General features: G+C 45.1%; 183 protein-coding genes, 4 tRNA genes, 3 pseudogenes and 1 riboswitch (1 of these 191 cut by a window edge). Of the genes and pseudogenes, 73 read left to right on the top strand and 117 right to left on the bottom strand.

Annotation, left to right across the window (positions count from 1 at the left end):
* The 4 genes from WG943_RS09285 to pfkA form a co-directional block, all read right to left on the bottom strand.
* Positions 1-3568, bottom strand: partial view of a translocation/assembly module TamB domain-containing protein gene (locus WG943_RS09285; protein ID WP_340408412.1) — the 5' portion only. It extends 1367 nt beyond the left edge of the window; 3568 of the gene's 4935 nt are visible here — the first part of the coding sequence; its start codon is at positions 3566-3568; its stop codon lies off the left edge, out of view.
* Positions 3569-3961: 393 nt separating this feature from the next.
* The gene (locus WG943_RS09280; RefSeq protein WP_340408410.1) at positions 3962-4393 is read right to left on the bottom strand and encodes a hypothetical protein; all 432 of its coding nucleotides are present in this window, start codon (positions 4391-4393) and stop codon (positions 3962-3964) included.
* A gap of 194 nt (positions 4394-4587) precedes the next feature.
* Positions 4588-5049, bottom strand: coding sequence for a hypothetical protein (locus WG943_RS09275; protein WP_340408409.1), 462 nt, complete (start codon positions 5047-5049; stop codon positions 4588-4590).
* Between the two features lie 274 nt (positions 5050-5323).
* The gene (pfkA, locus tag WG943_RS09270; protein WP_340408407.1) at positions 5324-6295 is read right to left on the bottom strand and encodes a 6-phosphofructokinase; all 972 of its coding nucleotides are present in this window, start codon (positions 6293-6295) and stop codon (positions 5324-5326) included.
* A 302-nt stretch (positions 6296-6597) separates the two neighbouring features.
* On the opposite strand from pfkA, the gene WG943_RS09265 reads away from it, so the two are divergent.
* Entirely contained in the window at positions 6598-7026 is a 429-nt protein-coding gene (locus WG943_RS09265; protein ID WP_340408405.1) for a TerB family tellurite resistance protein, read from the top strand.
* Between the two features lie 7 nt (positions 7027-7033).
* Positions 7034-7366 (top strand): hypothetical protein, encoded by a 333-nt coding sequence (locus WG943_RS09260; RefSeq protein ID WP_340408404.1) that lies wholly within the window; start codon positions 7034-7036, stop codon positions 7364-7366.
* Positions 7367-7380: 14 nt separating this feature from the next.
* On the opposite strand, the gene WG943_RS09255 is transcribed toward WG943_RS09260, so the two are convergent.
* The 3 genes from WG943_RS09255 to WG943_RS09245 all read right to left on the bottom strand — a co-directional run bounded on the left by WG943_RS09255 (position 7381) and on the right by WG943_RS09245 (position 10708).
* Positions 7381-8001 carry a hypothetical protein gene (locus WG943_RS09255; RefSeq protein ID WP_340408402.1) on the bottom strand — a complete coding sequence of 207 codons (621 nt, stop codon included), beginning with the start codon at positions 7999-8001 and terminating at the stop codon, positions 7381-7383.
* Positions 8002-8045: 44 nt separating this feature from the next.
* Positions 8046-9803, bottom strand: a complete 1758-nt coding sequence (locus tag WG943_RS09250) for an SLC13 family permease (RefSeq protein WP_340408400.1) — start codon at positions 9801-9803, stop codon at positions 8046-8048.
* A 95-nt stretch (positions 9804-9898) separates the two neighbouring features.
* Complete coding sequence (locus WG943_RS09245; protein ID WP_340408398.1) at positions 9899-10708, bottom strand: SDR family NAD(P)-dependent oxidoreductase; 810 nt, start codon at positions 10706-10708, stop codon at positions 9899-9901.
* Between the two features lie 118 nt (positions 10709-10826).
* Between WG943_RS09245 and WG943_RS09240 the strand changes: the two genes are divergently transcribed.
* From WG943_RS09240 to WG943_RS09230, 3 genes are all read left to right on the top strand, one after another.
* Positions 10827-11393, top strand: a complete 567-nt coding sequence (locus WG943_RS09240; protein WP_340408396.1) for a sugar O-acetyltransferase — start codon at positions 10827-10829, stop codon at positions 11391-11393.
* A gap of 150 nt (positions 11394-11543) precedes the next feature.
* Complete coding sequence (locus WG943_RS09235) at positions 11544-13904, top strand: TonB-dependent receptor (RefSeq protein ID WP_340408394.1); 2361 nt, start codon at positions 11544-11546, stop codon at positions 13902-13904.
* Between the two features lie 12 nt (positions 13905-13916).
* Positions 13917-14816: a DUF4249 domain-containing protein gene (locus WG943_RS09230; RefSeq protein ID WP_340408392.1), complete on the top strand. Its 900-nt coding sequence runs from the start codon at positions 13917-13919 to the stop codon at positions 14814-14816.
* 89 nt (positions 14817-14905) lie between these two features.
* On the opposite strand, the gene WG943_RS09225 is transcribed toward WG943_RS09230, so the two are convergent.
* Positions 14906-15634, bottom strand: a complete 729-nt coding sequence (locus WG943_RS09225) for a Dph6-related ATP pyrophosphatase (protein ID WP_340408391.1) — start codon at positions 15632-15634, stop codon at positions 14906-14908.
* A 204-nt stretch (positions 15635-15838) separates the two neighbouring features.
* Between WG943_RS09225 and WG943_RS09220 the strand changes: the two genes are divergently transcribed.
* Positions 15839-16027, top strand: a complete 189-nt coding sequence (locus WG943_RS09220; protein WP_340408390.1) for a hypothetical protein — start codon at positions 15839-15841, stop codon at positions 16025-16027.
* A 61-nt stretch (positions 16028-16088) separates the two neighbouring features.
* Here the strand turns inward: WG943_RS09220 and WG943_RS09215 are convergent, their stop codons facing one another.
* The gene (locus tag WG943_RS09215) at positions 16089-17183 is read right to left on the bottom strand and encodes an MBL fold metallo-hydrolase (protein WP_340408388.1); all 1095 of its coding nucleotides are present in this window, start codon (positions 17181-17183) and stop codon (positions 16089-16091) included.
* A gap of 270 nt (positions 17184-17453) precedes the next feature.
* On the opposite strand from WG943_RS09215, the gene WG943_RS09210 reads away from it, so the two are divergent.
* The 3 genes from WG943_RS09210 (at position 17454) to pepE (ending at position 18933) form a co-directional block, all read left to right on the top strand.
* Complete coding sequence (locus WG943_RS09210; RefSeq protein WP_340408387.1) at positions 17454-17714, top strand: hypothetical protein; 261 nt, start codon at positions 17454-17456, stop codon at positions 17712-17714.
* A 99-nt stretch (positions 17715-17813) separates the two neighbouring features.
* Complete coding sequence (locus WG943_RS09205; RefSeq protein ID WP_340408386.1) at positions 17814-18077, top strand: hypothetical protein; 264 nt, start codon at positions 17814-17816, stop codon at positions 18075-18077.
* A gap of 136 nt (positions 18078-18213) precedes the next feature.
* Positions 18214-18933 (top strand): dipeptidase PepE, encoded by a 720-nt coding sequence (gene pepE / locus WG943_RS09200; protein WP_340408385.1) that lies wholly within the window; start codon positions 18214-18216, stop codon positions 18931-18933.
* Between the two features lie 316 nt (positions 18934-19249).
* On the opposite strand, the gene WG943_RS09195 is transcribed toward pepE, so the two are convergent.
* From WG943_RS09195 to WG943_RS09155, 9 genes are all read right to left on the bottom strand, one after another.
* Positions 19250-19690, bottom strand: a complete 441-nt coding sequence (locus tag WG943_RS09195) for a hypothetical protein (protein WP_340408384.1) — start codon at positions 19688-19690, stop codon at positions 19250-19252.
* A gap of 7 nt (positions 19691-19697) precedes the next feature.
* Positions 19698-20141: a hypothetical protein gene (locus tag WG943_RS09190; RefSeq protein WP_340408382.1), complete on the bottom strand. Its 444-nt coding sequence runs from the start codon at positions 20139-20141 to the stop codon at positions 19698-19700.
* 35 nt (positions 20142-20176) lie between these two features.
* Positions 20177-20716: an RNA polymerase sigma factor gene (locus WG943_RS09185; RefSeq protein ID WP_340408381.1), complete on the bottom strand. Its 540-nt coding sequence runs from the start codon at positions 20714-20716 to the stop codon at positions 20177-20179.
* Between the two features lie 125 nt (positions 20717-20841).
* On the bottom strand, positions 20842-21798 hold the full coding sequence (locus tag WG943_RS09180) for a transketolase family protein (protein WP_340408380.1): 957 nt from the start codon (positions 21796-21798) through the stop codon (positions 20842-20844).
* Between the two features lie 66 nt (positions 21799-21864).
* Positions 21865-23259 (bottom strand): vWA domain-containing protein, encoded by a 1395-nt coding sequence (locus tag WG943_RS09175; protein WP_340408378.1) that lies wholly within the window; start codon positions 23257-23259, stop codon positions 21865-21867.
* A 52-nt stretch (positions 23260-23311) separates the two neighbouring features.
* Positions 23312-24169 (bottom strand): transketolase, encoded by an 858-nt coding sequence (locus WG943_RS09170; protein ID WP_340408376.1) that lies wholly within the window; start codon positions 24167-24169, stop codon positions 23312-23314.
* 86 nt (positions 24170-24255) lie between these two features.
* Positions 24256-24705 (bottom strand): thioredoxin-dependent thiol peroxidase, encoded by a 450-nt coding sequence (gene bcp, locus WG943_RS09165; protein ID WP_340408374.1) that lies wholly within the window; start codon positions 24703-24705, stop codon positions 24256-24258.
* 91 nt (positions 24706-24796) lie between these two features.
* Positions 24797-26752: a M23 family metallopeptidase gene (locus WG943_RS09160; protein ID WP_340408373.1), complete on the bottom strand. Its 1956-nt coding sequence runs from the start codon at positions 26750-26752 to the stop codon at positions 24797-24799.
* Entirely contained in the window at positions 26712-27323 is a 612-nt protein-coding gene (locus tag WG943_RS09155) for a fumarylacetoacetate hydrolase family protein (protein ID WP_340408371.1), read from the bottom strand. Before WG943_RS09155 ends, WG943_RS09160 begins: the two co-directional genes overlap by 41 nt.
* Before the next feature lie 356 nt (positions 27324-27679).
* Here WG943_RS09155 and WG943_RS09150 point away from each other — a divergent pair, with 356 nt between their 5' ends.
* Both WG943_RS09150 and WG943_RS09145 read left to right on the top strand, forming a co-directional pair.
* The gene (locus WG943_RS09150) at positions 27680-28474 is read left to right on the top strand and encodes a M48 family metallopeptidase (protein WP_340408439.1); all 795 of its coding nucleotides are present in this window, start codon (positions 27680-27682) and stop codon (positions 28472-28474) included.
* A gap of 18 nt (positions 28475-28492) precedes the next feature.
* On the top strand, positions 28493-29116 hold the full coding sequence (locus tag WG943_RS09145) for a hypothetical protein (RefSeq protein WP_340408369.1): 624 nt from the start codon (positions 28493-28495) through the stop codon (positions 29114-29116).
* Positions 29117-29171: 55 nt separating this feature from the next.
* On the opposite strand, the gene WG943_RS09140 is transcribed toward WG943_RS09145, so the two are convergent.
* Both WG943_RS09140 and WG943_RS09135 read right to left on the bottom strand, forming a co-directional pair.
* The gene (locus WG943_RS09140; RefSeq protein ID WP_340408368.1) at positions 29172-29978 is read right to left on the bottom strand and encodes a 3'-5' exonuclease; all 807 of its coding nucleotides are present in this window, start codon (positions 29976-29978) and stop codon (positions 29172-29174) included.
* 21 nt (positions 29979-29999) lie between these two features.
* Positions 30000-31376, bottom strand: a complete 1377-nt coding sequence (locus tag WG943_RS09135; protein ID WP_340408366.1) for a UDP-N-acetylmuramate--L-alanine ligase — start codon at positions 31374-31376, stop codon at positions 30000-30002.
* Between the two features lie 156 nt (positions 31377-31532).
* Between WG943_RS09135 and dnaB the strand changes: the two genes are divergently transcribed.
* A complete protein-coding gene (gene dnaB, locus WG943_RS09130; protein ID WP_340408364.1) occupies positions 31533-33092 on the top strand; it encodes a replicative DNA helicase in 1560 nt (519 codons plus the stop codon).
* Between the two features lie 155 nt (positions 33093-33247).
* Here dnaB and WG943_RS09125 read toward each other — a convergent pair whose 3' ends face one another.
* From WG943_RS09125 to hppD, 3 genes are all read right to left on the bottom strand, one after another.
* The gene (locus tag WG943_RS09125; protein ID WP_340408363.1) at positions 33248-34459 is read right to left on the bottom strand and encodes a glycosyltransferase family 61 protein; all 1212 of its coding nucleotides are present in this window, start codon (positions 34457-34459) and stop codon (positions 33248-33250) included.
* Between the two features lie 351 nt (positions 34460-34810).
* The gene (locus WG943_RS09120) at positions 34811-36544 is read right to left on the bottom strand and encodes a phospho-sugar mutase (protein WP_340408361.1); all 1734 of its coding nucleotides are present in this window, start codon (positions 36542-36544) and stop codon (positions 34811-34813) included.
* 270 nt (positions 36545-36814) lie between these two features.
* Complete coding sequence (gene hppD / locus WG943_RS09115; protein WP_340408359.1) at positions 36815-37939, bottom strand: 4-hydroxyphenylpyruvate dioxygenase; 1125 nt, start codon at positions 37937-37939, stop codon at positions 36815-36817.
* Positions 37940-38088: 149 nt separating this feature from the next.
* On the opposite strand from hppD, the gene WG943_RS09110 reads away from it, so the two are divergent.
* On the top strand, positions 38089-38487 hold the full coding sequence (locus tag WG943_RS09110) for a hypothetical protein (protein WP_340408358.1): 399 nt from the start codon (positions 38089-38091) through the stop codon (positions 38485-38487).
* 394 nt (positions 38488-38881) lie between these two features.
* A complete protein-coding gene (locus WG943_RS09105; protein WP_340408356.1) occupies positions 38882-39250 on the top strand; it encodes a methylglyoxal synthase in 369 nt (122 codons plus the stop codon).
* A gap of 152 nt (positions 39251-39402) precedes the next feature.
* Here WG943_RS09105 and trpS read toward each other — a convergent pair whose 3' ends face one another.
* The 9 genes from trpS to WG943_RS09060 all read right to left on the bottom strand — a co-directional run bounded on the left by trpS (position 39403) and on the right by WG943_RS09060 (position 47751).
* Positions 39403-40377, bottom strand: coding sequence for a tryptophan--tRNA ligase (trpS, locus tag WG943_RS09100; protein ID WP_340408355.1), 975 nt, complete (start codon positions 40375-40377; stop codon positions 39403-39405).
* 83 nt (positions 40378-40460) lie between these two features.
* Positions 40461-40934 carry a copper resistance protein NlpE gene (locus WG943_RS09095; protein WP_340408354.1) on the bottom strand — a complete coding sequence of 158 codons (474 nt, stop codon included), beginning with the start codon at positions 40932-40934 and terminating at the stop codon, positions 40461-40463.
* Between the two features lie 303 nt (positions 40935-41237).
* Positions 41238-42137, bottom strand: a complete 900-nt coding sequence (locus tag WG943_RS09090; protein ID WP_340408353.1) for an EamA family transporter — start codon at positions 42135-42137, stop codon at positions 41238-41240.
* A 232-nt stretch (positions 42138-42369) separates the two neighbouring features.
* Entirely contained in the window at positions 42370-43167 is a 798-nt protein-coding gene (locus WG943_RS09085; protein WP_340408351.1) for a queuosine precursor transporter, read from the bottom strand.
* Positions 43168-43233: 66 nt separating this feature from the next.
* Complete coding sequence (locus WG943_RS09080; protein WP_340408349.1) at positions 43234-43596, bottom strand: DUF4260 domain-containing protein; 363 nt, start codon at positions 43594-43596, stop codon at positions 43234-43236.
* A gap of 185 nt (positions 43597-43781) precedes the next feature.
* Positions 43782-44699, bottom strand: a complete 918-nt coding sequence (locus WG943_RS09075; protein ID WP_340408348.1) for a ribonuclease Z — start codon at positions 44697-44699, stop codon at positions 43782-43784.
* 16 nt (positions 44700-44715) lie between these two features.
* Positions 44716-45093 carry an STAS domain-containing protein gene (locus WG943_RS09070; protein ID WP_187066453.1) on the bottom strand — a complete coding sequence of 126 codons (378 nt, stop codon included), beginning with the start codon at positions 45091-45093 and terminating at the stop codon, positions 44716-44718.
* A 44-nt stretch (positions 45094-45137) separates the two neighbouring features.
* The gene (locus WG943_RS09065) at positions 45138-46094 is read right to left on the bottom strand and encodes a phosphoribosylaminoimidazolesuccinocarboxamide synthase (protein WP_340408438.1); all 957 of its coding nucleotides are present in this window, start codon (positions 46092-46094) and stop codon (positions 45138-45140) included.
* Between the two features lie 214 nt (positions 46095-46308).
* Positions 46309-47751, bottom strand: a complete 1443-nt coding sequence (locus WG943_RS09060) for an SDR family oxidoreductase (RefSeq protein ID WP_340408346.1) — start codon at positions 47749-47751, stop codon at positions 46309-46311.
* 294 nt (positions 47752-48045) lie between these two features.
* A riboswitch (SAM riboswitch) is annotated at positions 48046-48155 on the top strand.
* Positions 48156-48449: 294 nt separating this feature from the next.
* Between WG943_RS09060 and WG943_RS09055 the strand changes: the two genes are divergently transcribed.
* From WG943_RS09055 to WG943_RS09040, 4 genes are all read left to right on the top strand, one after another.
* Positions 48450-49781 carry an O-acetylhomoserine aminocarboxypropyltransferase/cysteine synthase family protein gene (locus tag WG943_RS09055; protein WP_340408345.1) on the top strand — a complete coding sequence of 444 codons (1332 nt, stop codon included), beginning with the start codon at positions 48450-48452 and terminating at the stop codon, positions 49779-49781.
* A 7-nt stretch (positions 49782-49788) separates the two neighbouring features.
* A complete protein-coding gene (metX, locus tag WG943_RS09050; protein WP_340408343.1) occupies positions 49789-50847 on the top strand; it encodes a homoserine O-acetyltransferase MetX in 1059 nt (352 codons plus the stop codon).
* Positions 50828-52066, top strand: a complete 1239-nt coding sequence (locus tag WG943_RS09045; protein WP_340408342.1) for a homoserine dehydrogenase — start codon at positions 50828-50830, stop codon at positions 52064-52066. Before metX ends, WG943_RS09045 begins: the two co-directional genes overlap by 20 nt.
* Positions 52067-52258: 192 nt before the next feature.
* Positions 52259-52990, top strand: coding sequence for a hypothetical protein (locus tag WG943_RS09040; protein WP_340408340.1), 732 nt, complete (start codon positions 52259-52261; stop codon positions 52988-52990).
* Between the two features lie 158 nt (positions 52991-53148).
* Here the strand turns inward: WG943_RS09040 and lysA are convergent, their stop codons facing one another.
* The 10 genes from lysA to bioB all read right to left on the bottom strand — a co-directional run bounded on the left by lysA (position 53149) and on the right by bioB (position 71375).
* The gene (gene lysA, locus WG943_RS09035; protein WP_340408338.1) at positions 53149-54321 is read right to left on the bottom strand and encodes a diaminopimelate decarboxylase; all 1173 of its coding nucleotides are present in this window, start codon (positions 54319-54321) and stop codon (positions 53149-53151) included.
* Positions 54284-55618, bottom strand: coding sequence for an aspartate kinase (locus WG943_RS09030; protein WP_340408337.1), 1335 nt, complete (start codon positions 55616-55618; stop codon positions 54284-54286). The genes lysA and WG943_RS09030 overlap by 38 nt, the downstream gene beginning before the upstream one ends.
* Positions 55619-55755: 137 nt before the next feature.
* Positions 55756-59433: an Ig-like domain-containing protein gene (locus tag WG943_RS09025; protein ID WP_340408335.1), complete on the bottom strand. Its 3678-nt coding sequence runs from the start codon at positions 59431-59433 to the stop codon at positions 55756-55758.
* 778 nt (positions 59434-60211) lie between these two features.
* Positions 60212-64621: an Ig-like domain-containing protein gene (locus WG943_RS09020; RefSeq protein WP_340408334.1), complete on the bottom strand. Its 4410-nt coding sequence runs from the start codon at positions 64619-64621 to the stop codon at positions 60212-60214.
* 491 nt (positions 64622-65112) lie between these two features.
* Positions 65113-66339 (bottom strand): beta-ketoacyl synthase N-terminal-like domain-containing protein, encoded by a 1227-nt coding sequence (locus WG943_RS09015; protein ID WP_340408332.1) that lies wholly within the window; start codon positions 66337-66339, stop codon positions 65113-65115.
* Positions 66340-66347: 8 nt separating this feature from the next.
* Entirely contained in the window at positions 66348-67628 is a 1281-nt protein-coding gene (gene bioA, locus WG943_RS09010) for an adenosylmethionine--8-amino-7-oxononanoate transaminase (protein ID WP_340408331.1), read from the bottom strand.
* 170 nt (positions 67629-67798) lie between these two features.
* A complete protein-coding gene (locus WG943_RS09005; RefSeq protein WP_340408330.1) occupies positions 67799-68374 on the bottom strand; it encodes a hypothetical protein in 576 nt (191 codons plus the stop codon).
* Positions 68375-68549: 175 nt separating this feature from the next.
* Positions 68550-69164, bottom strand: a complete 615-nt coding sequence (gene bioD / locus WG943_RS09000) for a dethiobiotin synthase (RefSeq protein WP_340408329.1) — start codon at positions 69162-69164, stop codon at positions 68550-68552.
* Positions 69161-70288 carry an aminotransferase class I/II-fold pyridoxal phosphate-dependent enzyme gene (locus WG943_RS08995; protein WP_340408328.1) on the bottom strand — a complete coding sequence of 376 codons (1128 nt, stop codon included), beginning with the start codon at positions 70286-70288 and terminating at the stop codon, positions 69161-69163. Before WG943_RS08995 ends, bioD begins: the two co-directional genes overlap by 4 nt.
* A gap of 85 nt (positions 70289-70373) precedes the next feature.
* On the bottom strand, positions 70374-71375 hold the full coding sequence (gene bioB, locus WG943_RS08990) for a biotin synthase BioB (RefSeq protein WP_340408327.1): 1002 nt from the start codon (positions 71373-71375) through the stop codon (positions 70374-70376).
* Positions 71376-71669: 294 nt separating this feature from the next.
* On the opposite strand from bioB, the gene WG943_RS08985 reads away from it, so the two are divergent.
* Positions 71670-72434, top strand: a complete 765-nt coding sequence (locus WG943_RS08985) for a multidrug transporter (protein ID WP_340408326.1) — start codon at positions 71670-71672, stop codon at positions 72432-72434.
* 238 nt (positions 72435-72672) lie between these two features.
* Positions 72673-73848, top strand: coding sequence for a glycosyltransferase family 61 protein (locus WG943_RS08980; RefSeq protein ID WP_340408436.1), 1176 nt, complete (start codon positions 72673-72675; stop codon positions 73846-73848).
* Positions 73849-73911: 63 nt separating this feature from the next.
* Here WG943_RS08980 and WG943_RS08975 read toward each other — a convergent pair whose 3' ends face one another.
* The 3 genes from WG943_RS08975 to WG943_RS08965 form a co-directional block, all read right to left on the bottom strand.
* Complete coding sequence (locus WG943_RS08975) at positions 73912-75234, bottom strand: toxin-antitoxin system YwqK family antitoxin (RefSeq protein ID WP_340408324.1); 1323 nt, start codon at positions 75232-75234, stop codon at positions 73912-73914.
* Positions 75235-75266: 32 nt separating this feature from the next.
* A complete protein-coding gene (locus WG943_RS08970; RefSeq protein ID WP_340408322.1) occupies positions 75267-75800 on the bottom strand; it encodes a HEAT repeat domain-containing protein in 534 nt (177 codons plus the stop codon).
* A gap of 124 nt (positions 75801-75924) precedes the next feature.
* The gene (locus WG943_RS08965; protein WP_340408320.1) at positions 75925-77109 is read right to left on the bottom strand and encodes an acetyl-CoA C-acyltransferase; all 1185 of its coding nucleotides are present in this window, start codon (positions 77107-77109) and stop codon (positions 75925-75927) included.
* Positions 77110-77467: 358 nt separating this feature from the next.
* Here WG943_RS08965 and WG943_RS08960 point away from each other — a divergent pair, with 358 nt between their 5' ends.
* The gene (locus WG943_RS08960) at positions 77468-80341 is read left to right on the top strand and encodes an alpha/beta hydrolase family protein (RefSeq protein ID WP_340408319.1); all 2874 of its coding nucleotides are present in this window, start codon (positions 77468-77470) and stop codon (positions 80339-80341) included.
* 946 nt (positions 80342-81287) lie between these two features.
* A complete protein-coding gene (locus tag WG943_RS08955) occupies positions 81288-87254 on the top strand; it encodes a cadherin domain-containing protein (RefSeq protein ID WP_340408317.1) in 5967 nt (1988 codons plus the stop codon).
* Positions 87255-87308: 54 nt separating this feature from the next.
* Here the strand turns inward: WG943_RS08955 and WG943_RS08950 are convergent, their stop codons facing one another.
* Positions 87309-87755: a PaaI family thioesterase gene (locus WG943_RS08950; RefSeq protein WP_340408315.1), complete on the bottom strand. Its 447-nt coding sequence runs from the start codon at positions 87753-87755 to the stop codon at positions 87309-87311.
* Between the two features lie 99 nt (positions 87756-87854).
* On the opposite strand from WG943_RS08950, the gene WG943_RS08945 reads away from it, so the two are divergent.
* Positions 87855-88244: a VOC family protein gene (locus tag WG943_RS08945; RefSeq protein WP_340408313.1), complete on the top strand. Its 390-nt coding sequence runs from the start codon at positions 87855-87857 to the stop codon at positions 88242-88244.
* A 73-nt stretch (positions 88245-88317) separates the two neighbouring features.
* Here WG943_RS08945 and WG943_RS08940 read toward each other — a convergent pair whose 3' ends face one another.
* The 5 genes from WG943_RS08940 to WG943_RS08920 all read right to left on the bottom strand — a co-directional run bounded on the left by WG943_RS08940 (position 88318) and on the right by WG943_RS08920 (position 92352).
* Entirely contained in the window at positions 88318-88956 is a 639-nt protein-coding gene (locus WG943_RS08940) for an HD domain-containing protein (protein WP_340408311.1), read from the bottom strand.
* A gap of 174 nt (positions 88957-89130) precedes the next feature.
* Positions 89131-89640 (bottom strand): acyl-CoA thioesterase, encoded by a 510-nt coding sequence (locus WG943_RS08935; protein WP_340408310.1) that lies wholly within the window; start codon positions 89638-89640, stop codon positions 89131-89133.
* Between the two features lie 43 nt (positions 89641-89683).
* Positions 89684-90289, bottom strand: coding sequence for a TetR/AcrR family transcriptional regulator (locus tag WG943_RS08930; protein WP_340408308.1), 606 nt, complete (start codon positions 90287-90289; stop codon positions 89684-89686).
* A gap of 147 nt (positions 90290-90436) precedes the next feature.
* On the bottom strand, positions 90437-91384 hold the full coding sequence (locus tag WG943_RS08925; RefSeq protein ID WP_340408306.1) for a tetratricopeptide repeat protein: 948 nt from the start codon (positions 91382-91384) through the stop codon (positions 90437-90439).
* Positions 91381-92352, bottom strand: a complete 972-nt coding sequence (locus WG943_RS08920; RefSeq protein WP_340408304.1) for a VWA domain-containing protein — start codon at positions 92350-92352, stop codon at positions 91381-91383. Before WG943_RS08920 ends, WG943_RS08925 begins: the two co-directional genes overlap by 4 nt.
* 316 nt (positions 92353-92668) lie before the next feature.
* On the opposite strand from WG943_RS08920, the gene WG943_RS08915 reads away from it, so the two are divergent.
* The 20 genes and pseudogenes from WG943_RS08915 (at position 92669) to WG943_RS08820 (ending at position 106855) form a co-directional block, all read left to right on the top strand.
* Positions 92669-92755, top strand: a tRNA-Ser gene (locus tag WG943_RS08915).
* A gap of 113 nt (positions 92756-92868) precedes the next feature.
* Positions 92869-92942: transfer RNA gene (locus tag WG943_RS08910), tRNA-Pro, on the top strand.
* A gap of 69 nt (positions 92943-93011) precedes the next feature.
* Positions 93012-93085: transfer RNA gene (locus tag WG943_RS08905), tRNA-Arg, on the top strand.
* Between the two features lie 517 nt (positions 93086-93602).
* Positions 93603-94859, top strand: coding sequence for a J domain-containing protein (locus WG943_RS08900; RefSeq protein WP_340408302.1), 1257 nt, complete (start codon positions 93603-93605; stop codon positions 94857-94859).
* Positions 94860-94892: 33 nt separating this feature from the next.
* Positions 94893-95540: a hypothetical protein gene (locus WG943_RS08895; RefSeq protein ID WP_340408300.1), complete on the top strand. Its 648-nt coding sequence runs from the start codon at positions 94893-94895 to the stop codon at positions 95538-95540.
* Entirely contained in the window at positions 95537-97543 is a 2007-nt protein-coding gene (locus WG943_RS08890) for a YCF48-related protein (RefSeq protein WP_340408298.1), read from the top strand. Before WG943_RS08895 ends, WG943_RS08890 begins: the two co-directional genes overlap by 4 nt.
* A 129-nt stretch (positions 97544-97672) precedes the next feature.
* On the top strand, positions 97673-97876 hold the full coding sequence (locus WG943_RS08885) for a hypothetical protein (protein WP_340408297.1): 204 nt from the start codon (positions 97673-97675) through the stop codon (positions 97874-97876).
* A gap of 12 nt (positions 97877-97888) precedes the next feature.
* Positions 97889-98152 (top strand): annotated as a pseudogene (locus WG943_RS08880) (c-type cytochrome); the annotation flags it as partial.
* A gap of 216 nt (positions 98153-98368) precedes the next feature.
* Positions 98369-99085, top strand: a complete 717-nt coding sequence (locus tag WG943_RS08875) for a hypothetical protein (RefSeq protein ID WP_340408295.1) — start codon at positions 98369-98371, stop codon at positions 99083-99085.
* A 71-nt stretch (positions 99086-99156) separates the two neighbouring features.
* Positions 99157-99672, top strand: coding sequence for a PsbP-related protein (locus WG943_RS08870; RefSeq protein ID WP_340408294.1), 516 nt, complete (start codon positions 99157-99159; stop codon positions 99670-99672).
* A 39-nt stretch (positions 99673-99711) separates the two neighbouring features.
* Positions 99712-100338 carry a hypothetical protein gene (locus tag WG943_RS08865; protein ID WP_340408293.1) on the top strand — a complete coding sequence of 209 codons (627 nt, stop codon included), beginning with the start codon at positions 99712-99714 and terminating at the stop codon, positions 100336-100338.
* 95 nt (positions 100339-100433) lie between these two features.
* Entirely contained in the window at positions 100434-100688 is a 255-nt protein-coding gene (locus WG943_RS08860; protein ID WP_340408291.1) for a hypothetical protein, read from the top strand.
* A 44-nt stretch (positions 100689-100732) separates the two neighbouring features.
* Positions 100733-101086 carry a hypothetical protein gene (locus WG943_RS08855; RefSeq protein WP_340408289.1) on the top strand — a complete coding sequence of 118 codons (354 nt, stop codon included), beginning with the start codon at positions 100733-100735 and terminating at the stop codon, positions 101084-101086.
* A 34-nt stretch (positions 101087-101120) separates the two neighbouring features.
* A complete protein-coding gene (locus WG943_RS08850) occupies positions 101121-101825 on the top strand; it encodes a hypothetical protein (RefSeq protein WP_340408288.1) in 705 nt (234 codons plus the stop codon).
* Entirely contained in the window at positions 101818-103011 is a 1194-nt protein-coding gene (locus tag WG943_RS08845; RefSeq protein WP_340408286.1) for a tetratricopeptide repeat protein, read from the top strand. Before WG943_RS08850 ends, WG943_RS08845 begins: the two co-directional genes overlap by 8 nt.
* A 252-nt stretch (positions 103012-103263) precedes the next feature.
* Positions 103264-103965 (top strand): hypothetical protein, encoded by a 702-nt coding sequence (locus tag WG943_RS08840; RefSeq protein ID WP_340408284.1) that lies wholly within the window; start codon positions 103264-103266, stop codon positions 103963-103965.
* Positions 103966-104092: 127 nt separating this feature from the next.
* Positions 104093-104818: a DUF4184 family protein gene (locus tag WG943_RS08835; RefSeq protein WP_340408283.1), complete on the top strand. Its 726-nt coding sequence runs from the start codon at positions 104093-104095 to the stop codon at positions 104816-104818.
* Positions 104819-104879: 61 nt separating this feature from the next.
* A complete protein-coding gene (locus tag WG943_RS08830; protein ID WP_340408282.1) occupies positions 104880-105479 on the top strand; it encodes a hypothetical protein in 600 nt (199 codons plus the stop codon).
* Positions 105480-105518: 39 nt separating this feature from the next.
* Positions 105519-106079 carry a hypothetical protein gene (locus tag WG943_RS08825; RefSeq protein ID WP_340408281.1) on the top strand — a complete coding sequence of 187 codons (561 nt, stop codon included), beginning with the start codon at positions 105519-105521 and terminating at the stop codon, positions 106077-106079.
* Between the two features lie 122 nt (positions 106080-106201).
* On the top strand, positions 106202-106855 hold the full coding sequence (locus WG943_RS08820) for a CbrC family protein (RefSeq protein ID WP_340408280.1): 654 nt from the start codon (positions 106202-106204) through the stop codon (positions 106853-106855).
* A gap of 236 nt (positions 106856-107091) precedes the next feature.
* Here the strand turns inward: WG943_RS08820 and WG943_RS08815 are convergent, their stop codons facing one another.
* The 11 genes from WG943_RS08815 to hsdR form a co-directional block, all read right to left on the bottom strand.
* On the bottom strand, positions 107092-107505 hold the full coding sequence (locus tag WG943_RS08815; RefSeq protein WP_340408279.1) for a DUF2569 family protein: 414 nt from the start codon (positions 107503-107505) through the stop codon (positions 107092-107094).
* A gap of 6 nt (positions 107506-107511) precedes the next feature.
* Positions 107512-108063 carry a hypothetical protein gene (locus WG943_RS08810; protein WP_340408277.1) on the bottom strand — a complete coding sequence of 184 codons (552 nt, stop codon included), beginning with the start codon at positions 108061-108063 and terminating at the stop codon, positions 107512-107514.
* A 396-nt stretch (positions 108064-108459) separates the two neighbouring features.
* Complete coding sequence (locus WG943_RS08805) at positions 108460-111129, bottom strand: UvrD-helicase domain-containing protein (RefSeq protein WP_340408275.1); 2670 nt, start codon at positions 111127-111129, stop codon at positions 108460-108462.
* A 30-nt stretch (positions 111130-111159) separates the two neighbouring features.
* On the bottom strand, positions 111160-112434 hold the full coding sequence (locus WG943_RS08800; RefSeq protein ID WP_340408274.1) for an McrC family protein: 1275 nt from the start codon (positions 112432-112434) through the stop codon (positions 111160-111162).
* Positions 112435-112438: 4 nt separating this feature from the next.
* Positions 112439-115204: an McrB family protein gene (locus WG943_RS08795; protein ID WP_340408272.1), complete on the bottom strand. Its 2766-nt coding sequence runs from the start codon at positions 115202-115204 to the stop codon at positions 112439-112441.
* A gap of 26 nt (positions 115205-115230) precedes the next feature.
* Positions 115231-116826 carry an ATP-dependent nuclease gene (locus WG943_RS08790; RefSeq protein ID WP_340408271.1) on the bottom strand — a complete coding sequence of 532 codons (1596 nt, stop codon included), beginning with the start codon at positions 116824-116826 and terminating at the stop codon, positions 115231-115233.
* A 28-nt stretch (positions 116827-116854) separates the two neighbouring features.
* Entirely contained in the window at positions 116855-117988 is a 1134-nt protein-coding gene (locus tag WG943_RS08785) for an SIR2 family protein (protein WP_340408270.1), read from the bottom strand.
* Positions 117985-119733 (bottom strand): restriction endonuclease subunit S, encoded by a 1749-nt coding sequence (locus tag WG943_RS08780; RefSeq protein WP_340408269.1) that lies wholly within the window; start codon positions 119731-119733, stop codon positions 117985-117987. The genes WG943_RS08785 and WG943_RS08780 overlap by 4 nt, the downstream gene beginning before the upstream one ends.
* A gap of 7 nt (positions 119734-119740) precedes the next feature.
* Positions 119741-121180, bottom strand: coding sequence for a type I restriction-modification system subunit M (locus tag WG943_RS08775; protein WP_340408268.1), 1440 nt, complete (start codon positions 121178-121180; stop codon positions 119741-119743).
* Positions 121181-121205: 25 nt separating this feature from the next.
* The gene (locus WG943_RS08770) at positions 121206-122420 is read right to left on the bottom strand and encodes a PDDEXK-like family protein (RefSeq protein WP_340408266.1); all 1215 of its coding nucleotides are present in this window, start codon (positions 122418-122420) and stop codon (positions 121206-121208) included.
* Between the two features lie 2 nt (positions 122421-122422).
* Entirely contained in the window at positions 122423-124777 is a 2355-nt protein-coding gene (gene hsdR, locus WG943_RS08765; protein WP_340408265.1) for an EcoAI/FtnUII family type I restriction enzme subunit R, read from the bottom strand.
* Positions 124778-125319: 542 nt separating this feature from the next.
* Here hsdR and WG943_RS08760 point away from each other — a divergent pair.
* Positions 125320-125625 (top strand): hypothetical protein, encoded by a 306-nt coding sequence (locus tag WG943_RS08760; RefSeq protein ID WP_340408264.1) that lies wholly within the window; start codon positions 125320-125322, stop codon positions 125623-125625.
* An 85-nt stretch (positions 125626-125710) separates the two neighbouring features.
* On the opposite strand, the gene WG943_RS08755 is transcribed toward WG943_RS08760, so the two are convergent.
* The 5 genes and pseudogenes from WG943_RS08755 to WG943_RS08740 form a co-directional block, all read right to left on the bottom strand.
* A complete protein-coding gene (locus WG943_RS08755) occupies positions 125711-127066 on the bottom strand; it encodes a RagB/SusD family nutrient uptake outer membrane protein (RefSeq protein WP_340408263.1) in 1356 nt (451 codons plus the stop codon).
* Between the two features lie 25 nt (positions 127067-127091).
* Positions 127092-130298 carry a SusC/RagA family TonB-linked outer membrane protein gene (locus tag WG943_RS08750; RefSeq protein WP_340408261.1) on the bottom strand — a complete coding sequence of 1069 codons (3207 nt, stop codon included), beginning with the start codon at positions 130296-130298 and terminating at the stop codon, positions 127092-127094.
* Positions 130299-130488: 190 nt separating this feature from the next.
* Positions 130489-131370, bottom strand: a complete 882-nt coding sequence (locus WG943_RS08745) for a hypothetical protein (protein WP_340408259.1) — start codon at positions 131368-131370, stop codon at positions 130489-130491.
* A 102-nt stretch (positions 131371-131472) separates the two neighbouring features.
* Positions 131473-131760 (bottom strand): annotated as a pseudogene (locus WG943_RS21235) (TlpA family protein disulfide reductase); the annotation flags it as partial.
* A 233-nt stretch (positions 131761-131993) separates the two neighbouring features.
* Positions 131994-132293 (bottom strand): hypothetical protein, encoded by a 300-nt coding sequence (locus WG943_RS08740; RefSeq protein WP_340408257.1) that lies wholly within the window; start codon positions 132291-132293, stop codon positions 131994-131996.
* Between the two features lie 732 nt (positions 132294-133025).
* On the opposite strand from WG943_RS08740, the gene WG943_RS08735 reads away from it, so the two are divergent.
* Positions 133026-133289, top strand: coding sequence for a helix-turn-helix domain-containing protein (locus WG943_RS08735; protein WP_340408256.1), 264 nt, complete (start codon positions 133026-133028; stop codon positions 133287-133289).
* Positions 133290-133864: 575 nt separating this feature from the next.
* Here WG943_RS08735 and WG943_RS08730 read toward each other — a convergent pair.
* The 5 genes from WG943_RS08730 to WG943_RS08710 all read right to left on the bottom strand — a co-directional run bounded on the left by WG943_RS08730 (position 133865) and on the right by WG943_RS08710 (position 139410).
* Complete coding sequence (locus tag WG943_RS08730; RefSeq protein WP_340408255.1) at positions 133865-134593, bottom strand: TatD family hydrolase; 729 nt, start codon at positions 134591-134593, stop codon at positions 133865-133867.
* Positions 134594-134604: 11 nt separating this feature from the next.
* Complete coding sequence (qatC, locus tag WG943_RS08725; protein ID WP_340408254.1) at positions 134605-135927, bottom strand: Qat anti-phage system QueC-like protein QatC; 1323 nt, start codon at positions 135925-135927, stop codon at positions 134605-134607.
* A 6-nt stretch (positions 135928-135933) separates the two neighbouring features.
* Positions 135934-136773 carry a hypothetical protein gene (locus WG943_RS08720; RefSeq protein ID WP_340408253.1) on the bottom strand — a complete coding sequence of 280 codons (840 nt, stop codon included), beginning with the start codon at positions 136771-136773 and terminating at the stop codon, positions 135934-135936.
* Positions 136774-136776: 3 nt separating this feature from the next.
* Positions 136777-138666 (bottom strand): KAP family P-loop NTPase fold protein, encoded by a 1890-nt coding sequence (locus tag WG943_RS08715; protein ID WP_340408252.1) that lies wholly within the window; start codon positions 138664-138666, stop codon positions 136777-136779.
* Positions 138667-138984: 318 nt separating this feature from the next.
* The gene (locus WG943_RS08710) at positions 138985-139410 is read right to left on the bottom strand and encodes a hypothetical protein (RefSeq protein ID WP_340408251.1); all 426 of its coding nucleotides are present in this window, start codon (positions 139408-139410) and stop codon (positions 138985-138987) included.
* 149 nt (positions 139411-139559) lie between these two features.
* Between WG943_RS08710 and WG943_RS08705 the strand changes: the two genes are divergently transcribed.
* Positions 139560-139952, top strand: a complete 393-nt coding sequence (locus tag WG943_RS08705) for a hypothetical protein (protein WP_340408249.1) — start codon at positions 139560-139562, stop codon at positions 139950-139952.
* Between the two features lie 62 nt (positions 139953-140014).
* A complete protein-coding gene (locus tag WG943_RS08700) occupies positions 140015-140701 on the top strand; it encodes a hypothetical protein (RefSeq protein ID WP_340408247.1) in 687 nt (228 codons plus the stop codon).
* 80 nt (positions 140702-140781) lie between these two features.
* Here the strand turns inward: WG943_RS08700 and WG943_RS08695 are convergent, their stop codons facing one another.
* The 6 genes from WG943_RS08695 to WG943_RS08670 form a co-directional block, all read right to left on the bottom strand.
* Positions 140782-141294 (bottom strand): hypothetical protein, encoded by a 513-nt coding sequence (locus WG943_RS08695; RefSeq protein ID WP_340408246.1) that lies wholly within the window; start codon positions 141292-141294, stop codon positions 140782-140784.
* On the bottom strand, positions 141291-142247 hold the full coding sequence (locus WG943_RS08690) for a relaxase/mobilization nuclease domain-containing protein (protein ID WP_340408245.1): 957 nt from the start codon (positions 142245-142247) through the stop codon (positions 141291-141293). The genes WG943_RS08695 and WG943_RS08690 overlap by 4 nt, the downstream gene beginning before the upstream one ends.
* Positions 142222-142614, bottom strand: coding sequence for a plasmid mobilization protein (locus tag WG943_RS08685; RefSeq protein ID WP_340408243.1), 393 nt, complete (start codon positions 142612-142614; stop codon positions 142222-142224). The genes WG943_RS08690 and WG943_RS08685 overlap by 26 nt, the downstream gene beginning before the upstream one ends.
* A gap of 225 nt (positions 142615-142839) precedes the next feature.
* The gene (locus WG943_RS08680; RefSeq protein ID WP_340408241.1) at positions 142840-143172 is read right to left on the bottom strand and encodes a helix-turn-helix domain-containing protein; all 333 of its coding nucleotides are present in this window, start codon (positions 143170-143172) and stop codon (positions 142840-142842) included.
* Between the two features lie 86 nt (positions 143173-143258).
* Positions 143259-144221, bottom strand: a complete 963-nt coding sequence (locus WG943_RS08675) for a hypothetical protein (RefSeq protein WP_340408240.1) — start codon at positions 144219-144221, stop codon at positions 143259-143261.
* A 233-nt stretch (positions 144222-144454) separates the two neighbouring features.
* Entirely contained in the window at positions 144455-145579 is a 1125-nt protein-coding gene (locus WG943_RS08670; protein WP_340408238.1) for a hypothetical protein, read from the bottom strand.
* Positions 145580-145739: 160 nt separating this feature from the next.
* On the opposite strand from WG943_RS08670, the gene WG943_RS08665 reads away from it, so the two are divergent.
* Together WG943_RS08665 and WG943_RS08660 are read left to right on the top strand one after the other, a co-directional pair.
* Positions 145740-146423, top strand: coding sequence for a hypothetical protein (locus WG943_RS08665; protein WP_340408236.1), 684 nt, complete (start codon positions 145740-145742; stop codon positions 146421-146423).
* 278 nt (positions 146424-146701) lie between these two features.
* Positions 146702-147805, top strand: a complete 1104-nt coding sequence (locus WG943_RS08660) for a Fic family protein (RefSeq protein ID WP_340408235.1) — start codon at positions 146702-146704, stop codon at positions 147803-147805.
* Positions 147806-148042: 237 nt separating this feature from the next.
* Here the strand turns inward: WG943_RS08660 and WG943_RS08655 are convergent, their stop codons facing one another.
* Complete coding sequence (locus WG943_RS08655; RefSeq protein ID WP_340408233.1) at positions 148043-148513, bottom strand: JAB domain-containing protein; 471 nt, start codon at positions 148511-148513, stop codon at positions 148043-148045.
* Between the two features lie 947 nt (positions 148514-149460).
* On the opposite strand from WG943_RS08655, the gene WG943_RS08650 reads away from it, so the two are divergent.
* Positions 149461-150186 carry a DUF6088 family protein gene (locus WG943_RS08650; RefSeq protein ID WP_340408231.1) on the top strand — a complete coding sequence of 242 codons (726 nt, stop codon included), beginning with the start codon at positions 149461-149463 and terminating at the stop codon, positions 150184-150186.
* A gap of 114 nt (positions 150187-150300) precedes the next feature.
* On the opposite strand, the gene WG943_RS08645 is transcribed toward WG943_RS08650, so the two are convergent.
* From WG943_RS08645 to WG943_RS08620, 6 genes are all read right to left on the bottom strand, one after another.
* Positions 150301-151803, bottom strand: coding sequence for a site-specific integrase (locus WG943_RS08645; RefSeq protein WP_340408229.1), 1503 nt, complete (start codon positions 151801-151803; stop codon positions 150301-150303).
* Between the two features lie 437 nt (positions 151804-152240).
* On the bottom strand, positions 152241-153071 hold the full coding sequence (locus WG943_RS08640) for an anti-sigma factor (RefSeq protein WP_340408227.1): 831 nt from the start codon (positions 153069-153071) through the stop codon (positions 152241-152243).
* Positions 153064-153621 carry an RNA polymerase sigma factor gene (locus WG943_RS08635; protein WP_340408225.1) on the bottom strand — a complete coding sequence of 186 codons (558 nt, stop codon included), beginning with the start codon at positions 153619-153621 and terminating at the stop codon, positions 153064-153066. Before WG943_RS08635 ends, WG943_RS08640 begins: the two co-directional genes overlap by 8 nt.
* 267 nt (positions 153622-153888) lie before the next feature.
* Positions 153889-154689, bottom strand: coding sequence for a ferritin-like domain-containing protein (locus WG943_RS08630; protein WP_340408224.1), 801 nt, complete (start codon positions 154687-154689; stop codon positions 153889-153891).
* An 8-nt stretch (positions 154690-154697) separates the two neighbouring features.
* Entirely contained in the window at positions 154698-155414 is a 717-nt protein-coding gene (locus WG943_RS08625) for a ferritin-like domain-containing protein (protein WP_340408222.1), read from the bottom strand.
* Positions 155415-155630: 216 nt separating this feature from the next.
* The gene (locus WG943_RS08620) at positions 155631-155873 is read right to left on the bottom strand and encodes a Sec-independent protein translocase subunit TatA/TatB (protein WP_340408220.1); all 243 of its coding nucleotides are present in this window, start codon (positions 155871-155873) and stop codon (positions 155631-155633) included.
* 322 nt (positions 155874-156195) lie between these two features.
* On the opposite strand from WG943_RS08620, the gene WG943_RS08615 reads away from it, so the two are divergent.
* Both WG943_RS08615 and WG943_RS08610 read left to right on the top strand, forming a co-directional pair.
* A complete protein-coding gene (locus WG943_RS08615) occupies positions 156196-156750 on the top strand; it encodes a DUF4136 domain-containing protein (RefSeq protein WP_340408218.1) in 555 nt (184 codons plus the stop codon).
* Positions 156751-156844: 94 nt separating this feature from the next.
* Complete coding sequence (locus tag WG943_RS08610; protein WP_340408216.1) at positions 156845-157243, top strand: DUF983 domain-containing protein; 399 nt, start codon at positions 156845-156847, stop codon at positions 157241-157243.
* Positions 157244-157326: 83 nt separating this feature from the next.
* Here the strand turns inward: WG943_RS08610 and WG943_RS08605 are convergent, their stop codons facing one another.
* The 3 genes from WG943_RS08605 to WG943_RS08595 all read right to left on the bottom strand — a co-directional run bounded on the left by WG943_RS08605 (position 157327) and on the right by WG943_RS08595 (position 163009).
* On the bottom strand, positions 157327-157638 hold the full coding sequence (locus WG943_RS08605) for a hypothetical protein (RefSeq protein WP_340408214.1): 312 nt from the start codon (positions 157636-157638) through the stop codon (positions 157327-157329).
* Positions 157639-158292: 654 nt separating this feature from the next.
* A complete protein-coding gene (locus WG943_RS08600) occupies positions 158293-159759 on the bottom strand; it encodes a SusD/RagB family nutrient-binding outer membrane lipoprotein (protein WP_340408212.1) in 1467 nt (488 codons plus the stop codon).
* A gap of 10 nt (positions 159760-159769) precedes the next feature.
* Positions 159770-163009, bottom strand: coding sequence for a SusC/RagA family TonB-linked outer membrane protein (locus WG943_RS08595; protein ID WP_340408211.1), 3240 nt, complete (start codon positions 163007-163009; stop codon positions 159770-159772).
* Between the two features lie 466 nt (positions 163010-163475).
* On the opposite strand from WG943_RS08595, the gene WG943_RS08590 reads away from it, so the two are divergent.
* From WG943_RS08590 to WG943_RS08580, 3 genes are all read left to right on the top strand, one after another.
* Positions 163476-163835 carry a hypothetical protein gene (locus WG943_RS08590; RefSeq protein ID WP_340408209.1) on the top strand — a complete coding sequence of 120 codons (360 nt, stop codon included), beginning with the start codon at positions 163476-163478 and terminating at the stop codon, positions 163833-163835.
* Positions 163836-164069: 234 nt separating this feature from the next.
* Positions 164070-168437 carry a CusA/CzcA family heavy metal efflux RND transporter gene (locus tag WG943_RS08585; RefSeq protein ID WP_445323626.1) on the top strand — a complete coding sequence of 1456 codons (4368 nt, stop codon included), beginning with the start codon at positions 164070-164072 and terminating at the stop codon, positions 168435-168437.
* A gap of 2 nt (positions 168438-168439) precedes the next feature.
* Positions 168440-169588: an efflux RND transporter periplasmic adaptor subunit gene (locus WG943_RS08580; RefSeq protein ID WP_340408205.1), complete on the top strand. Its 1149-nt coding sequence runs from the start codon at positions 168440-168442 to the stop codon at positions 169586-169588.
* 212 nt (positions 169589-169800) lie between these two features.
* On the opposite strand, the gene folK is transcribed toward WG943_RS08580, so the two are convergent.
* Entirely contained in the window at positions 169801-170295 is a 495-nt protein-coding gene (gene folK, locus WG943_RS08575; protein WP_340408204.1) for a 2-amino-4-hydroxy-6-hydroxymethyldihydropteridine diphosphokinase, read from the bottom strand.
* Entirely contained in the window at positions 170288-171133 is an 846-nt protein-coding gene (locus tag WG943_RS08570) for an alpha/beta hydrolase family protein (RefSeq protein ID WP_340408202.1), read from the bottom strand. The genes folK and WG943_RS08570 overlap by 8 nt, the downstream gene beginning before the upstream one ends.
* 266 nt (positions 171134-171399) lie before the next feature.
* Here WG943_RS08570 and WG943_RS08565 point away from each other — a divergent pair, with 266 nt between their 5' ends.
* Positions 171400-172377, top strand: coding sequence for a polyprenyl synthetase family protein (locus tag WG943_RS08565; RefSeq protein ID WP_340408200.1), 978 nt, complete (start codon positions 171400-171402; stop codon positions 172375-172377).
* Between the two features lie 371 nt (positions 172378-172748).
* On the top strand, positions 172749-173384 hold the full coding sequence (locus WG943_RS08560) for a class I SAM-dependent methyltransferase (RefSeq protein ID WP_340408198.1): 636 nt from the start codon (positions 172749-172751) through the stop codon (positions 173382-173384).
* Between the two features lie 102 nt (positions 173385-173486).
* Here WG943_RS08560 and WG943_RS08555 read toward each other — a convergent pair whose 3' ends face one another.
* Positions 173487-174755, bottom strand: coding sequence for a peroxiredoxin family protein (locus WG943_RS08555; RefSeq protein ID WP_340408196.1), 1269 nt, complete (start codon positions 174753-174755; stop codon positions 173487-173489).
* A gap of 169 nt (positions 174756-174924) precedes the next feature.
* Here WG943_RS08555 and WG943_RS08550 point away from each other — a divergent pair, with 169 nt between their 5' ends.
* Complete coding sequence (locus WG943_RS08550) at positions 174925-177204, top strand: aconitate hydratase (protein WP_340408194.1); 2280 nt, start codon at positions 174925-174927, stop codon at positions 177202-177204.
* Positions 177205-177289: 85 nt separating this feature from the next.
* Here the strand turns inward: WG943_RS08550 and WG943_RS08545 are convergent, their stop codons facing one another.
* Positions 177290-180616 (bottom strand): S8 family serine peptidase, encoded by a 3327-nt coding sequence (locus WG943_RS08545; protein ID WP_340408192.1) that lies wholly within the window; start codon positions 180614-180616, stop codon positions 177290-177292.
* Between the two features lie 190 nt (positions 180617-180806).
* On the opposite strand from WG943_RS08545, the gene paaN reads away from it, so the two are divergent.
* Positions 180807-182483 carry a phenylacetic acid degradation protein PaaN gene (gene paaN, locus WG943_RS08540; protein WP_340408190.1) on the top strand — a complete coding sequence of 559 codons (1677 nt, stop codon included), beginning with the start codon at positions 180807-180809 and terminating at the stop codon, positions 182481-182483.
* A 61-nt stretch (positions 182484-182544) separates the two neighbouring features.
* Here the strand turns inward: paaN and WG943_RS08535 are convergent, their stop codons facing one another.
* On the bottom strand, positions 182545-182841 hold the full coding sequence (locus tag WG943_RS08535) for a hypothetical protein (RefSeq protein ID WP_340408189.1): 297 nt from the start codon (positions 182839-182841) through the stop codon (positions 182545-182547).
* A 527-nt stretch (positions 182842-183368) separates the two neighbouring features.
* On the opposite strand from WG943_RS08535, the gene WG943_RS08530 reads away from it, so the two are divergent.
* On the top strand, positions 183369-183800 hold the full coding sequence (locus WG943_RS08530; RefSeq protein ID WP_340408187.1) for a response regulator: 432 nt from the start codon (positions 183369-183371) through the stop codon (positions 183798-183800).
* A 26-nt stretch (positions 183801-183826) separates the two neighbouring features.
* Here WG943_RS08530 and WG943_RS08525 read toward each other — a convergent pair whose 3' ends face one another.
* Genes WG943_RS08525 through WG943_RS08505 form a run of 5 tightly spaced genes read right to left on the bottom strand, consistent with a single transcriptional unit; the run spans position 183827 to position 187907 of the window.
* On the bottom strand, positions 183827-185191 hold the full coding sequence (locus WG943_RS08525) for a sensor histidine kinase (RefSeq protein ID WP_340408185.1): 1365 nt from the start codon (positions 185189-185191) through the stop codon (positions 183827-183829).
* Between the two features lie 5 nt (positions 185192-185196).
* On the bottom strand, positions 185197-186234 hold the full coding sequence (locus WG943_RS08520) for a stage II sporulation protein E (protein WP_340408183.1): 1038 nt from the start codon (positions 186232-186234) through the stop codon (positions 185197-185199).
* Entirely contained in the window at positions 186224-186628 is a 405-nt protein-coding gene (locus WG943_RS08515) for an anti-sigma regulatory factor (protein ID WP_340408181.1), read from the bottom strand. Before WG943_RS08515 ends, WG943_RS08520 begins: the two co-directional genes overlap by 11 nt.
* Complete coding sequence (locus WG943_RS08510; RefSeq protein WP_340408179.1) at positions 186621-187028, bottom strand: STAS domain-containing protein; 408 nt, start codon at positions 187026-187028, stop codon at positions 186621-186623. Before WG943_RS08510 ends, WG943_RS08515 begins: the two co-directional genes overlap by 8 nt.
* 6 nt (positions 187029-187034) lie before the next feature.
* Complete coding sequence (locus WG943_RS08505; RefSeq protein ID WP_340408177.1) at positions 187035-187907, bottom strand: STAS domain-containing protein; 873 nt, start codon at positions 187905-187907, stop codon at positions 187035-187037.
* A gap of 526 nt (positions 187908-188433) precedes the next feature.
* On the opposite strand from WG943_RS08505, the gene WG943_RS08500 reads away from it, so the two are divergent.
* The gene (locus WG943_RS08500) at positions 188434-189552 is read left to right on the top strand and encodes a PAS domain-containing sensor histidine kinase (RefSeq protein ID WP_340408175.1); all 1119 of its coding nucleotides are present in this window, start codon (positions 188434-188436) and stop codon (positions 189550-189552) included.
* Positions 189553-189591: 39 nt separating this feature from the next.
* Here the strand turns inward: WG943_RS08500 and WG943_RS08495 are convergent, their stop codons facing one another.
* Together WG943_RS08495 and WG943_RS08490 are read right to left on the bottom strand one after the other, a co-directional pair.
* Positions 189592-189987 carry a response regulator gene (locus WG943_RS08495; RefSeq protein ID WP_340408173.1) on the bottom strand — a complete coding sequence of 132 codons (396 nt, stop codon included), beginning with the start codon at positions 189985-189987 and terminating at the stop codon, positions 189592-189594.
* 4 nt (positions 189988-189991) lie between these two features.
* Entirely contained in the window at positions 189992-192145 is a 2154-nt protein-coding gene (locus WG943_RS08490; protein ID WP_340408171.1) for a PAS domain S-box protein, read from the bottom strand.
* A gap of 558 nt (positions 192146-192703) precedes the next feature.
* On the opposite strand from WG943_RS08490, the gene WG943_RS08485 reads away from it, so the two are divergent.
* From WG943_RS08485 to WG943_RS08465, 5 genes are all read left to right on the top strand, one after another.
* On the top strand, positions 192704-192982 hold the full coding sequence (locus WG943_RS08485; RefSeq protein ID WP_340408169.1) for a hypothetical protein: 279 nt from the start codon (positions 192704-192706) through the stop codon (positions 192980-192982).
* Positions 192983-193229: 247 nt separating this feature from the next.
* Positions 193230-195662 (top strand): TonB-dependent receptor, encoded by a 2433-nt coding sequence (locus tag WG943_RS08480; RefSeq protein ID WP_340408167.1) that lies wholly within the window; start codon positions 193230-193232, stop codon positions 195660-195662.
* Positions 195663-195818: 156 nt separating this feature from the next.
* Positions 195819-196529, top strand: a complete 711-nt coding sequence (locus WG943_RS08475; protein WP_340408165.1) for an ABC transporter ATP-binding protein — start codon at positions 195819-195821, stop codon at positions 196527-196529.
* Positions 196529-197956, top strand: coding sequence for an ABC transporter permease (locus WG943_RS08470; RefSeq protein ID WP_340408163.1), 1428 nt, complete (start codon positions 196529-196531; stop codon positions 197954-197956). The genes WG943_RS08475 and WG943_RS08470 overlap by 1 nt, the downstream gene beginning before the upstream one ends.
* 3 nt (positions 197957-197959) lie before the next feature.
* Complete coding sequence (locus WG943_RS08465; RefSeq protein WP_340408162.1) at positions 197960-199342, top strand: ABC transporter permease; 1383 nt, start codon at positions 197960-197962, stop codon at positions 199340-199342.
* A 587-nt stretch (positions 199343-199929) separates the two neighbouring features.
* Here the strand turns inward: WG943_RS08465 and WG943_RS08460 are convergent.
* From WG943_RS08460 to WG943_RS21230, 11 genes are all read right to left on the bottom strand, one after another.
* Positions 199930-200490, bottom strand: a complete 561-nt coding sequence (locus WG943_RS08460) for an SRPBCC family protein (protein ID WP_340408160.1) — start codon at positions 200488-200490, stop codon at positions 199930-199932.
* Positions 200491-200520: 30 nt separating this feature from the next.
* Positions 200521-200664: a hypothetical protein gene (locus WG943_RS08455; protein WP_340408158.1), complete on the bottom strand. Its 144-nt coding sequence runs from the start codon at positions 200662-200664 to the stop codon at positions 200521-200523.
* 74 nt (positions 200665-200738) lie between these two features.
* Positions 200739-202007, bottom strand: coding sequence for an MFS transporter (locus WG943_RS08450; protein ID WP_340408156.1), 1269 nt, complete (start codon positions 202005-202007; stop codon positions 200739-200741).
* Positions 202008-202084: 77 nt separating this feature from the next.
* Positions 202085-202702, bottom strand: coding sequence for a phosphatase PAP2 family protein (locus WG943_RS08445; RefSeq protein ID WP_340408155.1), 618 nt, complete (start codon positions 202700-202702; stop codon positions 202085-202087).
* A 255-nt stretch (positions 202703-202957) separates the two neighbouring features.
* Positions 202958-203563 (bottom strand): GNAT family N-acetyltransferase, encoded by a 606-nt coding sequence (locus tag WG943_RS08440; RefSeq protein ID WP_340408154.1) that lies wholly within the window; start codon positions 203561-203563, stop codon positions 202958-202960.
* Positions 203544-204737, bottom strand: a complete 1194-nt coding sequence (locus WG943_RS08435) for a PQQ-binding-like beta-propeller repeat protein (protein WP_340408152.1) — start codon at positions 204735-204737, stop codon at positions 203544-203546. Before WG943_RS08435 ends, WG943_RS08440 begins: the two co-directional genes overlap by 20 nt.
* 62 nt (positions 204738-204799) lie before the next feature.
* Positions 204800-205516 (bottom strand): LytR/AlgR family response regulator transcription factor, encoded by a 717-nt coding sequence (locus tag WG943_RS08430; RefSeq protein ID WP_340408150.1) that lies wholly within the window; start codon positions 205514-205516, stop codon positions 204800-204802.
* Between the two features lie 13 nt (positions 205517-205529).
* Positions 205530-206612 carry a sensor histidine kinase gene (locus WG943_RS08425; RefSeq protein WP_340408148.1) on the bottom strand — a complete coding sequence of 361 codons (1083 nt, stop codon included), beginning with the start codon at positions 206610-206612 and terminating at the stop codon, positions 205530-205532.
* 456 nt (positions 206613-207068) lie between these two features.
* Positions 207069-207812 carry a carbon-nitrogen hydrolase family protein gene (locus tag WG943_RS08420; protein WP_340408146.1) on the bottom strand — a complete coding sequence of 248 codons (744 nt, stop codon included), beginning with the start codon at positions 207810-207812 and terminating at the stop codon, positions 207069-207071.
* A 1146-nt stretch (positions 207813-208958) separates the two neighbouring features.
* Positions 208959-209126: a hypothetical protein gene (locus WG943_RS08415; RefSeq protein WP_340408144.1), complete on the bottom strand. Its 168-nt coding sequence runs from the start codon at positions 209124-209126 to the stop codon at positions 208959-208961.
* Between the two features lie 272 nt (positions 209127-209398).
* A complete protein-coding gene (locus WG943_RS21230; RefSeq protein WP_445323625.1) occupies positions 209399-209653 on the bottom strand; it encodes a helix-turn-helix domain-containing protein in 255 nt (84 codons plus the stop codon).
* An 857-nt stretch (positions 209654-210510) separates the two neighbouring features.
* Here WG943_RS21230 and WG943_RS08410 point away from each other — a divergent pair.
* From WG943_RS08410 to WG943_RS08395, 4 genes are all read left to right on the top strand, one after another.
* Positions 210511-210921 carry a hypothetical protein gene (locus WG943_RS08410; protein ID WP_340408143.1) on the top strand — a complete coding sequence of 137 codons (411 nt, stop codon included), beginning with the start codon at positions 210511-210513 and terminating at the stop codon, positions 210919-210921.
* The gene (locus WG943_RS08405; protein WP_340408142.1) at positions 210903-213551 is read left to right on the top strand and encodes an RHS repeat domain-containing protein; all 2649 of its coding nucleotides are present in this window, start codon (positions 210903-210905) and stop codon (positions 213549-213551) included. The genes WG943_RS08410 and WG943_RS08405 overlap by 19 nt, the downstream gene beginning before the upstream one ends.
* Before the next feature lie 65 nt (positions 213552-213616).
* On the top strand, positions 213617-220492 hold the full coding sequence (locus WG943_RS08400) for a LamG-like jellyroll fold domain-containing protein (protein WP_340408140.1): 6876 nt from the start codon (positions 213617-213619) through the stop codon (positions 220490-220492).
* 6 nt (positions 220493-220498) lie between these two features.
* Complete coding sequence (locus WG943_RS08395; RefSeq protein WP_340408139.1) at positions 220499-220996, top strand: hypothetical protein; 498 nt, start codon at positions 220499-220501, stop codon at positions 220994-220996.
* Positions 220997-221133: 137 nt separating this feature from the next.
* On the opposite strand, the gene WG943_RS08390 is transcribed toward WG943_RS08395, so the two are convergent.
* The 3 genes from WG943_RS08390 to WG943_RS08380 all read right to left on the bottom strand — a co-directional run bounded on the left by WG943_RS08390 (position 221134) and on the right by WG943_RS08380 (position 222490).
* Entirely contained in the window at positions 221134-221637 is a 504-nt protein-coding gene (locus WG943_RS08390) for a hypothetical protein (RefSeq protein ID WP_340408137.1), read from the bottom strand.
* Positions 221580-221834, bottom strand: a complete 255-nt coding sequence (locus WG943_RS08385) for a transposase (protein WP_340408135.1) — start codon at positions 221832-221834, stop codon at positions 221580-221582. The genes WG943_RS08390 and WG943_RS08385 overlap by 58 nt, the downstream gene beginning before the upstream one ends.
* Positions 221835-222292: 458 nt before the next feature.
* Positions 222293-222490: a hypothetical protein gene (locus WG943_RS08380; protein ID WP_340408134.1), complete on the bottom strand. Its 198-nt coding sequence runs from the start codon at positions 222488-222490 to the stop codon at positions 222293-222295.
* A gap of 1878 nt (positions 222491-224368) precedes the next feature.
* On the opposite strand from WG943_RS08380, the gene WG943_RS08375 reads away from it, so the two are divergent.
* Entirely contained in the window at positions 224369-224917 is a 549-nt protein-coding gene (locus WG943_RS08375; RefSeq protein ID WP_340408133.1) for a DUF6252 family protein, read from the top strand.
* A 600-nt stretch (positions 224918-225517) separates the two neighbouring features.
* The gene (locus WG943_RS08370; RefSeq protein ID WP_340408131.1) at positions 225518-228088 is read left to right on the top strand and encodes a T9SS type A sorting domain-containing protein; all 2571 of its coding nucleotides are present in this window, start codon (positions 225518-225520) and stop codon (positions 228086-228088) included.
* A gap of 283 nt (positions 228089-228371) precedes the next feature.
* Here WG943_RS08370 and WG943_RS08365 read toward each other — a convergent pair.
* The 3 genes and pseudogenes from WG943_RS08365 to WG943_RS08355 form a co-directional block, all read right to left on the bottom strand.
* Positions 228372-228785: pseudogene (locus WG943_RS08365) on the bottom strand (helix-turn-helix domain-containing protein); the annotation flags it as partial.
* Between the two features lie 278 nt (positions 228786-229063).
* Positions 229064-229783, bottom strand: a complete 720-nt coding sequence (locus WG943_RS08360) for a hypothetical protein (RefSeq protein ID WP_340408130.1) — start codon at positions 229781-229783, stop codon at positions 229064-229066.
* 213 nt (positions 229784-229996) lie between these two features.
* Positions 229997-230070: transfer RNA gene (locus WG943_RS08355), tRNA-Arg, on the bottom strand.
* 179 nt (positions 230071-230249) lie between these two features.
* On the opposite strand from WG943_RS08355, the gene WG943_RS08350 reads away from it, so the two are divergent.
* Positions 230250-230666: an organic hydroperoxide resistance protein gene (locus WG943_RS08350; RefSeq protein WP_340408128.1), complete on the top strand. Its 417-nt coding sequence runs from the start codon at positions 230250-230252 to the stop codon at positions 230664-230666.
* Positions 230667-230686: the final 20 nt, after the last annotated feature.

The raw sequence follows: 230686 nt of genomic DNA, 5'->3' as shown, positions 1-230686 counted from the left end.
AGAATAAATTATTATCCTGTGCTGTGGAGTTAAGTGCCAGAAAACGGTCTGTATCTACTTCCAGGTCGAAAGTATAATCCAGATAATCCTGAGTTAAAATATTGCCGTTTACCAGAAGGTCGTTGCCTAGCGAATCGGTTATGGTAAAGTTAGGGAAGTTGATGCCTGTCTCGTTGAATACCAGCTGCTCGTTCTCTAGCGTGAAAAGGGACCCTAGTTGGGTAAGGTTAAACTGCGCCTGATTAAAATTTAACTGGCCAAGTATACTTGGGTCGTCGAGGGTGCCTGTAATGCGCAGGTCGCCTTGTGCTGTACCTCCCAGATCATCTACTATACCTTCGGTAAAGCCCTGAAAGGAAGCCATGTTCAGGCTGGCGATGTTGGCGTTCAAGTTCAGCAGCGTGGCATTAGGCTGCGTTTCCATCAGGCCTGTAATCTTTAGCTGGTTGTTGTTACCTGTAAGCGCTGCATTTATATCATAACGGTTAACTCCGGCGCTGTTGGCCTGCAGTGCAATGTTGCCCACAGGCACACCTTGGTAAATCAGGTCTGATACCGTTAAGTCGGAGGTAAAGGAAAGATCCCCGGCCATTAAGTTTTGCACTGTTGCCTCTCCGTCTATGATGCCATTTACTAGGCTATCCTGTTTTTGGAACGATTGCACCAGGTAGCCAATGTCCAGGTTGTCAAATGTTAAATTTAAAGGTGCATTGGGGGCTACTGGGCCGGTGCTGTTCAAGCCAATGGCCATATCATTCCGCGCTAGCCGAATGTTGTTAGCGTAAAGCAAATCTGTGTCAAACTGCAGGTAATTATCCTGAGGTACAGTCCAGGTGTCGCCGTTTATAACCAGCTGGTCCGGGTTAAAGGCAAAACGGTAGCCGCGGCCTATACTTGACAATGCTCCGCCTACCACAAATCTCGCATTAGCACTGTCTTCAGCAACTGCCAATTTTACAAGTAATTCATCGTCTCTGGCAGCACCTTCCAATGTTACATCCCGCACGTTCAGAGAGGGCGATACAAGACTATTAAGTGCCAAAGTATAGCCTAATTGATTACGGTCGCCGCGTACCTGCATATTCAGAGTGTTTATTGTGTAGTCGGTATACACAATCTTACTGATAATACCATCCAGCTGCAGTTGCTGGGTCTCGCCGTTATACGATGCCGTAATTGGCCCTTCAGTTTGCAATTGTTCCAGTCCTGGTACAAACGAGTTGATCAGTCCGGTGTTTTTGAGGTTAAGCCTTGCTGTAAAGTCGCCCAGGTTCAGGTTAGCAGGGTACGGCGGGTCTGGTTGCAGGTCGAGGTAATTTGAGAAATGCTTTTGCAGGGCAGTAGGCAGGGTAGCCAGCGAATTCTCAAAATTCATTTCTGCATCCAGCAAATCAGATTGTACTGTTACGGCTGCTATGTCACCGCGCTGGTCTAGCGTCATCAGCAACGAGTCGATAGGGAAGGAGCGGTTGTTATGCTGCACCACCAATTCATCGCCGATTAGTTTTCCACTTATTGTAGCTGCATCTGCTCCGGTAAAGCTACCTTCTAACCTGCCTCTCACGGCAAGCGGATCAGGATAAAGGTTAAGCGCTTGCAGGTTTGCGTTGGCCAGGTCCAGATCAAAGTTGTACACTGGCTGCTGTTCGTTTCTGAGGTTAAAATCACCAACTAAGTTAAAGGCAAGGTTCTGATCTTTTGCCGTTGCTTTTACAGCATACAGGTTGCGATTGATGTTGGCATTGAGGGCGATGTTGTTATACGTATAGTTGTTGTAGTCAAGAACCTGAATATTGCCCTCTACATTAGCCTGCATAGTTTCGGGCGTAAGTCCCTGGCCTTTTGCCTTCGCATTCAGAGCTATTTTACCTAAACCCAGGCTATCGGTAAACAGCTGGTTCAGGTCGAAGCCGCCGGAGCGTACAGTTGCTGTAAAAGTCTCGTTGGCTCCCATGTCTACCACCACATCAGCGTTGCCAAAAGAGGTGCGTATATCGGCGCTGGCATCAAAGGCTGTCATACCTCCGGTAAAGTTACCCGTCAGGCTCATTTGCTGTGGTAGCCTGATGTTGTCTGGCATGGTGCCGGCAGGTAGCAGGGCCTGTACATCGGTGCGGGTAGTGGTAAACTGCCTGATGTTGGTATCCAAGTATAAATTATCAGGATCCATTGTGTTGCGGATGGTGCCGCTCACATCTACGTTGGTGCCGCTTAAACCTTGTAACTGCAGGTTTCTTACCTGCAAGTTGTTTACAGGGCCGTTTGCCTGTGCATTTACTTGTATAGTGGAGTTGGCTATACTTCTGAAAGATGGGTTCTGAGCCAGGTCCGGAACAAAATATAGCACATCACGCATGCCTATGTAGCTGTTGCGTAAATCTACGTCCAGGCTTATACTTTCGGGGCGCTCTGCCATAGCATCCAGGGATGGGTACTGCATGGCCAACTGGTTTTGCAGGTGGCTATTTGGTGTTTTAATATCCAGGCCGGTTATGCTTGTGGCCGTAGAGTCGAAAATAATGTTGGCTTGCAGGTTTTGCAGCGTAAAGCCGCTTTGCTCTTTTAGTTGCAGCTGGTTTATCTTGGCCTCAGTTCTGTTCAGGCTATAGATCAGGTCTTCAGCATCCATGGCAACATTAGTGAAGTGCAGGTGGTCGTAATCCATGCCGCGAGGCTGCTCCGGTACGTTAAAGTTATCGAATTTTACCTCCAGGCCGCTTACATCCAGTTCTCCCAATGCCAATACCCAGTTCATAGGTTGTGCAGCAGCTTTCTCTACCGATTGGTCCAGCTTTTCAACGGTGCGTTCAGGGTTTACAGCCAGCGAGTCGGAGGGCTTATACTTTTCCTGAGCGTAAAGCACTTTTGTGTTGTGCAGGTCGAGGCTCTTAAGATCTATGCGCGCGCCTTTCAGATCTATGTTATCTGATATGATTTCGGATTTTCCCAAGTTTAGCTCAATGCTCTGCTCAGCTATCCTGCTCAGGTACTTTAGTTGTATGTTCTCTAGGGCAACCCGGTTTAGGCCAAAATCCATTTCCAGTGGCTCTTCGTCTCCGGAGGGTGGCGGTATCTTGGTTTGCTCGTAGTTTACCCAGGTGTTGCGCAGCTCTACCTCATCTACCATATAGCGCTGTGCATCCAGGTCTAGCTCCTCCATGGTGGTGGCAAGTTCTCCCACTCTTCCCCGTATGTAGTTACCTCCGGCATCATCCCTGAACACCAGGTATACATCATTCAGGTTGATCATGCCCAGATTAATGGCCATGGCCGCAGATGTATCGGCGGGTTGTGCTGTGGTGGTATCGGTGGCAAAGGCTTCGGTTATAAAATCAAAGTTCGTGGTGCTGTCTTCGCGGATATGCAGTTTAAGAGTAGCGTTGTCGAGGTCGATTTTGCTGATGTTCAGTTCGCCGCTCAGCAACGAAAGTATTTTCATGTCAACGCCCAGGCGCTCAGAATACCAGAGGGTGTCCTGCTGCTGATCTTCTACATATACACCCTTAAGAACCAAGGTGTTGCGCCAGTCGGTGGTAAAGCGGCCGATTCGCACCTCTGTATCGAGCATGTTAGATAGATAGGAGGCACCTTTCTGAGCTGCGAAGTTTTGTACCCCAGGTATTTGAAGGGCAATAACAATAAGTATAACAAGGCCGATAATGATGGCCAGAAACCAAAGTATAAACTTTAGTATTCCTATTCCGATATGTTTAGCAGATGCGATAAGTGGTTAAACTTTTAGTGTGTTCTGCTTTTACGGAAAAGTATGAATATGGATAGATTAAAGCGTTTATTTAGTTTCTGGTACCAACGTATTTCAGGTTAATTAGAGTAGAGTGCTAAATCGTAGTGCAACAATCAGCTTATAATTGCCTTGTGAAAAAATAATAAAAGCCCCTGCCTATGTACAGGCAGGGGCTTTTAGATGTAAAGATTTTCCTGAGCTATGCTTTAAAGCGCATTAGGGGAGGATTACTGTTCTGCCAAAGTGGCTTTCAGGTAGAGGCTTGGAGTCCAGATGTACTTCTTTAATCGTAACAGAGGTGCAGCATTCACCTGTGCGAACATCAAAGGCAAAGCTCAAATTCTGTGATCGGTAGCCTTCGATGTTTAAAGTATAGTTACTGTTGGTACTGTTTACTGCTGCTTCTAACCAGGTTTCGTCTCCGTATTTTATTGTAGCAACACGTACAAGGGGTGCCATAGCGTTTGCAGTAGCAATGTATAGCTGTTCTAGTTTTACAGAGCCATCGTCGAGCAGGTTTACGCCTTCTGCGTTTGTTAGCTTAAACACAAAGGGCTCCACTATGCAGTCTACACTGGAGCATTTTTTGTCGCAGCTTGTAAAAGCGAAAAGTATAAACAGTAAAGCAAATAAGGTTTGTTTTCCCATAGAACTATACATTTATGTCCGGATCAAGAACTAAAAGAGAAACAGGTGTAGGTTATAACAAAGTATAACTTCTCGTTTAAGTTTAGTTTTTGAGGTATTGATTTTAGTATAACGGTTGGTACATAAAATGAGCAAGGCGTAGCCGAAGCTTGACTTATGTGCAGTGTTAGTAGCTTTTTATTCTCCATTTTACTTTACCTTCCAGAAAACAGCACCAGGTTTGACTTCCTGTCAAGAAGCTTATACCCTGTATGGTCCAATGATAGGTTTCCGTTATCCAAGGCAATGTACCTGTTCATGTAAGCTTCACCTGGTTCATCTTTATAGATAAATCTGGTGAATCCATATCTGGTACTACTAAAGCCAATGATGTTATTCCTTTGCAGAAGAGTCAAGTTAGTTTTTAGAAGTTGCCAATCTGAACTGTCTAAATGGCCCAGCTCTGGCACCTGCTCTTGAGTTAGAGAATTAAAGTTATTGTAGTTCGTCTGGTTGATGTTAAGCTGGTTGTCTTTGACAAAGACAAGACTAACTGAATCATCAAACTTTCTGAAGATACTATCGACTTGAAGTATAGATTTTTCAACCGAAGCAACATTATCTTTTAACTCTATAAAGTTTCTGTTCCCACATGAGTTAAGGATAATAGCTATCAAGATGAAAATGCTTAGAAACTTCTTGTTCACTCGATTCTTATAATTAAAAATTGCTACTAACTAGTAGATATGCGTAAACATACGGTTATCTGCACTATATGAGTAGGTGTAAAAGCTGATCTTGCATATATTAGTAGTGTTCTTATACCTGTAGATCTCTGCTTTCATCGGTTTCTAAAATCTAAAGCTGATACCTGGCTAGAAAAGGGGACTGTATTAGCTGTACGAAACCTACTTGCCATACTTAACTGCTTTCAACGCCAACTTTACTACGCTATACCGAAAGTATTTTTACCATATCAATATAATGCGGGTTAATGGATTTCTGCTTGGTAATGGTATCAATAAATGGTGTGTAAACCAGCTCTGAGTTCATGATTCCGGCCATTACACTTTTGCGTCCTTCCAGTAAACCATCCACGCAGGCAATGCCCAATTGGCTGGCCAGCATTCTGTCGGCAGCAGTAGGGGCGCCTCCTCTTTGCACATGGCCAAGTATAGTTACGCGGGCATCCATGTAGGGCAGCATTTTCTGTACCTGAGAAGCTATTTCTGTTGCGTTTCCGGCTTCGTCCCCTTCGGCCACGATCACAATAAAAGATGTTTTGGAGCGGTCCCAGCCGGTGCGTAGCGTATCTACAACAGATTGTATGCTCGTTTCGGTCTCCGGTATCATTACAATCTCGGCACCGCCGCCTATGGCACAAGGTATAGCAATATAACCGGAGTCGCGGCCCATTACCTCTATAAAAAACACACGGTCGTGGCTGTCAGCTGTATCGCGTATCTTATCAATGGCATCCAGGGCCGTGTTAACAGCAGTATCGTAACCAATGGTGTAATCTGTGCCGTACAGGTCATTGTCTATGGTGCCGGGTGCTCCGATAACCGGTATGCCAAACTCTTCGCAAAAAATATTGGCTCCGGTAAACGTGCCGTCTCCGCCAATAGCTACCAGGCCCTCAATTCCATACTTTTTAAGTTGCTCGTAAGCCTCTCTGCGTCCTTCTTTAGTCGTAAACTCCTTACTTCTGGCCGAGCGAAGTATGGTGCCGCCTTTTTGTATAGTATTACTTACAGAGTTTGACTCCAGCCTGATGATCTCCCCTTTTATCATGCCACGGTAGCCGCGCATAATGCCATAAACTTCTATTCCCTTGTGTATAGCTGTACGTACTACCGCACGGATACATGCATTCATCCCGGGTGAGTCGCCGCCAGAGGTAAAGACTCCTATTTTCTTCATTTCAAACTATTTTTGTAGCCTAATTGCTGCTAAAGGCTTTATTAGTCAGCGAAAACACTGAGCTGGCCATCAGTAATTAGCTATTGTTGTGCTTCATTAAACTGCAGCTAGTACCAGTCTTAAGGTTTAAAGTTAAAAAAAGCTGCAAAACCGTATCCTTAAAAATATAGAAAACCGTATGTAATATCGGTATTATCTGTACCAATGTTTACCAGGCTGTGTTACGTGTCTGCAATACCTAACGCTGCAATACCTGCAAGATGCAATAATTACGAAAATTATACTTATTAAAACGGCTCTCTATGTTCGGTTTTTTTGAAAGCGAAGAAACAAAAAGGTTAAAAAGCCATATAGCCAACTTGGGTGCGTTGGCTAAGATTGATGGACACGTAGACCCTAACGAGATTAACTTTATTATTTCGATTGGAAAGCGCCACGGTTTAAAAGCTGATGAAGTACGCCACCTGATCTCCAATGCTGAGAAGACCGAGCACCAAATGCCGGCAAACGACTCGGAGCGTTTTGATCAAATTTACGACTTGGTAGAGATGATGCTGGCTGATGGCATAGTTGATGAAAATGAAATGGAGTTCTGTATTAACATGGCTGCCCGCCTGGGCTTCAAAAAATCGGTAGTTGGTGTGCTCGTCAGAAAAATATCGATGGGAGTGAAGGATGGCTTTACACGAGAGTACATTAAAAGCGAGGCACAAGCCTTTCTTAATTACTAATTAGTTTATGCACAGAATAAAAATCAGCTACAAAACCCTGATAACAATATACATTGGTCTTGTAACGCTGCTAGGGTTTTACCTTTTGCTTAACAGTAAGTTTTTGATGAGCTATACCAGTGTAAGTGAATTGCCGCTGGCGTTCTTGCTGCGCTTCGGAATTTTCTGGTTTGTTAGCTTTGTATTGGCCCTGGTCTTTTTTGTAGCGCACATCCATATGCACCAATACACGTTATCAGACGCTGAAATTGCTCAGTCTGCTAAAGTAGGCACCTTTGCTTTTATTGGGGGCGTTTGTGTGGCTGCTCTCTCCGGGATACTTATTATAACATTGGCTTAAGCTCGTAACATGGGCTATTTGTTGGTATTGTATACTTTAAAACTATTGTCTCTGTATACATAAACCGTTACATCATCATCCAGGCCTACAGCAACTGCTTCTGTTTCAAGTTTGATTTGGGCACCGCTTTCTTCGTCTTGAAGTTCCTGCCCCGGCTCTGCCAGCATTAAATAGTAAAGGCTTTTTAAGCTTCCGCGGTCGTTAAAAAGTATATCCCGTTTTAGTTCTTGCAGGCTCCAGTTGCCGTTTCCTGTATCAATGGCTGCCACAATAATCAGGTTTTTGCCGTGCTGCAGTTGTAGTGCATAGTCTTGCTGAGGATCGTTGGTAAAATCACCTCTTACAATAAATGGCCCTTGTTCATTGCCGGTTCCTTGTTTGCTAGCTGCGTCTGCCAGTACTGGCTGCTCATAACCCGGATATTTTTGAGTAAGTAGTTGCAGCACTGGTTGTGGCAGGGGTAAGGTAGGCGTAATTACATCTTCATCTGTTTTTACTGCATCAAGGCGTGTATTTGCCACCGTGTCCAGTGCCTCTTCCTGTGGCGCCACATCCACTTGCTCATCTTTTACTTCTTCGTTTTTAGGCGAGCATGCCCATGCAAGTATAAGCAGGAGAAAAACTTTGTTTTTCATGATTTATAAATTTATGTATGCTTACTGGCAAAAGCTTTAGGTAGTTACATAGGCCAGAATATGGGCACCAAAAATATGATTACCAGAATCAGTAGTACAGTTAAGGGTGTGCCAACCCTGATAAAATCCCAGAAGCGGTATCTGCCAGGGCCATACACCAGTATACAGGCAGGCTCGAAAGGCGTTACCATAGATACCGAGGCAGCCAGCATGATGGCAATGGCAAAAGTACGTGGGTCTGCATCAAGCTCCAGGGCTGTACGCAACGCGACCGGTACAATCACCAGTGCCGCCGCCGCATTAGACATGGGTTGCGTAAGTACAACTGTAAGTAAAACAAAACCGCCCAGCACAGCCAGTTTACCCATTGGCCCTAATAAATCTACAATGCCATGTGCCAAAAAGTCGGCAGCGCCGGAGTTTTCCATGGCAGTGCCAAAGGCCGTCATACCGCCAATCAGCACTAGCAGGCGCCAGTCTATGGCAGAATAGGCTTTGTCGGCGCTAATGCACCTGAACAGGATGGTAAGTATGGCAGCCAGCAGAAAAGCTATAGAAAGTGGCAGCAGTTTGGTTGTACCGGCTAATATGGCAAGTATAAAACAGGCAATAGCAATGGTGCCTTTGCGCTTTTTAAAAAGCAAAGGCTCAAAGGCATCCAGCAGCGCCACGTTGTTAGACTGCCGCAGCTGGTCCAGCCGTTGTGCAGCGCCCTGTACCAGCAGCAGGTCTCCGAGTTGCAGCCGTATACTTCCGATTTTGGCACGTAGCGTTTCGCCGTGCCTAGAGATGGCCAGCACTACCAGTCCGTAACGTCTCGTAAACTCTACCTCTTTTATTGTTTTGCCAATCAGATTAGACTGCCGCACCACCAGTAATTCAGCCAGCCGGATATCTTCGGTTACCAGGTCTTTGGCAAGTATGGCATCAGCCATAATCTGAATGCCCTTTGTCTCTTTTACTTTTATCAGGTTATCCAAATCGCCCTCTACCAAAAGTATATCGTTGGCTTGTATGCGGGTCCGGAAATCTGGCAGAAAGTTATCTTTATCCCGGATGATGTTGAGCATCCTGAAATTAAGTGTTGTGAGGTCTGAGGCGAACACCAGTTGGCCCACCAGTGGCGAGTCAGTCAGCACGACGATCTCAGTAAGGTACTTCTGGAGTTTATACTCTTCTGTGAGTTGCTGGTCGTCGTGGCTGGGAAGCAACCGCTGGCCAATCGTCATCATGTAAGCAATACCGACAATAAAGATAATAAAACCTAAACCGGAAATCTCGAAGAGCCCAATAGGCGGTAGTCCTGTTTTGGCGATGTAACCGCTTACTGCCACATTGGTGGAGGTACCGATAAGGGTGCAGGTACCGCCAAGTATGGCAGCAAAGGCCAAAGGCATTAATATTTTGGAGGCGCTGCGGTTTATTCGTTTAGATAAACCTACTAGCGGTGTTACAAACATGGCTGTAACGGTGGTGTTGTTCATAAACGCCGATACAATGCCGGTTACCAACATCACGACAAACAACATGACGTTAGTGCTTTGCCTGGCCAGGTTGGCTAGCCGCACTACGGCAAAATCCAGAATACCGGTTTCCTGCAGGGCAGCACTAAGTATAAATATGGAGGCTATAATAATGATAAAGTCGCTGCTGAACCCGGCAAACGCCTCTTCTGGTGAGATAATGCGCACACTTGCCAATATGATCAGCATAACAAGCGTTACAATCTCGATAGAGAGATACTCGGTTGCAAAAAGTATGATGGCCGCAACCAGCAGCGTAAGCACAAGCGCTATTTCCATAAAAGCTTTTAGGGTGATGCCGTGCTACTGGAAAGTAGTACGGTTCCGGCTTTTACGTGCTATGCCTGTTTTGAGTTGAGCGGATATTTGTACTATTATCGCATGATAGCTGCCATACCGCCATCCACAATCATAGTATGGCCAGTTACGTAGCTGGCGGCATCGGAGCATAGCCAGGCAATGGCTGCGGCTGCCTCTGCGGGATCGCCTAATCTTTTCTGCGGTATGAAGCCGAGGTACATCTGTTTCACCTGCTCTTCTTTGGCAGCATCACCACCAGACTGCATCCGGAACATGTCTTGCAGCATAGGCGTGTTGTGTGCACCGGGTGCGAGTACGTTTATGCGGATGTTACTTGTAGCCAGCTCCTGGGCAGAGGCCTTGGCCATAGCAATTACACCTGCCTTGGCAGCAGAGTATAAGGCCCCACCGGGTGCGCCTCCCAACCCGTTTATACTTGAAACATTTACAATAGCTCCGCCAGCAGGCTGCTGCTCCAGCATTAGCCTGATCTCCTGCTGCATGCAAAGCCACACGCCACGCAAGTTTGCCGCCATAGCGGTGTCAAAGTCTGTAAGCTCGAATTCATGGAGGGGCTTGCCTATGCCTGTTTCGTCGGCCGCGTTGTTTACGGCCATATCCAACTTGCCATGCTGCTGCTTAATTTCCTGGAAAAGGTTTAGCACAGCCTCCGGTTTACTGTTATCAGCTTGTATAAAGGTGGGTGTTACTTTACTTTCTTTAAATAAGTCTAGAACCTGCTCCGCCTTTTGCCTGCTGCGGCCACTGATTATTACAGTGGCACCGCTCTCAGCAAAGAGCTGTGCTGCAGCCAGGCCAATACCAGAGGTGCCGCCAGTTACCAGCACTACCTTTCCCTCAAAATTATACTTTACATCAGGCATAGGAATATCGAAGTATAAATTTAAAATCTTATATTTATCCTTTTACTCATTAATATCTAGTTGGTTAAGTTCATACTTCAAACACTTTAGCCAACACACTTTATACCTGCAGCTGCTTATGAAAACAGAGAAAGAAAAAATGCTGGCCGGCGAACTTTACAACCCGCTTGATAAAGAATTATCAGATGACAGGTTGCGGACCAGACTGCTGCTAAAGGAGCTGAACGATACCAGAGAAGATAAGGAAGAAGAGAGAAGTAGGATTATAGAAGATTTAATTCCCAATGCCAATGAAGGCCTGTGGCTGCAACCGCCTTTTTACTGCGATTACGGTACCAATATGGTAGTGGGAGAAAAAGTGTTCTTTAACTTTAACTGTGTGGTGCTGGATGTGGCGCAGGTAACCATTGGCAGTAGAACGCTTTTGGGGCCAAACGTGCAAATTTATACTGCTACTCACCCCATGAATCACAAAGAAAGAGCAAGTGGATTAGAGTTCTCCAAACCGATCAGTATCGGAGAAGATGTATGGGTAGGCGGTAGCGCCATTATTTGCCCGGGAGTAAGTATAGGAAACCGCAGCGTGATTGGAGCAGGCAGTGTAGTTACCAAAGATATACCAGCCGGTGTTTTTGCCGCAGGTAATCCCTGCAAAGTGATTCGGCATCTTGATCAGGATGAATAGTTAGAGGTTTTAATAAGAGCTTTACCCGTTGTTAAGGTTCTTTAACTAATCATTTACTTCTAGTTAGATTCAATATAATTATCTGGCATATATATTGTAAAGCAGATATTCTACGTTATCATACATTATTTAATCTTTCCAATTTTATCTATGAGGCAACTTATACTTTTATTGCTGCTGCTCTGCTGTGGCAATGGCTTTGTTCAGGCGCAGAGCAAACACACCATCAGCGGCTATGTGCGCGAAAAGGGCAGCGGCGAATTACTGATCGGGGTAAGCATTTACCAACCCGGCACCACCATCAGCACCTCCACCAACACCTACGGGTTTTACTCTATCACTTTACCAGCCCAGGACTCTGTTACCCTGGCTTATGGTTACCTAGGCTACAAACCTGAAACCAGAAAAATATTCCTGCGCCAGAACCATGAGTTGAACATAGAATTACAATCAGAGGCTACGCTGCAGGAGGTGGAGATTGTGGCGTTAAAGCAGGAGCGGGTGAGCCAGGCGGTGGAGATGAGTAAAATTGAAGTACCCATTTCCCAAATCAAGAACATCCCGATGCTGCTCGGCGAGAAAGACGTGATGAAGGTGCTGCAGCTGATGCCGGGTGTGCAGAAAGGCAGCGAGGGCAACAGCGGCATTTACGTGCGCGGCGGCGGACCCGACCAGAACCTGATCATACTGGATGATGCCACAGTATACAATGCCTCGCACTTGTTTGGCTTTTTCTCTTTGTTTAATGGCGATGCTTTAAAGAGTGTGGAATTAACAAAAGGCGGTTTCCCGGCACGCTACGGCGGTAGACTGTCCTCGGTTATCGACCTGAATATGAAGGACGGTAACAAGGAAGAATTTCACGGTGAAGGCGGTATTGGTTTAATTTCTTCAAGGCTGATGCTGGAGGGGCCGCTGAGCAAAGGGAAGTCTTCGTTCCTGGTATCTGGCCGCCGTACTTATGCCGATATTCTGGCGCGCCCTTTTATGAACATCGACGGTAAGGCTGGCTACTATTTTTACGACCTCAACACAAAAGTGAACTACGACTTCGGGCAGAAGAACAAGTTATACTTAAGCGGATACTTTGGCCGCGACCGCTTCTTTTTTAGGGAAAAGGACGGTGGCGATACATCGGAGGGAGGTGTGCACTGGGGCAATGCCACAGGTACGCTGCGCTGGAACCACCTGTTCTCTGATAGAGTGTTCGCCAATACATCCCTGGTATTTAGCCGGTACCGCTTTAACATTTTTGCCTCCGAAGAAGATGACGAAAGAGACGAAAAGTTTAAGCTGGATTATTTCTCCGGCATCCAGGACCTTTCTCTAAAGTATGACCTGGATTACCTGCCTAACCCGCAGCACTCCATTAAGGCTGGTTTGCAGAGTACTTTTCATAGATTTACCCCAAGCGCACTAGTTGTAAAAGACACTAATCAACCTACTTTGGAGCAGGAGTCAAAAAATGTGGATGGCGTTGAAACTTCTGTGTATGTGGAGGATACTTACAGGCCAAGCCCATTATTTAGGGTAAATGCCGGTATCCGTTTCAGCCATTTTGCAGCCGATAAGAAAAGCTACTTTATGCCAGAACCTCGCCTGGCAGCTGCCTATAACCTGCGCGAAGACCTTTCGATAAAGGCATCTTATGCGCGCATGAACCAGTACGTGCACCTGATCAGTAATACAGGCATTGGCCTGCCAACCGACCTGTGGGTGCCTACCACCGACAGGCTGGCTCCGCAAACATCGCAGCAAGTGGCAGTGGGCGTAGCCAAAGATTTCCTGAAAAAAGACCTGGCCCTTACAGTAGAAGGTTATTACAAGAAATCCGACAACATTATAGGATATAAAGAAGGCGCCAGCTTTATGGTGATAGATGACCCGGAGTCGGCAGAAGAGGTAAACTGGGAAGATAACATTACGGCAGGCCAGGGTTGGTCGTATGGTGTGGAGTTCCTGCTTCAGAAGAAGGCCGGCCGTTTCTCGGGTTGGGCCGGCTATACTTTGTCGTGGACCCAGCTGCAGTTCGACTCGCTTAACTACGGCAAAAAGTTCTATGCCCGTTACGATCGCCGCCACGACATCTCGCTGGTAGGCATTTATGAACTGAGTAAAGGTATAACACTTTCCGGTACGTGGGTGTATGGTACTGGCAATGCTATTACGATGCCGGTTGGCACTTACGCGTCTCAGCCGCAAATGCCATCAAGATACAAGGTGCCTTACTACTCCTACTACGGCAACAATACAATAGACTACGGCGACCGCAACTCCTTCCGGATGGCTGCCTACCACCGCATGGATATTGGCATTCAGTTTCATAAGCAAAAGAAGTGGGGAGAGCGCACCTGGGAGATCAGTTTCTACAATGCCTACAACCGCCGCAACCCATTCTTTTATTACATAGATGAAGAATACAGCGATAATGGCAACACTTCGGAAAGCAAGCTAAAGCAGATCACGCTGTTCCCGATTATCCCATCTGTTACTTATGGCTTTAAATTTTAAGAACTACACCAGATGAAAACATACCATATCATACCAATAATCATACTTGCAGCCCTTGCAATGCTAACTGGTTGCGAGCAAGATGCAGAAAATGTAAAGCCGTTTAAGGTTGAGTCTAAACTGGTAGTGCATGCCTTTATTTCTCCTCAGGATACTGTAGTTAAAGTTCACGTGCAAAAGTCGCAGCCGGCTATTGGCAAGCAAATGAGAGATGAGCAACTGCAGATATCCAATGCTAATGTCACAATCACAGATGGTAGTTCTACTGTAACTTTAACGTATGACGCTAACCACAATGCGTATTTTACCGAGCCCGATGAGTGGCCTATTATGGCAGGCAAAACTTATAAGTTAAGTGTTACAGCCCCCGGAGGATTTTCCGCAACAGGGAGTTGCACAGTTCCATTCGCATCGGGCATCAAGATACAAGATGTTAACACCACTTTTACAACAGAATCCGACTACTATGGTAATGAAATGCACAAGTATAAACTAAGGTATAACTGGACAGATGTCCCCGATGTGGACAACTACTATCGTACTTTGGCTACCCGTTTATATTGGTACAAAGATTACAATGGTGAACGACTAGAGGGCGTTAACCCACTTTATATGGACCACGGAAAACCAGGGCTATACAAAGATGACAAAGCAAAGGGTGGCGTTATTGTTTCTGATGATTTCCATTTTTACGAGAGCACACAAGCTGGAATAGAAAAGCCATACCGGGTGCACTTGTTACTTGTTGTGGCAGATAAGCATTACTATATGCACCAGGATGCTGTACATAAGCAGTCGCAGTCTAACGGGAATCCTTTTGCAGAGCCTGTAGTAATGTATAGCAACATTGAAGGTGGACTTGGTGTGTTTGCAGGCTACAATCAGGTAGAGAGAATTGTAGAAGTTGAGTAACTTAAACGGTTATATTTAATGAAAAAGAGAGGCTGGTAAAAAGGCCTCTCTTTTTCGTTTATACCAACTGCAAAGCGTAGCAGCGGGTTTTATACTTTCGGGAGCAGGTCGCAGAACCAGAAGCTGGTGTCGTAGGTCGGCTTTTCTTCTTTTTTAAAGCAGTTGTCGTCTGTATTAGCAGGTACACCATAGGTTTTAAGAATTTTCTCACCTAAAGTATACTTTACCGGCTCCCGGAAAATAGGGCCATCAAACACAAAAGTATGGAACTCCCCGTTTTCACCGGCAGGGTCTACATCAGCTGGTAAATCTTGTATAAAGCTATGGTCAAGTATACGGCCTACAAAAGACTCATCCAGCAGTTTTGCATTTATACTTACCACCACAGCCTTAAAACCAAGATCTACGAACCCGTGCACCAGCTCTATTGTAGGCCTGCCCCAAAGCGGAAACACGGCTTTGATGCCAACCTGCGCCAGCTGCTGCTCCCGGTATTTTCGCAGGTCTTCCAGGTTTATGTCGCCAAAGATGGCATGTGTAAAACCCTGTTCCTGTAAAGGGCGCATGGTAGCTTCCATTACTTCATTGTAGGCTGCCATAGAGGTGTTTTCAGGTAACATGATCTGCTGTAACGGTATACCTATACTTTCGGCTTGCTGCACCAGCAATTCCTGCCGAACGCCGTGCATGGTGATTCGGTTAGTAGCACTGCTTAAAGAGGTTAAGAGCAACTGTACATCGTATTGCTTTTGCTTAAGTACGTGGTACAGGCATAGTGCAGAATCTTTGCCGCCACTCCAGTTAAAGATGCTTTTCATGTTTTGCGTAATGAAGTAAGACAAAAGTAGGCACAAAGTATAAAGAGATACAAGTTTATAGAGACTCATGCCCCTGCGTTTATAATACTAACCTGATAACTGGTAATGAGCTGCAGCAAACCTATAATTGCATGAAACCCGTACAATTAGCAGGGGCTGTTATTTAGCAGCTCTATTATTTTTAACTTAGAAAAGGAGGATGTTATGCCACAAGGAGATAAATCTGCCTACACAGATAAGCAAAAACGAAAGGCAGAGCACATTGAGGATAGTTATGAAAAACGCGGCGTTAGCCACAAAGAAGCCGAGAAAAGAGCCTGGGCCACTGTAAACAAACAAGATGGCGGTGGTAAGAAAAGCGGCTCTGGCAGAGCAAATCACAAAAGTGATTAAGGAAAGCTCAACTAGCTAAAGTAAAACAGGCCAGGTGTTCATTCACCTGGCCTGTTTTACTTTAGGGGTAATTATTGGTATGTGCCTCCGGATCGTCGTAATTAGGGTCTATGGTTGGGGGCATACCCGTCATAACTCGGTTGTGGGAGTATGGCCTTTGCTTTGGGTAGGTGCTGTAGCTACTGCGCTGGCCGTTTTTTCTGTTATTATTTTTATTTCTTACAGCCATCCAAACCAAGCCAGCCACTGCCACAGCTCCGGCCACAGCCAGTACTTTTGGGCCTGTGTTACTTACAGCCGGTGGCAGCGATACTACACCCTGCTCATCCATAATGGCAGGCTCGTGCACGTAGCGGCCATGTTTTGGAACAGCCTTTAGCCAGAAGTTTCTTACCAGCTCTTCCAGTTGCATAGTCAAATCCTCACCGCGCATAGGCATACCATGTCCGCTAGCTGCTACCTTAGGGTCAAGGTTTAACAGAGTTTCTACAGAATGGTGTGCCGTGCCCCAGTCAGGAGTATAATAATTTGGTGGGCCATGCACTTCGCGCTTTTCTGTCATTACAGCAATAGCCGATTCAGCGTCGCGGGTTGTAAAGGCATCGCCAACTAACAACATACGGTCTTCTTCCCTAAAAAAGGAAACATGTCCCGGACTGTGGCCTGGTGTTTGAACCCAATGCCATCCTTCTAAGCCTGGCACACTGCCATCCTCAGGCAGTAATTCCAGTACACTACTAATATCAATGGGCTTTTTAGGATAGATAAAAGACATATACGCCATAGCACCGCCGCCTACACTAGGGTCTGGTGGAGGGTAACTCGACATGCCCGTTAGGTAGGGGAACTCCATCGGGTGTGCATATACTGGTACTTGCCAGTGCTCTGCCAGTTCTTTTACAGTGCCCACGTGGTCAAAGTGCCCGTGTGTAAGTATAATTGCCTTTGGCCTGCTGTGTTGGCCAAATATCTCATCGGCAGCATTGCGTATTTGTTTCGCGTAGCCTTTTACACCAGTATCCACCAAAACCCACGAGCCATCCGGGTTAGCTACATAAAATAAATTTACAAATGCTGTCTTTAAACCCCACACACGCGGAGCAACAGGGAAGGAGTGCCGATTACCCACGGCCTGGTGTTTTTGTGATGTTTCCATAGGCTAGCGTTTACTTAAAGTTAGCGAAATAATGTCAGACATTTAGTACGGGGTGGGGGTAAATATGGCTGTGCAAAAGTTTAATAAAATAAATGTGGTTATATGTTAATATTTGGCTGCCTGTATGTTAGAAAAAAATATCCAACAGGATTGGTAAAGTATAAATTAAGGCATGTTTTTTGACACTCAATAAATAAGATGTCTTAAAAACAGTCAAATTGATTTCCTGTTTTTAAGGAATTTTTTATCTTTCAGGAAAGTTTATTTTCTATGGTTAATTTATTTGTGCCACCGAGCTATATGGCGGTTTATGCAAAGTGCGTAGATGCGTCGATGCCAGCCTTTGATCCGGAAGAGTGGATTGAGGAAGGCAAGGTGTACCCTGTAAAGCATTTTTCAGAGCCCCTTAACCAGGGTGATGGTTTTGCCATTACCATTATGGATGAGGACGGCGTTGAGATTCACCCTTCGTCTTCGCATTGGAGTTTTGCCTCTACGCGATTCGAACTTTATACTTTGCACCTGAACTAGACCAAATTCAGAAAAATTACGTTTAACTATAAAGGCTGCCCTGGGCAGCCTTTTTTTTAAAGTTTTTTTAATGCCAAAGTATAGGAGTACAATTTTACCATGATTACCGCCGAAGAATTCAATGAGCTTCCCCCTCATTTGCAAAGCCAACTTGTTTTTAGCCAAGGCCATTATCTGTATCACCGCATTAAGGGCTGGTGTAAAATAGACCTCTACTGGTTTCATAGTTTTTACGTGGAGATTTGGTTTCTCTACGACCTTAAAAGTATAGGCCTTGTACGGGCTCTAACCAAATACAGGCACCTGGAGCCATACCTAGAAACCATAAAGCTTAAGTTAAAGACAATCCGGAAAGAGGAATGATTTTTTAGAATTTCGAATTCCAGGTCTTAACTAATTTTACTGCTAACAGAAGGTAAACTGCCCTAGATTCATAATTAATAATTCATCAATCAGAATTTCTTTTGTTTTGCCTCGCTCAAAATTTATACTTTTGGGTATGAGCAGAAATTTACTTTTAATAAGCACCTCTACTACGCACGGCACAGGTTACCTGGAGCACGCCGAGCATGAGGTAAAAGCTTTGCTGACTGGCAAAAGCAGTATCTTGTTTATTCCTTATGCCCGCCCGGGCGGTATCTCACATAAAGATTATACTTCCAAAGTTAAAGAAGCATTTGAACCCTGGGGGATCAGTGTTTCAGGCATACACGAGTATGAAAATCCTGTAAAGGCAGTGCAGGAGGCCGAGGCTATTTTTATTGGCGGCGGCAATACCTTTCAATTGTTAAAAGGCCTTTATACAAACAAGCTGATTGAGCCAATACAGGAGCGTATAAAGAAAGGCATGCCTTATATGGGCACAAGTGCCGGCACGAACGTGGCTGGTAAAACCATAGGTACAACCAATGATATGCCTATTGTGCATGTAAAATCTTTTGATGCGCTGCAGCTGGTGCCGTTTAACATAAACCCGCATTACCTCGATCCGATTGAGGGCTCTACACACATGGGAGAAACCCGTGAAACCCGAATTGCTGAATTTCATCACCTGAACCGCCAGCCTGTAATAGGTTTGCGTGAAGGAAGTATGCTGCGTATTACCGGAGATAAAATTGAGTTAAAGGGGCCACTTTCTGCGCGTGTTTTCCTGCAATCAGAAAAACCAGTAGAGTTTAACCCAGGTGATGATATTAGCTTTTTAATGGAAGCTTATTAGCAGCAACAGGGTTTATATATCGGGTCTAACCACCTCTGCCCCTCCTTATCCAAGGAGAGGAGTTTGTACTTACCTCTTTAACTCACATCGGAATAATTCAAGCCATTCTCCCATTGTCATCCTAAAAGGGTCTGGGTAAAAGTGAGATTAAGTAAAGTTACAGAGTTTATACCTTGGTAAAAGTAGTTATAGAATTCCCCTCTTTGGATAAGGAGGGGGAGGGGTGGTTGGATCCGGTATTGTTAAACAGCTACTATAAATATGAAAAAAGGCGCCAACTAGGGCGCCTCTCTTTTTCAACTATAGCCAATTATTGTTATCTGTTTGATGCTGCTCTGCTAGCATCTAGCTTTTTCAAGAGCAGTTTAGTAAAGTCTCTTTCAGCACGGTACAGTTTAATGAGCTGCTTTGTAGAAATGATGCGCTGGTACCTGGCTGCATACTCCTTCTCAAGCGCTAGCTCCTTCTCTTTTGTGTCAAACATTTCCTCGATGCGGGCTCTCGCTTCCTGTTCGCTCATTTCTTCCAGGTTTCTGCGGTAACCACTGCGGTAGTTACGCATCAAGTCACGTCGTTTTGTCTCATACTCATTATAAACCGGCCAAAATTTCTGTGCCTGGTCAGCTGTCAGCTCCACTTTATCTGTGATATAGGCAACCTTAGCAGCCTCAACGTTCTCGTTGCGTTCTTGTGCAAGTGCACTTGAGCTGCCTAACCCTATTATGCAGAAAAGTAAAAGTATAAGGTATTGTTTCATGGGTGATTTATTCTTCAATGTGTCTGATGTGGTAATACTCTAGTTCCTCTTCGGCAACTTTAGGGCTTATATTCAAGAAATCTTCCGTAAACTCATGTTTAGTGAGGTAGCTCAGCTCAGCCAGGTCAGCCGTTTCCAAGTCTTCGTTGTAGTGCAGATAGTCTATAATATCGTTTTCGGCCAGCGGCTGCAAAGTGCTATAGTCATTTTGCTTTTGCTGTTGCTGGGTAAAAAAGAATGCTCCCACAAAAACCAGAAGCAGCACAAGCGGTGCTACAGCCATCCGTACCTGAGCCCAAAGGCCGGCATGCACGGATGTTTCCTGCGCACGGGCACCAGCAGTACGTTCCATCACACGCATCGGCAGGCGGTCGAAGTAACCCTCTGGTACCTGGTAAATATTGTGCTTTGGAAGGTTTTCCAGTTTAAAATCCTCGTTCATTTTCTTCATACTCTAAAGGTTAGATAGAGAACTCATCAGAAAGTTTAATCCAGCTTTATAAATTCTTCTATTTTTTTAACTGCCAGGTGGTAGGACGTCTTTAAAGCACCTACCGAAGTACCCAGAATTTCAGAGATTTCCTCGTATTTCATTTCATCGTAGTACTTCATGTTAAATACTAGGCGCTGCTTATCGGGCAGGCGTAACAAAGCCTTCTGCAGCTTTAATTGAATCTCATCTCCAGAAATACCTGGCGAGGTATCTATTTTTTCAGACAACTCAGCGGCAACGTCATGTATCGGTAAAAAGAAACGCTTTTTCTTGTTCGATAAGAAGGTAAGGCACTCGTTGGTGGCAATACGGTAAATCCAGGTATAAAGCTGTGCATCCTGTCTGAAATTGCCCAGGTTCTTCCATACTTTCACAAACACCTCCTGTGTCAGGTCGTCCGCATCGTCGTGGTTGATCACCATCTTGCGGATGTGCCAGTAGATTTTCTGCTGGTACTTACGCACAAGTTGGTTAAAGGCCATGTTCTGGCTTTCGGGTTGCGAGAATTTTTCTAAAATCTCTTTATCTTCCACGAGTTGGGTAAGCAGGTAGTAGCTTAAGTATGCCGGTAATTTAAATTCAAGATAGCAAGTATAAAAAAAATAGAGGGAGATAACGCTGTACCACCCTCTATTTTATACTTTAAATATAGAATATATTATTGCTTTCTGCTCATAGCGCGTTCTGCGGCGGCAACAATGTCATTCTCCGTTAGGCCATACTTTACCATCAGTTCGTCCGGTGTGCCAGATTCGCCAAAGGTATCGTTCGTAGCCACGTACTCCTGCGGAGCCGGGAAGTTAGTTGCCAATACCTGTGCCACGCTATCGCCAAGGCCACCGAAACGGTTGTGCTCTTCGGCAGTAACCACGCATTTTGTCTTGCGAACAGATGCCAGTACAGCTTCGTTATCTAACGGCTTAATAGTGTGGATATTAATTACCTCTGCAGAGATGCCTTTATCAGCAAGCATCTTGCCGGCAAGTATGGCTTTCCATACTAAATGGCCAGTAGCGATAATGGTAACGTCTGTACCTTCGTTCAACATTACAGCTTTACCAATCTCAAACTTCTGGTCGGCAGGTGTGAAGTTAGGAACCGACGGACGGCCAAAACGCAAGTATACTGGGCCTTCGTAGTCTGCAATAGCAATAGTGGCAGCTTTTGTCTGGTTAAAGTCGCATGGGTTAATTACCGTCATGTGCGGCAGCATTTTCATCATGCCAATGTCTTCCAGTATCTGGTGTGTAGCACCGTCTTCGCCTAGTGTAAGGCCAGCATGTGAAGCACATATTTTTACGTTTTTGCCAGAGTACGCAATCGACTGACGGATCTGATCGTAAACGCGGCCAGTAGAGAAGTTAGCAAACGTGCCGGTAAACGGAATTTTACCACCAATTGTCATACCTGCGGCAAGGCCCATCATGTTAGCCTCTGCTATACCTACCTGGAAGAAACGCTCCGGAAAGTCTTTTTTAAAGGCATCCATTTTAAGCGAACCGGTAAGGTCGGCGCAAAGGGCTACTACCTCAGGGTTACTTTTGCCAAGCTCGTGCAGGCCAGCTCCGAAACCCGAACGTGTGTCTTTTTTCTCTGAAAATGTGTACTCTTTCATTTTATGGTTTGGCTTTATAATGCGTGTTCCTGTAAGGCTAATGCTGCCAGTAACACGCCTGTTTTTTTATCTGTTAAAAATCTTTAAAGTTGATGTTGCGCCTGATCTGATTGTAAAATCCTGCACATCTGTAAATTTACTCGCCTGCGCCGATTTCATGCGGTAGACTAATCTATACTTTCCGGGCTGTAGCGCCAGCGTTACCCTGCTGTTGTCTTCGGGTAAGTTGCACACCCAGGTCTGTTTGCCTGTTTCGTCCAGTTCGTACACGCTGCCGTAGCCTTGCATCTGCGAAGAGATGGCCAGCTGGCCCGGCGGCGGAATGGTAATCGTATTGGTTTGCCCTTGCTTTACCTCAACACCCTTTTGGTAGATGCGTGGCAGCGTGAGGATTTCCATATCATACTTACCTGTTAGATACTTATGCCTAGTGCCGAAAACCTGAACGTGTAAGGTCTGGTCTGAGCCATGTTGCTTTACAAGTGCCTGCAGCGCTCCGTAAGGGGAGGGGCCATCCTGGCGCAAGTATAACTCACCCTGCGGCGACTTCACCTTGATGACATTATGCTGGCCCGGCTTGATCTTAAGATCTTTGGCCACTACAACCGGAGTGGTGTTTACCACCAGGTTGTAAGGTACCAGCGCATCGATTTCCAGCATATCTGGTTTGCCTTTGCTATCCTGGTAGTGCACGTAATTGTACTCTGTGCCTCCGGTTAAAGCATTTACAAACGTCATGTTCAGGTTCGTCTCTGTCGGGCGGTTCTGCTCGTCCAGCAGCTCTACACTTACTGTGGTTTCGCTTAATGTTTGCGTAGCAATCTCTGTCAGCACATTTTCAAAAGTCTTTACATCGGCAGCGTTAAAGTATTGGCCGATACAGCTTAGCTGTTGCTCGTACTCTGGTGCTATGCCTATGCCAATCACAAAAGGCCTTAAAAAGATGCGGTTTTTCTGCAAAGCAAGCGAGACTGCACAAGGATCACCACCACAAGACTCCAAGCCATCTGTTATTAAAATAATAACGTTTCGGGCTTTATCAGCAGGAAAGTCATTAGCAGTTTGCTCCAACGAAAAAGTAATGGGTGTATTACCTCGCGGCACAACTTGCTCCAGCTTTTTCCGGATAACTGTACCGTTTTTATTTGCACTAAACGGCACTTCTAATTTGGTGTCTTTGCAGTCGTTGCGTTCGCGGCCAGACTGGTGGCCGTACACCCTTAATGCTACTTCCACGTTCTGATACTGCTCCAGCGAATCTACCAACTGTGCCAGCAGGTTTTTAGCAACTGTCATACGGTCGCTGTCTTCCCACTTGGCCAGCATGCTGCCAGAGGCATCCAGCAAAAACAGGATGCGTGTTTTAGGCTGTGGCTTATTTTGCTGGGCAATGGCTGCTCCGCCCGCTAAAAACATCAGCAGGAAAAACAAACTTGCCAGCAATTTACGCCAGTTGAACATCAGTCGAACGCTCTAAACGCGGTTTAGCAAAGGCATCTATACTTACTATTTCTTAGTAATCAGAGGCTACCTGTACAGCCAACTGCTGTAGGGCTACTTCTAACTGCTCATCGTTTGGTGCCACACCGTGCCACTTGTGCGAGCCCATCATGAAGTCTACGCCATAGCCCATTTCAGTATCCATCATGATCATAACAGGTTTTCCATGGCCTGTAGATTTCTTCGCTTCATCAAGAGCAGGAAGTAATGTTTCGAAGCTGTTACCGTTTGCCTCTAGTACATGCCAGCCAAAAGCTTCGAACTTGGCCTTTAGGTCGCCTAAGCTCATTACCTCGTTTGTAGAACCGTCTATCTGCTGTCCGTTTCTGTCGATGGTGGCAATAACGTTGTCTATTTTATGGTGTGCGGCATACATGGCAGCTTCCCATACCTGGCCTTCTTCTACCTCACCATCACCCATCAGCACATAGATCAGGCTGTTGTCGTTGTTCAGCTTTTTAGTTTGAGCGGCACCTAAGGCAACAGATAAACCCTGGCCTAGCGAGCCAGAAGCCACACGAATACCCTCCAGGCCTTCTTCTGTGGCAGGGTGGCCCTGTAACCTTGAGTTTAGCTTACGGAATGTAGCCAGCTCTTTTACATCAAAGAAGCCTGCGCGTGCCAGTGTGCTGTACCAAACCGGAGAGATGTGGCCGTTAGACAGGAAGAAAAGGTCTTCGCCTTTGCCATCCATCTTAAATTCGGTGCTGTAGTTCATCACCTTAAAGTATAGCGATACAAAGTAATCTGTACAGCCAAGCGACCCGCCTGGGTGGCCCGAGTTTACGGCATGCACCATACGAACAATATCGCGGCGTACCTGTGATGCGATCTCTTTTAGCTCTTCAATGCTTTTGTTGTGTGGGTTCACGGTGTTTAATTATAAATTAAGAATTATGAATTGGTAGTCAAATATACGAAAAACGCAGCTGCCCGTAAGGACAGCTGCGCTCGTTATTACTTTAGTATCTGTTTGGCGTGGTCGCTGGTTTTTACTTTTGTAATGATATCCTGTATCACCCCATTCTCATCGATAATGAAAGTATAGCGCATGGTGCCCATATACTTCCTGCCATACATCGATTTCTCCTGCCAAACCCCGTATTGCTCTACAATCTGTTTATCGGTGTCTGCTAGCAGGGTAAAAGGAAGCTCGTATTTACCTATAAAGTTTTGATGTGACTTTTCACTATCTACGCTTACGCCAATTACCTCATAGCCCTGCTGCTTTAGTTCGCTGTAGTTATCGCGCAGGTTGCAGGATTGAGCTGTGCAGCCAGGAGTATTATCTTTTGGGTAAAAGTATAAAACTACTTTTTTGCCGCGGTAGTCGTTTAGTTTAACGGTGTTGCCGTTCTGGTCTTTGCCTTCAAACTCAGGGGCTTTATCGCCGATGTTCAGGTTCATGTTTCTATTGATTTTCTTGACAGTTTGACAAAGGACATAAGACTTTCATGTATACTTTCTTTTGTCTTTCATCAAGTTGTCTTTTGTCAAATTAAATCTTGGTAGTATAAGTGGCTTCGTTGCCTGCCATATCCTTCACCTTCAAAACTACTTCACCCGACAAAGGTACACTTTTATCCAATTTTTCAGAGTACAACAACGCTTGTTTATGCTCATACTTCATCAGCAGCCACTCCCCATTTATATAGGCGTTAAAGGAAGCTATACCCGATAGGTCATCACCAATCTTAAACCTTATTTGGGTACTGCTTTTACCCAACAGCTTAATAGTTGGGGCTTTTACATCTTCCAGCACTTTAAACTTACCCATGTTTTTGGTACTGAAGGTAATGCTGTTGCCATCCCATTTACCTCCTGCATAACCCCGACCACGACCGGTACCTAAAAAGTATACGGCGGCTTTAGACTTGTCTTTCACCTCGTTTGGTGGGGTAATGGTAACCTGCATGGTTTTGTGCAGTGGCGTAAAGTAGTCGCCAAAAGTATACACATCGCCTTCTAACTTACTCTGAAAGTATAAAGTATCGTAAAGAGTCTCTTTGTGAAACTGTACTTTGGCAAAGCTATTAGTGAAAGTATAGTCTGTACCGGGTGGTATTACCTGCTCAAATCCCAGGGTAGATGACAGGCCACAGAAACGGATAGAGTCTGGTGCTCCTGCACGCAGGTCGTATAAGCCAATACCTGTCGAGTTTTTAACGTAACTTGGTACAAGTATAAGCGGCTTGCCTCCTTTATATAACTCAATGTTCTGAGGGGTGGAGCTGGTGTCGCTGGCACTTACTTTAAGTATGTTACCGATAATCTCGTAGCGCAAATCAGTGTTTTTAACTGCCGCAGATTTTGTTTGCGTAAACACTGGTTTTTTCCCTTGCACAACAAAGCTAAGAGTAGAGGTATTTTCGTAAGAGTCTCGGGCTACTAGTTTTATCTGGTAAGTAGAATCCTGGTGAATAGTGAGCCTGCCTTGGCGGCCATTTGCCCTGTACAGCGGCAGGTCATTGCCATGGTCTACAAAGGCTTTCTGGAAATTGCGACCTGTGCGTCTGTACTGTGTATAGTTAATGTGCTGCGATACCTGGCGAGACAACTCAAACGGCACCTGGTCTATATAGTGATGGTAAACCTGCTTGCCATTTACATAAAGCATTACCTCCTGTGTACCGTTTTTATTCATAGCACCGTCAAACCTGTCGTTTGTTTGCAACTCTAGACCCAGTAGCCCATGCGCATAAACCGTATCAGGTAAAGTATAAGTACTTCCCTTTTTGGTTGGCTTAAACTCGGCACGGTCAAATTCGTTGTTCACGCGAGCATGTATATTCAACGGATTAAGGCTGATGCTGTGAATATCAGGTGGGGTAGTATCGATGATCTCTGCAAACTTATACCGCAGTGGGTTGTACAGGCGGTCTTTATCGTCGCGTATCTCAAAGTGCAGGTGCGGGCCTCCAGAACCACCCGTGTTGCCTGAGTAGCCAATAACATCGCCACGCTTAACCTGGAACTTGTCCGGCTCCGGAAACAACTCAAGTTCAAATGTCTTGCGTTCGTACTGCTTCTGTATCACATGGTCTGCCAAAGGCTTTGCAAACTCGCGCAGGTGTGCATAAGTGGTAGTAAAACCGTTTGTTGGGTGCGTGATATATACAATATTGCCATACCCGTAAGTAGACTGCTTTATCCTGGAAATATACCCATCGGCAGCAGCATATACAGGCAAGCCCTCACGCTGGTCGGTTTTGATATCGAGGCCACCGTGAAAGTGGTTCGATCGTATTTCGCCCATGCTGCCCGACAAATAGTTGCGTTCGCCTGGCTTTATCGGAAATAAAAACTCTCCTGATGTGATGGCAGATGTTGAGGCAGGCGCAGCGTTTGGTGCCATTTGTGCAAAAGCGCTACTGGCCGCAAACCAGGAAAGTATAGCAAAAGCCAGCGGCTTCTTATTTAACCTCGAAATCCAAAAGTTTTTTGTCTTCAACATACCCTTCTAATCTGTCTCCTATCTTAACCGGACCAACACCCTCTGGTGTTCCCGTAAAAATGATGTCGCCTTTTTTTAATGTGATAAATTTTGAAATGTAGGCAATAATATCGTCAAAAGAATTGAGCATCATTTTAGAACTGCCCGTCTGCTTTGTTTCTCCGTTAACATCTAACCTGAAATTTATGTTCTGCAAATCTGGAAACTGGTCTAGTGGGAGGAACTCAGATACCGGAGCAGATCCGTTAAATCCTTTTGCCAATGTCCAGGGTAGGCCTTTTGCTTTTGCCTTAGCTTGTAGGTCGCGGGCTGTGAAGTCAATACCCAAGCCTATGGCGTCGTAATATTTATGGGCAAATTTCTTTTCGATGTTCTTGCCTTCGCGGCCAACACGCAGTAGCAGCTCTACCTCGTAATGCACATCATTTGTATATTCTGGGTAATAGAACGGCTCATTATTTTTAAGTATAGCCGTGTCTGGCTTAAAGAAGATGACAGGTTCATCAGGCACCTCGTTCTTTAATTCTGCAATGTGCTCGGCATAGTTTCTACCGATAGCTAATATTTTCATAAAGGTGATTTACATATTCAGTTTCTCAAAAATAGGCTTTCTATTGTTTCTGCACACTATAAAATATGATTTTTGTTCTTCGGCTTTGCTAGGCCTAAATTTTAGTAACATTACTATTAAAACAGGCAAGTGTGCAGATTATTGCGCCAAACGGCTCTCGAACATTTTAACAAGTATGAATCGTATAACGGAAAAGGTAATTGTACTTTGCTATGTCGCCTTTCCTACAGAAAAGAGGGGAAATGGTTAGCTAAAGTATAGTGTTATGTTAATTTATTAATGTGTTACAGTTTGGTTTTAAAAAAATTGGTTCAAAATTTGAATTCAGTTTATAAAGACCACTAAATTTTATGAAGATGTATAACAGAATTTTTGCTTTTACACTGGCTTTGGTCATGTTCGTGGGCTGTACTACAGTTCCGATTACTGGACGCCGGCAGCTTAGTCTTGTATCGGAGGCTGAAATGCAAACCATGAGCTATGAAGCCTATGATCAATTTTTAAAAGAAAATAAATTATCCAACAATGCCCAGTCTACTGCTATGGTAAAAAGGGTAGGTAGCCGCATTAAAAATGCTGTAGAACAGTATATGGCGGCTAACAACCTGAGCAGCGAATTACAAGGTTTTGAGTGGGAGTATAACCTGATAGCAGATGACCAGGTGAACGCCTTCGCAATGGCCGGAGGAAAAACTGTAGTTTATGAAGGAATTTTACCTGTTGCCCAAAACGAAACCGGGCTTGCTGTCGTAATGGGGCATGAGATTGCGCACGCTATCGCCAAACATGGTAGTGAGCGCATGAGCCAGGCGCTGGCACAGCAGTTCGGAGGACAAACGCTTTCGGCATTGGCAGGCGCTCAGCCGGGTACCGCCACTAATCTAGTGATGGCTGTTTACGGTGTAGGTTCTCAGCTAGGCTTATTAAAGTATGGCCGCACCCAAGAGTCGGAGGCAGACCGCTTAGGTTTGATTTTTATGGCAATGGCCGGATACGATCCGCAGCAGGCTATACCATTCTGGCAGCGAATGGAAGCACAGGGAGGACAAACTCCGCCAGAGTTTTTGTCTACGCACCCAAGTGCTGGTACACGCCAAGCCGACCTGAAGAAGAACATGCCAGAGGCCCTGCGTTACTACAAAGCACGATAAACCAACTAACATAACCACATGATCAGATTCACCCTTTTTGCCCGCCACTGGCGTACTGCTTCAAATGCAGGATTTTTTCTTGTACTGATACTGCTGCTAACAGCAGCCTGTACTAGAAGAGAAGCATTTCCTGAAGAAAGTGACCAACCATTAGAGGTAGCAGAAGGAGAAGAGGCACCGGAGAAATACGATGGTGTGCTGCTTGCTCAGGTGGTTTTTGATAGTGTAGATTATATTGTTGACCGTAAAGATTTGCTACAGCCATTTATACAAGAGTTTGGTGATGGCACAGTAGTAGATAAAGTGATGATACGGAAAGTGCAGGAAACAGAAAAAGATGATCCTGCTTATTACCTGGTAGGGCTTGGCATACGAAGTGGTGCTTTTAAGTCTATGGCGTTACAACTAGATGTGGCTTCTGATAACAGTTTATACTTGAGTAGCAAGAGCCCAAAATACCTTTGTGACGCCGGACCAGGTTGTGAGTTTTGTTATTTTACTTTTGTAGGTAACAAAATTGTAGGTTGCGAGTGCGCTACCCGCGCCGCAGGCAACAATTGTGGATACAAAACCTCAGATTCCAATGCATTGCTCGCTAAATCAAGGCTTCGGCAAGTAGAGAGATCTGCACAAAGACCATAACAAAAAGGGGCTGCAAGTATAATGCAGCCCCTTTTTGTTATTATTTGCTGGGATGTTAAGACATCTGCACATTGCGCAGGCGTATGCGCGTTAGCACCTTTTTTGTGTACAAAGGAAAATCACCTTTCATCATCCAGTCGTAGTAGCTAGGTTCTTTTTGCAACACCTCCTCAACGGGCACATTTTTATGCTTGCCAAAGTTAAACACCTCTTGGCCGGCATTATTATAAACTATCCTGCCCGAAAGGTCGGCAGTTTTTTGGGTAGTGAACTTGTGCAAAGCCTCCATGTCGTTCTGAACCGGAAACTCCTCTACGCCCTCTGCAATCTCTATAGGTGTGTTCTGGTAACGATCAAGCTGGGCCATCAGGATGTGGTAAGTCGCCACGGTGTCGGCCTCTGCACTGTGTGCGTTTTCAAGAGATTTATCGCAGTAAAACTTGTAAGCAGCAGAAAGTGTGCGCTGCTCCATCTGGTGGAACACACGGCAAACGTCTACTACATTTCTGTTATCAATATCGAAGTCTATGCCGCAACGCAAAAACTCCTCAGCCAGCAGCGGAATATCGAAGCGCAACAGGTTATACCCGCTCAAGTCGCAGCCTTTTAGAAAGTCGTCAAAATTCTTGGCTACCTGCTTAAAAGTAGGGCAGTCTTTTACATCTTCATCGTATATTTTGTGTATCAAACTCGACTCCAGCGGAATGGGAATTGTGGGGTTAATGCGTTTGGTTTTTAATATTTCTTCACCGTCTGGCATTATCTTAAGCACGCTTATCTCTACAATACGGTCGTTACAAATGTCGGTGCCGGTGGTTTCCAGGTCGAAGAAAACCATAGGGCGTTTCAAGTTCAGTTTCATAGCTGCTTAAAAGTATAAAGTTTAAAGTATAGCTTGTTTTAAAGCTCCCAGGTCCATGTTGTTATAAGTGCCTGAGCTCATAAGCAGCAGGTTAGCATTTTGCCAGTTGCGGCTGGTCAGGTGCTGTTGTAAAGCAGCTGAATCGGTAAACACTTTTATACTTTGGTTCTTAAAAGCAGCTTTCAATTCCTCTTCCGAGATCATTTCCATGCGCTTGTGCTCCAGCGTCTTTGGGCTGAAGAACACAATAGCCTCATCGGCTTTGTCTAAAGCGCCGGCATACTGCGGTAAAAAGTTCTTGTTCAGGCTACTAAAAGTGTGAAGCTCCACTGCCGCCACCAGCTGGCGTTGCGGGAACTGATCTTTTACAGCCTCCGTAGTTGCTTTTACTTTAGAAGGAGCATGCGCAAAATCGCGGTAAATAACAGTGTGACTGTTCTCGCCTAGTTTCTCCAGTCGCTTGGCAGCGCCCTTAAAGGTTTTTAAAGCTTCGTAGAAATCGTGTGCCTTTACACCAATCTTTTTGCACACTTCTTTGGCAGCGTTAATATTACGCAGGTTATGTTCTCCAAACAGTTGTATCTCTACGTCGCCTTCTTTCTTTGTATGAAGTATGGTTTTGCCATTGCGGATACTGTGCTCGTGCACGCCATAGCCTATGTAGGCAATATCAGCAGGGTTACGCGGAACGGCCACCAACTGCACCTGCTCATCATCCTTATTGTAGATGAGTGTACCAGCTTTAGGGGTTAGTTCAGCGAAAATACGAAACTGGTCGCGGTACATATCCGGGTCCGGGAACACGTTGATATGGTCCCAGCTGATGCCACTGATGACCGCAATATGGTGGTGGTACAGGTGGAACTTAGGTACGCGCTTTATTGGGTCAGACAAATACTCATCGCCTTCGATAATAATGATCGGAGCATCGTCTGTGAGTTTAACCATGCGGTCAAAACCTTCTAGTTGCGCACCCACGGCATAGTCGAACTTACGGCCCAAGTGTTGTAGCACGTGCATGATGATGGAGGTGATGGACGTTTTGCCATGACTGCCACCTATTACAATGCGCTGCTTATCTTTGCTTTGCTCGTGGATAAACTCCGGGAAAGAGAAAATAGGAACGTTTAGCTCCTGCGCACGCTTTAGCTCCGGGTTATTGGGGCGGGCGTGCATACCAAGTATAACGGCATCAGGTTTTGTATCCAGTTTTTCTGGAAACCAGCCTTCCTGCTCCGGAAGTATACCTGCAGCAGCCAGTCGGCTTTTGGCGGGTTCATAAATCTCATCGTCAGAGCCTGTTACCTTTAAGCCTTTGTCGTGCAGGGCCAGCGCCAGGTTATGCATAATGCTGCCGCCAACGGCAATCAGGTGTATGTGCTTAAAATCCTTCTCCATAAGCCAAACTGTTTAGTCTCAATCAGGCAAAGTTAGAATTCCTCAACTAAAATAAAATAGCTATACACTAATATGTTGATACTTTGTGGATATCTTGTGGATTATTAACACGGTTATAAAGATTGCTTTAAGGGCGTAACTGTTAAATTTGTGCTTATGGAGGAGATGAAAATGAATGTGCGGCCTGCGGGCAACCGCAATGGGTGGCAGAAAAAAGCCCCTGTTGTATCGGAACTAGGCAAAAAGCCACCGCAGGCACTTGATTTGGAGGAGGCCGTTCTAGGTGCTCTGATGTTGGAGAAGGACGCCCTTACCAACGTAATTGATATTTTACGCCCGCAAAGTTTTTACAAAGAGGCGCACCAGCGAATTTTTAAAGCTATACTTGCTCTGTTCGATAAGTCGGAGCCGATCGATATCCTGACGGTGACTCACGAACTGCGTGAGAACGGCGAACTGGAACTGGCAGGTGGCGCATACTATGTAACGCAACTTACCACACGTGTAAACTCCGCGGCTAACATCGAGTACCACGCACGTATCATTACAGAAAACTCCATAAAGCGCGATTTGATTTCTATTTCTTCTGAGGTGCTTTCCAGTGCTTTTGAAGATACCACCGACGTTTTTGAGCTGCTCGATAAAACAGAGGCCAAACTCTACGAAGTATCGGAATCAAACATCCGTAAAAACTTCGACGACATGCGCTCTTTGATGCACATGGCAATTAAAGAACTGGAAGAGAAACGCAAGCAGGCCGATGGCCTTACAGGGGTTCCAACCGGTTTGGTTGCCCTGGACAGAGTAACATCCGGCTGGCAGAAATCTGACCTTGTTATACTTGCTGCACGTCCGGCGATGGGTAAAACAGCTTTCGTACTTTCAGTGATGCGAAACGCAGCCGTTGACTTTGGCAAAGGTGTGGCTATTTTCTCACTAGAGATGTCGTCTCTGCAGCTGGTGAATCGTTTGATCTCGTCGGAGGCAGAGCTGGAGTCTGAGAAGATCAAGAAGGGTAGCCTGGAAGAGTATGAGTGGGCACAGCTAAACCATAAAATTGCGAAACTTACAGAAGCACCAATCTATATTGATGATACACCGGGTCTTTCTATTCGTGAGTTGCGTACCAAGTGCCGCCGTCTGAAAGCGCAGTACGATATCCAGATGATCATTATTGACTACCTGCAGCTGATGAGCGGAAACGCTGAAGGCAAAGGTGGCGGTAACCGTGAACAGGAAATTGCATCCATCTCCCGTGCCCTAAAAATGCTGGCAAAGGAACTTAATGTGCCGGTAATTGCGCTCTCGCAGCTAAGCCGTGCCGTAGAGACCCGTGGTGGCGACAAACGACCGCAGTTATCCGACCTTCGTGAATCCGGTTCCATTGAGCAGGATGCCGACATGGTTTGCTTCTTGTACCGCCCTGAGTACTATGGTATAACAGAAGATGAAATGGGTAACCCAACTGCCGGCGTAGGAGAGGTGATTATAGCCAAGCACCGTAACGGTTCACTTGAAAACGTGCAGTTGAAGTTTATCGGTAAGTTTACTAAGTTTACAAACCTAGATACTGACTTTGGTGGTGACGCTGGCTTCAATGCCCTTCCTAACAGCACCTTTGATGCAGAGGCACCCGGGTCGATACGTTTAGGCAGTCGTATGAATGATGGAGGTGGATTCCCGACCTCAAATTTTGATGAGGAGCCACCATTCTAGAGCATAAAATTTAAATGTAAAGGCAATAAAAAGAAGCTAAAGTTGTTTTGTGGAAGTGTAACTCGAACAAGAAGCTTAAAAATATAGCCAAAGGAAGATTAGCCGCTGTGTTTTAAAAAACCAGCGGCTTTTCTATTTTTAGCAGGTATACTTTCTTATACAGCCTCGTGACTGACGTGTTCTTCTGCGGTAAGTACCTCTTTTACAAGTTTCTCTAATTCTATAATCGGTACCTGTATATCCTTATTCATTGCAGATCTTAGATCTCGGGCTATCGGATGAGATGAACTTGAAAGGTAATTGTAATTTAAACTTACTTTGCTTGCCAGATCAGCATAAAGCACCGGCGTGTATTCTTTTGCAAAGAGCTCTATAATATTTGCTCCTTTTTTGCAGAATACGAGGTTCGTTAAGCCGGCCCCGTGTGGGGCAATTATAGTTTCGGCATGCTCAAAAAGGCCAACTTGCTCTGCGAAGGTTAAATCGCTTAGTACAACCTTCTTAAAGCCATACTTGCCCAACATCTCCATAACTTGTTGCTCATTCTTAACATTCCGGGATCTGCTGTCGTGGCGACTGATAAAAATGCGCTTAGGTGAGTGAATAATTCTTTGGGCAACAGGTAAGAATTTCTTCCGCAGAAACTGGCAGGCCCAGAGCGGTATATGTTCTATATTGCGCACAAAGGTAGTGGCAAATAAATTCTCTGCTTGTATGTGCTGTATCTCATGCCCCTCTACAATTTTGGTTTGGCTGATATTTAGCAGGCGCAGGGTATCCTTTTGGTACGGGAGGTTATGTTTTGGTACTATAAACCAGTCAATCTTATCCAGCCATCCCGCTTTTTCCAGTAAATGCAAACGGGGCAGCGAATCAATCATCCAATGAAAGTAATTGTTCTCGCCGCTTCCGCCAATCAGGGTATGAAACGCGTTTCCCTTCAGGCCCATTGGAGTGTTAAAGTAACTTTGGTTAAAAATACCGTTGTCAGCCGGATTTGTGCTGCCGATGTGTAACGATATGTCACCTATAACTTTATTGTCTTCAGAGATAACAGCCGCAAAATTGATAGTATCCGTATAGATTCTTCCGCTTTTTACTGCTGTAACATAAGCAGCAGGCTGTATGCCAGTTTTAGGTACAGGATGATACTTTTGAGATGTATTTATCAGTTCGTCCTGTACCTTTAAGGCAGACTCCTCAGGCGGGTAAATTTCTTTACATTCCGCGCCTGTAGCGCTAACGTATTCTGATAGCGTGTTATAGTGCCCTTTAGGTTTATAAGATTTATTATAAGGTATATATCGTTCAAAAATCCGGTTTATTTTTCTATGGGCTCTTGTATATAATCTATTAATATGAAACATGTTTTATATAGTACACTGTTCAACAATCATTGCCCTTCTAGTACAATGCTAACTTGTATACTTAGTGATACGGGTAATGTTATATATATACCAAATATTTAATTAACATTCTTTGCACAGTTCTATGTTTTAAAAGAATGAGTCTATTTGTAAAAAATGCTGTAGATATACCTATATTTTAGGTTTTAATTATAGAGATATGTACTGATAAGAGCTTAAATAATTGTATTAGATTTAGAAACAGGAGATGTTTAAGAGAGTAGTCGGTGTTGGAAAAGTAATAAATTAAAAGGCTGAACTATAGCAGTTTTCCTTGCTGTAGTTCAGCCTTTTAGGTAATCTTAAGTGCAATTACTTCAGCTTCAGATCTATCAGAATCTGTTCAATTTTGTTGTTCAGTTTTTGCTCTACATTATCGAACTCTTCTTTGCTGTGCAGCGGCTCGTTTACACTGATGTAGAACTTGATTTTTGGCTCTGTACCGGACGGACGAGCTGATATTTTGCTGCCATCTTCGGTTAAGTATTGCAGTACGTTGGAGCTTTCCAGGCCCAGCTGGCTTTCTTCGCCAGTTAACAGATTTTTACGTGCGCTTAGTTTATAGTCGCTTACCTCTACTACGTTAGAACCAGCTATACTTTGCGGTGGGTTGCTGCGCATGTCGGCCATCATCTGCTGTATCTCTTCTGCGCCGCGCTGTCCTTTTTTGGTAAACGATACCAGCTCTTCTTTGTAGAAGTTATACTTTTCGTACATCTCGATCATCTGCTCGAACAGGCTCAGGCCGTTGTCTTTAGCCACAGCTGCCATTTCAGCAATCAAAGCGCAGGCAGAGATGCCATCTTTGTCGCGTACAAAGTCACCGATCATATAGCCGTAACTTTCCTCGCCGCCGCCAATGTATACTTCTTTACCTTCCAATTCACGAATCTTCTCAGCTATGTATTTAAAGCCAGTTAGGGTTTCGTAGTGTTTTACGCCGTAGCTTTCGGCAATATCTTTTATAAGATCGGTGGTAACAATGGTTTTTACAATGAACTCTCTTCCTGTTAGTTTGCCGGCTTTCTGCCACGCATCCAGTAGGTAGTTTATCAGCAGTGCACCCGTCTGGTTACCGTTTAGCAATACAAATTCGCCTTTCAAATCTTTTACGGCAATGCCTACACGGTCAGAGTCAGGGTCGGTGGCAAACACAATGTCAGCATCAATTTCGGCAGCTTTTTTCAGCGACAGCGTCATAGCTTCTTTTTCCTCTGGGTTTGGATATACCACAGTAGGGAAGTTGCCATCCGGAGTAGCCTGCTCTTCTACTACATGCACATTGGTAAAGCCAAAGCGCTTCAGTACTTCCGGTACCAATGTTATACCTGTGCCATGTATAGAAGAGTAAACGATCTTAAGGTCGTGCTGACGCTGAATGGCATCTTTCGAAACAGAAAGGCTAAGCACCTTCCCCATATAAGCTTCGTCCAGTTCCTTGCCAATCAACTGAATGTTTTCCGGGTTCGGCTCAAACTTAACATCGTTTATACTCGTGATTCTGTTAACCTCAGCTATGATGTTCTTGTCGTGTGGAGCGGTTACCTGAGCACCATCGTTCCAGTATACTTTATAGCCGTTATACTCTCTTGGGTTATGCGATGCTGTTACCACTACACCACTCTGACAACCCAAATGGCGGATCGCAAACGACAGTTCCGGCGTAGGGCGAAGCTCCTCAAACAAGTATACTTTAATGCCGTTAGCAGAGAAGATTTCGGCTGCAATACGGGCAAATACATCGGAGTTGTTGCGGCAGTCGTGGGCAATAGCTACTTTAATCTGCTCGTTCGGGAAGTTCTGCTTAAGGTAATTGCAAAGGCCTTGGGTAGCCATACCTAAAGTATAGCGGTTCATGCGGTTGCTGCCTGCACCCATAATACCGCGCAGGCCGCCGGTGCCAAACTCCAAGTCTTTATAAAATGCATCAGAAAGGGCCTCGTGCTCGTCGCGCTCCAGCAGGCCGTTAATTTCACTTTTAGTGGCTTCGTCGTAGTTGCCGGCAAGCCAGCTGTCGATTTTATGACGTATGCTTTGGTCTATCATAGTCGTTGTTGGTCGTATCTTCTAAAGTATAAATCATTACTGTGCCTGTACATTACGCTTTAGGTAGTGTAATATATAGGAACTTGTTTTATCGTTATTATTCCCTGCCTAGCAGGGGAGGGGTATGTTTTCCGGAAGAGGCAAACACACAAAAAATCACACCAGCTTTTTCTGTGCAATGTACACTTCCGAAAGGTCTGGTGTGATTTTGGGTATATTCTAAAAGTATAGAACCCGAATATTCACGGGCTTCTATACTTTGATTACGGTTTAAAGGTTACCGCGCAGGGCCTGCTCACGCTCAATGGCCTCGAACAGCGCCTTAAAGTTACCTTTACCAAAAGACTTGGCTCCTTTGCGCTGGATGATCTCGTAAAATACGGTTGGTCTGTCCTCTACTGGTTTCGTGAAGATCTGCAGCAGGTAGCCTTCATCGTCGCGGTCTACCAAGATGTTCAGTTTACGAAGGTCAGCCATGTCTTCGTCGATGTGGCCGATGCGCTGGATCAAATCTTCGTAGTAAGTATCCGGCACACGCAGAAACTCTACGCCACGGCGGCGAAGCTCAGCCACAGTATGCAGGATATCATTGGTAGCAACAGCAATGTGCTGCACACCTGCTCCTCTATAAAACTCGAGGTATTCGTCAATCTGAGACTTCTTCTTACCCTCGGCAGGTTCGTTTATCGGGAATTTAATGTAGCCGTTACCGTTTGATACTACTTTAGACATAAGAGCAGTATACTCTGTGCTGATGTCTTTGTCATCGAAAGTAAGCAGCAGGCTGAAGCCCATTACTTTTTCGTAGAACTCTACCCATTCGTTCATGCGGCCCAATTCTACGTTACCTACGCAGTGGTCTACATACTTCAGGCCAACAGGCTCTACCTGCAACTCCGAAGTACGTGCTACATAGCCCGGCATAAAAACACCGTTATAGTTCTTGCGCTCCACAAAAGTATGGATGGTTTCGCCGTAGGTATGGATGGAGGCTATTTTTACCTCACCGTGCTCATCCGTAAGTGTTTTAGGCTCCATGGCTGGTTTTGCGCCACGCGCAATAGTGCCTCTGAAAGCTTCTTCGGCATCATCCACCCAAAGAGCAAGTACTTTTACGCCGTCGCCGTGCTGGTGCACATGTTGGGCAATATCAGAGTCCGGGTAAATGGCAGTGGTAAGCACTAACCTTATTTTCTCTTGCTGCAGCACATAAGAGGCGCGATCACGCATACCTGTTTCAGGCCCTGCATAGGCTGCTAGCTTAAAACCAAAAGCAGTCTGGTAAAAGTGAGCGGCTTGCTTAGCATTGCCTACATAAAACTCAATATGATCGGTGCCGTTAAGTGGCAATATATCTTTTATAACTGTTTCTGCAGTCTTTGTTTCTGTAGTCATAGTCTTTTCGTAAAGGTTTACTAAAGTATAACGTAAAAATACAGCTTTTAATGTTTTATCACAACCATAGCGGGAGTAAGGTAAATTATCATTAGGATTACTTGCAATTGCTGTGGCATGTTGTCAACTTTGTAAAAAAACATGATGCTATGAACGCTAATGCCCTTAACAGCGCTATTGTTGCTATTCTGGAGAAAAAGCAGGAGCTAAACTCTTTGGATTACAATGATGCACGCTACGACGATATTGAAGAGGAACTGCACGACCTGGAGGACGACTTTAACGATGAGTTCGGTGACATGCTGGAGGATGTGCTTGAAGATGTGCATGCTAAAATAAAGTCTGATGCTGATATTCTGTTGCCAACTGCTTACCTGGCCAGCTCGCTGGATGGGAAAGAGCTGGAAGAGGGAGATGAAACTGAAGGCGTTTGGGTGGAGTCGGACTCTTTTCCGGGTGTGGAAATGCGCCTTGTATTGGTAGCAAACCCACCTCGTGTACTGCTTGTACTGGCTGACCAGGAGCGTGTGCTCTGGACGGCAGAATAAGCTTGTCTAATTTTGATGTTTGATGGTTACCTGTTATTAGGTAGCCATACTTATATTTAGCGCACCTGTCTTTGCGAATGCAGCAAAGACAGGTGCGCTTTTTTGTGCAGTTCTCCCGAATCTTTTTATCTCATGAGTAGTTTTAGGCAACTTTAAACATCAAATAAATTCTGCTCCTGAGCCCTTGCCTTTTCTGTGTCACTTAATGCTTACATCCAATGTATGGTAGATGAATTTGTTATGAAAGTGATCGGCTACTGCTATGGAACAAATGACTACTAAGCATGGCGTCAAGATTTGGGAAATCATCAAATTGTAAACAAACCTGGATTTTAATCTTATTCTGTTACCTTTAGCACAAGTCTCTACAGTAGAGGCGTTTTAAATAAATAACATGAAAAAAACCATTGCATTAATTGCCCACAACAGCCGGAAAACAGACCTGCTAAATTGGGCTAAAGTAAACCTTAATCTATTGCGAGATCACAACCTGATTGGGACTTCCAATACCTCCAGGTTAATAAACGATATGCTGGACCTAGACGTGAAGCCATTCGGACACGGACCAAGCGGTGGTGACATTATACTCGCTGCTAAGATACTGCAGGGAGAGGTGCACAAAGTAATCTTTTTTATAGATGCCGAAACGCCACACGGCCACGAGCACGACATCCAGACACTTATCCGTACCGCTGTGATCAACAACATTCCGATTGCTCTTAACCGTGCCTCCGCCGACCTGGTTATACTGGAGAACGTATAGCAGTACCTATACTTTATACTTTTGAGATGCACTTGCCACTGCAGTTTGCGCAGTACAAGTGCTTTTTTATGAGTTATACTTTGGCTACAGGACAAATAAAAAGCGCCTGCTGTAAAGTATAGCAGGCGCTTCCAATTGATGTAGTTAAGTAATTAAAAACCTAGTTTCTTTCTCACGCGCTCCAGCACCGGACCTGCAATGGCTTTTGCTTTTTCGGCTCCTTCCATTAGTTTCTTGTCCACCTCGTCGAGGTTGTTCATATAATGGTTAAACAGCTCACGCTCCTGGGCGTACTTTTTAAGGATAAGCTCGTATAGGGCCTGCTTCGCGTGGCCGTAACCGTAGCCGCCTGCTAGGTAATTGTCGCGCATGGTGGCTACCTCATCAGGAGATGCCAACAGGCTGAACAATTTGTATACCGTATCGCTATCCGGATCTTTTGGCTCTTCCAGGCCTTTGCTGTCGGTAACAATGCTCATGATGGTTTTGCGCAGCGGCTTGTCTGCCTCAAAAATATCGATTATGTTGCCGTACGACTTGCTCATTTTCTCACCGTTGATACCTGGTATCGTCATCACCGACTCATCTATTCTAGCTTCCGGCAGTACAAACGTATCGCCGTAGATGTGGTTAAACGAGCTGGCAATGTCGCGGGTAATCTCCAGGTGCTGTATTTGGTCTTTGCCTACAGGTACAAAGTTGGCATCATACATTAAGATGTCAGCAGCCATCAGCACCGGATAGGTGAACAAACCTGCATTAACATCAGCCAAGCCTCTGCGAGCAGATTTATCTTTAAAAGAGTGCGCATTAGCCAGCATCGGGAACGGCGTGAAGCAGCTCAGGTACCAGGTAAGTTCTGTTACAAAAGGCACGTCCGACTGACGATAAAAAATGTGTTTATCAGTGTCAAAACCAAAGGCAAGCCACGCAGCTGCCACAGCATAGGTATTGCTGCGCAGCAACTCCGCATCACGGATGGTAGTTAGCGAGTGCAGGTCAGCAATAAAGTATAACGACTCTTGCTCAGAGGATCTGGATAACTCAACAGCTGGAATGATAGCCCCTAACAAATTGCCCAAGTGGGGCCTGCCAGTAGCCTGAATTCCGGTTAGATAACGTGCCATGTATAAGTAGTACTTAAGTTCGGCACGCAATTTAGTTTAAAAAGCCCTTTAATAGAAACATCAACTGGATTTTGCTGGCTGGTTTAAGTGCGCTGCTTTTTTAAAGTATAATTGTGCTTCGACTTGATCTGGTTCTGGCGGTTGTCGAGCAGCTTAACACTTCCGTCCTTCAATAACTCAAAGTACATCAGGTCTTCTTTGCCGTCGGGTATAAGTTGCAATACTTTGGCTTTAGGATTTTGCTTGTTGCCCGTGGCCATAAACCATTTGCCGGTTACAACATAGGTATTATTGTTAGCTGGCTTGCCAAGGTACTGCTGCTTTAGTATAAATGTTTTGCTCTTTGATCTGCTGTTTTCCTGCAGCTTTAGCTCCATGGTAATGCCCTGGCAGTCGGCGCAGGGAACTGTACCTTTATAAGTGCCGGTATAGGCAGCAGTAGCGTTTGCAATGTTGATACTCGCCTCTGCTGGGTTTGCTGTTAATGTATGAGATTGCCCTTGGTAAGTATAAAGGCTAAGCGCTGATGCCATTAAAAGGGCTAGTGGCTGCTTCATAGCGTAAATGGTAAAAGTAAATGTAATATTAAAGGGCACTGCCTGTAATTGTTATTACAAACAAGCTTATACTTTTAACAAGTTGGCTGCGGTTATTATTGTGCTGCAACAGCACAGTTTTTAAAAGTATACTGATGATGGTAGAATATGCGGTGAGGTAGGGGTATAAAAAACAATGGTTAGCGAACAGCGCTTCGCTGAACCTAACCATCTTAAATCAACCAATTCAAATTATAAAAAACTTTTAAAACATCATAGGCAGTAGCAAATTAAAATAGATCAGTAGTTAAATTAAGGTATTGTTTAATTGGCTACAGCAAAGGCGGTAGCCTGTTTATTCTTTTTAAAGATGGTTTTCCAGTTGGCAATAAGTATGGCTACCAATATAAGTATAACCCCTAGCCACTGCACCGGCCAAACATCCTCCTGCAGCACCACCCACGACATAAGCACTGCCACCGGCAACTCTGCTGCGCTAAGTATAGCACTTAAGCCAAGCCCTATTTTAGGTATGCCATAAGAGAAAAGTACAGGCGGCAGCACCGTTCCGAACACAGATAACAGCACTCCCCATTTAAGTAGCCCGTTAGCTAAGGCTCCATTTACTAGGAACACCGGCGGGAAAATGCTAAATACCAGTATAGTTGCCCCTGTAAGCATTAACGCGCTTTTGGTAGTAGGGTGCAGGCTGTTGCCTACTTTGCCGTTTATAGCCAGGAAAATAGTATAGCAGAACGCTGCCAGTAAACCATAGCCAATACCGGCCAAGTCGAAAGTTGGAAGCTGGTCGGAGAATAACCTGCCAGCAAGGCCTGTACCTAATAGCACAAGTATAACCATGCCAACCTGCGATAGCTTAGGCAGTTTACGCATTGTTATGGCATCTAAGGCCAAGCTCATCCAGGTAAACTGCATAAGTAAAAGTATGGCAATAGAGGCAGGTACTGTTTGTACGCATTTGTAGTAGAAGATGCTTACCAGGCCGGTGCTGGTGCCCATAGCCACCAGCTTCAGCTTTTCCCTGAACGACGTGTTGCTGCTTTTGCTGCCGAGCAGCTGACGCAACAACACTATCACCCAAAGAAAAATCAACCCAAAAAATACCTGAGTGCCAGTCACGTCACCCAAGGTAAAGCCTTCTTTATATGCTAGTTTTACAAAAGTCGAAAGAATCCCGAAGCTGCAGGCCCCGAGAAAAACCATAATGCTTCCTCTGAACACAATTGTCCCTCCAAAAAAATACTAAAACAAAAAATGGAAATAGTTGGGCTGTAGTAGCCCTAAATTTTAGAAAGGGGTACTCTTACAAGTCGTGGAGAACGTAACCCGTAATAAAAATTTGTGTATGTGCTAAATGAGCTGGCATTAATCTTTTTTGCAAGGCTGCAAAGGTAACTTATACAGATTCAGATTTGCAAATATTTTTCTGATTAATTTATGATTCACTTTCTGCTGCAGAGGCCTTTATTAATGCTTCTGCTTGATTATCACCAAGGTATCCATCTATAAAATAGTGCGCCACATATAGTACAGGAGTAAGAATAATGGCTACTAAAAATTTATAAATGTAGTTGATAGTAGCAACGGATAAAACCAGCTCCATGGTCCAGTTGCCGAACACAAAAAAAGCGATGAACAAAACCACAAAGCTATCAATCAACTGAGATACTAAAGTAGAACCTGTGGCACGGAGCCAGATCTTTTTGCTGCCGGTATACTTTCGCAGCCAGTGGAAAACAGTAGCATCCAGGAACTGAGACACTAAAAATGCCGCCAGAGAGCCTATAATAATACCTAACCCTTGGCGGTAAATCATGTTGTAGGCAAAGTCTATGTTAAAAGGGTTTCCCTGCGCGTCGGTGTTGTTAAGCTCTAGCCAAAAGGGGGCAGGAGGTAGGCCAGTAACCAAAAAGATAACCAGGAACGCGTAAAGTATGAGCCCAACCGTGAGTATACTCACCTTCTTTACGCCTTGCTTGCCGAAATACTCATTTATAATATCAGTAGTTATAAACACTACAGGCCATATCATGACACCGGCAGTCAGGTTAAAGTCCAGCTTATTGCCTCCCAAAAGCGGTAACTGCGCACCAGGTAAGCCAAACAGCGCCTCTCCTGAAAATATTTTTACCCCAATTAATTCTGCCAGCAAGGCATTGGAAATAAAGATGCCGCTGAGCACCAGGAACAGGAATGTACGTTTTTTCTCTGAATCAGAAGTTTGTTGCGCCATGTAATATGTTGGTAAATCAGATGCCGTCGCTAACGTACTTAATATTAGCGAAGTTAAATATAACAGTTATACCGTTTGCTTGTTTCCTATCCAGCCTAAGTGTGTATGTTTAAAGCTGTCGTTATACTTTAAACCATAGCCCAACGCTCTGTCCATGGCGCTGTGGCCGTAAAGCACCAGCCCAGCCAACTGCAGCCAATTTACTCCAAAGTATAAGCCAGCTAACCCAACTATTATGGCTACCCCTTGGTGGTGAAAAATATTGTATAGCAAGGCACCTGCCTTTGTTCCGAAGAGGTAACCGATCATACTAAGGTCTGGGGTCAGCAGTAAAGCTAGAAACAGCCACCAGCTATAACCAAGATAGACACTTAAAGTATAGGCAAGTATAAACTTCGCAATGTCTTCTAATTTTAATGTTATTTTCATAGTTAGAGCTTATTGATATTTATGGCAAGTTCAAACTATTTTAACATGCAAAGCAAGTATGATTTTGAGGAAAGCTAAGTTTGCTAGTTACTCCAATATTTTATTGAATGGCAGCGGGTTTAACTTTGGAAAAGAGCTGTAAGAAAATTGAGCACCAGGAATTAAAATAACAGCAGTAACGGTAACTACTCTTCTACTATAAATGTGCTGCCTTCTACAGCCAAATCGGCATTTGAGAATATTTGTTTAGCCTCTTCTAGAAGGGGGTTAAGATCTTTGTATCGTACTGAAAAGTGACCCAAAAGTAGTTTTTTTGCCTTTGCCTGTACTGCTATCTCAGCAGCCTGCGAAGCCGTGCTATGAAAAGTATAAGCTGCCCTGTCGCGGAGATCATCCAGAAAAGTGGCTTCGTGATACAGCAGGTCTACGTGCTGCACAATCGGAATGATATCAGGTTTGTAGCGGCTGTCGGCACAGTAGGCGTAGCTGCGGCTGCGTTTCGGTTCGCCGGTTACATCTGAATAGCTTACCAGCACATTGCCCTGTTCATCTTTTATGTCTTCGGCCCACTTTAGCCTTACTAATTGAGGTGGGGTAAGATTTGGCGGGAGCTTATCTTTAAGCAGAGGACGTGGCTTCAGTTTTTCACGGAACAGGAAACCACAGCAAGGCACGCGGTGCTCCATTGGTATACTATGCACCGTTAGCTGCTTATCCTCAAAAATCTTTTTATGGCAGGTGGTATCCAGCTCGTGAAAAACAAGCGGATAGTTTAGGTTGGTGCCGGAGTACTTTAATTGTAAACTTAAGATTTCGGATAAACCAGGAGGGCCAAAAAGATGCAAGGGTGCGTGGCGGCCCTGTAAGTGCATGGTAGATATCAAACCTGCCAAACCAAAGTAATGGTCGCCGTGCAGGTGGCTGATGTAGATGTTTGAAATGCGCTGATGCTTTATTTTGTAAAGCATCAGCTGCATTTGTGTACCTTCCCCGCAATCAATCAGGTGGTGCTGATTGCCAATGGATAGAACCTGGGCGGTATGATGTCTGTTTGCCGATGGTGTTGCCGACGAACTACCAAGAATTTTGAGTTCGAAATCCACCACAGGCGGTTTTTAATTAGTCTTCTTTGTTAGTTAAGTCCTGCTCGATCTCGTGTAAGAAAACACGGTCAATTGCCTCTTCTACGGTTGGCAGGATGTTTAAAACAGACTCAAGTTTAGAAATCGTGATCAGCTTCATCACGTGGTCCTGTAATCCTGTCAGGATAAGTAAGCCATTTGATGAGTTGCAAAGACGGTTTGCGATCAGGATAGAGCTTAATCCTGAAGAGTCTGTGTATTTTACGTTATTTAAGTCAAGAATCAGATTGGTGATCCCCTCGGCATTCAACTTCACGAACTCTGATTTTAAATCGGGTGCGATGGAAGTGTCTAGTTTCTTCTCATCTATCGTGATGGTTGTGTAGTTTTCTTTCTTATCAATCGTGTACTTCATAGATCTACCTATAAGGATTTAAAAGCAAATGTACCAAATCTACTTTAAAAATTGTAATCTTTGGTGTTAAAAATGTTTTCCGTCAACTGCTCTTTTATTCTTTCCAGAGCGTTACTATAGTCTTGTTTTACAAAGGGTTTGCCTGTAAATACCTCGTATAGCTCAATGTAACGCTCAGAAATCCCATGCACTACATTGTCTGTCATTTCGGGTATTTGCTGGCCTTCTTTCCCCTGAAAACCATTCTCAATTAACCACTGGCGCACAAACTCTTTCGATAGCTGGCGCTGTGGTTCCAGTCTGGCCTGCCTCTCGGCGTAGCCTTCGCTGTAAAAGTAACGAGAAGAGTCTGGTGTATGTATTTCATCGATCAAATAAACCTGACCGTTATACTTACCAAACTCATACTTTGTATCCACCAAAATAAGGCCCTGCTGCGCTGCCAGTTCTGTACCGCGCGCAAAAAGTGCCTGCGTATAGCGCTCTAATTTAGTGTAATCTTCCTCAGAAACAATGCCTTTGGCTAAAATTTCTTCTCTTGATATGTCCTCATCATGGCCAGCGTCGGCTTTGGTGGTGGGAGTGATAATAGGCTGTGGAAGCTTGTCGTTTTCGCGAAGGCCCTCGGGCAGTGCTACACCGCATACGCTCCTTTTGCCTGCTTTGTACTCGCGCCATGCATGCCCTGCCAGATAACCACGAATAACCATTTCTACTTTAAAAGGCTGGCAATTATAGCCGATAGTTATGTTAGGGTCTGGTGAGACAATTACCCAGTTCGGAACAATATCTTCGGTTGCTTTAAGGTTTAGGCTGGCTATTTGGTTAAGCACCTGGCCTTTGTATGGGATGGCACGCGGCAGTACTACATCAAAGGCAGAAATGCGGTCTGTAGCAACAACTGCGATCTTATCATCGAAATAATATACGTCACGTACTTTGCCCCTGTAAAATCCGGTTTGGCCGGCAAATGAGAAATCAGTTTCTTTAATAGCCTCCATTAGATGTGTTGTGTAGTAGTCGGGCAAAGTTAATTATATTTTATAGGGCAAGAAAAAAATTGTGACAACAGCTTTTATCAAGAGTGATGGGTGCTAAAATATAGTTCATTTTTTATATTGGAGTATACTTAGAGATATGTATTAAGTTTTACACTAAAGCACCTATAAGTTGTATTTTTAGTTGAAAATTAGTTTTGTTTAATATAGTACAGGTTCAGTTTCTATAGGTTATAATATTCTCTATCATGCCTTCAAAGATGATAAAGTGAAAAGGCAGCACAGCGTACCAGTACATGCGGCCCAACAAGCCGTCAGGGCGGTAGGCTGCTAACTGCTCCAGGTAATTGCCGTCTGGCTCTTCGCTTATTTTAAACTGTAGCCAAGCTTCTCCAGGTAGTTTCATCTCGGCATATAGTAGCAGGCGTTTCTGTTCTTTATCGGCAACGAGTACACGCCAAAAATCAATGGTGTCGCCTGCTTTCAACTCAGTTTGGCTGCGCCTGCCGCGCCTCAGTCCTACGCCACCTACCATTTTATCTATTAGCCCGCGTATTCGCCACAAAAAGTCTGTTTTATACCAACCTCGCTCGCCACCAATCTGCCATATATTCTGCAATACTTCTTCTATAGGCCTCTCAAACTTTCGACGCTGTTTGTCTGTGAGCACGCCAAATTCCGGTACCTGTACAAAGTCCATATAGTTTAGGTACATGTTTCCACTTACCAATGCATCTTTCCAACTCGATACTACCATGTTCTGCTCAATTTTAGTAAAGGCTAGGCCAATTGCTTCTTCATAAGGCAGGCACTGGTGCGGCAGTATGTTTTCTATACTATGATCTTTAACCACTACATCGTTTCGCAGGCTATCTACTAAACTTTTGGCAAGGCTAAAGCTGGTGCTGGTTACAAAGTATAGCCAGTAAGAAGACAGGCGAGGAGTAAGCACCGGCACCGAGATCAGGTAACGCTTCAGGCCGCGCAGCCTGGCAAAACGCAGGATCATTTCTTTGTAAGTAAGTACATCGGGTCCTCCGATTTCAAAGCTTTTACCATAGCATCTTTCATTGCCTAGCACCTGTGTCAGGTAAAACATTACATCACGTATGGCAATAGGCTGGCACCTGGAGTTTAGCCATTTCGGAGTAATCATTACGGGTAGTTTTTCTACCAGATCTCGGAGAATCTCGAAGGAGGCGCTGCCAGAGCCTATTATAATTGCAGCCCGCAATACCGTAAGTTTAGCTTTTGCCTGAGCCAGTATAGTTTCGACGTGCAGACGGGAAGAAAGGTGCCTGGATAAGTTGCTGACGTTGGCAATACCACTTAAGTATACCAGTTGCCGGGCAGTTGTAATGTTTAAATAAGTAACAAAGTTTTGGGCAGATGTAGCTTCAAGATCTGAGAAATCGTGGCCCGAACCACCCATCGAGTGCACTAAATAATAAGCTGCATCAATATCAGTCGGTAAATTTTTTAGAGAGTTCTGATGGAGCAAGTCGCCTTTTACAACTTGTACTTTTTCTTTGAGCGTGGCTGGTAAGTCAAAACGCCTGGGATCGCGCACCATGCAAATTACATCGTGCTCCTGCGCTACTAAAAGCGGTAGCAGGCGCTTGCCTATATAGCCATTGGCTCCGGTTAGAAGAATTCTCATAGTGGTAGGTAGTGGCGCAATTTAGTTAATTTAACGCTACTTTTTATACTCTGAACAACTAGGAGGGCTGCTTGTTTAAAAGTATAACAGGTGCCGCAAAAGTATAAATTTCAGGTATTTTATGAAGTGGCGCTTAATGTGCAATCAGTTGCAACGTATAAAGTATAAATTTTTTGCTGTTTATACTTTTACCGGATAGCAGCAGCAGGAAAAAACTGAAAATAAATTTTGGCTATTTAGAAAAAGCTGCCGTATACTTGCATCATCAAGTCAATTATCCCTTACCCGGAAATTGATTTATAAAGAAGCGTGGAGAGACAGGCTCTGTGAAGCGCTAGCAACCTAACCAGGGAGGAGAAGGTGCTAATTCCTGATTCCGGAAAACAGCCGGATGCATATAAATTGATAAGGTTTATGAACAAGGGAATCCATCACACAGCACAATTTTTAGCGTTACCACAGCCTGCTTTTTTGCTGGTTATATTAACTGCATGTATCTCTTATCTGCAGTATACTTTTACTATGCGTAATCCCATGCGCATGATGGCTTGCTGTTGTTGCTAGCCTAAACCTCTCTTAATATTCTTGTTGGCTTTGCTGCAGATCTGTGTCTGCTTTGCGCTGCATTGTATACCTGCAGTTATGCCAGCCTCTATACTTTTCAATTTTTCATCCAGAAACTTTAACTCAACTCTATCATGTCAACAAAACCATTGCACTTCGAAACATTGCAGCTGCATGCCGGCCAGGAAATAGACCCAACTACTCAGTCGCGTGCTGTCCCTATCTACCAAACAACTTCTTACACTTTTAAAAACGCAGAGCACGGTGCCAACCTGTTTGCCCTGAAAGAGTTTGGCAACATTTACACCCGCATCATGAACCCAACCACCGATGTCTTTGAGAAGCGCGTAGCTGCTTTAGAGGGTGGTGTGGCTGCGGTTGCGGTAGCATCGGGGCAGGCGGCCCAGTTTATTGCCTTAAACAACATCCTGCAGGCCGGCGACAATTTTGTAGCTACCAGCTACTTGTATGGTGGTACCTATAATCAATTCAAGGTGTCGTTCAGGCGCCTGGGTATTGATGCACGATTTGCGGAGAACGAAGAAGTGGCGAGCTACGAAAAGCTAATAGACCAAAACACAAAAGCGATTTATGTAGAAACCATAGGTAACCCGCGCTTTAACATTCCCGATTTTGAGGCCATTGCCGCACTTGCCAGCAAGTATGATATTCCGCTGATCGTAGACAATACATTTGGCGCAGGAGGATACCTGTTCAGACCATTGGAGCATGGAGCAAACATAGTGGTAGAGTCGGCTACAAAATGGATTGGCGGACACGGCACCAGCATAGGCGGCGTGATTGTAGACGGTGGGAACTTTAACTGGGGCAATGGTAAGTTCCCACAGTTTTCGGAACCGGCAGAAGGTTACCACGGCCTTAATTTTTGGGAAGTTTTCGGAGCAGATGGTCCGTTTGGTAACATTGCCTTTGCCATTCGTGCCAGGGTAGAAGGCTTGCGCGATTTCGGTCCGGCACTTAGCCCATTTAACTCGTTCCTGTTGCTGCAAGGGCTGGAAACACTATCGCTGCGCGTGGACAGAACGGTGCAGAATGCACTGGAACTAGCGAAGTGGCTGGAGCAGCACGAGCTGGTAGAAAGCGTGAATTATCCGGGGCTGGAGAGCAGCAAGTACCATACATTAGCGAAGAAATACCTGAAACGCGGCTTTGGTGGTGTGCTGTCCTTTAAATTGAAGGGTGACAAAAAGCAAGCTGAAAAATTTGTGGATGGCCTGCAATTGGTAAGTCATTTGGCTAACGTAGGCGATGCCAAAACGCTGATAATCCATCCGGCCTCTACTACACACCAACAGCTTAGCGATACAGAGCAGTTACGAGCAGGGGTAGAGCCAACCTTGCTGCGTGTATCGGCAGGTATCGAACACATCGAAGACATCAAAGCAGATTTTGAACAGGCTTTTGCGCAAATAAGCATAGCGGAGCCCGAACCAGTTTTAAACTAAGTAACACATGCCAGAGCACCACACATATCATTACCAAAAGCAATTCAGGCTGGAATCGGGGGCAACGCTTCCCGGTTTCCAGTTGGCTTACACTACCTATGGCCAGTTAAACAGCCAGCAAAACAACGTAGTATGGGTGTGCCACGCCCTTACCGGCAGCTCCGACTTCACCGACTGGTGGGGCGAGTTGTTTGGTCCCGGCAAAGTATACGACCCTACCGATTGGTTTATAGTTTGTGCCAATACGCTGGGTGGGTGCTATGGATCTACTGGTCCGCTTTCTGTAAACCCCAAGACCCTAAAGCCATACTTCCACGATTTTCCGCAGCTAACCAATCGCGATATTGTAACGGCTTTTGACTTACTTCGTCAGGAGCTGGGGTTGGAGCAGGTGCATACGTTGCTGGGAGGATCGTTGGGTGGACAGCAGGCATTGGAGTGGGCTTTATTGCAGCCAGATATTTTTAAAAGATTAATACATGTTGCCTCTAATGCGCGCCACTCGCCGTGGGGGATTGCCTTTAACGAAAGCCAGCGCATGGCCATCCGCCAGGATCCAAGCTGGTCAAGTTATAGTGAAACAGCAGGCCAGGAAGGGTTGAAAACGGCACGGGCCATCGCCATGCTTTCGTACAGGCATTATACTACTTACGAGCAAACACAGCAGGAGCCCGGCAACAGTATCACCGACAATTTCAGGGCGGCAACTTACCAGGTGTACCAGGGCGAGAAGCTGGCCAATCGCTTTAACGCCTATACTTACTGGCAGCTCTCCAAAGCCATGGACTCGCACAATATTGGCCGCGACAGGGGAGGTGTGGAGAAAGCGCTGCAGCGATTAAAAGCCAAAGCTTTGTTTGTTGGGGTGGATACCGATATACTTTTCCCGGTGCAGGAACAGCAATGGCTGCACGAGCAGGTGCCGGGTTCTTCTTTTCACCTTATCAGATCCAACTATGGGCACGATGGCTTCCTGGTGGAGTGTGACCAGCTGTCACAGGCCATCACCCTTTTTTATGAAAACGATTCTGTTCCAACTTTAAACTATGAAAATCATGCCTACTAACAAGATTGGTATACTTGGCTTTGGCTGCGTGGGGCAGGGCCTATACGATGTGCTGCAGGACAACCAGCAACTGGAGGTTGCCAGAATCTGCGTGCGCGATAAAAATAAAGAACGCAAATTACCGGCTTCAGCTTTTACCTTCGATGCACAGGAGTTGCTGCAGGATGAGTCGCTGGTTATACTTACGGAGCTGATCAGTAACCCGGAAGAGGCGCTTGTACTGATCCGGCAGGCGCTGGAAGCCGGCAAAACGGTAGTATCAGCAAACAAAAAAGCAGTAGCCGAAAACCTGCCAGAGCTAATTGCCCTGCAGCAAAAGTATGGCAGCAGGTTGTTGTACGAAGCAGCCGTATGCGGAAGTATTCCCATACTTAGAACCCTGGAAGCTTACTACGCAGATGAACCGATGCAGGAGGTAAGCGGTATCCTGAACGGATCATCGAACTATATACTTACCAAGCTCGACACAGAGGGCTGCAGTTACGAGGAGGCACTACGGCAGGCGCAGGAACTTGGCTTTGCTGAAGCCGACCCAACGCTTGATGTAGCCGGACATGACGCCCTGCATAAGATATGCATAATTGCTGCCCATGCTTTTGGTGTATTGGTGGATGTGAAAGAGGTGCTGCGCTTTGGTATTGCTGGTATTACAGCAGAAGATATTGATTTGGCACATAAGTTAGGTGCACGCATAAAGCTGGTGGCCTCGGCAAAGTATAACGTAGTGCAGCAACTAGAGGTGCAGGTGCTGCCAACTTTTGTGTGGCCGGACAATGAGCTATACTATGTGCAGCATGAGTTTAATGGAGTTGTGCTTGAGGCAAAGTATGCCGGTAGCCAGTTTTTGAAGGGCAGAGGAGCAGGCAGCCATCCAACAGGCTCGGCAGTTTGGGCAGATGTTACTGCCGCACTTAAAGGGTATAAGTATACTTATCCAAAGCTGAAGCCTGTAAAAACGCAGTTGGCTGATGATACGATACAAATCTACCTCAGGCTAGATGGGGAAAAGTGTATTCCGAACCTCAGGTGGCAGGAGGTAGTCTCGTTTGGTGTAAGCCTGAACAAAGTACAGTTGGTTGGAAAGATTAAAAGAAGCGAATTAATGCAGCACCAGGCATACCTGGAGGGCTGCGACGGTTTTGTAGCTACTTTGCCCAGCGGTGTATCTTTGAATGCTTTTGTGCAGAAAGCCATTCAGCATGAGCAGGTTACAGCCTGAGCAGAGTTGCACTTATCTTAGTAAAACGCTAGTAATGGTAATTTTAGTATTAAAAGATATACTTATGTTAATAAAATGGATTAAATTAAGAAGGAAGGGCTGTAGAAGTTAAAAAATGATAGTATAAATTGTAGCTGTTCATTAAATCTTCACGTACATCTAAGTAAATAGTGACCTTTAATTTGTACGGCAATGAAGATAAAATTTATACCCCTCCTGTTATATACTTTAACACTTCTCTTAATCGCAGCCTCCTGTAGGCAAGAAGATGGTTCTCCTGTAAGAAACGTACGTTTTGACCCCAAGCTTTTAAATCCTGTGAAGGGTGGGGCATGTGCATCCTATAGCTACTTTTACGAGAACGGTAGAGCCGACCTTGGGTCTGTTTACACTAAGCAAATGATTATTTCTTTTGCTGAAGGAAGTTCTTATGAGGAGCAGAAAAGTATAGCAGCAAAGTATGTCTTCATTAAAAATATGGGCAACCAAACAAGTACAAACTCTGCCATGCTTTATACAGTGGAATTAGTAAGTGGCTTAAACTGTAAACAAACAGAACAGGCTATAAACATATTAGCTAACGACCCGATGGTAGCGTATGCGGCGCCATACTTTATTCAAGGCAAAAATCTATTAGGGTTAAGCAACGAGGCAATGGTTACAGTGCGAGCAGGAGGCGAAGCTACGCTGCAACGCATGCTGCAGGATTACAAGGCAAATCTGGTTGCTAGTTTAGGTAATGAAGTGTATGTGGTAAGGGTAGATAAAAACTCAAATGGTAATGCGCTGGAGCTGGCTAATCACTTAAAAGAACAGGATGGCATTGCCCATGCTGAGCCTGACTTTGTAGTGTCGGTGGCGCCTGCACACCCAGGTCTAAATCGTGGCCTTAACGGAGCAAACAGAGCAGCGTTTGTTCGTTAGTTTAAGTCTGTAAAATAAAAAGCCCGCATCTACAAAGGTAGGTGCGGGCTTTTTATTTTACTCATTTGTTATTTCGACCTTCGGGAGAAATCTTAGAACTTCGTGATTGTGCGATACTACAGATTTCTTAGAATGCTAGAAATGGGAGCCTATCGAATTTACAAGTATAAAGCCTTTGCTTTCGTGCGTAAGTTATAGCCAGATGCCATTACCTCCCCGTAAGCACCAGCCGTATGTATGGCAATCAAATCACCGCGACTTGTTTCAGGTAGCATTACGGCTTTCCCAAAGCAATCCGACGACTCGCAGATTGGTCCCACAACGTCGTAACGTACTTCTGCCTTTTCGCTGCTCAGGTTCTCTATTTTGTGGTAAGACTGGTATAGCGCAGGGCGGATTAGCTCTGTCATACCAGCATCCAATATGGCAAAGTTAGTTGTAATGCCATTTTTAATATAGAGCACTCTTGAGATTAGGGTGCCGCACTGTGCCACCATTGCTCGTCCCAACTCGAAGTGTACCTGCTGCCCCGGCCTTACTTCCAGGAACTGGTTAAACAAACCAAAGTATGCCTCAAAGTCAGCGATTGGGTTCTGCTCAGGGTTGTAATAATCCACGCCAAGGCCACCACCTACATTAACATGCTCTAGTGTAATATTACGTGCCTCAAACCATTCCTGAAACTCATTTACACGTGTACACAGGTTCCTGAAAGCAGACAGGTCGGTTATCTGAGAGCCAATATGGAAGTGGATACCAATCAGCTTAATGTTACCTAGCTGCTTTAGCAAGTCCAGTACGCTTTCCAGCTCCCAGGCGTTAATACCAAATTTGTTCTCCTCCAGGCCGGTAGTAATATACTTGTGCGTGTTGGCATTTACATTTGGGTTGATGCGCAGCGCAATGTGAGCTGTTTTGTTTTTAGCAGCAGCCAGTTCGTTTAGTACCTCCAGTTCGTGGCTGCTTTCGCAGTTAAAGCAGAAAATATCCTGATCCAGGGCATAGTTTATTTCCTCGTCAGATTTACCAACACCGGCAAAAACCACATGCTCCGGGGCAAAGCCATTCTCAATAGCTGCCTTTACTTCGTTACCGCTTACACAGTCGGCGCCGAAGCCAAATGCACGCATCTCGTTAAGTATGGGCGTGTTGGCATTAGCTTTTAGGGCATAATGCACATGGTAATTATACTTGTCGGCTTCCTGCTTTGTAGCCTGTAAAGTGTCACGAAGCAGGTCCAGGTTATATACATATAGCGGAGTAGGGTGCTGCTGCAGCTCCTGAAGCTGTTGCTTAAGCCTGCTCTCCGTTGTTTCTCTCAAAGATTCCATCGTTTAGTCTAGTAAGCGCTTCTACTTTGTCGCTTGTGTTAATTAATAAGCTGATGTTGTTTTTGCTACCACCATAAGATATCATGCGCAGCGGAATTGCCTTTAGTGCTTCAAATATCTTAAGTCCGGAGCCACTGCGTTCGGCAATAAAATCACCTACCACGCAAATTATACTTTGGTCTGTGTCAACTTCTACCTGGCCAAACTCTTTCAGTTCTGTTACAATTTTGTTCAGGAACTTAGCGTTATCAATGGTAAGCGACACGGCAACCTCAGAAGTAGTGATCATGTCGATAGGTGTCTTATACCGTTCAAAAACTTCGAACACGCTTCTCAGGAAACCATAAGCCAGCAACATGCGGCCAGATTTGATCTTGATCGCAGTGATATCATCCTTGGCAGCAACAGCCTTTATGCTTCCGCCTTTGCTCTCAGAGGTGATGATAGTGCCTTTCGCCTCTGGCTCCATGGTGTTCAGCAGTTTAACCGGAATATTCTTTTGTTTAGCCGGCAGCACACTGCTTGGGTGCAGGATCTTGGCACCAAAGTATGCCAACTCCGCAGCCTCGTCAAATGAAAGCTCCGCAATCGGGTAAGTGTTCTTCACAATACGCGGGTCGTTATTGTGCATCCCGTCAATATCAGTCCAGATTTGGATCTCAGAAGCATCGGCAGCTGCACCAATCAGAGAGGCAGAGTAGTCGGAGCCACCACGCTTCAGGTTATCAATTTCTCCAAAAGCATTGCGGCAGATGTAGCCTTGTGTAATAAACAGGTTCGTGTCCGGATACTTTGCTAACTCAACTTGCAGGTTTTTGGCGATATACTCAGCATCCGGCTCCTCGTTCTCATCTATCTTCATGAAGTTAAGCGCCGGCAAAAGTACAGACGAAATGCCCTGTTCCTCCAGGTAAAACTGAAATAAAGCAGTAGACAACAACTCTCCCTGCGCCAGTACGGCACGCTCTTCATGTATGGTAAACAGATCCAGCGTAAACGAACGGATAAACTCAAAATGGTTATTGATCAGTTCGTGGGCCTTTTTCTTTATATCTGCGGAGGTGTAGAAATCTTCTACCACCTGTTTATACTTATTAAGAAGCGCATCTATGAGCGCTTTAGCTTCCTGGTTGTTGTTCTGGTACAGCTTTTCAGCTATCTGCACCAATGCATTTGTAGTACCCGACATGGCCGAAAGCACTACAATCTTAGGCTCATCACTTTGGATAAGCGAGGCAACTGCCCTCATTCGCTCAGCAGAGCCAACAGAGGTTCCGCCGAATTTTAAGATTTTCATCTAGGTGTCTAAAAAATAAAAAGTTAGAATGCAAAAATAGTGCAGGGAGTTCAGAATATCAGTAGAAACACTAAATATTTCCTAAAAGAAAATGCCACCTGTATAGGTGGCATTTCTGGTTTAAAGTGGTAGCAGCTTTATTGTGCTTTTATCACTTTAAGCGATTGGTTTAGTCCTAAGCCGGTAACTCTTAAAATGTAAATGCCTTTGCTAAGTTGCTGCAGCGGGAGGGTTATGTCTTGAGATCCTTTATCTAGTACGGTGTTTTTTGTATAGATTATCCGGCCTTTTGCATCATAAAGCTGCAGCGCTACATTGCCTGCCTCTGTCAACATCAAATTAACGTTTAGCTCACTAGTAAACGGATTCGGGTAAGCTTTTATGGATGCTGTAGCTGCATGCTCCACTGTAACATAAGCCACTTTACTGTATTCATACTTACCTCCAAAGTCAACCTGCTTCAGTCGGTAATAGGAGGTTCCTGGGTAGGGGGTAAAATCTATGAAGCTATAGTTGCGTTTAACGCTGCTGTTGCTGCTGCCTTTTACCTCGGCAATCGGTGTGAAGATTTTGCCGTCCTGGCTGCGCTCTACTATAAACTTTTCGTTGTCTTTCTCGGATGCTGTTTGCCAGGTTAGATGGACTTGGTCGTCTTTAAGGGCAGCTCTAAAGTAAGCCAATTCAACCGGAAAGGGGGACAGGTCTCTTCTCCACATAACATTGTGGATGCCAATGCCTTGGTTGCCCTGGGCCTGGTCAGCATTCTGGTAAATAATATCCACGCGATCTACTGCATCGCTAAATGTCACAGTTGTGTTGGCCTCAGGTGAAGACGCTGGAGTGTCGTCTACGTTTGCAACTCCGACAATCTGATTGCCACTGTACTCCTGCTTTGATGTATGTATAACTTTATACTTTGAAAGCGGAACAGGAGTGTCGCCGTTATACGCTTCAAAAGTTAGCATATCCCGGAACTGTCCCTGCTGTGTGTCTACGTCATATAAAGTTAAGGTAAGGTCCTGCACGGGCTTGCTGGTTTCCAGTGTTACTTTAGAAAACCTGTTAGTAGCGTTTGCCCCGGACTGTACAAGAGCAAGCACAGGTGTGTTTTGGTACTGAGTGGACGAAATCGTTCTGCTCGTAACGTTAACTCCGTTGGTTGACGTCATACTCCACTTGGTATAAACGCCATCAACTGTATAGGCTGCAGCATTGTTAACTGAGGCAGTAAATGGATTATCGCCATTTGGAAGGCTGCCCCAATTAATCTTGGAGACTCCTTCTGTCGGTATTCCGATCACCGTAACATCATCTATAGCGTAGTATGATGATTGACTTACCGGAGAATTAGGCACTTCCCACCTAAGGCGCAGGTTCCTGGTTCTGCCTGCTTCGCTTGGCAGTACGATATAGTTGCTGTTATTTACTAATCTCCAGCTGGATGTTGTTGTTGTGTTCCAACCGGTTACTTCTGTCCAGGTACTGTTGTTTACGCTGTAGTATAGTTTAACTCGGTTGCTACTGCTGCTGGTATAGGTTTGCATGTGTGTCCAAATCACCCCAACCACATCATAATCCTGGGTCGATATTGGTTTATCCGTGTAAAGTATCTTATTTGTTAATGCTGCAAGATCGAACGGAGAATAGGCTGTGCGAAGATAATTACCTCCCGATGCCTGAGATGAGTTGCTTTTAGTGCCGCCGTTTGTCGGTTTAAGGTCCCAGTCATCCAGCGAAATAGCCCCTAACAATGTATGGCCGGAAGTAAGGCCGTTTAAATCATCATTGAACTTATATCCATCAAAGTTTTCATGGTATAAGATTACATGTGTTTCAGGATTCCCAGTATAGGAGGCTGTAGTTATAGTTGCTGTTACAGGTACCCTTGCAGATTCACAACCTGCTGTGTTAACAATGCTTACATAATAGGTGGTAGTGGTACTCAAACTTGGGGTTGTGTAATCTGTGCCTGTAGCGCCACTAATGGCCGTGCCTCCAGAGGCAGTGGTGTACCAGCGGTAGCTGCCACTTTCCGGGGCACCATAAGCTCTTAAAGTTACTGAGCCCGCACCTGTACGTGAGGCACCAAAAACTATTGGAGCAGTAGTAGCAGTTACAGCCTTTCTTGGGCTCTCACAGCCACTTGCGTTAACGGCAGCTACATAATAAGTAGTGTTTGTGCTAATTTCGGTTGTAAAGCTGGCTTCGGAGGCAATAGGTATTCCACCCGACGCATTATTATACCATCTGTAACTTCCCGTTGAACCGCTGGCTGTTAATGTAACTATACCTTCTCCGCAACTGTAAGCCCCGTTTGTAGTTGGCATATCGGGAGTAGGGTTAACTGTTACTTGTGTTTCAGAAGTTGTTGTAGAAGTCCAACTACTCCAGCTCCATGAGAATAAATTAAAAGTTCTTCTTTCATAACTTGCTCTGTAAGTATAACCATTATTAGTTGCGGTGGCTAGTACAGAATAAGTCGAATTCGTTTCGCCGCTTATATTGTTCCAGCTTACTCCATTGTTAGTGCTTACCTGCCATTGAATATTTTGTTGTTCTTCTAAAAATCCTGGTGAAGGTACATTTAACGCGACGGATTCACCCTCACAATAGTTATTAGGACCATTAGGTGGAATAATTGTAGCTGTTACGGCAGTTCTTGGGCTTTCGCAACCTTGGGCACTAACAGTTGCAACATAATATATGGTAGTTGAGCTAATACTCGGTGTGGTGTAACTGGCGTTACTAGCTCCGCTTATAGCAGTACCACCCGTAGCTACTGAATACCAGCGGTAGCTACCGCCTGATGGGGCTCCGGCTGCTGTTAAGGTTACAGAACCCGATCCGGTGCGTAAGTTATCATTGGCAATAGGTGCACTTGGAACAGGACTTGCTGTTGCTGTAACAGGGGTTCTGGCACTTGTGCCACAAGAGTTAACAGTAGCCACATAAAATGTAGTAGTTTTTGTTACATTAGTAGTGTAAGTCGCTCCAGTTGCCCCACTTATAGCGTTATTGCCAGAAGAACCAGTATACCACTGATAGGTGCCTGTAGAACCACTGGCTCTTAGTGTCACTGTGCCAGACCCGCATACAAAATCACCGGTTGCAGTAGGAGGCGTATTGGTTTCTATGGTAACCTTAACGGGAGTTCTGTCGCTTTCGCAGCCGCTTGAGTTTCTGGTAACAACGAAGTATGTAGTGGTGGAGGTAACGTTTGGCGAGTACGTCGCACTGGAAGACAATGGCGTGCCCCCTGATGCATTAGCATACCAGCGGTAGCTGCTGCTGGAAGGTGCACCGCTAGCCGTTAATGCTACAGTACCAGAGCCGCAACGAGACTTGTCTTGAGCAGTTGGTGCAGTTGGTTTTGAGTAAACCGTCAGAGTTGAGATTGCAGAAGTTTGAGTTGCCCACCTGTTGCAGTCTCCTCTACCATTTGTTCTTGTACAGTATTCATATCTAGCTCTATAGCGCTTATCGTTATCTCCAGTGCTTGCTGTAAAAGTATAAGTAGTCTCATCTGCCCCGCTTATGTTACTCCAGCCGTTTCCATTATCAACCTGCCATTGAATATTGCGGATTTCTGAAAGTTGTGGAGTGTTGAGCGTCACTGTTTCTCCTGCACATACTGATTGAGATTGACCAAATGCAGAAGCTGAAACTAGAACTGTCGCAAAAATCAGAACTATTGCAGCAGTAAGTTTTATCCCAGTTCTGCCGCCTACTGTATCGTTGATTTGAATGATATTCGATTGATTTACAATAGCGGTTGGCCTAAGCTGTTGGACTGCGTTTTGAAGCATCTTAGCCATTACCTTAGTAAAAGAGGGTAATAAACAAAGAGGGGTAATGTTCAAATATAAAGAGCTAAAGTAAAGCCTTTTAGTTATGCTCTCTGGAGTTAAGGTGAACGCAGGTACAATTAACAGTAGTAAGAAGGAAGCTACTAAAACTATGAACATATCTAATCAAGATTTTAAAGTTAAGAGCAGTTTTCATAGCCTTGATTGACAGTGGAATAGTGTCGCTAAAAAGTTTTGTTTAGCCAAGGTTTTTACAAGAATTACTGGACTAAACTTTGAATATATGAAGCAAATTTAATATTCAATTTTTGAAATAAATAGTAAATGAAAGTCTTAGCTTGATATTGTTCAATATACAGGAGAGCTTAAATGTAAATATTCTAATTTTATTTTTTTCTGTTGAGTCGTCGTTACCTTTTATGTGATTTTATACTTCAAAATAGAAAGTGATATTAGTTTTCTTAGAAGGTGCTGTTCTGCTTGGTTAAGTATAATGGAAGTTATAACATTTAGTTTGTGATTTGAACCTTTGGGAGAAAGCAGCCAGGATGTGTTGTTGAATTTTACCGCGGGAAATTTTTTTGCAAAAAAAATGTTTTATGCAGTTATGTCGCGCAAAAGAGCATATAGCAGCAAAGGTTTTTCTATGTGTTTAATTTTTGTGATAACACTAAAATCAACATTAACTAGTCTGGTATTTATGATACTGGGAAATAAGTTGCTTTATTTTAATGAGTTAATTCTGAAGAAGCTGCTTTCAAAGACAGCTTCTTCAGAAACAAAAGGCTTAATGATTCTCTTGTAGCACTTTTATACTTGCCTGAAAGGTTTCTGCGCGTACTGCAATAATGTAAAGGCCTGCGGTTTTATGCGGTGTTGGTAGGGATATACTGACGTTGTTTACCCCTTGCTGAAGCTCTAATGTTTGCTGTTTTACCACGCTGCCACGTGCATCATATACAATAACAGAAGCTTTCTCTTGCTTCAATGCTGTGAAGGTAAGGGTTGTGTTTTGCCTGAAAGGATTTGGAAAGGCCTTTGCTTCAACAACAGCTAAATTCTCTACAGTTACAGCCACCACTTTGCTGTATTCATACTTACCGCCAAAGTCTATTTGCTTTAAGCGGTAGTAATTGGTGCCATAAGGCAGGCTTAGATCTGTAAAGCTATAGTTTATCGCAACGTTGCTGTTGCCATTTCCTTTTACCTCGCCAATTGTGGTATAGGTTTTACCATCACTGCTGCGCTCGATAATAAACTTATCGTTATTGATTTCTGAGGCCGTTTTCCAGTTAAGCTCCACGCCAAGCTTATTAGCTGTGGCAGAGAAACTCACAAGGGTAATAGGCAGCGGAGTTACTACATTATCTCTTCTGAAAGCACTATTAAGGTTTGAAGATTCATCCGTGCCGAAGCTATCAGTATCAAATAGATCAACCAGCCCATCTCCGTCTGAGTCAAGATAATGTTCATTACCAAATGTCTGGAATCTCAGTCTCTGGATCAGTCTACTACTTTCTTTCAGCCAATCTGGAGTAACATTATCAGAATTTGGTACAGGATAAATGGTTCGACTCCCGCTGCGTATACCAAATTGTTCCGCCAGCTTAAGCAGGTCCTGGAGAGATTGACCATCATTATCAATGTCATAGGCTTCTTCTGTATCGGACATCCCATCATTATCGCTATCAAAGTCTAGGTAGTCCGGGGTGCCATCACCGTCTGTATCTATTGGTTCAGAATAGGTGGTAGCCATGGAAGTATAAGAAGCATTTAAAGCAAAGGTACTTAAGTCTCTAATAGACTCTCCACTATTCACTTTACTTGCTACAGCTTCAATTCTATCAAGAATTCCGTCATTATCCGAGTCTGCATCCAGATAGTCTGGTACTGTGTCATTGTCACTATCTGGTAGTGCTTTTTCAAGGATGCCAGAGTCTGAAGTTGTTTCAAGCGCATTAATGAGGCCGTTTGTACCAACTGCTGAAGTATACCATCCAACAGTAAGATCGAGACCTGCCGGGCTTCTGCCTACGTTGGCTTCAACAGCATCCCAGACCCCATCACCATCTGAATCTAAGTCCAGTTTGTTAGGTATTCCGTCACCATCCTGATCCCCATCACCCTCTATTGCATCCGTAATGCCGTCGTTGTCATTGTCCAAATCAATGTTGTCGGCAACACCGTCAAAGTCATTGTCCTGTATTATAGGTATTGTATAGGTGGCAGGTGTTGCATCATAAGCCCCTTCGTTATCTTTAACCGTGAAGCGGAACTTAACATTAGAAGCATTGCTGACCTCAGGATCAAAGGTTAGGTTAATTCTGTCGCTCCATGGGTAATCCTGATTTATTACTGCTGCAACTCCATTAATAAATAGCTTACCTTGGGCAGGTGTTGGCAAAGATTTAATCTGAAAATGCGTAATGTTGGTACCTGAAGTTTCGGCATCTTTACCCTTTAAGGCATCTAGAGCTGTAGCTGGCGCAGAACTGGAAATTGCTGTAGAGTGCTTGGTGTTCTGGGCTATTGGCTCACCGTTGATAGGTATGGTAAAAGTAACCTCCTTGCTAATTGCGCCACTGTTATCTGTTACTAGGTAACTAAAAACCACGTCATCTAAACTACCCGCGACAGGGTCAAAAGTAAGTTTGTCTCTTAGGCTCCAGTCAAAAGAAGTTGTAGTGCTTGTTACTAAGGTTTTGTTAACATATACAGAACCGCTGGAAGGCAGCTGAGTTAATCTGAATGTTGAGATCATTCCGTCCTGATCGGTAGCTACTAAAGAGTTTACAGCCGTGAATGGTGCCGCAGTTGAAAGTGTAGCTGAGTTGGTTATACTCTGTGCAATAGGCGCGTGGGTGACAGGTATTGTGTAGGTGCCAATATTAGAAGCATATCCGTCTTTATTGTATGCTACGAAATTGAAAGTCGCCTTTTCACCGCCAAAGCCTGGATTAGGAGTATAGGTAAGTCCATTATAGCTGCCATCTTTAGCTAAGTATAGCTTTGTAAGGTTACTGCTCGTTACTGGGGTTCCGTTTATAAACAATGTACCGGAAGTAGGTAATGATCTAATTTGGTATTTATCTATAATGGAAGGATCAGGTGCTGTTAAATCACTTATGGCTGTGTATCCTGCGGATTTCAAGACAAGTGCTGTAGTGATATCTACAACTCTGGACAAAGTATGAACCGGTATAGTATAAATAGCATCTGCAGAAAAATTATTCTCTGTATTAGAGGCTTTGTAAGTAAAGGTGGCGTTTCCTCTATAAGCTGGATTAGGATCAAACTTTAAGTTGCCGGCTCCATTTGTCGGTACTGCATACTCTCCATTTGTAAGTATAACAGGTGTGTTTCCATAATACAGTGTCCCTGAACTGGCTTCTGGTAAGCTAGTAATGTAGTACCAGTTTATAGTGCCTCCTGTAGCGCTTAGTGGCTTAATGTCAGTTATAGGTGCGGTATTCAATAAAGGGTTGTTTGATATGTTCTCGGCAGTAGGCGTTATAGAAGGCGCACCAAAAGTGCCATTTATAGGAAGTGTATAGGTTGCTACGTTTGAGATTACTCCTTTTGCATCGGTAACGGTATAGGTAAAAGTATAAGTTTGTGATAAAAACCAGCCCCAGCCTGACGGAGTATAGTACAGGTTTTTCGCTTGTGAAGGGCTTATTGGTGAATTGGCCACTACTGCTGCTCCCCCAGGCCCAATTGTAAATGTTCCATCAGCTGGCAAAGAGCGAATAGTAAAGTTTGCAATGTCATCTAAGCCATCTAAATCTAAAGCACTTAAAGGACGAATATTCTGCTCTCCGTTTACAGTTATCGGTGTAGTTACATCACTTGCAACAGGAGCCGCATTAATCGGAATGTAATATGTGGCCGTGTTGGTGCTAAAAGCGCCTTGGTTATCGGTTGCAGTATAAGTAAACTTAGCTGTACCAAAAAAGGAAACCTCAGGGTCAAAAGAGAGCTGATCTGAAAGGTATATACTTTGTCCTATACTTGCCGGTTGGCTGTTTACAAGCAGAACACCCTGTGCAGGAGCTGGAATGGTTGCCAAAGTATAAAGATAGATACTTCCATTGGCGTCTGTAGCATTCAGTTTATCAATCGTTTTTCTACCATCCGTGTTTGATATCAAAGTAGTGTTGATAACATCGGTTGCCGCAGGTGCAGCATTACCTGGCACTTGGTTTAGAGTTGCAGTAACAGGAGTTCTGGGACTTTCACAGCCAGTGGTAGCGTTTCTTGTAGCTACGTAATAGGTGGTTGTGGCTGTGATGGTTGGTGAGTACGTGTTTCCTGTTATAGTTGCCCCAGAGGTATTAGTTATTGGAGTTCCTCCTGTAGCAGTTGTGTACCAGCGGTAATTGCCGCTGGTGCCGCCGGAGGCAGTAAGTGTAACACTGCCGATTCCAGAACGGGACGCACCTGTGGCAGCAGGTGATGCAGGTAACATGTTTACTGTAGCTGTTACAGCTGTTCTAGAAGTTTCTCCGCAACCGCTGATGCTGACTATAGATACATAATAAATAGTATTATCACCAAGGCTTGGGGTAGTATAAGTAGTGCCTGTTGCTATTGGTGTTCCTCCTGAAGCATTAGTATACCAACGGTAGGTTGCACCTGCTGGAGCCCCTGTGGCAGTAAGTATAACCTGGCCAGTACCGCAGCGCGAGCCTGTTGCGCTAGGCATTGCACTGATGGTGCCAGGATGTCTGTAAGCCGTTACTGGTGTTCTTGAGCTTTCACAGCCACTTGCGTTTCTAATCGATACATAATAGGTGGTGTTACTACTAATGATGGGCGTAGTATAAGTGGCATTTGTAGCTCCTGAGATGGGAGTTCCTCCTGTAGCAGTTGTGTACCAGCGGTAATTGCCGTTTGTGCCGCCGGAGGCGGTAAGTGTAACACTGCCATTCCCACAGCGAGCGTTATCAGTAGTGGTAGGTGCAGCAGGAGTAGTGTTAATAGTTACAGTAAAGGATTGTTCTTCGTCAGTCCATCTGCAGAACCAACCGCAATTACCTGACTCGTATTCAGCTTTGTAGTAGTAAGTTCCTGCCGGGGTTGTAGTAGGAACAGTATAGGTTTGGCTTTTTGCATTTATAATTGGCGTATAGCTTACACCATCGTTACTTATAAACCATTGTATATTCCGCACTTCATCCTCATAATTTGTTATCATTAGATTCTTAGCTTGACCTTCACAAATTGCCTGAGCAGAAGCTGTGCCTGCAGCTAAAACAAAAGAAGCTGCATAAAGTAGAGCAATTTTTAAAAAGTATCTTTTAAATAAATCAATACTTAAGTCAGTGATTACAGCAGCGTGCAGAAGTGTTTTGATGATTGGCTTCACGAGTTTAAAGATTAGAGTTTTAAATTGGGGAAGTCGTTTATAGGGCAGGTTTATTGGCGCGTTTTTATGGCTTTTTAATGCTGATCCATGTTAGTTTTTGATATAATTGAACTTAGGTCAAGGCTTGAAATTCAATATTAGAACATATACATATGAATGAACAACCATATGTTTGCTGCTGAGTAACTAGTGATAATAATTTTTAAAATAGGATTTAATTGATAAGATTTACCTTGTGAAAAGGGTTCGAGGTGAGTAGGGGGTAATGTGAATACGAGAAAGGTGATGGTGTAATAGATTTTGTAACAAATAGATAGGTGTTACTTTTGTAATCTTAATATTATGCTGGCTGCATTTCCACCAAAACCAGCGGCATTAACTATAATGCGAGATATGTCACTTTTAAAAGGAGGGGAATTGTGGGATGAATAATGTTTGAACACAGGGAGATCCACTGACAGGAGGTAAGAAGCATACTGCATACTTAATGCACCAGAGGCACCGAGGGTGTGTCCAAGCAGTGCTTTATTAGTTGTAATAACCTGAGATGAGTTTCCAAAGACTGCTTTAATAGCCTGGAGTTCTGCTTTATCGCCGGCCTTGGTGCCAGGGGTGTGGGTGATGATGGCATCAACAGTCTGGTCATGCTCAGGAAGTTGGGATAAGGCGTGACGCATAGCTTTTTGAAAATTTAAACCATCTGCCGAAATACTTGTTTTGCCTGCAATCTTCTCAAAGCCAAGACCTACAGCCTCTACTATAACATCTCCTGTAGTTAACTCCTCCTCACTGATAAGCTCTAGCGCAAACACGGCTGCTCCCTCGCCCAAAACAAACGTATTTTGTTCACCTTTATAAGGTTGGCAGGGGTAAGGGTTGTCTGCAAGTTTAGAATAAATGCCTACAGCCTTCATTTGAGCAATGGTGAAAGGGGTAAGTGGGGCCTCTGTGCCTCCGGCCAAAAATCGTTTAGCCATTCCTGATTTTAACCAAGCTACTCCGTTTGCAATGGCTATCAGGGCGGTGCTGCAGGTCATGGAGTGACTTATGTGTGCTCCGCCTGCATTCACTGCCTGCGCCACCCAGCTGGATAAATTTCCGAGTGTGGTAGTAGGAGAGGCGCTAGGTGCTATACTGCCATTTATACTTTGCTGATATGAATCATAGTGTTGTTCGAACAAACCAGTGGCACCCCTGGAAGAGCCGATGTTCACAGCCAGGTCGTCAGATACAGCCAAGTCATTAGATGCGGACGCATTTTCGTTAAACCAACCAGCTGCTGTGGCAGCCTTTCGTGCGGCGTAAATGGCCATTAAAACAGAGCGGTCGAGTTGCCTGTAGTTAGGGTTTGATTTTACAAGTTGCTGTAGTTCTTCTTCTGCACGAAGGGGTAAAGCGGCAACAGGTGTAGGCTCACCGTTATGAAGTATAGTGGTAAAGGCTGGTTTGCCTGAAGTATAAGCTTCATTTACAGAAACAACATCATGGCCAAGCGGAGAGATGACGCCTGTGCCTCTGATAACAATATGTTTTTTTGCCTCTGCCAAAGTATAAATTATTGCGCCTTTGCTACCAGCTCGTGCATGCCAAGTATAGTTTGGTGCACTTGCTCTAATTGCTCGTTTGTAATACAGTATGGGGGGATCATGTAAATAATATTGCCCAACGGCCGAAGTATAACGCCACGCTCCAGCGCAAAGTTATAAAGCTTATCACGTAGGTTGCTGAAGTAGGATGTGCCACCTGCCTCAAACTCAACGGCAAGTACAGTGCCTTGTTGGCGCACCTCCTTCACAAATTCCAGCTGCTTTGCCTTTTCTGCAAAAAGATCATGCTGCTGCGCAATGCGGTTTATACTTTGCTGGGTTTCCTGCTGTAATAATAAATCAAGGCTCGCCAAGCCTGCAGCACAGGCAACAGGGTTACCGGTATAGCTGTGGCCGTGGAAAAAGGTCTTGCTCTTATCGTTGTGCAGAAAGGCTTCGTAAATTTGATTGCTGCAGGTAGTCAGGCCAAGTGCCATAGTGCCGCCAGTTAAACCTTTCGAAAAGCACATCATATCAGGTTGGTGCTCCAGGTAATGGCTGGCAAAGGTGCGGCCTGTGCGGCCAAAACCAGTCATAACTTCGTCGGCAATAGTTAAGATGTTGTACTTCTGGCAAATGCCCATCAGCCTGTCTAACACCTCTGGGGTATACATTACCATACCGGCTGTTCCCAATACCAAAGGCTCATAAATAAAGGCTGCAACGTCTCCTGCTAGGGCTACAGCTTCTAATTGTTTTATAGTTTCTTCTTCCTGGCCCGGTACCGGAACATCTACAAATGCTACATCAAACAAGTATGACCAGAACGGAGCGGTAAAGGCGCTGCGGCTGCTAATAGACATAGCCCCAAAGGTATCGCCGTGGTAGCTGTCCCGGAAGGCTACTACTTTACGCTTTGGTTCGCCGACGTTGTTCCAATACTGGATCGCCATTTTTATTGCCACCTCTACGGCCGTAGACCCGTTGTCGGAGTAAAAAGCACGCTTCTGATTTTGAGGTAATATTTGAAGTAAACGCTCTGCCAACACAACAGCAGCCGGATGCGTGAAGCCTGCAAAAATTACATGCTCCAGTGTCTGTAACTGCTCTGCTACCTTTTGCGCAATGTATGGGTGTGCATGCCCGTGCAAGTTTACCCACCACGATGAAACAGCATCAATATAAGAAGTACCATCATCAGAGAATAACAAGGCTCCTTCGCCACGCACAATGGGAATGGGTAGGGGAGCAGTTTTCATCTGCGTGTAAGGGTGCCAGATTACGTTATGGTCGCGTTGTGCCAGATCCATGACTAGGATTCTATTAGATTAAAAGATGCCAAGATTTATACTTTAAGTAAAGTTTACTGATACTACTTTTGTTCAGCTATACTTTCAAAGTGTAAATTCTGAGGCAAAGGTAAGGCATATACTTCAGAAGACCTTTTCTGAAGTAGAGAATCGTTTGGCAGTTTAGGATTTTATACTTGGCGAGTCTGCTTTTGTAGCAGCTGTACTATCTTTCGGCCTCTGCTTTGCATGGCAGGAGAACCATCGCGCAGGTAATATTCAGTTTGTGCCAGCAACTCTTCTTTTATCCAACTTAAATCTGTAGATAGGTTAAAGAGAACCTCCAGGCAATTAACTTTTACAGCAACAGGCGTAGCCGGATTTATGAGCCAGTCAAAAACTACCTCTACCACCTGCTCCCGAACTGCAATCTCAGTAAACGCACTTTTATATGCCGTACTTGCTTTAGGACTGCTGATATGCATGAGAATTTTGGTGAAGTGGCGCTGACAGCTTTGGTTCTTTTGTTCGGGTAACCTTTTCAGGAATATCGTGAGTACAGGCAGAAAGCACTCTGAGTAATGTTCTTCTATATGCTCCAACACCCAGGCTGCTCTAAAAGCAATAGCCGGCTGCTCTTTGAGGAAACAAATATCCAGTAGCTCTTGCACAGAGAGTTTATCAGCACCTGCCAAATAGCTTAGCTCCTGTACTTTGGTTTTCTTCATGGTGGAAGAAAGTAAGGCAAGTAACTCTTCTCTGGTCATGGATATTTTGAAACTTCAAAAACACAAATGTCATTTCGAGCTAAGCGATATATCTAGAACAATTCACGATTCCGCAATATTCCTGATTTCTAGCTTAGCTCGAAATGACATTAAGCCCCTTGAAGTATAAAATGGCTAGTAAAGTTTACGCAATAGGCTTTCTGTTGAATCTAAGTTATAAATATCCCTTAAACTGCTCAGCATATTCAGCAACAGTATCCTTGCAAAAATCAGCTTCCTGGCGGATGGATGGCAGGCGGCGCAGACCAGTATACTTGATGATGAAATCTTCTGAGCTTGGGATTTCTTCGCCGTTGAAGATAATGCCAGCTACCGGTATCTTGCGGTAACGCAGTACTTCTGCTGTGAGTAAAGTATGGTTTATGCTTCCAAGATAGTTGCGCGATACCAGCACCACTTCCAGCCCGAGCTGTTGTACAAGATCCAGTACGAGGTAGCGTTTGTTTAAAGGCACCATCAAACCGCCTGCACCTTCTACAATCAGGTTATTAGATGTCTCTGGTAGTTTCAGCCCATGCACGTCAATTTCGACACCCTCTGCTGCGGCGGCACGGTGTGGAGAGGCAGCCATCTTTAGGCGGTAGGCTTCCGGGTGAAATACAGATACAGGGTTAGACACCAGACTCATAACAGTGTCTGTGTCTGTAAAATCTAGGCCACCTGCCTGCACAGGTTTCCAATAGTCGGCTTGCAGGGCTTCGGTAAGTATGGCGGCTGCAACTGTCTTGCCTACATCTGTACCTATGCCTGTTACAAAATAACGTTTCATGTTCCTTTGGCTATGGCCTGCACGAGGCCCTCAATTTCTTCTTCTAAATTATATGCGTGCACAATTACTCGTAAACGCTCCTGGCCTTGCGGCACAGTGGGGCTGAGTACGGGGCGTACATCAAAACCATTTTGTTGTAAGTATAAGGCTAGCTTTTTCAGTTTTGCCACATCGCCGTTCTCCAGGAAAACAGAAAGTATAACACTATCTTCCGGGGCACAGCGAATGCCTTTTACTTCATTCAGTTGCTCCAACAGGTGTTTTGACAGCTTTTTTACTTTCTGACGTTCTTTGTCCAGCTCAGGTAACAATGTATAAGCGCATTGCAGCGTTATAAGTGCATGAGTCGGTAAACCTGTTGTGTATATAAAGGCGCGACTAAAGTTTACCAAGTAGTCGCGCAGCACTTTTGATCCTACCACAGCTGCTCCATGGCTACCCATTGCTTTGCCATAGGTTATTACCTGTGCAAACACCTTGTCCGCTAAGCCGAGCGCAACCGTTAAACCTTCGCCTTTGGGGCCATACAAGCCAACAGCATGGGCTTCGTCTACTATTAAAGCTATACTTTGCTCGTGGCACAGCTGCGCCAGATCCGTTAAAGGGGCCTTGTCGCCATCCATGGAGTAAACAGATTCTACTACCACGAATGCTGTGCCTGTGGCATGTTGTAGCTTCCGCCTCAGGTCCTCCAGGTCGTTGTGCTTAAAGCTGTAGCTTTTTGCAAAACTAAGGCGCATACCATCCTTGATAGAGGCGTGAATGGCCTCATCGTAAAATATGGTATCGCCACGCTGGGGCAAGGCAGACAGAAGCCCGACGTTAGCCGCGTATCCGGAGTTAAACAGCAAGGCTGCTTCGCTGTGGTGGTACTGCGCTATCGTTGCTTCCAGTTCCTCAAATAAAGTATTATTGCCGGATAATAAGCGGGAGCCGGTTGCCCCCATTGGCAGATGTTTAAACTTATCCTCGTACTTATGGATAAGTGCCCGCAACTCTTCAGAGCGAGCAAGTCCGAGGTAATCATTAGAGCAAAAGTCTATCAGGCCAGAGGTAGTTCTTAGTTGGCGCAAGTTACCCTGCGCCTCCCGCTCAGCCAGTTTTTGCTGTAGTTTATTTGACAAAGGAATTTGTGACAAAGGACAAAGGAGTTAAGGATAATACTATAAAGTATAAAGTCTTTTGTCTTATGCCAAGAACTCTTATGTCTTAAGAACAAACGTGCTGAGTTTCTTCTTTAAAAGATTTTCTTGGATTCAGGCCAAGCAGTTCGAACATCGCCTTGTCCTGATCGAAGTCAGGGTTTGGCGTGGTAAGCAGCTTTTCGCCTGTAAAGATGGAGTTGGCACCAGCCAGGAAGCAAAGCGACTGCTCGGTAACGCTCATGCGCTCACGGCCAGCTGATAAACGTACCATCGTTTGTGGCATCAGGATACGTGCAGTAGCAATCATGCGTACCATTTCCCAAACCGATACCAGTGGCTGGTTCTCCAAAGGTGTTCCTTTTACCGGAACAAGCGCATTTACCGGAACCGACTCCGGGTGTTGCTCCAAAGTAGAAAGTGTGTGCAGCATTTTAATCCTGTCTTCGTCTGTCTCGCCTAGGCCAATGATGCCACCAGAGCAAACAGATATACCAGCCTTACGCACATTATTTATCGTGTCCAGGCGGTCGTCGTAGGTACGAGTCGTGATGATGTTGCTGTAGTTTTCTTCTGAAGTATCCAGGTTGTGGTTGTAAGCGTACAAACCGGCTTCTTTCAGCTTCTCAGCCTGGTACTCGTTTACCATACCCAGCGTGCAGCATACTTCAAGGCCCATTTCGTTTACGCCTTTTACCATGTCCAGCACCTTATCAAAGTCGCGGTTGTCGCGCACCTCGCGCCATGCAGCACCCATGCAGAAACGGGTAGAGCCACCATTTTTTGCACGCTGCGCTGCTGTAAGCACCTGCTCTTGGCTCAATAGCTTATGTACATCAACACCTGTATGGAAACGCGCCGCTTGTGGGCAATAGGAACAATCTTCAGGGCAGCCGCCTGTTTTAACTGAAAGCAATGTACACACCTGAACCTCTCCTGTAGCCTGATACTGTTTATGCACATTAGCAGCTTCAACTATCAGTTCAAGTACGGGTTTGTAGTAAATTTCTTTTATCTCTTCCAGACTCCAGTCGGTTCGGATGCCTGTGTTTAGTTCGTTCTGCGTCATGGTACTCGTTTTTAGGGTTACGAAGGTAATTTGAAGATTTAGGAAATAAAAATCAAAAATATGGGCAGTTTTAGTGGATAAATACTTAAGTAATTCAGCATGTGTAGGTTTTCTGTGGAAAAAATGGTCTGTTAATTTGTTGAGAAATTTTCCGGCTGCACTTAATTAATCCCTTGGCCATGTAAAACATGATAATCTAAGTGTTAGTTGTTGTTAACAGATTGTTTGTAACAGTTGCTGTACTTTAATAGTACGCTGTCATTATTACTTGTTTTTAACCCAGATGTTTTACTAATGGAGCAACCGTCTACTACTACTTATCCTACAGCATCAACAAATGGCTTCCAGACTTTAAAACTTTCTGCAACAAGTATAGCCAAAGGTTTGATGGCAGTTGTGCTGTTGCTATTGTGCCTGCACATCACAGGTGTTTTACTAGAAGCTGTTTTTGACTATGATTCTCGCTTAACCCGCATTATCGTCAGGTATTTCGATTTTAATGGAGAGGAAAATGTGCCTGCCTTTTTCTCTTCTGTATTACTGTTAACGGCAGCCGCACTGCTATACTTGATTTACCTTGTTCACAAAAAAAGTATGAAATCAGGTAGCGGGAAAAGGTATTGGCTGGTGCTCTCGTTTATTTTTGCTTTTATGGCTGTAGATGAAAGTGTTCAGATTCATGAGCATATTGCAGAGTTTGTGCGGCCCCAGCTCACTTCTGATCTTAACGGCTTGCTGCACTGGTCTTGGGTTGTGCCTTATTCTTTCGCATTAATAGCTATAGTAGCATTTTTCTTTAAATGGGTACTTTCCTTGCCCACTGTTGCACGTAATCTGTTTTTTATAGCAGGAGCCATGTTTGTTATGGGCGCTCTGGGTTTAGAGTTTGTAGAAGGCTATCTGTATAAGCATTACGGTTTAAATCACATCTACAACAGAGTTATGTATACACTAGAGGAGTTTTTGGAAATGACAGCTGTTATACTTTTCATTTATGCCTTACTACAGCACTTAGCCTCATTTAAGCAGAAGATATTACTTACAAAAGCAAACTTGTAAAGTAATAACTCACCTTCTACTTGCAAGTCAAATCTGGTTCTAATCTTTGGCTTCGAAAAGTTTTATGTCATATTAAATATGACATATTTAGTAACCTATAGCTATATAGTATCGTTAAAATTTTATATATTTTAATTTTAAAGTTATTTAATACATTGAAGCTGCAAAAGGAGGGGCTTTTTGAATGATGAACTTTAGGGCTAATCTTTCCAAGTATAAAGTACTTCTTTTGCAGAAAATGAACCAGCTTCTTTTAGGAAGGTTAAGTGGAAATGTTCCGGCAACTGTAGTCAACTCAGTGGAGGAACATCTTTTCAATCCCATTATCAGAAAGCATGTAGAGGAAGTTATCACAATTGCTGACCCTACTATTGAACGATATACGTTTCCTAGTACCTTTCCACCTACTTTTAGGAAGTATAAAGCATTCGACAAGAAAAACCTCTATCTACTAAAGAATGTCAGCGTTTCTCCTTTTTCTGGTTTAGCCTGGATAGGCAACTCTTATTTTCTGGCAGAAAGTCTGGGGGCTTTACATAGGCTTATCGGATGGGGTAATATTTTGCACGAGCCGTTGCTGAAATGTGAGCAACTCGACGAAGAAGAGTATGTGATTAGTTGTCCAAATCATCCCTATTATCATTGGTTGTTTGAGACTCTACCCAACATCCTGCTGGCACTTGAGGCTATGCCTTCTGCCAAAATAATGATATCCAATAATTCGCCCGCCTACTGTAAAGATTTGCTAAAGTTTATGTTTGGTGAGCAAGGCTACTTAAAGCGGGTTATAGTGGCAGATAGCGTAAAAGTTGTACCAAAATTCTTTTCGCTGCAACAAGAACCTGATGCAGGGTTTATACATCCGGTAGCCATTCAGTATTTACAGCAGTTCCCGGATGAACTGCTGCGGCAGGCAAGCAGTTCATTAACTGGTTCTTACATTTACATCTCCAGAAGAAAAGCTAAAAAAAGACAGTTAGCTAACGAGGAGGAGGTGGAGCAGGCAATGCAAAACTTAGGCTTCACGGTTTTGTACTGTGAAGATTTAACTTTTATAGAGCAAATTGCCGCATTCTCCAAAGCCACTTTTATCGTTGCTTCACACGGAGGCGGATTAAGCAACATGGTCTGGGCAACACAGAAAGCTAGCATACTTGAGGTATTTGCATACGATTACTTTAACGATTGCTTTGCAAGGCTTGCAGTTAGTCTTGGGTTTGATTACAGCTATACTTTTGCAGACGAGCATAAAGGCAGCAGCGGCAGTATTAATGTTAAGGAACTGGTAAACACAGTAGAAAGCATACTAAAAGTAGAGTTTCAGGATGATGCAGCTCTATTTTTTCAGGAACAATATACAACTGGCTTTTTTCCTACTACTAAAATTCGCCGTACTTTTGAGCGCAGCCTTTAGATAGGTGTAAACTAAAAAAGCACCCATTTCTGAGTGCTTCTTCAATTGTACAAAGTATAAGCTTTATTTATCTTTCTCCTCTAGTACCTGGCCATTGCGGTAAACTCTTGTTTTAATTACTTTGCCTTCCGGGTTGTGGTACTTCCATGTGCCGGTTTCGCGGTTGTTTCTAAACTGGCCCAACACCTCAACCTTTCCGTCTTCAAAATATTGCTTATAGGGGCCAAATCGAAGGCCGTCTTTGTGGTTGGCCTCAGATTTTAATTTGCCCGATGGATAGTACTCGTGGCTAAGGCCAACAATTTTGCCATCCTCATACTTATACTTTTCCTTTACCTGTCCGTTTTCGTGATAAACCAGTTTATCGCCTACACGTTTGTCTTCTTTGTATGATTCTGTGATATGCACAGGTTTGTTCGGAGCATCGTAGTAGCGCTTCCAGTTGCCGTGCTTCTTCTTGTTTTTAATCTGCTCCTCGGCCTGCAAATTACCAGATGGATAATAGGTGATCGTTTTTAATTCATCACCATTGCTGCTGCCAATTACCTCCTCTTTTAGTTTACCGTCTTCGTAAAAGTATTGGCCTGTGCCATTTACGTTTCCGTTTTTATAGGTAATGCTGCTACGGAGCTTACCACTTTCGTAGTATGATTTTGACGAACCATGCATTTTGCCTGCCAGAAAACTGCCTTCTGTGCTTAGTTGGCCATTACGATAATAACTTTTAAAGCTGCCGTTCTTCTGGCCTGCCTCATTCATCACCTCAGTCTGTAGCTGCCCATTATCGAAATAAGTTCGGTAAGAGCCTTCAATCATGCCGTTATTGTAGCTGGCTTCTGTTTCTGGTTTGCCATTAGGGAAATAGGTTTTGGCCGGACCGTTCTGCTTGCTGTCTTTATAAGAAATTTCAGATCTTAAAGTACCGTCTGCATAAAACTCGCGCACCATTCCCTCCGGAAAACCTTTTACAAACTCGGTCTCCTTCTTTGTAGTGCCATCAGGATTGTAGGTTTTAAAAATGCCTGTCTGTTGGTCGTTTTCATAACTGCCCTCTTGCAGCAGTTTACCACTAGGATGATAAGCTTTGAAAGGTCCCTGCATTATACCTTTCACGTAGTTTACTTGCAGCTTAACTTGCCCATTGGGGTAGTATTCTGTGTAAACGCTATCTTTTTTGCCCTCTACAAACTTTACTAAAGCCTCTTTTTCTCCGCCCATGTAGTAGCGGTTGTAGTAGCCTACTATGGTCGAGTCAGGCAGAAGCATCTGGTATACTTCCTTTACTGCGCTCTGGTCCTGTGGGTGGTAAGTGATCACTTTCGTTTGTGCACTTGCCATATTTTGGGCAAAGCAAAGCGCTACGATTAAGGAAAGAAATCTATACATAATAATGATGGTTTAAATTAGAAAGTGGCGGTTTATACTTTCTGGTTTATTATCTGTTTTGACACTAATCTTAGAAACGGGTCCGGGTCTTTTAAAAAGGTTTTTGCAAACGCTGCAGCCTTTTGATGGTTAACTTTAGCCAAACTCAGCAAAGCCCTTCTCCTCACATATTTGTCCTTGTCACGATTTATAAGGTTCACAAGCAACTTCTCCTGATCTTCCACTTGGATGTTGCCAAGTAATTCCGCAACCTGCCACCTGGCCTGAGGCTGATCTGAGTTGATTGCCTTTTTTACAAATCTGAGCTTAGACTCCAGTTTGTCAGCGACTCTCTGAAGAACCGTTCCAGATTCATTATCTATCGCCAGCGCATAAACCAGCAACTGTGCCAGGTCGTGGTTAAACTCTTTGTTGAGAAGCTCAATAACTTCATCAACTGCTAAATAAATTTCATCCCAATTAGGATACGCAGCCTCCCATTCTCCTAGTCCTCTGTTTTCGGAGTAGTTGTCGGGTGTCATTCCTGCCCATTCCCAGAAGTTAGCTAATTCAGTTTGTAACAACATATATGCTTTCGTATAGATGAACACCAAAACTATGGAAAACAGTTTAATGTGCAGGCATAGGTACAAAAAAAGAAGCCCTACGCATAACGTAAGGCTTCCTGCAAAATGTATGCCTTACGGCAAGTTATACTTTCTCGATTACAAGGGCAGAAGCGCCGCCGCCGCCGTTGCATATACCGGTTACACCAATCTTTCCGCCTTTTTTATCCAGCACGTTGCAAAGTGTGGTTACAATACGGGCTCCTGATGCTCCAAGCGGGTGGCCCAGCGATACAGCACCACCAAACACGTTTACGTTACCACCTTCTAAACCAAGCTTTTGGTTGTTTGCAATAGATACTACGGAGAATGCTTCGTTGATCTCGTAGAAATCTACTTCCTCAGGTGTTACGCCTGCATTTTTAAGCGCTTTAGGTATAGCCAAAGATGGAGTAGTCGTGAACCAGATCGGATCCTGCTCAGCATCAGCAAAGCCACGGATTTTCGCTATCGGCTTCACCCCAAGTTCTTCTGCCTTTTCTTTGCTCATCAGTAACACAGCAGCGGCACCATCATTAAGAGTAGAGGCGTTGGCAGCAGTTACAGTACCGGCCTTGTCGAATACAGGGCGCAGGCCGGGTATCTTATCAAAGCTCACTTTTTTATACTCTTCGTCTTCGGTTACCACAAGCGGGTCTTTGCCACGCTGCGGAATTTCAACCGGAACGATTTCATCTTTCATTAAACCGGCTTCAGCGGCTGCAGCAGATTTTTTATAAGAACTGATGGCATACTCGTCCTGCATTTCGCGCGTGATCTGCATTTCGCGGGCAGTGTTCTCAGCAGCGTTACCCATATGGAAGTCGTTGTAAACATCCCACAAACCATCTCTGATCAAACCATCCGTCATCTGGCCATGGCCCATTTTGGCGCCCCAGCGTGCCTTTTCAAGGTAGTAAGGCACGTTGCTCATGCTTTCCATGCCACCTGCCACAATTACATCTTTATGGCCTAGCATAATAGCCTGTGCCGCAAACATAATCGCTTTTGTACCAGAGGCACATACTTTGTTTACAGTAGTACACTCTACGTTGTAGCCAAGGCCAGCCTTAACAGCAGCCTGGCGTGCAGGTGCCTGGCCTACGTTGGCAGATAAAACGTTACCCATAATAACCTCTTGTACCTGCTCTTTGTCTATGCCGGCTCTCTCTACAGCGCCTTTGATAGCGGCTGCACCAAGATCAGTAGCTGAAAGACTAGATAAAGCACCACCAAAGCTGCCAATAGGCGTACGAACCGCCGAAATGATATATACTTCCTTTGTTTGCATGTTATAATTCGGATTAATTTAGTTGTGTGAAATTACCATGTTTCCTGTTCAAAACCAAACGTTCGTTAGCCAAGTGCAAAGCGAATACTGATTGCATTTTAGTTGCCAATGCCACACGTTTACAGCATGTATTAAACCTAATGCATCTTGTGCAGTCTATGTTTAACAACAGGTTTATACTTTGAGCAGCAAGTATTGTTGCTTATACTTTTAATGCTGATTTTATACTTAACGAGAACCATTTTGTATAAAAACAACCTTTTGCTAAAGTATGTTATACTTGGTAAGCATAGTTAGGGGAGGAGTATTATCTTTAGAAACTAAAACTAATCTATACTAAACACCAATTTCACCCGCAATGAGAAAATATTTATTGCTGGCAGCTATATGTGGTGCAGGCCTAATGCAGGCGCAGGCACAGCAGCAAGCTGCCAAAAAACCACTCACGCACGACGTGTACGACAGCTGGAAAGGGGTAGCAGGAGAGAAGATCTCAAACAACGGCAAGTATGTACTGTTTAACGTGAACACGCAAGAAGGCGACGGAGAACTGATCATCAAAAACTACATCAGCAACGCCACCAAACAGTATAGCCGGGGAGGCCGTGCCGAGTTCTCAAACGACAGCCGTTATGCCGTTTTTGAAATTAAGCCAGAGTACCAGCAGGTGCGTGCCCTTAAGTTAAAGAAAAAGAAAGCGGATGACCTGCCTAAGGATTCTCTGGCGATTGTGAAGCTGGAGGACATGAGTGTGGTGAAGGTGCCGCGTGTAAAATCTTATAAATTACCTAAGGAAGGCAGCGACTGGTTAGCTTATCATCTGGAGAAACCACTTCCTGAAAAAAAAGAAGCTAAGTCTGCAGAGCCTAAAGTAGAAGAGCCTAAAAAGCCTGCAGCCAAGCCGCTGAAGCAAAATAAAAAAGCAGAAGGTACAGAGTTAGTGCTGCGCAACCTTCAGTCTGGGCAGGAGCACCGCTTTACACGTGTAATAGATTATATCTTTTCGGAGAAAGGCAACATGCTATACTTTGTTAAGGATGAGTTAGATTCGCTTCACAAAGCTGGTGTTTATGCTTTCAGTACTTCTGATCTGAAGACAATGCCAATCGATACGGGTAAGGTAACCTATAAAAGCATCAGTGCTGATAAAGCCGGAGAGCAAATGGCGTATGTTGCTACAATGGATACAGTTGGTGCCGAGATTCGCTATTTTAACCTGTACCATTGGAACAAAAAGGATAATAAAACTGCGCTGCTAGCAGATACAGTTTCGAAAGGTATGCCGAAGGCGTGGATGGTAAGCGAACACGGCAGACTGAACTTCTCAGAAGATGGTAAGCGCCTGTTTTTTGGTACGTTCCCGCGGCCTACACGCTACGAAAAAGATACTACCAAGCTAGAGGAGGAAAAAGTGAGCCTGGATATTTGGACCTACAAGGATCCGCTCATTCAACCAATGCAGCTCAAAAACAAAGACCGCGAGTTAAAACGCTCCTTCCTGGCCATGTACGACCTGAGGGGCAAACGCATACAGCAGTTGGCTACCTTGGAAGTGCCGGATGTATACCTGGATGCTTACGGACAAGGGGATGTAGCACTGGGTGTAAGCGATGAAAAGTATAAAATCACGATCGGTTACGAAACTCCAACACGTAAAGACGCTTATCTGATAGACCTGAAGAAAGGTAGTAAAAAGCAGGTGCTTTCTGAGACAAGGGGTTATCCGCGTATGTCACCGCTAGGTAATTACATTTACTGGTACGAACCAACCGATAGCAGCTGGCATGCCATGAGCAGCAAAGGTGGTGCTAACATTAATTTAACTAAGCGCATCGGCCTGCCGTTCTACGACGAAACGAATGATATCCCAACCCTGCCAGGCGATTATGGCTTTGCAGGATGGGTTGAAAAAGACAGTTACCTGCTGGTTTACGACAAGCATGATATATGGAAGCTAGACCCAAGCGGGAAAAAAGCACCTGAAAACCTTACTGATAAGTATGGCCGGCAGAACAACATGCGCCTGCGCTATGAGCAACTGGACAGAGAGGAGAAGTTTATTCCTGAAGATGCCACTGTCTATGTAAGCGGATTTAACTATGCCACCAAAGCGGATGCATTCTATCGTGAGAATATCAGCAAAAAGACTGCTCCTGAAAAATTGATTGGATCAGACCATTCATACGCAGGACTGAATAAGGCTAAAGCAGGTGACCGTATCACATTCCGCAGAGGCTCCTTTAGAGAATACAATGATATTTACACGGCAGACGCAAACTTTGGTAAAGTAGAGAAACTAAGCGATGCCAACCCGCAGATGAAAGATTACCTATGGGGAAATGTAGAGCTGGTAAACTGGAAATCTACAGACGGAGTGCCGCTGGAAGGTTTGCTGTTTAAGCCAGAGAACTTTGATCCTAAGAAAAAGTACCCTATGCTGGTATACTTCTACGAGCGTTCTTCTGACGGATTGCACTCGTATCGTACGCCTGCGCCAAGTGCTTCTACTATCAATATTCCATATTATGTAAGCAACGACTACCTGGTGTTTGTGCCGGACATTGTTTACATTGACGGTTACCCAGGCGAAAGTGCTATGGATTGCATCATACCTGGTGTGCAGAGCTTGGTTGCCCAAGGTTTTGTAGACGACAAGAACATGGCTTTGCAAGGCCAAAGCTGGGGAGGTTACCAAATTGCTTATATGATTACCCGCACCAATATGTTTAAAGCGGCCATGGCCGGTGCTCCGGTTTCAAACATGACAAGTGCCTACGGCGGTATTCGTTGGGGTACAGGCATGAGCCGCCAGTTCCAGTACGAGCGTACACAAAGCCGTATTGGCGGTACGCTATGGGAAAAGCCGATGCAGTTTATCGAAAACTCGCCGCTGTTCTTTGCTGACCGTGTTAAAACGCCACTACTGATCATGCATAATGACCAGGACGGTGCTGTGCCGTGGTACCAGGGTATTGAGTACTTTATGGCCCTGCGCCGCCTGCAGAAACCTGTTTGGATGCTGGTATACAATGGCGAAGACCATAACTTGGTGCAGCGCAAAAACCGCAAAGATTTATCAGCTCGAATGTCTCAGTTCTTTGATCATTACCTGAAGGGTGCTCCAATGCCTGTTTGGATGAAGCAAGGTGTACCATCGGTAGTAAAAGGGAAAGATTACGGCTTCGAACTGGTAGAGCCACAGCCAGAGGTTGCCGGCGAAGCAAATGAGTAAACAACAGTAGGCATAATTAATTGGGTATTTGTTTAAGCTGTACCTGGATATAGAATCTGCCTATATTTTAAATAGAATGATTTAACAAAATAAAGATTTAGTAGGCAGTTGATTAACAGCCGAAATACAAACAAAAAGGGAGCAGGTTTATACCTGCTCCCTTTTTGTTTGTTGAATATTGATTCTAATTGTGCTAAAAAAATATAATTTAAATTATATTTTAAAAATATGTTATGCTGTTAGATCATCATGGATTTAATGTCGCTTTTCAAGCCAAATTGGGAAAGTATGAAGGCTGAATTTCTCTTTATGGGAAAATGGGTTAGTATTTAAGTTTATCTAAAGTAATACTGTGAGATTTTTTTGTTTTGCAGCTTACTCTATAACATTAAATATGTGTGTTTTAACATATACTGATATGTTATAATATAATGATATGAAAGGCAATATTAAATTTCTCTAATATTGGAATGGTTTTTTCTTAATAATATTAACTAGTAGCGGTTAATTTGAATTAAATCAACAGAATGTGTTATTGAGTAATGTTTAAATAATACAAATCGGCGCTTTGGTTTTATATGAGTTTATTTATTTCTAGAGGTAGCTGTTTTTACAAATGCCTGCCAATATATCATATTATAAAAAAACAATTTGAGAGATTCTGTAATCTAATTCAGTATTGATACCAAATTATAAGTAATAAGTTTAAAGCTTTTAAGAGTTTTGCCCCTTACTGTCTCCCATTTCAAAGCACATTAAATATTAACACAAAGTCACCCTTGGTATGCCACTATCTTTTTGTAGTCTGAAGATTAAAAACAGAATTTTAACTTATCATGTGCAATCTTCTTTAGCCAACATTATAGTGGCTTCATTCTTAAAAGGAAATTTGAATCTATATAGTAATTCAGTAAAATCAATAATCCGAATCAGCTTGATAATTACTTTGCAGCTGATTTTGGGAACTAAACATGCCTCTTTTGCACAGGTTGGAAAAAATGGCGCATTTACTGTAACTGCATTAAACACAGTAGTAAACAATTATGCGTCGATAAGGAATGTTGGTGGTGGTGCAGGCGCTGTAAATTTAGCTGCTGGTGCAACTACAGTTCACCACGATGGAAGTGTAAATTTTGCATCTGGAGACTTGGTCATGATCATTCAAATGCAAGGTGGAGTTGGATTTTCAATGATTCAAACTAATACAGGTTCTACGTATGGTGCTGTAACATTAGGTAACGCAGGCTTTTATGAATTCAGAATAGTAAACTCTGCAACTACAACATCATTTACAGTAACAGAAGGTTTAACAAACGCATATGTTAGCACCTCTCTTACAGGGCCTGGTAATAACAATAGAGCGCAGATAGTAAAAGTGCCTAGATATAGCAGTTTAAATGTAAACGCTGGAGCTTCTATTGTGCCATCTGCTTGGAATGGAGATAAAGGTGGTATTGTAGCTTTAGAAGTAGCAGGCACTACTACCATAAACGGAACCATAAGTTCTAGTGGCGCAGGATTCAGAGGCGGAGTCGTGCACAATTCCTCAACTTCAGCAGTGCCTTTAACTAATCCCGATTATGCGTACACAGACAGAACAAGAGGGGCTGCCAAGGGCGAAAGTATTGCAGGGTCTACGACTTATGATCCTGCAACGTTTACAATAACCGGAACCTTACCAGGAGGTGCTATTTACGGTCGTGGGGCAGCGGCGAATGGTGGCGGTGGCGGTAACTCTCACAATGCAGGCGGTGGTGGGGGTGCAAATGCATCAGGGACCGGAACTTGGACCGGACAAGGTATAATGTGTACTTCATGTACTGGTACTAATGCATGGGTCTTCGATCCAGGTTATATTGCTAACTCAAATACAAGAACAAGTAGCATAGGTGGTGGTAGAGGAGGTTATACTTACTCAAGTGTTAATGCAGATGCGCTAAACTCAGGTCCTAGTAGTAGTTTATGGGGTGGAGATAACAGGCAAGAAAGAGGCGGTTTAGGAGGTCGACCACTAACTACAACATCTCAATCGAGAATATTTATGGGCGGCGGCGGCGGCGCAGGCGATAGTAATAACAGTAAAGGTACAAGTGGTGGTGATGGTGGCGGTATTGTATATATATTATCTAACACTGTAACAGGATCAGGTACTATAGAAGCCAATGGCGACGCTGCCTTAAATACAGCAGCCTCTGGAAACGATGCTCCAGGTGGTGGAGGTGGAGGCGGCACTATAATAATCAAAACAACAACCTTGAGCGCTCAGGTTAAACTGAACGCTAACGGTGGCAAAGGTGGCAATCAGGTTATAGCAGGTCCTGAAGCTGAAGGTCCTGGCGGCGGCGGCGGCGGAGGTCACATTGCATTTTCAGGAGGAACACCTAGCACCATCACAATTACTGGTGGCGAAAATGGCACTTCCAATTCAAGCGCAGTAGCAGAGTTTCCTGCAAATGGAGCTACATCAGGCAATATAGGTCTTATGAGGGACATTAATAGTGTTGCTATGCCTATTGCCTCTACTGATTTAAGTATAACGCATACAATAACACCAGGGCCTTATACGGTAGGGCAGTCTGTGACGGTTACTCTAACGGCGAGAAATTTAGGAACGACTTCAGCTAATAATGTAATTGTTTCAGAAGTATTACCTGATGGGCTAAATGTTACGAATGCAGTCGCAACTGCAGGAAATGCTAATGCAAGTAACCAATGGGTTATTGGTAATCTTGGAGCTAGTGCAACAGCAACATTAACTATAACTGCAACAATTATTGCTAATACAGCTAACAGTAATAATTTTTATACTAGTGTAGCAAGCATAGCAGGTTATCAATATGATCCGATTTTTGCTAACAATAGTACAACAGTAACTTTATCACCAGTAAATCAGCCACCCGTTATAACTTCAAACGGCGGAGGAGCTACTGCAAATGTGTCTGTAGCAGAAAATACAACAGCAGTTACTACTGTTAACTCTACCGATCCAGAAAATAATGCCCGGACCTATAGTATAGCAGGAGGTGCAGATGAATCAAAATTTAATATTAATGCAAGCACAGGTGTATTAACCTTTAAAACAGCTCCAGATTTCGAAGCACCTGGATCGGCGGCTGGAACAAATGCCTACTTGGTTATAGTGCGTGTTACAGAAAGTGGTGCCCCAATTAGTTATGATGAACAGATAATCACGGTTAATGTTACTAATGTAAATGAAGCTCCGACTTTACCTGCAGATGCCAATGCAGCTGCTAATACAGTAGCAGAAAATGCAGTTAATGGAACAACCGTAGGCATTACGGCCAGATCAACTGATCCTGAAGGTGGGGCTATAACTTATATATTAACAAATAGCGCCGGTGGGCGCTTTCAAATAAACTCTACTTCAGGGGTAGTTAGTGTTGCTAATGGTGCTCTTTTAGATTTCGAAATGGCAACCTCCCACACTATTACTGTGCAGGTCTCTGATGGCGCGTTAACGTCCAGCCAAACTTTTGCCATCACAGTAACTAATGTAAACGAGGCACCTGTTATTACCTCTAACGGTGGAGGCGCTACAGCTTCAATTACAATAGCTGAAAACTCAATTGCTGTCACGACGGTTACGGCTACAGACGTTGACGCCAACTCAATCCTTATTTACACTATCTCAGGAGGGGCAGACCAAAGTAAATTTAGTATCAATGCTACTACAGGTGCCTTAAGATTTATAAATACTCCTGATTTTGAAGCACCTGCTTCTGCAGTTGGTACTAATGCTTATGAAGTTATAGTTAGGGTAACGGACAATGGCACCGGTGCTTTATATGTTGAACAAGCTACAACTGTTACTGTAACTGATGAAAACGAAAAACCAACTATTACATCAAACGGAGGTGGTTCAACAGCTAGCATAACAGTAGCAGAAAACACCTTGTATGTAACTACTGTAATCGCAGCCGACCCAGAGAGCAACACCCTTACCTACAGGATCCCAAATAACGCAAATAGCCCTGATTATAATAAATTTGATATAGATCCTAATACGGGTGTGATTACTTTTAAAGTAGCTCCTGATTTTGAAACATCCCGCTCTGCAGCGGGGACCAACCAGTATAGAATTAGAGTGAGAGTCGATGAGCAAGGTACTTCACCTGCACTATCTGATATTCAAGACCTAATTATAACTGTTATAGATGTAAATGATGCACCTGTTATTACTTCTAACGGAGGAGGCACTACAGCAAGCATCGCGGTTTCCGAAAATACAACAGCTGTAACGATCGTAACAGCTATTGACGCTGATGCCAACAGCACTTTAACTTATACTATTTCTGGCGGTGCTGACCAAGGCAAATTTAGTATCGATGCAACAACTGGTGAACTTACATTCAGTACTGCCCCTGATTTTGAAGCCCCGGCCTCTGTAGCAGGATTAAATGATTACTTTGTTACAGTAAGAGCTACAGATAACAGCGGATTATACACTGAGCAGACAATTACCGTTAATGTAACCAATGTCAACGAGGCGCCGGTAGCCTACAACGCAACGAATACTGCCACCGTTCTGAATAACGCCTCTAATGTTACTTTAACCCTCTCATTAAGTGCTACTGATGCCGATGGGGGAGACGACATCTCTAAGTTCCTGATTACGAACCTGCCTATAAACGGCACGCTCCGGATAAATGGCGTAACCGTAAGCAGCACAACGCAGGAGTTTAACTGGATAGATAAGAATACGATCACTTATACCCACATAGGTAACTCTACTGCCGATGTAGTATTTAGCTATCAGGTAAAGGATGTGGGAGGGCTAAGTAGCAACATCGCTACCTATACCATTCCGATCAACGGTGTGCCGGTGGTGCAGAATATGACCAATGCTTTAATACTTAACACAAATGGGCCAACACCATTAAGTGTAAATATTTTCCCAACCGATGATGGTTCAATTGTCTCATTTAGAGTCACACAGCTTCCAGCGTCTTCGCAAGGTTCGCTTACAATAAACAACGTTTCGGTAGTTTTAAACAGAGATTATACAGTTCAGGAGGCTTTTTTGGCTAGATTCGATCCTGATGTTTCGAACTTGGCTGATGTTGTCTTTTACTTTGCTGTTACAGATAATGAAGGGGCTTTAAGCAATAGCGCTTCATATACTATACCAATCAACGGCGTGCCAATAGCTGAAAATGTTGTTAACTCTAAAAATCTCTCTAGTTCTGCGCTAGCCACCATACTAGATGCCTTAAAAGGCAAAGATGCAGAGCCAACTGGTACGAGCATTACGCATTTTCAGATTAAAAACTTGCCATCTGCAGCACAGGGGTTGCTTTATGTAAACGGCAACTTAGCTGTAGTAAACACAGATTATGCGTGGAGCCTAAGTGATAAGATCAGTTTTGATCCGACTTATGGAAATACAGCAAACGTTCAGTTTACCTTTACTATCAAAGATAATGAGGGGGCATATGACGGTACTCCGGCTACTTTCAATATACCAATCGTGCTAGATTTTGACTTAGACGGCATTACAGATGATATAGACTTGGACGATGACAACGATGGCATTCCAGATACAATTGAAGGCAACGGTGATCAGGATGGTGACGGAATACCTAACAGATTAGATTTAGACTCTGACGGAGATGGGATTTTAGATGCTATAGAAGCAAATAGAGGTAGGGTTCCTTCTGCTACTATTTTTAGCCTGAGCTTAGGGCGCTATACATCGGCAGGTGGAGCAAATGGCCTTGCAAATGCATTAGAAACTACTTCTGATTCCGGCGTTTTGAATTATACAGTTTATGATACGGACAATGACACGCTACATGATTACCTGGACGTTGACTCTGATAACGATGGCATACTTGATAATTTAGAAGCACAAGCAAGTGGCACTCGTTTACTGCCTGTAGGTGCAGATGCCGACAAAGACGGTGTAGATGATAGATTTGATGTAAGTTGCGGCTGCACAACAGCTGGTACATCAATTATCCCGATTGATACGGACAGCGATGGAGTTCCAGATTTCCTGGATTTGGACAGCGACAATGATGGAATGACTGACACAGAAGAAGCCTACGACCTGAACAGCAATGGAAAGTCTGTCGATGACTTGCTTTTACTGGCGGAGTCTTTTAGAGGAAACGCAGGAACTAATGTGGCCAAAGACTTTTACGTAGCAGGTACAGAAACTAGCCTCCCTGAATGGCTGAAGGAAAGTAACAGTACAGTGCGAGTTCTAAACTTTCAGGTTTATGGCAACACTTATTACAGAGACACAGATACAGATGGTTTAATTGATCTTTTCGATACTTCTAGCTTCGGTTTGGATAGATCTGCCAATTTGAACAGTGCGTTTAGAAATGGCGGTACTGTAACACCTCTGCCTGTAACTTTAATTGGAATTACAGCTAAAGCAGAACTTAAAGGTGTGATGATTTACTGGGCAACTGCAGCAGAAATTAATAATGAATACTTTATTGTAGAGCGTAGTTTGGATGGCCGTAATTTCTCTAAAATAGGTCAGGTTCGTGGTGCTGGTACGAGTAGCAGCCGCATAGAGTATAATTTACTTGATACAAACTCTCCTGCAGGTACTGTTTACTACCGCCTAAAGCAGGTTGATTTTGGAGGTAAGTATGAGTACAGTAAAATAGTAGCAGTAGATGTGAAGAAAAACACGAATGCAGGTGTACTGCTTTATCCTAATCCTGTAACTGACTTTGCAAACGTTGATCTTACAGCTTTGCCAGCAGGTAGTTGCACTATACGTATTATAAGTATGGATGGCAGAGTGGTTAAACATTTTACCATGACGTCAGGAGTTTTACACACCATAGACTTATCAGCGCTTGCAACAGGAAAGTATGTACTTCAGGTGCAAGGAGAACAAGCCTACAAGGCCATCAATTTCATTAAAAAGTAGCAGAACACCGCGTTAATTAAAAAGCCTCTGCAGCAGCAGAGGCTTTTTAATTTTTCATACTTTATCAACATAACCCTCTAAACTCTTCAGAGGCTGGTTAGTACGCATAAACTGGCCAGTGCCAAAGGCTACTTCTTTGCCTTTATCGTTGTAAAGAGTTGCCTCTGCTATGTACAGGTTTTTGCCCTGAGATTTAAGTTTTCCAACAGCTTTCACCATGCCTCCTGTAACGGGGCGCAGCAGGTTTAGCTGAAACGAAGAGGTAACTATAAATACATCTTTTACAACAGAGGCTGCTGCAAAGTATGCCGCATCATCTAAAAGCTTAAAGTATAAAGCACCATGCATGGCATTTGCCCCGTGAAAGTATGCAGGTGCTACCGGCAAGGTAATTTCGGAGTGGCTGTGGCTTATTTTTATGCTGCTTCCGCTGATAGTGCTTTGAATGTTGGCGCTGTGGTAAAGGTTTTCAAGTGCGCTGTAGTGCTGCTCTGTCTCCATTAGTATGTAGGTTTATTTGCAGGGCAAGTATAGAAAATGCAAGCTAATTACAGTTCGTTTTTCTTTATTAATGTACTTTCGTCTGTTAAAGATAAAACTATGAGCTACAAATTCGGAGTTGGTATTAGCCACCTGGAGTTTTGGGTGAAAGACCTGGAAGAGTCACTCCTATTTTACAGCAAACTTTTTCCTTTAATAGGCTGGTACAAACTTACCCGCACCTCTTACAGTTGCGGTGTGCACGAAGTATACTTTAAAGAGATGCCTGTTGCTTTTCATGATAGCTTGGGCGTACGACATATCTGTTTTCATGCTACCAGCCGTGAGATGGTAAACAAAGTAGGGGAGTGGCTAAAAAGTATAAACGGCGATATTATACGTGGACCACAGCCCATGCCGCAATACGATAGCTCTTACTATACAGTGGACTTTAGGGATCCGAATGGATTTGTGCTGGAGGTTGCGCACATGCCGGATATTAAGCTATAAAGCCCAGGCTTCGCTTGCCCGGGCTTCAACTATTAAATTATCTGAAATCTGCTCTGCCTGCAGGCTTAGACTGTTAGTTTAAAGATGTATACTTTGCAGCAACGCGTTGCTTTACTGCTGCTACATCTATACCAGCTTGATCCATTTTCTGGATTGCCAATTCCTCGATTAGGTCTTTAAATTCAGTTAGGCACTTGTCGAAACCTGTGTGGGTACCCATTAGCAGGCATAGCTCCTGTTCCACTTCCAACCAGGTAGAAATATCAGCGTGGTTGTGCTGTATCTGTACTTCCAGTTTATCTAGCGCATTTGCTACTTGGGCCTCATACGTTTGCTTGTCTTCAAACTCGTGCCATAGTTCGTATACATGCTGGCCTAGGCCGTTGCCCAATTGTAGGCGCAGGTTCTCGATAGCTTGTCTTTCCTTTGCCTGCTTTAGCTCTTTTGCTTTGGCTGTACTTACCTCAAAAACAGGTATATCTCCGGCTTCGGCCTCTACCAGGTCGTGCACAATTACCATTTTAAGCGTACGTGCTGTGTCTAGTTCTTTGTCCAGGTAAGGCTCCAGTAAAACTACCATCAGCGACATACGCCAGGTATGCTCTGCCACGCTTTCCTGGCGGCCATTAGAGAGCCAGCTATGGCGTAATTCATACTTTAGCTTTTCTGACAAGGCCAGCACGTCAAGCACGTTTTTAAGTTCGTTCTTCATCGGTAATTGAAGTTAACTTTATAGATCTAGGTGCAAAATTAATGAAGCTGTAGTAATTATCAGAATCATAATGTTGCAGTCTGTCTTGTACACGAGGTTGTGTAGGAGGTAATTCCTGGCACATCAACATTAGCAGGTACTTTTTGTCTGATTATGCAGCCGTTGTTTAAATAATTATAGGGTAACGAGAACAGATTTTAACTCTTTTACGCGTTCTTCAAAGTATACATCTGGTTTTCCTTCACCTGCAATAGCCACAGATCCATAGAAATCCATCAACTCAGGAGCATGCTCTGCTCTTTGCCCTTTTTTCATGTTAACATAGGCAAACCTCGACCAGAGTATGGCCAGTACAGCACCTGTTTCTTTGTGTAGCATCAGGTATTCTGTGTACAGGTTAGAAGCATCGTAGTGCATCAGGCTAGTTCTTACAGTTACCCACTCCATAAACTTTACTTCGCGCAGGTAAGCTATTTGGTTAGAGGCCACCACCCACGCGTTACCCGATTGCTTTATATGGGCATAAACATCAAACTCATATTGTTCACGCAGTTGGTCTTCGCGGGCGTTAAAAAAATAATCTATGTAGCGACCATTGTTCAGGTGCCCAAACGGATCACAGTCTTCAAAACGGATCAAGACATCACTCTCCAAATATTTCGGTAAATCTTTTCTGAATTTCATAAGTTTATTTTAAACCATTCGGTCTATTTTAGATTAAAAAAATTTATACAATAAGTTCTGTGTTAATTTGATCTTCTAGATGCTGAAGCACAATGTTAAGGTGTTTAGTGTCGCCGTACGCTTTGGAAACCATAATGCCGCCTTCAACCATACTAATAAACAAAACGGCAAAGCGCTCTGCATCAGCGCTAGGCTTAAACTCTTGCTGCTCTATACCTTGCCTCACAATATTTGCTACTGCCCTGTGCAGCTTGTTTAGTACCTTAACAACACTGGCGTGTAGCTGCGGATTAGTATCGTCGGCTTCCACTGAAGTGTTTAAAACAGGGCATCCACCTAAAATTGGAGGAGTTAATAAATAGCTTCTGTAAAAGTTGATTAAAGATATAAGTTTGGATTTAGCGGAAGTATGGGCAGCCAGCTTTTCAGAAATTAGCCTGGTTACAAAGCTTGTTGCATGTTCAAAAGCTGCGAGGGCAATTTCTTCTTTGCTCTCAAAATGACCATATATACCCCCTTTGGTCAAGCCCGTGGCAACCATAATATCCTGCATAGAGGTGCCAGCATATCCTTTTTGGTTAAAGAGATGTGCAGACTTTTCTATTATCAGCTGCCTTGTACGTTCAGACTTTGAAATTCTTACTTCCATACTTTGAAAACGTAAAATAAACCAATCGGTTTTAAATAGGCAAGGATATGTTAAGCTTGATTAAGATATACTAGATGAAAATAATTAATAGAATAATAGCTCCTGCGCTTCTGGCTTTTAATTTAAAACAGAGTGGTATGAGGTAACCTACCAGTCAGGCTTAGTTTTGTCGGGCTGTTTGGTGGCCTTTTTAGGTAGTTGCTGGATATACTGCATCTCTGCGCTGCGCATAGCATCTAAAAGTAGTCTTGCACGCTCAGGGCTAATATTTGCCTTCTGTAGGCGCGCGCGCTGAGTCTGAGCTCTTATGTCGGACTCTGCTATACTTTCGTTGCTGTTACTGCGTTCCTGCTGCTTAGGGTCAAACTGGCTATCTTTGTTTAAGCCTTCTGTATCTCCGGGGGTGCTGCCAGTTGTCTGCTCTTTTTCCTTTTGTTCTGGAGTTTGCTCGCTCTGCTCTGGAGAGGTGCCACCATTTCCTTGCTGCCCATTTGCATCAGGTTGCGGTTGCTCTGTTTCTTCTTCCTGTTCGCCATTTGGGTCAGGCTTTTGCTTCGGTTTCTCTGCCTGCTCCTGGGCAGGTGGGGGTAGTTGCGTACTATCTGTTTCTGTCTGTTCTGGCTCTTGCAACTGCTCTTGCGGTTGCTCTTTCTTTTCGGGGTAAAGAACCAGGTATTTTTTCAGGAGCTCATAATTATAGCGCGCTTCCTCGTTTTCAGGTGCTATCACTAAAGCTTGTTTGTAAAGCGAGAGAGCATGCTTATACTTTTTTTGCTTTGTTGCAATGTTGCCAAGTTGTAAGTATACCACCGAGCGTAGATGCTCTGCGGGGTTATCTGTGAGCAGGCGGTAATGTTGTAAGGCCTCTGCCAATCTTCCGGATTTGTAATAAGTATGGGCAAGGTTAAGCCTTATCTGGTCGTCATCTACTTCTAGGTCATTCAATAAGTATTCATAAGCTACTAGGGCCTCCTGGTACTGCTGTTGCTTATAAGCTAAGGCCGCTTTGTTGGCGTACTCGTTAACTTCAGAAATAGAGCGAAAACCTCCTCCAAGTATGCTTATCAGAAATATGGTTAACAGTATACTTTTCATATCCTTATTACTCTAACAGAAATAAGAACATCCAAAAGTATAAGCAAAAGGGCAAGTGCCAGAGGATATATGTACTTATTGGCCGTTACGTCAACAGTTTTGCTTTCACGCAGTTCACCTTCGATATTATTTATGGCGCTAATAAGACGGCTAACTTCGCTTACCCGGTTGTTTACTTCAAAGTATTGTCCATCGGTTAGCTCTGCCAGTTGGCTAAGCGGACTAGGTTTGAGGCTTGTAGTTATATAGCGCCCTTGGTTGTCACGTTTATAGCTGCGGCCCTCTGGTATACGGCTGCCTTCTACAGTACCTATTCCTAGTGTGTAAACTCTTACGTTTTGCATGCGAAGCCGCTCTGCCAACTGTTCCACATTGCCTCCAAAATCCTCGCCATCGCTTATTAGTACAAGTACCTTTGCCTTCTGTTCTTCTGCTTCGGCTGTTAGGCTTGTTCCAAATTTATCCAGCGTAAGCTGCAGCACAGGGGCGTAATCAGTGCCAGAGTGGGGTAGGAGGCTGGTGCGTAGAGTTTGAGTATACAGCTGCAGTGCATTTTGATCGTAAGTGAGCGGGCTGTGCAGATAAGCCTCGTTCGAGAATACTATCAACCCAATTTTATCAGAGTTAAACCTTGTAATAAGGCGTTGGATCTCTCTTTTGGCCTTCTCTAGTCGTGATGGCTGCACATCAGTTGCGTTCATCGACTGCGAGAGATCCACGGCAATGTACAGGTCCTTCCCGATAGTTTTGATTTCTTTCTTCATGGCACCGAAAGAAGGACCAAGTATGGCAACAATGATCAGAGCCACGTATAGGTGCCGGAGCAGGAATTTAAACCAGACCACGTGCGGACGCTGATTAAAAAATAAAGCCACTTTTCTGACACGCATTAAATAACCTATGTACAGCACAAAAAACAGTGAGCCGAACAGAATCTCCAGTATTGTAAGAGTTTGGTACCAGGTCATGAATATTGTAGAAGCTATGAGTTATAGCTTGGCTTACCTACAAATATACAAAATGCGACCATTATTAGTGCTTTTAGCCGCCATGCATACTACATTTAGCAACCGACTAAAGTATAAATCAGCTCGATAGAGCAGCAGGTGTAAAAAAGATTTAAAAATTTTATAATTTTCTTAATTTAGGAAGCTGAATACTATCAGTTAGTTATAGTAAGAGAGGTGCTTTATAGAAGGTTTTTGTAGTTATTTTTTGGGGTTTACTATTGCGCTATAAAAGGTAATGTTGTATGTTTGCAATCTCTTTAGCAGGAAGAGTCCCGGAGGGGTGGGTGAGTGGCTTAAACCAGCAGTTTGCTAAACTGCCGTACTGGAAACGGTACCGGGGGTTCGAATCCCCCCTCCTCCGCAAGCGAAAAAATAAATTGAAAAAGTTTTGACAATTTAAATTCTTCGCTTACTTTTGCACCGCGTTCAACATTAACAGCGACACAATCGCTAACCGGAGTTGAAAGCATAGTTCGGGGTGTAGCGTAGCCCGGTATCGCGCCACATTTGGGATGTGGAGGTCGTAGGTTCGAATCCTGCCACCCCGACTTAAAAATTTCGGAAGCAATTCCGAAATTTTTTGTTTAAGGGTAGAGCAAAGCTCTCCTAAAAACGCTGGTCTCGTAGCTCAGCTGGATAGAGCAACTGCCTTCTAAGCAGTAGGTCTTTGGTTCGAATCCAAACGGGATCACTTGATAATCAAGCACTTATGAGGTAAAACTTGTAAGTGCTTTTTTTATGTGCACACAATTTGCACACATTTCTCAAGAGGCTAATCCTAGCTCATAATACATTACACACAGTTACCCTCTCAACTCGAAAAGTACTTTCAGTGCTCTGACTCAGAGCTACACATCTATTAAGTTTCAGCATGGGTTCGCTGCTACTTTGATATGGTAAATTTAAATTCTCATATCAAACTATTGCTGTATTCTAATTATCATCAGAGCTTGTAATGATGTATGGTATACATGATTTGTTTTTCAGTCACAACTCTGGTGGTTAGAGCATAAAGCTTGCCTGTTAATCAGCAAGCTTTTTTTAATTTAAAAAGAAGTTCTGCCAGCTAAACACATTACATAAAACTTAATCTATAAACATTTTAATATTAATTTTATCTTATATTGTGTTTGGAGATTTACTGATCTCGATAGATAATAACGTAAGGCAAATAATCAATAGAAAATAGAGGTATATAAAGCACCCCGATGAATAAGAATTACTACCAAATATTTGGACTGCCCCTCAATTGCACTGATGAAGAAATAAAGAAGACGTATAGAAAGCTAGCGCTGAAGTTCCATCCAGACAAAAACCCGGGAGACAGGTATTTCGAAGAGCGGTTTAAGGAGCTTCAAGAAGCTTATGAGACACTTTCTAACCCTGTTAGAAGGAGGAATTATGATGCAAAGTTCAAACAAACGGAAACTGCTAATGCATCCTTCAACTATCGCACAGAAACCAAGCAAGAGTCAAAATCATCTATTAAATCATTGGCTAACAGTATTGAGGCCTTGTATGTACAAGTCGGAAAGTTAAAGCTCAAAAACGTTAACTTGAATAAAATTAATGTACTGTTAGATGAAGCATTTAATGAAGAATTAATGCAGTGCTTAATAGTTTCAAACGATATTGAGAGTAAGCATAGAATTATACACTCGACTTTAGGGCTTTATAAATTCCTGTCGAAAGGAAGAATTCAGAAATATTCAAAACAATTGGTAAGACTCGCTTATCCAGATAATGAGTTAATAGTCAGAATTTACGAAGAGGAAAAAAGTGCATTACGCAAAATAATTTTAAAAGAGCAGAGGGGTAATCTATTAGGTGCAGCCAAGTGGATTGGCATCGCTGGTGTTTTTATCTGGATTTTCTTCTTCACATCTGATACCCCACCAACATCTGCAAGCCCAACCGTAGGTAGTACAACTGTAATAGACTCAGAGCCTGAGATTAGGCATAGAGTGAGCAGATACAGGAACAATCAGCTTAAAACAGGAGACTCCCCTTACAATGACTATTTCGGTGAACCTGTATACGATAAGAACTACAAAAATCAATTGGAGATTAAGAACGGGCAAGATTTGGATGTAGTAGTATGTTTGGTTGACTATAGTTCACCAGTTACAGGCATCAGAAATGAAAAAGTTTATAGGACCATCCGAAACGAGTATATCAGAGCAGGAGAGTCTTTTGTAATGACGAGTATCCCAAATGGGACGTACTACCTAAAAAGTTTTCAAGGCAAATACTGGAACCCTGACACCATAATGTTTAACGGTAAGATTAAGGGTTCATTTGATACTTTGTCCACATTTAGTGTATCAGACGATGCGGATGACTTGATTAGGATGAAGCAAAATGACAAAGAGTACTCCATTTACACAATCACTCTATACCCTGTTTCTAACGGGAACATGGAATCTCGCCCACTAACTTTAGATGGGTTCTTTGGTGGCAAATAGTCTGCAGGCTCCATCATTTTTAACAAATAACAGATGTCCTCATTAGAAAGAATCGAAGCTTCATTAAAGGTAGGTCAGGAAAACTTTAGCTACAACAATCAAGCGTCAAGTCATACTTTGATAGACTTCTGGAGGTGGAGCGCATCGAGCATCTTGAGCAATACCACCAGAGGCCATTTGGCAGAATTTATCGTGGCTACGGCCACTAACATTGATATCAAGCAGGCCAGGGTAGAATGGGATGCATACGACCTGCTGACACCAGGTGGCATTAAGATTGAAGTGAAGTCAGCGGCCTATCTACTGTCTTGGAAACAGGACGAGTTTTCTAAAATATCGTTCAGCATAAAGCCTACAAGACCCTGGGATTGGGAGCTAAACAAACGCGCACCAATAGCAAAGCGTAGTGCTGACGTTTACGTTTTCTGCCTGCTACATCATGCAGATAAAGCTACCATTGACCCACTAAATATGGATCAGTGGGAGTTTTATGTTCTGGCTACAGAAGAACTCAACAATTACAAAAGAAGCCAGCATTCCATCACCCTCAACTCATTGAAGCGGCTCACCAATGCTGTTAAGTTTGATAGGCTTTACCAGGAGATTAAAATTAAGAATAGCCTAAACTGCCAAAGTCTTTGTACCTATTCAAATGTAGAAAGCCAAAACCCATCAGAATGATAATGAGAATATTGCATTTGGTGCTTTTGCTATGGATGCCTCTGACTGGTTACAGCCAAGGCGAGTTCTTGGCGAGGCTGCCAGTATCAGGAGCGGTGTCAGAACTTGGCATATCCCCATCAGAAGAAATCTGGGTTGGAACAAGGGCAGGTAATGTATACTACACGAAGCAGATAGGTGGGCTTTGGCATTTCGGCCCGTTCACCTCCAAAGACGAATATTCTCTTTCAATTACAGGTTCTTTTGATAGAGTTAGCTTCTTTTCCAAAGACACCATGATGATTTCAGGCTTCATTCATGGGGAGAACGGAAACCAAGACTTCATTTACCACTCCGTAGACCATGGTAAAACGTGGAACAAGGTAAGGTTCGGCAATAGTAGTTGGCTTGACGCTGCCTATGTTAACAAAAATGGAAAAGCGTGGCTGAGCGGAAGCTCGCAGTTCATCTACCACACGAGTGATTACGGCAAAACATGGAAGACCTTTCCAAAGGTAGAGCAGACAGGTAATCTACGATTTTCAACTATCTATTTCGCATGCGATGAAAAGACAGGGCTTTTCGGCTCGTTCTGGAACGTCCTCTACAGGACTTCCGATAACTGCATATCTTGGGAGAAGCTACCGACACCGCTATCGCAAGGCAAATATACAAGGCTGTCCAAGCACGATAGACCCGTCATCAGAAAAGTGCGCATGTTCGGTGGGTACTATATCATCAACCAGCAAGGAAGGGTGTTCATTACAAAGTCCGATAGCATTAATTGGGAGCAGCTCAATAATATCATTGACTTTGAGGTCACTGAGTCCGACAGGCTGTACGTGATAAAGCAGGATCGCTTCGTAGAGCTTTACGATTCCAATTTTAAACCTATATGGAAATCGGAAAGCAAGCTAAAGGCTAATCCTACGGCAATTGCCGTTCGCAATGAAAGCCTATTTGCGCTCACTCACGAGACAGTTTACAAAGTCAGTCCAGAGGTGTTCATATCGTCTGATTTGTATACCGATGAGGTTCCGATTCCAGAGCCTTATGCTACGGTTAAGTATGGTGGCGAAGTTTATGGGTTTCAATACAAGGATATCCTGCGCTACGATAAGAAGAGCAAAAGCTGGTACCGCTACATGACAGCAGACTTTCCTATCGGAAACGCAACAGTTTTTGATAACAGGTTACTAATTGCCGATGCCAACCTGAAGCAGTATTACGCTTTGGATGAGCAGCTTGTGCAACTTACCAGATATGATCTCCCCAAAAGCCTCTTCGACACCTCACAGAACAGCATAGCTGAGTTTCACATCGAGACTGGCAGCCAAGGGTGCTTTCACTCCGACAACAGCAGGAGAAGCTATATAAGAAAGAGTGGTCGACTGATTCTGGATACAAAAAGATCAACGGTAGGTTATCTGTCCAGCATGCCTAATGAGATAGATAGCAATCTGCTTCGCCAGTTTATTGAAACAGTCGATGAATCAAGATTCCAAACTGTGTCTTTTACGAGCTTGCAGATATCCGATAGAGACATATCCGAGTTCAAGAGGTATATAGACAGGGAAGAGAAGCGGATAAAGAAAACAGGCATCGACAAATTCAAAACAGATGATCTATACGCCTTCCTTGGAGAGAACACCGACTTCGGGTTCTATAAGAATGTTGCAGATTCTTTGTCTTATATAGCCGATGAGGTGATAGATCAAGCATTTATGCAGGACTACGGCAATTGGAGTACCACAACGGAATGGAGAAGGGTTATCTTCGTCTTTCAAGATGGAAAGAAACTGATTGTCGAGAGTTCAAGTGACAAGCCGAACTACCTCCATTCGCCATGGACGGTGGACTTTGAAGGTTTGAAGCTTAAGTCCAACTCCATCCACTTTGGTCGAATGGTTGACAAACTGACGAGAGGCGACTTCCTCCTGAGCGTAGCAGCAGAGAAGAATTATGCGCTTTTCAAGATAGCAGACTTCTTGTACCGCAGAAAGGTAAAGCAATCAGCTTACTGATGAGTAGCATGGGGGAAGGTGGAAACTTTGGTGCTGTGAGTATTTCGGTACTGATCAAACGCCTTATAAAAGCTTGAAAATTTAATATTACACTCATTGTGGAGTGACTAAGGAATAGATAATTCAGGCATGGTTTATATTCTAAGGAACATCATGGTGCTGCTAACATTGGTGACAATCATCACCATAGGGCTTTTAGTGGGAACATTTTACCTTAGGCAAAATGCAGCCGTTGAGGAAGAAGTCTTCTATTGTGGTGTTACCATTGACGACTATGCCATTGATGGTGCTGACTATGCCGCAGCTTTGGAGCTTGGGCTAACTCCGAACTAGACAGGGCGGGTTCTTTTCAATAACAATTGCAAGGTCTGCCATGAAATTGACTTTAGGATGGTTGGTCCGCCCCTTATGGATGTGCATAAGCGCAGAGAGAGGACTTGGCTGCATGCGTTTATTTCGAACTCCCAAAAAATGGTGGAAAGCGGGGATGAGACTGCGGTGAAGCTTTTTCAGGAGAATGACCAGATGATTATGCCTGCTTTCAACTTAACGGAGGCGGAGATAGATTCCATTATTGCTCATATAGAGTTTGAGTCAGCAGCACGGTAGCTATAAATAATTTTTTTAGTGATTTGGTATGGGCATCAAGTGGTTTGTTAACCATATAGAATGCATGGTTTTGTTTCTGAGTTAGATACCTGCTTTCTGAACGGAGGAATGGCGAATGGTGACGACAATAAATTTTTTGTATATTAATTGTGCAAACGCTACGGGAACCGAATAACCACTAAATATTTAAATCCAAAAGATACAACAATTCAGAGCATGCAGTTAAGAAAACCACTTGCGAAGGGTGTTAAAATCATAGCTTTCATCTTTAGCTGCATGCTTCTGTTGGCATGTGTTTTTGACCTTCAGTATTCCCTACTAACAGGACCCTTTATAGATGTGCTGCTGCTAATGGGGATAACACTTCTCGGGCTTCTTTTCTCTCTGGTTTTGATACCTCTTAATGGAGTGGAGAAACTGGCTTCCTATGTTCCTTTTGCTATGATCATAGCAGCTTTTTGCCTTTCATTTTTGGTGCCCCGCCTAAATATTGGGCATACTCTCCATTATTACACAAACAGGGCGGACTTAAACAGATTAGATGAACTAAGCAAAGAAGCTGAGGTTTACGAAATGACAGACATGCTTAGGTATCAGAAAAGATTGAATGACAAGGCGATCTCAAATGGAAGGAGCTATACTAATAAAGCAGATATTGAAAAAGCCTTTGGTTCCTACATTACTGAACACAACTTAAAACTTGAGCAGGTTAGTGAGCTAAGAGATAGATTGGAGAACTCAAATACCATTTCCCTTCAACGTACTGATGATTACCTGATTTTGACCGTTGACGGTTTTGTTGACAATGAGTACGGGTATGTGAAATCTTTTGCAAAAGAGCTAAAGGAAGGTGAAACACTACCGCCTTTTGGCTTTGTCATCGTTCGCTTGATAGAATTTGGGGATGGTTGGTATTTCTTTTACACTACTTAATAAAAATTCCCTGTGATCCAGCAAATAAACTATACTTCGGTTGAGCCTCGCTCTTTTTATATACGACTTTTATGAAGCACTCTTTACTAAGCCTCCTCTTTGTATTCATCTTTAGCACCATCAGCTTTTGCCAAGACCTTGCCATGGTACGGGACACCGTGAATGGTTTTGAGGTGGGCGTGCCCGTAGGCTGGCGTTACGGAGTGCCTGCAAACCAGTCTGTGAACTTCATCGCTCTCAGGCAGAAGGAGACCGAGGCGGATGTGCCGAGGGAAAACTACAATATCAATGTCCTTGGCCGTAATGAGCAGGACTTGGACAAGACATATAAGGAGTTTCTTGCAAGCGTTGGCGAGGCAGAAGATTTTGAAGTTGTTGAGCAGGGCGACACCACCATCAACGAAAGGCGCTACAAATACTTGATCGAGAAGCACAAAAACAAGCACAGCGGGGAAAATATGCATAACTACGTGCTGGTTGCCAACAAGGAAGGCAAGGTACTGATCCTGACCATGGTGACCACCTCGGAGAACTTTCCTAAGTTCCAGCCGCTGTTTGACAAGGTAGCATCCAGCCTACGCTATTAGCTTTTATTTTATTTACTACAGCACCCTTAACACATCCATATGAGAAAAATTTTACTGCTCTTTACTGCTGTTATACTCCTGACCTCTTTCCGAGTGGAAGAGAAGCCGTTCACGGGAAAGATCCTGTACAAGTACTCGTTTACCGACCTGAAGGGCAATGACATCAGCGATAGGTTGACACCTTACGTGGGCAGCGACCAGCACTACTACATCGACAGCAGAAACTATAAGTCCTACAGTCAGGATAAGCTGCAACAGCTCTATCACTCCGCTTCCAACACCTACTATGCCGTTACCAATGGTTTGGATGCCCAAAAAATCAGCGGCAGCACTCAAACGTCCAAGAAGTGCATTATCACACCGCTGGACGTGACAGAGAACGTGGCAGGCTATGCGTGTAAGGCGGTCAAGGTAGAGACAGACGATGCTTCCACCGTGTACTTCTACTCACCTGAGGTAAAGGTGGACAAGGCGGTATTCGCAAAGCACGCCTTCGGGGAGTGGAACAAGTATCTGGAAGCCACGGACGGTGCCCTGACGCTGAAGTTCGTGATGACAAGCAAGAAGAACGGCTTTGTCTGGACTTCCACCGCAACAGAGGTTACCCCGATGGAATTTGCCGAGGGTGACTTTGATTTGCCTGAGAGTGTGCAGGTAAAGGAGTAAGTTAAGCTGCTTATCCCTGCTGTATGCTTGTCCTGCGAGTTTTCAATTTTGCTCTTATATCGGTTGCCCTTTGCCTCATAGGTTTTTGGTCAGCTGTGTTCTACCTTGGCAGCGAGTACAGCTATGCAAAGCTCAAGGAGGAGCTGCTGGTAAGCTTCCTGAATAGGTATTTTGGCTTCTTTATACTCTCTTTTCTCGTCTCTGTGGGTATATGGCTTCTGAACTGGCTTGTTTATAAGTCACGCGTAGTGGCGGTTGGTAGAGACTACCCAATCAGGATTGCTGTCATTTCTTTAGTTGCCCTGAGCGTGGGAGCGTTAGTTGGAACGATCCTGTTCTTCTCCAATTGATAACTTCATTGTTCTTACCAGTATTATTAACTTTCAATCTGAATATGATCACGATAAAGAAATTTTTGATTCCTGCTGTCCTGATGTTGGCTGCCGCTTCCTGTAGCCCAAGAGTAAGTCAGCAGGCTACCACCTCCCATGATGCTGATAGCGCAGCTACCTTGCACGAGAAACTGGTGGAGAAGGTTGAAGCCTATACGAAAGCGCCATCGGATTATCTTTTCGTCATGGACGGTTATCTGGTAGATCCAGAGGAAGTGGCAAAGCTAAAGGAGCTGAAGCCATCGGATCTAATAGTCGTGGAGGTGCTTTCTTTACAGGCAGCAAAGGCAATTTATGGAGACAAAGCCAAAGAGAACACCGTGTTGATCAACACCCGAAACATGAATAGCAGATAAAATCTTTTGAGCTAAATAGTAAATTGACACCGCTATGGAGGTATATAGAAACAGGAAAGATGGCTTTAAAGTGATTCAGAAAAGGACACTAAAAATCATTCTGCCTTTTATGGTGCTTGGACTACTCTCTGGTATTGGCATCAGCTATTACAATAATGCCAGTTTTGATACGATCCCTTTTGTACTGGTGATCAGTTTTGTTGCAGTAAGCTTTGGGATGTACCGTGGTCTGAATCGGCAGCGTATTTTATTCAACAGTTACAGCCTGACAGTAGAAGACCAATGTTTGATAAGGGAGCAGCAAAACACTCCGACTGTACAGATCCCTAAGCAGGATATACAGGAGATCATTAGGTACCCCAGCGGCAGCTATCTCATAAAGGGGAAGAATCTTACAGATCTTATTATAGTGAGCGAACTGGTGCATGATCATGATAAGCTTTCAGCCACTCTAAGTGAGATGGGGGAGGTAAAGAACCAAGAGGCAAGGAGTATTTTACAGCGGTTAATGTTACCCTTGATAGTAGGAGGGTTGATTCTGATGGCTACTGTTTACGTTTCCACTAACAAGTACCTTGTGCTGATTGCTGGAACTATCTTAGTATCAGGATTGGCATGGTCTGTCTATCAGGTGCAGACGAGCAAGAACGTGGACAGGAAAACGAAGCGTAGCATCTGGTGGTCAGTAGTTGTTATATTATCCATATTGGGTACAATGTATGCGAAGCTAAATGGGTGACGTCTCGTTCGTGTTTCTCATGCTGGGCTTTCTGGTTGTGATCACCAGACCGCTTACGGCTCTCTTGCATGAGCTTGGACATGCCATACCCGCCATGCTGCTTACAAGGCAAAAAGTGACTGTTTTTGTCGGATCCTATGGGGATAAAAGAAAGGGCTTTAGGATTGGTGCTGGTCTTTTAGAAATATGGATCAAGTACAACTTCTTCTCGTGGCGATCTGGTCTTTGCATTACTTCTGCCAAGCATGTTTCTGTTAACAGGCAGATCCTAATCGTGCTTGCTGGTCCGATCGCCTCCACCGTAATTACACTTACTGCGTGCTACTTTACTTTCGTGATGGATCTGCATGGAGCCGTCAAGCTTATTCTCATTGTGTTTCTTGGGTGCGCTCTTCTGGACTTGATTGTGAACCTCGTGCCGAGCAGTACTCCAATTCCTCTCTCTGATGGAAGAACAGCGTATAATGATGGCTATAGGCTGAAACAACTCATCAATTACAAAAGCCTATCCAGAGAATACGATGCTGCGGTAGGTGCCTACAACGAAGGATCTTATGCAGAGGCTTCAAAGATACTTGAGGGAATGCTGAGAAAGGGGCAGACGGGCGAAGAGGTATACAGGCTGGCAATTTCAAGCTGTATGCAGGCAGGCGACTACGGTGCAGCAAAAGGACTGACAGAGAAGTTTAGATCCTTTTACGAGTTGGATGCGAATGACTATGGAAGCGCAGGTCTTGCGAGTTCACAGTTAGGCATGTACGAGGAGGGACTGGTGTGCTATGAGAAATCACTACAACTTGATCCGTCAAACAAATACACCCTCAACAACATGGGCTACACACTGAATCTGCTTGGGCGGCATAGGGAGGCGATTCTGCTGTTCGATAGGGCAATAGAAGAAGACAATTCATTCGCCTACCCTTACAATAACAGAGGCTTGGCAAAGCTGAAGTGTGGGATGGAAGAAGAAGGACTTAGTGACATTAGGTATTCATTCGGGCTTGAAGCTGATAATTCCTATGGGTACCGTAACCTTGGCATCTATCATCTTGATAGGAAGGAATATGCAGAAGCTCTGAAACTGCTCCAAAAGGCAAAGCAGTTGGATCCCAAAACACATTTGATTGAGGAGCTTATTTTAGAGGTGGAGTCACATATTAGAACGTCTCAAAAGAAATGTAACTAAATTCACTCTAACTTCCTCTGCTGATTTTCCCCATTTTCTAACATGTACCCGATTCTTATGAGAGTATTCATTCTTCTCTGGCTTTCCATAATCTCTGCTTCTACAGTAGCTTCGCCCACCGACACCGTCTACACGCACTATCCAAGTGGAAAGGTGAAGTCCATACAGGTGGTGCGGAATGGCGAGGTGGTCTCAGAAAAGGTTTATCTGGAAAACGGAAACAGGAAGCATCAATGGGATCTGGACAAGAAAGTGGTCTACTCGTACAATACGTTCAGCAGTTCTGAAGATTCCTCTGCCGCATACTTCCTGAAGAGAAGCCCGAATTATACTATTTACCAATACTATGGCGACAGCCCTAATCTGCTGCACATCGAGCGGTATCAAGCTAATGTTCGACATGGGAAGGCGCAGTATTTCCACAGGAACGGGCAACTGGAAGCGGAGGGTGAGTTTGACCACTGGCAGAAGGTCGGATTCTGGACATATGGCGCTGAGGATGGGAGCCGTGACATGCACTGGCACATTATAAACCATAGCTTTTATGAACAGGGAATTTCCGTTTTCTATACGATACTGCCGTTCCTGCTCACGGTGACGTTGCTTGTTTTCCTTGGCGTAAGGCTTGCAAAGAAAGGGAGGTACCCATTATACTATAGAGTAGCAGTCATATTGCCATTTGCGCTGTTTGCCCTTTGGGGTGTAGCCATAGCATCTCTTGGGGAGATGGATGCGCTGGCACTCAAAAGATCTTATGCGCAGAGTTTCTTGGTTGTTGTGAGCACAGCGACTGCGGCAATGGTGCTGCTGAGCCTGATCAATGTCATATGGGCGAAAAGACTCCGTGTCAGGCGATATACAAGCTTGCTGTTCGTCTTTGTGGGATTGGTTTTCTTCTTGTTCCTGATGTGGCTGAGAGTGATGGCAGCTATTTCTGGTGCGATTGTAATGTAGAATGCATATTGATAAACACATGAAACTACTCTTTCTTTTTGTTGCCCTTACGCTGTTTGCCTCTTGGAGGGAGTGCCTACAGGCTACTGGACAACTACCATGTTAAACTGAAGTAACCCCTCATACTATGCCTTTTACCTTTTCTCATCCAGCCGCTGTTTTGCCCTTGACTTTACTGCCTCGCCAGTGGTACTCGCTCACAGGGCTTGTGATCGGCAGCATGGTTCCTGACTTTGAGTATTTTCTGAGGATGAGAGTGCGTAGCGAGTATAGCCACACCATAGGCGGTTTGTTTTGGTTTGACCTGCCTCTGGCGATCTTACTCGCCTTTGTCTTTCACCATCTTGTGCGGAATCCTCTGATTGATAACTCGCCCCGCTTCATAATATCACGTGTTGAAAGCTACAGGGGATTTGACTTTACCACCTACTTCAAGAGGAAATGGTTAGTAGTCATAGCATCGATTTTAGTCGGAGCAGCCTCTCATCTGCTATGGGATAGCTTCACACACGAGCATGGCTTCTTTGTGGATGCCATACCTTCTCTTTCTTCCTCGATACTAATAGGAAGTTGGCAGCTCCCTGTCTACAAGGTTTTGCAGCACTCAAGCACGGTGGTTGGAGGCTTTCTGATAGTATTGGCTGTTTGGATGCTCCCAGAAAACAAAAGGGTAGAGGAGGCAGTGAGCATCAGCTATTGGTGCATGGTGTTTACCATTACCGTTTTAGTTGTGGCAATCAGGCTGCTAAGTGGCTTGGACTACAGGCTGTATGGGCATGTGATTGCCACAGGCATTGCCGCATTCTTTATGGCTCTTGTCTTAACACCGCTTCTTAGGTTCAGCAGAACATAGTATCTGTTTTGCTTAGATGGTATAGGTGTCTTGCAAATGAAAATCATTATCTTACAGTTGTATGATGGAAGCGCTTAAGGTTAATTCCTTTGGGAAAGCAGACAAACCATTGTTGATTGACGATGGGATGATCCAGTATAATGGGAAGACGATCAAGATTGATCAGATCATAGGGATTAGATATTGGATCAGCTCCATTGAGTTCTATAAGTTCACTATAGGCAGGAAGTTCTGCATCGGTTTTAAAACACAGAGCGACCAGTTGGACATTACTTTCAGGAGTTGGTTTGGGGTGGGCAATGACTACTTTTACGGCATAAGCAGCAAAATTATTGATGAGATCTGGAATCCAGTCAATGAGCAGGTACTGAACAGAGAGGCAGAGGCGCTCAGCAAGGGCGGAGTTGTGCGCTTCGGTAACTGCCATCTTTCCCGAGTCGGAGTGATCTTAGTCAGAGGCGGCAAAAAAGAGCAGCTACAAACCATTGGTTGGGAAGACCTGATCTATGAAAAGAAATACGACCGCCTCGTCATTGGCAGCAAGAGTGATCACAGCCTTTTTATGAACCTGTATTATGAAGACAGTTGGAACATAGAGGTGCTGATGGGACTTCTGGATTGGATTACTAAGGAGAATGGATTAGAAGTACTGCATAGCTAACACAGCTTATAAATAGAACTGTTTGATAAAAGAATAAAGATGTATAAGTTCCTGATCCTACTACTGATTTTAGTGATCGCACCCTTGCTCGGTGGGATATATGGTATTGCACATGATCAATTGACTTACTCCATTTCACCTGAATATTACACAAAGTTCAAGTTTTACCAGTTCGGGCTGATGGACATGGGCAATGAGGCAATCTTTCCGAATCCTCGGCTTGAGGTATCGTATGTTGGTTTTTTAGCTACTTGGTGGATGGGGGTGCCGATCGGGCTGATATTAGGGCTTGTTGGATTGATCCATAGGGACGGAAAGTCCATGTTCAAGGCTACGATGAAAGCATTCTCCGTTACCATGCTGGTTGCTTTTATCACAGGGCTGCTCGGGCTTGCCTACGGTTACTTCTGTTTGTCAGCAACGAGTATAGACTGGTGGCTTCCAGAAAATTTAATAGACAAGGTGAGTTTTGTGTCTGTAGGCTCCATGCACAACTTCAGCTACATGGGCGGACTGGTAGGAATGATTGTAGGAGTTGTGTTATCAATCAAAGAGAAGAAGAAACAGCGTCAAAAGCGAATAGCTGTATTTACACCGTAACGTAGCTAAGCTCCTTTTCCCTTGTTCATGAAAGTAATTGTTTTTGCTTAGTTATAACTTATTACGGTCAGGATCTGTCTCACTTTTTCATTTACTGGCTTTGGTGGTAATTACTTTATTATTTGGAGAAGGCAGAAGGTGTTTTGCAGCGCAGGCTAATAAACAGCAACAAAATTATTGTACACATGGGATTTCTGTATTTTAAGGGACCCAGAGAGGATATGGGCGATCTACTGGATGACGAGCATGTCTGCTCATTCTGTGGTCAGATCAGTGAGATGTGCTTCTCTGTTGAATATGCGATCACAGACGTGTTTGGGGAAGGAGAGAAGGATGATAAAGTCGGGTGCGTAGATTGCCTTCGGAAAGGATCCTTTGAGTTTTGGCACGACACGGAATATGGCATGCTGGATGAGAACGGACTGACGAAAATATACAGCCACAATATGGACAATCCGCCTCCGATTGCCGAGGAAACACTGCGGGAGCTAAGGCGAACTCCCCAGATTCTGACGTGGCAGAAGGAATTGTGGCTAACCCACTGCAATGACTTCATGGTTTACAAGGGAACGTGGGAGCCAAAAGACTTCTACAAGAACAGCGTCACTGGAAACGGGCGTGATCTGTTCCTTGCCATGACTGATGCAGAATCTAACCACCTCTGGGACGAGTCTCTTGCAGAGGGTAAGGATGAGTTAGATGAATGGTATGCTACATATTATGCTTTTGAATGCAGGCATTGCGGTAAGTTAAGGGGGAATTGGGACTGTGACTGAGGTTGTCAGCACAGGCGTTCGCAAGTTATCAACACATATACATGACAAAGGCTGTACTTTATCTTTTTGCCATTATAGGTATAGCCTATTTTCTGTTTTACCCTTTCCTAAGACATTCTGTTGACAGGAAGAGGCTCGTGAAATGGTTTTTAATCATTTATGCTATCGCTGTGCTTTCATCCACAGTAAACACCTACATTATGGATTGAAGAATGTGTAAGTGTTAAAGTCATATGTTACTTCACAAAAACCTCTTTAATCCTTTCAGATCGCAGCATGTACGGGATTACCACAATGCACATCACAGCTACTCGAACCAAAGAGAAGTAGTCAATACGATCGGGATAGTTAGAATACAGAGCTATGGAGATGTAGACGATGTAGAGCAGGTTCAACAGGAAAAAGGAGATGAACAGCATCGGTGTCCATCGCTTTCTGGCAAAAAAGCTGATCGTAGTAGCAATGGCTATCACTATCAAAAGTAGCGCATACACCAAGTTCACTAGATCAAGTGAGGCATTTTGAATCAAAGTCATAGCTGCTTTCAGACCGTTATAACCCACGATCAAGAGGAGCAGGTAAAGCCATAAACCGTAACCAGTTTTTCTTCCCTCATCTTCGTAGGCGTTTTCATTGAGAATGCTTTTCATACTTACTTAGGCTATGCTGTTCTCTATTTCCTCCCGTATCACTTGAAACTCACGACCGTTTATAACGCCAAGTTCAAACAGCCAAGCGAACTTGCTCATTTCACGCTGCTGATCATTGTCATAGTCGATGCTCAGGTACTTATCCTGCAGATAGTTGTTTCTGCTCTTGTAGATGCTCTCTACCACCTCGTTATGCTGCTTGTCCTGCAGAATGAACATGTTGATGTCGCTAGAGGTCTTGATCACGGTGAATGCAGCCTTTGACCTGTGGTAGAGGTAAAAGAAGGTAGGGCAGGCAAGCATGAATAGCCATGCCCAAAGCTTGGTGCCGTAGAAGATGTTTATTGCCAGAAATATGGCTCCCACTACGCCCGTGTAGATAGCGTTGTTTTTGTAGGCTTTGTTGCTTTCGAAGAACTCGTACTTGTCGTTGAGGATATTCTCGTAAGGAACCTTTTCCGTTCTGTTAGTGCTGTCGTCCTTAATGGTGTAGGTCAGGCAATCTTCACCGATTTCAATGCAGATGTTGTTCTTGTTTTTCTTCTGGCGGTAAGTCATGAGAAAATATGGTAAGCGACTGGTTATAACTGTTGCAAAAGAAAAGTAGAGAAAAGCTTCCTTTTTTCCTAAAAGGATATGCAGTAATAATGAGTTTTAAGGCTTTTTATAAATTATTCAGGCATACAAACGAGAGCAAATGATAATCAAGTACTTATGATGTAACACTTGTGAATGCTTTTTTTATGTGCACACCATCTGCACACAACTTTTTTGAAGGTATTTTCAGGGTATAAAAGTAGTACACATAATTACTATCTGAGGTGTCTTCATATTTATTAGCTAGTATAAGAAGGAAGCTACACGTCTACCGCTAAATACATTACAATACTATATGGGCGGTTCTGTCAGATTTTAGATTATTTTTTAGCTAAGGTGTAAGGGCTTAAACAATTTTCAGGCCTCATTTAGGGCCCTTTGCCTTTCCGTTTTATTGTCCCACTCCGTTTTAGAGTAATCGCAGCCGTAGAGGAAGTTCGTGCAGCCCCAGAATGTGTAGAGATTTCCGTTTTTGGCGACGCCTTTCTTCTTAACAACCAAGTCGGCGGTTTTGCAGTCCGGGCATTTCTTTACCTTTTTATCCTTTTTGCCAACTTCCAGTTCGGTTATAAACTTAGACTTATAGGTCTCGTCTGCCACGAAATAAACCTGCTCTTTGGCCCTGGTCATGGCTACGTAAAACAGTCGTCTCTCCTCACCGTTCTCGTACTGGTCAGCATCACTAAGCAATAGATTAAGCACCTGGTCATCCGACATCTCTGAAGGGAAGCCGTGCCTGCCGGAGTTGCAGTTAATGATTATCACAATGTCCGCCTCAAGCCCCTTCGACTTGTGCACCGTCAGGAACTCAGCCTTCACCTTCGGTCTGCAGATGGGGTTATACTCTACAATGTCTGCCTCGCGTGTAAATTCGTGGCCTGCCTCAATCTCCTTGATTGATATATTCCGCTTAATGCTAAAGGCGCTGTTCTTGTCCTCCAGCCTCTTTAGGTCAAAGCTGTATCGGCCCAGTATGAAGACAGATTTCTTGTCTAAGTCAGCATGCGTGGACAGGAGTTCATCGAAGATGTTCTTTACCGCTATCGAATCGCCCTGCTCGCCCGAAGGCGTATAGACGAGATCATATTTTGTCTTCTTGTCCGGAAACGCCGGCCTGAGTAACTTGGCGGTTTGGCTGTCGTTTTTAAGTATGAATTCGCTCGACAGGTTAATAAGCGGATTGCAGAAGCGGTAAGTGGTCTCGATCTTTGATTTGATGCAATACCCGAAGTAGCGCTCAAAGTCCTTAAACAGGGTAATGTCGCTGCCCGTGAAGCGGTAAATCGACTGCCAATCGTCGCCCACGCAGAAGATCCTGCATCCGGGGTTATTGTCCCTTAGTGCCTTTATCAATTTGTAGCGCCCAATGGAGATGTCCTGAAACTCATCAATGATGATATAGTCAAACTTCTTCTGGTAAGCGACGGCAGCAACGTAGGCTGTGGCTTTGTTGATCATGTCGCTGAAGTCTATCTCCTGCCTCTCAGCCAGGTGTGCCTCGTATCTTTCAAAGATGGGCTTTATGATCTGGACAAACCGCCTGTTCCTTTCTGCCAACATTTCATCCTTCACCGATCCGTTGCGTTCAGTCAGATCGGCTACGGTGTAGTTGTTGGATTTCATCAGGGTGATGAACGTCTGGAACAGCGTCACAAAGCCATCCACCTCCTCGCCGGCAGTATGGTTGATGATAGCCCAGATTTCTTTAGGCGACTTCGGAGACAACTTTATTCCGGCGTTCCGCAGTTTCTCTGTGAGGCTGGCAACCCAGGTTCCGTCAAGCATTTCATGGCTATAGGTCTCGATCAGCCGGGTTCCGTTCTGCCTGTGTACGTCCCGTTGCCAGTTAATTTTGCTCCAGTACTTCTGGTTCGCCTGCTCCTGCGTTTCACCTCTTTTCGCAAAGAAAGGAGGCACGCTGTTATCCTTAGAAATCGCTTGGTGCTCCAGGTAAACCCGCTTGCCGTCCTGAATGATGGTAAAATCAGGCTTATACTGGCGTTTGTCTAACGTGGCCGTCTCGAACTCATAAGGGTACTCATACTCATAGTTGATTCCGTTGAAGAGCAGGAAGTTGGCGATCCGGCACTCCTCGATGCTTTTGACTATCTCCATTCGGTGGGTGGTCCTGCCGTTACTGGAGGTAGTGTATGCTTTGTAGGTCCTGAAGTTCTGGTCCTTGATGTACTGGATGTACTCGCCCTGGTTCTTGAAGTCAAACTGGTTTTTGACTGGCTTTAGAAAGTTGGTAAAGTAGTCTGTAACCGCCGCCAAGTACTCTTCCCGTTCAATCAACTCATTGAAGGTCTTTTTGATAAACGGCTTAAACTGCTGCTCTTCGAAGATAGAGGGGCGCTTTTCCTCTACCTGCTTGATTACATCTATGCCAAAGCTATGGAAGGTCTTAGCAATAACCCCCTCCACATTCACGCGGGAGGCGAGTGTTATGGCAGACTTCCTAGTAAAGGAAATAAGCAGAATGTTCTCCGGATCTGTCTTGTAGCGCTCAACCAGGTACTTTACTTTGCCAACAATGGTCGTGGTTTTACCAGAACCTGCCCCGGCAATGACTAAATTTGCATCCTCATCCTCCACGATGGCTGTTCTTTGCTGCATGTCAAGTGGCTTGCCTGCGGCTGTGTCAAAGAAGTCTTTGTAGGAGACTAGTTCTTGTTTGACAAAGGTTGTGTTATACTTGCTTCTGCTGCTTTGTGCGTTCTTGTAATAGTCTAGGAACTTCTTCACAACTACTGTGCTGTTATGCTCTAGTTTGGCCTTTTCAGTCCGCTTTCCATTTAAAGAAGCATATAGTTCTCTGTAACAAGATAACCACGCATCCAATTTGGAATTAGTAAAATAGCCAAGCCTATAGTCTAGGTTTACCTCATAAGCTGTAACTGCCGCGTTCAAATCCTGTAGCTTGCTAGACAACAGTTGCTGAAGTTCAGCTTTTAACTTTTTGTTACTGTTCCATTTGTAAAAGAGAAAGCCAATAAAGGAAGCTAAGGCAAGAATAAATAAGGGCATAATAATTTTGTGATGCTTATCAGTTTAATCTTAGTTAAGAATTGGCTTGTTTAACCAATCAGCTATATGAGTATAGATAGATTTTTGCCAGGCATCTATATTTCCTATAACAGGAAGTGAGATAACACTACACTCTTTGTCGGTTAAGCTGCCTGTGTTCTGGCATAGGTACCGGCCGCTTCTTGAGCTCAAGTCAACACCAGGATAAACCAGAGCTACTTTGCTTGCTTTGTAGTATTCATGGTACACATACAGCTGCCGTAGATCATCAGGTGATGGATTATAGCCGTTTAAGTTCTTCCATTTGGTATCCAGTACAACACAGCCCGCCTTATCCTTATTAATGACAATATCTGGTTTGATACTACTACGGCTCCCTTTTGCAGGCTTCCAGAAATACTTGTGCACCTGGTCGTGTAAGGTATAGCTGAGGTTTGCTTTACGGAAGCCTTTGCGCAGGCTCACATACACGAAACGTTCCCAAAGCATGTTCATGTCAAACATCAGAGCAAGTACATGATTTTGACCTTTGCTCACATCTGGATGGTAGTTTAACAGCAGCATTCGGGCAATCTCCAACGCTTTGCTATAACTTTCTGTTTTCCGGTTGAATGTGATCTTCTCGAAAGTAGCTTCGGTTACTTTCAAGTCGGGTTGCTCTGGGAAGTTCAACAACAGAGAACCGATCTTACTTTGTAGCACCGGATTGGTATTGATCTGCTTAAGCAGCAGAAGGGTTTTGTATAGGATCTGGTGGAGCTGGTGCTGTACATCATAAGTAGTGTGGCGCACGTAAAATCGCTCCTGATGCACTAGGTTTTTCTGGATGTGCTGCGCGAACTGTATACTGCCTTTGAGTGCGGTTGCATTACTTTCTGTTTTGCGGTATTTTTTCACCAGCCCGCGATGCAGCAGATACTCTACTTCCTGCAGGTATAGCGTAAAGTACAGATCCAGAATAGAGTTGGCGCGCAGGCTTAGCTTACTGCTGGTCGGAGCTTGTATATCAAACAGACCGACAGCTTTGAGCATGCCGATCAGCATTTTATGCCATTGAGCAGTGCTGTCGTTTTTGTCTGCTTTCGGTAGCACTTCTATGGTCAGGTTTCCCACCTGGAGCACACCTACATACTCTGTGAATCTGACACCTTTATGGATAAGGGTATAGTAGGGCATACCTTCCTCGCCATGGAAAGCCTGCAGCGCCTGCAGTTGCTTATCAGTGAGGCGTTTTCCTGGCTCACCCTTATGTGCCCAGAGACTGCTATGCTCAAATACCCGTATAGGGTCATCCTGTTCAAGCATGAGCCTATTTCATCAACTTATTAAGAGCAGCTGAAAAGTCGTCGTCCGACAGTCGGTCTTTACCGATCAGTTCAGCCAAATGGTATACCTGTTTCTCAGCCAGACCAGCCGGATCGTAATTGCCGAAAGAGGCAAAAACATCTTCTTCTTCGACCTTATCCAGTTCTTTGAAAAAATCTTCTCCCAGCACCAAACCAATCTTACCATAGTCGCCATAAAAATACTCTTGCAACAACGGGATGATCTTGTTCTGGAAGGCAGCTCGTAAATCTTCGGTGTTCTTAACGCAAAGGAAATAGCTGTGCCCGATCAGGTTATCCTTGCCCAACAACTTCTCTATTCTTCGGTTTATCTTCTGCAGAATGTCGGCCAGTTTGTAGCCTGCCACTTCCTGCTGAAGCCCCACCAGATCATACCTTGGTGGCATTTCAACAAAACTGAAACGGCGGCGCAATGCAGTGTCCAAGGCCTCGACACTACGGTCGGCGGTGTTCATGGTGCCGATGATGTAGAGGTTGGCTGGTACGCCAAACTTCTCTTTGCTGTAGGGGAGAGTTACTTCTAATTGCTCCTTGCCGCCTAGTCGCTTATCTTCTTCGATCAGAGTGATAAGTTCGCCAAAAATCTGGGAGATGTTGCCACGATTAATTTCATCGATGATCAGGACGTATGGTTTTGTCTGATGAATATGCTGGTTTACAGGCAAACTATAATTTGACTTGATGTAGTCACCAATACCTATAGTATATGGTTTCCAGTCCAATACCTCGCCTTTCAGTACATACTCACGTAACATGTTTTTTGTCACGACCATTGGCGTACCAACATTTGTCTCGGCTTTTGCCACGCAATTCTTAACTGAATTAACAGAAACTCTAAAGGGTTTTTTATGTGTTGATGTTCTTAGAACAAGTGAGTCATCTGTCTGAATATCTTCCAGAAACTGTTCATAAACTTCATCAAAACTATTTACACCTTCTTGTATTGAAGCAGCTTTACAGATGCTTCTGAAGATTCCAGGCTCTACTTTGTAAGTAATAATAGGATTTCCTTCTTTGTCAGAAGCTTCCTGTGGTTTTATCCCTTCTATAAAGTCTTCATAGCTCATGCTTTGGTGAAAGGTTGTAAACATGATTTGACCAGCAGCTACTCTTTCTTCAAAAATCTTCTTCAGCTCAGCCCGATCAGTATTATCAGCATTAATACCAAGTATTTCCAAAGCTATATTGATAGTATTGTAGGTCTTTCCTGTGCCAGGAGGACCATAAAGAATCTGGTTGAGAGGCATTTTGTTTTCTATAAATTCAATTTCATTTCTATTTTCAAGATCAGTTGCGTCACCCTTTATATCAGAGTTACGCACAAGTCTCGCCATAAAATAAGGCTCGATGAGCAATTTGTTAGCTTCATCTAACTCATCATAGCTAATAGAAACACAAGTACTATTCCTATTAGGAGTCCACCATTTCTGCTTACCTGTATACTTAGTCTTATTTTTGGGTGCTGCTACTATTTCAAACGTCCTTTCAAGCCATCCATCATCGCCAAAGTTATTGTAAATTGCAGGGATTGCAGGACCGGTTATTCTTCCAAGGAGACTAACGGCTTGATTTCTATTGCCGGGAGTAAGATAAAAATAATCGCCTATACTCATCTTAGTGGAATAGACTAAACCCTGGCTTTCGCGCATTTGACCTAAAGGCTTAGTATTTTGATGCACTATAATCTTTTTCTGATCAATACAGTCCGCTATTTCCTGATCATTAAAGTCGCCCATAGAGATTTTATAAATAGAGGCATCTCCGATTTCTATTTCTTCTAAACCTTTGTCGAGCATTCTGTATAATATATCCTGGGCCAATACTTTCCGGTTAGTATCCATGAAAGCATCAGCCGGCAACAGATCATCTACCAAGCCTAACAGTTCTTTGTCTGCTGATATATACTTTGTAATAAATTCATCTAAAAGCTCCAGGTAATGCTGGTATTTTTCACCTACTCTCTTGGGTTTTATACCTAACAGCTTGCAATATTTTTGATAGAAGGAGTCTTTATATAAGGCATATTTGTCCGGGTTATAATAGGTAAGCAGTGTAGCCATCGTCCGCTCATCGTGATGGTGGGAGTGTTTGGGGTTCGGCTGTAACTCCCTGAACAGCTTGAGTGTTTCAGAAGAAAAATAGTTTAACCTTTCGGCTAAAGGTAGTGCTTCATCGAATAATACTTTAAAAGAAGCTCTGTATTCTTCAGGCCGGCCTTTGGCTAGATGATGGATAACACCTATACCTACGCCATAGATCAGATTTGAATAATCTATAGACTTGATCTCTGCCGTAAAATCAGGTACATCAGTATTTGGCCTGCCTTTGTACTCTTGAAGGAGTCGCCATTTATAGAGTTCTTCTCGCAGCCCGTTATGGCGGATATCTTCTTTATACTTATTGACAAGCTCTTTTATAGGGTCTTGCAATATAGAATGACCATTTAGCCCACAAAGTGATGCGTATTTTTTAAGCTCTGCTATACCCTGATTTATTCGCTCATCTATATTATCTAGGTCGCCAAAGTTTTCGGGGTTTATGCCTTTATAGTTTTTAACTAATTGGCAAGAATCATTTACGTCAGTTTTGTCAGTTACCTGTGAGGCTATTACGTATAAGCAACATTCTTTGCTAGTGCTTTTCGGGTATAGGCTAAATCCCCAACCATTTTGCTGTATTTCCTTTTCTATACCTTCTCTTATTTGGGCAAGTGCTTCTGAGTTTTTCATGAACCTTTTGACTTCGAGTATTTAGCTTAGGCTGTAGTTTCTTTAACATTTGGTTCTTCTGATAAATGATCTGTCTGCTCTTGATTAGCGCCTTCATCTAAGATAAATTTCTTAAGTGCGTCAAACTCAGAAGGCATATTCTCTGGATGGCAGTTTATTACCCAATCATGTATTTGTTTAATCTTATTACCTGATGAAGAGAGTTTAGCTTCTTCGTCTTTAGAATTAATGAAAGCTTCTAGATTTGGGTCAAATTCATACCCATTTCCATTACTCAGCATGCCCTTAAGAAGTCCTTCCTTCTCTACATCTTTGTCTTTATCCCACAAACCAAAATATTGTGTAACACCCAAGAGCTTACATACTCCAGTAAAATATACTACACCTGCTTTACCACCACACTCTATAACAGATACACCTAATGAGTCAAGATCTAATTGCCAGTGGTGCCCACAAATTGTGGAGATAAGCATTTTTTCTGTATCACCCTCAACTAATATTACTTTCTTAGCGAAAAATAGCTCATTCCTCTCTGTATTGAACTGAGTGAAAATCTTGAAGCGTTCCTTTTCTGCCTGCATCTTATTCATGAAAGATGACCTAATATTACAGCTAGTGCCGTTAGAATCTTTCTTAAGCATTACTACTTCATAAGCTCTGGCAGCATCTACAAAATTTTGGCAATGGGTAGTATATAGGATCTGCGACTGCTCGGACAGTTTTTGAAAGTTCCTATAAAGTGCTCTCTGAGCCTGAGGATATAAGTATATTTCTGGTTCTTCCAACCCAAATATCACTTTGCCACCCATTAGCTCGGCGTACGTCTGAAAGATTGATAATAGAATCAGATTTTGCATACCAGATCCTAACTCTTCGCAATCGAATGTTTTGTCGCTAGTGGACTCTGTGACGGAAATTTGAAGTGTTTTGTAGAACCAATTGAGGTTGTAAATATTGAGTTCCGGTGAAAATGAATTGGCGATGCCAGCCGAATTAAGCTTACAGTACTTATCAAATGTGTTGGAAAACTTGTGAAAAGTAATGTTATTTTGATCAAAGTCTGCTTCTAAAAAATCCTTAGGAGCAAGCATTAATCCCTTGAAAACTTCTTTCAAATCTTCCTCAGAAGTATAATAATTTACATAGTTATCATATATAATCTTCATTAGCTTTCCTAACAAAGTCCAGTTGCTTATTCTCATTTGAGAACTAAGTTCTCTACTAGAAGGGAAGTAAATAAAATGGCAGTTCTTTTTGAACTCTTCATTGACATATAAGGCCCTGTCATTTTCACGTGCATGTAACCTTGCCTCGCATGATAAGTTAGGATATAAATTCATTCTTAAACTCACACGGTAAACACTATATGTTTCGCTGTAGTAGGAGTGGGGAATGTCTTCAGTAAACTCTATGTCTATGACTATTTCCTGGTCAGGATCGTTAAATAGCTCTCTTGCAACCTTTGCTTTTGTGGTCCATCCCTCTCCAATGACTAAATCTATTGCCTTAAGAACATTAGTCTTCCCAGCGCTGTTAGGACCGACTAGAGCACATAAGTTATTAGGCTCTATTTTTAGTTCTTTAATAGAGCGAAAGTTCTTGATGTAGATTTTTTTGATCATCAGAGGTAGATTGAAGAGTTGGACTTACTTAGTCAAGTATAATAGCCTCATTTAGAGGGTTGATATTCATAACATTGGAGTGCTCAAAAGGGAAAGTAGCTCCTGGATTGATGTTGATTATCTTTCCAATAGAATCTCTAGACCTCTCAATCACATCATTCACATGAGGGTCTAGATATGAATAGCCATTTATTATTAGTAAATCAGATCCAGGAAGATCATTTTCAAAAGCTCCATACAAGGCAGAATACATGTAGTCTTCTTGAATCAAGTTTAATTTATTTCTACCTGTAATGAATCGAGGTTCAATGTAAAAATTATGATACTGTTTAACCTCGCCCGAAGCATCAACATATTTAGCTGAATGCTTCGTGTCGTAATCCAAGGTCTTAAAGTAGTCGAACTCTCCAACTCTGTCTGTATCTATAGTATAGGCATAAGAGTATTGGTCAATGCTACCATGTAATTTGTAAAGCTTTACCCTTTCAGTAAATGAGTTGTTGAATGTTCTTACTCTATCTCCTTCTGAGCCTATTATTTTGCTATTCTCTGTAGAAAAGCCATCTGAGTAGATGATCCAAAAACGTTCAAATAGAGTTTCAATAAGTAAATCGTGGTTGAGAGTAAATATATTAATCTCATGATCTTTATTGTTAATGAGTTCAAGATATGGCAAATAATGATTTGAAAGCTCAAGCCTATTTTTACGTAGCCAAAGCAAATCCTCGATTAGATGCACAAGGCAGAAAAGTAAGTTTCCTGTGCTTAAAGAGAGTCCTTGAAAGATATCGCTACCCGGAAACTTCTCTCTAAACTCAGTTGTCGTTTGCTGCTTTATAACTTGCCATGCTTCACTCTCCTCATCTGTTTCTCTAACCCAAGCATAAAAGGCTTCATAATTATGGTCTTCGAGAGGTGATATAGCCTTAAATGTTGCAATTACATTTTTGAGCAATAGAGTTATAGGCAATCGTTCAGGACCTAAGCGACCATTATGTAAATTCGGACCAGAGGTTAAGTCAGCCCATCTCCATTCACTAGAGCCAAAACAGAGTGTCATCTCCTCGATTTCAGGATTAGTTAATCTATCCCAAATATCCTTTGCCATGGGTAAGCCAGCATTGAATGAGAACCCAGCTCCTAAGATGAATGATACTTTCATAGCTCTACCTCCTCCTGCACCTGTAACGCCTCCTGCACCACCGCATGCATCAGCGCTTCAGCCTCTTGTTTTGACTGATGAATCTGCTGCTCCAGTTCGTCACATAGTAGCATCAGCTGGTCTACTTTGGCAACTATAGCTTCTTGCTCGGCAAGGGGAGGGAGAGCTACAGGAGTAAGCTTGATGTTATCCTGTGTAATGTTGACTTGGCTATCCGCCATACCTGACTTTTTTGACTCAAGGAAATCACCGGAAGCACCTGTGCTTAATGTGACAGCTAGAAATCTTGCATTAACTTGATTTTCAGCTATAAGAGAAATCCTCACAGTTTTATCCGATAACAATAGCTTGTCTCTAGTACTTGTTACAGCGCAGACAACACCTACTCGATTTCTTGGACCAGCACGTGTTATTAGAATATCGCCAGGCTTTATCTCATACTTTAGGTTAGCATGATCTGCCTTTAGTATTGCTTTATTCTCATTCGGCAGAAACTGTAACGACTGTATAGCTGTCGTTTTGATGAAGCCGAATTCATCAGGGGCTGCCGATCTGTTATCGCACTGTGGACTTTTACCTGCGTCTGTATCCAATATAATATTTGATAACCTACACCAAACCCAACCCTCAGGCAAAGAATAAGGCACTTCATCCTCTGAGATCAGCTCCAGCGGTTTCTCCTTCTTTATCATTTTCTCCTTCACCAGTTGAGCCTTTTTTGCCTGAATGCGTTTCAGGAGTTCGGAGGCTGGCTCGATGGTGGGGTTTTGGGTGCGCCAGGTGGCGGTGAGTTTGCCTTGTACGGCCAGCTGAAGTATGGTTTCGCGGAGCTTTTTTACGTTAGCGGCTTCATCAAATATGGTCTGGAAGTGCTGCTTCAGGAAAAGCAAGTTTTGCTCCAGCTCCTCGTCTGTGGCGGCTGTTAATTGTTGTAAGGCAGCGGCTCCCAGGTGCTGCTTCAGCCATATGCGTTCTGCCGTTTGCTTCTCCAGCTCCTCAATCTTCTGCATCAGCTCTTCCACCCGCGCCACAATGACTTCCTGCTCGGCAAGGGGAGGGAGGGGAACAGCACCGCTAAGAAGCTTTGCATCATTAATTGCCGGGTAGGCAACTCCAATCATTTGCGACTTTACATACTCTATGAAAGGAGCAGATCGCAAATAATAGTATAAAAACTTCTTGTCTAAACTTGGTAAAGGATTAAGTATGGCAAAGGCTGTACTAGCGATAGCTCCTGGCTCATAGTTCTTCTCAACTAAGGCTATGTTTAGCAAGTATGGTCTTACTGTAGAGTATATCACACAACCTTCCTGTACTATCTTTCTAGCCCGTGATGGTGCTTCATTTGGAAGTATAGTTTGCAGGTCGCCAATAACTCCTCTCTTGTTATCAACAGAAGCTACATCAATATATGAGAAGATAGCATCTGGTATTTTTTGACCGAAGTTGTAAGTCAGTTCTCCGAGTCTTAACCAAGCCCAATTCTCTGGCAAAGCATGAGGTACTTCATCCTCTGAGACCGGCTCCAGCGGTTTCTCCTTTTTTATCATTTTCTCCTTCACCAACTGCGCCTTTTCCGCTTCAATGCGCTTCAACAGGTTAGCGGCAGGCTCCACATCAGGGTTTTGCCTGCGCCAGTTCTCGGTCAGTTTTCCCTGTACCGCCAGCTGCAGGACGAGTTTTTTTAGACTGGCTGCGTTTTTGGGGTGCAGCGTCAGGTTTTCGAATTGCTCCAGTAGTAACATGCGCGGTTTATCTTAACAGGGATTCTTCTAGTACGTTTACAATGTCCTGCTGCAGCGCATTCACAAGCTTGTTAGTTTCTTGCAACTTCGTCAGTATCTCTGAAGGCACACCTAAAGTGGAGTCGGGAGCATGCGGGTTCTTGATGTCAAGATTATAGTTGCGGTCCACAATCTCCTCTACCGGCACACGCCAGGCATACTCGTTTTCTTCGCGGTTGTGCCACCAAGCTTTCTCCAAATCAAACTCTTTTATGTTGATTGGCCTGCCCTTGTTGTAGCTTTTCGCTCCGGCAGGGTAAGGGTGCTCAAAATACCAAACTTCTTTCGTTGGTTCACCTTTTGTGAAGAACAGCAGGTTGGTTTTAATGCTGGTGTAAGGGTTAAACACACCGTTGGGCAGGCGCACGATGGTGTGCAGGTTACACTTGCTCAGCAGTTCCTCCTTAATGCGCGTTTTCACGCCCTCGCCAAACAACGTACCGTCAGGAAGTACCACAGCGGCGCGACCGTTGTCTTTGAGCAGGCGCATGATCAGAGCCATAAACAGGTCGGCTGTTTCCTTGGTCTTGAACTTAGGCGGGAAATTGGCATCGGTACCCTCTTCCTCGGTTCCACCGAAAGGAGGATTGCTGAGGATGATGTCCACCTGGTCTTTCGGCCCCCAACTGTCGTAAGGACGCACCAGCAGGTTGTCGTGACGGATCACCGGCACATCCATACCGTGCAGCATCAGGTTGGTGGTGGCTAGCATGTGCGGCAACGGCTTTTTCTCGACCCCCTGAAAGCTCTCCTGCAGCGTCTGTATGTCGCTGGGGTTGCTCAGCTGGGTGCGCACATGCTCAATGGCGCAGGTCAGGAAGCCACCCGTTCCACAGGCAGGATCCAGCACACTTTCACCAATTTGCGGAGCTGTCATGTTCACCATAAACTGCGTTACGGCACGTGGGGTATAGTACTCGCCCGAGGAGCCAGCGCTTTGCAGCTCCTTGAGCATGTTCTCGTAAATGTCGTTAAACAGGTGGCGGTCCAAAGATGCGTTAAAATCTATCAGGTTGATCTTGTTGATCACCTGCCGGATGAGTGTGCCGCTCTTCATGTAGTTGTAGGTATCCTCAAACACCTGCTTCACAATCCAACCCTGCGGGTCTGTCTTCGGTACTACGTCCAGGCTCTTCAGCGTCTCGAACAGCTCGTTGTTCACAAAGTCGAGCAGCTCGTCACCGGTCATGCCTTCTTCGTCAGCAGCCCAGTTGCTCCACTGCAGTTTTGCAGGTATAGGCGACTTATAGTTATCTATGGTCAGTTCCCACTCTTCCTCCTTGTCGCTGAAAACTTTCAAAAAAAGCATCCATACCATCTGGGAGATACGCTGAGCATCTCCGTCCACTCCCGCATCCTGGCGCATGATGTCACGGATGGATTTAATTATACCTGAAAGGTTACTCATGTAAATGTATTTGTAAGCGTAATTGTTATTGTTCTACTTCTTGCTTTAGTGCAGCTAACTCTTCTCTATGAGCAAGCATAGCACTCTCTACTTTGTGAATTAGTGGTTGCACCCTCTCCCAGAAAGAGCTGAGCTTCGCTGATAACTTTTCAGGTTCTTCTAAAGCTAACTTCTTTATATCGAGAGAGGCTTCATCGGAAATAAAGACCTGCCAAATGTCGGTTGTTTTTCTGGCACCCTCTAATCCTTTCAGAATTTCTGCCAGTCGGTTTTTATAGGCGGCGTTGGATGGAGCAGGGGCTCCTGTGGCTTTGAACATGATCTTTTTCTTGTTGCGAAAATCCAGTTCGAACATAAAAGCTTCTTTCTTTGGCCAGCCATTGTATTCACTGTATATCGGCACAACATCCTGAAGTTGTGTACCTAAGAATCTCACTATGCCTTTACCAGTAGAGCCTATGATGTACTTTTTCTCCCTGAGGAATTGTTCAATGGTTTTAGAGAAGTCATCCATGTAGTCGGGCTTATTCTCGAAGATGAAGTCAAGTAACTTCTGATGATTCCGGTAAATCTCTCTGGCAAGGTCGTTTGTTGTATCGGTAGCCATTAAATTTCGCTTAAGCGATTTTATATAGTCTGTAATATAAATGATAGACTGTGGAGGAATAAGTGCTTTATAAACTTCAAGTACTCTATCAAGTATATCTATGATTATCTGATAGGAGAAAAAAGCATAGTACTTCTGCTCCAGAGAACTGGACTCACCATAAGAAGTTAAGTAGATGAAAACGTTCTTAAATTCTGGTTCAGGAAATTCTTTTTCTACAACCTGCCTGTACCTTTCTAACTGATTGGAATGATCCTTTGAGTGAACTTTGTTCTCTATGCAGATCACCAGGTTTGGAAACTTTACCAGCAAATCAATACTCCTCCATTCCCGTAGTATCTCTACCTTTTGAAAGTCTAAAGTTTCGGCATGTAATGCACTAATGCCTGATACTTTATCATCTGAAAAAATCTCACGCAGAAACCTCTTTAGAAACAAATCATTCAGGCCGTGGCTTTCTTTGGGGTTTAACAACCATCCAAGAAAGTTAGAATGCCTGATCTCCATATGCTCAATAGAAAGGATAGAGAAGATGTTAGGCTCATTCAGAGCTAGCTCTAGTCTGTCAAAGTCTGCGTCACGCACCATCTTAAGATAAGCGTGCTGCAATTCTAATTCTGTAACTTCTTCCATTGTTAGGCAGTTTTATAAAGCTCCTGCTCCAATTCGTTTATGGCTTTCTCAAAGTCCGCTTTTTTCCCAAAACGCTTTACAATCTCGATAGGTGTACCAAATTGATTAAGCGGCTTTACCGTCAGCACAGAGTTGTTTTCCAGAGAACTTATACCTTCGTCAGCATACTTATCTAGCAAAGTCTGCAGAACCTCTCGGGCACCAGCGCCATATTTTTCAAAGTAGTTACGCTTCTTTACTTCTTCTGCTCTTTCTTTTCTAGTAAGTGGTGGACGGTCAAAGGCTATGTGAGCGATCAGGTCAAAAGCATCCAAGTCTTTCCCAATCTCCTGCTGCAGCTCCTCAAACAATACTCCTTTCTCGGATAGCTCATTAATGATGGCTTCCTTTCGCTCACTCTCATTCCACTTCACCAGGAAGTCGTCCAGCGATTCGTATTCATTCAGCAGTTTTTTGCGGGAGTAGTCTTTTAATGATTCTGTGATAAGCTTGCCATCTGCCCCGTAGTATTGTATCCGCTCATTAATCACGGCTACTGCCACATCATTCACATAGTACTTCTTAGGTCCCGGAGGAGGATCGCCACCTAATCCGTCTATACCTTTCTCACCCGGCTCACCAGCTCCCGTTCCTGTTTCTTCTTCACCGGGTGGAGTAGGGGGTACAGGCGCTTCGTCTGGCCCCGGAGTATAAATTACTACCGGCTCACCGTCAAAATCAGGATCGGCAAACAGATTGGTCACCTGCCTGAAATCCATAATGCTAAAGTATACTTTGCCGTCATCCTCCCGTAGTCGGGTGCCTCGGCCTATGATCTGCTTGAACTCGGTCATGGACTGTATGCCAGCTTCCAGCACGATCAGTTTTACCATTTTGGTGTCTACACCTGTTGTTAAAAGCTTAGAGGTGGTAGCGATTACAGGCTCTTTTTCTATGACAGAGGAGAAGTTGTAAAGTTCTCTTTTGCCTACTTCATCATCTCCCGTGATGCGCACCACATATTTCGGATGCTTTTGCAGCATATCGCTGTTCTCATTTACCAGGGCCTGCCGCATCCGCTCTGCATGTTCGGTATCCACGCAGAACACGATGGTCTTGGCCATGCGGTCCGTCAGCTTAAGGTACTCAGTAATCTTCTTAGCCGCTGCTTTGGTACGCTCGTCGATCACCAGGTTTCGGTCAAAGTCTTTAGTGTTGTAGATGCGGTCTTCTATTTCGTGGCCATACTTGTCTACCTTTCCCTTTTCAGGGCGGTATCCTTCGTCCACGTTAAGGCTGATACGCACTACCTTGTATGGTGCCAAGAAGCCATCATCTATACCCTGCTTCAAGGAGTAAGTATAGGCAGGCTCACCGAAATACGTAAGGTTAGAGGTGTTTTTTGTTTCCTTTGGCGTAGCTGTTAAGCCCAAGTGTATGGCAGAGTCAAAGTAAGTCAGCACATCCCGCCAGGCTGATTCTTCTTTGGCGCTTCCGCGGTGGCACTCGTCCACCACCACCATATCGAAGAAATCAGGTGAGAATTGTTTGAAGATATTCTTTTCCTCTTCGTTGCCCGTCAGGCTCTGGTATAGCGCAAAGTAGATCTGGTACGATTTGTCCACCTCCCGGTTCTGTATCTTGGTCATTATATCAGAGCCGAATGGTCTAAAGTCGCCTGTCTTGGTCTGGTCTACCAGTATGTTTCGGTCAGCCAGGTAGAGCACCCGCTTCACTGTCTTCGCTTTCCAAAGCCGCCAGAGAATCTGAAAGGCTGTATAAGTCTTGCCGGTGCCGGTAGCCATAACGAGCAATATTCGCTTATCGCCTCTGGCCACAGCCTCTATGGTTCTGTTTATAGCGATTTGCTGGTAATAGCGAGGGGCAAAGCCTGTCTCGTCTTTGTGGTTTTCCTCTTTTACAATTTCCTGCTGCTGTGGTGTCAGGTTTTTATAGTTGGCATAGCGCTGCCATAGCTTCTCAGGTGAAGGGAATTGATCTAGCGGTAATTCTTTTTCTACGACACCTTCTGTTACAGATTTATCATGCTCCAGGAAAGCATCACCATTAGAGCTATAGATGAAGGGAATATCCAGGATGTCGGCATACTCCTTTGCCTGCTGTATTCCATGACCAACGGAGTGGGTGTTGTCTTTGGCCTCGATAATTGCCACCATGGTGGATCTGTAGAACAGCACATAGTCCGCGCGTTTCTGTTTGCCCCTGGTGTACTTCTGCCCTCTTACGATGATCCTGCCATCTGTAAAAGACCATTCCTCCCGTACTTGCTTCTGTATATCCCAGCCAGCCGCTACAAGGGCAGGCGTGATGAACTTCGTGCAGATGTCTCGTTCGGAGAGGGCCTTTTTGTTAAGCATGTTTTCAGGTAGTATATAGACATGTAAATATAGGTTTATGAAGATGTAAATGCAATTGTTAAAGTTGCTTCTTTACTTCCGACTTTGTCTTTTTCAGAAGTTGAAAATATATTTTAGTGGTGAAAAATATGTAAGCATACCTTTCGCGGAGAGGAAGAAGCTTATGGCAACGAATATCTATTACTTGGACTTGAATGGTAATCCAAACCATATCCTCCTTCTAATCACCCAATTTACCAACCTGTCTAAATAATGAGCGGGAGCCTACTCGCTACGGTTTTATTTCCTTTTAGTTGTTTTAAAATAGCCGGTTTTCCTGATCTAGAACAGAAAATACAATGGCAGGACTCTCTACCTTTAACACATACCAAACAGAAAGGAGGTGAGTGGAAGAGAGCACGCAAGTTAAGCTGGGTGTGAGAGGCAAGGGACTTTTTACGCCCGGTCAGGAGGAGCCTAAAACCTGCTAATAGAGTAGGCAGCAAAATTTGTAAAACCAAAGTTTTTCGCTTGCTTTTTGATTTACAAAAGCATCCAGCATCATGAAAAAATATATCTTTAGTTTAGCCGTTTTGGTTGTGGCCGTAGCGGCTGTAGCCTTTACTAATCCTGCGGAGCCAACTCCAGTTGAGGAGACTGCTGCCACGCTGTACCGCTTCACCGGAAACCAGCTGTCCCAGGCGAACGACCCGGAACATTGGGCAGTAGTTCAGGACCCGGAAGAAGTAGAAGGATGTGAGGAAGGTACCCTCCCTTGCTCTGTGATGATCAACACCTCTATCGAGACGTGGCTGTCCGGGAAAACCCCGGAAGATGCGGCTGATGATGCCGATACCCGCCGCAACTAACATTGCTTTTTCATAATCTTAAAAGGGCTGCCAGTTCTATTGGCAGCCCTTTTGTGTTACTATTTGCGCTGTATTAAAAATGGAGCTAACGTGGGTTTTGTTGCATCCCGGAAAGCTCCATTACATCATCGGGGATAGGCAGGGCGTAGCGCGGATCGTTAGGCGGCAAGGTATAGGTCTGTCCGTTCACCGTGCGGGTGAGGGTAATGCCGGCCCCGTCGCGGTTGAGGCGCTTGAGGTCCATCCACCGCAGCCCCCGCATGACGAGCTCCTTGCGGCGCTCCTGTAATATTAGCTGAAGGGCTTCCGCCTGATCGTCAGTTGTGAGGGGCACAAAGGTGCCTTCCTTCCAGCGAGTGGCCAGCAGGGTGTTTAAATCACCAAGAGCTTCGGGGATTTTTCCCTGCCGGGCCCTGGCCTCTGCCCGGGTAAGGTACAGCTCATCAGTAGCGATCCCACCGAATAGGCCCGAGTTGCTGTAGCTTCCCTTGAAGGCAAAGGAGCCGTCGCCGTTGCTGCGGAAGAAGACGGATTTCCTTAGGTCGTTGGCGTCATAGCTGCCATAGAGTTCCGGAACAATGCGGGCACGGCTGATTGCCAGGCTCGGGTTCAGAGACATGAACAAGCTGTGCAAAATCACCTCCGGGTTATAGCGCGCGATGGGAAAGGACGCCGTCGCATTCAGGCTGTTGTAGTTCATCAGCATTGCGTTCAGTTGCAGACTAGAGTCGGCATAGGCCTCGGCCAGGGGGTAGTTGCCCATGTAAAGGTATGTGCGGGCCAGCAGGCCGTATGCCGCCGGGCGGGAAGGGCGAATTACGTGCACGGGCGTGACTGGCAGCAGGGGAGACGCAGCTTTCAGATCTTTAATGATGCGTTGAAAAGACTGCTGCACGCTTGACCGCACGGATGGCTTGTTAAAGTCGGTGTCCAGGCGAAGTGGAATACCTAGGTCAGTTGCAGCAGTGTTCTCCCGGTACACTGGTGCCCAGAGCAGGGCCGCCTGCAGGAAAGACGAGGCCCTGACGAACATCGCTTGCCCTTTCACATTATCCCATCGCGCAGCCTCTGCCGGAGTACGCTGGATCTTTCCGACGGTTTCGAGTACCGTGTTGGCAGAGTAAACGGATCGGTAGGCAAAGTACCAGTCGTTTCGGCTCGGAATGAACACGCGGTCCTTCTCCCATGTATACGCGCGGCGGTACTCCTCTTCTGGCAAACCGGCCCAGTCGGCATCGGTCAGGTAATAATTATCGGCGCTTACCTCTGTCATACTGGGGTAATTGTTGGCGATCACAGCGTGGTCGTCGAGCAGGGCCTCCAGGTCCTGCAGCGTGGCGGGCACGACCAGGGCCTTATCCGGCCTCTCGTCCAGGAAGCTCTCGCAGCTCGTGGCAGCGCACAGGAGCAGGCACAGGATATAGTTGAATTGACGTTTCATGTTTTGATTCTTTTTAAGTTAGCGTTTAGTTAAAAAATGCCTTCAGGCCAAGGGAATAGCTGCGGGCTTGGGGCAGGGCATAGCGGCTAAGGTTATAGTCCGGGTCAATGCCCAGCTTGTTGGCCGTCCAGAGCAGGCCCAGGTTTTGGGCGTTAGCATAAACCTGTAGTCGTTGGAAAGGTAGCTTGCGTCCTTCGGTGGCGCTGAGATCGTAACTGGCCGTCAGGTACTGTAGCCGCACATGATCCCCTCGCTCCACGAGCACCCCGGAACCGGCATAAAACGTGTCGCGGTTGCCGATGGCCGGGTACACCTGGGAGGGTACGTAGGTATTTGTCTCGTCTCCCGGTTGCTGCCAGCGTGCGGTATAGTCGGCATGGGCTAATCCGGTGCTGTAAAGGTTGCCATAGTTGACTGACTCCCGGCGGAAGTAATAGCCCAACTTGTAGCTCAGGCGGGCCGTGAGCGAAAAGCGCTTGTAGGCCAAGGTGCTGCCCAGCGAACCAAAATAAGTCGGCAGGGCAGAGCCGTGGTAGACTAAATCGGAGACAAGTACGTCCGGTCCGAGTAGGGCGGTGTAGTCGGTGCTCACCTGCCCCTCCAGGTAGCCCTGCGGGTCTCCGGTTTGCGGGTTCAGCCCGGCCCAGGGGTAGGAGAAGATTGCATAAACTGGCCGGCCTTCCACGCCTGATATGGTGGTGCCGGCGCTGATGAAGCGGCTGCCCCGCAGCTCCGAAAGGTGGTAGGCGGTAACCCGGTCGGCGTAGTAATTGAAATTCAGGTCGCTTTCCCAGCGGAAGCCGCCCCGGCGGAAGTGCGTACTCTGCAAGCGCACATCCACGCCGCTGCCTTCCATGCTGGCCACGTTCTTCACGGTTTCCCAGCCGATGCCGCTGGTGTAGTCGATCGATTCCCGTCCGAACAGGTCGGTGCCTTTCTTGCGATAATACTCCACGCTGCCGGACAGCGCGTCGTTACGTAGCCGGAAGTCCAGGCCCAGGTTAAGCATGCGGGCCGTTTCCCAACGCAGCTCAGGGTTGGCAAAGTTATCGAAGGTAGCCCAGGGGGCCTTCGTCTGCGCCGAGAGAGCCAGGCGGTAAGCGATGGTAGTGACGGCGGCAAGGCGCTGGTCCACGTTGCCGCTATACCCGTAGGTGGCGCGCAGCTTCAGGTAAGGTACCAGTCCCACCTGGTAAAACGGCTCCCGGGACAATTCCCAGCCCATACCGGCAGACCAGAGCGGCTTCCAGCGGTCGTTGGCCTTCACACCGAACAGGTTGGAGGCGTCCTGGCGGGCGCTGCCTGTAAGCGTGTAGCGATGTTTATAGGTGTAGGCTGCGTTGCCAAACACTGATATAAAGCGCGTAAGTCTTGCGTACTGGCCGCTGTTGTCGGGGATGTTGGAAAGCGAGCCGTTGACAATGGACGGGTAAAGATTCACATAGTCCACCTGCCCGAAGGTAAGCAGGTCCGGGTCGTAGCCGTAGCGGCGGTTGTTGTTGCCAGTAGTGCGGGTGTGGCGTACCTCCCCGCCAGCCAGGGCCACAAAGGTGTGCTCCCCAGTAGTTTTATCAAAGTTGAGCTGGCCGCGCGCGTTGTGCGCTTCCACCAGGTCATGGGACAGGTCCAGGATGCCACCCTTGGGCACGATGTAGGTCAAAGCGCCGGTGTTGGGGTTAATCTGAGTGTAGCGGTTAACGATGCTGCGGGCGCCGTAGCTTTCCGGGTCCTGCAGGCGCTCGCCCTGAGCCTGCTGCCGCTGGTACTGGTAGCGTACGCTGGCTTCCAATCCTAAGGGTAAGGTATAGCGCAAGCTGCCGTGGCCGACCAGGTCCTGCAGGTTATCCGTACTGTGGTTGTGTAGGTGCTCGGTGAGCGGGTAATAGTTCCAGTCGAGCAGTTTGCCATCCCCGGCTGTCTCTTTCCAGGACTGGCGGAAGTCCCGGGGCAGGGGCAACGGTTTGCCGTTATCGTCGGCAAACCGGGCGTAGGGGTAGAGGTTGCCTGACTGGGAAGTAATGTCTCCGTAGGCGGGGCGCCCGCTGGTGCTTTGGCTTTGGGTGTAGCGCAGCCCGCTGGTCAGTTCCAGGTTTTTGAGGGGACGTAACGTGTGCTGCATGGCCAGGTTCAGGCGATTGTAGCCTGCGTCCAGCACGCTCAGGTTGCGGTCATAGCCGCCCGATAGGCGCCACCCATGGGCATGGGTGCCGCCTTGCAGGCCCAGGCTGTACTGCTGGTTGACAGAATTGCGGTACATGTACTGTAGGTAATCGTCTCGCACATCGCGGGAGCGCAGCGCGTTGAGCTGCGTTTGTGCCTCCTCTTCGGTGAGGGTTCCATTGCGCTGAGCCAGCAGGATCTCCACGGCGGGCGTAAGGGCCGGACGACTGGCAGAGTTGATCTGGCTGTTGTAATGCCCCTTATCAAAGAGAAATTGCTCCAGGTCGATGTAGTCGGAGCTGGATAGCTGCGGGAGCGAGGACAAGTCTGGCTTTCCGGTGAACGTAACGTTGGTGATGAACTCGGCACGCAAGGGCTGATTGAAGCGACCTTTCCGGGTGGTGATTACGATCACGCCGTTACCTGCCCGCGCACCCCAGATGGAGGCTGCCGCTGCATCTTTGAGAATGGTGACGCTTTCCACATCGTTGGGGTTGATATTGCGCAGGTCTCCTTCATAGGGAAAGTTGTCCACGACGATGAGCGGTTCGCGCGGGCCCTGGATGGTACTCAGGCCACGTACAAGGAACTGTCCCTGGGAACCCGTGCCCCGGTCCACGGTAAGGCCGCTGGCAACTGCCTCCAGGCGGCTGAGTACGTCGGTGCTTACCTGCTGTTGTAGCTGCTCTCTACTAACATGGGCAAAGGAGCCGGTGGCGCGTTCCTGCGGCAGGTCCTGATAGCCAGTAGAGACCACTACCTCGCCCAGCTGGCTCGACTGCTCAGTAAGGGAGATCACCAGCAGTTGCGGCAGGGGAGTTGGCAGCGCCACTTCACGTTGCGCATAACCCAGGAAGTTCGCCTGGAGTATGGCACCGGCGGGTACGGACTGAAGGGTAAAGTAGCCATCGACATCGGCCGTGGTACCCTGTTCGGTGCCTTTCACCAGCACGGTGGCGCCGGGCAGGGGCGATTGATTGGCGGCGGAGAGAACCCTGCCGCGCACAACCTGTTGGGCCAGCGCCCAGAGGGGCAAAAGCAGCAGGGAAAGAAAGAGTAAGGTACTTTTCATATGGTACATGTTTTAAAGTGATGGAATGATTCAGGTTGTTAAGGGAAATTGGGGCGACCGGCAGGAACCTAGGGCAATTGACCACCAGGTTCCCGGGTGGCGCACAGGGTACCTATTATCTAACTTTAAACTAATCTAACCCCAGGCGCTGCCATCCTGCCCAGCTATAGCGGACCCGGCCGCCCCTGGCTTATCTTTTAGCCTGTGGTGGTGCCCCAGGCTTCTCGCGGATTACAAACACAGGCACTTTACGCCGTGCCTGCCGCAAGTCCAGGCCCTGTCGCTGCAGTTCGCGGCGCAGGGAAGACAGGTCTCCAACGCCCTCTGGCAACTCAATGTCCACTGGTCCGGTGTAACCGGTGCCGTCCACAACTTGCAATGTGATACCGCTATGGTTGTTGAGGCGGCTGACCAACGCCGAGAGGGGCATGTTGCGCAGAAAGGGCTGCTTCTCCCGGAAAAGCTGGTTAGCAGGAGTCCCGCCCTGTGAGGTAAGCAGCGCTTTTCCTTTGCGCACGAGCACCAGGCAGTCCATGCGCCGCTGCTCCAGCGTAGCGTAGAAACCGGAGAAGGTGTTCAGGTCGCCCAGCATGTAGTGAAACAGGCTATCCGCCTGGTGCGACGGCACGACCAGGTCATAAGAGTAAAAGTGCCGTGCTTTCCAGTCCACATCGGACAGGGAGGATCGATCGGGGTAGAGAGCAGCGCTGTCGCTTACTTCCACGCGCAGGCCTTTAGTCCCAAGCTCCGGGTACAGGGCCCGCTGCACGATGCGGTACATCGTGAGCAGGGGCGTGTTAGTCAGGGCGGCACCATTTACAGTATCCCCGCTTTGGCGGATACGGGTGCCGCTGGGCAGGCCGCTTACTTTTCCCTTCAACAGGATGCTGTAGCGGAGCATGTGCCCGGCGGGTAGTTCCTCCATTGTGAAGAGAGGACGCGTTACGTCAATATCTTTTTTCTGGGGTAACACAGCCTGCTCCCGGGCTAGCATCTTGCGCACGTTTTCCGGGGTTACCTGGTCGGTGCCGGTAGTAGCCAGCAAGGTGCCATCGGGGCTGATCCAGGCCACATGCGGGATCAGGCGGTGCGGGAAGAGACTGCCTAGTATGGTGTCGTTCACTACGGAGGGCAGGGCGTATCGTCTTCCGTCAGGGTGGCGCCAGCGTTCAAAGTAGGCCTTTACCTTTTCTTCGGTGTCCTTATTGGAACCTGAGTTAACCAGCAGCACCTGCACCTGGCCTTCGAACTCGCGCTGCAGCGCATCGAGTTTGGGCATGGCGGCCTTGCATGTGCCGCACCAGGTGGCCCAGAAGTCCAGGATGAGCAGCTTGCCCCGGAAATCGGAAAGCCGAACTGTGGGGCTTGGGTAATTCACCAATTCAGTCAGGTGTACGTCCGGTACGGGCTGCCCGACGGCCAGGCTTTGGCTGGGAGCAGGGGCAGACTGGGCCCGAGCCATTTGAATAAGAAAGCCAGGTAATAACTGCAACAGCAGGATAAACAGTAGGAACAAAATGGGCATGAGGAGCCCGGGAAGCCATTTGGATGGTTTCATACAGGTAAAAATTTAGATAAAACAAAGGAATGCCCGCTAGCAAAAGACCGGTGCGATGCAGGCCTAACGGCGGTGGGGTATTAAGCTTGGCTCACTCGGGTGGGCAGATCAGTAGCGCCCAGCTGTAGGTGGGGAGTTTACACATGGCGCTGGTCTCCTGCAAAGTAAAGGGTTAGGGTAGGTTCCTGTTCCTGCGGTGGGGGTGGCAGGTCAGGTAGTTGGTATACAGCCGAAAGAAGAATTTCAATGTTTTCATAGAAGACCGTGAGTTTGTCGGTGTGCAGCGGGTCGAGTTCGTTAAATGTAGCCAAAAGATGGGGGTGCTGGCTGTGCCACAGGGCTTCCTGCACCTCCTCGAAGGTATAGGACTGACAGAAGTGCTGAATGATGCATTGCGGGGTTGTACTAGTAATCGTTTTTGCCTTTGCTGTTTCCATGGGTTTAGCCTGGTTAATGGACAAATGTTTCCCTTGCTGCTTCCGGAGAGGAGCAGCTGAAGGTATAGCGCTAAAAGAGGCGACCACTCCTAACTAGTAGCTACAGCCTGTGTTGTATGGAGCGGTAGGGGAAGAGGCAGCTCACTCAGGCGGTGAAATCAGGAGAGTCCAGTTTTGGAGATGGAATAAGGATGACAGAATAGAACTGGCAGATGCATGGAAGTTCCTGTACACTATAATAAGTGTTTGAGCTGTTGTGTGCTTTGATTTTTGGATAGCTTCCATTGTTGCTGATGTTAAAGAAATAATCAACAGAAGCCTCGGATTAGATAATGGCCAAAAGCTAAAGGCGGCACCCGCCAGTCTAATGTTGTAGAGGCTCTGGTAAAGCCTACCACTTCTTTCGAAATAGCTTCCCACAATAGACATAAGCGAGCACCGCCCTATAGCAAATATAGGGTATTGGTGCCTCACTCACGCTCGCGGGAATAAAAATTTACCAGATTTCTACAGCGAGGCTTGTTAAGCAATACTTATTTTAGTATCTGCGTAATAATTTTATAATATTTTACATGCTTATAATCAAAATGTTATGTATAAAAAGTATTAGCTGTTTTGTTGACAGCATGATTTTATCATGTTGCTAATATAATGTTAAAATTTCTAATCTCCTAATTAAGAGTATGCTTTTTCGGAGTAATTTGTAAATTGTATAAGCTTGATCTTTATGAAATGGATCATGATGAGGAATTAAATAAAAGGGAAAAGCTTATTACTAGTGAGGAGCTTAAGAAAATTGGCGCTAAGCTAACAAGGCTGCGAAAAGAGCGGGGTTATACTAACTCAGATTCCTTTTCTTACGATAATAACATTAACAGATCACAGTATGGTAAGTATGAAGCGGGTTCGGAAGATATGAGAATCAGCTCATTAGTGAAGGTGTTAAATATTTATGGTTTGACATTAGAAGATTTCTTTGGTAAGGATTATACATAGACCTAATCCATTTAAATTATATCAACAAGTGAAGCTCAAGCATAGCAAGAGTAAGAAGTAAGCCTATCAGTAGTTAAACGAAACCATACTATAGACGAGCAGTGTAAGTAGCGATAGACATATGATTTTAGCGGAAAAATTAACTCTATTGTATTCCGATCTACTCACGAAATCTTGTTTTGGCCGGTAGTAAAACATTAGACTAGTATTTTAATTAAAAAAACCTGTGAGATTATTCTGACAAGTTTTTTTAATTTTGAATTTTTCAACCAGATTTTGATTGCCAAAATTGACTAATCGTTTGGCTTGTGTTTGTGGGGTTTGAGAGGTGGATATTTCTCCTTTTTCTCTGGTGTAACTCGTCTCCTTCTATCTAGTGACCCATCGTCTTTTTTTGGTTTTGGACCAGGTTTGATAGCTTGAATTTTTTCCATATTGCTTGTATATTTAGTTGTGAATAAAAAACATTAGCGAAGGCGATTGATTTTCTTTTCGCTATTAGAAATACCGCATTGAAACCTTCAACATTAAACTTATATTTAATTCTTCAGCAAATGAGTTTAATAATCAATAATTTATCTGAGAGTATTTACGAGAGAGAAAAAGTTTTTCTGTATGACATCATTTACTGCATTAATAGGTATCTTCCATAAAGCTGATAAATAAATTAATACAGCTTCTACATCCCTTGGCTTGGTAGGAGCACCATCCAGCGTGATAAATGGTCCATCACTCTCGGTAAGAATATTTTCTTTAGGTATTCGCTTAATAATTTCCTGACCGGATTTTGATTTTATCATAGCTGGATTCACAGAAAACATATAGCCAGCGGCTGAAATTTCAGCGATCAACGATAGAGGTCCGGAGTACCAGTGAAAAATTGCTGTTTCTACATTATAGCTTTGAAGAAACATAAATACTTCTTTTTCAGCCTTCCTAGAATGAAGGCTCAATAATTTTCTTTTCCCCTGTAAAGACTTTAATACTTTTTTAAAAGTAGTAACCTGTAATTCTTTAGTAGCCATCCCCTCTCTTGAAAAATCAAGACCAATTTCGCCGATATAAGATGTGTTATCTATATTTCTTATGAAAATTGGCAGTTCTCTTAAGTGCTTCTCTGCATATAGAGGGTGCATACCTAAAGCTAATCTTACCTTTTTATGTCTAGCTAAATAAGGGCGACCAAGTTCAAAATGGCTCGGCAAGTTTGTAACTCCTATAGTAATTGTTCCTGAAAGTTCACTTTCATTAGCAACAGCTATAGGATCAGGATACAAATCAATGTGACAATGCGTATCGATCAAATTTTTCTAAATTAAATTCCTTCATGCTTAAACAAAGTATCTACCTCTGCTCTAGTGCGCTTTACCAAATCGACATATTTATTTAAATTTTCGAAATCGACCAGCCCATTAGATACCAACTCTCTTGATATTTCCTCATCTGTAAGTGGTGTGTCCAAGAAAGCTTTACAAGCTTTTAAATCCTGCGATCTAATTTTGTTACTGTTTATAGTAGAACTTAACCTGTTTCCGTAATACCCTGCTGTTGGTTCAATCTTTAATAAAGAAGCTTTACGGTATACACATGGCATGCATCGCCCGCAATGGTGGGCTATTCTGATATCCGGTTCTTCCCAGTTATTGTTATAACCCCGTTTCCCGCATGAGTTTGTTCGCGTAATCATGTTCTTAAGAAAAACTATATTACGACAATTGTTCACCATTTCGCCTTTGGTTTTGAAGGAGTAATCGTTGAAGATCGTATTGGTGATATTTAATTCAGAAAGAAGCTCCGAGGTTAACCTCATTAAATTAGGATGCGTTGTCCTTGTACTGCATGCCGTTCTTCTTGATGAATTCAGCGGGAAATTTAATGAAATGCTGCCGTTCTCAGGAACCAGTAAGTTTACATCTTTAGAAATGTTACTTGCAAAGTATAAGCCGAGGCTGATGAACATTAAGGACCTCGTTCTCAGGGTCGATTCTCTTACGCTTAGGTCACTTCCTTGCAGAGTTACAAGTACTGACGGGATATGGAAAGCATTTTTATATTCATCCTTCAATGCGTTGAACAATTTTTCCTGTTCTTGGTGCGGCCCTTTGAAATCATTGTCGTATTGCGAAACAAATAGCACCTGCTTAGGTTGCTCAAGGGAATCAATGGCACCAATCAGAGAGTCTAAGCCTCCAGAGAGAAGATTTACCTGATCTATCTTACCTAGAAAAGCAGCCTGCTTATAAGTATTATCAAAACTTAAGCTGGATGGCGAAAAGCTGATATCCCAGATATCACCGCTTATAAAAGAGAGAATCTTTTCTAAAGCAGCCTTTTTGCTTTCCCATACTTGCACATTTATTACGGGGAAGTCTACTTCAATTTTTCTGGACCAGCCGTCAAAGGAATAAATTTCTCTTTTAATAAAGCGGTCTACACCATAAGCGTAGCAACTGATCAAGAACAGGTCAAAGTTTAATGACGTAGAGTCACCTGTGTTTGCAACCAAGGTTTCCAGATCTACCACTAACTTACCCTTGTATTCCTTGCTCCCTACCTTCGTGTTTAGTGTGAATTCATGCCTTGCTTCAGCCTTCTTGGAAGGCCTATTGATTTTGTCAAAAAGTATAGCAACCTGCATAGGTTTTTATCTGAAAATGTTTATAATACTTATATAAAGCCTGTCAATGATAGCCCTGCCCTCCGATCCCTTCCAATCAATTTTTATAAACTCCACTTTATAGTTTAGGGCATTAAGACTATTGATAATAAAATTTTTGATTTCATGGGCAGTGTTTGCCTTTACAGTTGGATTGTTGGTAAACTTCTGCAAAATACTTTCATTGAATCGCTCAAATAGATTCTCGAAAATGTAATAACTCCAGAAGTTGACCAGGCATTTGGACAGCTCATTATCTGACAAGCCTGCTGCTTGCGGAGGAGTACCGGTTGTGATGGGCCCCCAGTTATTTTTAAGGAATTCTTCTATTATCAGGCCAGAGGCTGCTCTCGCGGCCACTTCATCCATTGTATCAGCATTGGTTGCGCAGTAATCCAGTAGGCCCCCGACAATTGTTTTTAGATCTTTCCCTTTAAGATGTGATAATCCTATCGCATCTAATGTTTTGTCAAGACCAGATGTAGCAATAGAAGATAAAACATAGCCTAATCTTATTGAGGCCTTCTTACCTGATCTTCCCCAGACTTTATTTTTCGACTTCCCTGTAGAACTTCTTCCTGAACCATTCTCAAGCTCTGCGAACCTTTTGAAAAGCTTCCCTAAATTCTTTTCTTTCCGTTTTTCTGCCTTTTTGATTTTCGTGTCAAGGTTTACATCGACTTCAGTATCAGTATGATCACTTGAATCTTCAGTGTCCAAAGCGATTAGTTCCTCCACGGCCTTTGCCACTGAGGAGATAGCAGTATTCAAGCCTCTCCAATTAGGGTCGTATTTTACCCTTGATGAAATTGATTGTGTGGTTCCCATTTTTTAAATTGAGTTTTGGTAAGCTTTTGCTATTCGAGATGTTAATTGTGGGTCTTTAGACATGATTACTTGCTTGATCTTATTAGGTATTGACTTTAGTTCTAAACCTGCCAAAAGCGGCTGTATAGACGCTGGGACATTGTTTAAATTACATCTTTGAAAAAAATCTTCGTAATCCTGAAGGCTACCTGGAACTTTCTTACCTATAAGTTCAATGTAAGCGTAATGTAAAGGCAGGGAATCCTGTTCATTCCAGATTTCTACCTTAAGAACATCCGTAAGCTTTGCAATTTCTGATGAAGAACCTGAATTGACTATTTTTTCCACCTGTAGGCCTGTGTCTTGGAAAGCAAGTGCACCCTTTAGCCCTAAAATCCACTGTTTTACTATTGGAGAAATCAGCTTAGATGAAACGGAGGAATTTATCCGGTCTCTTGATAACCAAAAGTACTCCCTTAGATCAACGGCATGAAGAAGGGGCTCCGCTTGGAGCCATTTTATAACTTTTGGGTTGGATAGCCAACTTTCCACCTCCTTTTGAGTATCAGGCTCTATCGTTTGTTCTTCGCTCCTAACAACCGCTTCATTCAGTTTTTCTTCCAAGAAAAACAACTGATAAGGTTTGCCCTGCTGATTATTTTGCCAATTAAAAAGCTCCTCGAAAAGGCGTGGTTCCGAATATTCCAGGACCATAAGCTTGCTTAGCACAGAGAAGTCAAAAGGTTCGATTTTGGCGACCTTAGCAAGCTTTCGTCTTAAGAAGAAGGTATTGAGGAACCTCTTTATTTGTCTTGGATTGCCATAAAGGCTATCCGATATGATAGCAGCCAGGTTTGGTATGAACTTAAATTCGCTTTGAAGATCAGATTCCTGACGGATTCCTTTCATTCTATCGTAAATGCGGAAGCTATCATACACATCAAACTTATGGTCGGTCCGAAAAGCATGAAAATCAGTAAGTATTAATTCCTTAAATTCTTGTTCAGAAAGTAAAATCTTGCATAGAAGAAGATTAATGTAAGTTTCTACCTCTGTGTCTGATAATTTGGGTAGGTAATATGGTATCTGAATAACTTTCTCTAAATAATCAAGGACAACCCTGCTGTTTTGCTCATCGAATCTATATGTATCCTTATACTTAAACTCTACCGCTTTACTTACAATTCTTGGATCAGCACCCACAATGAAAGCGGTTTTTTTTACATTAAGGAAGAGCTTGATAGCCTCAAGGTTCTCCACGAGACGTTCTGGGTTACATCGGTCCAAATCATCAATCAAGATTACCAGCTTATTAATTTCAGACTTCTCTAAAAGCTCCTCAAAATCATCCCTGAACTTACGTATTGAGTTAATGACTTCCTGTGGATTGTTTTCTTCAGCTTTTTTTATGAATTCATCAAATTCCCCACTTTTTATTTTTTCAGTGAGTTGATCTGGGTTGTTTTTTATGCTTTGTATAAACTGCGGAATTAAGCTGACTCCTCCGGTTAGATAGGCTGTCGTGAGTGGCATTGCAATATTTTTAAACCCATAATGCAAAACCCGCATCCAGTCTACAGATTTATAAAGCTTCTTAATGTTGTTCCCGACTTTACTAACCAATTTTTGGTTTGCTTCAAGCTGCATCAGAATTGATTCAATCAGTGCGGCTTTTGCATCATCATGTCCTTCAAAGACCCAACCATTAAAATAAAGACATATTATACCTTCAGACTCTGAATTTGATAAATCTTCTTTCAGCATCTGCATAATACTTGATTTGCCACTTCCCCAATCACCAAATAAGCCAATTGTGGTCGGCAGTAAATTGTCGTCTAATACAATTTCCTTGATAAATTCTGCATGAATCTTAAAGCCAAGCAAATCTTCTGATGTTTCATTATCAGGCCACATATCTTTAATTTTATTTGTTCTTTGAATAAGGTTTTAAGTTGAAGCTTGGGTGCTAACACCTTTTTTATTGCAAGCTTGCTACAGTTGGACGATATTCATAAAGTTTTGATTTCTGTTAAATAATTGGCTCTTTCCCTGGAGCGTGCTTGTAACCCCTATTTTTAGTAGCTATATCAAAAATATCTTAAGATTAACTAAATCTGTTTTGAGTTGCCTGTAGGAGGTAGCTTTATGACCTCGCGCTGAAGGTTTATAGTTTATAACTCTAATTGACTTTTTATTTTTGAGATAGCTACTAGTAAAAAGTTTGAATAAATATCAGTTAGTCGCAGCTGCACCTAATACATCAATCCCAATGCTTTTAGCCCCTTTGAAGCCAAAGGACTTGAACTTATACTTTACCTTATTGCCTGGGCTGAAGTAGTCGTAGATGGTTTGCTGCTCTGTGCCCAGCAGCGTCTGTGTTTTGCTGTAATAGCTAATGGTCAACACCACATCTTTATACTTGGCTATGGTTGCGGTACTGCCTACTGTTCCTTCTATTACCCATTCTCCAATAAGGTTTCTCCGGTATGTGCCGTCTGCTGTTAAGAAGTTGGTAGGATACATCTGTTCTTGTTGTTCCAGGGTAAGTTTGGCCTCCTCGTATGAAGTGTGGCTGTTGGAGTAACCGGGATCGCAGCCAGTAAGGCTGCCTGCTAAAACAGAGGAGAGGGCAAAGAAGAGTAAAAGTTTTGTTTTCATAAGCTAATAGTAATGCTGCACGGTACTCCAAAAGTATAAGTCTGCTGTTAATATGCAGCTATTGAGGTATACCATGTAATGATAGGGATATTTTGTTATGATTGCAAAATAGTATATATTTAAATTAGAATGTTTAAAAGTATACTAACATGAGAAAACAAGCTTTACTAATTCTTTTCCTGCTCTTTGCATTTGTTTGCCAGGCACAGACAGTCTACAAAACCAAAACCGGCGCCAAGTACCATGTGCAAACCTGTAGGTATTTGAAGAGTTCCTTTGAGACAACAGTTGCCAAGGCACAGGCCGAGGGGCTGACGGCATGTAGTGTGTGCAGGCCTCCAGCTGTAGCTTCTGGCACATCTGCCACGCCAGTTCCCGCAGTGCAAGCCGCGCCCGCCTTAAAGAGCACCGATAGCAGCGGGAGCTCTTCCTCAGGCAGCCGCTCATCCACGGGAAGCGTGCAATGCTCCGGCACCACCAAAGCAGGAGCCCGATGTAAGCGTATGACCACCAGCGCCAGTGGCAGGTGCTATCAACATTAAATTTTCTTGTAGCCTACCCTTCTAAGACAAATGATTTAGCATAGATTTTTGAAATTGACCCAATGCAGAAAATAACGATTAAGGAATTAGTGGCTTTCAGAAGAAAGGCAGATAGAAGTAAAAAGAACTTTGCCTTTAAACTAAAAACGAGAGAGGCGAAAGTTAAAACTGAAGCTGACGCCGAGGGAGGAGGCGATTATTGGGTTACCAGCACGAGCTGCATTTACAACGTTTTTAAGCATAAGGATACTGAGCTTTATAACGCTAAAATAGATGAGCTCAGGGCTAAACTTGAAAACGCAGAAGATAAGCGTACCAAAGCCATGTACCAACGGAACATGGATATATTAACCAGTTTCAAGGATTTTGAATTTGATGATGTGAAGCCTTCTGGAAAACTAATCTTCCAAAAGGTGCCCAAAGTTTACAAAATACATACGTTAGACGGATTTCCATTATTTGTTAATCCGTCGTTGATGTTTTCATATGATAAAAACGGCAAGAATGAACTAGGGGCAGTTTGGCTTATACCACAATTAGACGGTTTTAGAAAGTATGAATTAGGTATGTTTTCTGAGATGCTGTATCGTTTTCTTCAGAAAAATTATGCTGACGACTACCAGATCTCGCAGGATCATTGTATTGCCATCGACACCTTTAATGCTCAGGCAGTAACTTATACAGACTTATTGAAAGGGGATGTTCCTCATTTAATTGATTCAACTTTGAAGGAAATCAGAGAATTGTAAAATTCGTCTGGTTATATCTGTTTGGAATAGCCGCTAGATTAATTTTAGTAGGTCATGTTTTTTCTGATCATTATCAGTACTTATTGCGAAGCATCTGTGTCTAATTGTTTGGCCGCCTCCGGCGCATGATTGTAAACTGAATCGACCCAATTTATTACCTCAGGATAAGCCTTCCGGATCATTCTATACTTAAAATCACTTTCCTGCAATCTGTCGTTCTCCCGGTACAGGCTCAGGCACAGCCCTACAGAAATGGCAGCAGCCAGTAAACACACAAAGCCCCCGATTACAAAGGCTCGTGACCTGTCTTCAAAGTGGTGGTGGTGCCGGACGGGTAGCACCTTGGGCAGCTTGGTGATCGTCTCCCGGAAGGAGGAGATCTGGCTATAGATCTGCAGGGCCTGAACGCCCAGGTCGTGCCGCTTGATAAGCGCTTTGAGCTCCTCAAACTGAGAGGAATAGTCAGGTGTTTTCTTAACAGTTTGAGCAGGTGCCGGTTTTCCCTGCTCCTCTAGTTTTTCCAGCCGCTTTCCGTGCAGGGCTAGTACGCGCTCTGTGTCTGAGAGTCTTTCTTCTAGTTCTTCAGGGTTCATAAGTGTATTCTCCTTTTCTTTTTGCGTTTCTTTTTCTTAAAGTGGTAATCGTTCATGTTAGCCGAGTCAGTTGCCTGCCCTGTGGCAGGAGCCAACAAGCTTTCTAATATGCCAGTATTGTCGTGGCGTGCAAGATCTCTGCTTGTGGAAATAACAGGAGCAGAGAAACCTGCTTGAGCAATTCCTTTATGCGGCTTGGAAGTAGGGGAGAGCAATAGTGCCTGCTGCTGGTTCTGCTCCAACTGTCTGCTGATGGCCCCGTAGCTCAGGCTTCTGTCGATGCTGGATCCCTTAAAGCTCAACTCTCCTTGGCAAAAGCTCACGCCCTGCACCTGATCCGTTCCCCGTTTATGCTTATAGTCGATGGTGATGTCTTTGCCGTGAAGCATGCTTTCCAGTTCTTGCCAGCTTTTAGCGTGGTGTAGTGCCTGTTTGATCGTGTCATGAAGTACGTACTTTGCCTTGTCGGCCCCTTTCAGGCGCTGGCGGTTTACCTGCCCTTTGCCTGGAGCCAGGTAGTAGCCGTGCTTTAGGGTGAGCTCCCGGCATACCCTGGCGTTGCGCCTGTGCTGGAACCTGTCTGAGATTGTTTTGCCTTCATAATTAACCCGGTTGTAGACGATGTGCAGGTGCGGGTGCTCGCGGTCCCGGTGCAGTACGATCAGGTACTGCGTATTCCTGATCTGCATCTTCTCCAGGTACTCTTTTGCCCGATCCACCATCACTTGGGCATTCAGCTTTTCCCTGTCGTGTATACTCCAGCTCAGGGCGATGTGTCCCACGGCCTTCTCCAGGTCCGGGTTCAGCCTGCGCTGCAGGTTAAAGTCAGCGACCATGGCCGTTATGGCGTCGGTGCGGATGCCGTCCGCATCCAGCACCGCGGCCTCGGGCTTCTGGACCACGTAGCGCACGCAGCCACCAAAGCTCTTACCGGTTATTACCTTGCCGATCATCTCTGCCCAGTAAGTGAAGCGTGTGATTGATCTCGTCGAGGGCCTGGCGGCACTTGCCCTGCACCGAGAGCAGGCCCTCCCGGTGTGCCAGCCGAGCTAGCTGGTTTAGGTTGTTGGCCATACCTGAGAGCATGCGCAGCGTGGCCAGCTCCTCAGGGCGGAGACGCGCCGTCACCACCGCTTTTTTTGCCGCTGCCCGAAACCAGGCCGAAAGGCTCAGCCCCGCCTCCCGGGCCTTGCCCGAGACAAGGAGCCGCTCTGTCTCGGTTACCCGCACCACGAGGGTATAGCTCCGCTTCACCCGTTTGACGGGACGGCCGCCCTTCTTTTTCTCCTGGCTTTGCTGCTGTGTATGCGCTGCTTCCATGTGCTGATTGGCTTAGCGTGTTAGAAAAAATTACTGCTGCGACCACCGGGAGCGGCAGGGGAGGGAGGAGGTTTTTGTATGACAAAAACACAAACTTGCTCCCTGCACGTAAAGCCCCTCCCTATAGCGCCCTTACAGGTGCCTACGCCTTAGTCGGTGTCGCTTGACTTGGCGATGTCCAGACATTAAGTGTTCGTTCCCATTGCTGGCAAGGAGGCGCCATGATCAGCTTTTGCGTTTGATTAGCATGTGTTGACTGGCTTCTTGTTGGATTTCTGAAACTGTCTTTTTTCTTCCCTGCCGGATCCACTCAGCCAACTCGCTTTTATAGAAGTACAGGCGCTTTCCCTGCTTGTTGAAGGGGACCTCCCGGCGGCAGGTTTTCACGTAGAGGGTGGCGACGGAAAGGTGCAGGAAGGCAGCGGCCTGGGTGACGTTGAAGATCACCTCCGTGTCCTTTGGTGGGAGTTGCTCTGACAGACGCAACTCCAGGTGTTCCATTTTCTCGAAGAGCAGGCGCATGGCCTGGGGCAGTTGCTCAAAAGTGAAGTTTTCCATAACAGCTTTTCTTTTGGTTTGTGCTGCAATGGTAGGTGTTTATTTGGATGGGATACAAGCAGGCGGTTCTGCTTCCTCCCTGTTTCCTAGTAGGAACTATAGTTTTTTTGCGTGCGAAGTACCGGGACGATGGTGAAGCTGCCATCTGACCGCTTTCGCACGTCCAGGATAGGCGACTGGCAGGGTTTGGCATTAGAGGAGATGATGGCTCCCAGATAATTGGGTGGCAAAGATTTTTGCTGGCCGCGGTATACGTAGGCAAAGTGCTTAGTGATCCACATCTCCATTTCCCCTTTGAGGCAGCCCACAATCAGGTTAGCCTCGTAGAGCTGCTTAAATGCGTCGGCCAGTTGCTTGCCATTTCCGTGGAAGAGCAGGGGAGAGGCTGGTGCCTGGTTGTGGAGGAAGAGGGGTAACAATTGATCCTGGTCTGCCTGGGTGAAATATCCCTTCAACACCTCCGTAAATTTTTCGGCCACGCCATCCGTAAAATGCGGGTAGCTCATTACAGGCTTGACTTCTACAGGCTGTTCAGGTTTGGTATGTTCCATTTCTGGGGTGAGCAAGCGCCTGGCCTGCCTGATGAAATCGGCCAGGAAGGCTTCCCGCAGTCTGACGGACTCCGTTAGATCATCCACAAATTGCTCTTCGATCACAATGCCAGTATATGCTGGTTGTAGCGCAGGGACAGAAAACAGCTTATGCAGACTGATTTGAAACAGGAAATCAGGAGGATAGTTAAAGTCAAGATCAAAACGGCAGCTGTGGAAGTTGACCCAAAATGCCTGAAAGCGTTTTTCGAGCGAATCAAGTTGTTCCAAAATGGCCGAAAGCCGTCTGTTATCCAGGACGAGTAAGTCTACTAAAGCCTTTTCTATAAGAAGCTTAAATTCGCTCTCAAAGGGAACACCCCCGTAGCTGGTTTCATGTGTAATCTCATAAACCTTCACCTCTTCCCGGGCAGCGCTTTGGGGATTGTAAATCTTTTGTGGTACCACCTTCAGGTTAATTGTCTGGAGGTGGGTGATGAACTTTTTCAGGTGTTTCATAGTGCCAGGGCTTTGCGGTATGCATCACACATTTACCTGCTTAACCTGGACTCCTGCTAATCGATTCATGCAGGCATCCAAGCGATTCCTGTAGTATTGCTTATGAATATAAATATATAAAGTAGAAAATGCAATAAGAGCGTTGCTGCTTAATTATCCTATCTACTAGTAGCTATTTAAAACTAGGTACTGGTGCACATAAAAAGGCATCACCCAAATAAAGAATTATTGATTTAGTAGTAAGGGTGTTTGTTTGGCAAAGTGAGCGTCTCTTTGTCTACTTCATGTAACAAATCATCTGGAAGATTTATTAGCGGATCATACCAGTCTGCTTTTTGCTGTGCCCAGGAAAGCCACTCTCGGTGTTCCTGGTGCAGGTTCTCGTTATCTAGCGTATGCTGGTCTACGGCTGCAAGGTAATTTCGAAGCATCTGTACCTCATGCCAGCGCTTTGCCTGTTGTAGCAAAACCTTGAACTTACTTAGCTCCTGTTCCTTCCGCAACTGCTGCTCCCGCAGGACACGCTCTTTATCACGACGTACTTCCTCCGCCTTCTTACACGCAATATGCCATTCCTCCTCTTTCTGTGTTCTCCACTCGAGGTAGGCGATAACGGCTGAGAGCCTGCTTTCCAACGGCACCTTACCATCCTGCCACTCCCTGCCGTTCCAGGTGGGGCCAATTCTCAGGAATAATATGCCTGTTGGGGTGTAATCGTAGGAGTAGCTTTTTGGCCTGATCTCGTCCGATCTTTTCAGTTTCTCTCGAATGGCCACTTCATACTTTTCTTGTCTGATATGAATGCAGGCTTGAGAGCCGCTGATCATGACGCTGTGCCCCCTTGCCCGAAGCGCCTTGATGAGCGTGTCCATAAGCCGAAACGCCCGGTTGAGACTTTGCCTGGAAATCTTCATGTCCAAAAACCCATAGGAGGTGGTGAGCAACTCCGTAAAGCGATAGGTGACGTTACGTTGCTCGATGTTAGCCTTCGTTGCGGCAATCAGTTTATCGGGGTTTGTAAGCTTGGCCGGTACCTGAAGTACCTTTTGCAGGCTACGCTCGATTTCCAGCTGTAAAAGCTCTAAGGGAGATAGTGGCGCTGCCGCTTTAGGTTCAGTAAGAGTAGCCAGATCTATTTCCTGTTCTTCAGAATCCAGATCAGGTAAGGTTGGAATGGGTACTTGTTTACCTGCCCTGAAGCTTTGCCAGTACCCCTGCCTTGGTGTTGGAACCTGCCATTTTTTGCAAAGTTTCCGAAGTTCAAAGTCCGAGACGCTGTATTTCCGGGCTAAGGTAGTCATTGGCTCAGACCATACCTGTTGGTACAGTTCCTTTCTAGAAATCCGGTTATTTTCCATAGCGCTGGTTTGTCATTTTTTTGATCTGAATTTAACTAAATTCAAAAAGCGATAAGCTAATTCAGTAAAGATGGATGTACACTTTAAACAATTTATTTGATGCACAACAAATGGGGCTTCCGTCCGAAAGGCTGAAGCCTATCATCAAGTTTGAAATTTAATGAAAAACAAAAAATACATACAAATGAATGAGAATAGTATGTCAACTAAGGATATGCTGATGGATATCAGTTCGATGAGGAGTAAGGCTATGAAGCTTACAGAAAATGGGAAAGTCTACAATGTTCTTTTGAAGGACATATTGGAAAGGAACCTGTTTTATGATGATGAAGCGCCAATGCCCTCCCTGAAGGACTTGTCTGCTGCCACAGGGCTGAAGTACGGCAAAATCAGGAAATACATGGAGGAGATATATCATGACCTTGTACTGGATCATGAAGTAAGACCTGTGTTTTCCTTCGCTAAAATTCGGTATGAGTTTTTAATCAGAGGCTGGACAAAGGACAAGTTCATGACCTTGGAAGCTGACCAATTACCCGTAGTACCGAGAGTAGGAGAACAAGTTTCTATCCCCTTCTTTGCAGCCTACTTAAAAACTTCTCACTTCTATGTAGATAAGATTGACCATAGTTTTGAGGAAGATTTACAGACAGTCAAGATTTGGTTGAAGCAAGGCTACTATAATTCCTATTGGCATTATCGAAAGGATAAGGCAAAGGAAGAGCATGAGGTAGGATTTATGGATTTCTTTGACCTGGAGGAGCACGAGCTAAAACAGAAACTCGGAATTGGGAAAAGGGCGGATGACTATTTCGCTAGAACTCTTGGTCTTTCCAAAAAGTAGTAAGCTGTTTAACTGTTTAAATGAGCAAGGGAGGAGCTATAAAACCCCCTTATCTGCCATGGGATAATACGTTCTGCTCGTTAGGATCAGGTAGGTTCAATAAAGCAATGTCAAGTAGTTTAATGTCTTTTTGCATCTTCCGGGTCAGTTACAGGTTCGCCATGCCGAACTTTAAGGTATTATTTCTTAGTAAATTAAAGTCTATGTGAGCCGATTAAATCTGTTATTCGGCTCAAAATATTATGGTATTTGAGCCGAATAAATGTTATATTCGGCTCATGATCTACAATTGGCAACAACCCGACTGGCCTGAATTCAGGTATGATGTAAGTAAAGTAGATGATATGCTTTTCGAGTTCGCAGCGCTGGCGGGCCATGTCGGAGGGATGTTGAAGGCCCTGCCTGAAGCGGTCCGGTTGGAAGCTGTGCTTGATATGATGGTGGCTGAGGCTATCAAAACGTCAGAAATAGAAGGCGAATACCTTAGCCGTCAGGACGTAGTTTCGTCTATTCGCAATAACCTTGGCCTTAATCAATCCCCTGAAGCAACAAAAGACAAAATGGCGCAAGGGGCTGGTGAACTGATGGTCGATGCCCGTAAAACCTATGCGGAGGCATTGACAGCGGAAAAGCTCTTCCAATGGCACACGATGCTTTTAAAGGAACAAAAACGCATCCATGTCGGCATGTGGCGCAGCCATGAGGAACCCATGCAGGTTGTCTCAGGTGCGCTTGGCAAAGAAAAGGTGCATTTTGAGGCTCCTCCCTCTGCCCGCATACCGGATGAAATGAGCAGGTTCATTCAATGGTTCAACCAGACAGCACCGGGAGGAGACAAGGAGATGAGGAAAGGCCCGGTGAGATCGGCGGTGGCACATTTGTATTTCGAGACCCTGCACCCGTTTGAGGATGGCAATGGCAGGATCGGGCGAGCCATTGCAGAAAAAGCTTTGTCGCAAACCTTAGGCCGCCCGGTGTTGCTGAGCCTCTCCAGGACCATAGAGGCAGACAAGCAGGCGTATTACAATGCCCTGGAGCAGGCCCAGAAAAGCAACGACATCACCTCCTGGGTTATATACTTTGTCAGCGTTATATTAACCTCACAACAACAGGCGATCAGCCTGGTCGATTTTATTCTGAAGAAATCGAAGTTCTTTGACCGGTTCAGGGACGCGCTGAATGAACGGCAAACAAAGGCTGTAAGAAGGATGTTCGACGCAGGGCCGGAGGGTTTTGAGGGAGGTATGAATGCCAGGAAGTATATAGGCATTACCAAAGCTTCCAAGGCGACGGCAACAAGGGACCTGCAGCAGTTGCTGGAACTGGGGGCGTTCATACAGGAAGGGGGAGGCCGGAGTACCCGCTATATTTTAAATATTTAATTTTAAACATCCTTTAGGGCGACCTGATTGGTAGTTGCAGGGAAGGCCGTCAGAGCTCCAGGGGCGGTGTCATAGGAACTTGCCCTGCTTGAGTTACGCGATGACTTCGTTGGTCACCTGCTCGGCCAGGTGGTTGAATTTCTGATAAGCATTCAGAGGAGTAAAAATTTAAAGTAAAAAATTAGGATGGGGAGCGTGTACCTTTTCGATGAGCTCTTTTTGTAAAGGAAAGAGGAGCTATAAAAGCCCCTCATCTGCCATGGAATAATATGTATCGCTCGTCAGGATTAGGTGGTCCAATAAGGCTATGTCGAGTAGTTCGGCACCTTTTTTCATCTTCTGGGTCAGCTGCAGGTCTGCTGGACTGGGCTTGAGGTTGCCGGAGGGATGGTTGTGGCAGAGGATGATGCAGCTGGCGCAGGCTTTCAATGCGGCTACGAAGATGAGCTTGGGGTCTGCTACCGTTCCTGCTATGCCGCCAGTAGATACTTCGAAGATGCCCAGTACTCTGTTGGCGCGGTTTAGCAGCAGAACCTTGAACTGTTCGACAAACTCTATTTTGCCTGTATCCCAACTTCCCTTTAGCACCTTGTATGAATCTGTTGAACAAGTAACCTGCGGTCTTTCAGAGGGCTTGACGCGGTTGCGGTAGGTAAGCTTTACTTCGGCTACACGGTAGATTGCTGGGGATTTAGTTGTCTTTTCCATAATCTTGATCTTTTAGTGTGAGGAAATTGATTATGGTGCCCCGTCTGCCTTCGGTGCCGGACTAAGGGCATAGGTGGAGCCAAAGAAAATGTGGAGGGTCCGCCGGAGGTGGATACCCATTTTGTTTGGACTACCTTGTCCCGTGTCCGGCCCGCAAGGCTACCTTTGCCCCAAAATGAATGACGTTGGATTTTTGCTTTGAAGTGGCCTGTATGGTGCTGCTCACTGTGGTCAGGCTATTCTTTAACTATCACCATTACTGTTATGCTGTTGAGATGTGGGAAACCCGGAGGTGTTTTCCATATCTCAACAGCGCTCTTGTGTTGCGGGACTATTGAAATCCTACATATGGGTATGTGTATGGTTGTTTTACATGTTTTGCTAAAAGGTATATGCATGTAACTAACAAACTGTATCTCCTCTATACTTGTCTAGTCTTGATAAGAAAATCCCCTGGTTGAATTGTTGCGGATAAGTGAAGAGAGGTTGTTTTCTTATTGCAGCCGTAGTTTATTGATTTACTAATGTGTTTTCTGTTCGCTTTTTATTCTTGTTCGTTTTTTGCGAACACCGTCTATTTGCGAACATAGAAGGAGGTTATGTCATGCTATTGTCAGGAAACTAGAGAAAATACCTGCTCTTGGTAATGTAGTATCAAGGTAGAATCACAACCCAAGAATGTATTATCTGACGGCGCGCTGCACAAAGTGGGCTTGGCACATAGAAATATGGCTGGAGCTGACGCCAACCATGCTCCCGCGATTGCTTCAGCAACTTTGGTATCTTAAGTCACTCCTTGCCAATAACTGCCAGTAGTCCTTTCAAGTTTCTCGCACAGTTAACTTGACAGTTTTAGGATTAGAGTGTCAAGTTTTACGTACAAAAAGCTTGACAATTAATAATTTAAAAACTCTATTTGTGGTACCCTGATTGTAATTCATTGCTTTATGAATGTTGCAGAGAAGATAGAGAAGAAAATAGGTAGAATAGAGGAAGGACTTACTTTTAAGTATAACCAACTTGGTATCTCCAAAGAAGAGTATAGCGCTGCCACTAAAGCAATAGAAAGGCTTATTCGTAAGGGGCTTATTAAAAGGGTATCCAATGGAGTATTTTATAAACCTAAGAAATCTCGCTTTGGTGAACTCAAACCACGGGAAGAGGAATTGCTTAAACCCTACCTGTTTGAAGGTAATAAGCGTGTAGGCTATATTACGGGTAACAGCCTGTACAATCGAATGGGTTTGACCACCCAAGTGTCAAACACCATAAAAATTGCAAGTAGATCGAACAGAATATCAACTAAGCTGGGGAAAACCGAGGTAAAGCCTATAAAGAGTTATGTAGACATAACCGGTAAGAATTATCATTTATTAGAAATTCTTGACGCGTTAAAGGATTTCAAAATCATACCTGATTTAGATAAGAAGTCAGGTGTTAAACTCATACAATGCAAAATTCAGAGGCTGGACCCTAAAGAGAAAAAGATGCTAATTAAGTATGCGCTAGAGTATCCTCCTCGTGTAAGAGCATTTCTTGGGGCCATAATGAGTATTAATTCAAAAGAAGAGGACATAGTACCTTTGAAGGAAAGCCTGAATCCATTAACATCCTATACCTTAGGCATAAATGATAATATGCTGCCAACATCTTCCCAATGGTTTATTGAATAAATGAGACTTCACGAGACCCTGGGGCTATTTCCTGCCTTTACAGCCAGCTCTGGTTGTGTCAGGTTTACTTGCTTGCTTGCGTCTTTCCTTTACAATTTCATTTAACTGCATGTCTTATACCTTATCGGGTATAAAAATAACATATGAGGCATTGCTTATACCCGATGAGGTATAGGATCTTGTTAAGCTTTGGTGGTTAAGCAGGCTATTATCTATAGGAACTGAAAGGTTCTCCTTATAAAGTGGGTAATCCTTTTTAATCTTTTGCTGAGCTCTAGGTCTTCTTATATGCTTCTGTTCTAGCCTCTTTTTATCTTTTTGCTTGTTAAATGCAGTTAAATGAGCTGCGTACTGCCGTTTCACATCATCTTCAAAGCTGTCGAGGTAGAACTCAGTAGTTTTAAGGTTGCTGTGACCAAGCGACTCGGAGATGAATTCAGTTGGAGCGCCAGCGCGCTTAAGTACGGTGGAGAAGGTGTGCCTGGCGGTATAAGTGGTCACGTTATGCTCAATGCCCACTTCGGCGGCGACACGCTTGATATAAAGATTGATGGTTTTGACTGTCTGCCTGACATAGGCCAACTCTTGCTCAGGAGTTATGTCCTGCCTCAGGATAGGAAAGACGTAAGTATCTGGAGAGGTTGGTTTGTTGCCCCACCGCTTGATGATGCGGTTTATCTCAGGTGTGCGCATGGCCACAATAGGCTTGAGGGCATGGCGAGTGGTGCGTTCTGTTTTTGCCCGAATAAAAGTGATGCTCTCCCGACTAAGTTGCTTATACTTTAACCTGGCGATATCCTTGACATTGATACCGTTGCAGAGGTAGGAGAAGATCCAGAAGTCACGGGCCTTCGCCTGGCTATCGTGTTCGGGGTGGTAGTTGTATATTTTCTCCACATCGGAGAGTGTCAGAGCTTTTTTAACGTTCTTGCTGGCCGGCATCCTATACTTCCTTCGTCCGAAGGGGTAGAGATCCCTACTTAAATCGCCTGCATCTATAAGATCATTAAAGAGGGTGCGAAGCGTGCGCAAGTACATGCTCACAGTGGTGAGTGTTTTTTTACGGCTGAGCATCCACTTTTCATAGCTGTTGAGAAAGTCTACGGTAACATCGGTAAAGGGCAGCGGCTTTTTTCTTCTTATTAGGTCCTGTTTCCTTTCCTTTGACTTTTGAATGGAGAGTCTCCTTCGATTGATGGGCGGCTCCTTGAGCATAAAAGAGATGAGGGAGATATAGGCGTTTTCAAAGAAGTTAGCATTAGCTGCCTGTCCATTTTCGCTCATCTGCTTAATACACTGCTCATAGGCGGCAAACACATCCTTTCTTGCATGCAATTCAAGAAACTTTCTGTCGAAGGCTTCAAACGTGAAGAAGGGCATCTTCTCAAGAATACGTACCGCATTTTGCTCCAAAGCCTGCAGGGACAACTGGATTTCTTTATACCTACCCCTTGGTTTATCCCCTTGTACCTTGGAAAAGTCTTCCTCAGACAGGGAATATTGGGTGCCGTAATATTTCCGTTGCCTTTGGAAGGTAATCCTTAGTTTTACCCGAAACGTCCCGTCTTTTAGGGGGCGTCTGGTGTCCAGCATAATGGAGGTTGATGCGGTAATCATAGCTGTTTTCGTAGTGTTTCTGTGCACACAATTTGCACACAAAGGGGCAAAATAGCAATAATTACATAAAATTAATTTTTATATAAAATGTTGATAATAAGCTTTATGCAAAATAAGTAAAAGGATGTAAAATTAAAAAAATACTATTATTTGTCGCTTCTAAGCAGTAGGTCTTTGGTTCGAATCCAAACGGGATCACAAAAAGCCCCTCTAGGTTAACTAGAGGGGCTTTTTTGTTTTTGTGCATTCCTCACCTCTATTATTTTAAAGAAAGTATTATACTCTCCTCTACCATAACTGGAAAAGCCTACATAGCAAAGCTCATAATCAGAGTACCACAAGTACCAGCTAAATTTTATGCTAGCCGGTTATAAAATACTTAGTAGTTGCTCAAAAGGGAGAAAGAGGTCTAAAAAATTTTGATAAGATGGGACACATTAAATCTGCCCCATCACCATTAATTGGTCTAAAGTAGGTTCTTTGCTTCCTCCAGCAGGCTCAAGTGTTACGGCAAAGGCCTGTGCAGCTCTGATGTTCTTCATCTGCTGTAGGCCGGCTTCTTCTGGTGCAATCTCTATTAAGCCCGCGTCTATTGGTTTTCCATCTAAAAGTGCCCATAACTGATACTGCTTTCCTGAGGGAGGAGTTGGAAGGGATACCTCATCTACGTAAACCTGCTGCCGTTCCGGGCTCCAGTATACTGTTATCTCAGCTTCCGGGTGTTTATCTACTCCCTGCAGCCGCACAGGCTTAAACTCTGGATCACGTAGAATTGAAAGTGCCTCTCCCTGCCTCTGCAATCGTAATGAGGCATTTTTAGAATTTTGAGCAAGTAATTGTTCTCTAATTGTTACTTCAGCCAGCCTATCTTCTGCATTCTGCCATTTAGAATAAAAATGCATACTAAGTGCACCCGTAATTAAGAACAAAACGACACTAGCAGCAAGCAACCATTTATAAGATGATGAGGCCTTTTGCGCTTCTAAGTATAAACTAGTTGTTTCTGAAGCTTTGTTGGTAAGTATAGTATTTGTGTCCTGAGTTGGATGTTGTATTCGCTGCATTATACTTTCTTTCACCCTAGGCTTGGGGTTAACAGCGTATAGTTCTGCGTAAGCTGCGATGGCTGCACATGCCTCATCAAGGGCCTCGCGAATCTCAGGATTTGTAGCGGCAAGTCTTTCTACTTCCTCCTGTTCTGCTTGAGTTAGGCCTCCGGCTGCGTATAGCTCCAGAATTCCAGACGTTATGTAGTCTTCGTTATGCACGTCCTTTAAAAAATCTTGCTAACAATTTTACAGCAGTACGAGCTCTGGTTTTAACTGTACCCAGCGGAATATTATATGTCTCTGCAATTTCACTTTGAGTCAATCCCTTAAAGTACATTAAATCGATGATGTGTTTCTGCTCTGGATTTAAGTTATCAATCATATCCCGAACCCCGACATGTTCTGGTTTAAATCCATCCGCTGAAAAACCTAGACGTGTGTCGGTGCTTATATTTTCTGTCTTACTATTTACGCGGTGATGTTTAGACCGGATTGTGTCAATAGCTTGGTTTCTGCAAATATTTAACATCCAGGTAAAAAGTCTTCCTTTTGAAGCATCATAGCTGTCGAAAGAATTCCAGATTTTTACAAATGACTCCTGCAGTACATCCTCTGCTGTCTCTTCTATTTTCACAATCTGTAACACAACACCATACAATGTGGCACTATACATATCGTAAAGTACTGACATTGCAGAGGAGTCATGTGCACGCATTCGTGATACCAAATCCTCTTCAGTAAGTTTAGGTATGGGGTGCTGACCTGCCAATTAGTTAAAGATTATAATTAATATTTTACAAGGAGAAACCAAACATTTTAAGTTATGAAAGTATAGGTTTTGATTTACCTCATTTAGAACTTACTATTTAACTCAATCTGCTTCGAAAAGTTTATAAAACATGCAGCTGCATTGTATCTAGGTTATAAAATTTAAATGACATATTACCAGCAAAACAAAAAGGAATGAGCCGCTACCAGCTGCTCATTCCTTTTCTATTTATGGGAAAGTAAATTTGAATGTAAAACACAAACGGTACTACTCAAACAACGATACGATAGCAGCAACTTGCTCTTTGGTTAATGGCTCATCAAAAGCACCCGTAGCTATCGCAGCTGAATAGCCGCTGCCAAGGGTTTTTATATCGTTTATAGTGCCTTGGGCTACATTGCCCTCGCCTGCATATACTGGCTGTGCTCCGGCAGGTACGTTGCTGTTGTCACCATCGCCTACTATCCAACCAGCATTGTTACGCATGCGCCTGATATGCGCTGCGTGGCGAGCCTCTACGGAGTGTATCTGTAATGCGGCTGTAAGCACAGTATCGTTACTGATTAAGTTAGCTGCCTGGCCTTTATAGGCGCGAACACCAGTGTCTTCAAACGCCTGTGCCAATGTCAGGAATGTCTGGTAGTCTGTATTCCAATTTGGGAAGTTTTTGCCGAAATTAAAAGTAGGCTCACTAATAGGAGTGCCGTTCAGACTTTGTATAGTAGTTCTTAGCAGAGTTACGTGTTCAGCCTCGTGCTCCTGTATTTTTTGGATGGCTGTTCTAGCAGCTCCGTCTGTTATCAACCCGTTGGCTGCTAGGGCCTGCGTATAAAAATTACGCTCCAGGTACTCAAGCTTTAAGGCAAAATTAAGTACCTCTACAACAGTACCGCTGCTCTGCCCATAAGCTTTCTGGAATACAGAACCCAGCGCAAGCGGAATGGCAGCTAAGGCAGCTTTTTTACTTAATGACCCTAAGTTTTTAAAGGCACTTCTACGGGAGTCTAGTCTGTTGTATACTTCCGGATCAACTTTTTCTATATCTTCTATTATGCTGAAAATGTTCATAGCTATGATTATTTAGGTAAATTATTAGCAGAAATTTCTGTTACAATGAAAGCAGAGGCTGCTGCAAGTACATCTGCAGGCATCATAGCCGGATCTAATCCTTGATCATTGGCTGAGTCAGAGAAAGTGCCATTTGAAATTAAGTCACGGATAACGGCAGCATGACGGGCCTCTACTGAAACTATCTTTCCAGCCAGCGTTAAGAACCCAGCATTTTCTAAAAGTCGACCAGCGCCATTGTAAGCCGCAACTCCTAAGTCTTCAAAAGTACGGGCTGTTGTCAGGATACTGTTCTTGTCATTAAAATTGATAGAGCTAAAATCTACTTCAAGATTTGGAATAGCAGCTGAGCCGAGTGCTGCCTTCAGGAAATCTCGGTGAATGGACTCATGGCCTTTCAGGTCCTGCATGATCTGCTGCTCCGACTGATTAAAAACTCCTAATGATTTTGCCACAACTTCTGTGTAAAATGCTGCTTCTAATTGCTCCAGTGCGTAAGCGTAGTTTAGTATGCCAGTATCTCCTGAGCCTAAGTCAACTGCCGCCGGGTCTGTCGGTAACATATCATCGTCATCGTCATCGCAGGATGCCGTTGCAAAAAGCAATGTAGTAGCAGCGGCTGTAGCTCCTGCATAACGCATAAACATTCTCCGCTGAATCGGAACTGCCAAAGAACTTTTTAAGCTTGTATCTTTCTCAGCAGATTTGTCTTGTAATTTTTCCATAATTTTTAAACATATAGTAAATAGAAATTTGTGCTGCCACAGGCATAACTGCTAGCCTGTAGAATTGCAAAACTTACGAGGCCTGATAGGAAACTGGATTTAGTAGGGTAAAAATACAGTGATCTTGTGTTAAGAAAGGAATGGCCAAGTTTGAAATTATGACGAATCAATACCCAAACCCATAACAGTTCTTCTATTGCAGACTGTCTTTTCCGATCAGGTTCTTGGCTCTGCTTTTGATTCTCGTGGTAATACTTGGTCTGGAGTGTCTACAGACTTTTGAATATCATTCTTGATGTCTCTGGAAGCATCTTTAAATTCTCTTATGCCACGGCCTAAGCCTTTTGCTAATTCCGGAATACGCTTTGCTCCAAAAAATAAAAGTAGAGCAAGCACAATCAGTACAACTTCAGTGCCGCCAAGCCCTCCGATAAATAATAATATGTTGTTAGTTTCCATAATCTGAATTTATTGCATTGGGAATACAAACGAGTGGGAGTGGTAACCGGATTTAATAGGGTAGAATATTATCTGATTTACTTGGATGACGAGGCGCTTAATGGTTTTATTAACTACCCCTGTTATTTGGTAATAAGGTGTTGCTTGCATTAAAAGTTGATATTGATTTTTGCCTGAAGCTTTTAATGAACAGAGGGCAGCATTACCTATACTTCACAAACAAGACTAGCAGTTTTATGTGCTTATACTTCCTATTCGTAAACTACTTTGTGCTGCTAACGCTTAGGTACAGGTGGCGTATAGGTATAAAGTATAAATAAACATGATGCAGATGAAAGTTAAACACATCATACTTCTAAGTATATTTTTGTGCCTGCTGGTGGCAGCATGCTCACCAATAAAATTGTTAGACTCGGAGGCAGATGATGGCTTTAGGCTAAGCAACTACAAAACATTCGACTTTTATGATGTAGAAGCCAGTGGTGATGCCCTGCAGCCTTACGGGGCACAGCTTGATTTTCTGCAAGAGCAAATTACGCAGCAATTGGAGCAGCGTGGACTTAGGCGCAGCAGCGAGTCCCCAGACCTGAAGGTAAATTTGGGTATTGTGGTGGCAGAAGAGATCCAAACCCGTGAAACTAATATCCTTACAGATCCGCCGTTTTACGTTGGCCAGCGCCGGTACACCTGGAAAAGCCGCGATGTAGAGGTTGGACGTTACCAGCAGGGCACTTTGTCGTTGCACTTGGTTGACAATAAACGCAATGAACTGGTGTGGCAAGGAGCAGCACAGGGTGTAGTACCTGAAGAAAACAAAGCAAAACTTCAGAAGCGTATTGAAGAAGGAGTAAAGAAACTGGTTCAGAACATACCTTAATGACAGATTTGTATCGAAGAATGCTTTTTTATATTAAGCAAGCGATATGTTTAGCTATATTTGGGCACGCATAGAGCCACATTATCTATAAAGTATGAGCAAGCAAAACTCTATATTGTACGGTATTCTAACTGCCAAATGCCCAAGGTGTCGCGAAGGCAAAATGTTTACAGGAGGCTTATATACGACTAAGTTTGCCGATATGCACACCAGTTGCCCTTGTTGTGGACAGCCATACGAGCCTGAGCCGGGTTTTTACTATGGAGCCATGTATGTAAGCTTTGCTTTTAATGTAGCCGCTTTTCTTGTTTCTCTTTTTATTCTTTATCAGTTTGTAGATGAAATAACCATGGGTATGATGATAGGAGTGGTGGCCGCTGTTGTTATCGGGCTTCTTCCGGTCATCTTCAGGTTATCAAGAGTGCTCTGGATTTACATCTTTGTAAGATACGAAGGTCCGTGCAGCCAAATACAGAAGAAAGATTATATTTAAAGCGAATGCTATACATCTTGCTAAAGCCCAGATAGATTGATCAAAGCTTTTGAGTCAGCCCTATTAGAACACAAGAGTTGTGGCTACTTTCTCTTTCTCAGCCTGCAGTATCTGCTAAGCACCTTTCTTTTGCGGTTATAGTAGTTGGTAGTATGCTTAAACCTTGTGTATAACTTTTTCTCATCTGCGGTGCTATGGTGAACCAGGCAAACAGGGCAAATTGGGGCGACTAACTGCTCTTGTAGTTCGGCCATGCCTTCTTCCATCTGGTTTAAGTATGCAACAATTGTGAGGGTACCAAATATTCCTATTAAAGAAAGTATAAATGTGATAATCATGGATATTCGTTGTTCTGTGGTTATTACATCTCCGGCTACAAATAAAAAGTGTAGCACTACTTCAATCGCTTAATCAGGCACCTTGCCTGAAAAGCTTCTTCTCAACTTGCTTAAAGAGTAGTAAAACTCTATGGCAGCAGACACAGCGGATCATAAACAGGCATCATTTTAACCAGGTTGTAGCAGACTAAGTACAAGAGAATTTTATAGATAAAGTAATCTTATTAAAGCTTCTTGCTGACGCCGCTAATAGTACGATGCAGTTATTTCATAAAACTAATATGCTTAAAATTTATTGCTTTACAAGAAACTTTTTTTGAATATAATCGTAGCCCCTGAATTCAAGATTATAAGTTGCTGTACTATAATTTATATAACTAATATTTTATACTTTCATGTAAATATTTGAAAAATAGTACGTTGCGTTTTTATGGGAGATGAGTTTGCATAAAAATTACTGCTTTAGAAAAAGGTTGAAACAAAATATAAAATTGGTAGTGGCAAGTTGATTTAGTTCAGTTTATGAATTGAATTATTTTTATAATAGGTAGGCGTATGTTAACAGTGTTTAATACTTTAATATGTGGTAGCTATTCTTAAAGGTCTATAAGTTAATTGATTTTAAAAAAGCTATAGGTACAATACAGCAAAGCCCGCAGAAACTGCGGGCTTTGCTGTATTGTACTACTATTTAGTTTTAACCTGGTTTTTTTAATCTATATCCCAGAAAACTCTGGTTGATGGAAGATCGCCTCCAATTGCTCCTGATGCAGCATTATAGTTAGCAGTGTTTAGATTTTGTTCCTGCACCGGATAAGGAAAACGTACTGGAATAGCCGGAAGTATAGCAGGGTCAGCTGGCTGAAGCTGTGGATAGTCTAATCTGCGCCATTCGGTCCAGCCTTCGTGGCCTCTGTTATAAAGTGCCAGCCATTTTTGCGTACCGATGGCCTGCTTTTGCCGCTCCGAGATGGTACCTGCGCCTACAGCAAGTGCGGCCAAGTCTGCCAGAATTTCAGGTCGTGTTAAATAGGCAGTTATTTCTGCATTTTCTACACCCCAATATTCCATAGATGCGCTAATACCTTGCCTATAATGCTCTGCCGGTGACTCTGCGATATAACCTCTGGCTGCAGCCTCTGCCAAAAAGAATTCTACCTCTGCGTAGTCCAGCAGCAATCCTTCAAATACTGGGCTGGTTATTTGTTCATCTGGTTTCGAGAAAAGGCTATAACTATTGCTTCGGCCATAAATACCACCTCTAAACACCTCTTCATCATCATCATTTGCTACTGTGGTAAAATAAGCATCTCTGCGCGGGTCATTCAAATCATTCATCACATCAACAATGGTATTGGCTGCTACAAAATCGCGGCGGCCACTCTGCACCAGGTCTACCCAAATAGGATTGGTATTAGGAGGTGTTGCCAGGTACTGGAGCGAGGAATTGTCTTCGTTAGACTCAAATACATTAGGAGCAGCCTCTGCCACAACTTGTGCTGCTGTGGCACTGTTTACATCGGCAATAGTCATTCCTAACTTCAATTTAAGTGAGTTGCCAAACTTTACCCATTGGCTGATGTTGCCGCCATAGAGCAGGTCTGAGCTTGTAAAACCAGTGGCAGCAGGGTCAAGAGAGTTGATAGCTGCATCTATTCGTGTAAGAAGCGAGTTGTATATGGCAGCGTCATCGTCGTATACTGGCACCACATTTTCAATGTTTAGTGCTTCAGTATAAGGTATGTCGCCGTAGGTATTTACCAATACAGCCCAAGTATAGATCTCAATGATTTCTATCATAGCAAGCTGGTTTGCCCTCTGTGCATCAGATATGTCCGGATCTGTGTTAACAAAATCTCTGGCCTGGCGCAGGTCACTTAGCACGTCTCTGTAAAGTATATTCCAGAAGTTTTGTGGTATGTTTCTGGTGCTTAGGTCATAGCGGCTTTCATCTGTGTAAGTTGTCTGGGTCCAGTACTGTGCTAAGAGCCTGAAGATGTTCAGGTTTTGGTTGCTGCTTGTAACAATGTCTGTGAGGTTTTTCTGAGCATTGGAGAACAAGGTGTTTGCCGGCACATTACCGCTAGCAGTTTTAGGGTCAACGTTCATCTCCTCAAAGTCATCTGTACAGGCAAATACCGAAACCACGACTATAAATATTGCAAGTAACTTTTTCATATCTTTCTACTTAAAATCTTGCTCTAACATTAATGCCGATATTCCTGGTTGTAGGGTAACTGCCCACCTGGTAGCCTCCTGTCAGGTTACCGGAGCTAAGGCCATCTTCAGGGTCTGCGTCCGGAAGGTTTTTGTCAATTATCCAGAGGTTTCTGCCGTAAGCTGATATGTCAACCCCTTTAATAAAGCCCAAGCCAGAAAGCAAAGAGGCTGGAAGGGAATAACCCAATGTTATCTCACGCAGTTTTACATAGCTGGCATCGTAAACAAATGCAGCAGCCGGGTTGTAAGCATAGCCGAATAAGCCGTAGTTGGCAGCACTTACTCTGATGTCGTTAGGAGTGCCGTCTTCTTTCACGCCGGCAAGTATAACGCCACCGCCTTCATCTAATGTGTTTCGAACTGGGTTTCCCAAGTCGTTGGTAAAGGTAGTAGCCGTGCTAACTCCTGTAGCCAGTCCGTAGTACTGGTCTAAAGAGAAAATATCGCCGCCTTGTTTGATATCAATCAGGAACCCTAGTGAAATGCCTTTGTAGCGGAGTGTATTAGACATGCCCCCAATCCAATCAGGATTGACATTGCCAATAACTTCATTGGATGTTGGAGATATAAGGTAAAATCCTTCTTCATCTACAACAGGCTGGCCGTTCAGGTACACAAAGTTAGACCCCCTGATGGTGCCGTAAGGCTCCCCGACAGCTGCATTTATAGATACTCCACCCTGGAAGGTACCTAACTGGAAGTTGTCAAACTCGCCCAGATCAAGCACCTTGTTTCGGTTTCGGGTCCAGTTAATGTTTACATCCCATGAGAAATCAGAGGTCTTAATAGGAGAGCCATACAGCGAAAGCTCTATGCCTTGGTTCTCTATTTCTCCAAGGTTAACAATTTTGTTGTTGTATCCGGTAGTTCTGGAAACAGAGGCAGGTACTATCTGATCAACTGACTTAGATTGATAGTATGTTATATCGAAGCCGGTGCGGCCATCCATAAAAGCCATCTCTAAGCCAGCTTCATAGCTTTTTGTACGCTCAGGTTTTAACTCCGGGTTGTTCTTGTCTCCAGGTATTGAGAATAATGGGATGGTGCCAAAAGGTGTGGGTTTGGCAAATACATCGTTCACATAATATGCTGGAGCCAGGTTACCAACCTCGGCATAGTTTAGCCTTACTTTACCGTTTGTTAGCCATTCCCGTGGTTCTATTAATTCTGTAAATACAAAGCTTGTAGACACAGAACCGTAGCCAAAGGTATTGTTATCTGATGGTAAGGTTGAGGCCTGATCTACTCTATAAGCTAAGTCCAGGAACGCAAAATCCCGAAATCCGAGTGTAGTACTGGCAAAATAACCATTTACCTGTAACTCAATATCTTCTTCTATCGGAGGCTCTAAGGGGTTAACAGAATTTGTAAGGGCGTAAAATCGCGGTACAACCAAACCACCGTTTGTCTCAGCAAAAACAGATGTTGTCTCCGTTTTCCTGATGTTTGTGCCGATAGTTGCTTTCAGGTTAAAAGACTCACTCAGGTCTCTGTTTAGGTTGGCCATCAGGTCATAGTTCCGTTCGCTGAACTCTCTGTTAAAGCGCTGGTATTCTGATGGGGAGAGCGAACCAACTGCGTAACGTTCTTCCTGTATTTCCCTATAGGTATCCAAAGATATCCTACCCATTATATCAAGCCAGTCTGTAAGTTGATAGTCTAGCCTAACATTACCGAAATAACGGTTTCGTTCGTCGTTCTGGTAGTTTTCGTAGCGGGTCCAGTAAGGGTTATCCCAGTAAATTGGCACCAGGTCTTCAGGGTCAGCCCAGTTCCAGGTTATGTTACGCCCAGTTCTTTTATAGGCATCCTCCAATTGTTTTATGTCTACGTTTGTTTGCCACCATTGCCTGAAGTTGGTAGCTACGTTTTTGTCGTCATAACCAGTGCCATAGCGACCTGTGCCTTCTACAACAGTATAGTTAATAGAGGCAGATGCATTAAGCCTTTCGGTTATATTATAAGATGCCCCGAAGTTTAAGAAGTTCTTGATGATCTCGCTGTTAGGAAGTATACCTTTATCGGTGTTGCGGGTATATCCTAGTTTAAAGTATCCTTTTTCTGCGCCGCCATCTAATGTTACACTGTTGGCTGTACCTACAGCATGTTTGAAAAACTCTGTAGGGTCATTTTCTGCTGCCACCCAAGGTGTTCTTTGCAAATAGAAAGGTGAGCTTGGATCAAAAGCATACCAATGGTAAACGAGCAAATTTGGGTCGAAGCGGGCACCGTACGAGGCATCCTCGCTTGTTGGTACTACTAAATCCTCAACACCATCTCCATCAATATCTCTGAACAGGAAGAAGCCAGATGGATCTTCGTAATAATTACCGTAACCGGCTCCATACTCCTTTTGGAAATCAGTGAACGTGCTTTTATCAATAAAGCCCATATTTACGCTGGAGTTTAGCGTTACGCCTATACCTTCTGTTTCACGGCCTTTTTTTGTTGTGATAATAACAGCACCGTTTGCTGCGCGCGTACCATACAAGGCTGTGGCAGCAGCACCTTTCAATATGTTAATTGACTCGATATCATCTGGGTTAATATCAGCTGCGGCATTACCGTAATCATACCCTCCTAGTCCTTGCTGTTGGTTTCGGGTTGGGTCAACTGAGCCATTGCTGTTTGTATTGGCATTATCAATTGGGACACCATCAACTACAAAAAGGGCCTGGTTACTACCGAAAAGCGATTTATTGCCCCGTATAACCACGTTAGTAGAGCCTCCTAAGTTGTTGTTGCGCTGTATGTTTACGCCTGATACCCTGCCAGATAGTGCATTAACAAAGTTCGCCTCACGGGTATTTGTTAGCTGTTCGCCTTCTACTTTTTGAGCTGCATAGGGTAGTTCGTTTTTGGTTCTCTCAATACCAAGCGCAGTCACCACCACCTCGCTTAGTTCACGGGTAGCCACAGGAAGCGCAACACTTATGGTAGCGGCATTTCCAATGGGTCTTTCTATAGTTTGATAGCCAATAAAGCGAAACTGGAGTGTATTGCCTCCCTCAGGAACTGATAATGTATAGTTGCCGCTGGCATCAGTGGCTGTGCCAACAGTTGTGCCTTTTACCAGAACCGAAACTCCGGGCAAAGGCTGATTTGTAGAAGCATCCGTTACTGTACCAGAAACGGTTCTGCCTTGGGCCACAGCATATATTTGAAACAAAAGCACCAGGCAGTAGCTTAAGAATAGACGTTTTCGCATTACTAAATAGTTGTAAAGTGAGAAGATTTACCAGTTTTACAGGGTAAAGCACGGTGCTCATTGGCATCCGTTCAACGGTTCTCAGATGTATGACGGCAGCAGGTCTAGCCGTAAAGAAGGGAAATGGGCTAATAAGTAATTTTGCTATGTGCAAAAACAATTGCACTGTAGCCACACCAGAAGCTCATGCTTAAAGTATACTTTATGTAGTTGTTAATAGTTATAATATATGTTGATATTGTGCTATATCTTAGTGAATATAGGTTAAATTGGTCTGAGTAGCCTCAATAGCAGTTTAAAAGTTGCAGAGCATTGTTAAAATAATCTGAAAGTATAAATGGTTTCGCCTGTAGATACATATATTATTATCCGATTTAGATAGCAAAGATTGCCTTTATCCTTTACTCTGCTTAAGTTTGTTTGCAATTAAAGCACAACATTGAAAGCCAGGGTCATTTTTTTTACAGTGTTCATTTTTATAGGCTCGTTATTGCCTAACTCAGACCTGCATGAGCTGACCAAGATTCCTGCGCTTTTACAACACTATCAAGAGCATCAGAAGAACGCAAACAAGACGCTAAACTTCATCGATTTCCTGAAGATGCACTACGCTTGTGCTGCAGAGCAGCAGTCTACTGATGAGCACGAAAGCCTCCCGTTTAAGCAAATGGGAAACTCTGCTTACGACTATTTTGTGAACACCCCTGCGGTGCAGCATCCTGAATATTTTAATGAGCAGACGCAATTAGAGCAAGCTCACTATTTATATGCAGCGCCATCCGATCTATTTGATGGTTCTATCTGGCAGCCGCCTCAAATCGTCTGACTTCAAACCTCTCCGAACCAGTTTAACTTAGCTGCCCTGTCTTTGATAAGGCCGTTATCAGGATATACTGCTACTTAGCAGTAAGTATTCATTTTTATACTTTACTGTAGCAGAATTCTATTGCACGAAGGTATAGATGGTTCCTCTCATTTAATTCATGCTTATTCTCTTGGCACAGGTTTTATACTTTGGCTGCCGGAGATATGCTTCTGCATTTGGTTTAAGACGATTACCATGCTTAGTAAGATCATCCATTTTTCCATAAAAAATAAATTAATTATTGGGCTGATGACCTTGGCACTTATCTGCTGGGGAGCCTATAATGTGACCAAACTTCCTATCGATGCCGTACCGGATATTACCAATAATCAGGTGCAGGTAATTACGGTGTCGCCTTCCCTGGGGACGCAGGAGGTAGAGCGGCTGATCTCTTTTCCGGTAGAGCTTTCTGTGGCTAGTATCCCAGATATCATCGAGATCAGGTCTTTTTCTCGTTTTGGCCTGTCGCTGGTAACGGTGGTGTTCGACGAAGACACCGACATATATTGGGCCCGGCAACAGATAACCGAAAAGCTGAAGGAAGCCGAAGACCAGATACCAGCCGGTGCAGGTGTTCCGTTTCTGGCTCCGGTTTCTACAGGTCTGGGCGAGATTTACCAGTACGAACTGCACCCTGAAAAAGGCTATGAGCACAAATACGATGCTACCGAACTACGTACCATTCAGGATTGGATTGTGCGCCGGCAGTTGCTGGGTACGCCGGGTGTAGCCGAGGTAAGCAGCTTTGGCGGAAACCTGAAGCAGTACGAAGTTGCCCTTGACCCGGACAAGCTCAGAGGTATGGGCATCACTATAACCGAGGTGTTTGATGCGCTTGAAAACAACAATGCCAACGCCGGTGGTGCCTACATCGAAAAAGACCCGAACGCATACTTTATCCGCACCGAGGGGCTAGTTAAAAGTATAGAAGACATTGGCCGCATTGTAGTAAAAGATGCCCGTGCGGGTGCTCCGGTTCTGATTCGTGATGTGGCTAATGTGCGTGAAGGCGCAGCCATCCGCTACGGCGCTATGGTAAAAGACGATGCCGAAGTAGCAGGCGGTATTGTGATGATGCTGAAAGGGGAAAACTCCTCTAAAGTAATCCAGTCGGTAAAAGACAAGATCGCTGAAATCCAGAAAACGCTGCCAGAGGGTGTGGTAATTGAACCGTTTTTAGACCGTACCAAACTGGTAAACCGTGCCATTAACACTGTAGAAAAAAACCTGGCAGAGGGTGCTTTGATTGTGGTGTTTGTACTGGTTCTGTTGCTAGGCAACCTTCGAGCCGGTTTGCTGGTGGCCTCTGTTATTCCGCTATCCATGTTGTTTGCTATCTCGCTGATGAACGTGTTTGGCGTAAGTGGCAACCTGATGAGCCTTGGTGCGCTGGACTTCGGTTTGATCGTGGATGGGGCCGTGATCATCGTGGAGAGCGTTATCCATCGGATACAAATGAGCAAGCACCACCACGTCGGTATCAAAGTGCTCAGCCGCGAAGAGATGGACCGGGAAGTGCACGGCTCGGCGAGTAAAATGATGGGTTTTGCATCCTTTGGTCAGATCATCATACTTATAGTATACCTGCCTATACTTGCTTTGGTGGGCATTGAGGGTAAGATGTTTAAGCCAATGGCGCAGACGGTTGCTTTTGCCATACTTGGTGCTTTCCTGCTGTCGCTTACTTACGTGCCGATGATGGCCTCGCTGGTGCTGAGCCGCAAAACCACACACAAAGAGAACATCTCTGATCGTATTATGCACGCCATAAACAGAGCCTATCAGCCTATGTTGAACTTTGCCATGCGTGCCAAAGCATTGGTACTGATCGTAGCAGTCGGACTCTTTACTTTAACTATAATCTTGTTCACGCGCATGGGTGGTGAGTTTATACCTTCCCTGGACGAAGGCGATTTTGCCATCGAAACACGCGTACTTACCGGAAGCTCTTTGAACGAGACTATTGAGGTAGTAAGTAAAGCCTCGGGTATACTTAAAAAGGAGTTTCCGGAGGTAGAGAAAGTGGTAACCAAGATCGGTTCGGCAGAAGTACCAACAGAGCCTAATCCGGTGGAACTGGGCGATATGATCGTGGTGCTGAAGGACAAGGATGAGTGGACCAGCGCCGGCAGCCGCGAAGAATTGGCTGATAAAATGTCGGCTACGTTGCATGACCACCTGCCGCAGGCATCGTTTGGAGTGCAGCAACCGATACAGATGCGCTTTAACGAACTGATGACCGGTGCACGCCAGGATGTGGTGGTGAAAATTTACGGCGACGATCTGGACTCGCTGGCAATTTATGCCGAAAAGCTGGGCAAGTTGGTGCAGCCGGTAGAGGGTGCCGAGGATTTATACGTTGAGAAAATGACAGGCCTGCCGCAGATCATGGTGGAGTATAACCGCGAAATGCTGGCCCGCTACGGCCTAAGTATAAACGAGGTAAACAGAACCATCACTGCAGCTTTTGCCGGCGAAGAAGCCGGGCAGGTATACGAAGGCGAAAAGCGCTTCGACCTGGTAGTGCGCCTCGATAAGCAGAACCGCCGCGACATTACTGATGTAGAAAACCTTTTCGTGAGCAATGCTGCCGGCTACCAGATTCCGCTGAACCAACTGGCTACCGTAGAGATGAAAGACGGACCAAACCAGATACAGCGCGACGGTACCCGCCGCCGGATCTCGGTAGGCTTTAATGTGCGTAATCGTGACGTGCAAAGTATCGTGAACGAGATACAGCAGAAGGTAGACGATGAACTAAATCTACCGGCCGGCTATTCTGTAACCTACGGTGGCCAGTTCCAGAACCTGATCGAAGCCACTAACAGGCTTTCGGTAGCTGTACCATTGGCTTTGCTGCTCATCTTCACGCTACTGTTCTTCGCTTTCAAATCCATAAAGCAATCCATTATCATTTTTACTGCCATTCCGCTTTCGGCTATCGGAGGCGTGTTTGCCCTGCTGCTCCGCGACATGCCGTTCAGTATCTCGGCTGGCGTTGGTTTTATTGCCTTGTTTGGGGTGGCGGTACTTAATGGTATTGTGATGATCGGGCACTTTAATCAGCTAAAGGAAGGCGGACTGAAAGACATCGAAGAGATCATCCGAAAAGGAACAGCTGCACGACTTAGACCAATTGTGATGACGGCTACGGTGGCTTCGCTTGGTTTCCTGCCAATGGCGCTCTCCAACTCGGCAGGGACAGAGGTGCAAAAGCCGCTGGCTACAGTGGTAATTGGCGGACTGGTATCGGCAACATTGCTGACGCTGGTGGTGCTGCCGGTTATTTACTACTTCTCTGAAACAGGTTTAAGAAAGCTTAAGCCGGCTAAGGTAGCGGCTACATTGGCTATACTTTTAGCTCCGCTTGCAGCCTTAGCTCAGGCACCACAACAGAAGCCGATGAGCCTGGAGCAGGTGCAGCAGCTGGCCCGAGAAAACAACCAAGCCCTCAGAAAAGGACAGTTAAACGTGGAGATGCGCGAGGCTCTAAAAAAGACTGCTATTGACCTGCCAAAAACAGACATAGTTTACTCGCAGGGGCAGCTGAACACGCCGCTGCAGGATAACCGTGTGGATGTACGCCAAAGTATACCATTCCCAACAGTATGGGGAGCGCAGGGTAAACTGCTGAACGAGCAAAAAGAGTTGAGCGTGAGCCAACTGCAACTGCAGCAGCGGGAACTCGATTACCAGGTACAGCAGGTATACAGCCGTCTTTCGTACTTGTTCGAAGTAACGCACCTGCTGCAGCGGCAGGACAGCATCTTCAAAACACTGGAACATGCGGCAGAGGTTAAATTCAGGACAGGAGAGAGCGGGATACTGGAGAAGACCACCGCCGAAACGCAAAGGTTAGAGATTGCTGACAGACTGCGCCAGAACGAGGCTGCCATAACTGCCGAACAGGCCAGGTTAAACGCGCTGTTACAGACTCCACAGCCTGTTAAAATCATTCCTGAAAAACTTGAGCCTAAAACAGCAACTGCACAACAACTACTTGACAGCCTGAACCACCCCTACCTGAAAGTATACCAGCAGCAGGTAAATGTGGCAGCGCGCGAAAAGCAATTGGAAAAGAACAAGCTGGCTCCGGACTTAACCTTTGGCTACTTTAACCAGTCGTTGTCGGGCACGATGGAGGTAAATGGCGAGGTGAAGAATTATACTCGTTCAGATCGCTTTACAGGTTTTGAAGCAGGCATTTCGGTACCGTTGGTGTTTGGGGCACAGCAGGCTAGGATAAAGGCAGCCAATATAAACAAGCAGATGGCCGAAGCAGAATTGAAGAACCAACAGGCGCAGCTGGAGAGCGAGTGGGAGGCAGCCCTTGCCAATTACGAACGCCTGGCACAGAGCCTGGACTTTTATATGCAAAAGGTGCTACCCAATGCGAAGCTCGGTATAATGCAAGCCGACAAAGCCTACCGTAGCGGCGAAGCAGGCTACCTGAACTACCTGCAGGCCGCTGACCAGCAGCTACGCATCCAGCAAAATTACCTGCAACTGCTGCTGGACTACCAGCTGGCTATCTATCAACTTAACTACCTCGGAGGAAAATAACCATGAACAACTATAAATTTATACTTGTAGCAGGTGTACTGCTGCTTAGTGCCTGCTCTGAGCCGGCTACAAAAGATGTAAACCAAACAGCCGAAAAGGCAGCGGCAATAAATCCTGAGCTGGTTGTGCTTACAGCGCAGCAATTGCAAAACACTGGTGTGGTATTGGGTAAGGCCCAGGAACTGTCTATGGGTGCCACCCTGCGTTTGTCCGGACAGGTGGATGTGCCACCGGCTGGTATGGTACATGTTTCGGTACCCTATGGTGGTTTCCTTAAAAATACCAATCTGCTGCCGGGTACGCGCGTGAAAAAAGGGCAGGTGCTGGCAACTATGGAGCACCCCGACTACATACAGCTGCAGCAGGATTACCTCGATACAAAAGCAAAAATTGAGTATGCCCAGCTGGAGTATAACCGCCAGAAGGAGCTGACAGAGGAGAAGGTAAGCGCCCTTAAAAACTTTCAGCAGGTACAGGCCGAGATGCAGATGCTCCGCAACAGCCAGGCTGCTTTAAGGCAAAAGCTGCTCATGATCAACATTAACCCAGACAGGCTAAGCAGCTCCAATATCAGCAGAAGTATAAGTATACTTTCTCCGATAAATGGCTTTGTACAGAACGTGAATGCCAATGTTGGCAGAATGGTGAACTCCAATGATGTGCTGTTTGAACTGGTTAATACCGACGACCTGCACCTGGAGTTAAATGCTTATGAAAAGGATGTGAGCTTGCTGAGTACGGGCCAAAAGATTACGTACCACCTAGCCAACGACTCGCAGGAAAGAACTGCAAAAATTGAGCTGGTAGGTAGGAGCGTAGAAGATTCAAAAGTGATTCCGGTACACGCCCACCTGGAGCAAAAAGATGCCAAACTGATGCCTGGAATGTTTGTGACAGCAACCGTAGAAACTGCTCAGCGAAGCGTAACAGCATTACCAGAATCTGCTATAGTGCAGTTCGAGGGCAAGTCATACATGTATGTTAAATCCGGCGAAGGTGAGTTTAGGCGAGTTAAAATAGAAACCGGTGTTAAGAATAAAGAAATGACTGAAGTGCAGCTGCCGGATACTTATAAAATGTCTGAAAGCATAGTGCTGAAGGGGGCGCACAACCTGTTGGCCATGCAAGCTAACACAGAAGAAGAGGAGTGAAAGAACCTTTAAATCCGATAAAAGAGAAATAGTCCGCAAGAAGGCTCAAGCGGACTATTTCCAATTATCTAACCTAATCTTCATACTGATTTTAATGAAGTTTGGTTTTTTTAAAGTATGATTGATGCTTATAGAAATGCTTTCAAGCCAAGGCAAATACCATAAATAAAAAGTCTCTGGCTGTAATTAATTTGATAAAAAAACAGTCTTTCTCACTCAGCGGCCTTTTCATATACTTTCACTTCCAACTCGTCAGGGCAATTTTCCAGCAGCACAGTTGTACTTTTACCTAAAACTGGGTGCACTAAGTTAGGCGCAATCTCAGTAAGCGGCATCAAAGTAAAGCGACGTAAGTGTAGCTGGGGGTGCGGTATAGTAAGGCGCTGCGTTTGCTGTACCAGATCATCATAAAAAAGTATATCGATGTCAATCACACGGGCACCCCAGTGTTCCAGCCTTACCCGCCCTAGTTCCTGCTCAATAGCATTTATACTTTGCAGCGCCTCTTCCGGGCTAAGTATGGTTTCTACCTCCAGCACTTGGTTAAGAAAAGTGGGCTGGTCGGTTTTGCCCCAGGCAGCTGTTTCGTATACTTTGGAAGATTGGGCTATAATACCCACGCGATGATTTATACTTTCGCGGGCTTGCTGCAGGTATAAAGTGCGGTTGCCTAGGTTGCCGCCAAGTAGTAAGTATACTTTAGGCATGTTTCCTGAAAAAGTCTATAGTAAGATCTGCGGCTACTTTTGTGGCCTCTGGTAATTCCTCCTCCTCGTAAGGGTGCTTTCCGCCAAAAGAGTGATCGGCTTGCGGCAATAATACCAGGTGCGCGTCCTTTTTCCAGCTTTTCAGGTCGCGGGCCATTTGAATTGGCAGCGTTTCGTCTTCCTCACCGTGAATGAGCAGCAGCGGCTGGTGCATATTTAAAATTACCTTCGGGATGTCGAGGCGGTGGCGGTTTTTTTCGAAGTCTTCTACAATCTGGTAGTACAAGGGCATCTTTTGGCCGGTTCGGAAATTCTGTACCCACTGCACGCCTTCCTGCTTCCAGTGCTCCATATGCAGCTCTTCCCAGCGGTTGTCGTAGCGGCTTACAGCGGCCCAGGTTACAACGGCTTTAACACGCGGTTCTTCGGCGGCTTTAAGTATAACAGCACCACCGCCACGGCTATGGCCCACCAGGTAAATTCTGTTCAAATCTAGCTCTTTCTGGTTTAGCGGTCCATTCGTGTCGTGCAGTAGGTCTATCAGAGCCTGCATGTCATCGAGCTCCAAACTGAAATTGTTTTGCCCAAAAGCTTCCATGTCGTGGAGGTCTGAATATTCCTCAACAGAAGTGCCGTTGTATGAGAAGTTAAACTTTATAAACACAAAGCCGAGGTCTTCAAAGTATCGCGCCAACTGGTTCCAGTGTCCCCAATCTTTAAAGCCTTTAAAGCCGTGTGTAAATATCACTATCGGTTTTTTCTTACCGTCTTCTTTAAAAGATGCATCGGCTGTAAAAGCACGTTGGTGCTCAGGGTATACTACAAAATCAACTTTCATTTTCAAAACTGTTTAATTGTTGATTGCTAATCTGTTGTTTCTGGTTGATGTGCTATACTTGTTACTACCGGCTTTAGATACTCCAGTTCAAGCAAACTTTTTAATTAAATACAGATAGCTTAAGTGGAGGAGAACATGTAGCCCTTTTAGAGTTGCAGCATGTTACCAAACATTTTAAGAATTCAGCAATTTAACAATTAATCATTGTTTTGCTAACACACGTTTGGAAAGCACCCACAGAGGCAGTAATATTGCAATCTTAACACATGAGCATCGGCCTAAAGGAAATACAAGCGCCCATCGCGCCTGAAATGGAGCTGTTCGAGAAGAAGTTTAGAGCCTCAATGAAAACGAGGGTTTTGCTTCTTGATCGGATTATGAGCTACATTGTGAAGCGCAAAGGCAAGCAGATGCGCCCCATGTTCGTATTTTTTACGGCTAAGCTCTTCCACGAAACCATTGATGAACCCACTTATCGCGGAGCTGCACTAATAGAGTTGCTGCACACGGCAACACTGGTGCACGATGACGTAGTAGATGATGCCAATTACCGCAGGGGTTTTTTCTCTGTAAATGCCCTTTGGAAAAATAAAATTGCCGTGCTGGTAGGAGATTACCTGCTTTCTAAAGGGCTTCTTTTGTCGTTGCAAAATGATGATTACGAACTGCTCAAGATCGTATCAAATGCAGTGAAGGAGATGAGCGAAGGGGAGTTGCTGCAAATAGAGAAAGCCCGCCGCCTGGATATAACAGAAGAAGTATATTTTGATATTATTCGTCAGAAAACTGCCTCGCTTATTGCCTCTTGTTGTGCAGTGGGTGCAGCATCGGCTGGTGCCTGTAAAGAGGATATTGAGAAAGCGCGTTTGTTCGGCGAGAAAGTAGGCATTGCCTTCCAGATCAAAGACGACCTGTTTGATTACGGCACCGCCGAGATCGGTAAGCCTGTTGGCATCGACATCAAAGAAAAGAAGATGACCCTGCCGCTGATACACGCTTTGCGTGGAGCTGATTGGTTCACGAAGCGACGTGTTATCTATAACGTGAAGAATAACAACGGCGACAACAAGCGCGTGCAGCAGGTAATTGATTTTGTTAAAAGCACCGGCGGCATTGAGTACACCATTGAGGTAATGAACCGTTACCACGCTGAAGCCTTGGCCATACTTCATACTTTCCCAGATTCCCCATCGCGCCAATCCCTGGAGCACCTTATTGCCTATACTATAGAGCGGGAAAAATAGATCGCGGATTTTTGGGATAAAACTAATAGGATTTCTTCGAGTAATCTGGATTCTATAAAATTTTAAAGACCTCGCAGCTTTCGAAGGTCCTGCTAGCGTCTGGGCTGGAAAGGTTGTTGCTTCGTATCGTTAGACGTTCGCATACTTTAAATACACCGTGAGTTATGCAATGTTATTAAGCATTCCGGATTCATCTAAATCAATATCAAACAGAAATTGCTCAGTCTATTTAACCTGCTTTATTAGTATCCCAGAACTGAATAAAATCCTATTAATCTGTGGTTATAATTCTGCAACAAACAGCCAAAATTTTGCAATAGCGTTAACTGGTGAAGTAGCTAGTTTTGTGCTGCAAAATAAACCTATGAAACATGAGCCTGAATACCAACACCTGGAACCGCCTGCGGTATACTTTATATTTGCCCATCTACGATCTTATTGCCGATCGTATTTTCAGGAAGTATAGAAAACGCTCTGTAGAACTGCTGTCTGCCAAGCCTGATGATGCCATACTTATACTTGGCGCCGGCACTGGTTTGGATTTACCTTACCTGCAAGATTATACCAACCTTACTGCTATCGACATCACACCGGGCATGATTAAAAAGCTGAAAGAGAGGGCAGATGAGTTGCGAATTCCGGTTAACGCACAGGTAATGAACGGCCAACAGCTGGAGTTTGAAGGCAATAGTTTCGATGCGGTTATACTTCATCTTATACTTGCCGTAGTTCCAGACCCAGTGGCTTGTATAAAAGAAGTGGAGCGGGTACTAAAGCCAGGTGGCACCGCCATGGTGTTCGATAAGTTTTTACCTGACGGTCAGAGGCCGTCTATACTTCGCCGCTTCTTTAATCAGATTGCCAGTACACTCTTTTCCGACATCAATCGCAGCATTGGAAATATTGCCAGCCATACTTCTCTGCAAATAGAATTAAATGAGCCTGCTGCTTTAGGTGGTACGTTTAGATTAGTGCGGTTGAGGAAGCCTGTAGAAAGTGTAGCATAACTTCAGTTGCATACTTGTGCAAAACAAAAAGGCCGCTACTTCATCAGTAGCGGCCTTTTTTATACTTGTGCCGATCAACAATCAGCAACAAACAATCATCAATTAATTCTTCTCCGCCAGCAGCTGCTCCATAGTTTTATTAAAATCAGCAACCCACTCTTCGTAGTACTTGCCAGTGCCTGGGCCAGAGAAGCCAGTGTGAATTTTACGTACTTTACCGTCGCGGCCAATAAAGATTGTAGTCGGGAAAGAGAGTACGTGGTTCAGGGCAGGAAGTGCTTTGGCAGCCGCCTCTTTATCAGCTGAACCAGCGTAAAGTAGGTCGTACTGTATATCAAAACGCTCCTGCATTTTCTTCAGTCTAGGTACGGCATTTTCGTATCCTTGTGCTCTCTCAAAGCCTAAGCCTATAATCTCTAAGCCGCGGTCTTTGTTCTCAGCAAAGTATGGCGCTAGAAATTTAGTTTCGTCCATACAGTTAGGGCACCAGGAGCCGAGCAACTGCACGATCACCACTTTATTTTTATACTTGTCATCAGAAAGCGAAACAGGCTTGCCTTCTAGGTTCGGGAAGGTAAAGTTCAGCGTTTCAAAGCCGGGTTTTAGGTAAGTAAGTGTATCTGCGCTCGCCAATTGGGCATCGGGATTGCGTTTAGCGGTCCAGCTTTCGTAACCATTCATACCAGAGTAAAAGTCGCCTTTCAGAGTGCTGTCATTAGCTGGTTTAGCAGTAAAAAGGTAAGCGTGGTTACCATCAAAAGTAGACAGTTTTAGTTCATTTCCCTCAATCTGGCCCTCCAGATAGCGATAATCGCCTGTTTCTGTCAGAAAGGTGCCGGTTACATCATTTCCTTCTTCTTCAAACACACCAATGGCATCATAGCTCTTGCCATCCTGATCTGTAAAGACAACCTCCCATTTCCCATCAAACTTAAAAGTAGCAGGAGCAGGGTTTGCCTTAAAACGGGTATTATTGCCAAGTTCAGCTGTAAAGGGTAGGGAGTAGCGGTCATCCAAGTCGTTGCGTACAAAACGGCCAGCCATTTTGTCGCCATTAACTTTAGCAATTAAGTCTGCGTCAAAAATGTGCAGCCGGATTTTTAAAGAGTCTCCTTCCTGTTTTATATCGTCTACAAGAATGCGCTCTTCACCATTCACTAAGTATAAAACGGTTGTGCCGTTTTTTGCCTCAGCTTCCATTATAAAAGGTATTTCAACACCATCAGTACGCTGCAGGCCAACACGCCAGGTGCCAGTTTGTAAACTATTTTCTTCTGATGTAGAAGAATTACAAGAAGTTATAACTTGAGTTAATGCCAACGCCAAAAACAAAATTAGCCTGGCAGGGGTATTAAATAGGTATCTGTTCATACAGCAAAGTTAGGGCATAGGTCTAGTAAAAACTACAATTACCGGGTACAACTGTTAAAGATTAGACACACGGTATATTCATCCTGACGAATGTTGTTCTGAACCCCATTGATTTGTACATTTGTAAACTTCAAATAGAAGAATTAAAAACGTTAAGAATAGCAAAACTATGGCATTTGATTTAGAAATGATCAAGGCAGTTTATGCCGGCATGGAAGAGCGTGTATCTGCTGCCCGCCAGGTAGTAGGTCGTCCGCTTACCCTAACAGAGAAGATCTTGTACGCACACCTTTACAATGGTTCGGCGCAGCAGGGTTTTGAGCGTGGAAAGTCTTACGTAGACTTTGCTCCGGATAGGGTAGCGATGCAGGATGCTACGGCACAGATGGCCTTGCTTCAGTTCATGCAAGCTGGTAAAGCAAAGGTAGCTGTACCTTCTACTGTACATTGCGACCACCTTATACAGGCACGTGTTGGCGCAGATGCTGACTTGCAGGACGCGTACAGCGAGAACAAAGAGGTTTATGATTTCCTTGCTTCTGTATCAAATAAGTATGGCATCGGCTTCTGGAAGCCAGGTGCAGGTATTATCCACCAGGTAGTACTTGAAAATTACGCTTTCCCGGGCGGTATGATGATCGGTACTGACTCCCACACACCTAACGCAGGTGGTTTGGGTATGGTAGCGATTGGTGTTGGTGGCGCTGATGCCGTAGACGTGATGGCCGGTATGCCTTGGGAGCTTAAATTCCCGAAAGTAATCGGGGTGAAGCTGACAGGTAAAATGAGCGGCTGGACTTCTCCAAAAGATGTTATCCTGAAAGTAGCTGGCATACTTACCGTAAAAGGTGGTACAGGTGCTATCGTGGAGTACTTCGGCGAAGGTGCTGAGTCTATGTCTTGTACAGGTAAAGGTACTATCTGTAACATGGGTGCTGAGATCGGTGCAACTACTTCGGTATTTGCTTACGACAACAGCATGCGTGCTTACCTAAACGCTACCAAGCGCGAAGAAGTAGTACAAATGGCAGACGAAGTAGCGCACCTGCTACGTGCCGACGACGAAGTATACGCTGATCCGGCTTCTTTCTACGACCAACTGATCGAGATCGACCTTAATACACTGGAGCCACACGTAAACGGACCATTTACGCCGGATGCTGCATGGCCAATTTCTCAGTTTGCTGCTGTTGTAAAAGAGCACAACTGGCCAGCTAAATTAGAGGTAGGTTTGATCGGATCATGTACTAACTCTTCTTACGAGGATATCACTCGTTCTGCGTCTATTGCTGCGCAGGCGGTAGAGAAAAATCTGGATGCGAAAGCAGAGTTTACCATCACACCTGGTTCTGAACTGGTACGCTATACTACAGCCCGCGATGGTTTGTTAGATACATTCGCACAAATGGGTGGTGTTGTATTGGCTAATGCTTGCGGTCCGTGCATCGGCCAGTGGGCACGCCACACAGACGATCCTACTCGTAAGAACTCTATCATCACATCATTCAACCGTAACTTCGCAAAGCGTAACGACGGCAACCCGAACACACACGCGTTTGTGGCATCGCCAGAGATCGTAACAGCTTTCGCTATTGCCGGTGACTTAACCTTTAACCCGCTTACAGACACGTTAACAAACAAAGACGGTCAGCAGGTGAAACTGGACGAGCCAAAAGGTATTGAATTGCCAGTTAAAGGCTTTGCAGTAGAGGATGCTGGTTACATTGCACCTGCAGAAGATGGAAGCAGTGTTGAGGTTGTTGTTGATCCGAAGTCTGACCGTTTGCAGTTGCTGGAGGGCTTTAAGCCATGGGAAGGCACAGACCTAAAAGGGTTGAAGCTTCTGATCAAAGCACAAGGCAAGTGTACTACTGACCATATCTCTATGGCTGGTCCGTGGTTGAAGTACCGTGGCCACCTGGACAACATCTCTAACAACATGTTGATCGGTGCCATTAATGCTTTTAACGGAGAGGCTAATAGCGTATACAACTCAATGACGCGTGGCTACGATGCAGTACCGGCTACAGCACGTAATTACAAAGCACAGGGAATAGGAACAGTAGTAGTAGGCGACGAAAACTACGGTGAGGGTTCTTCTCGTGAGCATGCTGCCATGGAACCACGCTTCCTGGGTGTTCGTGCGGTTATCGTGAAATCTTTCGCGCGTATCCACGAAACCAACCTGAAAAAGCAGGGTATGCTGGGACTTACGTTTGCCAACAAAGCTGATTATGATCTGATTGAGGAGAACGACACCATCGATATCTTGGGTCTGGAGAACTTCACACCAGGTCAGCCGCTTAAAGTTGTGTTAACGCACAAAGATGGTAGCCAGGATAGCTTCACGGTAAACCACACGTATAACGAAGGCCAGATCGCTTGGTTCAAGGCGGGTTCTGCCCTTAACTTGATTCGTTTACAGCAAAAGCAGGCTACTAACGCCTAGTTGCTGAAAAAGTATAAATGTAAAAGGCCTCTCTGGTAACAGAGAGGCCTTTTTGTTTGATAACTTAGCAATCTTATACTTTTACTTAAGGTTTCATCACGACTATACGTTTTACTGTGCTTACACCCCCAAAGCTGATACGTGCTATATAAATACCTGCAGCAAGTCCGGAAATATCTGTTACAGCTGCATCTGCACCCGCTTGTACAGGGAGGTGTATACTTCTGCCCATTAAATCGGTAAAGGTGATTTCAGGTAAACTACCTATACTTTTTGAAGTAGAACTATTGGGTAGCTGAATATGAAGCAGGCCAGTAGCAGGATTTGGGTATACTTGTAGCTCGGTTGCGAGTATAGCAGGTAGCGCAGTAGGATTAGCGGCTTTAACCTCAATAACTTTTGTAACAGAAACTTCCGAGCAGTTAAATCTATCAGAAACAGTGAGCGTGATCTCATAACTGCCAGGCTGGTCAAAAGTATAAGTCATGTCCCTTTCAGTGAAAGGCTCTATATTGCCATAATTCCAGCGCCAGCCTTTCGCATTTATACTTTTGTTAATAAATGTTACCGGAGAGCCAACATAAATGTCTTCTTCCACTTCAAAATTGGCTACTGGTGTTTTAGGCAGAGAGAAGACGCCGGGCACAGCCGCACTTTCAAACAAAGAATCTATGCCGGCTGCATAAATAGCGGTCTGCTCGCTAAGGTTATCTATCGTGTAAGATGCTCCTGTACCAAGTTTCTCCGCCTTTTGCTGATCGGCGTAAAAATTGAAGCGGCTTCCACCTTTAGGGGACCAAGTTATACTTGTGCCAGTACATGTAGTATCTGCCAATGCAATCGGAAGCGGACTTGTTCTAAAGCTGTTATACTTTTGCTGAGCTGCTAGGGCAGTAGCTTTTAATGCGTCCAGGTTATCGCCGGCTAGTACTGCAAATGCAACTATTCGTGTCTCGCCGGGGGCCAGTTCATTTACCTTGGCGCCAACCACATGCGATACATTGTTTCCGGTGCCTGTGCCTGCTGTTTTCTTTGCTATGCCGTTTGACAGCGTTTTATACTTTTCAGCAGATGTAAAATCGTCTTCTATCATCAACGGGTCTTCCGAAGTTCCCATGTTGTCAATAGCATTGTAGCTCGGATCAGTATCGGAAAGTAATTTGATTCCTGCATATGGCAGGGGAGCAGTTATGTGGTGTACATAGCCAAGTTGTGCTTCATCATCCCAGGAGGCAGCATTCAGATAGTACTCCCCTATATCCCAATCTGCAAAGAGGCCCGTATAAAGGTTCGCAAAAGTTTCGGAAGTAATATTCTGGATATGGTACTCTAGCACAATATAATCCTGATGGCCGGGACTGTTCCAGGCATATGCAATCTGCTTTACCTGCACGCCAACATTTGGCTCGTTAGGCGTGTTATGGTTGTCGTGCATTACGTGGCGTATTTCCTGTGCTGCTAAAGGTGTGTTCAGGTGGCGCTTCGTTATATGGGAAGCTATGAAATCTTCATCGTTCTCCCACATTTTGGAACGCAGGTTATCAGAAACCCGCGCATCAGAGGCAGCTACAAGTAAGCCGCCTTCAAAAAGCATCGCACTACCTCCTTTAAAAGTAACACCGTCTCCTTCGTTAAATTTAAAGCCGTTATACCCAAGGTTGCCTTTACTGTTCAGGGTTACCTTTAAATTATTCGCATCTAGAGTTAAAAAATCAGGATTTACTTTTATTACAAAGTTTTGATAATCTTCGTAATTACCATCTTTCAGTGCCAACCTAAATACAACAGAATGTCCAGCTGGAGCATCTTGTGCTACTGTAAAGCTAAAAGTAGGTTCGGTACCTGCGTTTACTGTAGCCATAGTGCCCATTGCACCAAGCGATAAGCTGCCTTTATCAATGGTAACGTAAGGCGATGGAGACGTAAGTGTTACCTCAAGATTTGCAGTAGGAGACAGGAGGTTTGTAAAATCAGCTTTAATATTTGCCTTACCACCTGCAGAGGGAGTATATTTATCAGATATTGCAAACTGCATACACCTTACAGATGTCAGATTCTGTTCTTTCAGAGCCCTTTTCAAATTAACACGGCCCTTGCCGAGCATTTCTGTGAAAGGCTTATTCTCTGGTTTAAAGTATATGTCGTCGGCTGTTACACGAAGGCGCTCCACTACTTGCCTTGCGTTGAGCTCCGGGTATTTTGATCGAATAAGTGCAGCGCAGGCTGCCACAATCGGTGAAGCAAAGGAAGTGCCGTTCATGCCACCATAGCTGGCATCTGATGCAGCTGAGCTAGAGTGCACACCCCGACTTGGAGCCGCAATATCTATGTAATAACTGTGTGAGTAGGCGGAGTATTTTACGTCTTTCGAATCGGTGCCCCCTACAGAAAGTACATTTTCGTAGGATGCGGGGTAGAAGTTGATATTGCCGGCTGTGTTACCGCCGGATGCAACCACAACTACATTCTTTTCAAGCACAGCATAATTAATAACATCTTGCTCATACTTAGAAAAGCCCTCACCGCCCCAAGAAAGATTTATGATGCTGCATCCCTTGTTAGCGGCATAGACAATGGCTTCATATCCGCCGAAACCACCAAATCCGGTAGATGAAAAAACCTTAAGCGGCATAAACTTTATATTATAGCCTACACCTGCCAGGCCTTTGCCGTTATTAGCTGCTGCACCTGCTACGCCTGCAACGCCAGTGCCATGGCCGCCATAACTTGCGTTATCAGTTACATTGTTGTCTCTGTCTGCAAAATCCCAACCTTCGTAGTTGTCTATGTATCCGTCTCCATCGTTGTCTACACCATCTACCGGATCGCTGTGATTGCGCTTTACGCGTTTAATAAGATCTTCGTGCGTTAGTCTGAAGCCTGTATCCAGTACACCTATTACCACGTTTGTATCTCCTTTTTCCACAGCCCAGCCTTCAAAGGCATTTATAAACTTTAAGTAATACTGGGTAGTTTTGGTAGAGTCGGCGGCAGGGTCGTCTGGCTGATGAAACGGAACACGTTCATAAAGTGGTTCTACATACTCTACCATGCCTGTACCAAGTATGAGGTTTTTGGCTTTTTCGAAACCTATACTTTTAGAATAAGTTAACTCATAAATCCTGGTAATTTCAGGGGGAGTAGCTTTTCTGGCGTTACTTGGTGCTGCTGCCTCAGGAAACTTCTGTACAATGCCTGAGGCTCCGATTTGCTTTAGCGCATTGTTTAAAGCGGCATCCGAAACTCGCGCATTGGGCGGTAGGTACTTTAACTTGTAAACTAAAGTATAAGGCTTAGTGCCGGAACCGATTGGCTGGCGCTGTGCTTTTACCTGATAGCTGAAGGAAAACAGAAGTATAGCTGCAGAAGCAATGAATATGAGTTGCCTCAGCATCGGGTTGGAAGTAAACATTTTATCAAAGGCTTTAGCTTTTGTATTAGATAATAAAGATAGACAAGTAAGTAGGGAGATGGGGCTAAAAATGAACCTCAAAGATATAAATGAAATTCGTTGATCCCGCCATACCAATGAATAATTTTACGTAACTTTCAGAATTAAAGTCGAAAGATATAGCAAAATAATTATATATAATATTCAGACTATGAAACTTGATTTGCTTAATAAGCACCAGGATGCTTTAAATACGGCCATCAAAGCCCTTCATGAGAGAGCCTTTTATGCTCGATATCCAGAGAATCCATCGCCGGAGATTTACGGCGAAAACGCTGACAAAGATGGACGTGAAAAGTATAAGTCGCATCTGAACTCTAACTTTAGTGAATTACTACAACAGGAGCCTGAGAAGTGGGTAGGGCAGGAGGAGTCGCCGTATGAGCAGCAGCCTCTTAACATCAAGTACCCGTACTTTGCCCCTGAAACATTGGTAAACAGAGCTGAGGAAGCTTTTCATCAATGGCGTAAGGTAAAGCCAGCTGACCGCGCTGCTATACTTGTAGAGTCGCTGGAGCGTATGAAGGAGCGTTTCTTTGAGATTGCTTATGCTACTATGCACACAACGGGGCAGGCCTACATGATGTCATTTCAGGCATCTGGCCCACATGCCGCAGACAGAGCTTTGGAGGCAATAGCAGCAGGCCTGGAGGAGCAGACACGCTTTCCGGAGTCTACGGAGTGGGAGAAGCCGATGGGTAAGTACAACCTGAAGCTGAACAAAACCTGGAAGGCCGTGCCTAAGGGTGTTGCGCTGGTAATTGGTTGCTCTACCTTCCCAACCTGGAACACTGTGCCCGGAATGTATGCCAGCCTTGTAACTGGTAACCCTATAATTGTAAAGCCGCATCCCAAGGCGGTGTTGCCAATAGCGGTTGTAGTAGCCGAGGTGCAGAAGGTGTTACAGGAAAACGGCCTGAACCCGAACATCTGCCAATTAGCCGTTGACGCAGATGACCACCTGATTACAAAAGAGCTTGCTGAGAACCCGAAAGTAAAACTCATTGACTATACAGGCGGAACAGAGTTCGGTAATTATGTAGAGAGCCTGCCAGGCAAAACTACATTTACTGAAAAAACAGGTGTTAACTCCATCATCATCGACTCTGTTGAGGATATGGATAAGGTGGCACAAAACCTGGCATTTTCTGTAAGCTTATACTCTGGGCAGATGTGTACGGCACCGCAAAACTTCTTTATCCCGGAGGGAGGCGTTAAAACTGCTGCCGGTGAAACAGTTCCATTTGATGAGGTAGTGAAAAAGATTTCTGATGCAGTATCTGGCTTGGTAAACAACCCAAAAGCTGGTCCGCATATTTTAGGAGCTATCCAAAACCCTGCTACCTCAGAGCGTGTTAAAAGCGCTACCTCTATTAAAGGTAAGGAGGTACTAAGCACTTGCGAACTTGCTAACCCAATGTTTGCTAATGCACGTACTTGCACACCTGTAATTTACGAAGTAGATGCTACTGAGAAGGAAAGCTACAGCCGAGAGCTGTTTGGCCCAATCATGCTGGTGATCAAAACCAAAGACACGAACCAGTCTATTGAACTGGCCAAAGAAATGGCGATGAACTACGGTGCTATTTCGTGCGGTGCCTATACTACAGACCAGGAAGTAAAGGAGAAGATAATGGACGAGATGAGCCTTGCCGGCACACCGGTTTCGTTTAACCTGACTGGCGGTATTTTTGTGAACCAGAATGCTAGCTTCTCTGATTTCCACGTAACAGGCGGCAACCCTGCCGGTAACGCTTCATTCACTAACCCTGAGTTCGTAATTAAGCGTTTTACTTGGGTAGGTTTCCGTGAGCCTGTGGCAGGTTAAGTGTAAATATTAAAGTATAAAAAAATGCCGCCAGCAGTAGCTGGCGGCATTTTTTTATACTTTAACTGAAGAGTTTGCCGATATCATCCTTCAGGTTATCCAAGCCGCTTTTTAAGTCTTGCCATTTGCTTTGCGAGTCTTCCGAGTCGTTAAGCTTTTCTGCTATCAATTCGCGTTTACGCTCTAGTGCAGCAATGTGCTCGTGGTAAGTATGATTAGAATCTGCTGTAGTAGCATTTACACGCCCTCTCAGCGTTTTAATCTTGCTGTCTAGTTCGTCGAGGCTCTTCTGCACTTCCTCCTTCGTCAGGTGGTTAGGAGCTCTCATATGTTCAGGGTTTAGGTGATATGTATCCATAGTTAATTAAATTCTTTAGCTCAGTTAAATGCCCATCAGGGCTGTTCATACTTTAAATACAGGTAAAAGCTAAAAAAGGATATAGCTAGAACCAGATGCTTTTTATACAGATGAGGTGTTTCGTCATAAACTCTCAGATCAATTTTAGTCTGAATGCAAAAAGACCAGCGTTTAGCGTGCGGTAGTTTCTGTGCAAGTATAACATTAAGCCATTATAAATTTAAAAGCCACTAATAGTGCCAACAGGGAACCAAGTATCCAGAAATTGGTTTTACCTATATAGTTTGGCATAACAAACAAAGTTCGATGTATAATTTTATACTTTGTTTAATTGTGCCTTTTAGAAAAAGGTTTGTTTTAAGCATTGAGTGAGTGTGTAACTGTTTGGTTTTTAATATGTAAGCAATTATTGGTGTATTAATTGACATGTTAGCAACAAAAGTCGATATTTGCAGGCGTTAAACAGCTGCCATAGGTTCATAATATGCTGGTTGTATTTTAACTTTAAATGATCAGGGAAAAAAGAAATGGATAATTACAACGTGTCGCTTGATTTGGTGATGTTGATAGATGACGACACCACAACAAATTACTTGAATGAGCGTCTGCTGAATGAAATGCAGGTAGCCAAGCAGATTGTTGTAATGAAAAACGGAAGTGAGGCAATTGATTATTTAAAAGCTGCAGCAGCTGGTACGGAAGGTGTTAAATCTCCTGACCTGATTTTCCTGGATATTAAGATGCCTGTAATGGATGGCTTTTCTTTCCTGGATGAGTACCAGAAAGAAGGTTTGGATATGACTGATCAGGTAATCATCTTAATGCTTACATCTTCAGCTAGCTTTTACGATCTGGAAAGGTTGAGGAACTACAAAAAAGTGAAGCAGCATTTCTCAAAAGCTTTAACCAAGCATGATGTACGCGAAATAATGAAGGAGTATTTTGCTTCCAGAGCATAATAAAAAAGGCTGCGTCGCAGCCTTTTTTAATTTTCTTCTTTATCTGCAAGCAAGTCTTCTACGGGCCATGTAAACAAGAACGTTGTGCCACGGCCATGAGACTCTATCCATACGTTCCCACCCTTCTCCGTTACAATCTTTTTTACAATAGATAGCCCAAGGCCCGTGCTGTCGAGGCGCTGATTATACTGCCCCCGTTCAAACATATCAAAAATGTGTGGTTGGTACTCTGCAGGTATGCCTGGGCCATTATCTTCCACAGAAAACAGAATTCTGTCAGGATGCTTTTCAAACTTTACTTTGATAAGGCCCTGCTCCGGGGTATCGTGGTATTTAACGGCATTGCTTATCAGGTTGCTTAACACCTGATGTAGGTAAATTTCCTGAGTAAACAGGTTAGGCAAGTCTGGTTGTACTTCTATGGTAAAAGCATCTGGTAACTGGATAGATGCGATAATCTGATGCAGCAGTACGGATGTATCAACAAATCTGCGTTGCAGGTCGTGGTGCCCTGCCAGCGAGTAAGCAAGTATACCAGTAATAAGTCGGTCCATTTTTACTGTTTGCTCATGCATCATTGGCAACAGCTTTTTAGCCTCATCTAAGTGTTTGTTGTCGATATAAGTATCGATAGCTGCCGTGATTCCGATAATATTTTGGAGCGGTGAGCGCAGATCATGAGATACTGTATGAGCAAATGCATCAAGGTTATTGTTTATCTTTTGCAGCAGTTTGTTCTTTTTATCACGGTCTTCTAATAGTTCACTGATCTCGGTATTTGATTGTCTCAGTTTAGAATTAAGCCGCGTGATTTCCTGTAGCTGCTGCTCTGCCTCCAGGTTTCGGATGCGAAGTTGCTCCAGTAGTTCCAGCAGCTGCATATTTTGTTTTTTTATCTCTGCATAAGGAGATATATCAGCCTCTTGCTCAAACTCCATGGCCCACTGGTCCAGCAGGTTTTTTGTTACGAGTGCGGCTTGTGCAGGTACTTTACGGCGCAAGGTAACTTTGGTGCCCCTTTCAAATTCAGACTCTATATCAAACTGGTCTACCAGCTTTTTAGAGTTGATAATGCCCTTGCCGCGTGCACTACCATAGCCAAGTTGTGAGCTTTGCTGAAGTATAAGATCTAAGTTGCCAATGCCGCGCCCCCTGTCGCTAATAATTGCCTCCAGGTAGTTTACCCCGTTATCTTCAGTATAATTAAATTGTATGCTTCCGTTGCCCACATACTCTATTACGTTACGGCATATCTCGGATACGGCTGTAGCAAACTTTGTTTGGTTGGCAAGTGCAACACCAAGCCTTTCAGAAAGCTGCATAGCTCTTTTATAAGCCAAAACAATATCCAGCTCGTTGTTTAAATTTATCCGGAGAATGTGTCGGGGCATCGGCGCTATATTTTTGCTTTACAAACTACTACCAATGTATCGTCGGAGTGACGGCTATGATCCAAGTAGAGTACAGCTGCGATGGTAGTTGGATGATGCCTTAACAGATTAGGGTATTTTGTAAGTTCCCAGCGGCTTTTAAGTCCGTCAGAGTGTAGGACAAGTGTTTTGTTGCGCACCCACTCCAGTTGCTGGTTGTTAAGTGTAGTAGGGATGTTATGGCCGAGAATACCGTTATAGGAGATAATGTTTTTGTACTGAGAGCCTGCTATCGGAGATGCCTCTTGTGAGTACAATTTACCTGCTATATTTCCGATACCACAATACTCGATGGTACCATTAGCTATACTCGCTGTAAAGCCAACAGCACCACGGCTGCGCTTAATAGCTGTATGAATGGCGCGTAGCCTGTTTGCCGAATCTAAGTTTAAGTTCTCTTTAAAAGCGGCAATAGCCAATGCCGAAGCCTCGTTTGCGTTTGCTCCATGCCCAAGGCCATCCAGTGCCAGTATATCGGTTCGGTTGTGTTGGGTTGTAAAAGTAAAGCCATCGCCACAGATTGTTTCGTTTGGTTTTGGCACCATTACATACCCTATATCTATTCGGGCAGGAGACGGAATTATCTTAGAGAGGGCAATATTTTTGCTTATTTGCACTAATATTACTGTGCCGAAGTTCGGGAGAGAATATAGGTCAAAAAGGCTGGATTGTCTTTTTACTGCACCCAATCCCTCACCCATAGATCCGAAGGTAGAAACGCCATCCTCCATCATACGGAGGGGTTCGCTCATGCCTGGGCCTCTGTCGAGGCACAAAATCTCTATACTATTAATAGGGTTGCCAATAGGCTTTATAAGTATCTCGCCGCCATTAACGGAGAACTTAGCAAGGTTTGACAGCAATTCGGCAATAACGATGTTTATTTTGCCTACCTCTACTTGGGAAAACCCCCAGCTTTCGGCCAGCTTCGTAATATCTCGTTTGGTTATACTTGCAAAACTCCTCTCCGGTAAACTAAATCGGATGTGGTGATTAGCGTCCATGCTTCCAGTGTATGATCGTAACGGTGGTGCCGGAACCAGATGTACTCTGGATGTCAAACTCATTTACAAGCCGTTTGGCTCCGGGCAGTCCTAAACCAAGGCTTCTGCCTGTAGAAAAACCGTCCTGCATTGCTTGTTTGATATCTTTGATACCGGGTCCCTCATCCACGAAAGTTAGTCTTACGCCAGTTTGAGCACTTTTGCTGATAATTTCTAAAATAACTTTTCCGCCGCTGGCATATTTTAGCATATTACGAACCAACTCACTGGCAGCCGTTATCAACTTTGTCTGGTTTACTAGGCTCATCCCAATTTTGGTGGCAAACTCGCGAACCCGGTTTCGGAAAGGTACTACATCCTGTTCACGCACGATCTGCATCGTGTCTTTACTCATTACGATCATCAGGTGCTTCCTCCTCGTCTTCAGGTGAGCTGTGCAAACCAATCATATTTTGCAGCAGCTCCATGCCTCTTTCTACATTAAGTGCTGTGTGCACCCCTTGTAAGGTAAGACCTAGTTCGACCAGGGTAATTGCCACGGCTGGCTGCATGCCTACTACAACAGTTTCGGCATCCATTATGCGCGACATAGAGGCAATATTGCCTAAGATACGACCCATAAAAGAGTCTACTATACTTACAGCAGAAATATCGATAAGTACCCCCTTTGCTTCGGTTTTACTTACCATACTAATTAGGTCATTTTCAAGATTAAGGGCCAGCCGGTCATACAGGTCTACTTGTATGGTAACCAGCAGGTAATGCCCCATCTTTAAAATCGGAATTCTATCCATTGTAACTTATCTGGTTAAGCCAGCGCCTGTGTTCTTGTTAATTTTCCTAACTTCTACACTGCTCATGCTAAATGCCAGTTGTAAAGCGCTTGCAAGGCTAGCTTTTGTTTTGATGTTGGAAAGATCGATGCCCAGGTGTACGATTGTTTGGGCTATCTCGGCACGTATGCCACTGATAATACATTCGGCACCCATCAGGCGAGTGGCACTTACTGTCTTGATCAGGTGCTGCGCTACCAAAGAGTCTACAGCTGGTACTCCAGAGATATCAAGTATGGCAATGGTGCTGCCAGTGTTCACGATTTCCTGCAGCAAGTTTTCCATCACTATTTGCGTGCGCGCGCTATCCAGTGTGCCTATAATTGGCAGAGCAAGTATACCATCCCATACACGAATAACAGGTGTAGAAATTTCGTTTATCTCGTCTGTCTGGCGAAGTATAACTTCTTCGCGGCCTTTAATAAAAGTCTCAAAAGTGACGATACCAAGCTGGTCGAGCAGGTTGTTGATAGTGCTGATCTCTTTGTAAAGTACATCCGGTTTATCGCGGAGTTCTTCTTCCATTACAGTGCTGATGGCTCTTTTCAAGCTAAGCACATACATGCCTGTTTCGCGTGGACTGAAGCCTTGGCGGGCACGGGTAATAGAAATGTCGCCAAGTATTTCTGTTATCTGATCAAACTCAGCAGCAAAAATGTTATTAACGTTACCAGACTTCACCGCACGGGCCAAAGCATCCAGAAGTTCATCAGATTGCTTTAGTAACTCGTCGTTTGTCATCAGGTCATCTCGGAATGCGCTGTCCTCTAATTGGTTTTGCATCCAGATTTCCAGTATTTTGTTTTTTTGCTTTTGCAAGAGTTCAGATGTTATGTCCATGTTTGCTAAGGATGAACGGGTTGAATGTTTAAAAAAATGATTTTAAATACTTACCTATTTAAATGGAATGGTATAAAGGTATGAAAATTAAAATCAACAAAGGTACTTTGATCGTAAAGTGACTATCAAAATGCAACGCGGTTTTACGGGTGTAACTGATAAAAGATGCTGAAGTATACTGCTCGAGCACAAATGCGTGTAGAATAAATTAATGCTGCAATGCTTTGCCTAACCTTTGTAAACTAAAAAAGTCCTATACACAGCTGTAAAAGACTTGTGTTAGCATTGGGATTCGAACCCATGACCTCCAGCACCCCATGATGGCGTAATACCAGACTACGCTACATCCCGAAAGGTATGAGCAAAATTAATCTTAATACATTCTGCTGCTTAAAATGACTACATCCTTACAGGATTTTTTTGGTATAGCTTTAATCAGGTAACGTAGGTCAGGTATAAATTACTTGGCGCAGAATAAGAGATTAACCGGCTCTGGAACGCATAACTCTACAGTGCCAATTCTAGTATGAAGCTAGCAAATAAGGCGATGCACAGAATGAATGAAAATAAGGTAAATGAAATTTTTGGAAAACTGATCAGACAGACCAATAAGGTGCTGTTTGTTTATGATGTTGAGGCTTCTTCTTTTATTTTCTTGAACGATGCTTTTAACCAAATCTGGGAAAGTACCAAGGAGAGCGTACTGACAGACCCAGTTATACTTTTCAAAACAATTCACCCCAACGACAGAGAGTATCTGGAAAAGGAGTACCATGAGCTTTTGAGTGGCATTTTGAAGCAAGATATTGAGTGCCGTATTATCCTGCCTAACAAAGAAGTGAAAACTTTATTGCTTACTCCACACCTTATAAAAAATTCAGAAGGCAACCGGTTTATTGCCGGCATACTGGATGAGATTACAGAGGTAAAGGACAACATCAGAAACCTGGAGAGATTTGCAGCTAAAAAGAATTCTGTGCTGGAGATACTTTCGCATGATCTGGCAGGCCCTTTGGCTAATATACAAGCCTTGGCTGAAATGCTTTCTGAAAGTACCAGTTCATACGAAAACAAAGAAGTGCAACACGTGGTCCAAATCATAAGAAAAAGCAGTGCACAGAGTGTTAAGTTAATCAGGGATTTTGTACAGCAGGAGTTCCTGGAATCTGCCAATGCGGGTATGTTTAAAAGAAGGGTAGACCTGGTTGAAAAAATAGGAGAGATAATAGAACAGTATAAAGCAGGTGAAAATCTTATAAATAAAAACTTCAAGCTTAGTACTCCAAATAAACCTGTGTTTGCTTACATAGACCAGGACAAATTTATGCAGGTAATAAATAACTTGATTTCTAATGCGATAAAGTTTACTCACGACGATGGGCTAATAGCCACGGAAATAGAGGAGCAAGACGAGGGAATTCTAATCACCATCCGTGACAATGGCATTGGCATACCAGAGCGCTATCATGATGAGCTTTTTGATAAATTTACCCGTGCCAGGCGGCCAGGTTTAAGAGGAGAGCCATCAACGGGTTTGGGTATGTCTCTTATCAAAACAATAGTAGAGTGGCATGAAGGCAGAATCTGGTTCGAGAGCGAAGAGAACAAAGGAACAGCTTTCTACATCAAGATGCCCAAAACCTGAAGTAGAAACTGGTTGCGCTGAGAAAAGTATAAAGTTGAGTTATCCTGCCTGGTCTTCTATCTCGGAAAGTATAAGCTGCACATCTTCTAGCTTGAGAGGTTTGTGGATAAAGCCAGACACCAGGTCGTACTCTTTAGACCGAGCTGTATCTGAAATATCGAGGGAGGAGGTAAGGATGTAAATGTGACATTTATCTTTTAATACATTTTTATGTTGCATCAGTATGTCCAGAAATTCCCAGCCGTTCATCATGGGCATGTTCAGATCCAAAAATATGATGTCAGGAAGATTCTCCTCACAGTCCTGTTGCATATAAGCTAGTACATCTTCAGCGGAGAGAAATGACCGGATATCTGATGCTAGCCCTGCTTCCTCTAAAATACGTTCATTCAGAAAATTACTTATCTGATCATCATCAATATTGTATACTTTCATGATATTAGGGTAAGTATATCAGAAACTCGGTTCCTTTATTTATTTGGCTTTTTACATCAATGCTGCCTCCCATTACTTCTACATGCGTTTTAACTAAAAAAAGACCCAAGCCTCTTCCGGAGGTGGCTTCATGGTGAAATTTTTTATACAGTTTAAACACGTTGTTACCCGCTTTCACTACATCGAATCCTATACCATTATCTCTAAAACAGATTACAGTAGAACCCTTCGGTTTTTTATAAACCCTTACATGAACCTGCAATTGTCTCTTTTCGGAGCGGAATTTTATAGCATTCGATAAGAGGTTGTAGAAAATGCTGAATAAGGAAGTATGGTTGGCGTTAAATTTAAGCTTATCGGGAATATCTACCTCAATTTGCGCATTGCAGCTCTGTAAGACCTCCTGTAGATGAGTGCAGGCTTGCATAAAAGTATCTTTTAAAACTACCTGCTCACTAGTCAGCACATCCTGGCTCTCCCGCACAGATAAAATAGTATTGATGTCTTTAAGCACCGCATCCAGTTGAGTTATGCTTTTATGCAAGTATGTAAGGGCCCGATCAAAAGTAGGGGAGTCTTTGTTTACCTTATTGAGGTACAAGGACAGGCCTAGCGCATTGGCCACAGGAGCTCGTAAATTATGAGACACGATATAGGTAAACTGCTGAAGATCTCTGTTCTGCCTGTAGAGGTCTTGTGTCATTTGGAGTTGCTTTTCCTCCGCCTCCTTTTTATAAGTTATGTCGCGCTGAATGGATACATATTGTACAATGCGTTCGTCTTCGTTCCGGATTGGAGTAATATCCATTGAGATCCATACTTTTTGACCAGCCTTGGTATAGTTTAAAAGAGTAGAGTTGAAGTATATCCCTTGTTTTAGCTTTTTGCGGATAAGCTTTAACGTTTGCTTATTGGTTTCCGGCCCCTGAAGAAGCGCACCTGGTTTCTTACCCTGCATCTCTGGCAAAGTATAACCTGTTAATTGAGTAAAACCTTCGTTTATCCACTCTGTGTTGCCAGCGGCATCAGTAATAACTACACCATTATCGGTTCTGCTGGCTACCAAAGAGAGTCTTTCTAATTCCTGCTGCGCTTTTACCTTTTCGGTTGCATCGTTAAAGTATATGGATAAACCTTCTCTGGAAGGGAAAGCTTTTATTTCCATCCACATGCTTTTTTCCTGAAAGAATGCTTTAAAATGCACAGTCTTACCTGTAGCCATAGCATATGTATAGTGGCTGTAAAAATGCTCAAACTTGTGCGGCGGGTATACTTCTCTTATATCTTTACCAAGGTTTGCCTTACGGTTAAGGCAAAGTATACTTTCGGCGGTGCTGTTAATCAGAACAATCTTCCAGTCTTTATCCAGCATAATTAAGGCATCGGTTATGCTTTCAAAAATAGTGTTGAGCTTTTGTGCCTGCTTGGTAATTGTTTCGAAAGAGCGTACAATGGGAGTAATGTCTTTAGCTATAGTCTGTACGCCTTGTATTTGCCCCTGTGCAACAACCGGAAATTTAACTACATCAAATGTTATTAAGCCTTTTTCTGTAGCCTGACAGCATAGATCAAACCTTAGTGTGTTGCCTTTGAGGGCGGCCTCAAAAGATTTTTGGTTAATAACAGCCATTTCCGGGGATAAAAAGGTGGCGGCTACTTTACCAATTACCTCTTCTTTTGCTAGCGCAAAAGTATTGCAGAATGCATGGTTAACTTCTGTTATTTTTCCATTTAGATCCTCCAGAAACACCACATCCGGATTATTATCAAATAATGCCCTATAACGCTGGTAATTATCGTTTGCCTTCTGCCGTGCTTTTACAAGTGCAGTTGCATTACGTGCCGAACAAAACATTAACTGTTCTTCTTCAACCCACTGTGCTGTCCATCTAAGCGAGACCGGGTTGCCGTTTTTGCAGATATAAATGTTTTCAAAACCATTGCTTTGGTGCCCTTGCAGTACCTTCTTGGCTTCAAGTCTACTGGTTTTCCTGCTTTCAGGGGCTACAAAATCAATATATACCTTCCCTTCTAACTCCTGAGGTGCATAGCCTAATAAGTTTTTACAAGCATCGCTTACTTTTACAATGTACCCTTGTCTGTTTATGCAGCAGTACATATCAGGTGAGTATTTAAGTATTTTTGCAGCGATGTCCATAGCTCGGTTAGTGTAAAGGTGCAGAAGTGAAATAACTTTTAATTCACTTGAAATATATTTTTAGTGTTGCAACATCTATAGAATTGATTTAAGCTTTAAATCAGTATGTATAAATTCTTAAAAAATGTATTAGTAGTAAAGCTAGATGGGTACTTGTAAATACCTTGTAATTAAAACGGAGAGCAGGATGTAGGGAATAATATATTGTTAATAATATATTGGAATAATATAAGATAAATTCTTTGGGTTATATAAAGAGTAGAAGCAATACTATTATTAGGAATTTATACTATAGTTGGTAGAAGTTAATATAACGATCACCATTTCAAATGTTCAATTTGCGCTGTAACTTAAATTAAAGCCAGCAGGTAAAGCTTCCAAATATTCTACAATAACCAAAAACTGTAATTACATCTATTGATGAATATCTAAATAGATAATTAAAACTTGCAGCATTGTTGCAAAAAGCTATATTTGCAACATTAACATGCATCAATTTAAATACTCAGTATCGGTAAGGTGAATAGTTTACGTCCTTATATTTCCTTGCTTCTACTGGTGCTATTCGTAAGAGTAATGGCACCAGAGGCTGCGGTATTGTCTTTGCATGAGCACAAACACACAGAAGATGCCACGCCAACTTCTGATCTCAAATTGAGTACCAAGCACCAGCATTGCCATATAGATGATTTGTACAATGCTGACTTCACGTCTCCGTCATTTTCATTTGAGTTAAGGTTACACCCGGTAGAGGTTTGTTATGTACAGCCTTACAGCTTCGCCTGGAAATTTACCTATCCTAATAATACCCATCAACGCGGGCCTCCTACTGCTTAGGCAGGTATACTTTCTTTCCTATAGTTTATTTACATACTGAAGCAGTTGTTTCTAAAGCAGCAGCCTTAGGTGTTTGTTTATACTTGTTGATAGCCAACTTGGCAACTAGTATAAGCTTATGCACGGCTATACTTATACTTTAGCAAACAGATGCTTTGCCTGCCTCTTCTTTAAATTCTTCCAGTTCATAATCAGAATTATTGAGTGACTAAACAGTCACTTATACAGGCATTCTATACCTAATCAAATGAAGAAGATTCTTCTACTTATACTTTTTATACTTGTGCAACAAGCTGCCACAGCTCAAAATTCAGGCAGCATCAGCGGAACCTTAAGAACATCAGATGGACGCTCAGCAGAAGGCATCATTGTTGTATTAACCCAAGGCAGCTTTGCCACCGTGTCGGGGGCTGACGGAACTTATACTTTACAAAACCTACCGCTGGGAAACCATACAGTAGTTGTTAGGGGGCTGGGCTTTAAGGAAGAGCACCGCGAGGTGGTACTTACCGCTGATGCGCCTGCCGCTTCCCTAAATATCACTATGAATGCCAGCAGCAGTGCCCTGCAGGAGGTGGAGGTATTAGGCCGAAAGGAAACCTCCTACAAAAGCGAGTACAGCTTTATTGGTACCAAAACCGCCTCTTTGGTGATTGATGTGCCACAGACGATCTCCACTGTAACCAAGGAACTGATGGACGACCAGCAGGCCTACCGCTTGACGGATGTGGTGAAGAACATCGCCGGCGTAACGCTTTACTCGCACTATGACGACATGACGGTGCGCGGCTTCCGCAATGGATACGAAAGTGGTTTCCGTTTGCTCAACGGCATGCGCTCCGGGTATAGCTATGGCAACGGTTTCTTCCGGGTGCCGCTTACCGCCAACATAGAGCGGGTAGAGGTGCTGAAAGGGCCTGGAGCCGCTTTGTTCGGTGACGTAAACCCAGGTGGTACGATAAATATGGTGACGAAGAAGCCGCTGGACGAAGAGCGCAAGGCGGTGAGCTTCTCCGTAGGCAGCTTCAACACGGTGCGTTCTGCGCTTGACTTTACCGGTCCATTAAATGAGGAAGAGACCATGCTTTACCGCCTCAACTTCAGTTACGAAGATACTGAGACCTTCCGTGACGTGATCGACAACAAAGCAGTCATCATAGCACCAACGGTTACTTTCCTGCCAACCGATAAGACGACAATCAACGCGGAGATGGTATATAGTAACTTTAATGGCTATCTGGATCGTGGTCTGGTAGTGCGTGGCGGTGATTTGTTTGCCCTGCCTTTTTCTTTTGCGCTTAACCAGCCAAACGACTACTTCAAGGTAAACGACTTTTACCTGAATGCCTCCCTCAATCACAAGTTTACAGATTGGCTTTCTTTTAATGCCTCTTACCTGAAGTTCACTTACTCGGAGGACCTGAAAGAGCACCGCACACTGAACACGTATGCCGATGCGCCTGCCAACACCATCATGAACCTGCGCTATTATGAGCGGGTGGCAGAGGAGTATACCAACAGCTTCTCGGGCTACTTCGCCCTGAATGCCAACACCGGCAGCATAAAGCATAAAATAGCTTTGGGTGCGGATTACATTGAATTCGACACCGACAAAAGCAGTACGACCTGGGAGGCACGTCAGAGATTAGTAGATGGCAAGCCTGTTCCGCTGACGCTGGAACTGAACAATCCGGTGTACGAGCTGAAGGATGCCACGAAGTATATTCGTCGCCCAACACCGCAATTCTTTATCGACTACATTAACGCTGTTTACAACACCACCGGTATTTACGTGCAGGACCAGATGGAACTGACTGACAGGCTGAGCGTACTGGCAGGTTTGCGGTATGAGATGTTTAGTGATGAGCGCGATTATGGCGATGGAGAAGAGCAGATTGTACAGAACGTGCTTTTGCCGCGCCTGGGCGTAACCTATTCGCTGCAGGATAACCTGAATTACTTTGCCAGCTACAGCCAGGGATTTAAGCCGCTGAAACCTGAGTTCATTAAGTTTCCGGAGCGCTATGGCAATAGTAAACCATTCGAAAACGAAACAAGCTACCAGGTAGAAACTGGTTTAAAAGGTGAGTTCTTTAACAAAGGTTTGTTTGCCACACTTTCATTTTACCAGATTGAGAAGCAGAATATGCTGGTGCCAACGGAGCAATTCACAGCCGATGGCAATCCCATCTACAAGCAAAACGGCAAAGCGCGTTCGCGGGGAGCAGAACTTGAACTGGCCGGTAACCTGAGTTCTACTTTGAGTCTGAACTTCAACTATGCTTATAATCACACAGAAGTATTGCAGGCAAGTGTGGCAGCAGAAAATGGTATGCCACTAGCCAATGCACCGAAGCACAGTGCTGGTTTGTGGGCCAAGTATACTTTCGATTTGCCGGCGCTGCGAGGGCTTGGCTTTGCAATAGGCGGACACCAGGTAAGCAAGCGCCGCATGGAGAACCAGGCCAGCCGCGTGGGTACCGGCGAGCTATTCTGGGACTACTGGCCTTCTTACGCGACTGTGGATGCAGCCCTGTTCTATAACATCAACAAGTTTAAATTTAACCTCAATATGAACAACCTGCTCGATGAGAAATATTTTGTGGGTGGCTACGACTATTTCCGTGTTAGTCCGGGTGCGCCACGCAATTTAATGGCGACGATTGGCTATACTTTTTAACCAAATAGGGCTGGTGCGAGCTTGCAGCTCGTACCGCTTTTCAAATAAATCTTTAGCATTCTAACTGAAAAAGGAAAAGTACGAGCTGCAAGCTCGCACCAGCGGAAGAAACCAAAATATTAAGTTTAAACTCATTAAACATCATCATCAAAGAAAATGGAATACGTTTTAGAAGCCCGTAAACTTTGCAAGCAGTACCAGGATAAGCTGGCGCTGCGCGACCTTAACCTGCAGATTGAGGCTGGCGAGATATTCTGTCTGCTCGGGCAAAACGGTGCCGGCAAGTCTACCACCATTAACCTTTTCCTGGGGTTTATACAGCCAACTTCCGGTGCCGCCTATATCAATGGTTTGGAGGTGGCTAGCAATGTTACTAAAGTAAAGGAGCACCTGGCTTACATCCCGGAGAATGTGATGCTATATCCGAACCTAACGGGGTTGGAGAACCTGGCGCTGTTCAGCAACCTGGCCGGCTTTGATTATAGCGAGAAGGAGCTGATGGACTACCTGGTGCAGGCCGGATTGCCAGCCGAAGCGGCCAAGCGCAAAGTAGGAGGTTACTCCAAAGGTATGCGTCAGAAAGTAGGTATTGCTATAGCCGTGGCCAAGCACGCCAAGGTGCTACTGCTCGATGAACCTACCTCAGGTCTCGACCCCAAAGCCAGCAATGAGTTTTCGGACCTGCTGCTCAAGCTGAGCGGTCAGGGTACGGCTATCTTCATGGCTACGCATGACATTTTCCGGGCCAAAGAAGTAGGTACGCGTGTGGGGATTATGCGCGAGGGAGAGTTGGTGGATGTGCTCTCGACTACTGCCCTTAACGCCAACGAACTGGAGAAACTATACCTTAACTACATGCATAATTAATGATGGTACGAAGTATAGCACAGAAAGAATTCATCAGTACCCTCCGTGATAGCCGCTTTGTTGTGCTTAGCGCCATTGTGCTGCTGCTTTTGCTGGCAGCCACCGTGGTAGGTTTGCACAGCTACAGCACGCTGCAGGCCGAGCGCGACGCGGCCCAGCAGACGGTAAACGACCAGTTTGCCAACTCTGAAGCACGACACCCGCACCGCATGGCACACTATGGCTCTTATGCTTTCCGCCCCAAGTCCAGCATCAGTTTCCTCGATTTCGGTATGGATTCCTATACCGGTGCCTCGGTGTACATGGAAGCGCACAAGCAGAACAGCGCCAACTTCAGCCAGGCGCAGCAGTCGTCTTCGCTCATCCGCTTCGGCGAGATGACGGTGGCCTTTGTGCTGCAAATGCTTATTCCGCTGCTTATTATTTTTCTTTGTTTCGGTGCCTTTACGCAAGAGAAGGAGACAGGCACGCTAAAGATACTATTGAGCCAGGGCACATCGCTGCGGCAGGTGGCTTGGTCCAAGATTGCCGGTTTTAGCAAAGTGGTGGCGCTGGTTGTGGCACCGGCTTTAGTGCTGGCTGCTCTTTTGTTGTTTGGCCGGGGAGGCTTTGAGCTAAACGGCGATTTACTACAAAGGCTGTTGCTGTTTATCGGGTTTTACTTGGTGTACTTCTTCATTTTCATCGTGCTGTCGGTGGTGGTTTCGGCTCTGCACCAGCGGTCCAGCACTGCACTAGTTACCTTGCTGGGCATCTGGATTCTCTGCTGTGTGATCATCCCGAAAGCAACAGCCAACTTAGGTGCAACGCTCTACACCACGCCAACCAAGGCGCAACTGGAGGCCGATGTGCACGAAGAGGTAGCCAAAGGTATAGACGGGCACAGCAGCGGACAGGACGAACGCACCGAGGCGCTTAAGAACGAGTTGCTGGAGAAGTATAAAGTGTCTTCTGTGGAAGAGCTGCCCGTTAACTTCGACGGAATACGCATGGCCGCAGGAGAGGAGCACAGCACTAAAGTATACCAGGAGCATTTCAACGAGCTGACCGATATTTTCCGAATGCAGAACCGCATTTCAGAGTATGCGGGCTTCCTGAATCCTTACCTGGCTGTGCGGCATCTGTCGATGGGTATGGCCGGTTCTGATTTCAACCACTATGTGAATTTCCAGAACGAGGCAGAGCAGTACCGCTATAACCTGGCACAGGGGCTGAACCACATTCAGGCAACCCAGCTAAAGTATGGCGACAAAGAAACACGCCTGAGCAGCGACACCTGGAAGGAATTTCAGCCTTTTGAGTATGAAACACCTAAGGCCGGCTGGGCACTCGCTAATCACCTTGTGTCACTTATCGCCCTGTTTCTGTGGCTGGTGCTGGTTTGCACAGTAGGTATGAAGCTGATTGACAAAACTAAAGTTGCCTAAGCGATGAATAAATTCTGGATACTGATAAAATACGAATGGCTTAATTTTAGAGCCGATAAAGGACTGCTGATCCTGACCCTGCTGACGCTTTTCTCCGGCCTGTATGGTATTTACTATGGCACCACGGAGATAGCAAGGCAGCAGGAAAACATCGCTGCTCTGGATGTGCTGACCGAGAAGAACATTGAGGAGCTGAAAGCCAAATACCCTGATGGAACAGACGCCGGCGACATTGGCTACTACCATTCCACCTTCGCTGTCAACCATCCGGACTCCTGGGCTAGCCTATCGCTGGGGCAGCGCGACGTAAACCCATACTACATCAAGCTTCGCCTGCTCAACCTGCAGTCGCAGCTCTATGACACCGAGAACATCAATCCGCTGAAAGTACTGTCGGGAAACTTTGATCTGGCCTTTGTACTGGTATACTTGTTCCCACTGCTCATCATCGGGCTATGTTTTAATATATTGTCTATAGAAAAGGAGCAGGGTACTTTGCCTTTGTTGCTGTCGCAGCCCATTGGCTTGCCCTTAATTGTAAGCGCGAAGCTGACGTTCCGGATGATGCTGGTGCTGGGCTTGGCTTTGCTGCTCTCGGTGGTGGCGATGGTGTTGGGGCAGGTGATGCCGGATGAACGTGTGGCGCTCTGGCTAGGGGTGGTGGTGCTTTACTGCCTCTTCTGGTTTGGCGTGGCTTTCTTAGTGGCGGCCCTGCAGAAGAACTCTGCTTTCAATGCGGTGACGCTATTGGGGGTATGGCTGACGCTCACCATTATTGTACCTGCGTTATTGAACGTGTACATTGCCGTGAAGCGGCCTATGCCGCAGGCACTGGAGCTTACCATCAAGCAGCGCGAGGTGGTGCACGGCGGCTGGGACAAACCCAAGCGCGAAACCATGGACAAGTTCTTCTCCCTCTACCCGCAGTGGACTGATACCACCGAAATTCAGGGGCGCTTTGCCTGGCGTTGGTACTATGCTTTCCACCACTTAGGCGATGTGGCCGTGGCGGACTTAGCGCAGGAGTATCAGCAAGGGCTGCAAGCACGACATCAGTTAGTGGAGCAACTCAATGTGTGGTCGGTGCCGGTAAATGTGCAGACCATTTTCAATGCCATGGCCGGCTCTGATTTGCCGTCATACGTGGGTTTCCTGCAGAGTGCCACCCAGTACCACGATTCGCTTCGGGAGTTCTACTATCCTTTCCTGTTCAACCAAGTCAATTTCACGAATGCTGACTATGCCAAAGAGCCAAGGCATAGCTTTACCAGTTCATCTGATTTTACAACAGTGTATGCAGGTGTATATAAACTGGTGCTGAGTGTTCTGCTGGTGTTTGTGGTGGGGATACTGCTGTTTAGAAACGTGAAATTGAAAGTAAAATAAATCGCCCCATATAATTCTAAGTTAGACATGGGAAAGTCCCGCTGTTTTACAGTGGGACTTTTTATTATATAAAAATTATCAGATAGCCCCAAAAAAAGTCCTGCAAGCTATATTTACAAGGCCTTTAAACTTAGTGGTGCTCTTAAATGTACGAATTTCGAACCAGTTTATGGATGATTTGAGGAGACTAAGCCGCAAAGCTGATATGTAGACAAGCATTTGTACAGCTGAGAGAGCAAGTTATGTTATTGCGGCCCCTGCCTCGCTTAAACTTGGCTTTGCCTGTATTTCCTTAATGTCGCTCATCATCTCCTTGCCCATCAGATCAACCGTGGAGCGGTCCTCAGATAGAGTCACCCTTTCACAGGTCTCCTGTCTGGCAGGAGAAAAAAGACTTCCTCATTATCGACTCATAGCATTCCACCGCCGAAGAGCTCTGGTTTATCACCAAGGTGAGAAGAATAGCTGGAGAGGAGGCCTGCAAGGCAGAGGAAGAATTTATTTGAAGTTCATTCTCATGCAGCCATACAGGTAATGGAAGGAAGCAAGTGCCTTCCTCGTTAATACTCCCAAATTTAAAACATGCTCTACTTTTCAGAAGCCCTTTTTAATTCATGTAAGTTTTTCTGCACACCTTTATCTAAATTGTTCTGAAAGTAGTCCTTGAATAATTGTGGAAACACACCCTGCAGGCTTTCTTCAACTTTTATTACGGTTTTTTCACCTTCTTCCTCAAAGTACCAATTGTGTATTGCACTTGCTCCAAATGTTCTTCCTGTCCAACCGAATTTAATTTTGGGACTGACAGTGTGAATTTTTGAAGAAAATGATAGTCCACCCGCTTTCCATTTGAATTCACTACCTTCTTTGAGATCTTCTCTCAGATTGGCTTCTGTTACTTCTGATTGCCACGTAGGCCAGTCATTGATTGTAGTTAATATTTGCCAAACCTTTTCAGCAGGTGCCGCGATTTCGATTTCAGCATAGGATTTCACTGGTGCATCTTCGTTGATTGAGATATTCATGTCTTCTGTTTCGTTATTTTTTTGATAGGATGTGTATTGGTTGAATTGCATATTTTCGAAAATAAATAAAGCTATTGAAGCGATAATGATTATCATGAGGCTGGAATGAATAGCTTTTTTCATACTTTAAGTGCTCATTTATTTTTAAATCGCCTACGACATTGGGCTAAAAAGAACTTTTAGGCTTACTGATCCAGACTCAAGTATGTGCTTTATACCATCCGTACGCTTGATACCATATCCTAGGGCTCTGTTCATGGCGCTGTGGCCGAAGAACACCAGACCAGTTAGTTGCAAGGCTTCCAAATAATGCTACCTACAACATGCTGCCGCTAATGTTTGGTTAAAGTATATCGATAGGTCAACTTGTTTCAGGCAGTTGCAGGATGCTTAGCAATTGCGCTGGCCGCTTTCTGCTTGATGGCTTTATCGATGCTGTAAATGGTAAAAACAGTTAACAATGTTGTGGCTACCACGGTGTACCCGATTAAGTCGTAGTGTTCAAGCTTGCCGTTGCTGGTTTGCACAACAATCAGTCCGGCCACTACCGATGCCAGACCTCCGGCCATTTGCTGAATCGATGACTGTATACTCATATAAGCACCTCTGTCTGCTGGTTCAGGAATGGCAGTCATCAGGGCTGAAGCTGATACCATGCGCCCGACACTGGCGATGATAATGAACACATTCATCAGAATAACGAACCATAGTGGCGGTGTGCCAAGATTACAGTATACAGGGATCACTACCATAAAGAGCACAGATCCCCAAGAATAAAGCTTATACTTGCCAATCTGGTCACTTAGCTTACCTGCCAATGGACCTGCTACCATGGCACAAAGGCCAGTAATCAGGTAAATAAGGGGTAGTTCGTCGAGGCTGACGCCAAGGTTATAGACGGTGAAAGCACTGGCAAAAGGCATCATCATAAAACCGGCAGTAGAAAGTAGTATGTTGGCGCCAAAGCCCTTGAGATAATGCCTGTCCGACAATACATGTCCCAATTGTTTAAAAGCATTTCGGTCGGACTGCAGGAGGAGATGCTCCCTGATCGGCTGCATACGAACCATAATGGCTATGCCCACCAGCACACTGATACCTACCAGTAGCAGGAAAGGAGCCTGCCAGTTCCACGCATTTGCCAGGTACAGGCTTAGCGGGATTCCCATCACCTGGCTAATGGCAAAAGCCATCTGAACAAAGCCCATCACACGTCCGCGCATCTGAAGCTGGAAAAGATCCGTGATGATAGCAAATGATATGGAACCGATAACTCCGCCAAACACGCCGGCAACGATGCGTGCCAACAGTAGCGAAAGGTAGTTTGTTGCAAGACCACAGAGCAAAGTGCCCACTATAAAGCCTGCATAGAATATTAACAGCAGCTTCTTACGGTCGTACCTGTCTGCAAAGCCAGCTGCCAATAATCCCGATGTCCCTGCACTGAAAGCATAGGCTGATACCACCCAGCCAAACTGCTGCGGCGTTATAGACAACTCCCGTATCAGCTGAGCACCCAGCGGCGATAGCACCATAAAATCGAGCACAATCGTAAATTGCAGAAGCGCCAGAATGGCGATGATGAAAATCTGATATCTGGTAAATGGGGTTTTACCTGATGGGGTAGTAGTGTCTTTCATGTTGCTCAAACTGTTACGTTTATACTAAGGCAGGTTTATAGTGTAGCGTAAGTATGCATCTCTGATTCTGTAATTAGTTAAAGAAGTCTCCTGATAATGGGAGACACAAGCATGTGTTTCCTGAAACTGTAACCTGTAAGCACTGCGGCCAGACTGCCAAGCAACACAGATGCTAATACATCGCTGGGATAGTGCACGCCCAATGCCAGCCTCGAGTAAGCGATCAGTAGTGCCCATACTAAAACTACTCCACGAAACAGGTTGCTGTGGAACATCAGGGCCAATGTCACAGCGGCCGTAAACGCAAAGGCAGTATGACCTGACGGAAACGATGAGCTGTCTGCCTCAGCTAGCTGTGTAATAGTTGCATTGTTCAGAAACGGCCTTGGTCGGTCAACTGAATATTTGAGGGTTCCAACAATCAGCACATTAAGGGCCATAGCGAAGACATATTGAACAGCTTTAAATTTCAGCGCTTTGTCTTTCCAGATGTACCCTGCCAGGTACAGAGAGATAGGAACCAGTACACCAATGGCATAGGCTGTATCTGTAAGAAACAGCAGCATAAAATCGACTAGGGCAAGCCTGCTGCCATGCAGCAATTCCAGAACTTGCAGGTCCAGGGAGTAGAAAACATCAAGCAGGGCAGCTTGTGTAAACAGAAGCACTACGAGGCAGAGGTACATTGTCGTCATAATTTTATTTTTTTGCGGTAGTGTGGCCTCCAAACTTTTGCGAGGCTGAAGTGAAAATGATTCCCGCAAAGCAACAAAATAAATTCTGATGACTGTCTTCGTAAACTAACCGTTGGTGTATGCCTGGGAGGTGTTGCGGCCTGAGCCATAGCGTTTCATCAAATCATAGCTACCGTACATCAAAATGCGGTACAGGCTAAGGGGAGCTATGCAGTGCCGTTAATGCTTATATGTAGCGTTTCGGCTGGGCATTCCTTAAGAAGTCGCTGCGCCAGGAGCTGAAGCATGATTGGAAGTCTGCCAGTATATCATGTCCTCATCTCTGTGCACTTCACACATCCCCAGCTTCTCGAGTATTCTGATGGAGCCGGTATTTTCTAGGAGGCATCTGGCAGTAACGCATTGTACCTCCCGATGGCTCAACGCCCATCCAGTTAGCGCCTGGGCCACCTCCAGTCCATAACCTTTCCGTTGCTCCTGCTCAATAATTGCATAGCCCAGGTCCACTGCTCCGCATGTGTCCGGCCCGCCTTTGAAGCCAGCATCGCCAATAACCGCCTTCTCTTCCCGGAGCACCACCATCCAAGACTCAAAGCCGGTAGGCCCACCTGGAAGCTCCAGGTTTAGGATGATCTTGGGCAGTGTCTCTGTTGCCTCCTGGTCAGGCCAATGGTTAGTTATCTTAAGGCCGAGTTTGTGCAACACGCTCAGGTCCCCTTTCAAAAGAGATGTTGCTGTTTCAAGCGTGAAAGGGATCAGCAGTAGCCTTTCTGTCGTGATTGGTTTTATACCCATCGTGTAGCTAAAGTCAGGTGTGAGAGCATAGTGTTTTATACCCTGGTTATTTGAATTTAACCGCATACAGATATCCGTCGGAGCTGCCGAAGTAAATGACCTCTTCATCGATGACCGGTCTGGAAAGAACAGAGCCCAGCAAGTGTATCTTGCTTTCCGAGCTTTTTACTGCTTCCATGGTTTCCCCATACAGTATGAAATCTTTCCTGAACCTGCCTTTTTCATCATAAACAGAGGCATAGTTTTTCTTACTCTCTTCCGTCTGAAACTCCCACACAATCTTACCGGTTTCACTATGTACTCCATAAAGTTTGCCGTTAAAGCAGCCAAAGTACAGGATGTCTTCGTGCGCTATGGCGGCTCCGTATACCCGCATGTTCAGCGGCAGTTTCCACTGTACTTCTCCGTCGGTTTTATTCAGGCTGTAGAAGGCGTGCGTGTCAGAGGTACCAACGTAGAGCCTGTCTTTGTAAATCAGGGGAGTGGCAACAACCCAGCTGCCGCGCTCCTTCATGTTCCATCTTCCCCGGCCAGTTTTGGCGTCGAGTGCATAAAGGTTGTAGTCTCTGCTGCCGAAGTATACCACCCCGCCCTTCACAACAGCTCCTTCCTGTATCTCCCCCTTTGGGAAGTGTGTATCGCCAACAGTCTGGAACTTCCAGATCAGCTCACCACTACCTGCATTCAGAGCATAAAACAAGCCGTCGAAACTACCGAAGTATACTCTTCCATCCTCTATAGCCGGAGTGGCGTGTACCACACCATTAGTCTTGAACTTCCACTTTAAGTTGCCGGAACTGCTCTCCAGAGCGTATAGGTGCCCGTCGCCACTGCCCCAGTACAAAGTGCCTTCTGCTATCCTGGGTGATGACAGATAATAGTCCCAGAGGTCATAAACCTTCTCACCTGCAGCGCTAAACTTCCACAGCAGATTTCCACTTTGCTTATTCAGGGCGTACAAAGTGCCGTCTGCACTTCCGAAGTACACGTTTTGATCAACAACGGCAGGAGAGGAGTGCACAGCGCCCGCTGTCTTGAACTCCCATACCTTCTTACCGGATTTCTTGTTAACAGCGTAGAACTTATGGTCGCCGCTTCCTACATAGACCAAATCTCCATCAACCAGGGGAGAAGCGTATACCCTGTCATTCGTTTTGAATTTCCAAAGGGCATTGTCCTGAGCATAGAGTAAGGAAGAAGTACAGAAAAACAGGAGAAGGGCCAAAGTTTTTTTGTTCATAGTTTTGTATAGTAGGTTGATTCTAGTTTCACGTGTTTAACTGCCATTGCAGTTGCAGAAGCTTAATGCAGTAATTTATGGCCGATCCGCTCCATCAGCAGCGCGCGCTGTCCACGGGCTACGGGCAGGCTTTCGTTGCCGATCAAAACGTTGTTCCCGCTCAGTGCCCGTATATGGCTCAGGCTGATGATGTACGATTTATGGATCCGGAAGAACTGCTGTGCCGGCAGGGTCTGCTCCAGCGCCTTAAAAGTGAGGTGCACGATGAGTTTGCGGGTAGTAGTGTGGAGCTGCACGTAATTCTGCATGCCTTCAATGTAGAGGATATCGGCCAGGAAAACTTTCTCAAACAGCTTGTTATGCTTTACAAAAATATAATCCGTTTCGGTCAACTGAGGCTCTGAAACCTGCTTTTGTTTAAGCACATAATAATCCCTGGCCTTGTTCACCGCTTTCAGGAAACGCTCCAGCGGGATTGGCTTGAGCAGGTAATCGAGTACATCCAGCTTAAAGCCCTCCAGTGCGTAGTTGGGGTAGGCTGTGGCCAGTATGGTGAGGGGCGGATGAGGCAGAAGCTCCAGTAGGTTTAGTCCGGTGATACCAGGCATGTTGATGTCCAGAAACATAAGGTCTACCTGTTGCTGTTGCAATGCGTTCTGCGCTGCGATAGCACTATTGTAGCTACCCACCAACTCCAGGTAATCGACCTGGGCCACGTAATGCGCCATCCCTTCGCGGGCCAGTGCCTCGTCATCTACAATGATGCATTTCATTTTCATCTGCCGTCGTTTTTTAAGCTTGTAATTCCAGTGCTGGAGTGGTTTGCTGGTGCAGCCTAAGCCTTAGACTGGCACGGTAAACACCGTTTCTTTCCTGCAGCTGCAAAGCACAGCAGTTCGGGTACAAAAGCGCCAGTCGTTTCTTCACATTCTCCAGACCGATACCGCCTGCTTGGAAATCCCGCTTCGCCTCCGTTGCAGCATAACACGAGTTGCTGACCTCTAGGTATACTTCACTGTCTTCTATGCTTAGCTTTATGTCGATATAGCTTTCTCCTTCGGCAGACCGGGAGGCATGTTTGAATGCATTCTCCACAAAGGGCGCCAGTATAAAAGGAGCAATGTTGTAGCCGTGGCTTTGCGGCGGCCATTCGCAGTGGAGGCGGAGCTCATCTCCACATCTTACTTTCTCGATGTTTACAAAATTCTGCAGGTATGCAATCTCCTGCTCCAGCGGGATAGAGGGCTGGGAGCAATCGTAGAGCTGGTAGCGGAGCATATCGGCAAACTGAAACAGGACCTTCGACGCCTTTTGAGTGTCTCTGTGCATCAGTACGTGAATGCTGTTGAGCACATTGAACATGAAGTGGGGGTTTATTTGGTCGCGTAGCAATTTAAGCTCTGCCTCCAGGTGCTCTGCCCGCAACTGTTGGTGCTTTTTCTCCATCCGGCTGTGCTCGGTATAAAACCTGATACCGCAAATGGCGCTGCTCGTGAGCAGGATACCCACAAATAAGCCCAATACGCGCGGGGCGAATGGAAGTGGAGTACCATCGGGTGTAGGGGTTTTAAAGTGCAGCACATGCTCCAGCCATACATCTACAAATGCCAATACGACCGCTAGTGTTACACAACTGAGCAGCAGAACCATTACGAAGCGGAGCATCTGCTTATTCCGGATAAAGTAGGGCAAAACCAGGTCACCGAGCGCATGAGCACCTGCCATGTGCCCCAGCACCAGCACGGTCACATATACTAGGCTCTCAGCGAGGGGCATAATGTGGGTGATGTAAATCTGGAGGAGTATGACAAGTGCTAGCACACTCCAGATAAACGTAATAACGGCGCTGGTTACAGATAGAGTCTGGCGTTTCATAATTTTTGGCAAAGCAAGGAAATTAATTTCATTTCTCTCTTTTCTTAACCATGCTTTTGTGTATGGAAATGTTTACCTGAACTGATGCATGCTGCAGTACATCAAAGGAATCCTGTCATTGATAAAATTTCACCTAAGGTGAAAGCGCCACTTCCACTGCCTGAGTTGCTGTCTGCAGCAGCAATGTATAAAATTCTGTAACAGCTGCTGCTATTCTGTAACAGCTTCGCCCTGCCGTTTTGCTTCCTCTTTGATGACGAAACGATGTATAAAAACACAAAGCGAAACTATGATAGACATGACTTCCGGCATTAGTATCATGTTCCTGATACTATAAAGGTAGGTAAACCAAGTAAAATAACATTGATTGTAACAAAGAACATGCTGCCGTATAGCCAGTATTAGTTACACTAAAAGTTGAGGTGGGCTACAACCCTTCGCATACCACCGAAAGCCTTATTGGCTATACCGCGTATTGGTGGCCGTTAATAATACTTTAGTTTCTGTGTCATAAATCATTAAACCTTCTTCTTTGTCTCCAAGTTGTTTAATTATTTCACCGTTTTCATTCCAAATGGAAGACTTTCCTGCGCATTTGTATCCACCTGATTCTCCAATAAAATTAGCCATGAAAGTCACCATTTTATAACTTCTTGCAATATCACTCAACTTCTTTAAGTCTGAATCTATACCATTAACAGAATTCAATACACTTGCCAAATATACAGTAGCATTATTTTGGGCAGCAAATTCGTAATGTTCTTTATTTGATAACTCATAGCATATGGCAGGTGCAACAATATCGGTTTCAAATTTAAGAACTAGCGGGTTAGATCCAGGTTTAAAGGTTGATACTTCAGTTGGATATAAATATTGTTTAGAATATGTTATTCTCCTTTTTTCAGGTTGAAATATTATCATGCTAATATATAGTTCTTCTTCTTCTCTCATCGGCAGCCCAATTCCTATTGTGATATTATTTTCGTCGCTTAGCTTTTGAAAGCAGTCTAACCTTTTATCTTTTTGATTGGTAGCCAGAGATATGGCTAATTCTGGTTCATATCTGGACAATGATAGCTCAGGAAAAACAATCATGTCAGTATGCAAATTAATCGCTTGGTTTATCCAACCTATATGAATCATTGTGTTTCTTTCAATATTTCCTTTTATTGGTTCTAACTGTACTATTGCAATTCTCATTTTATTGTCAATCTGTTATCATTGTTTTAATCCTGACTAACGCCTTTGTTAAAATAAGCCAAATAAAAGGGGATTTACAGTATTTTTTTTCAGCAATGGCAAGTTGTCTTATCAATTTCTAAAGAAGTAGGTTCTTGTCCAGATATAGACATTGTTTGTAAGAAGATACTTAATACTAAGCCTAATGATAGGTTGATTGCCACAGATGAGAATGAGGTATATGTTAGAGAGATAGTGGAGTAAGATAAGTATACAGCCTCTCCTTTGAGGTAAGGTGAAATATGAAAATGACACAGTTTAAGTACACTCCTGAATGTTGATTAAGAGAATACACAGTCACCAGCAACACCTCCTCAAGGAGGAGGAGACTGCCTCAGTTTGACCGGATGTATTGAGCTGAAATAATATCGAAGTACACTTAAAAACCTGTCACACTTCAGGAACTATAGAGTTGCCTCTTTGTAGTAAATATAAATATGTTTGTATAGTGATTGATGGATTAAAGGAGTTGATTCTACGTGAAATGGTTGCTTTAAGCCAGTATGATAATAAAAAAGCGCTAACCACTTCAGTAGTAGCTAGCGCTTGAAATTGTATTTGTGCTCTTAAGTGTACGAATTCCGAACCATTTTATGGAGGATTTGATGAGATTGGCTCAGCAAACAGGATAACGAGCACCTTATCGGGGCTTGCTGTTCCTCTTCTCTAGTGTCCCTGTAGGGCGGCCAGTTCATGATCAGCACCCTCTCCTTGGGCAAGCCTTTGATGCCCGTGAGATGGTCGTACTTTTTATTGAGCTCAATACTCTTGACAATAAACTTATGCATTTTCTCCTCCACCTGCTGGAAAGATGCACATGGTAGGTCGGACAAGTTGAGCAGATCACGCTGAACTCTATGTATAATGATAATGTCAAGCTGTCTGAGAAAATCAGGGAGCTACAATTTGAGAAGGGCCAACAATTAACAGCAAGAATGAAAGAGTCGGACTTTGGCCCTGTCTGTTTTGGTTCTGTGTGCGGTGTGGTTGGTGCTATTAAAAGAGTGGATACCAACTATACCTGTAGGTGGGTAGATAGAGCAGATCCTGCCTGCCGCTGCCCGCACCAATTCTTTCACCTTCCCCGCTATGGGTGTCGGCATTGTCCTAGGCCTCATACATGGTCTTACCGGGATGTCTAGCCAGCAGTTCTTCCAGCAGTTGGCCTACCTGCTCCTTTTCTTTCGTTTCTGTATCAGCAACACGGTTTGGCCGCTGTGGTAATCGACGGCCCCTTGCCGTAGTGCCTAGTGGGCTGCCGGGCGTAGGAATCATTACCTGCAGGCTTACCATGCTCTACATGGCCTTCATCGTTGGCTGTCTGCTGATGTTGAACTCATCGGCATTGTAGAAGATGGCATTCTCTTCTAGATGCTCCCCTCTCTTTAAGCTCCTTTTTTTATCAGGTACTCCGAATCGGGGCTACTGATCTTGTGTTGGGGGCGAGACAACACAATGCCTCTGCCCTTCAGGTGCTAGCGCACGGCCTCGGTACTGATGCCGATACCGGTCTGCTCGGCTATAAAGTCAGAGAACCGCTCCAAGGTCTAGAGCGAGAAATCTAGTCTCAGGGCCCGTGGCCGAAGGCGCACGCTACCCAGCAATTTGTCCTGATAAACCTGGGTCATTTTAGCTGGCTTGCCATTTCTGGGCGCCTCATAGAGCACTTGCACCCCTTCAGCCTCATAGCGGTGAAGCCATCGCTGCACTGTCCGCTCACTGTCCCGAACCAGATGCGCAATCTGGCTTGCTTTCAGCCCATGTTCAGCGTTTAGTAAATCCATTTGCGCACGTGTGAGCAGTCGAGCCAGCTTCGCAGTGTGATTAAGCCTTGGAAGTGGATAGCTGAAGAGTTAGTGCTGTACTTGGAGAGGCGCTATACATGCGTGCTCAAATTAAAGTTCAACAGGAGCTACTGCTATGAGGAGCCGCTGAATTAAATTAGCTAGAAGCTGAGAATTACTTTTCCCGCGTAACTGTCTGCTTCAAGCTCAAAACTGCTGACTTTACTGCTTATTCTAAGTACCGTGCAAGTTTTATTACTGGACTGATATGCTATAAAGCGCTTACGGTAAATTACTCGTAGGATTATATACTCCGTATTGCAGCCGTACTGGTGTTTGATCAACCCTGTTACAAAAAAAGCAGCATACAACTGCAACCCAATATTTAATAATTAGTATATATAGATAAACAGGTATTTCGACGAGTATAATATTCTTTGGAGAGAACCTTATTAAGGCTCATAAAATCAGGTGATTAGATTTTAAAAGAAAATCTAGCGGTGGTGCAGAGTCTATAGGAAAGCCCTTTGGAGGGGATAAAACGACATCACCAACTAACACATAATATGGTATTCTTTCAACCTTCCCTCAAGGCGCTCGGTCAAGCTAAAAGATACTTGAGGCGGCGAACTTATTTGATTCTCGCATTATTGTTCCTAGGCAATTTTAACTGCGGAGTACGTGCTCAGGAAAATGAATTCAAACTTCCCTCAATCCTACCTCCATCACCGAACTCAGCCGAGCTAGGAAGATATGGAGACCTTCCGTTAAGTTACTCATCTGGGGCACTTAACTTGAATATTCCTCTTCACACTCTTTCGACAAAGAACTTAAGTCTACCAATTTCCATTGGATATTCCTCTAATGGATTCAGAGTGAATGCAGTCGCTTCTCGTGTGGGATTTGACTGGGTGCTTAATGCAGGGGGAGTTATCACGAGAACGGCTTATGGTGATCCTGACCTTGCTCCTGGAACACAGAGACTAAATCAGCCTGACCTTACTAAAAAAGACGAGGCTCTGTTGGATTACCTTAATGCCGCCGCCGCTGGTGGACATGATTCACAGCCAGACATCTTTCACTACAACTTTAACGGTTATACCGGAAAGTTCTTTATTGGAGATGATGGCCTGCCATTGGTTAGCTCCTATGAAAAAATAAAAATAGAACCTTTTTCAACCTCCGAAGAATCCGGGTTTACAATTACCACGGTAGATGGTGTCAAATACTTCTTCGGGGGAGCAGTGCCACAGAATACAGCCAAGCAATGCGCCCCGCAGGAATAGCATGGGACCCAATGTTTACGGAACCAATGGACCCACCTGTCCCTAGTTCTTGGTATCTCACCAAGATTGAGCACCCTCATGGGGATTACATTACTTTCAGTTATGAGAGTGGATTTTCAACATATATGAGTGGGGTTTCTCAAACCTTCCTTAGGCGGACCGAAGAAACTAAATTTGCAGAATGTGTATATACAGATGGAACTATAATAAGAAGTCCGAATTATGAAGACAAAACTAGCGCCGCAATAATGTCTATAGACTATATGAGGGTGAAAGAAATTTCAGCCTCAAGTTTTGGCAAAATAAAGTTCACTTATGAGGTACCCTCAGATTTAGAGGATATGGATGGGGTACTTAGGTACATGGAGTTAGTTGACAAGAATGAGCAGTTGGTAAAGAAAGTTGAGTTCTCTTATGAGGTGGAAAAAGGAAGGCCCTTTTTAATCAAATTAAGTGAGTCAGGGAAAACTGCAGAAAAACCAAAAGAACACTTTTTCTCCTATAATGACCTGGAGCAGACCCCTAAGAGGCTTTCATACTCACAGGATCATTTTGGATACTACAACGGGAAAGGTAATGGGGGGTATTTTGTAGAGCCAGATGGCTCTTACAAGAGCCATGGCTACCTTGTACCTCTTCCTGCTACTCCTTCATTAAGAAAGCTTTTTGATGGTAAAGGAGGAAACAGAGAACCCGACTCTAACTTCTCTTCCATTGGGCTACTATCAAAGGTTACGTACCCAACAGGAGGATGGAATGAAATAGAGTATGAAGGAAATGATGCCCACGTTACGGAGAACATTCCTGAACCTCTAATCAATGCTTATGCAAGAGCTACGGGTACTGACGAAGCGTTCGATACCTATGAGCCAATTATAGGCACCTATGGCCCTTTTACAGTAGAAGAGCGGCAAGAAATAGAAATAACAGCAGAATTTGATAACCAAAATGACACTTACGATGAAGATCATCATATCATGTTGGTTGTTTATTTATCAGTTGATGGAGTTGAAGAGGAGTTGGCAAGGGTAGAACAAGATCAGTCGAGAAAGATTATCACAGATTTTTATCCAGGGAAAAATTATGTTGTCAAAGTCGAATTAATAGGGTACAGTGGACACTTCGGAAGAGCAAGTTTTTCTTACTCTCCAGGTAGCGAGACTGTGACACATAACAAAGAGTTTCCTGGTGTCCGCGTGAAGAGGATTGCCACTTATGACGCAATCAAAGTAGAACCAGAGGTAAAGGTGTTTAAGTACAGCTACATAGATGACTTAAGTAAATCATCAGGACGACCTTTATTGTATGCTCAGCACAATGCAAGTTTCTCGAACTACTTCTCAAACAAGAGAACCGCTTTTCGCTGCCAACCTGATCCAAACCAGTTTAACGCATACTTAGTCTATTGGAACTATATAGTATTACACTCTAATAGCTTAACAACTTCATTTTCAGCAGCACCTAATAACATTCTATATAGCTCTGTGCTGGTTAGCAACGGAGAGAACTTTGAAAACGGGGGTACTGAATACACTTTTAATGTAGAGAGCGAGGTAGGGGCATACCCCTACATTGGAGAAGATATTACAGATGTGCCTTACACGGTGAGGGGATATGATAATGCATTGCCACTGAAAGAGAACTACTTCAAAATGGTTAATGATGAAGTAGTCTATACCAGAAAGTCTGAAAACTTCTATAAAATTGACAGTAGGATTGCGAGCCAGGTAATTAGTGTTTTTGCAAGGAAGAACTACGAAATGCTATTTCAGTATTCACCACCTAGAGAATATGATTTTGAGCCGTTTGATGTGTCTGTATACCATGTGAACTCTAAGTGGAACTACATTTACAAGTCAGAAACCTCTGATTATGACTTAAATGGTCAAAACCCAATCACAAGAACAGACTATTACTATTACGATAATCCGCAGCATGCCCTAAAAACCCGAGTGGTTACGACAGACAGCAAGAGCAACGAGGTTGTTGTGGAGAAGAAGTACCCACAGGACGTTACTGCTGTCGGAACCGAAGAAACAGCACGCCAAGGGCTTATTGCCAACTACCAACTTGCCTCTTTGGTGGAAGAGTCTACAAGCAGAAACGGAGCGATGGTAAAGAAGCAGATCAAATATAAAGAGTTTGCCTCAGGACTCTATCTACCGGAGGAAATCTTGGCTAATACAGGTGTCGATAACGCCATGGAAGGTCGGTTGGAATTCAGAAAATATGATGTTAAGGGGAACATTTCAGAAGTGTCCAAGGCAGATGGTACACCCATAACATATCTCTGGAGTTACGATTATTCTTATCCTATCGCAAAGATAAGCAACGCCACCTATTCGGAGGTGGAATTTGCCCTGGGTGGATCTGCAGCGATGGAGTCCCTTGCCGCTAGTACTGAACTAAGCCAGTTGCAGTTAGAGGCGCTTGGCGGTCTAAGAGACCAGCTTCCTGGTGCCATGGTTACCCTTTACACCTATGACCCGCTGGTGGGGGTGACGAGCTTGACAGACCCGAATGGCCGCACGACCTACTATGAATACGACGAACTAGGCAGGCTGAAGGCGGTCAAGGACCATGAAGGCAATCTTTTAAAGGCCCACGAATACCGCTATGCCGGGCAGTAGCCGGAAGGCTCCTTGCATGTTTATTCAGTTTCAATCGAACATTTCGACTATAAAAGTATTCTAGCATGAGAACAGCTATACCCTTTCGCGCGCTTTTTCTTTTCCTAACGATTACTGTCCCGGCAGCGATCTCGGCCCAGGTGCTGCCGAAGCTGACGGCCTATGCCTGCTCTGGCGGCGCGGCCACGCTCACGGCCGAGGGGCAGGGCACGGTCCGCTGGTACGACACGGCGGCGGGCACGGTGCCCGTGCATACGGGCGCCACGCTCACGACGGGCCAGCTGGCACCAGGCACCCCGGCCTCCTACTACGCCGAGGACGAGGTCGGTGGCAAGGCTGGGCCCCGCCTGCTGGTGGAGGTGACGCTCTCGGCCACCTCCCCGGCAGGGGAGTGTGAGGCGACGGTGTGGACCAGGGCATCGGACAGGCCGCAGAACCTGCCCAACGGGGCCGTTGCCTCTGCGCCCACGGGGCTGTTCACGCCCCCGCAGGTCACCTCAACAGAACCGGTAAACTACGTGCGCACCCATACTTTGCGTGTCCCCGTCACTGACGCCACGGGGATAGAGGCTCGCCCGAAGGAAGAGGTCTCCACCGAGACCGAATACCTCGACGGGCTCGGCCGGCCGTTGCAGCGGGTGGCGAAAGCCGCCTCGCCGGCCGGCCTCGACATCATTACGCCGATGGCCTATGATGCGCTGGGCCGCCAGCCAAAGGGTTACCTATCTTATACCGATGCCGGCACCGGGCAATTCCGCCCAAACGGGGTGCGGGAGCAGTACCTGTTCCACACCACGCCGGCACCAGACCGACCCGGCACGGATTACCCTTACGCCGTCACCGAGTTTGAGGCCTCGCCCCTGAACCGGGTGCTGGGGCAGGCGGCGCCGGGGGAGAGCTGGGCGGGCTCGCTGGGCACAACTACCGAGCGCAAGATAACCTTGCTGGAGCGGGCCAATACCCAGGAGGACGCGGTGCGCCTCTGGGACGTGGCCGCTGACGGCACGCTCTCCACGCCCCGTCCCTACCCGGCAGGAGAACTGTTTTTGTCCGAGGCGAGGGACGAGCACGGGGTACGCACGCAGGAGTTCAAGGACAAGCAGGGCCGGGTGGTGCTGAAGCGCCTGGAGAACAGGCGAATCACTTCTCCGCAGGACCCGGGGCCAGGTTCCGACATGCCTGGGTGTCCGACAGGGGGCGTGCTGCACTGGGAGCTGGAGGAAACAGTGGGGCCTGACTACGCCGACACCCGCACGGGGCTGATGGCCACGGGCACGGGTGCGACGGCGGTAGCGGGCAAGGTCGGGATGGCGCAGGCATTCTCTGGTACGGGCGGCCTCTCAGCACAGGGTTCCGCGTTTGACTGGGCCCGCGATGCGAGCTTCACGCTGGAGCTGTGGGTGCGCCACACCCAGCCCATGGGGCCCTACGGGGTAGGGTCCAACGAGGTGATCCTCGGCCGGGAGGACCCCGGCAATGTGCTGGGCAGGGACGTGCACTGGTGGCTGGGGCTGGACGCCGAGGGCCCTGTCAAGGGCGCAGCGCGCCTGCAGCTCATGGACGCCAACCGGGCGGGCGGCTCCATCACCGGCACGACGCCCTTGAATGACGGTAACTGGCACCACGTCGTGGCCGTCCGGGACGGGGCTTCGCTCAGGAACCTGCTCTACGTGGACGGGGTGCTGGAGTCCGAGCTAACGATTGCCTATGATGCCAGCTTCGCCTCGTCGGCCCTGCTCAACATCGGCTGGATCAATCTGGACGCAGGCTTCCGCTACAGGGGGGATTTGGATGAGCTGGCGCTCTATAACCGAGCCCTAACGGGGCAGGAGATCGCCGGGCGCTACAACAGCGGGCAGGGCCGCCCGTACTGTGACCCCTCGCTGGAGACCGGGCCGCTGGTCTCTCCGCAGGGGGTTGCCACCAGCACCGCCCCGGTATGCCCGCCGGAGCTTGCCCTTCACTGGGAACTGGGGGAGACTACTGGCCCCAACTACGCCGACACCCGCACGGGGCTGATGGCCTCAGGCACCGGCGCGACGGCGGTGGCTACCGGTGCCGTGGGCGGCGCGCAGTCCTTCGCGGGAACGGGCGGCCTCTCGGCTGACGGCTCTGCCTTCGACTGGGGGCAGGGCGACAGCTTCACGCTGGAGTTCTGGCTGCGTCGGGGCGCGGTACCCGCCGGCAACGAGGTGATCGTGGGCCGCGACAACGTGGACTCCGGCGGCAGCCTGCACTGGTGGCTGGGACTGGACACCTCCGGCAAGGTGCGCTTCCAGCTTAGGGACAACTCTGCCTGGGGCTACTTCATGGGAGGTACCGGAACAAACCCCGTTGTGACCGATGGGGGCTGGCACCACGTGGTGGCTGTGCGCGATGCTGCGGCCGGCACCAATACGCTTTACGTGGACGGGGTCCGGGTGGAGCGGGTAAACCAGGCCTACTCCACGGCAGGCTTTACGGCGTCGGTGCCCGTTAACATCGGCTGGCTGAACCGCAGCGGGGGCTTCCGCTACGGCGGGGACCTGGATGAACTGGGCGTCTATTCCCGGGTGCTCTCAGAGGAGGAAATCGCCTCCCATTACAATGGCGGGCAGGGACGCCACTACTGCGAGGCCGGATCACTGATCACCTCTGTTCCTGTGACCGGTGCCACGGTGGGGGAACCTTATACCTACGACGTGGAGACCGTGCAGCTTAGTTCGGTTTCCTTTGAGCTGGTGCAGGCCCCCTCAGGGATGACCATCAACGCCTCCACCGGCCTGATCAGCTGGCAGCCCACGGAGGCCGGCGACTTTGCCGTGACGGTACGTGCCTCCGGAGATGGCATGGTTTCTGAGCAGGCCTTCACCGTGGGGGTCTCGGGCGGCTGTCCGCCGGAGCTTGCCCTTCACTGGGGGCTGGAGGAGGCTGTTGGACCCAACTACACTGATGCCCGCGCAGGGCTGGTGGCCGCGGGCTCCGGGACTCAGGCCACGGCCGGGGTACTCGGCGGGGCGGTGGCCTTTGACGGCACGGGCGGGCTCTCGGCGCCGGGCGCCGCGGTGGACTGGGCAGCGGACGGGAGCTTTTCCATCGCGCTCTGGCTGCGCCGTGGGGGGCAGCTTGCTTCCAACGAAGTGGCCGTAGGCCGGGACGGCCTGTCCACGGGCACCAACCTGCACTGGTGGATCGGCATGGACACTTCTGGGAAGATACGCTTCCAGCTACAGGACAGGAGCGCCTGGGGCTACTACATGGGCAACGTGCCGGCCAACCCGGCTGCCAATGACGGCAGCTGGCACCACGTGGTGGCTGTACGGGACGGGGCAGCCGGCACAAACTCCCTCTACGTGGACGGGGTGCTAGTGCAGCAGGTGGCGCAGGCTTACTCTGCGGCGGGGTTTTCCTCGACCGCGGACCTGAACATCGGCTGGCTGAACCGCTACCCGGGGTTTCATTACAGAGGCGACATGGACGAGCTGGCCTTCTTCGGCCGGGCGCTGACCCAGGAGGAAATCGTCTCCCACTACAACGGCGGGCAGGGACGGCATTACTGTGGGGAGGAGAACCCTACACCGGTGGCGCAGGATTGGTTTGACACCTATTACGCCTACGATGACCTGGGGCAGCTGCGCTGGGTGCTGCAGCCGCAGGCCGTGACCCTGCTGCAGGCTAACGGCTGGTCGGTGACCCCTGAGGTGCAGGCGCTTGCCTTCCGCTACGTCTATGACGGCAGGAGAAGGCTAGTGGAGAAGCAGGTGCCGGGAGCCGGTCCCGTGGAGCTGGTCTACAACAGACGGGACGAGGCGGTCCTGACGCGGGATGCGGTACAGGAGGCCGCCGGCCGCTGGGCCTTCACCAAGTACGACGCGCTGGGCCGCCCGGTGCTGACCGGCGTGCTCGCCGACCCAAGGGGAAGGGATGTGCTCCAAGGGGTGGCGGATGCGCACACGGGGGTGCACTTTGAGACAAGGAACGGCTCGGCGACCGGCTACACCCTGGCGGATGCTTTCCCGGCAGTCGCGGCCGGTGACGTGCTGGCGGTGACCTTCTACGACGACTACGCGCATGCCCCGGCAGCCTACGCGTTCGTGCCGCAGCTGGGCATGGTAGAAGCAGACAGGAACGATAGGGTGCGTGGGCAGGTGACCAGCACCCGCACCAGGGTACTCGGCACAACCAATGACTGGTTGACAGCCGTCAACTACTACGATGACCGTTACCGCGTGATCCAGACCGTCTCGGACGGTTACCTTGGCGGGGCCGTGCAGGCGGCAAGCGAGCGGGTGACAACGCGGTACGAGAAGATGACGGGCCTGGCGCTCGAGACGCTCACCACCCACCGGGAGAACTCCGCCGATGCGGTGGCGGTGCACACCGAGCATACCTACGACCACCAGGGCAGGCCGCTGCAGACGTTTCAGCGCATGGGCGACAACCCGGCCACGGTGGCGGGGATCGCAGCAGTAACGCTTTCCGACAGCCGTTACAACGAGTTGGGGCAGTTGGTGGAAAAGCGGCTGCATTCCCGCGACGGCGCGACGTTCCTGCAGTCGGTGGACTACCGCTACAACGTCCGCGGCTGGCTCACCGGGATCAACGACGCGCAGTTATCCGATCCACAGGATTTGTTTGGTATGGAGCTGAGCTATGACCGGGGCTTCAATGAATCGCAGTACAACGGCAACATTGCCGGGGTGAAGTGGAAGACTGCCTCGGGCGGGCCAGAGCGGGCCTACGGCTACCGCTACGATGCGCTCAGCCGCCTGCTCTCGTCCGACTACGCCGCCCGCGCAGGCTCGGGCTGGAGGTCCGAGCGCGGCAACTACTCGCTTGATGGCCTGAGCTACGATGCCAACGGCAACATACTGAGCCTGCGCCGCCGCGGGCTGGAGAAGGGACATGCCTATGACGCCTCTGTACCGCGTGCCTACGGGGAGGTGGACAACCTGGCTTACCGATATGAGGGCAACCGCCTGGTGAACGTGCGGGACCTGGCCACGGCAACGGGCCCGGCGGGAGACTTCCGCGACAACGGCCACACAAGCGAGACGTCCACAGAGTACAACTATGATGACAACGGCAACCTGACCAGCGATGTGCATAAAGGCATCACGGGTGTGTACTACAACCATTTGAACCTGCCTGAGCAGGTAAGTCTTGGCACAAAAGGCTTTATTAAGTACGTCTACGCTGCCGACGGCACCAAACTCCGAAAGGAGGTGCACGAGGGCGCGCAGGTAACGGCCACCGACTACGCGGGGCTGTTCGTACACCAGGCCGACACGCTCTTTGCCCACACCGCGGAGGGGCGGGCGCTTTACCAGCCGACGGCAGACGAGAAGTGGCGCTATGAGTACCACCTGAAGGACCACCTGGGCAACCTCAGGGTCTCCTTCGCAGAATCAACCTCCACCACCAATGAACTGACGATGGAGCAGCAGGTGGCCTATCAGGAGGAGCAGGCGTTCGACCACGTGGCCGAGACCAGGCACCTGGACCGTGCCCGCTCCCGCTCGGGCAGCCACGCGGCCCTGGTGGGCGCCGGAAGAGGCAGGGCGCTGGGGCCAAGCAAGCGGGTGGAGTTGCACAAGGGCGACTCGCTTAGGGTGCAGGCCTTCGGCTACTACGAGACCGAGCGCAAAGACAATAAGGTGGTGAGCCTCTTGTCGTGGCTGGCCTCGGCGGCCACGGTGAGCACAAGCGCTGTGGAAGGCGGGCCCAAGAAAGCGAAGCCCGTTCCTTACCTGGGGGCTGGTTTGGCGCTGGCACCTGAAATTATTCAGCGCGCAAAGGGCGCACCTGTCGCCTATCTTCGCTATATTGTATACGACTCGGACTCGAACTACGTGGCCAGTGGCTACCGTGCCTTGAGCAAAGATGCGCAAGGAGGGTGGGAGAAACTTGAGCTGACATATGCGGCCAAAGAGGAGGGCTTTGCCGAGGTGTACCTGGCCAATGAGAGCCAAGAGGAGGCTTGGTTCGACGACATGCAGGTTACGGTCACGGAGCCGCTGCTGGTGCAGGAGAACCACTACGATCCGTGGGGACTGAACCTGGTGGGGATCGAGAAGCAGGGCGCGCCGGACCACCCCTTCCAGTACAACGGGAAAGAAAAGCAACAAGAGCTGGGCCTGAAGTGGACGGACTACGGGGCCAGGATGTATGACGCACAGCTGGGCAGGTGGCACGTGGTGGACCCGCATTCTGAAAATTATTTTAACTACAGTTCTTATAACTATACTTTAGGTAATCCTGTCAATATTATTGATCCTGATGGTAAAGATGTTGAGTTTATTATCAATAGAAATAAAAAGGGAGATATAACGGGTATTAGATTAAGATCAACTATTTATATTACAGGAGAGGGAGCAAGTGAACAGCGAGCGAAATCTTTAACTTCAGCTGCTAAAGGTGTTTTTAAAACATCATATTCAAATGGAGTAGGAATCTCATTTGATATAAGTTACAAGTATGCCAAAAAGATTGATGCAAAAGATTTAGGAGGAGGGGATAATATCTTAACATTCCATAAAGAAGAAGGTAGATCTAGTGTAAATGCATCAGAATTAATTAAAACGAAAAGTAATGGGTTGTTAGAAAGTATTACAAGCTTCTCAGGTAATACAGGAGACATATATGGGAAAAGCCGTACCAGTAATCATACGATATTTCATGAAAGCCTTCACCTTCTAGGATTAAGCGACAGATATTTTGAAAGTGGGGGTGAAATGGAGGGTTTTGAAAATGATATAATGGGTAAATACGGTTCTTTTAACATTGGTGATACACACTATAAAGCTTTTAAACAAAGAGCTGAACAATTACTTCCGAATCCGACATATGATTTTCTTTTCCCACGGCAACTTAGGTATTTTAATAAGACTAAAGTTGATAAAGATTCTAGAGGAAACCTTTTAGCTCCAACTTTAAAACAAATTAAACTACAGCAACAATAATATAAAATGTTTAAAATAATCAAACGTATATATCTAATTAGCTTATTTGCTACTTTGTTAATCAACGGTAGCTGTAATGAAAAGCCTTTTTCCGAAAATATTATTTCGGAAAAAGGCTATATCGTGTATCATGATTCTAGTATTTGGCATTTTGTTATAGCTAAGAACATAGATAATGAAGTTTGTTTAAGTGGTTTTAATACAAATAATTTAAGTAAAGGGTACCAATTTACCCCTCATTCAGAAGAACATATTAGGATTATAGAGTCAGCCTCACACATACTCAAAGTTGAGAATATTGGACAGGGATTTTCTGAGAAGTATTACACTTTGAAAATTGTTCCTGTTAAAATAGAATTGAAAGTTGTGTATAACAAGACTAAAGAATTAGTAAGCAAACAACCAGAATACGTTACCAAAGTAAATGGACACTTTGTTAAATTTGATTATGATTTTGTTGATATTGAGCTTATTAAACTTCATCCATTAGATTGTATTCAATAGGAACCTGTTTAGGGTTTTTCTAATTTCTTTATTTTTCTGATAAACAATACCGTAAAAGCCAGGAAATGGAGCGCCATCCAGTTGCTGGCTTTTGTTTCAAAACGCACCAACAGGGCCTTGAAGCTGTCAAGCCAGGCTCAGGCCTGCTCCACGCCGTTTCTCCTTTTGTAAAGCTCCTGGTCAAAGTACACGTAGTCTTCTGAAGCAGTCCCATTTCTGGGATTGAAGGCTATGTTGGCTTCTATTCTGAGCGAGGAGCAGAGCTTTCTGAATGCTTCCGAGTCAAAGCCAGCGTCAGCATTCAAAAACAAGCCATCCACCTCCAGCCCCGCTTCTCTGAGCAATTCGGTCAGTTGTTTGAATACCTTCTCGATCTCAAACAGGTCATGATGGTTGCCCGCCACCGGCCCCGAACAGGCTAAAAGCATGCCCGTGTCATCCGAGAGAAACAGGCTGTTGCAGGTGTTGGCTGCCTTGCGGGTCTGGAAGCCCACCCATTCGCCACCCCGTTTGCAGATCGTCTGGCTGCCGTCCAGCTGCACAGAGCACAAATTGAGCAGCTTGCGTTTGCAGCGCAGCAGCTCTACCCATACCCGCCTGAGGCTGCCGTCTGCAGCCCATTTTTGAAAATGGTAATACACACCCCCTGCCAGCCAAATCCTTCCTCGCCAAGCAGCTCCTTTACGGGCAACAGGCGCCATTGGCACCCTGTTTTGAGCTTATACAGAATGGCACCAACCACTTTGCTGGCTGCCACATGGAGCTTGGGACCACGCTTGCCAACGCTCAGCTGTGGCACGACCCATTTATTTATGCTATCTTCACTTAAGACTTCCATTGAATTAGGACTTGGTGTTCAAATGTTCTCGCAAACATTCTTACACACCTAATTCTTTGGAAGTTCTTAAACCCTAAACAGGTTCTAGGCAAAGAAATACTGCCTTTAATACAAGACTAGTGAACTAAAGCATCCGTTGGTGAAATTTAAAATACTCGTTATTAGTACAGGAACCACTAAATTTTGGTTGGCTTTGAGGCGCTTCACTTCGCCATAGTCGATTTATTGGTCAATGTCGCCACTAAGGCAAAAGCCACTGACAGGTAGAACGGTGTTCGTCCGTGTCCTCTCTCGCGCTCCCTTCGGCACACCATGGTCTACTCGCTTCGCTGCGTTCCACCATGGCTTTGCCTTTCGGTCGGCTCGCTGCGGTACTCCTCACGGCTGTTCCTTTTTTGTTTTTGAATTTATAATACGCCTCCGGCAGGAAGGCGAAAAAACAAAACCCACAGCCCACGTTATGCTCGCCTGCGGGTCAGCCGCCGCACAGCCAGTCGCCCTCGTTCCTCGTGCTCTTCCTGGCTGGCTGTGGCTTCCGCTCGCAGCGGCTTCGCGCCTGGAATCTTACCCCCAACCCCCGGAATTAACCGGGGGCTTTTTGTTATAGGTTCATAGTTGGAGTTATACTTTGATAGCAGCTGACAGGCCAGCCGCATGAAGGAGAAGGGTTATTCTGTCCCCTACCACTTCAAGAGCAGGATCCGGCCACACTGGAGCAGACCATAGAGCCGGAGTGGGTCAGGGGGCTGTCAGTGGGAGTGGGCAAGACCTATACCTTCTACAGGCGCATCAGGGGCTATGGTCTAGTGCAGTACAACCTGCTGTACCAGCGGGGGGAGACGCCCTACCTGCAGCCCCTGCAGACCAAGATCGGCTTCTATATTTATGGAAGTGATTTAAAGAGGAGGGCCAATTAGACAAACGTACTTCGTATCTGAGGCTAGGAGTGAGTGTTCCTCACGGAGCGTTTTCGTTCAATGAGCTGTGCCTGGTTCTTGGTGTAGTCGCATGCCTGGAGGCTCTCACCTTGGATTCCTTTTTATTCAGCATCCGGCTGTAAGTCGGAAGACTCGCAAGGATCAGATAGGTGTGCTAGTTGGGCTAAAAACTACTGTCGGGGACTAGAGTAATGGGTTGTTGAAAATATTATTATTTTTATATTTAAATATTGAGTAATATCTGGATGTTATATCTGGATATTGGGTTTTAAGGTAGTATAGTAATAAAAAAGCGCTAACCACTTCAAGGGTAGCTAGCGCCTTAAATTGTACTTGTGCTCTTAAGTGTACGAATTTCGAACCATTTTATGGAAGATTTAAAGCTTCTGGTCCTGCAACGGGGGTAAAAGCTCTGTTACGCCTAATAAGCTGCACCATTCATTTGCCAAGCATTTGCTAAAGCAGGGAATAAGTCTTTGCCGCATCTAAGTATTGCTGGGTATAGAACGAGCAGGACCAGCAAGGGCTATACCCACATCCTCATTTACTTGCCTTAGATAATCTCTAACTATCCTATTTATCAGCTTAAATTTATGAAGAGGGAAGGAGGACGATCAATTAAGAATACTTAATAATGGCTATGGTACATTCATGTGCCGTAGCTGAGCACATTGGCATAATAAATAATAAGAATGGAATTCAAAATCATTGCATTAGTTATCTTGGTTAGAAATCTTTAATACCTTTAATAAAGGTAACTTACAATGGAGAAAGCTGAAGCGTGGCATGCGCTTGCACTTGTTTTCAAAATTAATTTTTATGCGTAAAGCTTTGGATATAATGGCTAACCCATCTGGTTTTTGTAAATGTGACTTTTAAAGTACAACTTGGTTTAACCATTCTTTAAAATTTGGGAATACTATTAACAGGTGAAGGTTATAGGCTAGGTGACGGCCTGTTCCTGTCCGGCGGTGCGCTGTGATGCAATAGGGGAGTTGTTGCAGACGTAGCACGACCACAGGATAAGATATAGCCAGCCTTCTGGTTTTCGCTATCATTTGACTGGGATTACAGTAGAACATTAGATTTATTTTAAAAAGCATTTGGTGCGCCCTAATCTTACGTTATCAACAAATGACTTACCGTTTACAGCTGAACTGCTTGAATTTTTTTCCTTGTAGTCACTGAGACATGTGGAGGAGTGAACTATCAAAAACCAGGTGCAGTTTGTTTGCTAGCAGTGCGCGTGCTGTTAGAAAGCCCTGTACAACCAGAAAAGTCCTAGAGGTATTTGTAACCAAGCCTTTTCTGGTGGTACAGGGAGTCTATGCTCCTATGCATGCACGAGCTCCATCAGATCCGAACCACCGTCTGCGTACGTGAACGTGAACTGATACACAAGGCCCCGCGGGAGAGGGAGCCCTGAAGCTCCTCGTCTAGGGTGCTGGGTTACCACCAGAGCACTAAATCAAGTGATAAACTTTTAATAGTCTAACGTAATTATGCATAGTTATACTTATTCCTTCTTGGTTTTATTTTATTAATTAGTATTTATAGATAAATCTATTTATATTTAAATACTACTAAGCCTCAGCTATGAAACATTTCCTATGCTTTATCATCCTGTTGCTCCTGGCTGCCACCTCCTGTAAGAAGGAAAAGGTAAATCCTGTAGATCTGCTGCCCGCTGCCACACAGGAGGGCCGGAACACCTTTGGCTGCCTGGTGAACGGCGCTGCCTTTACCCCAAAGGGCTCTGTCTTTAGTGGGTTTGGAGGGCCTATCCAAGATTGTTACTACCAATTTGTGAGAGGGGGCTTTCATTTCCATGTATCGGCAACCGATAAGAGCAAAGGCGATGTGATTTTTGGGGTCGACATCAATACGGATAGCTTAGAAATTAAAGAAGGTGCTGTAATCAGCCTAACGAAAGGTAACAGGGGGGAAGCATCTGGCTCTTATATTGATGGAAGTGTTTATAAAGAATACAGAACCAGCTACGGGGCTACGGGGGAACTTACGATTACCCGGCTTGATGAGGAAAAGCAAATTGTCTCAGGCACTTTCTGGTTTGACGCCGTGAACAAAGAGGGAGCAAAGGTGGAGGTACGTGAGGGGCGTTTCGACATGAAATACCATAAATGATTCTAAACATAACCCTTTAAACTCCCTTTCATGAAAGTAAACTTTTACGCCATACGGCGTACCGCATTAGCGGTATGCCTAACCCTCCTTTGTGCCCTGTCTGATGCGTATGCGCAGCAAACTTACTACCCTCCCATTTATGGCGGAGTGAATGTGCTACCCGAGGGGGCTGAAGTAAACACCGGTTTTTTCGACAGGATGAGCTATGTCTTCGGCACACTTGAAACCGAACGCGTACCTAAAGGCCTGCTCCTAGACTACGCCTTTGAGTACACAGCACTCAACGCCTACAATGGGACGGCGCTGACAGACAGCAATTATGTAGACGAGGCGGCTTACTGGGACATCTGCCGCACGCTCATGACAGCACGAATCAACAGCAGTACACCCGTCCCCGACCTCGGCGGGGTGGGCGGTAATGATTGGTTTAGCCATCGAAATGCGGGTCAAATTACCCTTTCTGGCCTGTACTTTCAGTATGCCCGCTTTCGGGACGATGCTGTCACCGCGGGTCGCATCACCATCTCCAGCGACCAAGTGCGCGACAGGTATGTGTCAGGGGCGTGGCAGAATCCTTATCAAATCGACCGTGTATTTGCAATGAGTCCTGCCTCCGATGTTTACGACAGCAGAAGTCTTATTGTATTAATGCCCGCCTCGTTGTGGAAGAGCAATGACGCCAATGCCGTCAGTAGCATTCATATAGACGCCGGTGACGGCATGGGTTTCAGAGTTCTTGCACCTGGGCAGCCGCTAACTGTTTCCTACTCCACAGACGGCCGTAAGGAACTTATCTACAGGCTCAATTTGAGCAACGGTACTATTCTTCTAAGCCACTCGGAGATCTATGTCACAGATGCTGCCCAATACACCCAAAATACAGAAACCATACCAATGACTGCCTCACAGGCCTTCGACGGACAATTTGCACAGGGATCTATAATTATAGCGTACGCGAGTCAAGACAGAAAACTAAGAAATCCTCTGATTGTGGCCGAGGGATTTGATCCCGGGCATATTTTAAAACCGGAGTTGAGGTTTGGTTTAAGCACCCTAGAAGGTTTTCTTGCTGATGTGCGTAATGATGGTCAGACGGTACTAAAAAATATATTGATTGACAATCCGCAGTATGACATTGTGTATGTGGACTGGAAGAATGGCACGGACAACATCAAAAGGAATGCAATGCTTCTCAAAGATGTTATTAGAGAGGTGAACAATCGAAAGGCGGCCAATGGCTCCTCAGCCAGCAATGTCATCATTGGGCAAAGCATGGGTGGCCTGATCACACGCTGGACCCTCAAAGATATGGAGGATAATGGTGAGGTACACCAGACGCGACTGTTCGTCAGCTATGACAGCCCACATCAGGGGGCCAATGTGCCGCTAGGCTATCTACACCTTGCCCGCCATGTACAGCAGCTGTATACCAAAACAAATGCGGGCTTTATTCAACTTTTTGGTGGAATAACGCCTCATAGAGCACTTACGCTAACGGAGGCCCCTGCCGCTCGCCAGATGCTGATCAACTATGTGACCGGCAGCAACCAGATAGACAATACACTACATGCCCAGTGGCAAAATGAGCTAAGGGCAAAGGGGTATCCACAAGGCAATGGTGGTGTACCGCTCAGAAAAGTGGCTGTTAGCAACGGGGCACAGTGCGCAACAGGCCAGGAAGCTATTCCTGGAGGGCAATTGCTAGACCTAAACGGCAAGGGTAACACCCGTTTTCTGACTGATCTGGCTGGCATCGCCTTCCCATGGGTATACTCCTCTTCAGCCATCTTGTTTAATCAAGCTCCTTTGCTGTTAGGTATAGTGCCCGGCCGCAATGACATTCATTTGGATGTAAAAGTAAACGCAACAGCCAATGGCGGAGGTAACAGAGTTTATTATGGTAATGTTTCTTACACTAAGAGAGTGCTTTGGCTAGTACCTGTCACCGTTAACATTACTGATAGAAGCCATAGTGCTCCTTCTGGACAACTGCCATACGATGCATATCCCGGTGGCTTTTATAGCATCCCCGCACCGAGCCTTCAGGCTAAGTCTGCCTTCGCCAAGTACAAGGTCACCTTCTCGCAAGTTAGGAGCTTTAACTTCGTTCCGACCACCAGTGCCTTGGATATAGGAGGTGGGAGCGTAGGGCTCACACAAAATGATTTCCAGACAAAGTACATTGGATCGGCGCCCCCTGCGCCTCCAAAGGGAGCCCCTTTTAACAGTTTTACCACAGCTTTTAAGGACTCCAGAGTTAACGAATTGCACATCTCTATTAACGAAAAGAACGGTAACTGGGTAGCCCAGGAGGTAATGGGAAGTCCGGAGCAGGCTCCCAATTGCACTTTTCTCTGCTCTGATGTATTGATCGCAGGCCCTTCGGCTACTTGTGGGAGCATTATATACCTTTCTGTGCCGAGCTTCGGGGCTGGAACTAGCTACGCCTGGTCAACTGGGTCTGGACTTTCCATCGTCTCTGGAAGTGGAACTAATCAAGTGGGGGTAAGTGCTGCATCTGGAAGCTATAGTACAAGCAGTGTCTCCGTTGTTATTAGTAATGCTGCTTGTGGCAGTGTTACTGTCACTAAAGCAGTCAACGCTGTAAGCCGACCTTCTAATGTAACAAGTATTACTGGACCTAACCAAGATCTTTGTTATGACTTGACAAGTCACACATTCACCATCACTTCAGTCGCTGGGGCAACCTCATATGAGTGGGCTGTTGACGGATCTATTGTTAGTAGGGTGCAGCCTGGCAATACGTTCCAGCTAAGTGGCAGGACCTTAGGGCTCGGATCACATACCTTGCGTGCTAGGGCAATTAATGAGTGTGGTACTAGCTCCTCTTGGTATACCACGGAAGTGCATGTTATTAGCTGTGGCGGGACTTGTCGCATTTGTGAAGCAAATGTGGCGATTTACCCTAACCCTACGGCAGAGATGCTGGAAATCGAGATAGGTGTTGATAATACATCTGAGGCTGAGATATTGGCTACAACAAGCTACGAATTAAAACTCTATAATAGCCAACAACGCATTGTCCGGCAAAAGGAGTTCAAAGGACGCAAAATGTCATTGGATGTGAGGCAACTACCCAAAGGGATTTATTACCTGCATGTAACTGATGGGAGAGAGACAATAAGTAAGCATATAAGCATTGACCGATAGAAAATAAAGCAGTAATATATAAAAGTCAAGATATAGTCTTGCAGTTGTGGCTTAGCTGACAGGCGACCGCCATAAAGTGTTATACTATGAGCCCGCGTCGTCGGGCTCATTTTTTTTCTGCACCGCCCCTTCGTCTGCGGGTGTTAAGGTGGGTGCAGAAAAAAAATACAGGATCTTGCTTGAGTGCGTCAAGCGTCTTCTTTTGAGCCAGTGGGATCGTCTTAAATCGTTTATGAAGGTGTTTTGTCAAAGCAGTATTTGTCCGTGTGGGTGCGCTTATCTACAAGACTACTACCTGTGCCTCGTTTAGGATCAACCCTTCTCCTGCTACCTTAGTCTCCAGTACTTTCTAACGCTTGGGAAAGGTCTCCAAGGCGTGGCGCAGCCAAATGGAGCGAACCCCGCCAAGTGAAATAAAGATGCCGCGCTTTTTGAGCTCATTAGAAACATTGAGTTGCCCGAAGGCAGGCTGATCGGTGGCCAATGCCACCACCGCTTCTTCGACAGCTTGTTCAACCCTGTTCTTGATGTTGGGCTCTGATCGGCTAATCTCTTGCATGGCTGATGTGCCGCCCTGCTCATAAAGTTACTATGTGCGGTAGAAGGAATCCCTGCTGTATCCCTTCAACTTGCAGACTTGCTATATATTGCCCAGCACCTTGACCAAGCTTAGTAATCCTAATTTGTTTTCGATAATTTTGTCTTGACTATCTCAACCAAACAATTCTCCCATTGTGGAAGAATTCCCTCAATTCTTTAATGAGTTTCTTGCCAAGGATGCAAAAGACTATGTACCCTTTACATTTAAAGACATAACCATCAGGAAATAGCCTGTTTGCATTAACAGGGAGCTTCAGATGTCTCGGTGCACAATTTCGTACGATCTTAAATTCTTCCGAATGAGCAGTATGCTGTATCTCTAGCATACTGCTGACTGGCTGAATTAATACGAAGTTATTTTCTTGTCTGTACAGTTTAGTTTCCTACTTGGATAATAAAGTCTGATAAATGCCTTTTAGTTATTTCATGTCCCCTGAATTGAACTTCAATTTGTACCTCGAGATGTGCCACCCACCATATCAGCTCAGACATAATGGTGTTAATTAGAATGCTTTCTTCTCGATAACTGTGGTTTCCTTTCTTTCCTTCACGCACCACACATGTAAATTCAACCCTATGGATTTCATCGTGCAGTTCCTTTTCTATCCTGTTGGAGACAGGGATACTTGCCTCTATTTTGTTGGTGAAAGTGCCGGAATAGATTGCTGACCGAACAAGCTTTTGTGTTTTCGGGTGTATCCTTAGCCAGCTTAGCGAGCCGGAAACTGGTAAATCTTTTAATGATAGGATTTCTTCCACCCGTTCATCCAGGTGTTGATTAGTATCCCTCAGGTTTTTGGCTTTGTTAATTTCACTTAAATATGGTTCATCAACTGAAATGTTGAAGCTGCGGCAAAGGACTTTTCTAAAGATTACACAATAGTTAATTATGGACCACACGTCAAGCAGCACGCTTGAGAAATCCTGATTCTCGATTGTACCTTTATCTGCAAGCTCGGTTAAACTTTTTAATAGCCTTTTGTAGGAGACATCGCAAAAATCGATGCTGTACCTGATGGCATTAAATATTACCACCTGCTCGGGTTTAAGTTTCAAAGGCGGATGCCTTAAAAGAGAATTTGATGGAATTATCATTAGCAAAGGATATTTTAAATTTATCGGGTAAAGTTAGACAAAGCATGGTTTAGTAACTTTAAAGTTGCCTAGTCGCGGTTAATATAATTATACTTATATAGCGATTGGTGGGTTGAAGTGGCTGAGCTAGTGTGAAATAGGTTAATACTGTTAGTATAGCAATAAAAAAGCGCTAACCACTTCTGTAGTAGTTAGCGCATTAAATTGTACTTGTGCACCCGAGAGGATTCGAACCCCTAACCCTCGGAGCCGAAATCCGATATTCTATCCAATTGAACTACGGGTGCAGAACGAATGCAAAAATAGCAAGTATGGGCACAAAAGGAAACATATACTGTAAAAATCTAAGGTTATTTTAACGTGCAAAATGTACTTGGCAACATTTAAACCAGAAAGAGCTAAACAATACCATAGTTTCTGGAGTTTACATAACCAATTGATTTTGAAATTTAATTAATCATATTCTATGGAAAGAGTGTACACAGCAGAAGTTACTGCTACAGGAGGCCGGCGTGGGCATATTGTATCTTCGGACGGAGTTCTGGATATGCCACTTTCTTTGCCAGAGGGTTTGGGTGGCGAAAGTGGTAAGACAAATCCAGAACAGTTATTTGCAGCAGGCTATGCAGCATGTTTTCAGAGCGCCTTATTGTTAGTTGCTGGTAAACACCATGAGCGTCTTAATCCAGAATCTACAGTTACAGCGCACGTAGACTTACTAAAAAATGAGAATGGAGGCTATGGCTTAGGTGTTAAACTGGCAGTTGATCTTAAAGGCGTTGACAAAGAAAAGGCAAGGCAGTTAGTTGATGAGGCACATCAGGTTTGCCCTTACTCTATAGGTGTACAGGGTAATGTGGAGGTGCAGCTAGAAATAGTTTAAGCACTTAAGTAGTTACTATA

The organism is Pontibacter sp. H249, from assembly GCF_037892465.1.
Lineage (GTDB): Bacteria > Bacteroidota > Bacteroidia > Cytophagales > Hymenobacteraceae > Pontibacter.
The sequence above is the reverse complement of the archived record's forward strand: the minus strand, read 5'-3'. Positions and strand labels throughout refer to the sequence as shown.

What these genes read in the sequence shown, in the direction of transcription:
- WG943_RS08665 (WP_340408236.1), top strand. Translation starts at nt 145,740, where the DNA reads ATGAAAAACAAAAAATACATACAAATGAATGAGAATAGTATGTCAACT.
- WG943_RS08545 (WP_340408192.1), bottom strand. Translation starts at nt 180,616, where the DNA reads ATGTTTACTTCCAACCCGATGCTGAGGCAACTCATATTCATTGCTTCT.
- hppD (WP_340408359.1), bottom strand. Translation starts at nt 37,939, where the DNA reads ATGACTACAGAAACAAAGACTGCAGAAACAGTTATAAAAGATATATTG.
- WG943_RS08790 (WP_340408271.1), bottom strand. Translation starts at nt 116,826, where the DNA reads ATGATCAAAAAAATCTACATCAAGAACTTTCGCTCTATTAAAGAACTA.
- WG943_RS08380 (WP_340408134.1), bottom strand. Translation starts at nt 222,490, where the DNA reads ATGCGGCTGGCCTGTCAGCTGCTATCAAAGTATAACTCCAACTATGAA.
- WG943_RS08885 (WP_340408297.1), top strand. Translation starts at nt 97,673, where the DNA reads ATGGTTTATATTCTAAGGAACATCATGGTGCTGCTAACATTGGTGACA.
- WG943_RS08490 (WP_340408171.1), bottom strand. Translation starts at nt 192,145, where the DNA reads ATGGACATCGCTGCAAAAATACTTAAATACTCACCTGATATGTACTGC.
- WG943_RS09120 (WP_340408361.1), bottom strand. Translation starts at nt 36,544, where the DNA reads ATGATAGACCAAAGCATACGTCATAAAATCGACAGCTGGCTTGCCGGC.
- WG943_RS08875 (WP_340408295.1), top strand. Translation starts at nt 98,369, where the DNA reads ATGCAGTTAAGAAAACCACTTGCGAAGGGTGTTAAAATCATAGCTTTC.
- WG943_RS08645 (WP_340408229.1), bottom strand. Translation starts at nt 151,803, where the DNA reads ATGATTACCGCATCAACCTCCATTATGCTGGACACCAGACGCCCCCTA.
- WG943_RS09140 (WP_340408368.1), bottom strand. Translation starts at nt 29,978, where the DNA reads ATGAAACTGAACTTGAAACGCCCTATGGTTTTCTTCGACCTGGAAACC.
- WG943_RS08715 (WP_340408252.1), bottom strand. Translation starts at nt 138,666, where the DNA reads ATGTGGCCTGATAATGAAACATCAGAAGATTTGCTTGGCTTTAAGATT.
- WG943_RS08985 (WP_340408326.1), top strand. Translation starts at nt 71,670, where the DNA reads ATGGAGCAACCGTCTACTACTACTTATCCTACAGCATCAACAAATGGC.
- WG943_RS08460 (WP_340408160.1), bottom strand. Translation starts at nt 200,490, where the DNA reads ATGAAAAAAGCTATTCATTCCAGCCTCATGATAATCATTATCGCTTCA.
- WG943_RS09040 (WP_340408340.1), top strand. Translation starts at nt 52,259, where the DNA reads ATGAAGATAAAATTTATACCCCTCCTGTTATATACTTTAACACTTCTC.
- WG943_RS08525 (WP_340408185.1), bottom strand. Translation starts at nt 185,191, where the DNA reads ATGCCCCGACACATTCTCCGGATAAATTTAAACAACGAGCTGGATATT.
- WG943_RS08870 (WP_340408294.1), top strand. Translation starts at nt 99,157, where the DNA reads ATGAAGCACTCTTTACTAAGCCTCCTCTTTGTATTCATCTTTAGCACC.
- WG943_RS09230 (WP_340408392.1), top strand. Translation starts at nt 13,917, where the DNA reads ATGAAAACATACCATATCATACCAATAATCATACTTGCAGCCCTTGCA.
- WG943_RS08865 (WP_340408293.1), top strand. Translation starts at nt 99,712, where the DNA reads ATGAGAAAAATTTTACTGCTCTTTACTGCTGTTATACTCCTGACCTCT.
- WG943_RS08855 (WP_340408289.1), top strand. Translation starts at nt 100,733, where the DNA reads ATGATCACGATAAAGAAATTTTTGATTCCTGCTGTCCTGATGTTGGCT.
- WG943_RS09190 (WP_340408382.1), bottom strand. Translation starts at nt 20,141, where the DNA reads ATGAAGAAAATGAACGAGGATTTTAAACTGGAAAACCTTCCAAAGCAC.
- WG943_RS08760 (WP_340408264.1), top strand. Translation starts at nt 125,320, where the DNA reads ATGAAAAAATATATCTTTAGTTTAGCCGTTTTGGTTGTGGCCGTAGCG.
- WG943_RS08555 (WP_340408196.1), bottom strand. Translation starts at nt 174,755, where the DNA reads ATGAACAGATACCTATTTAATACCCCTGCCAGGCTAATTTTGTTTTTG.
- WG943_RS08930 (WP_340408308.1), bottom strand. Translation starts at nt 90,289, where the DNA reads ATGGAAGTAAGAATTTCAAAGTCTGAACGTACAAGGCAGCTGATAATA.
- WG943_RS09045 (WP_340408342.1), top strand. Translation starts at nt 50,828, where the DNA reads ATGAAAATCATGCCTACTAACAAGATTGGTATACTTGGCTTTGGCTGC.
- WG943_RS09025 (WP_340408335.1), bottom strand. Translation starts at nt 59,433, where the DNA reads ATGGCTAAGATGCTTCAAAACGCAGTCCAACAGCTTAGGCCAACCGCT.
- WG943_RS08795 (WP_340408272.1), bottom strand. Translation starts at nt 115,204, where the DNA reads ATGAAAAACTCAGAAGCACTTGCCCAAATAAGAGAAGGTATAGAAAAG.
- WG943_RS08395 (WP_340408139.1), top strand. Translation starts at nt 220,499, where the DNA reads ATGTTTAAAATAATCAAACGTATATATCTAATTAGCTTATTTGCTACT.
- WG943_RS08530 (WP_340408187.1), top strand. Translation starts at nt 183,369, where the DNA reads ATGGATAATTACAACGTGTCGCTTGATTTGGTGATGTTGATAGATGAC.
- WG943_RS08925 (WP_340408306.1), bottom strand. Translation starts at nt 91,384, where the DNA reads ATGAAAAGTATACTGTTAACCATATTTCTGATAAGCATACTTGGAGGA.
- WG943_RS08610 (WP_340408216.1), top strand. Translation starts at nt 156,845, where the DNA reads ATGAGCAAGCAAAACTCTATATTGTACGGTATTCTAACTGCCAAATGC.
- WG943_RS08700 (WP_340408247.1), top strand. Translation starts at nt 140,015, where the DNA reads ATGCAGAAAATAACGATTAAGGAATTAGTGGCTTTCAGAAGAAAGGCA.
- WG943_RS09250 (WP_340408400.1), bottom strand. Translation starts at nt 9,803, where the DNA reads ATGGAAATAGCGCTTGTGCTTACGCTGCTGGTTGCGGCCATCATACTT.
- dnaB (WP_340408364.1), top strand. Translation starts at nt 31,533, where the DNA reads ATGGAGGAGATGAAAATGAATGTGCGGCCTGCGGGCAACCGCAATGGG.
- WG943_RS08620 (WP_340408220.1), bottom strand. Translation starts at nt 155,873, where the DNA reads ATGGAAACTAACAACATATTATTATTTATCGGAGGGCTTGGCGGCACT.
- WG943_RS08630 (WP_340408224.1), bottom strand. Translation starts at nt 154,689, where the DNA reads ATGAACATTTTCAGCATAATAGAAGATATAGAAAAAGTTGATCCGGAA.
- WG943_RS09145 (WP_340408369.1), top strand. Translation starts at nt 28,493, where the DNA reads ATGATCAGATTCACCCTTTTTGCCCGCCACTGGCGTACTGCTTCAAAT.
- WG943_RS09155 (WP_340408371.1), bottom strand. Translation starts at nt 27,323, where the DNA reads ATGAAAATATTAGCTATCGGTAGAAACTATGCCGAGCACATTGCAGAA.
- WG943_RS08445 (WP_340408155.1), bottom strand. Translation starts at nt 202,702, where the DNA reads ATGACGACAATGTACCTCTGCCTCGTAGTGCTTCTGTTTACACAAGCT.
- WG943_RS09210 (WP_340408387.1), top strand. Translation starts at nt 17,454, where the DNA reads ATGGTTAATTTATTTGTGCCACCGAGCTATATGGCGGTTTATGCAAAG.
- WG943_RS08535 (WP_340408189.1), bottom strand. Translation starts at nt 182,841, where the DNA reads ATGGATACATATCACCTAAACCCTGAACATATGAGAGCTCCTAACCAC.
- WG943_RS08595 (WP_340408211.1), bottom strand. Translation starts at nt 163,009, where the DNA reads ATGCGAAAACGTCTATTCTTAAGCTACTGCCTGGTGCTTTTGTTTCAA.
- paaN (WP_340408190.1), top strand. Translation starts at nt 180,807, where the DNA reads ATGAAACTTGATTTGCTTAATAAGCACCAGGATGCTTTAAATACGGCC.
- WG943_RS09005 (WP_340408330.1), bottom strand. Translation starts at nt 68,374, where the DNA reads ATGACCAGAGAAGAGTTACTTGCCTTACTTTCTTCCACCATGAAGAAA.
- WG943_RS08825 (WP_340408281.1), top strand. Translation starts at nt 105,519, where the DNA reads ATGTATAAGTTCCTGATCCTACTACTGATTTTAGTGATCGCACCCTTG.
- WG943_RS08660 (WP_340408235.1), top strand. Translation starts at nt 146,702, where the DNA reads ATGATCTACAATTGGCAACAACCCGACTGGCCTGAATTCAGGTATGAT.
- WG943_RS08465 (WP_340408162.1), top strand. Translation starts at nt 197,960, where the DNA reads ATGAATAAATTCTGGATACTGATAAAATACGAATGGCTTAATTTTAGA.
- pepE (WP_340408385.1), top strand. Translation starts at nt 18,214, where the DNA reads ATGAGCAGAAATTTACTTTTAATAAGCACCTCTACTACGCACGGCACA.
- WG943_RS08830 (WP_340408282.1), top strand. Translation starts at nt 104,880, where the DNA reads ATGATGGAAGCGCTTAAGGTTAATTCCTTTGGGAAAGCAGACAAACCA.
- WG943_RS08710 (WP_340408251.1), bottom strand. Translation starts at nt 139,410, where the DNA reads ATGAAAACAAAACTTTTACTCTTCTTTGCCCTCTCCTCTGTTTTAGCA.
- WG943_RS09220 (WP_340408390.1), top strand. Translation starts at nt 15,839, where the DNA reads ATGCCACAAGGAGATAAATCTGCCTACACAGATAAGCAAAAACGAAAG.
- WG943_RS08815 (WP_340408279.1), bottom strand. Translation starts at nt 107,505, where the DNA reads ATGAAAAGCATTCTCAATGAAAACGCCTACGAAGATGAGGGAAGAAAA.
- WG943_RS08690 (WP_340408245.1), bottom strand. Translation starts at nt 142,247, where the DNA reads ATGATCGGCAAGGTAATAACCGGTAAGAGCTTTGGTGGCTGCGTGCGC.
- WG943_RS08705 (WP_340408249.1), top strand. Translation starts at nt 139,560, where the DNA reads ATGAGAAAACAAGCTTTACTAATTCTTTTCCTGCTCTTTGCATTTGTT.
- WG943_RS08565 (WP_340408200.1), top strand. Translation starts at nt 171,400, where the DNA reads ATGAGCATCGGCCTAAAGGAAATACAAGCGCCCATCGCGCCTGAAATG.
- WG943_RS08890 (WP_340408298.1), top strand. Translation starts at nt 95,537, where the DNA reads ATGATAATGAGAATATTGCATTTGGTGCTTTTGCTATGGATGCCTCTG.
- WG943_RS09090 (WP_340408353.1), bottom strand. Translation starts at nt 42,137, where the DNA reads ATGGTTTTTCTCGGGGCCTGCAGCTTCGGGATTCTTTCGACTTTTGTA.
- WG943_RS08750 (WP_340408261.1), bottom strand. Translation starts at nt 130,298, where the DNA reads ATGAAAAGTACCTTACTCTTTCTTTCCCTGCTGCTTTTGCCCCTCTGG.
- WG943_RS08975 (WP_340408324.1), bottom strand. Translation starts at nt 75,234, where the DNA reads ATGTATAGATTTCTTTCCTTAATCGTAGCGCTTTGCTTTGCCCAAAAT.
- WG943_RS08805 (WP_340408275.1), bottom strand. Translation starts at nt 111,129, where the DNA reads ATGCCCTTATTTATTCTTGCCTTAGCTTCCTTTATTGGCTTTCTCTTT.
- bioD (WP_340408329.1), bottom strand. Translation starts at nt 69,164, where the DNA reads ATGAAACGTTATTTTGTAACAGGCATAGGTACAGATGTAGGCAAGACA.
- WG943_RS08560 (WP_340408198.1), top strand. Translation starts at nt 172,749, where the DNA reads ATGAGCCTGAATACCAACACCTGGAACCGCCTGCGGTATACTTTATAT.
- WG943_RS08810 (WP_340408277.1), bottom strand. Translation starts at nt 108,063, where the DNA reads ATGACTTACCGCCAGAAGAAAAACAAGAACAACATCTGCATTGAAATC.
- WG943_RS08935 (WP_340408310.1), bottom strand. Translation starts at nt 89,640, where the DNA reads ATGAAATTCAGAAAAGATTTACCGAAATATTTGGAGAGTGATGTCTTG.
- WG943_RS08370 (WP_340408131.1), top strand. Translation starts at nt 225,518, where the DNA reads ATGAGTCCTGCCTCCGATGTTTACGACAGCAGAAGTCTTATTGTATTA.
- pfkA (WP_340408407.1), bottom strand. Translation starts at nt 6,295, where the DNA reads ATGAAGAAAATAGGAGTCTTTACCTCTGGCGGCGACTCACCCGGGATG.
- WG943_RS08420 (WP_340408146.1), bottom strand. Translation starts at nt 207,812, where the DNA reads ATGAGAATTGCAATAGTACAGTTAGAACCAATAAAAGGAAATATTGAA.
- WG943_RS09235 (WP_340408394.1), top strand. Translation starts at nt 11,544, where the DNA reads ATGAGGCAACTTATACTTTTATTGCTGCTGCTCTGCTGTGGCAATGGC.
- WG943_RS09240 (WP_340408396.1), top strand. Translation starts at nt 10,827, where the DNA reads ATGAAAACAGAGAAAGAAAAAATGCTGGCCGGCGAACTTTACAACCCG.
- WG943_RS09110 (WP_340408358.1), top strand. Translation starts at nt 38,089, where the DNA reads ATGAACGCTAATGCCCTTAACAGCGCTATTGTTGCTATTCTGGAGAAA.
- WG943_RS08735 (WP_340408256.1), top strand. Translation starts at nt 133,026, where the DNA reads ATGGATCATGATGAGGAATTAAATAAAAGGGAAAAGCTTATTACTAGT.
- WG943_RS08965 (WP_340408320.1), bottom strand. Translation starts at nt 77,109, where the DNA reads ATGCAAACAAAGGAAGTATATATCATTTCGGCGGTTCGTACGCCTATT.
- WG943_RS08940 (WP_340408311.1), bottom strand. Translation starts at nt 88,956, where the DNA reads ATGAAGAACGAACTTAAAAACGTGCTTGACGTGCTGGCCTTGTCAGAA.
- WG943_RS08895 (WP_340408300.1), top strand. Translation starts at nt 94,893, where the DNA reads ATGTCCTCATTAGAAAGAATCGAAGCTTCATTAAAGGTAGGTCAGGAA.
- WG943_RS08475 (WP_340408165.1), top strand. Translation starts at nt 195,819, where the DNA reads ATGGAATACGTTTTAGAAGCCCGTAAACTTTGCAAGCAGTACCAGGAT.
- hsdR (WP_340408265.1), bottom strand. Translation starts at nt 124,777, where the DNA reads ATGCTTAACAAAAAGGCCCTCTCCGAACGAGACATCTGCACGAAGTTC.
- WG943_RS09095 (WP_340408354.1), bottom strand. Translation starts at nt 40,934, where the DNA reads ATGAAGCAGCCACTAGCCCTTTTAATGGCATCAGCGCTTAGCCTTTAT.
- WG943_RS08415 (WP_340408144.1), bottom strand. Translation starts at nt 209,126, where the DNA reads ATGATTCCTACGCCCGGCAGCCCACTAGGCACTACGGCAAGGGGCCGT.
- WG943_RS08550 (WP_340408194.1), top strand. Translation starts at nt 174,925, where the DNA reads ATGGCATTTGATTTAGAAATGATCAAGGCAGTTTATGCCGGCATGGAA.
- WG943_RS08500 (WP_340408175.1), top strand. Translation starts at nt 188,434, where the DNA reads ATGAAGCTAGCAAATAAGGCGATGCACAGAATGAATGAAAATAAGGTA.
- WG943_RS08685 (WP_340408243.1), bottom strand. Translation starts at nt 142,614, where the DNA reads ATGGAAGCAGCGCATACACAGCAGCAAAGCCAGGAGAAAAAGAAGGGC.
- WG943_RS09280 (WP_340408410.1), bottom strand. Translation starts at nt 4,393, where the DNA reads ATGGGAAAACAAACCTTATTTGCTTTACTGTTTATACTTTTCGCTTTT.
- WG943_RS08405 (WP_340408142.1), top strand. Translation starts at nt 210,903, where the DNA reads ATGCGCCCCGCAGGAATAGCATGGGACCCAATGTTTACGGAACCAATG.
- WG943_RS09080 (WP_340408349.1), bottom strand. Translation starts at nt 43,596, where the DNA reads ATGAAAATAACATTAAAATTAGAAGACATTGCGAAGTTTATACTTGCC.
- WG943_RS08770 (WP_340408266.1), bottom strand. Translation starts at nt 122,420, where the DNA reads ATGGAAGAAGTTACAGAATTAGAATTGCAGCACGCTTATCTTAAGATG.
- WG943_RS09150 (WP_340408439.1), top strand. Translation starts at nt 27,680, where the DNA reads ATGTATAACAGAATTTTTGCTTTTACACTGGCTTTGGTCATGTTCGTG.
- WG943_RS08430 (WP_340408150.1), bottom strand. Translation starts at nt 205,516, where the DNA reads ATGAAAATGAAATGCATCATTGTAGATGACGAGGCACTGGCCCGCGAA.
- WG943_RS08625 (WP_340408222.1), bottom strand. Translation starts at nt 155,414, where the DNA reads ATGGAAAAATTACAAGACAAATCTGCTGAGAAAGATACAAGCTTAAAA.
- WG943_RS08360 (WP_340408130.1), bottom strand. Translation starts at nt 229,783, where the DNA reads ATGATAATTCCATCAAATTCTCTTTTAAGGCATCCGCCTTTGAAACTT.
- bcp (WP_340408374.1), bottom strand. Translation starts at nt 24,705, where the DNA reads ATGAACCTGAACATCGGCGATAAAGCCCCTGAGTTTGAAGGCAAAGAC.
- WG943_RS08425 (WP_340408148.1), bottom strand. Translation starts at nt 206,612, where the DNA reads ATGAAACGCCAGACTCTATCTGTAACCAGCGCCGTTATTACGTTTATC.
- WG943_RS08775 (WP_340408268.1), bottom strand. Translation starts at nt 121,180, where the DNA reads ATGAGTAACCTTTCAGGTATAATTAAATCCATCCGTGACATCATGCGC.
- WG943_RS08375 (WP_340408133.1), top strand. Translation starts at nt 224,369, where the DNA reads ATGAAACATTTCCTATGCTTTATCATCCTGTTGCTCCTGGCTGCCACC.
- WG943_RS09160 (WP_340408373.1), bottom strand. Translation starts at nt 26,752, where the DNA reads ATGTTGAAGACAAAAAACTTTTGGATTTCGAGGTTAAATAAGAAGCCG.
- WG943_RS08835 (WP_340408283.1), top strand. Translation starts at nt 104,093, where the DNA reads ATGCCTTTTACCTTTTCTCATCCAGCCGCTGTTTTGCCCTTGACTTTA.
- qatC (WP_340408254.1), bottom strand. Translation starts at nt 135,927, where the DNA reads ATGCAGGTTGCTATACTTTTTGACAAAATCAATAGGCCTTCCAAGAAG.
- WG943_RS08480 (WP_340408167.1), top strand. Translation starts at nt 193,230, where the DNA reads ATGAAGAAGATTCTTCTACTTATACTTTTTATACTTGTGCAACAAGCT.
- WG943_RS09055 (WP_340408345.1), top strand. Translation starts at nt 48,450, where the DNA reads ATGTCAACAAAACCATTGCACTTCGAAACATTGCAGCTGCATGCCGGC.
- WG943_RS08505 (WP_340408177.1), bottom strand. Translation starts at nt 187,907, where the DNA reads ATGGACATAACATCTGAACTCTTGCAAAAGCAAAAAAACAAAATACTG.
- WG943_RS09085 (WP_340408351.1), bottom strand. Translation starts at nt 43,167, where the DNA reads ATGGCGCAACAAACTTCTGATTCAGAGAAAAAACGTACATTCCTGTTC.
- WG943_RS08845 (WP_340408286.1), top strand. Translation starts at nt 101,818, where the DNA reads ATGGGTGACGTCTCGTTCGTGTTTCTCATGCTGGGCTTTCTGGTTGTG.
- WG943_RS09105 (WP_340408356.1), top strand. Translation starts at nt 38,882, where the DNA reads ATGAAAAAAACCATTGCATTAATTGCCCACAACAGCCGGAAAACAGAC.
- WG943_RS09125 (WP_340408363.1), bottom strand. Translation starts at nt 34,459, where the DNA reads ATGTTTCATATTAATAGATTATATACAAGAGCCCATAGAAAAATAAAC.
- WG943_RS09060 (WP_340408346.1), bottom strand. Translation starts at nt 47,751, where the DNA reads ATGAGAATTCTTCTAACCGGAGCCAATGGCTATATAGGCAAGCGCCTG.
- WG943_RS09070 (WP_187066453.1), bottom strand. Translation starts at nt 45,093, where the DNA reads ATGAAGTACACGATTGATAAGAAAGAAAACTACACAACCATCACGATA.
- WG943_RS09205 (WP_340408386.1), top strand. Translation starts at nt 17,814, where the DNA reads ATGATTACCGCCGAAGAATTCAATGAGCTTCCCCCTCATTTGCAAAGC.
- bioB (WP_340408327.1), bottom strand. Translation starts at nt 71,375, where the DNA reads ATGACGCAGAACGAACTAAACACAGGCATCCGAACCGACTGGAGTCTG.
- WG943_RS09065 (WP_340408438.1), bottom strand. Translation starts at nt 46,094, where the DNA reads ATGGAGGCTATTAAAGAAACTGATTTCTCATTTGCCGGCCAAACCGGA.
- WG943_RS08440 (WP_340408154.1), bottom strand. Translation starts at nt 203,563, where the DNA reads ATGCGGTTAAATTCAAATAACCAGGGTATAAAACACTATGCTCTCACA.
- WG943_RS09135 (WP_340408366.1), bottom strand. Translation starts at nt 31,376, where the DNA reads ATGGAGAAGGATTTTAAGCACATACACCTGATTGCCGTTGGCGGCAGC.
- trpS (WP_340408355.1), bottom strand. Translation starts at nt 40,377, where the DNA reads ATGGCACGTTATCTAACCGGAATTCAGGCTACTGGCAGGCCCCACTTG.
- WG943_RS09215 (WP_340408388.1), bottom strand. Translation starts at nt 17,183, where the DNA reads ATGGAAACATCACAAAAACACCAGGCCGTGGGTAATCGGCACTCCTTC.
- folK (WP_340408204.1), bottom strand. Translation starts at nt 170,295, where the DNA reads ATGCCTAAAGTATACTTACTACTTGGCGGCAACCTAGGCAACCGCACT.
- WG943_RS09195 (WP_340408384.1), bottom strand. Translation starts at nt 19,690, where the DNA reads ATGAAACAATACCTTATACTTTTACTTTTCTGCATAATAGGGTTAGGC.
- bioA (WP_340408331.1), bottom strand. Translation starts at nt 67,628, where the DNA reads ATGGATCTGGCACAACGCGACCATAACGTAATCTGGCACCCTTACACG.
- WG943_RS09225 (WP_340408391.1), bottom strand. Translation starts at nt 15,634, where the DNA reads ATGAAAAGCATCTTTAACTGGAGTGGCGGCAAAGATTCTGCACTATGC.
- WG943_RS08785 (WP_340408270.1), bottom strand. Translation starts at nt 117,988, where the DNA reads ATGAAAGTATCATTCATCTTAGGAGCTGGGTTCTCATTCAATGCTGGC.
- WG943_RS08695 (WP_340408246.1), bottom strand. Translation starts at nt 141,294, where the DNA reads ATGAACCCTGAAGAACTAGAAGAAAGACTCTCAGACACAGAGCGCGTA.
- WG943_RS09245 (WP_340408398.1), bottom strand. Translation starts at nt 10,708, where the DNA reads ATGCCTGATGTAAAGTATAATTTTGAGGGAAAGGTAGTGCTGGTAACT.
- WG943_RS09265 (WP_340408405.1), top strand. Translation starts at nt 6,598, where the DNA reads ATGTTCGGTTTTTTTGAAAGCGAAGAAACAAAAAGGTTAAAAAGCCAT.
- WG943_RS08350 (WP_340408128.1), top strand. Translation starts at nt 230,250, where the DNA reads ATGGAAAGAGTGTACACAGCAGAAGTTACTGCTACAGGAGGCCGGCGT.
- WG943_RS08385 (WP_340408135.1), bottom strand. Translation starts at nt 221,834, where the DNA reads ATGGAAGTCTTAAGTGAAGATAGCATAAATAAATGGGTCGTGCCACAG.
- WG943_RS08780 (WP_340408269.1), bottom strand. Translation starts at nt 119,733, where the DNA reads ATGTTACTACTGGAGCAATTCGAAAACCTGACGCTGCACCCCAAAAAC.
- WG943_RS08900 (WP_340408302.1), top strand. Translation starts at nt 93,603, where the DNA reads ATGAATAAGAATTACTACCAAATATTTGGACTGCCCCTCAATTGCACT.
- WG943_RS08510 (WP_340408179.1), bottom strand. Translation starts at nt 187,028, where the DNA reads ATGGATAGAATTCCGATTTTAAAGATGGGGCATTACCTGCTGGTTACC.
- WG943_RS08450 (WP_340408156.1), bottom strand. Translation starts at nt 202,007, where the DNA reads ATGAAAGACACTACTACCCCATCAGGTAAAACCCCATTTACCAGATAT.
- WG943_RS08435 (WP_340408152.1), bottom strand. Translation starts at nt 204,737, where the DNA reads ATGAACAAAAAAACTTTGGCCCTTCTCCTGTTTTTCTGTACTTCTTCC.
- WG943_RS08945 (WP_340408313.1), top strand. Translation starts at nt 87,855, where the DNA reads ATGAGCTACAAATTCGGAGTTGGTATTAGCCACCTGGAGTTTTGGGTG.
- WG943_RS09180 (WP_340408380.1), bottom strand. Translation starts at nt 21,798, where the DNA reads ATGAAAGAGTACACATTTTCAGAGAAAAAAGACACACGTTCGGGTTTC.
- WG943_RS09020 (WP_340408334.1), bottom strand. Translation starts at nt 64,621, where the DNA reads ATGATAACAAATTATGAGGATGAAGTGCGGAATATACAATGGTTTATA.
- WG943_RS08720 (WP_340408253.1), bottom strand. Translation starts at nt 136,773, where the DNA reads ATGGGAACCACACAATCAATTTCATCAAGGGTAAAATACGACCCTAAT.
- WG943_RS08615 (WP_340408218.1), top strand. Translation starts at nt 156,196, where the DNA reads ATGATGCAGATGAAAGTTAAACACATCATACTTCTAAGTATATTTTTG.
- WG943_RS08585 (WP_445323626.1), top strand. Translation starts at nt 164,070, where the DNA reads ATGCTTAGTAAGATCATCCATTTTTCCATAAAAAATAAATTAATTATT.
- WG943_RS08755 (WP_340408263.1), bottom strand. Translation starts at nt 127,066, where the DNA reads ATGAAACGTCAATTCAACTATATCCTGTGCCTGCTCCTGTGCGCTGCC.
- WG943_RS09030 (WP_340408337.1), bottom strand. Translation starts at nt 55,618, where the DNA reads ATGAAAATCTTAAAATTCGGCGGAACCTCTGTTGGCTCTGCTGAGCGA.
- WG943_RS09260 (WP_340408404.1), top strand. Translation starts at nt 7,034, where the DNA reads ATGCACAGAATAAAAATCAGCTACAAAACCCTGATAACAATATACATT.
- WG943_RS08570 (WP_340408202.1), bottom strand. Translation starts at nt 171,133, where the DNA reads ATGAAAGTTGATTTTGTAGTATACCCTGAGCACCAACGTGCTTTTACA.
- WG943_RS08400 (WP_340408140.1), top strand. Translation starts at nt 213,617, where the DNA reads ATGAGAACAGCTATACCCTTTCGCGCGCTTTTTCTTTTCCTAACGATT.
- WG943_RS08670 (WP_340408238.1), bottom strand. Translation starts at nt 145,579, where the DNA reads ATGGAAAATAACCGGATTTCTAGAAAGGAACTGTACCAACAGGTATGG.
- WG943_RS08970 (WP_340408322.1), bottom strand. Translation starts at nt 75,800, where the DNA reads ATGTTGTTACAAACTGAATTAGCTAACTTCTGGGAATGGGCAGGAATG.
- metX (WP_340408343.1), top strand. Translation starts at nt 49,789, where the DNA reads ATGCCAGAGCACCACACATATCATTACCAAAAGCAATTCAGGCTGGAA.
- WG943_RS08920 (WP_340408304.1), bottom strand. Translation starts at nt 92,352, where the DNA reads ATGACCTGGTACCAAACTCTTACAATACTGGAGATTCTGTTCGGCTCA.
- WG943_RS09175 (WP_340408378.1), bottom strand. Translation starts at nt 23,259, where the DNA reads ATGTTCAACTGGCGTAAATTGCTGGCAAGTTTGTTTTTCCTGCTGATG.
- lysA (WP_340408338.1), bottom strand. Translation starts at nt 54,321, where the DNA reads ATGGAATCTTTGAGAGAAACAACGGAGAGCAGGCTTAAGCAACAGCTT.
- WG943_RS08495 (WP_340408173.1), bottom strand. Translation starts at nt 189,987, where the DNA reads ATGAAAGTATACAATATTGATGATGATCAGATAAGTAATTTTCTGAAT.
- WG943_RS08800 (WP_340408274.1), bottom strand. Translation starts at nt 112,434, where the DNA reads ATGCTTGAACAGGATGACCCTATACGGGTATTTGAGCATAGCAGTCTC.
- WG943_RS08960 (WP_340408319.1), top strand. Translation starts at nt 77,468, where the DNA reads ATGAGAAAATATTTATTGCTGGCAGCTATATGTGGTGCAGGCCTAATG.
- WG943_RS08580 (WP_340408205.1), top strand. Translation starts at nt 168,440, where the DNA reads ATGAACAACTATAAATTTATACTTGTAGCAGGTGTACTGCTGCTTAGT.
- WG943_RS08515 (WP_340408181.1), bottom strand. Translation starts at nt 186,628, where the DNA reads ATGAGTAAAGACACGATGCAGATCGTGCGTGAACAGGATGTAGTACCT.
- WG943_RS09255 (WP_340408402.1), bottom strand. Translation starts at nt 8,001, where the DNA reads ATGAAAAACAAAGTTTTTCTCCTGCTTATACTTGCATGGGCATGCTCG.
- WG943_RS08650 (WP_340408231.1), top strand. Translation starts at nt 149,461, where the DNA reads ATGAATGTTGCAGAGAAGATAGAGAAGAAAATAGGTAGAATAGAGGAA.
- WG943_RS08980 (WP_340408436.1), top strand. Translation starts at nt 72,673, where the DNA reads ATGAACCAGCTTCTTTTAGGAAGGTTAAGTGGAAATGTTCCGGCAACT.
- WG943_RS08740 (WP_340408257.1), bottom strand. Translation starts at nt 132,293, where the DNA reads ATGGAAACAGCAAAGGCAAAAACGATTACTAGTACAACCCCGCAATGC.
- WG943_RS08655 (WP_340408233.1), bottom strand. Translation starts at nt 148,513, where the DNA reads ATGGAAAAGACAACTAAATCCCCAGCAATCTACCGTGTAGCCGAAGTA.
- WG943_RS08950 (WP_340408315.1), bottom strand. Translation starts at nt 87,755, where the DNA reads ATGGAGACAGAGCAGCACTACAGCGCACTTGAAAACCTTTACCACAGC.
- WG943_RS08675 (WP_340408240.1), bottom strand. Translation starts at nt 144,221, where the DNA reads ATGAAACACCTGAAAAAGTTCATCACCCACCTCCAGACAATTAACCTG.
- WG943_RS08850 (WP_340408288.1), top strand. Translation starts at nt 101,121, where the DNA reads ATGGAGGTATATAGAAACAGGAAAGATGGCTTTAAAGTGATTCAGAAA.
- WG943_RS08600 (WP_340408212.1), bottom strand. Translation starts at nt 159,759, where the DNA reads ATGAAAAAGTTACTTGCAATATTTATAGTCGTGGTTTCGGTATTTGCC.
- WG943_RS08520 (WP_340408183.1), bottom strand. Translation starts at nt 186,234, where the DNA reads ATGGACGCTAATCACCACATCCGATTTAGTTTACCGGAGAGGAGTTTT.
- WG943_RS08680 (WP_340408241.1), bottom strand. Translation starts at nt 143,172, where the DNA reads ATGGAAAACTTCACTTTTGAGCAACTGCCCCAGGCCATGCGCCTGCTC.
- WG943_RS08470 (WP_340408163.1), top strand. Translation starts at nt 196,529, where the DNA reads ATGATGGTACGAAGTATAGCACAGAAAGAATTCATCAGTACCCTCCGT.